Annotated in this window: 216 protein-coding genes, 8 tRNA genes and 6 pseudogenes (2 of these 230 running past the window's edge); 107 read left to right on the forward strand and 123 right to left on the reverse strand. The window is 58.9% G+C overall.

Translation table 11 applies throughout. From position 1 onward, the window contains the following. The 3 genes from KI617_RS12375 to acs form a co-directional block, all read right to left on the reverse strand. A protein-coding gene (locus tag KI617_RS12375) for an ATP-binding protein (RefSeq protein WP_226446689.1) crosses the window boundary here: on the reverse strand, positions 1-1,578 show its 5' portion. 1,134 nt of this gene lie to the left of the window's left edge; the window shows 1,578 of its 2,712 coding nt (coding positions 1-1,578); its start codon is at positions 1,576-1,578; the stop codon falls past the left edge of the window. Continuing rightward, positions 1,579-1,773 carry a hypothetical protein gene (locus KI617_RS12380; RefSeq protein WP_226446690.1) on the reverse strand — a complete coding sequence of 65 codons (195 nt, stop codon included), beginning with the start codon at positions 1,771-1,773 and terminating at the stop codon, positions 1,579-1,581. 248 nt (positions 1,774-2,021) lie between these two features. Next, positions 2,022-3,986, reverse strand: coding sequence for an acetate--CoA ligase (gene acs, locus KI617_RS12385; protein ID WP_226446692.1), 1,965 nt, complete (start codon positions 3,984-3,986; stop codon positions 2,022-2,024). Positions 3,987-4,258: 272 nt separating this feature from the next. On the opposite strand from acs, the gene KI617_RS12390 reads away from it, so the two are divergent. The 3 genes from KI617_RS12390 (at position 4,259) to KI617_RS12400 (ending at position 7,322) form a co-directional block, all read left to right on the forward strand. After that, positions 4,259-4,798: a TIGR00645 family protein gene (locus KI617_RS12390; RefSeq protein WP_226446693.1), complete on the forward strand. Its 540-nt coding sequence runs from the start codon at positions 4,259-4,261 to the stop codon at positions 4,796-4,798. 13 nt (positions 4,799-4,811) lie between these two features. After that, the gene (locus KI617_RS12395) at positions 4,812-6,344 is read left to right on the forward strand and encodes a fumarate hydratase (protein ID WP_226446695.1); all 1,533 of its coding nucleotides are present in this window, start codon (positions 4,812-4,814) and stop codon (positions 6,342-6,344) included. A gap of 186 nt (positions 6,345-6,530) precedes the next feature. Then, entirely contained in the window at positions 6,531-7,322 is a 792-nt protein-coding gene (locus KI617_RS12400; RefSeq protein WP_226446697.1) for a hypothetical protein, read from the forward strand. A 21-nt stretch (positions 7,323-7,343) separates the two neighbouring features. Here the strand turns inward: KI617_RS12400 and KI617_RS12405 are convergent, their stop codons facing one another. Continuing rightward, complete coding sequence (locus tag KI617_RS12405) at positions 7,344-9,029, reverse strand: CorA family divalent cation transporter (protein ID WP_226446699.1); 1,686 nt, start codon at positions 9,027-9,029, stop codon at positions 7,344-7,346. Positions 9,030-9,162: 133 nt separating this feature from the next. Beyond that, a complete protein-coding gene (locus KI617_RS12410) occupies positions 9,163-10,464 on the reverse strand; it encodes a GGDEF domain-containing response regulator (RefSeq protein WP_226446708.1) in 1,302 nt (433 codons plus the stop codon). 252 nt (positions 10,465-10,716) lie between these two features. On the opposite strand from KI617_RS12410, the gene KI617_RS12415 reads away from it, so the two are divergent. The 4 genes from KI617_RS12415 to ilvN all read left to right on the forward strand — a co-directional run bounded on the left by KI617_RS12415 (position 10,717) and on the right by ilvN (position 15,908). After that, entirely contained in the window at positions 10,717-13,176 is a 2,460-nt protein-coding gene (locus KI617_RS12415; protein WP_226446710.1) for an MASE3 domain-containing protein, read from the forward strand. A gap of 120 nt (positions 13,177-13,296) precedes the next feature. Then, entirely contained in the window at positions 13,297-13,557 is a 261-nt protein-coding gene (locus KI617_RS12420; RefSeq protein WP_226446712.1) for a hypothetical protein, read from the forward strand. A gap of 367 nt (positions 13,558-13,924) precedes the next feature. Next, positions 13,925-15,595 (forward strand): acetolactate synthase large subunit, encoded by a 1,671-nt coding sequence (ilvB, locus tag KI617_RS12425; protein WP_226446714.1) that lies wholly within the window; start codon positions 13,925-13,927, stop codon positions 15,593-15,595. Between the two features lies 1 nt (position 15,596). Continuing rightward, entirely contained in the window at positions 15,597-15,908 is a 312-nt protein-coding gene (gene ilvN / locus KI617_RS12430; RefSeq protein WP_226446716.1) for an acetolactate synthase small subunit, read from the forward strand. Between the two features lie 8 nt (positions 15,909-15,916). On the opposite strand, the gene KI617_RS12435 is transcribed toward ilvN, so the two are convergent. After that, positions 15,917-16,264 (reverse strand): PilZ domain-containing protein, encoded by a 348-nt coding sequence (locus KI617_RS12435; protein ID WP_226446718.1) that lies wholly within the window; start codon positions 16,262-16,264, stop codon positions 15,917-15,919. 357 nt (positions 16,265-16,621) lie between these two features. On the opposite strand from KI617_RS12435, the gene KI617_RS12440 reads away from it, so the two are divergent. The 3 genes from KI617_RS12440 to menC all read left to right on the forward strand — a co-directional run bounded on the left by KI617_RS12440 (position 16,622) and on the right by menC (position 19,032). Next, the gene (locus KI617_RS12440; protein WP_226446720.1) at positions 16,622-17,104 is read left to right on the forward strand and encodes a bacteriohemerythrin; all 483 of its coding nucleotides are present in this window, start codon (positions 16,622-16,624) and stop codon (positions 17,102-17,104) included. A gap of 153 nt (positions 17,105-17,257) precedes the next feature. Continuing rightward, positions 17,258-18,082 carry a 1,4-dihydroxy-2-naphthoyl-CoA synthase gene (gene menB / locus KI617_RS12445; RefSeq protein WP_226446722.1) on the forward strand — a complete coding sequence of 275 codons (825 nt, stop codon included), beginning with the start codon at positions 17,258-17,260 and terminating at the stop codon, positions 18,080-18,082. Then, positions 18,079-19,032, forward strand: a complete 954-nt coding sequence (menC, locus tag KI617_RS12450) for an o-succinylbenzoate synthase (protein ID WP_226446724.1) — start codon at positions 18,079-18,081, stop codon at positions 19,030-19,032. The genes menB and menC overlap by 4 nt, the downstream gene beginning before the upstream one ends. A 50-nt stretch (positions 19,033-19,082) precedes the next feature. Here menC and KI617_RS20380 read toward each other — a convergent pair whose 3' ends face one another. The 5 genes from KI617_RS20380 to phaC all read right to left on the reverse strand — a co-directional run bounded on the left by KI617_RS20380 (position 19,083) and on the right by phaC (position 23,380). Continuing rightward, entirely contained in the window at positions 19,083-19,214 is a 132-nt protein-coding gene (locus tag KI617_RS20380) for a response regulator (protein WP_264180010.1), read from the reverse strand. Between the two features lie 213 nt (positions 19,215-19,427). Beyond that, a complete protein-coding gene (gene phaR, locus KI617_RS12455) occupies positions 19,428-19,988 on the reverse strand; it encodes a polyhydroxyalkanoate synthesis repressor PhaR (protein WP_226446726.1) in 561 nt (186 codons plus the stop codon). A 104-nt stretch (positions 19,989-20,092) separates the two neighbouring features. Next, the gene (gene phbB / locus KI617_RS12460) at positions 20,093-20,836 is read right to left on the reverse strand and encodes an acetoacetyl-CoA reductase (protein WP_226446728.1); all 744 of its coding nucleotides are present in this window, start codon (positions 20,834-20,836) and stop codon (positions 20,093-20,095) included. Positions 20,837-20,886: 50 nt separating this feature from the next. Beyond that, entirely contained in the window at positions 20,887-21,627 is a 741-nt protein-coding gene (gene phbB / locus KI617_RS12465; RefSeq protein WP_226446729.1) for an acetoacetyl-CoA reductase, read from the reverse strand. Positions 21,628-21,649: 22 nt separating this feature from the next. Continuing rightward, positions 21,650-23,380, reverse strand: a complete 1,731-nt coding sequence (gene phaC, locus KI617_RS12470) for a class I poly(R)-hydroxyalkanoic acid synthase (RefSeq protein WP_226446731.1) — start codon at positions 23,378-23,380, stop codon at positions 21,650-21,652. A 179-nt stretch (positions 23,381-23,559) separates the two neighbouring features. On the opposite strand from phaC, the gene KI617_RS20385 reads away from it, so the two are divergent. Further along, positions 23,560-23,691 (forward strand): hypothetical protein, encoded by a 132-nt coding sequence (locus KI617_RS20385; RefSeq protein WP_264180011.1) that lies wholly within the window; start codon positions 23,560-23,562, stop codon positions 23,689-23,691. A 62-nt stretch (positions 23,692-23,753) separates the two neighbouring features. Then, entirely contained in the window at positions 23,754-23,972 is a 219-nt protein-coding gene (locus tag KI617_RS12475; protein WP_226446733.1) for a hypothetical protein, read from the forward strand. A gap of 161 nt (positions 23,973-24,133) precedes the next feature. Here the strand turns inward: KI617_RS12475 and KI617_RS12480 are convergent, their stop codons facing one another. The 3 genes from KI617_RS12480 to rluD are packed head-to-tail and all read right to left on the reverse strand — an operon-like array spanning position 24,134 to position 26,616. Then, the gene (locus KI617_RS12480) at positions 24,134-24,901 is read right to left on the reverse strand and encodes a ZIP family metal transporter (protein WP_226446735.1); all 768 of its coding nucleotides are present in this window, start codon (positions 24,899-24,901) and stop codon (positions 24,134-24,136) included. A gap of 28 nt (positions 24,902-24,929) precedes the next feature. After that, positions 24,930-25,667, reverse strand: a complete 738-nt coding sequence (gene pgeF / locus KI617_RS12485; RefSeq protein ID WP_226446737.1) for a peptidoglycan editing factor PgeF — start codon at positions 25,665-25,667, stop codon at positions 24,930-24,932. Next, the gene (gene rluD, locus KI617_RS12490; RefSeq protein ID WP_226446739.1) at positions 25,660-26,616 is read right to left on the reverse strand and encodes a 23S rRNA pseudouridine(1911/1915/1917) synthase RluD; all 957 of its coding nucleotides are present in this window, start codon (positions 26,614-26,616) and stop codon (positions 25,660-25,662) included. Before rluD ends, pgeF begins: the two co-directional genes overlap by 8 nt. On the opposite strand from rluD, the gene KI617_RS12495 reads away from it, so the two are divergent. Further along, positions 26,615-27,442, forward strand: a complete 828-nt coding sequence (locus tag KI617_RS12495) for an outer membrane protein assembly factor BamD (protein ID WP_319004110.1) — start codon at positions 26,615-26,617, stop codon at positions 27,440-27,442. The two genes, rluD and KI617_RS12495, sit on opposite strands and share 2 nt — an antisense overlap. Before the next feature lie 129 nt (positions 27,443-27,571). Here KI617_RS12495 and KI617_RS12500 read toward each other — a convergent pair whose 3' ends face one another. The 4 genes from KI617_RS12500 to KI617_RS12515 are packed head-to-tail and all read right to left on the reverse strand — an operon-like array spanning position 27,572 to position 35,033. After that, positions 27,572-29,947, reverse strand: a complete 2,376-nt coding sequence (locus KI617_RS12500; RefSeq protein WP_226446741.1) for a serine/threonine protein kinase — start codon at positions 29,945-29,947, stop codon at positions 27,572-27,574. Beyond that, a complete protein-coding gene (locus KI617_RS12505) occupies positions 29,944-30,375 on the reverse strand; it encodes a DUF3293 domain-containing protein (RefSeq protein ID WP_226446743.1) in 432 nt (143 codons plus the stop codon). The genes KI617_RS12500 and KI617_RS12505 overlap by 4 nt, the downstream gene beginning before the upstream one ends. After that, on the reverse strand, positions 30,359-31,693 hold the full coding sequence (gene rmuC, locus KI617_RS12510) for a DNA recombination protein RmuC (RefSeq protein WP_226446745.1): 1,335 nt from the start codon (positions 31,691-31,693) through the stop codon (positions 30,359-30,361). Before rmuC ends, KI617_RS12505 begins: the two co-directional genes overlap by 17 nt. 7 nt (positions 31,694-31,700) lie before the next feature. Continuing rightward, positions 31,701-35,033 carry a DUF748 domain-containing protein gene (locus KI617_RS12515; protein WP_226446747.1) on the reverse strand — a complete coding sequence of 1,111 codons (3,333 nt, stop codon included), beginning with the start codon at positions 35,031-35,033 and terminating at the stop codon, positions 31,701-31,703. 116 nt (positions 35,034-35,149) lie between these two features. On the opposite strand from KI617_RS12515, the gene KI617_RS12520 reads away from it, so the two are divergent. Genes KI617_RS12520 through KI617_RS12530 form a run of 3 tightly spaced genes read left to right on the forward strand, consistent with a single transcriptional unit; the run spans position 35,150 to position 36,925 of the window. After that, positions 35,150-35,548, forward strand: a complete 399-nt coding sequence (locus KI617_RS12520) for a hypothetical protein (protein ID WP_226446749.1) — start codon at positions 35,150-35,152, stop codon at positions 35,546-35,548. Between the two features lie 29 nt (positions 35,549-35,577). After that, positions 35,578-36,519, forward strand: coding sequence for a GGDEF domain-containing response regulator (locus KI617_RS12525; RefSeq protein ID WP_226446751.1), 942 nt, complete (start codon positions 35,578-35,580; stop codon positions 36,517-36,519). A 13-nt stretch (positions 36,520-36,532) separates the two neighbouring features. Next, a complete protein-coding gene (locus KI617_RS12530) occupies positions 36,533-36,925 on the forward strand; it encodes a response regulator (protein WP_226446752.1) in 393 nt (130 codons plus the stop codon). Here the strand turns inward: KI617_RS12530 and gloB are convergent. Further along, positions 36,922-37,719, reverse strand: coding sequence for a hydroxyacylglutathione hydrolase (gloB, locus tag KI617_RS12535; protein WP_226446753.1), 798 nt, complete (start codon positions 37,717-37,719; stop codon positions 36,922-36,924). The two genes, KI617_RS12530 and gloB, sit on opposite strands and share 4 nt — an antisense overlap. A gap of 28 nt (positions 37,720-37,747) precedes the next feature. On the opposite strand from gloB, the gene KI617_RS12540 reads away from it, so the two are divergent. From KI617_RS12540 to KI617_RS12565, 6 genes are read left to right on the forward strand one after another with little or no spacing between them, the layout of a single operon-like run. Then, on the forward strand, positions 37,748-38,464 hold the full coding sequence (locus tag KI617_RS12540; protein ID WP_226446754.1) for a class I SAM-dependent methyltransferase: 717 nt from the start codon (positions 37,748-37,750) through the stop codon (positions 38,462-38,464). After that, positions 38,454-38,906: a ribonuclease HI gene (rnhA, locus tag KI617_RS12545; protein ID WP_226446755.1), complete on the forward strand. Its 453-nt coding sequence runs from the start codon at positions 38,454-38,456 to the stop codon at positions 38,904-38,906. The genes KI617_RS12540 and rnhA overlap by 11 nt, the downstream gene beginning before the upstream one ends. Positions 38,907-38,966: 60 nt before the next feature. Then, complete coding sequence (dnaQ, locus tag KI617_RS12550) at positions 38,967-39,683, forward strand: DNA polymerase III subunit epsilon (RefSeq protein WP_226446756.1); 717 nt, start codon at positions 38,967-38,969, stop codon at positions 39,681-39,683. A gap of 7 nt (positions 39,684-39,690) precedes the next feature. Next, positions 39,691-40,569 carry an esterase/lipase family protein gene (locus tag KI617_RS12555; protein ID WP_226446757.1) on the forward strand — a complete coding sequence of 293 codons (879 nt, stop codon included), beginning with the start codon at positions 39,691-39,693 and terminating at the stop codon, positions 40,567-40,569. 2 nt (positions 40,570-40,571) lie between these two features. After that, positions 40,572-41,876, forward strand: a complete 1,305-nt coding sequence (locus KI617_RS12560) for a M18 family aminopeptidase (RefSeq protein ID WP_226446758.1) — start codon at positions 40,572-40,574, stop codon at positions 41,874-41,876. Between the two features lies 1 nt (position 41,877). Beyond that, positions 41,878-42,426: a methyltransferase family protein gene (locus KI617_RS12565; protein ID WP_226446759.1), complete on the forward strand. Its 549-nt coding sequence runs from the start codon at positions 41,878-41,880 to the stop codon at positions 42,424-42,426. Here the strand turns inward: KI617_RS12565 and KI617_RS12570 are convergent. Both KI617_RS12570 and KI617_RS12575 read right to left on the reverse strand, forming a co-directional pair. Continuing rightward, a complete protein-coding gene (locus tag KI617_RS12570) occupies positions 42,418-42,753 on the reverse strand; it encodes a hypothetical protein (RefSeq protein ID WP_226446760.1) in 336 nt (111 codons plus the stop codon). The two genes, KI617_RS12565 and KI617_RS12570, sit on opposite strands and share 9 nt — an antisense overlap. Next, positions 42,750-43,412 (reverse strand): c-type cytochrome, encoded by a 663-nt coding sequence (locus KI617_RS12575; protein ID WP_226446761.1) that lies wholly within the window; start codon positions 43,410-43,412, stop codon positions 42,750-42,752. The genes KI617_RS12570 and KI617_RS12575 overlap by 4 nt, the downstream gene beginning before the upstream one ends. Positions 43,413-43,499: 87 nt before the next feature. Between KI617_RS12575 and KI617_RS12580 the strand changes: the two genes are divergently transcribed. The 3 genes from KI617_RS12580 to KI617_RS12590 all read left to right on the forward strand — a co-directional run bounded on the left by KI617_RS12580 (position 43,500) and on the right by KI617_RS12590 (position 48,901). Next, complete coding sequence (locus KI617_RS12580; RefSeq protein WP_226446763.1) at positions 43,500-44,759, forward strand: ATP-binding protein; 1,260 nt, start codon at positions 43,500-43,502, stop codon at positions 44,757-44,759. Further along, positions 44,756-45,289 carry a response regulator transcription factor gene (locus KI617_RS12585; RefSeq protein ID WP_226446765.1) on the forward strand — a complete coding sequence of 178 codons (534 nt, stop codon included), beginning with the start codon at positions 44,756-44,758 and terminating at the stop codon, positions 45,287-45,289. The genes KI617_RS12580 and KI617_RS12585 overlap by 4 nt, the downstream gene beginning before the upstream one ends. 285 nt (positions 45,290-45,574) lie before the next feature. Next, entirely contained in the window at positions 45,575-48,901 is a 3,327-nt protein-coding gene (locus tag KI617_RS12590; protein ID WP_226446767.1) for a bifunctional diguanylate cyclase/phosphodiesterase, read from the forward strand. A gap of 98 nt (positions 48,902-48,999) precedes the next feature. On the opposite strand, the gene KI617_RS12595 is transcribed toward KI617_RS12590, so the two are convergent. Genes KI617_RS12595 through KI617_RS12605 form a run of 3 tightly spaced genes read right to left on the reverse strand, consistent with a single transcriptional unit; the run spans position 49,000 to position 50,551 of the window. Continuing rightward, positions 49,000-49,464: a copper chaperone PCu(A)C gene (locus tag KI617_RS12595; RefSeq protein ID WP_226446769.1), complete on the reverse strand. Its 465-nt coding sequence runs from the start codon at positions 49,462-49,464 to the stop codon at positions 49,000-49,002. Positions 49,465-49,478: 14 nt separating this feature from the next. Beyond that, positions 49,479-50,081: an SCO family protein gene (locus tag KI617_RS12600; RefSeq protein ID WP_226446771.1), complete on the reverse strand. Its 603-nt coding sequence runs from the start codon at positions 50,079-50,081 to the stop codon at positions 49,479-49,481. Next, a complete protein-coding gene (locus tag KI617_RS12605) occupies positions 50,081-50,551 on the reverse strand; it encodes a hypothetical protein (protein WP_226446773.1) in 471 nt (156 codons plus the stop codon). The genes KI617_RS12600 and KI617_RS12605 overlap by 1 nt, the downstream gene beginning before the upstream one ends. A gap of 195 nt (positions 50,552-50,746) precedes the next feature. On the opposite strand from KI617_RS12605, the gene nosZ reads away from it, so the two are divergent. The 12 genes from nosZ (at position 50,747) to KI617_RS12665 (ending at position 62,036) form a co-directional block, all read left to right on the forward strand. Next, a complete protein-coding gene (gene nosZ, locus KI617_RS12610; protein ID WP_226446775.1) occupies positions 50,747-53,029 on the forward strand; it encodes a Sec-dependent nitrous-oxide reductase in 2,283 nt (760 codons plus the stop codon). Positions 53,030-53,124: 95 nt separating this feature from the next. Beyond that, a complete protein-coding gene (locus KI617_RS12615; protein ID WP_226446777.1) occupies positions 53,125-53,421 on the forward strand; it encodes a c-type cytochrome in 297 nt (98 codons plus the stop codon). A 111-nt stretch (positions 53,422-53,532) separates the two neighbouring features. After that, positions 53,533-54,303 (forward strand): c-type cytochrome, encoded by a 771-nt coding sequence (locus tag KI617_RS12620; RefSeq protein WP_226446779.1) that lies wholly within the window; start codon positions 53,533-53,535, stop codon positions 54,301-54,303. A gap of 102 nt (positions 54,304-54,405) precedes the next feature. Beyond that, entirely contained in the window at positions 54,406-55,380 is a 975-nt protein-coding gene (locus KI617_RS12625; RefSeq protein ID WP_226446781.1) for a hypothetical protein, read from the forward strand. 5 nt (positions 55,381-55,385) lie between these two features. Further along, positions 55,386-56,744 (forward strand): nitrous oxide reductase family maturation protein NosD, encoded by a 1,359-nt coding sequence (gene nosD / locus KI617_RS12630; RefSeq protein ID WP_226446783.1) that lies wholly within the window; start codon positions 55,386-55,388, stop codon positions 56,742-56,744. Further along, the gene (locus tag KI617_RS12635; RefSeq protein WP_226446785.1) at positions 56,741-57,616 is read left to right on the forward strand and encodes a 4Fe-4S dicluster domain-containing protein; all 876 of its coding nucleotides are present in this window, start codon (positions 56,741-56,743) and stop codon (positions 57,614-57,616) included. The genes nosD and KI617_RS12635 overlap by 4 nt, the downstream gene beginning before the upstream one ends. Then, positions 57,613-58,599: a NapH/MauN family ferredoxin-type protein gene (locus tag KI617_RS12640; RefSeq protein WP_226446786.1), complete on the forward strand. Its 987-nt coding sequence runs from the start codon at positions 57,613-57,615 to the stop codon at positions 58,597-58,599. Before KI617_RS12635 ends, KI617_RS12640 begins: the two co-directional genes overlap by 4 nt. A 109-nt stretch (positions 58,600-58,708) precedes the next feature. Next, the gene (locus KI617_RS12645) at positions 58,709-59,560 is read left to right on the forward strand and encodes an ABC transporter ATP-binding protein (protein ID WP_226446788.1); all 852 of its coding nucleotides are present in this window, start codon (positions 58,709-58,711) and stop codon (positions 59,558-59,560) included. Positions 59,561-59,562: 2 nt separating this feature from the next. Next, entirely contained in the window at positions 59,563-60,054 is a 492-nt protein-coding gene (locus KI617_RS12650; protein ID WP_226446790.1) for a nitrous oxide reductase accessory protein NosL, read from the forward strand. Beyond that, complete coding sequence (locus KI617_RS12655; protein WP_226446792.1) at positions 60,051-60,878, forward strand: ABC transporter permease; 828 nt, start codon at positions 60,051-60,053, stop codon at positions 60,876-60,878. Before KI617_RS12650 ends, KI617_RS12655 begins: the two co-directional genes overlap by 4 nt. After that, a complete protein-coding gene (locus tag KI617_RS12660) occupies positions 60,875-61,369 on the forward strand; it encodes a TlpA family protein disulfide reductase (protein WP_226446794.1) in 495 nt (164 codons plus the stop codon). The genes KI617_RS12655 and KI617_RS12660 overlap by 4 nt, the downstream gene beginning before the upstream one ends. Positions 61,370-61,481: 112 nt before the next feature. Then, positions 61,482-62,036 (forward strand): hypothetical protein, encoded by a 555-nt coding sequence (locus KI617_RS12665; RefSeq protein WP_226446796.1) that lies wholly within the window; start codon positions 61,482-61,484, stop codon positions 62,034-62,036. A gap of 81 nt (positions 62,037-62,117) precedes the next feature. Here KI617_RS12665 and KI617_RS12670 read toward each other — a convergent pair whose 3' ends face one another. From KI617_RS12670 to KI617_RS12680, 3 genes are all read right to left on the reverse strand, one after another. Beyond that, positions 62,118-62,423, reverse strand: coding sequence for a hypothetical protein (locus KI617_RS12670; protein ID WP_226446798.1), 306 nt, complete (start codon positions 62,421-62,423; stop codon positions 62,118-62,120). A 6-nt stretch (positions 62,424-62,429) separates the two neighbouring features. Further along, positions 62,430-64,493: an HD domain-containing phosphohydrolase gene (locus KI617_RS12675; protein ID WP_226446800.1), complete on the reverse strand. Its 2,064-nt coding sequence runs from the start codon at positions 64,491-64,493 to the stop codon at positions 62,430-62,432. A gap of 169 nt (positions 64,494-64,662) precedes the next feature. After that, entirely contained in the window at positions 64,663-65,253 is a 591-nt protein-coding gene (locus KI617_RS12680; protein ID WP_226446802.1) for a transglutaminase-like cysteine peptidase, read from the reverse strand. 283 nt (positions 65,254-65,536) lie between these two features. On the opposite strand from KI617_RS12680, the gene KI617_RS12685 reads away from it, so the two are divergent. After that, entirely contained in the window at positions 65,537-66,826 is a 1,290-nt protein-coding gene (locus KI617_RS12685; RefSeq protein WP_226446804.1) for a tetratricopeptide repeat protein, read from the forward strand. 266 nt (positions 66,827-67,092) lie between these two features. After that, a complete protein-coding gene (locus tag KI617_RS12690; RefSeq protein ID WP_226446805.1) occupies positions 67,093-68,499 on the forward strand; it encodes a HupA family protein in 1,407 nt (468 codons plus the stop codon). Positions 68,500-68,599: 100 nt separating this feature from the next. Here the strand turns inward: KI617_RS12690 and KI617_RS12695 are convergent, their stop codons facing one another. The 19 genes from KI617_RS12695 to KI617_RS12785 form a co-directional block, all read right to left on the reverse strand. Then, positions 68,600-70,393 carry an acyl-CoA dehydrogenase C-terminal domain-containing protein gene (locus tag KI617_RS12695; protein WP_226446807.1) on the reverse strand — a complete coding sequence of 598 codons (1,794 nt, stop codon included), beginning with the start codon at positions 70,391-70,393 and terminating at the stop codon, positions 68,600-68,602. Positions 70,394-70,493: 100 nt separating this feature from the next. Then, a complete protein-coding gene (locus tag KI617_RS12700; RefSeq protein WP_226446809.1) occupies positions 70,494-71,441 on the reverse strand; it encodes an NAD(P)H-dependent flavin oxidoreductase in 948 nt (315 codons plus the stop codon). Further along, a complete protein-coding gene (locus KI617_RS12705) occupies positions 71,441-73,102 on the reverse strand; it encodes a long-chain-fatty-acid--CoA ligase (RefSeq protein ID WP_226446811.1) in 1,662 nt (553 codons plus the stop codon). Before KI617_RS12705 ends, KI617_RS12700 begins: the two co-directional genes overlap by 1 nt. 26 nt (positions 73,103-73,128) lie before the next feature. Beyond that, positions 73,129-73,704: a chalcone isomerase family protein gene (locus KI617_RS12710; protein WP_226446813.1), complete on the reverse strand. Its 576-nt coding sequence runs from the start codon at positions 73,702-73,704 to the stop codon at positions 73,129-73,131. After that, entirely contained in the window at positions 73,701-74,216 is a 516-nt protein-coding gene (locus KI617_RS12715; RefSeq protein ID WP_226446815.1) for a DUF4442 domain-containing protein, read from the reverse strand. Before KI617_RS12715 ends, KI617_RS12710 begins: the two co-directional genes overlap by 4 nt. Positions 74,217-74,219: 3 nt before the next feature. Beyond that, on the reverse strand, positions 74,220-75,419 hold the full coding sequence (locus KI617_RS12720) for an acetyl-CoA C-acyltransferase (RefSeq protein WP_226446817.1): 1,200 nt from the start codon (positions 75,417-75,419) through the stop codon (positions 74,220-74,222). Positions 75,420-75,553: 134 nt separating this feature from the next. Beyond that, complete coding sequence (locus KI617_RS12725) at positions 75,554-77,953, reverse strand: 3-hydroxyacyl-CoA dehydrogenase/enoyl-CoA hydratase family protein (RefSeq protein ID WP_226446819.1); 2,400 nt, start codon at positions 77,951-77,953, stop codon at positions 75,554-75,556. A gap of 158 nt (positions 77,954-78,111) precedes the next feature. Continuing rightward, the gene (locus KI617_RS12730) at positions 78,112-79,386 is read right to left on the reverse strand and encodes an OmpP1/FadL family transporter (protein ID WP_226446821.1); all 1,275 of its coding nucleotides are present in this window, start codon (positions 79,384-79,386) and stop codon (positions 78,112-78,114) included. 131 nt (positions 79,387-79,517) lie between these two features. Further along, the gene (locus KI617_RS12735; RefSeq protein ID WP_226446823.1) at positions 79,518-81,434 is read right to left on the reverse strand and encodes a 3-hydroxyacyl-CoA dehydrogenase NAD-binding domain-containing protein; all 1,917 of its coding nucleotides are present in this window, start codon (positions 81,432-81,434) and stop codon (positions 79,518-79,520) included. 10 nt (positions 81,435-81,444) lie between these two features. After that, positions 81,445-82,392, reverse strand: coding sequence for a DegV family protein (locus KI617_RS12740; RefSeq protein WP_226446825.1), 948 nt, complete (start codon positions 82,390-82,392; stop codon positions 81,445-81,447). A 1-nt stretch (position 82,393) separates the two neighbouring features. Next, the gene (locus KI617_RS12745; protein WP_264180013.1) at positions 82,394-83,677 is read right to left on the reverse strand and encodes an acetyl-CoA C-acetyltransferase; all 1,284 of its coding nucleotides are present in this window, start codon (positions 83,675-83,677) and stop codon (positions 82,394-82,396) included. A 124-nt stretch (positions 83,678-83,801) separates the two neighbouring features. Then, the gene (locus tag KI617_RS12750; protein WP_226446829.1) at positions 83,802-86,156 is read right to left on the reverse strand and encodes an acyl-CoA dehydrogenase; all 2,355 of its coding nucleotides are present in this window, start codon (positions 86,154-86,156) and stop codon (positions 83,802-83,804) included. A 39-nt stretch (positions 86,157-86,195) separates the two neighbouring features. After that, entirely contained in the window at positions 86,196-86,885 is a 690-nt protein-coding gene (locus KI617_RS12755; protein WP_226446831.1) for a TetR/AcrR family transcriptional regulator, read from the reverse strand. 73 nt (positions 86,886-86,958) lie between these two features. Beyond that, complete coding sequence (locus KI617_RS12760; RefSeq protein WP_226446833.1) at positions 86,959-89,988, reverse strand: EAL domain-containing protein; 3,030 nt, start codon at positions 89,986-89,988, stop codon at positions 86,959-86,961. Positions 89,989-90,030: 42 nt separating this feature from the next. Further along, complete coding sequence (locus KI617_RS12765; RefSeq protein WP_226446835.1) at positions 90,031-90,588, reverse strand: dihydrofolate reductase; 558 nt, start codon at positions 90,586-90,588, stop codon at positions 90,031-90,033. Continuing rightward, positions 90,567-90,950, reverse strand: coding sequence for a dihydroneopterin aldolase (locus KI617_RS12770; RefSeq protein ID WP_226446837.1), 384 nt, complete (start codon positions 90,948-90,950; stop codon positions 90,567-90,569). The genes KI617_RS12765 and KI617_RS12770 overlap by 22 nt, the downstream gene beginning before the upstream one ends. A gap of 119 nt (positions 90,951-91,069) precedes the next feature. Continuing rightward, positions 91,070-91,471: a hypothetical protein gene (locus KI617_RS12775; RefSeq protein ID WP_226446839.1), complete on the reverse strand. Its 402-nt coding sequence runs from the start codon at positions 91,469-91,471 to the stop codon at positions 91,070-91,072. Between the two features lie 39 nt (positions 91,472-91,510). After that, a complete protein-coding gene (locus tag KI617_RS12780) occupies positions 91,511-91,729 on the reverse strand; it encodes a hypothetical protein (protein ID WP_226446841.1) in 219 nt (72 codons plus the stop codon). Between the two features lie 143 nt (positions 91,730-91,872). After that, complete coding sequence (locus KI617_RS12785) at positions 91,873-92,796, reverse strand: LysR family transcriptional regulator (RefSeq protein WP_226446843.1); 924 nt, start codon at positions 92,794-92,796, stop codon at positions 91,873-91,875. A gap of 96 nt (positions 92,797-92,892) precedes the next feature. On the opposite strand from KI617_RS12785, the gene KI617_RS12790 reads away from it, so the two are divergent. The 4 genes and pseudogenes from KI617_RS12790 (at position 92,893) to KI617_RS12805 (ending at position 96,393) form a co-directional block, all read left to right on the forward strand. Continuing rightward, positions 92,893-93,669, forward strand: a complete 777-nt coding sequence (locus KI617_RS12790; protein WP_226446844.1) for a ferredoxin--NADP reductase — start codon at positions 92,893-92,895, stop codon at positions 93,667-93,669. Between the two features lie 460 nt (positions 93,670-94,129). After that, positions 94,130-94,869 (forward strand): annotated as a pseudogene (locus tag KI617_RS12795) (IS5 family transposase). Positions 94,870-94,933: 64 nt separating this feature from the next. After that, positions 94,934-95,287, forward strand: a complete 354-nt coding sequence (locus tag KI617_RS12800) for a hypothetical protein (protein ID WP_226446845.1) — start codon at positions 94,934-94,936, stop codon at positions 95,285-95,287. 68 nt (positions 95,288-95,355) lie between these two features. Continuing rightward, positions 95,356-96,393 carry a methyltransferase gene (locus KI617_RS12805; RefSeq protein ID WP_226446848.1) on the forward strand — a complete coding sequence of 346 codons (1,038 nt, stop codon included), beginning with the start codon at positions 95,356-95,358 and terminating at the stop codon, positions 96,391-96,393. Positions 96,394-96,531: 138 nt separating this feature from the next. Here KI617_RS12805 and KI617_RS12810 read toward each other — a convergent pair. Then, positions 96,532-96,606: transfer RNA gene (locus KI617_RS12810), tRNA-Val, on the reverse strand. Between the two features lie 96 nt (positions 96,607-96,702). Between KI617_RS12810 and gltX the strand changes: the two genes are divergently transcribed. The 8 genes from gltX to KI617_RS12850 all read left to right on the forward strand — a co-directional run bounded on the left by gltX (position 96,703) and on the right by KI617_RS12850 (position 100,482). Continuing rightward, positions 96,703-98,097, forward strand: a complete 1,395-nt coding sequence (gene gltX, locus KI617_RS12815) for a glutamate--tRNA ligase (protein WP_226446850.1) — start codon at positions 96,703-96,705, stop codon at positions 98,095-98,097. A 64-nt stretch (positions 98,098-98,161) separates the two neighbouring features. Then, positions 98,162-98,237: transfer RNA gene (locus tag KI617_RS12820), tRNA-Ala, on the forward strand. Between the two features lie 25 nt (positions 98,238-98,262). Next, positions 98,263-98,338 (forward strand) — tRNA-Glu (locus KI617_RS12825). A 26-nt stretch (positions 98,339-98,364) separates the two neighbouring features. Beyond that, positions 98,365-98,441: transfer RNA gene (locus KI617_RS12830), tRNA-Asp, on the forward strand. An 87-nt stretch (positions 98,442-98,528) separates the two neighbouring features. After that, positions 98,529-98,604: transfer RNA gene (locus KI617_RS12835), tRNA-Ala, on the forward strand. 37 nt (positions 98,605-98,641) lie between these two features. Further along, positions 98,642-98,717: transfer RNA gene (locus tag KI617_RS12840), tRNA-Glu, on the forward strand. A 27-nt stretch (positions 98,718-98,744) separates the two neighbouring features. Next, positions 98,745-98,821, forward strand: a tRNA-Asp gene (locus KI617_RS12845). A 116-nt stretch (positions 98,822-98,937) separates the two neighbouring features. Then, entirely contained in the window at positions 98,938-100,482 is a 1,545-nt protein-coding gene (locus KI617_RS12850) for a transglycosylase SLT domain-containing protein (protein ID WP_226446851.1), read from the forward strand. A gap of 1 nt (position 100,483) precedes the next feature. Here the strand turns inward: KI617_RS12850 and KI617_RS12855 are convergent, their stop codons facing one another. The 3 genes from KI617_RS12855 to KI617_RS12865 are packed head-to-tail and all read right to left on the reverse strand — an operon-like array spanning position 100,484 to position 104,841. Continuing rightward, complete coding sequence (locus KI617_RS12855) at positions 100,484-102,460, reverse strand: ABC transporter ATP-binding protein (RefSeq protein WP_226446853.1); 1,977 nt, start codon at positions 102,458-102,460, stop codon at positions 100,484-100,486. Next, on the reverse strand, positions 102,461-103,864 hold the full coding sequence (locus KI617_RS12860; protein WP_226446855.1) for an ABC transporter permease: 1,404 nt from the start codon (positions 103,862-103,864) through the stop codon (positions 102,461-102,463). Beyond that, entirely contained in the window at positions 103,864-104,841 is a 978-nt protein-coding gene (locus tag KI617_RS12865) for an ABC transporter permease (RefSeq protein WP_226446857.1), read from the reverse strand. Before KI617_RS12865 ends, KI617_RS12860 begins: the two co-directional genes overlap by 1 nt. A 265-nt stretch (positions 104,842-105,106) precedes the next feature. On the opposite strand from KI617_RS12865, the gene KI617_RS12870 reads away from it, so the two are divergent. Next, complete coding sequence (locus KI617_RS12870; RefSeq protein WP_226446859.1) at positions 105,107-105,727, forward strand: PEP-CTERM sorting domain-containing protein; 621 nt, start codon at positions 105,107-105,109, stop codon at positions 105,725-105,727. Between the two features lie 165 nt (positions 105,728-105,892). Further along, a pseudogene (locus KI617_RS12875) lies at positions 105,893-106,843 on the forward strand (IS481 family transposase). A gap of 211 nt (positions 106,844-107,054) precedes the next feature. On the opposite strand, the gene KI617_RS12880 reads toward KI617_RS12875, so the two are convergent. Beyond that, positions 107,055-107,142, reverse strand: a tRNA-Ser gene (locus KI617_RS12880). 27 nt (positions 107,143-107,169) lie between these two features. Here KI617_RS12880 and mltF point away from each other — a divergent pair. Then, positions 107,170-108,708: a membrane-bound lytic murein transglycosylase MltF gene (gene mltF, locus KI617_RS12885; protein ID WP_226452031.1), complete on the forward strand. Its 1,539-nt coding sequence runs from the start codon at positions 107,170-107,172 to the stop codon at positions 108,706-108,708. A 44-nt stretch (positions 108,709-108,752) separates the two neighbouring features. On the opposite strand, the gene serS is transcribed toward mltF, so the two are convergent. The 8 genes from serS to KI617_RS12925 all read right to left on the reverse strand — a co-directional run bounded on the left by serS (position 108,753) and on the right by KI617_RS12925 (position 114,304). Next, complete coding sequence (serS, locus tag KI617_RS12890; RefSeq protein ID WP_226446863.1) at positions 108,753-110,036, reverse strand: serine--tRNA ligase; 1,284 nt, start codon at positions 110,034-110,036, stop codon at positions 108,753-108,755. Positions 110,037-110,086: 50 nt separating this feature from the next. After that, positions 110,087-110,656 (reverse strand): DUF4126 domain-containing protein, encoded by a 570-nt coding sequence (locus KI617_RS12895; RefSeq protein WP_226446864.1) that lies wholly within the window; start codon positions 110,654-110,656, stop codon positions 110,087-110,089. A gap of 57 nt (positions 110,657-110,713) precedes the next feature. Next, positions 110,714-110,983, reverse strand: coding sequence for a DUF2442 domain-containing protein (locus tag KI617_RS12900; RefSeq protein WP_226446866.1), 270 nt, complete (start codon positions 110,981-110,983; stop codon positions 110,714-110,716). Beyond that, a complete protein-coding gene (locus KI617_RS20555; RefSeq protein ID WP_226446868.1) occupies positions 110,964-111,152 on the reverse strand; it encodes a DUF4160 domain-containing protein in 189 nt (62 codons plus the stop codon). Before KI617_RS20555 ends, KI617_RS12900 begins: the two co-directional genes overlap by 20 nt. A gap of 51 nt (positions 111,153-111,203) precedes the next feature. After that, positions 111,204-112,520 (reverse strand): replication-associated recombination protein A, encoded by a 1,317-nt coding sequence (locus KI617_RS12910; protein ID WP_226446870.1) that lies wholly within the window; start codon positions 112,518-112,520, stop codon positions 111,204-111,206. A gap of 22 nt (positions 112,521-112,542) precedes the next feature. Then, the gene (locus KI617_RS12915) at positions 112,543-113,007 is read right to left on the reverse strand and encodes a type II toxin-antitoxin system VapC family toxin (protein WP_226446872.1); all 465 of its coding nucleotides are present in this window, start codon (positions 113,005-113,007) and stop codon (positions 112,543-112,545) included. A 4-nt stretch (positions 113,008-113,011) separates the two neighbouring features. Continuing rightward, positions 113,012-113,251 carry an AbrB/MazE/SpoVT family DNA-binding domain-containing protein gene (locus KI617_RS12920; protein ID WP_226446874.1) on the reverse strand — a complete coding sequence of 80 codons (240 nt, stop codon included), beginning with the start codon at positions 113,249-113,251 and terminating at the stop codon, positions 113,012-113,014. A 66-nt stretch (positions 113,252-113,317) separates the two neighbouring features. Beyond that, complete coding sequence (locus tag KI617_RS12925) at positions 113,318-114,304, reverse strand: integron integrase (RefSeq protein WP_226446876.1); 987 nt, start codon at positions 114,302-114,304, stop codon at positions 113,318-113,320. A gap of 82 nt (positions 114,305-114,386) precedes the next feature. Here KI617_RS12925 and KI617_RS12930 point away from each other — a divergent pair, with 82 nt between their 5' ends. From KI617_RS12930 to KI617_RS12940, 3 genes are all read left to right on the forward strand, one after another. After that, positions 114,387-114,602: a hypothetical protein gene (locus tag KI617_RS12930; RefSeq protein WP_226446885.1), complete on the forward strand. Its 216-nt coding sequence runs from the start codon at positions 114,387-114,389 to the stop codon at positions 114,600-114,602. A 425-nt stretch (positions 114,603-115,027) separates the two neighbouring features. After that, a complete protein-coding gene (locus KI617_RS12935) occupies positions 115,028-115,330 on the forward strand; it encodes a hypothetical protein (RefSeq protein WP_226446887.1) in 303 nt (100 codons plus the stop codon). After that, positions 115,320-115,586 (forward strand): hypothetical protein, encoded by a 267-nt coding sequence (locus tag KI617_RS12940; RefSeq protein WP_226446889.1) that lies wholly within the window; start codon positions 115,320-115,322, stop codon positions 115,584-115,586. The genes KI617_RS12935 and KI617_RS12940 overlap by 11 nt, the downstream gene beginning before the upstream one ends. Positions 115,587-115,700: 114 nt before the next feature. Here the strand turns inward: KI617_RS12940 and ltrA are convergent, their stop codons facing one another. Further along, complete coding sequence (ltrA, locus tag KI617_RS12945; protein WP_404826712.1) at positions 115,701-116,903, reverse strand: group II intron reverse transcriptase/maturase; 1,203 nt, start codon at positions 116,901-116,903, stop codon at positions 115,701-115,703. Between the two features lie 425 nt (positions 116,904-117,328). On the opposite strand from ltrA, the gene KI617_RS12950 reads away from it, so the two are divergent. From KI617_RS12950 to KI617_RS12995, 10 genes are all read left to right on the forward strand, one after another. After that, the gene (locus KI617_RS12950) at positions 117,329-117,508 is read left to right on the forward strand and encodes a hypothetical protein (RefSeq protein ID WP_226446900.1); all 180 of its coding nucleotides are present in this window, start codon (positions 117,329-117,331) and stop codon (positions 117,506-117,508) included. 173 nt (positions 117,509-117,681) lie between these two features. Next, the gene (locus tag KI617_RS12955) at positions 117,682-118,176 is read left to right on the forward strand and encodes a hypothetical protein (protein WP_226446902.1); all 495 of its coding nucleotides are present in this window, start codon (positions 117,682-117,684) and stop codon (positions 118,174-118,176) included. Positions 118,177-118,249: 73 nt separating this feature from the next. Then, on the forward strand, positions 118,250-118,630 hold the full coding sequence (locus KI617_RS12960; RefSeq protein WP_226446904.1) for a hypothetical protein: 381 nt from the start codon (positions 118,250-118,252) through the stop codon (positions 118,628-118,630). A gap of 107 nt (positions 118,631-118,737) precedes the next feature. Then, positions 118,738-119,205: a hypothetical protein gene (locus KI617_RS12965; RefSeq protein WP_226446905.1), complete on the forward strand. Its 468-nt coding sequence runs from the start codon at positions 118,738-118,740 to the stop codon at positions 119,203-119,205. A 28-nt stretch (positions 119,206-119,233) separates the two neighbouring features. Continuing rightward, positions 119,234-119,641, forward strand: a complete 408-nt coding sequence (locus tag KI617_RS12970) for a hypothetical protein (RefSeq protein ID WP_226446907.1) — start codon at positions 119,234-119,236, stop codon at positions 119,639-119,641. 124 nt (positions 119,642-119,765) lie between these two features. Then, positions 119,766-120,497: a suppressor of fused domain protein gene (locus tag KI617_RS12975; protein ID WP_226446909.1), complete on the forward strand. Its 732-nt coding sequence runs from the start codon at positions 119,766-119,768 to the stop codon at positions 120,495-120,497. After that, positions 120,484-120,996 (forward strand): DUF4262 domain-containing protein, encoded by a 513-nt coding sequence (locus tag KI617_RS12980; RefSeq protein WP_226446911.1) that lies wholly within the window; start codon positions 120,484-120,486, stop codon positions 120,994-120,996. The genes KI617_RS12975 and KI617_RS12980 overlap by 14 nt, the downstream gene beginning before the upstream one ends. Positions 120,997-121,053: 57 nt before the next feature. Beyond that, positions 121,054-121,449, forward strand: coding sequence for a hypothetical protein (locus tag KI617_RS12985; RefSeq protein ID WP_226446913.1), 396 nt, complete (start codon positions 121,054-121,056; stop codon positions 121,447-121,449). A gap of 46 nt (positions 121,450-121,495) precedes the next feature. Then, positions 121,496-122,602, forward strand: coding sequence for an Acg family FMN-binding oxidoreductase (locus KI617_RS12990; protein WP_226446915.1), 1,107 nt, complete (start codon positions 121,496-121,498; stop codon positions 122,600-122,602). Positions 122,603-122,696: 94 nt separating this feature from the next. Beyond that, entirely contained in the window at positions 122,697-123,605 is a 909-nt protein-coding gene (locus KI617_RS12995) for a toll/interleukin-1 receptor domain-containing protein (protein ID WP_226446917.1), read from the forward strand. 85 nt (positions 123,606-123,690) lie between these two features. On the opposite strand, the gene lolA is transcribed toward KI617_RS12995, so the two are convergent. The 3 genes from lolA to KI617_RS13015 form a co-directional block, all read right to left on the reverse strand. Continuing rightward, positions 123,691-124,311 (reverse strand): outer membrane lipoprotein chaperone LolA, encoded by a 621-nt coding sequence (lolA, locus tag KI617_RS13000; RefSeq protein WP_226446919.1) that lies wholly within the window; start codon positions 124,309-124,311, stop codon positions 123,691-123,693. Between the two features lie 72 nt (positions 124,312-124,383). Next, positions 124,384-126,690: a DNA translocase FtsK gene (locus tag KI617_RS13005; RefSeq protein WP_319004111.1), complete on the reverse strand. Its 2,307-nt coding sequence runs from the start codon at positions 126,688-126,690 to the stop codon at positions 124,384-124,386. A 2-nt stretch (positions 126,691-126,692) separates the two neighbouring features. Then, positions 126,693-127,355, reverse strand: a complete 663-nt coding sequence (locus KI617_RS13015) for a Crp/Fnr family transcriptional regulator (RefSeq protein ID WP_226446921.1) — start codon at positions 127,353-127,355, stop codon at positions 126,693-126,695. A 129-nt stretch (positions 127,356-127,484) separates the two neighbouring features. On the opposite strand from KI617_RS13015, the gene trxB reads away from it, so the two are divergent. Together trxB and KI617_RS13025 are read left to right on the forward strand one after the other, a co-directional pair. Then, complete coding sequence (trxB, locus tag KI617_RS13020; RefSeq protein ID WP_226446922.1) at positions 127,485-128,447, forward strand: thioredoxin-disulfide reductase; 963 nt, start codon at positions 127,485-127,487, stop codon at positions 128,445-128,447. A 5-nt stretch (positions 128,448-128,452) separates the two neighbouring features. Beyond that, complete coding sequence (locus tag KI617_RS13025) at positions 128,453-129,223, forward strand: Smr/MutS family protein (protein ID WP_226446923.1); 771 nt, start codon at positions 128,453-128,455, stop codon at positions 129,221-129,223. A gap of 54 nt (positions 129,224-129,277) precedes the next feature. Here KI617_RS13025 and KI617_RS13030 read toward each other — a convergent pair whose 3' ends face one another. The 15 genes and pseudogenes from KI617_RS13030 to KI617_RS13100 all read right to left on the reverse strand — a co-directional run. Further along, on the reverse strand, positions 129,278-129,616 hold the full coding sequence (locus tag KI617_RS13030) for a P-II family nitrogen regulator (RefSeq protein ID WP_226446924.1): 339 nt from the start codon (positions 129,614-129,616) through the stop codon (positions 129,278-129,280). A gap of 24 nt (positions 129,617-129,640) precedes the next feature. Continuing rightward, positions 129,641-131,257 (reverse strand): NAD+ synthase, encoded by a 1,617-nt coding sequence (locus KI617_RS13035; protein ID WP_226446925.1) that lies wholly within the window; start codon positions 131,255-131,257, stop codon positions 129,641-129,643. A gap of 6 nt (positions 131,258-131,263) precedes the next feature. Continuing rightward, positions 131,264-131,812 (reverse strand): inorganic diphosphatase, encoded by a 549-nt coding sequence (gene ppa, locus KI617_RS13040; RefSeq protein WP_226446931.1) that lies wholly within the window; start codon positions 131,810-131,812, stop codon positions 131,264-131,266. A 61-nt stretch (positions 131,813-131,873) separates the two neighbouring features. Next, positions 131,874-132,659 (reverse strand): 3'-5' exonuclease, encoded by a 786-nt coding sequence (locus tag KI617_RS13045; RefSeq protein ID WP_226446933.1) that lies wholly within the window; start codon positions 132,657-132,659, stop codon positions 131,874-131,876. Next, positions 132,656-133,555 carry a cysteine synthase CysM gene (cysM, locus tag KI617_RS13050; protein ID WP_226446934.1) on the reverse strand — a complete coding sequence of 300 codons (900 nt, stop codon included), beginning with the start codon at positions 133,553-133,555 and terminating at the stop codon, positions 132,656-132,658. Before cysM ends, KI617_RS13045 begins: the two co-directional genes overlap by 4 nt. Continuing rightward, complete coding sequence (gene rfaD, locus KI617_RS13055; RefSeq protein ID WP_226446936.1) at positions 133,548-134,546, reverse strand: ADP-glyceromanno-heptose 6-epimerase; 999 nt, start codon at positions 134,544-134,546, stop codon at positions 133,548-133,550. Before rfaD ends, cysM begins: the two co-directional genes overlap by 8 nt. Before the next feature lie 9 nt (positions 134,547-134,555). After that, the gene (gene rfaE1 / locus KI617_RS13060; RefSeq protein ID WP_226446938.1) at positions 134,556-135,494 is read right to left on the reverse strand and encodes a D-glycero-beta-D-manno-heptose-7-phosphate kinase; all 939 of its coding nucleotides are present in this window, start codon (positions 135,492-135,494) and stop codon (positions 134,556-134,558) included. 3 nt (positions 135,495-135,497) lie between these two features. Further along, positions 135,498-136,817 (reverse strand): UDP-glucose dehydrogenase family protein, encoded by a 1,320-nt coding sequence (locus tag KI617_RS13065; protein WP_226446940.1) that lies wholly within the window; start codon positions 136,815-136,817, stop codon positions 135,498-135,500. 9 nt (positions 136,818-136,826) lie between these two features. After that, entirely contained in the window at positions 136,827-137,999 is a 1,173-nt protein-coding gene (gene lapB, locus KI617_RS13070) for a lipopolysaccharide assembly protein LapB (protein WP_226446942.1), read from the reverse strand. After that, complete coding sequence (locus KI617_RS13075) at positions 137,996-138,277, reverse strand: LapA family protein (protein WP_226446944.1); 282 nt, start codon at positions 138,275-138,277, stop codon at positions 137,996-137,998. The genes lapB and KI617_RS13075 overlap by 4 nt, the downstream gene beginning before the upstream one ends. 70 nt (positions 138,278-138,347) lie before the next feature. Beyond that, positions 138,348-138,632: an integration host factor subunit beta gene (locus KI617_RS13080; RefSeq protein ID WP_011287042.1), complete on the reverse strand. Its 285-nt coding sequence runs from the start codon at positions 138,630-138,632 to the stop codon at positions 138,348-138,350. Between the two features lie 12 nt (positions 138,633-138,644). Next, a complete protein-coding gene (gene rpsA, locus KI617_RS13085) occupies positions 138,645-140,324 on the reverse strand; it encodes a 30S ribosomal protein S1 (protein WP_226446945.1) in 1,680 nt (559 codons plus the stop codon). A 92-nt stretch (positions 140,325-140,416) separates the two neighbouring features. After that, the gene (locus KI617_RS13090; protein WP_226446947.1) at positions 140,417-142,348 is read right to left on the reverse strand and encodes a bifunctional 3-phosphoshikimate 1-carboxyvinyltransferase/cytidylate kinase; all 1,932 of its coding nucleotides are present in this window, start codon (positions 142,346-142,348) and stop codon (positions 140,417-140,419) included. Between the two features lie 250 nt (positions 142,349-142,598). Further along, positions 142,599-143,683 (reverse strand): annotated as a pseudogene (locus KI617_RS13095) (IS5 family transposase). A gap of 45 nt (positions 143,684-143,728) precedes the next feature. Further along, positions 143,729-144,124 (reverse strand): annotated as a pseudogene (locus KI617_RS13100) (integrase core domain-containing protein); the annotation flags it as partial. Between the two features lie 170 nt (positions 144,125-144,294). Between KI617_RS13100 and tnpA the strand changes: the two are divergent. The 3 genes and pseudogenes from tnpA to tnpC form a co-directional block, all read left to right on the forward strand. Further along, positions 144,295-144,609: pseudogene (tnpA, locus tag KI617_RS20560) on the forward strand (IS66-like element accessory protein TnpA); the annotation flags it as partial. Beyond that, positions 144,606-144,953, forward strand: a complete 348-nt coding sequence (tnpB, locus tag KI617_RS13110) for an IS66 family insertion sequence element accessory protein TnpB (RefSeq protein WP_226446949.1) — start codon at positions 144,606-144,608, stop codon at positions 144,951-144,953. The pseudogene tnpA and the gene tnpB, both read left to right, overlap by 4 nt. 64 nt (positions 144,954-145,017) lie before the next feature. Beyond that, the gene (gene tnpC, locus KI617_RS13115) at positions 145,018-146,538 is read left to right on the forward strand and encodes an IS66 family transposase (RefSeq protein WP_226446950.1); all 1,521 of its coding nucleotides are present in this window, start codon (positions 145,018-145,020) and stop codon (positions 146,536-146,538) included. A gap of 404 nt (positions 146,539-146,942) precedes the next feature. On the opposite strand, the gene rfbC is transcribed toward tnpC, so the two are convergent. The 10 genes from rfbC to gyrA form a co-directional block, all read right to left on the reverse strand. Beyond that, positions 146,943-147,479: a dTDP-4-dehydrorhamnose 3,5-epimerase gene (gene rfbC, locus KI617_RS13120; protein ID WP_226446952.1), complete on the reverse strand. Its 537-nt coding sequence runs from the start codon at positions 147,477-147,479 to the stop codon at positions 146,943-146,945. Beyond that, positions 147,479-148,363 (reverse strand): glucose-1-phosphate thymidylyltransferase RfbA, encoded by an 885-nt coding sequence (rfbA, locus tag KI617_RS13125; protein WP_226446954.1) that lies wholly within the window; start codon positions 148,361-148,363, stop codon positions 147,479-147,481. The genes rfbC and rfbA overlap by 1 nt, the downstream gene beginning before the upstream one ends. Next, positions 148,360-149,427, reverse strand: coding sequence for a dTDP-glucose 4,6-dehydratase (gene rfbB / locus KI617_RS13130; protein ID WP_226446956.1), 1,068 nt, complete (start codon positions 149,425-149,427; stop codon positions 148,360-148,362). The genes rfbA and rfbB overlap by 4 nt, the downstream gene beginning before the upstream one ends. A gap of 24 nt (positions 149,428-149,451) precedes the next feature. Then, entirely contained in the window at positions 149,452-150,456 is a 1,005-nt protein-coding gene (gene galE / locus KI617_RS13135; RefSeq protein WP_226446958.1) for a UDP-glucose 4-epimerase GalE, read from the reverse strand. A 93-nt stretch (positions 150,457-150,549) separates the two neighbouring features. After that, positions 150,550-151,389, reverse strand: a complete 840-nt coding sequence (locus tag KI617_RS13140; RefSeq protein ID WP_226446960.1) for a DNA ligase — start codon at positions 151,387-151,389, stop codon at positions 150,550-150,552. Continuing rightward, on the reverse strand, positions 151,389-152,258 hold the full coding sequence (locus tag KI617_RS13145; RefSeq protein ID WP_226446962.1) for a prephenate dehydrogenase: 870 nt from the start codon (positions 152,256-152,258) through the stop codon (positions 151,389-151,391). The genes KI617_RS13140 and KI617_RS13145 overlap by 1 nt, the downstream gene beginning before the upstream one ends. A gap of 4 nt (positions 152,259-152,262) precedes the next feature. Further along, the gene (gene hisC, locus KI617_RS13150; protein WP_226446964.1) at positions 152,263-153,351 is read right to left on the reverse strand and encodes a histidinol-phosphate transaminase; all 1,089 of its coding nucleotides are present in this window, start codon (positions 153,349-153,351) and stop codon (positions 152,263-152,265) included. A gap of 10 nt (positions 153,352-153,361) precedes the next feature. Then, on the reverse strand, positions 153,362-154,453 hold the full coding sequence (gene pheA / locus KI617_RS13155) for a prephenate dehydratase (RefSeq protein ID WP_226446966.1): 1,092 nt from the start codon (positions 154,451-154,453) through the stop codon (positions 153,362-153,364). A 4-nt stretch (positions 154,454-154,457) separates the two neighbouring features. Beyond that, on the reverse strand, positions 154,458-155,543 hold the full coding sequence (gene serC / locus KI617_RS13160; RefSeq protein WP_226446967.1) for a 3-phosphoserine/phosphohydroxythreonine transaminase: 1,086 nt from the start codon (positions 155,541-155,543) through the stop codon (positions 154,458-154,460). Beyond that, positions 155,543-158,182: a DNA gyrase subunit A gene (gene gyrA / locus KI617_RS13165; protein WP_226446969.1), complete on the reverse strand. Its 2,640-nt coding sequence runs from the start codon at positions 158,180-158,182 to the stop codon at positions 155,543-155,545. Before gyrA ends, serC begins: the two co-directional genes overlap by 1 nt. A gap of 98 nt (positions 158,183-158,280) precedes the next feature. Here gyrA and KI617_RS13170 point away from each other — a divergent pair, with 98 nt between their 5' ends. The 4 genes from KI617_RS13170 (at position 158,281) to KI617_RS13185 (ending at position 161,767) form a co-directional block, all read left to right on the forward strand. Beyond that, positions 158,281-159,615: a TRZ/ATZ family hydrolase gene (locus tag KI617_RS13170; protein ID WP_226446971.1), complete on the forward strand. Its 1,335-nt coding sequence runs from the start codon at positions 158,281-158,283 to the stop codon at positions 159,613-159,615. 55 nt (positions 159,616-159,670) lie between these two features. Further along, positions 159,671-160,333: an OmpA family protein gene (locus KI617_RS13175; protein ID WP_226446973.1), complete on the forward strand. Its 663-nt coding sequence runs from the start codon at positions 159,671-159,673 to the stop codon at positions 160,331-160,333. 74 nt (positions 160,334-160,407) lie between these two features. Further along, positions 160,408-161,106 carry a bifunctional 2-polyprenyl-6-hydroxyphenol methylase/3-demethylubiquinol 3-O-methyltransferase UbiG gene (gene ubiG / locus KI617_RS13180; protein WP_226446974.1) on the forward strand — a complete coding sequence of 233 codons (699 nt, stop codon included), beginning with the start codon at positions 160,408-160,410 and terminating at the stop codon, positions 161,104-161,106. Then, entirely contained in the window at positions 161,099-161,767 is a 669-nt protein-coding gene (locus KI617_RS13185; RefSeq protein WP_226446976.1) for an HAD family hydrolase, read from the forward strand. Before ubiG ends, KI617_RS13185 begins: the two co-directional genes overlap by 8 nt. On the opposite strand, the gene KI617_RS13190 is transcribed toward KI617_RS13185, so the two are convergent. Beyond that, on the reverse strand, positions 161,745-162,917 hold the full coding sequence (locus tag KI617_RS13190) for a methyltransferase (RefSeq protein WP_226446978.1): 1,173 nt from the start codon (positions 162,915-162,917) through the stop codon (positions 161,745-161,747). The genes KI617_RS13185 and KI617_RS13190 overlap by 23 nt on opposite strands. Further along, complete coding sequence (locus KI617_RS13195; protein ID WP_226446980.1) at positions 162,914-165,058, reverse strand: ABC transporter substrate-binding protein; 2,145 nt, start codon at positions 165,056-165,058, stop codon at positions 162,914-162,916. Before KI617_RS13195 ends, KI617_RS13190 begins: the two co-directional genes overlap by 4 nt. 94 nt (positions 165,059-165,152) lie before the next feature. Here KI617_RS13195 and KI617_RS13200 point away from each other — a divergent pair, with 94 nt between their 5' ends. The 3 genes from KI617_RS13200 to KI617_RS13210 all read left to right on the forward strand — a co-directional run bounded on the left by KI617_RS13200 (position 165,153) and on the right by KI617_RS13210 (position 168,448). Beyond that, positions 165,153-165,608: a peroxiredoxin gene (locus KI617_RS13200; protein ID WP_319004112.1), complete on the forward strand. Its 456-nt coding sequence runs from the start codon at positions 165,153-165,155 to the stop codon at positions 165,606-165,608. 33 nt (positions 165,609-165,641) lie between these two features. Continuing rightward, positions 165,642-167,069: a PhoH family protein gene (locus KI617_RS13205; RefSeq protein ID WP_226446983.1), complete on the forward strand. Its 1,428-nt coding sequence runs from the start codon at positions 165,642-165,644 to the stop codon at positions 167,067-167,069. 80 nt (positions 167,070-167,149) lie between these two features. Next, positions 167,150-168,448, forward strand: a complete 1,299-nt coding sequence (locus KI617_RS13210; protein ID WP_226446985.1) for a transglutaminase-like domain-containing protein — start codon at positions 167,150-167,152, stop codon at positions 168,446-168,448. Positions 168,449-168,470: 22 nt separating this feature from the next. Here KI617_RS13210 and KI617_RS13215 read toward each other — a convergent pair. The 12 genes and pseudogenes from KI617_RS13215 to KI617_RS13270 all read right to left on the reverse strand — a co-directional run bounded on the left by KI617_RS13215 (position 168,471) and on the right by KI617_RS13270 (position 179,607). Beyond that, positions 168,471-169,166 (reverse strand): annotated as a pseudogene (locus tag KI617_RS13215) (IS5 family transposase). Between the two features lie 129 nt (positions 169,167-169,295). Beyond that, positions 169,296-170,705, reverse strand: a complete 1,410-nt coding sequence (gene dnaB / locus KI617_RS13220) for a replicative DNA helicase (RefSeq protein WP_226446987.1) — start codon at positions 170,703-170,705, stop codon at positions 169,296-169,298. A gap of 66 nt (positions 170,706-170,771) precedes the next feature. Next, positions 170,772-171,218 (reverse strand): 50S ribosomal protein L9, encoded by a 447-nt coding sequence (gene rplI / locus KI617_RS13225; RefSeq protein ID WP_226446989.1) that lies wholly within the window; start codon positions 171,216-171,218, stop codon positions 170,772-170,774. An 18-nt stretch (positions 171,219-171,236) separates the two neighbouring features. Further along, complete coding sequence (gene rpsR / locus KI617_RS13230) at positions 171,237-171,512, reverse strand: 30S ribosomal protein S18 (protein ID WP_011286983.1); 276 nt, start codon at positions 171,510-171,512, stop codon at positions 171,237-171,239. Next, on the reverse strand, positions 171,484-171,768 hold the full coding sequence (gene priB, locus KI617_RS13235; protein ID WP_404826715.1) for a primosomal replication protein N: 285 nt from the start codon (positions 171,766-171,768) through the stop codon (positions 171,484-171,486). The genes rpsR and priB overlap by 29 nt, the downstream gene beginning before the upstream one ends. Before the next feature lie 69 nt (positions 171,769-171,837). Then, the gene (rpsF, locus tag KI617_RS13240) at positions 171,838-172,221 is read right to left on the reverse strand and encodes a 30S ribosomal protein S6 (protein WP_226446991.1); all 384 of its coding nucleotides are present in this window, start codon (positions 172,219-172,221) and stop codon (positions 171,838-171,840) included. 132 nt (positions 172,222-172,353) lie between these two features. Further along, positions 172,354-173,481 carry an ISAs1 family transposase gene (locus tag KI617_RS13245; protein ID WP_226446993.1) on the reverse strand — a complete coding sequence of 376 codons (1,128 nt, stop codon included), beginning with the start codon at positions 173,479-173,481 and terminating at the stop codon, positions 172,354-172,356. Between the two features lie 134 nt (positions 173,482-173,615). Next, the gene (locus tag KI617_RS13250) at positions 173,616-175,397 is read right to left on the reverse strand and encodes an acyl-CoA dehydrogenase (protein ID WP_226446995.1); all 1,782 of its coding nucleotides are present in this window, start codon (positions 175,395-175,397) and stop codon (positions 173,616-173,618) included. Positions 175,398-175,402: 5 nt separating this feature from the next. Then, positions 175,403-177,166, reverse strand: a complete 1,764-nt coding sequence (locus tag KI617_RS13255) for a type IV pilus assembly protein FimV (protein WP_226446997.1) — start codon at positions 177,164-177,166, stop codon at positions 175,403-175,405. Between the two features lie 43 nt (positions 177,167-177,209). Further along, positions 177,210-177,875, reverse strand: a complete 666-nt coding sequence (locus tag KI617_RS13260; protein WP_226446999.1) for an energy-coupling factor ABC transporter permease — start codon at positions 177,873-177,875, stop codon at positions 177,210-177,212. A 36-nt stretch (positions 177,876-177,911) separates the two neighbouring features. Next, positions 177,912-178,844, reverse strand: coding sequence for an electron transfer flavoprotein subunit alpha/FixB family protein (locus KI617_RS13265; RefSeq protein ID WP_226447001.1), 933 nt, complete (start codon positions 178,842-178,844; stop codon positions 177,912-177,914). 13 nt (positions 178,845-178,857) lie between these two features. Then, positions 178,858-179,607 carry an electron transfer flavoprotein subunit beta/FixA family protein gene (locus tag KI617_RS13270; protein ID WP_226447003.1) on the reverse strand — a complete coding sequence of 250 codons (750 nt, stop codon included), beginning with the start codon at positions 179,605-179,607 and terminating at the stop codon, positions 178,858-178,860. A 142-nt stretch (positions 179,608-179,749) separates the two neighbouring features. Between KI617_RS13270 and KI617_RS13275 the strand changes: the two genes are divergently transcribed. Beyond that, the gene (locus tag KI617_RS13275; RefSeq protein WP_226447005.1) at positions 179,750-180,346 is read left to right on the forward strand and encodes a TetR/AcrR family transcriptional regulator; all 597 of its coding nucleotides are present in this window, start codon (positions 179,750-179,752) and stop codon (positions 180,344-180,346) included. Here KI617_RS13275 and KI617_RS13280 read toward each other — a convergent pair. From KI617_RS13280 to KI617_RS13315, 8 genes are all read right to left on the reverse strand, one after another. Then, positions 180,343-180,948: an ABC-type transport auxiliary lipoprotein family protein gene (locus KI617_RS13280; RefSeq protein WP_226447007.1), complete on the reverse strand. Its 606-nt coding sequence runs from the start codon at positions 180,946-180,948 to the stop codon at positions 180,343-180,345. The genes KI617_RS13275 and KI617_RS13280 overlap by 4 nt on opposite strands. 2 nt (positions 180,949-180,950) lie before the next feature. Next, a complete protein-coding gene (locus KI617_RS13285) occupies positions 180,951-181,877 on the reverse strand; it encodes an MlaD family protein (RefSeq protein WP_226447009.1) in 927 nt (308 codons plus the stop codon). Positions 181,878-181,886: 9 nt separating this feature from the next. Beyond that, positions 181,887-182,642 carry an ABC transporter ATP-binding protein gene (locus KI617_RS13290; RefSeq protein ID WP_226447011.1) on the reverse strand — a complete coding sequence of 252 codons (756 nt, stop codon included), beginning with the start codon at positions 182,640-182,642 and terminating at the stop codon, positions 181,887-181,889. Then, the gene (locus tag KI617_RS13295) at positions 182,639-183,745 is read right to left on the reverse strand and encodes an ABC transporter permease (RefSeq protein ID WP_226447013.1); all 1,107 of its coding nucleotides are present in this window, start codon (positions 183,743-183,745) and stop codon (positions 182,639-182,641) included. The genes KI617_RS13290 and KI617_RS13295 overlap by 4 nt, the downstream gene beginning before the upstream one ends. After that, complete coding sequence (gene ppx, locus KI617_RS13300; RefSeq protein WP_226447015.1) at positions 183,742-185,244, reverse strand: exopolyphosphatase; 1,503 nt, start codon at positions 185,242-185,244, stop codon at positions 183,742-183,744. Before ppx ends, KI617_RS13295 begins: the two co-directional genes overlap by 4 nt. A gap of 131 nt (positions 185,245-185,375) precedes the next feature. Further along, positions 185,376-187,268 (reverse strand): propionate--CoA ligase, encoded by a 1,893-nt coding sequence (locus KI617_RS13305; RefSeq protein ID WP_226447016.1) that lies wholly within the window; start codon positions 187,266-187,268, stop codon positions 185,376-185,378. A gap of 48 nt (positions 187,269-187,316) precedes the next feature. Then, a complete protein-coding gene (locus KI617_RS13310; RefSeq protein ID WP_226447017.1) occupies positions 187,317-188,438 on the reverse strand; it encodes a GGDEF domain-containing response regulator in 1,122 nt (373 codons plus the stop codon). A gap of 1 nt (position 188,439) precedes the next feature. Continuing rightward, a complete protein-coding gene (locus tag KI617_RS13315; RefSeq protein ID WP_226447018.1) occupies positions 188,440-189,435 on the reverse strand; it encodes an oxidoreductase in 996 nt (331 codons plus the stop codon). Between the two features lie 133 nt (positions 189,436-189,568). Between KI617_RS13315 and KI617_RS13320 the strand changes: the two genes are divergently transcribed. From KI617_RS13320 to KI617_RS13330, 3 genes are all read left to right on the forward strand, one after another. Beyond that, on the forward strand, positions 189,569-190,066 hold the full coding sequence (locus tag KI617_RS13320; protein ID WP_226447019.1) for a C40 family peptidase: 498 nt from the start codon (positions 189,569-189,571) through the stop codon (positions 190,064-190,066). Positions 190,067-190,184: 118 nt separating this feature from the next. After that, positions 190,185-191,201 carry a Fe(3+) ABC transporter substrate-binding protein gene (locus KI617_RS13325; RefSeq protein WP_226447020.1) on the forward strand — a complete coding sequence of 339 codons (1,017 nt, stop codon included), beginning with the start codon at positions 190,185-190,187 and terminating at the stop codon, positions 191,199-191,201. A 63-nt stretch (positions 191,202-191,264) separates the two neighbouring features. After that, on the forward strand, positions 191,265-191,837 hold the full coding sequence (locus tag KI617_RS13330) for an ankyrin repeat domain-containing protein (protein WP_226447021.1): 573 nt from the start codon (positions 191,265-191,267) through the stop codon (positions 191,835-191,837). 20 nt (positions 191,838-191,857) lie between these two features. Here KI617_RS13330 and KI617_RS13335 read toward each other — a convergent pair whose 3' ends face one another. Beyond that, positions 191,858-193,495 (reverse strand): ABC transporter permease, encoded by a 1,638-nt coding sequence (locus tag KI617_RS13335; RefSeq protein WP_226447022.1) that lies wholly within the window; start codon positions 193,493-193,495, stop codon positions 191,858-191,860. A gap of 30 nt (positions 193,496-193,525) precedes the next feature. On the opposite strand from KI617_RS13335, the gene KI617_RS13340 reads away from it, so the two are divergent. From KI617_RS13340 to KI617_RS13355, 4 genes are read left to right on the forward strand one after another with little or no spacing between them, the layout of a single operon-like run. After that, entirely contained in the window at positions 193,526-194,605 is a 1,080-nt protein-coding gene (locus KI617_RS13340) for an ABC transporter ATP-binding protein (protein ID WP_226447023.1), read from the forward strand. Next, positions 194,602-195,306: a leucyl/phenylalanyl-tRNA--protein transferase gene (gene aat, locus KI617_RS13345; protein ID WP_226447024.1), complete on the forward strand. Its 705-nt coding sequence runs from the start codon at positions 194,602-194,604 to the stop codon at positions 195,304-195,306. Before KI617_RS13340 ends, aat begins: the two co-directional genes overlap by 4 nt. A 2-nt stretch (positions 195,307-195,308) precedes the next feature. Beyond that, positions 195,309-196,058, forward strand: coding sequence for an arginyltransferase (locus tag KI617_RS13350; protein ID WP_226447026.1), 750 nt, complete (start codon positions 195,309-195,311; stop codon positions 196,056-196,058). Then, positions 196,055-196,708: a YbaY family lipoprotein gene (locus KI617_RS13355; RefSeq protein WP_226447028.1), complete on the forward strand. Its 654-nt coding sequence runs from the start codon at positions 196,055-196,057 to the stop codon at positions 196,706-196,708. Before KI617_RS13350 ends, KI617_RS13355 begins: the two co-directional genes overlap by 4 nt. Before the next feature lie 9 nt (positions 196,709-196,717). On the opposite strand, the gene KI617_RS13360 is transcribed toward KI617_RS13355, so the two are convergent. Genes KI617_RS13360 through fhuE form a run of 3 tightly spaced genes read right to left on the reverse strand, consistent with a single transcriptional unit; the run spans position 196,718 to position 200,241 of the window. Further along, positions 196,718-196,918 carry a hypothetical protein gene (locus KI617_RS13360; protein WP_226447030.1) on the reverse strand — a complete coding sequence of 67 codons (201 nt, stop codon included), beginning with the start codon at positions 196,916-196,918 and terminating at the stop codon, positions 196,718-196,720. Then, entirely contained in the window at positions 196,915-198,066 is a 1,152-nt protein-coding gene (locus KI617_RS13365) for a PepSY-associated TM helix domain-containing protein (RefSeq protein ID WP_226447032.1), read from the reverse strand. The genes KI617_RS13360 and KI617_RS13365 overlap by 4 nt, the downstream gene beginning before the upstream one ends. Before the next feature lie 6 nt (positions 198,067-198,072). Beyond that, positions 198,073-200,241: a ferric-rhodotorulic acid/ferric-coprogen receptor FhuE gene (gene fhuE, locus KI617_RS13370; RefSeq protein WP_226447034.1), complete on the reverse strand. Its 2,169-nt coding sequence runs from the start codon at positions 200,239-200,241 to the stop codon at positions 198,073-198,075. Positions 200,242-200,588: 347 nt separating this feature from the next. Between fhuE and KI617_RS13375 the strand changes: the two genes are divergently transcribed. From KI617_RS13375 to KI617_RS13395, 5 genes are all read left to right on the forward strand, one after another. Next, positions 200,589-201,194: a LemA family protein gene (locus tag KI617_RS13375; protein ID WP_226447036.1), complete on the forward strand. Its 606-nt coding sequence runs from the start codon at positions 200,589-200,591 to the stop codon at positions 201,192-201,194. Positions 201,195-201,200: 6 nt separating this feature from the next. Further along, positions 201,201-202,046 carry a TPM domain-containing protein gene (locus tag KI617_RS13380; protein ID WP_226447037.1) on the forward strand — a complete coding sequence of 282 codons (846 nt, stop codon included), beginning with the start codon at positions 201,201-201,203 and terminating at the stop codon, positions 202,044-202,046. Positions 202,047-202,050: 4 nt separating this feature from the next. Next, positions 202,051-202,545, forward strand: a complete 495-nt coding sequence (locus KI617_RS13385; RefSeq protein ID WP_226447038.1) for a TPM domain-containing protein — start codon at positions 202,051-202,053, stop codon at positions 202,543-202,545. A gap of 55 nt (positions 202,546-202,600) precedes the next feature. Next, complete coding sequence (locus KI617_RS13390; RefSeq protein WP_226447039.1) at positions 202,601-203,143, forward strand: flavin reductase family protein; 543 nt, start codon at positions 202,601-202,603, stop codon at positions 203,141-203,143. A 68-nt stretch (positions 203,144-203,211) separates the two neighbouring features. Next, positions 203,212-203,958 carry an SAM-dependent methyltransferase gene (locus KI617_RS13395; RefSeq protein ID WP_226451880.1) on the forward strand — a complete coding sequence of 249 codons (747 nt, stop codon included), beginning with the start codon at positions 203,212-203,214 and terminating at the stop codon, positions 203,956-203,958. A gap of 111 nt (positions 203,959-204,069) precedes the next feature. On the opposite strand, the gene KI617_RS13400 is transcribed toward KI617_RS13395, so the two are convergent. Further along, the gene (locus KI617_RS13400; protein WP_226447040.1) at positions 204,070-204,348 is read right to left on the reverse strand and encodes an acylphosphatase; all 279 of its coding nucleotides are present in this window, start codon (positions 204,346-204,348) and stop codon (positions 204,070-204,072) included. 149 nt (positions 204,349-204,497) lie between these two features. Here KI617_RS13400 and KI617_RS13405 point away from each other — a divergent pair, with 149 nt between their 5' ends. From KI617_RS13405 to KI617_RS13420, 4 genes are all read left to right on the forward strand, one after another. Next, positions 204,498-206,363, forward strand: coding sequence for a potassium transporter Kup (locus tag KI617_RS13405; protein WP_226447041.1), 1,866 nt, complete (start codon positions 204,498-204,500; stop codon positions 206,361-206,363). A 153-nt stretch (positions 206,364-206,516) separates the two neighbouring features. Continuing rightward, positions 206,517-206,990 (forward strand): ankyrin repeat domain-containing protein, encoded by a 474-nt coding sequence (locus KI617_RS13410; protein ID WP_226447042.1) that lies wholly within the window; start codon positions 206,517-206,519, stop codon positions 206,988-206,990. Beyond that, on the forward strand, positions 206,984-207,487 hold the full coding sequence (locus KI617_RS13415) for a DUF411 domain-containing protein (RefSeq protein ID WP_226447043.1): 504 nt from the start codon (positions 206,984-206,986) through the stop codon (positions 207,485-207,487). Before KI617_RS13410 ends, KI617_RS13415 begins: the two co-directional genes overlap by 7 nt. A 287-nt stretch (positions 207,488-207,774) precedes the next feature. Further along, positions 207,775-209,256 carry a sensor domain-containing diguanylate cyclase gene (locus KI617_RS13420; protein ID WP_226447044.1) on the forward strand — a complete coding sequence of 494 codons (1,482 nt, stop codon included), beginning with the start codon at positions 207,775-207,777 and terminating at the stop codon, positions 209,254-209,256. Positions 209,257-209,297: 41 nt separating this feature from the next. Here the strand turns inward: KI617_RS13420 and KI617_RS13425 are convergent, their stop codons facing one another. From KI617_RS13425 to KI617_RS13445, 5 genes are all read right to left on the reverse strand, one after another. Further along, positions 209,298-210,557, reverse strand: a complete 1,260-nt coding sequence (locus tag KI617_RS13425; RefSeq protein ID WP_226447045.1) for an FAD-dependent oxidoreductase — start codon at positions 210,555-210,557, stop codon at positions 209,298-209,300. Beyond that, positions 210,554-211,774: an ABC transporter permease gene (locus KI617_RS13430; RefSeq protein ID WP_226447047.1), complete on the reverse strand. Its 1,221-nt coding sequence runs from the start codon at positions 211,772-211,774 to the stop codon at positions 210,554-210,556. The genes KI617_RS13425 and KI617_RS13430 overlap by 4 nt, the downstream gene beginning before the upstream one ends. Positions 211,775-211,928: 154 nt before the next feature. Continuing rightward, the gene (locus KI617_RS13435) at positions 211,929-212,627 is read right to left on the reverse strand and encodes an ABC transporter ATP-binding protein (protein WP_226447049.1); all 699 of its coding nucleotides are present in this window, start codon (positions 212,625-212,627) and stop codon (positions 211,929-211,931) included. Continuing rightward, the gene (locus KI617_RS13440; RefSeq protein ID WP_226447051.1) at positions 212,627-213,871 is read right to left on the reverse strand and encodes an efflux RND transporter periplasmic adaptor subunit; all 1,245 of its coding nucleotides are present in this window, start codon (positions 213,869-213,871) and stop codon (positions 212,627-212,629) included. Before KI617_RS13440 ends, KI617_RS13435 begins: the two co-directional genes overlap by 1 nt. Then, a complete protein-coding gene (locus tag KI617_RS13445) occupies positions 213,868-215,229 on the reverse strand; it encodes a TolC family protein (protein ID WP_226447053.1) in 1,362 nt (453 codons plus the stop codon). Before KI617_RS13445 ends, KI617_RS13440 begins: the two co-directional genes overlap by 4 nt. A 242-nt stretch (positions 215,230-215,471) precedes the next feature. On the opposite strand from KI617_RS13445, the gene KI617_RS13450 reads away from it, so the two are divergent. From KI617_RS13450 to KI617_RS13485, 8 genes are all read left to right on the forward strand, one after another. Next, complete coding sequence (locus KI617_RS13450) at positions 215,472-216,518, forward strand: quinone-dependent dihydroorotate dehydrogenase (protein WP_226447055.1); 1,047 nt, start codon at positions 215,472-215,474, stop codon at positions 216,516-216,518. A gap of 72 nt (positions 216,519-216,590) precedes the next feature. Next, on the forward strand, positions 216,591-217,175 hold the full coding sequence (gene rsxA / locus KI617_RS13455) for an electron transport complex subunit RsxA (RefSeq protein WP_226447057.1): 585 nt from the start codon (positions 216,591-216,593) through the stop codon (positions 217,173-217,175). Then, a complete protein-coding gene (gene rsxB / locus KI617_RS13460; protein ID WP_404826716.1) occupies positions 217,175-217,765 on the forward strand; it encodes an electron transport complex subunit RsxB in 591 nt (196 codons plus the stop codon). The genes rsxA and rsxB overlap by 1 nt, the downstream gene beginning before the upstream one ends. After that, the gene (gene rsxC, locus KI617_RS13465) at positions 217,765-219,501 is read left to right on the forward strand and encodes an electron transport complex subunit RsxC (protein WP_226447059.1); all 1,737 of its coding nucleotides are present in this window, start codon (positions 217,765-217,767) and stop codon (positions 219,499-219,501) included. The genes rsxB and rsxC overlap by 1 nt, the downstream gene beginning before the upstream one ends. Then, on the forward strand, positions 219,501-220,517 hold the full coding sequence (locus tag KI617_RS13470) for an RnfABCDGE type electron transport complex subunit D (protein ID WP_226447060.1): 1,017 nt from the start codon (positions 219,501-219,503) through the stop codon (positions 220,515-220,517). The genes rsxC and KI617_RS13470 overlap by 1 nt, the downstream gene beginning before the upstream one ends. Further along, on the forward strand, positions 220,514-221,176 hold the full coding sequence (gene rsxG / locus KI617_RS13475) for an electron transport complex subunit RsxG (RefSeq protein ID WP_226447062.1): 663 nt from the start codon (positions 220,514-220,516) through the stop codon (positions 221,174-221,176). Before KI617_RS13470 ends, rsxG begins: the two co-directional genes overlap by 4 nt. Beyond that, a complete protein-coding gene (locus tag KI617_RS13480; RefSeq protein WP_226447064.1) occupies positions 221,173-221,862 on the forward strand; it encodes an electron transport complex subunit E in 690 nt (229 codons plus the stop codon). The genes rsxG and KI617_RS13480 overlap by 4 nt, the downstream gene beginning before the upstream one ends. A gap of 42 nt (positions 221,863-221,904) precedes the next feature. Continuing rightward, positions 221,905-222,963: an RNA methyltransferase gene (locus KI617_RS13485; protein WP_226447065.1), complete on the forward strand. Its 1,059-nt coding sequence runs from the start codon at positions 221,905-221,907 to the stop codon at positions 222,961-222,963. Positions 222,964-222,986: 23 nt separating this feature from the next. Here KI617_RS13485 and KI617_RS13490 read toward each other — a convergent pair whose 3' ends face one another. Continuing rightward, on the reverse strand, positions 222,987-224,396 hold the full coding sequence (locus KI617_RS13490) for a sensor domain-containing diguanylate cyclase (protein WP_226447067.1): 1,410 nt from the start codon (positions 224,394-224,396) through the stop codon (positions 222,987-222,989). A gap of 91 nt (positions 224,397-224,487) precedes the next feature. Here KI617_RS13490 and nth point away from each other — a divergent pair, with 91 nt between their 5' ends. From nth to KI617_RS13505, 3 genes are read left to right on the forward strand one after another with little or no spacing between them, the layout of a single operon-like run. Continuing rightward, a complete protein-coding gene (gene nth, locus KI617_RS13495; RefSeq protein ID WP_226447069.1) occupies positions 224,488-225,120 on the forward strand; it encodes an endonuclease III in 633 nt (210 codons plus the stop codon). After that, complete coding sequence (locus KI617_RS13500) at positions 225,117-226,133, forward strand: FIST C-terminal domain-containing protein (RefSeq protein ID WP_226447071.1); 1,017 nt, start codon at positions 225,117-225,119, stop codon at positions 226,131-226,133. The genes nth and KI617_RS13500 overlap by 4 nt, the downstream gene beginning before the upstream one ends. Beyond that, positions 226,126-226,557, forward strand: a complete 432-nt coding sequence (locus tag KI617_RS13505; protein WP_226447073.1) for a DUF1841 family protein — start codon at positions 226,126-226,128, stop codon at positions 226,555-226,557. Before KI617_RS13500 ends, KI617_RS13505 begins: the two co-directional genes overlap by 8 nt. 17 nt (positions 226,558-226,574) lie before the next feature. On the opposite strand, the gene KI617_RS13510 is transcribed toward KI617_RS13505, so the two are convergent. Both KI617_RS13510 and KI617_RS13515 read right to left on the reverse strand, forming a co-directional pair. Then, on the reverse strand, positions 226,575-227,348 hold the full coding sequence (locus KI617_RS13510) for an oxygen-binding di-iron domain-containing protein (protein ID WP_226447075.1): 774 nt from the start codon (positions 227,346-227,348) through the stop codon (positions 226,575-226,577). 75 nt (positions 227,349-227,423) lie between these two features. Next, positions 227,424-228,962, reverse strand: the 3' portion of a protein-coding gene (locus KI617_RS13515) for a GspE/PulE family protein (RefSeq protein ID WP_226447077.1). It continues 246 nt past the right edge of the window; the window shows 1,539 of its 1,785 coding nt (coding positions 247-1,785); its start codon lies beyond the right edge, outside the window; its stop codon occupies positions 227,424-227,426.

Consider the following 228,962-nt stretch of genomic DNA (forward strand, 5'->3'; position numbering starts at 1 on the left):
AGCCTCCACGGCATCCGGCGTCGAGTTCAGCGATACCGCCACATAAGCACCAATATTGGCCAGCATGCTCCACCACAGGCAATGCGATATTTCGTCCAGTCCGCCCAGGCCAAACAAGGCCTGCGCCTTCAGCCAGCCGATGCCGAACAGGCCATGCTCGACAAAGCCGCTCGCCATCCAGCCGGACTTGGCAAACGACGGCAGCAACAAGGTGTAAAGCCAGATCGCAAAGCCGGCTGATAACCCGGCCACGGCGCCGGCCCGCGTGCCCTGCTTCCAGTACATGCCACCGAACATGGCCGGGGCAAACTGGGCAACCGCCGTAAATGAAATCAGACCGATACCAACCAGCGCATAGGCTTCGCCAGCCGCCCGGAAATAGATATAGCCAAGGAGCAGGATCAACGCGATGGCGACGCGCCGGATGCCAATCAACAAGCCGGAAAGATCCTGTCGTTTTTCTGCCTGCAACCAGGGCGAGCGCAACAGCCAGGGCATGACCAGATCGTTGCAGACCATGGTCGACAGGGCGATGGTTTCAACGATCACCATGCCGGTCGCCGCCGACAGGCCACCAATGAAAGCGAGCAGCGCCAGCGCCTCGGCGCCACGCGCCAGAGGCAGCGTCAACACGAAGGTATCCGGATTGAATCCCTGCCCGCCAAAATGCAGCAGGCCACCGAGCGCCAGCGGCAGCACGAAGATATTGATCAGCAGCAGATAAAGCGGAAAGAGCCAGACAGCGCGCTTGAGGTGGGACTCATCGACGTTTTCAACCACAATGATCTGGAACTGGCGTGGCAAGAAAATGATCGCCAGGCCGGAGAGCACGATCAGCGCAGTCCACGTTCCGGCCCGACTCGAATCCAGTTGCAGGAGACGGCCCAGCTCCGGACTCGCCGCTGCCCGTTGGAACAGATCGCCCAGTCCGCCAAACATGCCATAAGTCACAAACAGGCCGACCGCCATGAAGGCGATGAGTTTGACCACCGACTCGAAAGCCACGGCGGCTACCATGCCCTCGTGCCGCTCCGTCGCATCGAGATGGCGTGTTCCGAACAGGATGGAGAAAAGTGCGAGAACGGCGGCAATCAGAAACGTTGAATCCAGCCCCCAGAACTGCACGGAACTGCCGGAGTGCGCCAGCAGGACATCAAGACTGGCCGCCATCGCCTTCAATTGCAGCGCAATGTAAGGCACCACACCAATGACTGCGATGACCGTAACCATGCCGGCCAGCAACTGGCTCTTGCCGTAGCGCGAGGCGATGAAGTCGGCAATCGAGGTAATGCGCTGCGCCTTGCTGATGCGGATCATCTTGATGATGACGCCGACGCACAGCAGCATCAGGGTCGGGCCGAGATAGATGGTCAGGAAGGAGAGCCCGCCCGAGGTTGCCCGTCCGACACTGCCGTAGAAAGTCCAGGAAGTGCAATAAACGGCCAGCGACAGCGCGTAGACATTGGCGGAAATAATCGACTTGCCGGCATCGGCCCGCGCGTCGCCAAAACGCGCCACACCGAACAACAGGCCAAGATAGGCCGCCGCCAGCAGGGCGATGAACCATCCGGACAGCATTTACTTGCCCCGCCGCTCGGCCACCCAGGCGGCCAATGCAATCAGCCCGGCCCAGACACCGAAGAGATAGAGATAGCTTGCCGGAATGCCCCCCAGGCTGCCATCAGGCAAACTGAGCAAGGGATAGGTCAGCAGCGGCACACCGAGCAGGCTGAGCGCAGCCAGTCGTTGCCGGATCGGATTTGCTCGTTTCACCCCCGACCCTCCGCACAAAATAAAAACGGCCGGCACGCCAAGCGTGCCAGCCGTTCGGGAATGTGGCCAGATGCGTCCACACGGGAGGCCACCTTATGGGCGACCATTGTCTCCTCCTTGCCCCTTGTTCGATAGAAACGGCCAGGCAAGTGCGCCATTTCCTTTTGACTGTACTGCACGGACAACCCGAAGACTGTCCGCTGGCAACCGGGTTTTGCCTGTTGGGGCGAAACCCGGTGCCATTTTTCTTAGCCCTTCAACTGTTCCAGAATGGCCGGATTTTCGAGCGTAGACGTGTCTTGCGTCAGTTCCTCGCCCTTGGCCAGACCGCGCAGCAGACGGCGCATGATCTTGCCCGAACGGGTCTTCGGCAGGTTGTCACCGAAACGGATGTCCTTCGGCTTGGCAATCGGACCGATTTCCTTGCCCACCCAGTCAGACAGTTCCTTGATCAGCTTCTTGGTGGTTTCCGGATCGGTCGGGCGGGAGCCCTTCAACACCACGAAGGCGACGATGGCTTCACCGGTCAGGTCATCCGGGCGGCCAACAACGGCAGCTTCGGCAACCAGCGGATTGGCAACCAGGGCAGATTCGATTTCCATCGTGCCCATGCGGTGGCCGGAAACGTTCAGCACGTCGTCGATACGGCCGGTGATGGTGAAGTAGCCGGTGTCCTTGTCGCGAATCGCGCCGTCGCCAGCCAGGTAGTACTTGCCCTGGAAGTCTTGCGGATAGTAGGACTTGACGAAGCGCTCGTCGTCGTTCCAGATCGTGCGGATCATCGACGGCCAAGGCTTCTTGCAGACCAGGATACCGCCCTGGCCCCACGGCAGATCGGCACCGGTCTCATCGACCACGGCGAACTGGATGCCCGGGAACGGCAGGGTGCAGGAACCCGGAACCAGCGGGGTTGCGCCCGGCAGCGGAGTGATCATGTGACCACCGGTTTCGGTTTGCCAGAAGGTATCGACGATCGGGCAACGGCCGCCGCCAACGTTCTCGTAGTACCACGTCCAGGCCGCCGGGTTGATCGGCTCGCCGACCGAACCGAGGATGCGCAGCGAAGACAGGTCGTAGCTCTTCGGATGCACAGCAGCGTTGTTGTCAGAGGACTTGATCAACGAACGGATGGCGGTCGGGGCGGTGTAGAAGATGGAGACCTTGTGATCCTGGATCATCTTCCAGAAACGACCGGCATCCGGGTAAGTCGGGACGCCTTCGAAGACGACTTCAGTCGCGCCGCAGGCCAGTGGGCCGTAGGTGATGTAGGTGTGGCCCGTGACCCAGCCGATGTCGGCCGTGCACCAGAAGACATCGTTCGGCTTGATGTCGAAGGTCCACTTCATGGTCATGATGGCGTGCAGCAGGTAGCCGCCGGTCGAGTGCTGGACACCCTTCGGCTTGCCGGTGGAACCCGAGGTGTAGAGCAGGAACAGCGGGTGTTCGGCTTCAACCCATTCCGGTTCGCAAACGTCAGACTGGTTGGCTACGGCGTCGTGCAGCCAGGTATCGCGGCCGGCAACCATATTGACTTCGGCGCCGGTGCGCTTGAAGACGATAACGTTCTTGACGGATTCGCAGCCGCCCATGGCGAAAGCTTCGTCAGCAATCGGCTTCAGGGGAATAGCCTTGCCGCCGCGGAACTGACCGTCGGAGGTGATCAGGGCAACAGCGCCGGCGTCGTTGATACGATCGCGCAGGGACTGAGCGGAGAAGCCGCCGAAAACGATGGAATGGATGGCACCGATACGGGCGCAAGCCTGCATCGCGCAGATGCCTTCAACGGTCATCGGCATGTAGATGACGACGCGATCACCCTTCTTGACACCCATGCCGCGCAGGGCATTGGCGAACTTGGCAACCTTGGAGAGCAGTTCCTTGTAGGTGACCTTGGTGACTTCGCCGTTGTCGGCTTCGAAAATCAGGGCGACTTTTTCGCCGAGACCGGCTTCGACGTTACGGTCGAGGCAGTTGTAGGAAACGTTCAGCTTGCCATCGGCAAACCATTTGAAGAAGGGGGCGTTGGACTCGTCAAGCGACTGGGTAAACGGCTGCTTCCACGTGATCATTTCACGGGCGCGCTTGGCCCAGAATTCCGGGTAGTCGGCTTCCGCTTCCGCGCACAGCGCCCGATAGGCGTCCATCCCCGAAACCGCCGCGTTCTTGACCATTTCGTCAGACGGATAAATTAGCTGCACGGACTCATTCGACATATTCTTCTCCTCTGCGGTACTTCGCAATTTATGTTGAAACAACCGATTGGATCTCGGGCTTGACCCCGGGACTGTGTAAAGCCGCGCAAGCTGGAGAACACTTCAATCCCCTCGCCAGCGTTGATGCGGCATTAGACGTCGATATTCTTACAAAGGCCTTACGAAATCACGCTGCGCCGCAGCAATTCGGTAACATTTCATGCCAATGACTACCCGCCCGCGGCTCGGCAATTTGGCGTGGTAAACTTCTGGTCCCCCAACCCCACCCATAGATGATGCGCTCGCCAATCAAACACCTCGAATCGTTCATCTTCGCCAGTCGCTGGATACAGGCCCCGCTGTATCTTGGCCTGATCGTTGCCCAGGTCGTCTATTGCTGGCTGTTCATGGTCGAACTGAGCCATTTGGTTCATAACGCCATCGACGCCGCACACATCAGTGAAGCCGAGATCATGCTGTCCGTGCTTGGCCTGATTGACGTCGTGATGATTGCCAATCTGCTGGTCATGGTAATTGTTGGCGGCTACGAAACCTTCGTCTCGCGCCTCGACCTCGAAGACCATCCGGATCAGCCGGAATGGCTTTCCCACGTCAATGCCGGCGTGCTCAAGATCAAGCTGTCGACGGCTATCATCGGCATCTCGTCGATCCACCTGCTGAAGAGCTTCATCAATGCCGCCAACCTGTCCGAGCACACCTTGATGTGGCAGGTCGTCATTCACGTCGTATTCCTTTTCTCCGCCCTGGCCATGGCGCTTGTCGACAAGACCATGACCCAGACCCTTGCCCTGCAACATCAAAAAAACCACTGACCCGGAGTTGCGCATGACCGCCATCAAACAGGAAGACCTGATCCAGTCCGTCGCCGATGCTTTCCAGTACATCAGCTACTACCACCCGCTGGATTACATCAAGGCATTGGGTGAAGCCTATGAGCGCGAAGAATCCCCCGCTGCCAAGGACGCCATTGCCCAGATCCTGACCAACTCCCGGATGTCCGCCGAAGGTCACCGCCCGATCTGCCAGGACACCGGTATCGGCATGGTCTTCATCAAGGTCGGTATGCAGGTCACCTGGCCGGATGCGACGATGAGCATCCAGCAGATGATCGACGAAGGCGTTCGCCGCGCCTACGGCAACCCGGACAACCCGCTGCGCGCCTCGGTGCTGGCCGACCCGGCCGGCGCCCGCAAGAACACCAAGGACAACACCCCGGCCGTCGTCCATTTCGAAATTGTTCCCGGCCATCACGTCGAAGTGATCTGTGCTGCCAAGGGCGGCGGCTCCGAAGCCAAGTCCAAGTTCGCCATGCTCAACCCGTCCGACGATCTCGTCGACTGGGTACTCAAGAAGATCCCGGAAATGGGCGCCGGCTGGTGTCCGCCCGGCATCATCGGCATCGGCATCGGCGGCACGCCGGAAAAGGCGATGCTGCTGGCCAAGGAATCGATCATGGCGCCGGTCGACATCCATGAACTGAAAGCCAAGGCCGCCACCGGCACCAAGCTGACCCGTCCGGAAGAACTGCGCCTTGAACTGATGGAAAAGATCAACGCCCTGGGCGTCGGCGCCCAGGGCCTGGGCGGCCTGACCACCGTGCTCGACGTCAAGGTGCTGGATTATCCCTGCCACGCCGCCAACCTGCCGGTTGCCCTGGTCCCGAACTGCGCCGCAACGCGTCACTGCCATTTCCATCTGGACGGCTCCGGCCCGGCCAAGCTCGAAGTGCCGAAGCTGGAAGACTGGCCGGCCGTCACCTGGACGCCGGACCTCAAGTCGGCGACTCAGGTCAACCTGAACACGCTGACCAAGGAAGAAGTTGCCGCCTGGAAACCGGGCCAGAAGCTGCTCCTCAACGGCAAGATGCTGACCGGCCGCGATGCCGCCCACAAGCGGATTTCCGACATGCTGGCCAAGGGCGAAAAGCTGCCGGTCGACTTCACCAACCGCGTCATTTACTACGTCGGCCCGGTCGATCCGGTGCGTGACGAAGTCGTCGGCCCGGCCGGCCCGACCACCGGCACCCGGATGGACAAGTTCACCCGCATGATGCTCGAGCAGACCGGCCTGATCTCGATGATCGGCAAATCCGAACGCGGCCCGGTCGCCATCGAGGCGATCAAGGACAACAAGTCGGCTTACCTGATGGCCGTCGGCGGCGCCGCCTACCTGGTCGCCAAGGCTATCAAGTCGGCCAAGGTCGTCGGCTTTGCCGATCTGGGCATGGAAGCCATCTACGAGTTTGATGTCGAGAACATGCCGGTGACCGTTGCGGTCGACTCCTCAGGCATCAGCGTGCATGAAACCGGCCCGAAGGAATGGCAAGTCAAGATCGGCAAGATTCCGCTCAAGGCCTGATTGCCACCCAGTCCAAAAAGAAACCCGGCTTCGGCCGGGTTTCTTTTTGGGGAGCGCCGCTTAACCAGCTTATGCCCTTCAAGAGCAGGCAGGTGGTATGCGATATGATTGCAATATCGATTGAGGGCTACCAGAAGAAACATGAACCTCCGTCAAATGTTTGGCGGTGGCTAACCAGTAAAAAATATGTTCCGCAAATTCCGCATCCTGATCCTGCTGCTCATCCTTGCCACCGTTGGCCTTAGCGCATGGCGTTCAAACTCCCGGCTGACGGCCTGGGAGCACACGATTCATGTGGCGATCTACCCGATCGCAGCCGACAACTCGCCAGCCACCACCAGCTACGTCAATAGTCTGAACAAGGACAGCTTTGAGGAGATTGCCCAATGGATGCAGGCACAAACGGACAAGGCGGGCCTTTCGGTGCTGCAGCCCATTGCCCTGAACGTCGCGCCGACAATCACCGAGCAGCCACCAATGCCCCCCCGCCAGCCGAGTGTGCTGGATGCCATCCTGTGGAGTCTGAAATTTCGTTGGTGGGCTTCGCAGCATGATCAGATTGCCGGGCCAAAGCCGCATATTCGGCTATTCGTGCTGTTTCACGATCCTGAACGAAACGGCGTGGTGCCGCATTCGACGGGCCTTTCCAAAGGGCAGATCGGCATCATCCACGCTTATGCCAGCCGCCAGCAGCGCCGGCAAAACAACGTGGTGATTGCCCATGAACTGCTGCACACCTTCGGCGCCACGGACAAATACGACCTCAGCACCCTGCAGCCGATCTATCCGCAGGGTTACGCCGAGCCGGAGCGCAACCCTCGCCTACCGCAAGCCATGGCCGAAATCATGGGTGGCCGCACCCCGATTGAGGCGAACTCGTCCGAAATCCCGGACGGGCTGGCCGATACGCTCATTGGCCCCGAAACGGCGCAGGAAATCGGCATGCTTCGAACTGCAGCCAACCCACACAAAAACTGAAATGATTGGCGGGCGAGCGAATCAGCGCTCGGTCCGCCCCACCACACCCCACAGCGCGCGAAATTTGCCCAGCAGCGTCAGTCTTTCATCCGACATGGCTTCGAGGAAATCCGAAAGCCGTTTTGACTTGGCGACGGCAAACAGCACCAGGGCGATGAAAATGGACGTCGCGACCAGGCCGTGTACGGCACGCTCCAGTAAGGAACCTTCGCCGAACGGGATGATGTTCATGCCGAAGTAGCCAGTCGTCACGGTCGCGATCAAGCCGAGAATGGTGATCACGGTCAGCCTGACAACGGTGTTGGACTGCCGGCGCTGTGAATCGCTATCGAGGTAGTGACTCATTTCGCGAATTTCGTCGCGGACATCGTCGTACATCTCATCGTTGCGCAAATGGTTTGCACACAGCCGATACATCGCCTGAACGTGCGGCCGTTCGGACAGTTCATGGAACCAGTAGCGGTGCGTGAAGCGCAGGAAGGTTTCGAAATTGGCCCGGATGCGCCGCTTGAAACGACGGACCGAAACGTCGTTGCGAATATCGAGGTCATTGACCGCATCGACCAGCACTTCTGAGAAAGCCAGCAACGATGCCCGGTGCAGATGGGCAATCAGGAAGACCAGAAAATACTGGTGACGGAACTGGGCCAATACCCCGCGTTCACCGTCCATAAAGAAAGGAAACGCCGCATCGCCAACCACCGTAAAGGCGTTGCCGGTGCACATGAAGCGGGTATTCGGCCCGGCCTCACTGTCGGTCCAGAAACGATCCTGACAGAACCGCTTTTCGAATTCGATGACCATCGGCTCGTTGATCGGCAAGGTCTCGTTCGGGTGCAACATGGTTGCCAGGCCTAATCGCACCCAGTCCTCGCGGCTCAGGGCGCGCGGCTGATCGACCGCCAGGAAGGCCATGACCGGCATGCGCTGATATTCGATCAGGCGGTAACGCAGATCCCCTGCCTCATCGGAATGCGCCAGCACCATCGGACGCAGCAGGCTGGCCCAATGCTCAGAAATACAGGGGCTGCGATGCTCGCAGACGTAACTGAGATATTTCTCCCGCTTTTCGGCGTCGGAGCGGGCGATGACCTGACCATCAAGTCCGATCCACTCGGCGAGATAGACGTTGTGAAGCCCCTCGCCGCCCTCCTCCCAACCCGACGGATAGGCTCGACCAAAGCGGAAGAGGATGTCACGAACCGTCGCCAGCGGCAGATCGTTGCCGCGAACCTCCAGATTGAGCTGCACCACATCGAGATCGTGGAAAAAATAAAGGTCAAGATGAACGATGTGCAACTCGATCGGCGCCTGCCCTTTGCGCAGCGTCAGGCGCAAGCGGGCAATATCCTTGCGCCGGAATACGTGCATCGGCGAATTGCCTGGCGGATCATCCGGCAAGGACTTGCGCGACCGACCCTCACCATAGAGAAAGCGCTGGACATAGGGCAGGAAGGAGACGAATTCCCGGTAATGACGCTCCTTGAACTGGCTGGCATCGGCCGTGAATTCATCATCGATCCTTTGCCACGGGTGAATATTCGAGCGCGACTCGAACAGCTCCCAATGCCGACCATCGCTAGCATCGACGGCCAGCGGTTCAAGCTGCAACGGCCAGACCAGGCTGGCGTGAAACAGCCGGACGTAAGCGCAACTCTTTTCGTCCTGCGTTGAAGTGCTTCGGGATTCGCCGTTTGCCATACTCATTGCTACGCCTATCGAAAGCCATGGAAGAGCCAGCCCGGACAATCACCGTCAGTTGGCAGCCCTGCCATTATGAACAGATTCGCCAAGTAGAAAAGCCGGCATTGGCCGGCTTTTCTACTTGGGAGACAAATGGTCAGGTCACCATTCGTTCGGCTCGCGCCCTGTCCCACAAGCGCTTGTTCATTTCGTCGATCGGCAGGCCGAAACGGAAACTTCTTTCGAGTTCCTTTAGGATAGGCATCAGTTGCAGGCCGACATTCCCCAGACACGGCCTTAAAACGGCCGGATCCACCGTAGCCAGAAGCTCCTTCAATTGCGGCACGAAGGCGTCACAACTACCCATTCCGGACCCTTGGTAGTCCGAACTGGCCGCAACCCGGTTGCCACCGGCACGTCTGGCAAGCTCCAGACGCTCATAGGCCAGTTGCAGCAGTTCCTGCCCCGACAATACGACGCCATCATCAGGAACAAGTGCGATACCAACGCTGACCGTCAGATCGATACGCTTGCCGCGAACCGATATCTGAGCCGCCGCCATTGCCTTGCAGATTCGATTGGCAAATCCGGCACAAACGGGCGATGTCGTCGAGTGCGCCACAATGACGACCAGGCCATTGGCGAGCTGGCCGATACAGTCCTCCGGCCTGATTTTTCTCGCCAGCATGAAGGAGAATTTCTGCGCGGTTCTCGCTGCCAGTTCGGCGCCATAGCGCGAAACCAGGGCGTCATAGCCATCCAGACCAAAGGCCAGAATGCCCACCCCGTGGCCTTCTATGGCATGCGGCAAGCGCTTCGCCAGGCATTCCTCAAGCTTTTCCTGGGCCAGAACGGCATCTTCGTTGCAATAGACGTCATCAGAGACATCGGTATCCGTTTTCTCTTCTTCCTCAAGCCCGGCCAGCCCGCCAAGCTGCCCCATGATGTCGCTGACCCCAACGTCGGTCCGCACCCCGACATCATCGAGTACATCATCGGCCGGCGGCACGGTATCGTGTTGGAAGACGCCGGAAACACGATCCACAAAGCCCCCGAGCACCTCGGTCTCTTCACCCCGAAATTCCTGCAGCGAGGCAATGAGACCTTCCAGCGAAAGATTGCTGGCATCCTTGGAGATGAAGTCCGTTACGCCGCAATTCCGCGCATGTGCCCGGTCTTCTGCCGAAAAGGAACTGGAAACCACCAGAAAAAAAGGCACATTTTTCAAACGCGATAGTTTGCTGGCCCGAATGCGTTCGACAAGGCCAAGCCCATCCAGCCGGGTCAGGCTCAAGCCTGAAACGACGGCAACAATGGCACTGTCGAGAACGAGCGTCTGCCATGCCGACTCTCCACTTGCTTCCTCTCGCACTTCAAAATGCTCAGCCAGTTGCTTGGTCAGCGAGGCACGAACTACTTTCGATGCATCAGCCACCAGAACCTTGCGTTTATTCGTCATGTCTAGTCCGATTTTCCAGCCGTTTCAAACGGTTGAATGTCATATTTCGTCAGATCGAGAGTTTAAGCGAGGCACCGCCTTGGCAGTCAAGCAAAAGACACGCAAATATTTGTTAATAATAGAAAAAGCGGCAACCGTATCAATAAAACCCTGGTTTTTTACAGACCGAAATACCAATGCCATACTGAAAGTGCTAAGGTGTGCCCCCTGGAAAATCGCTCAGTGACAACAACATGGGGAGAAGCACTGTAAATGCTGGGAAACAAGGACATTGGGGAACACTTGTTCCCCACCTATCTGGTCGTTGCCTTGACCTTGCTTCTCGCACTGGGCAATACCCTGCCGCCGACCAAATTCTTCGCCTCACCGGAACACTACCTTCCGCTGCATAGCGTTCTCGAGTTCCTTGCTCTGACCATTTCGGCAATGGTTTTCAGCCTGGCCTGGAACCTGAGAACACAGCCCCGGAGCAGCAACAACCTGCTCATGGGGATTGGCCTGCTGGTGGTCTGCCTGATCGATCTGGCCCATACCCTGTCGTACAACGGGATGCCAAGCCTGGTAACGCCCAGTTCCCCGGAGAAAGCGATCAATTTCTGGCTGGCCGGCCGGTTTATTGCAGCGCTGACGCTTCTCGCCTTCGCAACCTTGCCGGAAAGAACATGGTCAGCCCTAACTTCCGGGCTGATGTTGTCTGGCGGGCTTGTGGTTGCCGCACTGGTTTGGTGGGTCGGTCTATTTCATGCGGACATTTTGCCCCGCACATTTGTACCGGGGGAAGGCCTGACCCTCTTCAAGATTGCCGCCGAATACAGTTTGAGTTTTATCTACGGTAGCGCAGCCCTGCTCCTGTATTTTCGCAGCAAGAAAACCCATCGCCCGGAGCTTGGCTGGATTGCTGCTGCAGCCTGGATACTCGGCCTGGCCGAGATGTTCTTTACGCTTTACGTGGATGTCACGGACCTTTTCAATCTCCTTGGGCATGTCTACAAGGCCCTTGCTTACTGGATGATTTATCGGGCCCTCTTCGCCGAAGGTGTACGCGCGCCCCAACGTACGCTCAGCCGGCAGGCGCAGCGCCTGGCCGCCATTCTGGACGGCACCAACGTCGGCACGTGGGAGTGGAATGTTCAGACCAGCACGGTCATTTTCAATGAACGCTGGGCCAACATCATCGGCTATGAACTGGCTGAACTTCAGCCGGTGAATTTCGAGACCTGGATCCGCTTTGTCCATCCGGACGATATTCAGACATCGCGATTTTTGCTTGAACAGCATTTTTCCGGCGAGATCCCCTATTACGAATGCGTTGTCCGCATGCGCCACAAGGATGGCCACTGGGTGTGGGTACTCGATCGGGGTCGCGTTGCGACTTGGGCTGCTGATGGCAAACCGCTCTGGATGTTTGGCACTCACCAGGACATCACGGCGCAAAAAATGGCCGAACAGGAGTTGTTATCCCATCGCGACCATCTGGAAGAACTGGTGAGTGTCAGAACACATGATCTGTCCATTGCCAAGGAAGCGGCCGATGCCGCGAGTCGGGCAAAAAGTGCCTTCCTGTCCAACATGAGTCACGAACTGCGAACGCCACTGCACGGCATTCTCGGCCTGGGCAACATTTTAAAAGGCAAGCTCAATGACCCAAAATGCCAGTTGCTGCTCGATAAATTACTGGCCACCGCTTCACACATGAAAGACGTGGTTAATAACGTCCTCGACCTGGCCCGCATCGAGGCAGGCCGATTTGTGATCGAAAATGCGGTTTTCTCGACCTCAACGCTGAAGGAAAAACTGGACTCGATCTGTGGCACCAACGCCCAGGCCAAAGGATTGGCATACCAGGCAGATTTCAATCTGCCGCCCCAACTTCACGGTGACTCGGTGCAGATTCTCCAGGTACTGATCAACATCGTCGGCAATGCAGTCAAATTTACCGAACAGGGCAGCATCAGCGTCCGCGCCTTCGTTCTCTCCGATGAGGGCTCCCGCCTGCGGCTGTGTTTTGAAGTCCGTGATACCGGCATCGGCATTCCACCGGAAAAGCTGGAAAGCATATTTGAAGATTTCGAACAGGCCGATGGCGGTATCAACCGGAAATACGGGGGTTCCGGCCTGGGCCTCGCCATCACCCGCCGACTGGTGCAATTGATGGATGGGAAAACACAGGTTGAGAGTCAGTCTGGCGTTGGCAGCGTCTTCCGCTTTGAAATCAATGTCGGAAAAGTGCCGGGCCAGAATGCCGGCGCGCCCCCGGAAGCTTCATCGACACGATCCGAGAGTCTCAAGGGGGCTCGCATACTGGTCGTCGATGACGAACCGCTGAATAGCATGATCCTGACCGAGATACTGTCCGAGCTTCAGGTCAGCGTATCACTGGCAGAAAATGGCCAAAGCGCCCTTGATCAGGCCAAGGCGGAACTTTTCGATCTGATCCTGATGGATATGCAGATGCCCATCCTGAATGGGTTGGACGCAACCCGACAAATTCGCCGTATCGCGGGGTATGAAGAAATCCCCATCATCGCCCTGACGGCCAATGTCCAGCCAGAGCACAAGGCGCAAGCCAACGAAGCCGGAATGAACGATTTCCTGGGAAAACCATTCAATTTCGATGACTTGCTGGCAAAAGTCAGCTACTGGCTGCAAGCGACAGGCTGGCCAGAGAACAGCATTCCGGAGACCCAGCGCCAGCCGGCTTCAATCGCCTGAGCGGCAACCCCAGGCCTCTCCCCTATTCCGGCAATTTGAAAAACTGTTTATGACAGAGTGTGGAATTTGCCACGGATACCCAAACAACATTGCAGTAACGTATGTGCAGGAGGTATTGATATGACAATTAGTGCAAACATTGTGCTGTTCAAGAACGAATTCGTTGCATCGTTAAGCGATGGTCGCCACATTGAGCAGTCTGATCTCCGTGAAATGGCCAATGTCTTACATCGGGCCGGGGTATTAGCCAGCGACGTCCAGTTCGACTGGAGCGGGAGCGCCGGGCAGCGCATGATCACGGCTGGCCAGCAAGTCGCCCTGCGTGCGGAAATGCGCCGCTTGGCAAACGTTAAAGTCAATGGCCTGGCCATCGCAGCATAGAGCGATATTGCCCGCCAAGATTCTAAAAACAGTGCATCAGACCCCGTGTACCAACTTGATCAAGCCCAATAACCCTGTTGTTAATGGGCTTGATTTTCAGTTTTGACTCAGCGATAGTTAGCCCTCTTCTAAATTTCACGAATCCCAAATCCGCATGAACGCTGCCCGTACTGCCCACCGCTCCAACACTGCCCGCGCAGTGCTGCCGGTCGTCGTACGCGTAGTCGTCGTAGGCGTCGTTACGGACACGCCGTCGCGGATCGGGTAAGCAGAAGCAGCACAAAATTCCCAACCCCCGCCGGCGCAAACCGGCGGGGGTTTTGTTTTGGAGCCCGCCGGTTGCGCCACCAACCGAAAGGAAAGCTCCATGACAGAAACCCTTACCGGCGCCCAGATCACCATCCGCCTGCTCGAACGCCAGGGCATCCGCACCGTTGCCGGCATTCCCGGCGGCGCCATCCTGCCGATCTACGATGCACTTGGGCAGTCGACCGCCATCCACCATGTGCTGGCCCGCCACGAGCAGGGAGCTGGCTTCATGGCTCAGGGCATGGCACGCGCTACCGGTCAGCCGGCCGTCTGCCTCGCATCCTCCGGCCCAGGTGCGACCAATCTGCTGACGGCCATCGCTGACGCCAAGCTCGACTCGATCCCGCTGGTTGCCATCACCGGGCAGGTACCCAAGGCGATGATCGGCACCGATGCTTTTCAGGAAGTCGACACCTACGGCCTTTCCATCCCGATCACCAAGCACAATTTCCTGGTTTCCTCAGCCGAAGAACTGCTCGCCGTGATTCCCCGCGCCTTCGAGATCGCCGCCTCGGGCCGGCCCGGGCCAGTACTGATCGACATCCCGAAGGACGTGCAGACCCAGGCGATCGAAATCAGCGAATGGCCGGAACCCGGCCGTGCCCAGCCCGCTGCTCCGGCCGACCCGGTGCTGATTGCCGAGGCGGCAAGCATGATCAATGCAGCCGAGCGGCCGATCCTCTATCTGGGCGGAGGTGTCGTGCACTCAGGCGCGGCAGAGAGTGCGGTCGAGCTTGCCGAAAAAGCCGGCTTGCCGACCGTGATGACGCTGATGGCACTCGGCACCATGCCGGTCGATCACCCACTGGCCCTTGGCATGCTGGGCATGCATGCCGCACGTTACACCAACCTGGCACTCGAAGAATGCGACCTGCTGATCGCCATCGGCGCCCGCTTTGACGATAGAGCGACCGGCAAGGTGGCTGCTTTTTGCCCGCAGGCGAAGATCATTCATATCGACATCGACCCGGCCGAACTCGACAAGATCAAGACGGCACACATCGCTATCACCGCTGATGTACAGGAGGCGCTCAACCAATTGCTACCAAGCGTGACTCAGACAAACCGAACGCTCTGGGTTGAGCGCAGCAATGCCTTGAAGGCTGAATTTCCGTTCGATATGTCCGGCAGCGACAACCCGCGTTCGCACTTCGGGCTGATCCGCACCGTTGCCGCCTGCCTGGACAATGAAGCGACCATCACCACCGACGTGGGCCAGCACCAGATGTGGGTGGCCCAAGCCTACCCACTGCGCCGGCCTCGCCAGTGGCTGACTTCCGGCGGCCTTGGCACCATGGGCTTCGGCGTACCGGCAGCTATCGGCGCCGCCCTGGCCGAGCCACAGCGCACCGTAATCTGCTTCACCGGCGACGGCTCCATCCTGATGAATATCCAGGAACTGGTCACCGCCGCCGAGGAAAACGTCAATATCAAAATCGTGCTGATGGATAACGCGACGCTCGGTCTGGTGCACCAGCAGCAGACGCTGTTCTATGGTGAACGACTATTTGCCTCACAGTTCAAATCGTCGCCGGACTTCATCAAGATCGCGCAGGGCTTCGGCATTGCTGCCATCGACCTCGATCAGGCGGCCAACCCGTGCGCCGCATTGATGGAAGCCATCGCCCGCCCGGGTCCCTGCCTGATCCACGTCAGCATTGATGCCGAGCAGAAGGTCTACCCCATGGTGCCGCCGGGTGCCGCCAACCGCGACATGATTGGAGCCTGAAATGAACGCAATCGCGAAAAACGAACAAAACGCCCTTGCCCGCGCCGTGCTGGAAATCGACGTCAACAATCATCCCGGCGTGATGTCACACGTTGTCGGCCTGTTCTCCCGGCGCGCCTATAACGTCGAAGGCATCCTCTGCCTGCCAGTCGGCGATGGCAGCCAGAGCCGCATCTGGCTGATGCTCATTGAAGATCAACGTTTACCGCAGATGATGAAACAGGTGGAAAAACTAGAGGATGTCATCGCCATCCGCCGGCACAACGCGGACCATGCTGTGTTTCAGGATCTGGAGAGCTTCTTCCGACCCTGAACATCCAATCAGGAAGCTGCCGGGTTTTCCCGGCACTTCCGCTTGTATTCGCGGATCAGTTCCAGCTCATCGTCACTGATCGACTCGAAGCGCAGACCGACCAGGCGCCGCTCGCCCATGCGGCGGATCCGCATCACGCTGACGTAGGCCTCGATCGTACCGCCCAGGTCCGGCGAGTCAATCCGGCAGACGCCCACTTCGCCACTCGGCTTGGATCCCAGAATGGCAGCGTCAATCAGCACACCGACGCCAGACACCGATATATCCGCCGCCGGCAACTCCAGCATGTGCCCGCCAATACTCAGACTGACGTGACCTTTCAGATAAACACGGGGGGCGCGACGACGTTCTCTCACGATAAATTTCCAGCGGACTATCGAGTTCACATTTTCCCACGCTCCGCTTCGTCACGCACAGGTAAAACTCAGACAGCATGGTAAAGCGGCGTTAAGGAAAAATCAGCGATCGATGATGGACAAAAACATGGCGCTTTTTGAAGCGGCCTTCTCCGAAGCTTTTGACCCAGATCAATATAGCCACTATCCAAGTAATGGAAAGTGACGCCTATTTTCCGTTAACACTGTTTCAAAAACCGGGGCCAGAAAACCAGTAGCGTCAATGGAGCACCCGGATAGAACTTCTCGATTCAGACAAAAAATCAGAAACAAAGCGCACACGGACGCCACTACACATTCGATTCATGGAGAACAGAAATGCCAATTACCTGGGATAGCAGGCTGGACACTGGGATTGACGTCATCGACGCCCAGCACAAAAGAATCGTCGATTACATCAACGATCTTGAAATTGCCAAGATCAAGGGCAACAAAGCGCTGACGATGGAAGTGATTGAACAGTTGATCGACTACACACAGTCACATTTCGGTTTTGAAGAATCAATGCTCGAGGAAGCTGGTTACAAATTCCTCAAGCCGCACAAGAAGGTGCACGAACTGTTCATCAAGCGGGTCACCGAATTCACCATGCGGGCAGCCAAAGGTGAAGACATTGCCGACGAACTGCACTCCATGCTGGCCAAATGGCTGCTCAACCATATCGCCAACGAAGACCGGGATTATTCTGACACGGTCAAGAATATGGTCGGCGCAGAGGCGGCGCACCACGAAAACAATGCGGTGATACCCGCTGCCCGCTCCGGTTTCATTTCCGGCTTGCTGGGACGCTTCTTCCGCTGATCCTGCCAGCCGCTGAGAGCCCATCGGCATTACCCGATTGGCTCTCCCTGCTGCAAGCTGACTTCGCAGGCAAGCAGTGAGCTGCGAGGCACATCAAATCAGGCAAGCCCTGCCGGCGCTATACTTCGGGCCATTGCAACCCAATGCCGAATCATGACCCACAGCATCCGCTGGCAGAGCGCCCACACCTATTCCGACATCCTCTACGAAACCTCTGAGGGGATTGCCAAGATCACCATCAACCGGCCCGAGCGGCGCAATGCCTTCCGTCCGGAAACAGTCAGTGAATTGATCGACGCCTTCCACCGCGCCCATCACGACAATGCCATCGGTGCCATCATCCTGACCGGTGCCGGCAACGAAGCCTTCTGCTCTGGCGGTGACCAGAAGGTGCGCGGCGAAGAAGGCTATATCGACGAAGGTGGTACCCCCCACCTCAATGTGCTCGACCTGCAAATGCAGATTCGCCGACTGCCCAAGCCGGTGGTAGCCATGGTCGCCGGCTATGCGATCGGTGGCGGCCATGTGCTGCACCTGGTTTGCGATCTCTCCATCGCGGCCGACAACGCCCGCTTCGGCCAGACCGGACCCCGTGTCGGCAGTTTCGATGCTGGCCTCGGCGCTGGACTGATGGCCCGCACCATCGGTCTGAAACGTGCCAAGGAAGTCTGGTTGCTCTGCCGCCAGTACGACGCCGCCACAGCACTCGACTGGGGCTTGGTCAACGCCGTCGTTCCCGTCGAAAAACTGGAAGCCGAAACCGTTGCCTGGTGCCGCGACATGCTGCAACTGTCGCCAATGGCGCTGCGCATGATCAAGGCCGGCTTCAACGCCGATACCGATGGGCTGGCTGGCATTCAGGAACTGGCCGGCAATGCCACCGGCCTGTTCTACATGAGCGAAGAAGGCCAGGAAGGCCGTAACGCCTGGCTCGAACGCCGCCCACCCGATTTCGGCAAGTACCGCAAACGGCCGTGAACATCGTTGCAGCCGACTGGCTGCCCTACACCCTCTCGCTGAGAGCCCCTTGGCAAACCAGCCAGGGAGCATTCAGCGAGCGTAGCGGCCGCCTGCTGCGATTGCAGGCAACAGAAGGACTAAGCGGCTGGGGTGATGCCGCCCCGCTGCCCGAATTCGGCATCAGCGAAGCAGCAGCTACGGCCTTCGCCGACGAAACGGCACGCCTTGATCTCATCGCTCAAAAAGATGGGCTGCCGCTCAACGCCTGGCTGAGCGGCGAGCTACCAATAACCAGCCTCGGGGTCAATGCCAATCTGGGAGCGATTGCCACCATCACCAGCAATGCCCTGAAAAGCGCTGCCGATGCCGGTTTCTCTATCGTCAAGATAAAACTTGGTCAGCAAGCCGTTGCCAAGGAAATCACCTTGCTGCGACAACTCTGCCTTGAGCTTCCAGCAACGCTGACGCTACGCCTCGACGCCAACCGGGCCTGGCATTTTGCCGAGGCAAAAATCTTCGTCGAGGTCTGCACCGGCCTGCCCATTGAAGGGCTGGAAGAGCCGCTCACCGAGGCAGATCCAGTCGCTCTCGCTCAATTGCAGTCGGCCGCAAACTTTCCGCTCGCTATCGACGAATCCATCCACTTGCTCGACGCTCACTTCTTTCAGTATCCACCGGTGCGCCGCATCGTCATCAAACCGGCCCGCCAGGGCGGCCTGCTGGCCAGCACCGAACTCGCCTTGCGCGCCCGCGCCTCAGGTATCGAAGTCATCATCACTTCCAGCCTGGAAAGCGCCTGCGGCCTGCTCGCCTGCGCCCATCTGGCAGCAGCAGTGGCACCGGATTCCATCCATGGACTGGGAACAGCCGATTGGTTTTTGCAGGATACCGGAACAGCACCGGCCATCCGCAGTGGCCGGTTGCAGCTACCGGGCACTCCCGGTCTGGGTTTTCAGCCTGCAGGCTGAAAAGCATCCTATCAAGCTTCCTGAACCATGATTGGCCTCAGCGACAGGCTTCAGCTGCAAACGCTCAGCCAGAGCAACAAAGTCGCATAAAGGACATACGGATTGACCGGTTTGGGAATGAAATCGCTCATGCCGGCAACCAGGCAACGGGCGTAATCTTCGGCATAAAGCCTCGTCAGCATTCATTGCCTCAGCAAAACATGGCGGCCAAAGCCCATGAAAAACCGCTTCGCTTGTTGCTGTTCAACGGAGGGCGGATTGGATGACACCCAAGCTTTTATTGTCGAACAGTAGCCGGCAGGCGAAGGGAAAGCACATCCGCCAGAGCTGCATGCTTTGCGACAGTCTTTGACTGATTCAAAGCACAGGCCTGAGTCATACTCAGGCCAAACGGATTACTTCTCGTCTTTATCCGACGGATTGAGCAAACCGGTAATGAACATGTTCCGCGTCTGGCTTTGCAGTTGATCCTGCATCGACTGGAACATCTTCTTGGACTGATCCATGTAGGTAGTCATCATGCTCTGCATCGCCGGCTGCTGAAAATTCAGGAACTGGTTCCAGAAATCTGCCTGCATGTGAGCGTTGTCACCACCGTTCGGGCCGCCCATGGTGCGCGACTGGTCCTGCAGTTTCTGCTGGAAATCAACGAAGGTCTTCATGTTGTTTTCCAGATACTTGCCGAGCATGCCCTGCATCGTGCTGCCGTAGAAACGGACAAAACCCGAGAGCAGCTCGCTTGAGAACAGCGGCACGCCGCCGGTTTCTTCTTCAAGAATTATCTGGAGCAGGATGCTGCGGGTCAGGTCGTCGCCAGTCTTGGCATCGACGACCTTGAAAACTTCAAACTTGAGGACCAGGTCCTTCACATCACCCAACGTGATATACGCACTCGTCTTGGTATCGTAAAGACGACGGTTGGGGTATTTCTTGATCAGGCGTACCGGTTCCGACATGCGGCGATCCTCAATACAAAGTTTTAGTGCAGTGCAGCATTATAGCGTAAAAAAAAGGCGCCCGGAGGCGCCCTTCCTTGTTGCATTGCAAAAGTTCAGCAATATTACTGGTAGTACAAACCGCCGTTGATGTTCATCGTGGCGCCAGTCATGAAGGCTGCCAGATCGGAAGCCAGGTAGGCGCAGGCGCCACCGATTTCTTCCGGCTTGGCCAGACGCTTCATCGGCACGGTGTCGATGATGGACTGCAGCACTTCCGGTTTGATCGCCATGACCATCTTGGTGGCGACATAGCCCGGGCAGATGGCGTTAACGGTCACGCCCTTGGCGGCCAGTTCGGCAGCCAGTGCCTTGGAGAAGCCGATCACGCCAGCCTTGGCAGCGGAGTAGTTGGTCTGGCCAGCCTGACCCTTGACGCCGTTGACGGAGGAGATGTTGATGATGCGACCCCAGCCGCGCTCGGCCATCTTGGCGGAGACTTGCTTGGTCATGTTGAACAGCGAGGTCAGGTTGGTGGCGATCACGGCATCCCAGCCATCCTTTTCCATCTTGGCGAACATGCGGTCACGGGTAATACCGGCATTGTTCACGAGGATGTCGACCTGGCCGCAAGCAGCTTCAGCATCGGCAACCATCTTCTGACAATCTTCCAGCGAAGACACGTCACCAGCGACACAGACGAAATCGTTGAAACCGGCGGCTGCCATTTCCTTCAGCCACTCATCCTTGTTGTCGAATTGCGGGTGGTAAGAAGCGACCACCTTGTGGCCAGCCTTGGCCAGTTCCTGACAGATTGCGGTTCCAAGACCACCCATAGCGCCGGTAACGAGAGCAACACGTTGAGTCATAGTTATTCCTTCCTGTTGTTAAATTAGAGCGGGGTAAAAAATCACGGTGGTCAGTACATGTGCTGACCGCCGTTGATGGAAATATTGGCCCCAGTCACGAACGCCGCTTCGTCGGAAGCGAGGTAAGCAACCAGGCCAGCGATTTCTTCCGGTTTGCCCAGGCGATTGACCGGGATCTGCGGCAGAATTTTTGAATCGAGAATTTCCTGCGGGATCGCCGTCACCATCTTGGTCCCGATGTAGCCAGGCGAAATGGTATTGACCGTCACGCCCTGCTTGGCCACTTCCAGCGCCAGCGCCTTGGTGAAACCGTGCATACCGGCCTTGGCCGCCGAATAGTTGGTCTGCCCGAAGGCGCCCTTCTGACCGTTGACCGATCCAACGTTGATAACGCGCCCCCACTTGCGCTCGATCATGCCGTCCATGACCTGCTTGGTCATATTGAAGACGGAATCGAGGTTGGTGTGAATGACGGCGTCCCAATCGTTCTTGGTCATTTTCTTGAAGGTCATGTCGCGCGTGATGCCGGCATTGTTGACCAGCACGTCGACCGGGCCGACTTCCTTGCTGACCGTTTCGACGCACTCGCGGGCCGAATCAAAATCGGTCACATCACACGGGTAGGCCTTGAAGCCATACCCCATGTTGTTCATTCCCTTGAGCCAATCCTGAACCTTGGCATTACCCGGTGAATAGGTGGTCACCACCTTGAAACCCAGTGCGGCCAGCTTGATACAGACAGCCTCGCCAAGACCGCCCATTCCTCCAGTAACCAGTGCAACTCGCGACATTTTTTGTCTCCGTGAGAAGTTCTTATACCGCGCGTTCCTTGACGTATCTGCCTGGTGCCGGTTCGATCGGCTTGTATTTGGCATTCCCCGGTTTGCGCGGTGCCCGCTGTTCTCCAGACAACGGTTTCAGCCAGCCAGCCCAATCGGCCCACCAGCTGCCCTTCTTCTCTTCTGCCGCAGCCAACCAGCCCTCGGCTTCATTTTTTACATCTTCATTAATCCAGTAGCTGCGCTTGTTCTTGCTGACCGGGTTGATCACGCCGGCAATATGACCGGATGCACCCAGCACGAAGCGGACCTTGCCGCCGAGAATACGCGTGCTCTGGTAAGCCGATTGCCAGGGAACGATATGATCTTCGCGCGTCGCCAGCAGGTAGACTGGCATATCAAGCTTGCCGAGATCGACCTTGGTCCCACACATGGCCAGTTTGCCCGGCACGCGCAGGTTGTTTTCGAGATACATGTTGCGCATGTACCAGCAGGCGAACGGCCCCGGCAGGTTGGTCGAATCGGAATTCCAGTAGAGCAGATCGAAAGCCTGCGGCTTCTGGCCCTTCAGGTAGTTGCCGGTCACATAGTTCCAGACCAGATCATTGGCACGAAGAAATGAGAAAGTGTTCTGCAGATCGCGGGCCGGCAGCAGGCCACCTTGGCCGATCGTGCCTTCGCGGGTGGCAACACCCTGCTCATCAATGAACAGTCCGATTTCGCCAGTATCCGAGAAATCGAGCAAGGTCGTCAGCAGCGTCAGTGAAGCAACGGGATCCTCGCCGCGTTCCTTGAGCACGGCCAGCGCCGAGGTCAGGATAGTGCCGCCGACGCAGAAGCCGAGCGCATTGACCTGCTTGACCTTGGTAATTTCCCGCACCACATTCAATGCGGCGATCGGGCCATGCTCGACGTAATCGTCCCAACCCAGATGCCCCTGCGCTTCCTGCGGATTGCGCCAGGAAACCAGAAAAACCGTATTGCCCTGATCAACCATGAAGCGGATCAGTGAATTATCCGGTTGCAGATCCATGATGTAGAACTTGTTGATACATGGCGGCACGACAACCAGCGGACGCGTTGCGACCTTGGGCGTCAGCGGCGAGTACTGGATCAACTGCATCAACTCGTTTTCATAGACGACCGCACCTTCGGTCGTCGCGATGTTCTTGCCGACCTCGAATACCGACTCATCGGTCATCGAGATGCGACCCTTCTCGAAGTCCTTGATCAGGTTGTTGATACCGTCAGTAATGCTCTGGCCCTTGGTTTCCATGGCCAGCTTGATAAATTCGGGATTGGTTGCGGCAAAGTTGGACGGTGCCATCGCATCGGCGATCTGGCGAGCCAGGAAGCGCATGCGTTCCTTGGCTTTCTCGTCCTCCGCCGGAATGACCTCGACCACTTGTTTCAGATACTGGGTATTGAGCAGATAGGCCTGATGCAAGTAATCATAAATCGGGCTCTCCTTCCACTCCGGTGCCGAAAAGCGGCGATCGCCGGGCTCCGGCGCAACCTTAAATGCAGGCTCCTGCCCCTGTTGTTTGCCCAGCACCGACTGCCAGAGCGACATCTGCTGATCCATGAACTGCTTTTGCAGTGCCGTCATGGCCTGCGGGTCAACCGCCGGGGGAGGAACCTTGGGGGCAGAATTGCCTGCCTTGCCGAGATAATCCATGAACTGCTGCATCATGTTCTGGCCGGCCTGCATGAACTGCGAGGCAGAACCCATGAATGCGTCGTTATCGTTCGGTCCCTGCGCCATGAGAAGACTCGTATCTGTTGTTATCGGGGTTTGAGCTTTTGGATTCTCCATACCCGCTTCGGCGCTGTCAATGCATTTGCATGCATATTAGGGCAGCCTTGAAACACCCGAATATGTACATTGTTGCAATTGGCTGGCGTAGTGCAACAATGGGATCACCCACGAAAGACCTCCCGGAAATGATCGCCACGTCAATCGTTGCTGTTGTCATCTTCGACGAAATATTCATCCCGCAGTGCAATTCGAGTCCGGGAGACAAGTGGCACGATGACGCGACGGCCAAGTACGAATACGCGAGAGCGAAATACTGACCACCATAGAACCTGCCAAGCGCGGGCTTCTATTTTCGGGGTGACACGAAATACAATGCACCATGCCCTTCGCCATCATTATCGTCATCGGCTGGCTTTACGTGACTGTCCTGGTCGCCGCCAATGAACCGACCATCATCGCCGGGATCATTTCGTTCCTGTTCTACGGCTCCCTCCCTTGCGGAATCATCCTGTATCTGAGCGGGTCGAACATTCGCAGGCAGCGCAAGCGTTTCCGGGAAATGTCAGCGGAAAGAAACAAAGAAAATGACGCTGGCTGAAAGCTGACAGACCAGTCTGTGTGGTGACTGGCTCCAAGCAATATTGTCCGCCCCTCAAACCAAGCGTTACTGAGGGTATCGTTTCCTTCTATTCATGGGCTGCCGCCCTATTTGCTGTTTCTTTGGCCGAACCCCGGCATCAACACCGGGCTCAACACAGATCACTCGCCAACCAGCGCCTGAACGATGGCGATCGAAGCGATGCCCGACCCGATCAACAGGACCTGCAGAACAGATTCCTTGAGGGCCGTGCGTTTATGCAACCCGGGGATCAGGTCAGCCACTGCCACGTAGATCATGCTGGCTGCGCCAAGCGCCAGCAATGATGGTATCCACTCGGTCAGCTCGGCCAAGGCAAAATAAGCCAGCATGGCACCAACCAGCGTCGCCAGACTGGAGAGCAAATTGAAAGCCAGGGCGCGAACCTTGCTGTAGCCGGAGTGGAGAAGGATCAGGTAATCGCCAACTTCCTGCGGAATTTCGTGGGCGATAATCGCCAGCGCTGTAACAATGCCAAGTTCGGTATTTTCGAGAAAGGCTGCGGCAATCAGGATGCCATCAACAAAATTGTGGAAGGTATCGCCAACCAGGATAAGCAGACCGGAACGCCCGTGGTCATGGGCTGGCGCATGGGCATCGTGCGCCTCGCAATGGTCATGATGGCAATGCCGCCAGAGCACCAGCTTCTCCAGCACGAAAAACGCCAGAATCCCGAACAGGACGGTTGCTGCCGTCCGGTGCGTATCGCCATGCTCCAGCGCATGCGGCAATATTTCCAGGAAGGCTGCCCCGAGCAGGGCACCAATCGCATAGGAAATCAGCATGCTGATACGGTGCGCTCCCAGAGCAATGCTCACTAACGCCGCGGCAATGACGCTCAATGCGCCGCCGGCCAGCGATACGACAATGATCCAGGAAAGAGTGCTCACGGAAATCAGTTCAATGAAAAGCCGCGGATTATACGCCGTCACCCGTCAGCCAGATCAGCGTGGCCATGCGTCCGGTCACGCCATCCCTGCGATAGGAAAAGTAACGTTCAGGTTCGCTGACAGTACATGAACCTCCGCCGTAGATGTTTTCGATACCGCTGCGCTGCAGGCGGCGACGGGCCAGGGCATAAATATCAGCCAGCCACTTGCCGGAAACTGATGGCATAAATGCCTCACCCGCCTCGGGATCATCAGCCAGAAAAGCGGCACGCACCTCGTCACCAACCTCGAAACACTGCGGACCGATCGCCGGCCCCAGCCAGACAAGCAGTTCTCCGGCTGGCACCGCCATATTATGGATCGTTGCTTCCAGCACGCCAGCCACCAACCCGCGCCAGCCGGCGTGAGCGGCAGCGACCACCGTTCCGGCGCGATCACAGAAGAGCACCGGCAAGCAGTCAGCTGTCATCACGGCACAAACGGTATCGGTTCGCCGGGTAAATGCGGCATCGGCTTCAAGTGATTTTGGCAAAAGTCCGGCATCGACTGCTGCAATGCCATGCACCTGCTTCAACCACAGCGGTTCGCTCGGCAGATAGGCGCGCAAGCACGCCCGATTGGCCAAAACGTGAGCTGGATCATCACTCACGTGGTCACCCAGATTAAAGCTATTCCACGGTGCCACACTGCAACCACCAGTGCGCAGGGTTTGCCAGGCGCGAACCCGCGCTGGTGCCGGCCAGTCGGGGACCAGCAGATCAGCCATAGCGCAGGTTGTCGAGCAGGTTGCGCATATCTTCCGGCATCGGCACTTCCCACTGCATTTTCAGACCGGTGAGCGGATGAACCAGGCCGAGGCGGGTGGCGTGCAAGGCCTGCCGGGGAAATTCCGGCAACTTTGGATTGTGCTTGCCATAAACCTGATCACCGACCAGCGGATGATGAATCGCCGCCATGTGCACGCGGATCTGATGCGTCCGACCGGTTTCCAGCGAGCATTCGACGAAAGTGGTGTAGGTAAAGGCTTCGAGAATGCGGATGTTCGTGATTGCCGGCTTGCCACCCCGGTTTTCCGGCACGATGGCCATCTTGATGCGCTGCGACGGATGCCGGCCGATCGGCTCGTTGACCGTACCTTCGTGCTTCATCGCCCCCGCTGCCAGCGCCAGATAAACACGCCGTACCGTCCGTGCCTGCAACTGGCGCACAAGATCGGTCTGAGCTTCCAGGGTCTTGGCAACGACCAGCAGGCCACTGGTGTCCTTGTCCAGACGATGCACGATACCGGCTCGTGGCACCACCTCGATACCCGGCACATGATGGAGCAGCGCATTCATCAAGGTACCGCTCCAGTTACCGCTCCCCGGATGGACCACCAGCCCGGCCGGTTTGTTGATGACAAGTAGCGTCTCGTCCTCGAAAACGACATCGAGCGGGATATCTTCAGGCAGTTCCGGTTGGTTGCGGATATCTTCCGGCTCGCTGACCAGCAGCTTTTCACCGCCCATCATCTTGCGCTTGGGCTCGCTTTCCGGCTTGCCATCAACCTGCACACAACCCTCGCGGACCCATCCCTGCAGACGGTTGCGCGAATGCTGCGGTAACAAGTCGGCCAGCACCTGGTCAAGACGGCGACCGTAGCTGGCGTCAGGAACGGTCAGGCGGACCGGTTCAGTTCGGCTATAATCGCCGGCATCTTCAATAGGATCATTCATGATGCGAAGTTTACCCGCATTCCAGTTATTCCCCGCCCTCTTCCGTTTGCTGATGGCCGTTTTCGTTGCTGGTTTTATTGCCGGTTGCGGCTCGACCAGCGAAAAATTCGACGAAACCAGCGGTTGGTCTGCCGGCAAACTCTACAGTGAGGCCAAGGATGCCCAGGCTGACCGTAACTGGGAACAGGCAGCAAAGTATCTGGAAAAACTCGAAGCCCGTTTCCCATACGGCCGCTACGCGCAACAGGCTCAGCTTGAACTTGGCTACGTCTATTGGAAGGGCAACGAACCCGGTTCGGCACTGGCCGCCTGTGACCGCTTCATCAAGTTGCACCCCAGTCACCCGACCGTTGATTACGCTTATTACCTGAAGGGCCTGATCAACTTCAACGAAGATCTCGGCCTGACTGCCTATATCAGTTCGCAGGACCCCACCGAACGCGATCCCAAGGCCGCGCGTGAAGCCTTCGATTCCTTCAAGGAACTGGTCACCCGCTTCCCCGCAAGCAAATATGCACCGGATGCCAGCCTGCGCATGAACTATCTGGTCAACGCGCTGGCCTCACTGGAGGTTCATGTCGCCCGCTATTACGTCAAGCGTGGCGCCTATATCGCCGCCGCCAACCGGGCCCAGTTTGCCGTCAAGACCTACCCGCAGGCCCCGGCGATTGAGGAAGCCATGTTCATTCTGGTCAGTTCCTACGACAAGATGGGCATGAACGACCTGCGCGATGACGCTGAGCGGGTGATGAAGAAAAACTTCCCGAACAGCCGCTATTACACGGATGGACTGGAGCGCAAGACTGCCTGGTGGAAGCTCTGGTAAGTGTGACTGAACCAATTCCCGAAAATACCCGCTGAAGCGGGTATTTTTTTGTCCGCCAAAAAGCTTGAATCAAGAAGGTTGCTGCTGGCACCAGCATGAGCTTGAGCCATGCTGCGTTGGCAGATTGCCTCAGGAGCCTTGCTTGATCGCCAGGACGGCCTGGTTGCGCAATGTCCGCAGCAACTGCAATTCTTTCTCCGGAATTGAAATCCCGCCCGGTTCATCACGATCTGCATAGATCAACGCGACCGGACTGCCCTTGATATTCAGCGGAAACAGCACGAATGAATGGGCTGGAACGGCCTTGCGATACCAGTCGGGAATGCGGCCGGCGATCTTCGGGTCGTTGATGTCACTGATCAACAGGTCAACTCCCTTCGAGGTCGCGGCATGGAAGATGTCCGGCGTAAAGCTCAACGGAAAACGAAAAGACCGGGCGATCTCGTTGGCATTCGGACCAAAACCAAAGCGCCCCTGCATGACGCCGGCCTTGGCATCGCGGATACACAACACGACCCGCTTGAAGCCCATGGCCCGATACATCGTCTCAAGAATGATGCGCAGGATGTCATTCAACTGGAAGCCATCAATCAGCGTGTTGCTGATGTCCTGAATGCCTGCCGTCAAGACAGCCTGAGCATCCACAACCTGCTGCCCAGCTTCACCATCGACAGCCCCCAGCGGATCGCTCTCGCCAAGGATGGTGCCATCCAAGGAATCCCCGGTACCATCATGCTCATCACCTTCAACTGCACCGCCTTTTGCGAACAGGCGCATCTGTTTGCCAAAGCTTGTCTGCTGCAGGTTGAGGTGAATGACCCGGGCAAAATCGGCCACTTCCTCAATGGCCCGTTGCACAGTCTGGTGCACATCCTTCGGGTCGAGTTCAACGGCGTCAGCAAAACGTGCCATCGCTTTTTTCAGCTCACGATCACGCACCTCCGGTGTCGCCAGGGCAATGGCGTCGCACAGCTCGTTGGAAAACCCGGAGAGCACCCGCAACCTGTCTTCCTGCTGGGCCGGCTTCTTGACCTGCCCGGTTGGCAATTTGCGCATCGAACTGACAATCAGCGGCGGGAAACCCCACTGACGGGCAATGGCCATGCCCATGTCTTCCAGGGAAATACCCAGCACCTGCAGTGCCGCATTTTCTTCGCTGCAGCTCTTCTGGGCCATCACACGCCGAATCTCGTCCGATTCCTCGGGGAAGTAAAACTGTGACAGCAGGCGACCCAGACTATGAAATAGCGAGCAAATGAAGGACTGCTCAAGATCTCGCATCTTCGCCGTAGCACCGATATCCTTGGCCAGAACGCCGGCCAGGTTGGCACGCAGGAAGTCCTCCTTCAGCTGGTTGGCATTGCCCTTGTTCTGCAGATGTTCGAACAGCAACACGGTGATGGCGATATTGCGGACTGCCTCAAAGCCAAGCACGATCACGGCCCGCGACACGGTGCTGATGCTGCCGCCCCCGGCCGGCCTGAAGTAGGCAGAATTGACCAGGCGCAGCAACTTGTTGGTCAGGGCAAAATCCTTGAGGATGGTATTGGAGAGCTTGTCGATGCTCTCCGTTTCGCTGTTGGCGATCTTGTTGATGGCGCTGACCGATTCGGACAAAGCCGGAAAATCGCTCTTGTGCCGCATGCGGCGCAGCAGGAACTCCAGCGTTGACTGACGGCCACCACCAGTAAACCCAATCTCGTCTTCCGGATTCAGATAGTTTTCCAACGCTTCGGCAAACTGCGCCGCCGTCTGAAAACGGACCGACGGATCACGCGCCACCGCCTTGTTCACAATGCTGCTCAAACGAGCATCAACCGCAGCCTCTTCGGGCAAAAGCAGATCCTCCCTGGACACCCGCTGCATGATCTGCGAGACGTCGTTACCAGCAAATGCCCGGCGGCCGGTCAGCATCTCGAACAGGATGACACCGGCCGAAAAAACGTCGGAACGTTCGCTCAGTTCGCGCTTCAGAATGTACTCGGGCGACATGTAGGCGGGCGTCCCGGTGATCCGGTCGGAACCTTCATTCACACCATCAATACGCGCCGCGATACCGAAATCCATGACCCGTGGGGTGCCATCATCGTCGAGCAGAATATTGGACGGCTTCAGGTCGCGATGGATGATGCCCTGGGCGTGGGCATGAGCCACGGCATCAAGCACCTTGCCCAGGATGGTCACCGCCTTGACTGGCGGCAAGGCGCCGCTCTGGCGCAAGAATTCAGCGAGGTTCTTTCCGGGCACGTACTCGAAGACGAGATACAGGTCGCCGCCTTCCTCACCGGCCTCGAAAATCGGCACGATGTTGGGGTGGCGCATCTTGCTGACGGTCCGGGCCTCATCAAGCAAAACCCGGTTCTGGGCAGGATCCGGCCGCGAGAAATGCAGGGTCTTGATGGCAATTTCGCGCTGCAACTGCGGATCGAAACCGAGATAGACCACACTTTGCGCGCCGCGCCCCAACTCACCACGGACTTCGAAACGGCCGATTCTTTTGCTCATTGTTCGCTTGCTTCTACCCAGACAAGATGCGGCACACCATCGACACCGCCGCAGATCACTGCATTCTGCCCGTAATCCTCGGCCAATGCACAGGCATCCTCGGGCGTCAGATCAGGGACGAAACAGCTTTCCTCGATCGGCCATGTTTCGTTATCCGGTATGTTCTGACCGGCATAGGGCTCGTAGTTGCCCTCCAGCAGCTCACATTCCAGTTGTGCCTGGCGTTCCGCGTTGATCGCCTCGTCCGTCAATTGCGAAGCGGGATTGTGTGCGGTGATGATTGCAAACTGCCGACAGCCGGCTGTTTCCAGCCAGCAACGCAGCGTTTCACTAGCTTGACCAATGCGCAGATCGCAGATTCCGCCGGACAGATACACCCGGAAGGTCGTTGCCTTGTAGGCCACTTCAAATTCACTCGTCTTCGCCATCTAAATCCACCACACCAATCAATTGTTCAGATTCTGCCGCCGGCAGCGCCTCGACTTCCTTCAGCTTGCGCGACAGTTGCCGGGTCCGCGTTTCCGCCTTGGCGATGCTGTTGCTCGCCTCATCCAGCTTTTTCCGGGTATGCGCCAGCGCCTCGCCAAACTTGCCGAACTCTGTCTTCACCGCGCCAAGCACGGCCCAGACCTCGGCCGAGCGTTGCTCGATGGCCAGCGTCCGGAAGCCCATCTGCAGGCTGTTAAGCAGTGCGGCCAAGGTCGTCGGCCCGGCCAGACTGACCCTAAAGTCGCGCTGCAGCGTCTCGGCCAGCCCCGGACGACGCAAACCCTCGGCGTAGAGGCCTTCGAGCGGCAGGTAGAGCATCGCAAAATCGGTCGTGTGGGGCGGCGAGACGTATTTCTCATGAATGCTCTTCGCCTCATTCTTCAGCCGTGTTTCGATGGCGCGTGAGGCTTCTTCGACCGCCACCGGATCGGCCCGCTCCTGGGCATCGAGCAGACGCTGGTAGTCTTCGATCGGATACTTGGCGTCGATCGGCAGCCAGACCACGGCACCGTCGTCCTTGCCCGGCAGGCGGATGGCGAAATCGACGCGTTCGTTGCTGCCCGGCCGGGTCACCACATTCGAGGCAAACTGGTCAGCCGTCAGCAACTGTTCGAGCAAGGCCGAGAGCTGGACTTCGCCCCAGGTACCGCGCGTCTTGACGTTGGTCAGCACACGCTTCAAGTCGCCCACACCGGCAGCCAGCGTCTGCATTTCGCCGAGACCGCGATGCACCTGCTCCAGTCGGTCGCTGACCAGCTTAAACGACTCGCCCAGACGCTGCTCCAGCGTCGCATGCAGCTTCTCATCGACGGTGCGGCGCATCTCTTCGAGCTTGTTGGCGTTGTCCATCTGAATGGCGGTCAGCCGCCCTTCGACGGTCAGCTTCAGGCGTTCGAAACGCTCGTCGAGACCGAGCGAAAAACGGTTCAATTCGCGCGCAAAAGCTTCCAGACGTTCGGCCTGCAAGGTGCCGAACTGGCCAACCTGCGTCGTCACCGCCTGACTCAACAAATTCGACGACTGCGCCCGCTCCTCGCGGTCACGAAAGGCCTCTTCGGCATCCTCGCGCCGGCCGCGCGCCAGCTCCTCGCGCAGTTCGCGCTCAAGGCGCATCAAGCCTTTTTCCTGCGCCTCCTGCAGCACCCGGAAGCGCTCTGCATCATCCTGTTTCCGATTGCCCCGCAGCAGCAAGGCCACCTGCAGCAGGATGATGACCACCGTGCCGACTGCCAGGGCCAGCCCCATCGTTTCACTCATCAAACACTTACCTCAAGGAAAAATCGGCGCGGCTACCCTTGCCCTTGTCGTCACGCTCGACTTTCGGTGGCAACAGGAAAACGCGCTCCGGCGGTACCTTGCCCTGCTCGACCAGCCAGCCCTGCACTGCCTCGGCACGACGCGTCGCCAGGGCCTTGATGTCGTCGTCGCTGGCCGGGAAATTGGCCAGCATCAGCTTTTCCATTTCCTCGACCGGCAGCTCTTTCTGCAGGCCGACCATGTTGCGCGGCTTCGGAAATTTGGCTTCCTTGTAGGCCCGTGTCAGGTAGGTTTTGGTTTCTTCCGGCGCAATTTCTATATCTTCCAGCGACATCCCCTCGCCGGCTTTCTTGAGGTCCTTAAGCTTTTCGGCCTTCATCGCACGTTCAATGGCGACGCGCTTGACGCCTTCCTTGTCCGTTTCCGGATCGGCCCGGCCGGTAATTTCCAGTTTCAGCGAATTGCGCTCGACCAATGCCTTGGCCAGATTTTCCAGCTTCTTGGTCCCCGCACCGTCGATCCCGGCGCGACCGACGGCAAATTCGACGTTCGACAATTCCTCACCACTGCCAAACATCGAGCCGAGCAGTGCAAACGGCGAAGTCACCGCCTTGACGAACAGGTTGACGATGACCTTGATGATCAGGCCGCCGATCGAGAACTGCGGATCATCGAGCGAGCCGGCAATTGGCAGATTGAGGTCAATCTCGCCGCGGTTATTCTTGAGCAGCGAAATTGCCAGGTTGACCGGCAACTTGGTGGCATCCGGGCTATCGATCTTTTCGCCGAAGGTAAACTGGTCGATGAACAAGCGGTTTTCCGCCGCCAACTGGTTGTTTTCCAGCTTGTAGGCCACACTCAGTGACAGCTTGCCCTTCTCGATCGCATAGCCGGCATACTTGCCCGAATACGGCGAGAAGCCGGTCAGGTCGACGCCGGTAATGTCGGCTTTGAGATCAAGGAAAGACTTGGCCGCCAGCGGGTTCAGCTTGGCCAGGATTTGCACTGGTGCCGAGTTGGCGTACTTGCCGCGCACATCCATGTCAGCCACGGTGTCGGCGGCCGATGACAGACCGCTGATACGCCCCCCCAGCTTGGTCAGGTTGACCGTGTAATTCGGCTTGACGAAGAAATCGGAGAAATTGACCGTCCCGTTCTGCAGCGTGATCTTGCCAATCTTGATCGGCACGGGCGGCTTGGCAGGCCCTGTTTCCTTGCTCGCCACCTTCGCTTCAAGCTTGCTCTCGGCAGGCTTGCTTTCGCCCTTGGCGACGACCGTCTCGCCTTCCGACTTCTTGACGATATCCGCCACGTTGAGCCGGCCCTCCTTGTTGAGGATCAGGCGCGAGTAGAAGTCGGTCAGCGCGATCTCCCCAATATTGATCGCCATTGGCTCAAGACGGAAATCGATACCGCCGAAATAGAGCGATTTCCATTTGACGAAATCGGCGCTGTTCAGCTTGTCAACCGCGACAAAATCACCCAGCGTGAAAGAACCCTTGTAGCCTGCCTTCAAACCGCCGGTATCGAGTTTCGCCGTTGCCTCACCCTTGTTCGACACCATGCCGCGCGTCAGGGAAATATTCAAAAATTGCCCGAGATACGGCTCCAGCGGCATCAGCGGAACGGCAACCGTATCAACCTTGACCGCCACATCCAGCGGGAACACCTGCAAGCTGCCATCGACATTGAGGCTGCCCTTCTTGTTGATCCTGCTCTTCAGGGCAATCGTTCCCTTCTGGTTGGGCTCGTTGGTCAGGCCTTCGCCATGCAGATTGAACCCGTCAATTTCCTGCACGGCCACAGGCTGCAAAGACTGATCCTCGAAGCGGAAGCCAAGGTCTTCGACCGCCAGCTTGCCAACTTTGCCAATCCACGGCTTTTCATCCTTGGCCTTGGCATCGGTCGCCCGGATGGTCTTCAACACCGGCGAACTGACCCATTCAATCTTGCCCGCCTTGTTGCGCAACATCCGGGCACGGGCACCGGTATTGGTCACCTCGGCAATATCGACACGGTGAGCCGGAAGGTCCAGACGGATACCTTTGACGGCCATTTTCTCGACACGGAAGCGCTCGCCAAGATCAACCTGATAGCTGACCTCGTTGATCTCGATCGGCTCGACCAGCTTGCCATCGACCTTGCCGACGCTGACCAGCAGATTGCGCACCTCGCCGTCGACCGGTACCGGATTCGACTCATCCTTCCAGCGCAGCAGGCCGTTGCTCAATGCGAATTCGCCAAGCGTCCATTCGAACGGCTTGGCTGATTCAGGCTTCGCTGCTGGCTCAGCCGCCCCCGGCTTGGCCAGTTTGTCGAGCAGACGCAGCACGTTGAACTCGCCCTGCTTGTTCACGGCCAGACTGACATCCAGCCCATCGAGAGCCACCCGCTTGACCGCAGCTTTGCGATTGAGCGGGTCGACGCTGTCGAGTTCCACATCCAGCCGCTTCCAGCCGACTAGCGGCTGACCGTCGCTTTCCGCCACGGCCAGCGTGGAAACATGCGCCGCACCGACGATCGTCACCGAATAAACCTTATCCGACACCTCCTTGAACATCGCCTTGATTTCGGTATCGAGCGTTCCGGCATTGAGGCGGAACGGCAGAGATTCAGGCAGGTAGGGCTGCAGCACCGCCAGGTCGAAACGATCCAGATCGAGGTTGAGCTGGCTTTCGTGAGTAGTCGAGAACGGCTTGCTGTCGCCGGTCAGGGCCAGCGGCGAACCGTTGATATTGGCCGAAAAGGATGGCTGGATCAGCACCTCGGCCTGATAAGGCAGGCTGGAAACAAAAGGCACGGCCAGATTGATGTCGCTAATCGTATGGACCTTGCCCTTGGGCTGGTCATCGAAAACGACCTTGGCATTGATCAGCTGGATATTGTTCAGCGAGAACCGCGGCGTCGGCTTCTCCGGCTCATCCTTGGGTTTCATCCACTCGTCGAGCAGATCGGAAATATCGTAGCGCCCTTCAGCCACCCGGGTCACGGCAAGACGCAGCCCCTGGAGACGTATTTCATCGACGACAGCCGCCAGCTTGAATAGCGAAGCCGAAGAGAGGTTGATGAACAATTCGTCGAAACCGGCCACTTCCTTGCCAGCCTCAGCCTTGATCGACAAACCGTTGACCTTGGCGGTCAAGGCGTAGGGATTGATGGCAATCTGTTCAATGCTGACTTCGCGGTGCAACTGCTGCGAGAGTTGCTTCTGCAAAATTGATTTAAGCAGCGGTGGCGCCGCCAAAAAGCCTAAAACGCCAATAAGCAGCAGAAATATCCCCAACCATTTGCCGAGCTTCATGCTGCGAGAGGATTTCAGCGCGGTAGAAAGACGTGACATTGATACTGATTTATTTGCCGTCTGCTCTGCCATGGTATTCTGCCTTGAGTACTGTATATCGACTAAATTTAGCACACCGGCGCCACGCCAATATCAGCAAAATCAGCAAAAAGCTTATGAACTGGATAATCGACGACATCTACAGCGCCATTGTGCAACTCAAGCGCTGGCAAACCTGGCTGGTGATTGGTCTGATCGGCATTTTTTCCGGTCTGGCTTATCTGCTGGTCACTTTTGCCTTCAGAACCGATGCCATCCTGATTTTCCTCCATCGCACAGCGGGCGCCTGCCGTGAGCTGACTAATGGCACCATCATTGCCATGTTCTGTGGAATGATCTTCTTCTTATTTACCGCGCTGCTTACGCTCGGCGAATTTCAGCGCTATTTCCAGTTTAAGCAACAGGCCGCTCACCATCAGACGCGCCAGGCGCTGACCTGGGGGATCGTCTGGGGAATCGCGGCCGTGGGCATTGCCGTTGGTGCGCTGGTTTTCTTCAGCAGTTATTGCCGTTAGACTGAGCAGATCGAGTTCGTGTCGCCACCATGAAAATTCTCGTCGTTGAAGATAGTCGCTCCAGCCTTGCCACACTGACCAAGTACGTCGAACACTTCGGCGCAACTGCCATTCCAGCCGAAAATGGCGAAATGGCGCTTGACCTGTTTTCGCACAACCGCCCCGATCTGGTCCTGCTCAACATCGCGCTACCGGATACCGATGGATTTGCTGTTGCCCAGCGTATCCGGGCCATGGAAAAACCGGGCGACTGGACACCAATCATTTTTCTTGCGTCGCTTGGCCTGGATGCCGATATCGAGCAAGGCATTGCTGCCGGCGGTGACGACTATCTGCCCAAACCAGTCAGCGAAATCGTGCTCGGGGCAAAGATTCGCACCATGCAGCGCATCGTCCTGATGCGCGCCTCGCTGCTCGCTGTCACGCGAAAGCTCGACGCAGCCAATCAGGAGCTGATCCGGATTTCGTCCAGCGATGGACTGACCGGCGTGGCCAACCGACGCTATTTCGATGAGGCCATTTCCGTTGAATGGCGCCGTGCCCGCCGGCATTCGAACAGCATCGCCGTTTTGATGTGCGACATCGATCATTTCAAGCTTTTCAATGACGCCTACGGACACCAGGCCGGGGATGAATGTCTGCGCAAGGTTGCGGCTGCCATCAGCCGCCACACCGAGCGCCCATCCGACACGGTAGCCCGCTTTGGCGGTGAGGAATTTGCCGTCATCCTGCCGGAAACCAGTATCGCTGGCGCCTTGATGGTGGCCGAGAAAATTCGCCACGCCATCCGTGAGCTGAACATCGTTCACGCCACCTCACCCACCGGTCAGGTGGCCCTGAGTATCGGCATTGCCTCAGCAGCCCCCGGTTTCGACAACCCGCCCGATGATCTGATCCTTGCTGCTGACAAGGCGCTTTACCGGGCCAAGCAAGAAGGTCGTGATCGCGTCTGCCGCGCCGACGCCACCTAGACCCCGACAAATCATGGCCAGAAGACGCATTTCCGTCATCATCGTTGACGACAATGACATGATGCGCAGCATCCTTCGCGGCATGTTGCGCGGCGAGGAATACGACGTCGTCGGCGAGGCCCGCAACGGTGTGGCTGCCATCGATCTGGTCGAACGCTTGAAGCCTGACATCGCTTGCATGGATGTCATGATGCCGGAAAAGAACGGTATCGAAGCCTTGTGCGAAATCAAGGCAACCTACCCAGCGACAGAGGTCATCATGGTGACCAGCAATTCGGACCCGGATACGGTTCAGGAAGCAATCCAGAACGGAGCGAGCGGCTTCATCATCAAGCCCTTCAATGCGGCTCGTGTGCTCGACACCCTGGAAAAGGTCAGCGGACGAGTCCGCCAGAAAAAATCCTAGAAGTTGTTTCGCCAGCTGCGGATAGCCGTAAAAATCGCCGTTTTTGAACGATCACCGGCGTCTGTAGCTTGCGCAATATCATTGCCGACCAGACTTGGCCCGGCATGCCGCAAACCGGCCTCGACCACGGCCGGCTCCTGGCAGCGCAGGAAGGGATTGGTCGCTTTTTCCTCGCCCAATGTCGACGGCACGCTTGGCATACCGGCAGCACGCAGCGCAGCCACTTTGGCCACACGTGCCAGCAATTCCGGATTATCCGGCTCCACCGCCAGTGCGAAACGCAGGTTCATCTCGGTGTATTCGTGCGCACAGTAAATCAGTGTGTCATCGGGCAAGGTAGCAATACGGTCCAGAGAGGCTGACATCTGGGCCGGTGTCCCTTCGAACAAGCGCCCGCAACCGGCACCAAACAGTGTATCGCCACAGAAAAGCGCCCCCGGCGTGTAATAAGCCAGATGCCCCAGCGTGTGGCCGGGAACGGCGATCACGGTCACGTTCTGCCCGAGTACATCGATGCTTTCGCCACCACTCAGGGGACGAGTACAGCCTGTGATAGACTCGTTGCCCGGTGCATGAACCTCGGCTTGCCAGCGCGCTTTCAGGTCGGCGACGCCCCCCTGATGATCGGCGTGGTGATGGGTGATCAGGATGCCTTCCAGCGTCAAGCCGTCAGCTTCCAGCCTTGCCTGTACAGGCGCAGCATCGCCGGGATCGACGACGAAGGCACGCTTGCCCCGGGTCAGCAGCCAGATGTAATTGTCTTTGAATGCGGGAATGAAAGAGATATCGAACATACCGGAACTATCGAGCGACGCGCCCCGGATGTCAATTCCCGGGCTGGACGCTTGGCTGGCCTCGGCTCCCGGCCACTATGTACTGGACTGGGAACAGCGCCAGCTCGATGGCATCGTCGCCGACATTTTCGGTTTCAACGCGCTTCAACTGGGCCTGCCGCAAGGTGACTTCCTGCGTGCCAACCGCATCCCGCTGCGCCAGCGAGGCGGCGAACACGGCCCGGTCGATGTGCAGTGCAACTACACGGCCCTGCCCTTCGCTTCGAACAGTATCGACCTTGTCGTTCTGCCGCATATTCTCGAATTCAGTGACGAACCGCACCAGATCCTGCGTGAAGTCGAACGCATCCTGATCCCCGAGGGCCAGGTCATCATCGTTGGCTTTAATCCGCTATCGCTGTGGGGCCTCAAACGCAAACTGGACCGCAGTGGCGAGTTCCCGTGGAACGGCAGCTACCTGTCGATGAATCGCCTGAAAGACTGGATGAAACTACTCGGTTTCGAGGTCGACCGTGGCCATCTGGGATGTTACGTCCCCCCCGTCGATCAACTGAAATGGCTGCAGAACTGGCGTTTCATCGAGAACGCCAGTAAGCGCTGGTGGAATTTCTCCGGTGGCGTCTATGTGCTGCGCGCCATCAAGCGCACGCACAGCATGCGCCTGATCACCCCAAAATGGAAAACGCAGGGGGTGCGTGCCAAGGCACTGCGCCCGATTGCTCAAAAGGAAGGCCATGACCGCTGAAGAAACCGTTGAAATATTTACCGATGGCGCCTGCAAGGGCAATCCCGGCCCGGGCGGCTGGGGGGCGATCCTGCGCCTTGGGCCACATGAGAAGGAACTGTGGGGCGGCGAGAAGGAAACGACCAACAACCGCATGGAACTGACCGCAGCCATTCGCGCTATCGAAGCGCTCAAGCGCCCGATTGGCGGCAAGATCTACACCGACTCGCAATATGTGATGAAGGGCATCAACGAGTGGATTCACGGCTGGAAGAAGAACGGCTGGAAAACCTCGGACAAGAAGCCGGTCAAGAACGCCGATCTCTGGCAACTGCTCGATGCCCAGGTCAAGCGCCACAAGCTCGAATGGGTTTGGGTCAAAGGGCATTCCGGCCATCCGGAAAATGAACGCGCCGATGCACTGGCCAATCGCGGCATCGACGAGTTGGTGCTCAGTCGCTAGTCATTAGTTACTAGCGCAAACCCTGCTAACAACCAGTAACTGACAACCAGTGACCAAATAATGAGACAGATTGTCCTCGACACCGAAACCACCGGCCTCGACCCGCGCTCGGGTCACCGCATCATCGAAGTGGCATGCATCGAGATGGTCAACCGCCGCTTCACCGGCCACCACCTGCACAAATACATCAACCCGGAACGAGAAATCGACGCCGGCGCTCAGGCGGTCCACGGCATTACCCTTGAGTTCCTGGCCGACAAGCCGAAATTTGCCGACATCGCCGATGAATTCCTTGAGTTCATCAACGGTGCCGAGCTGATCATCCACAACGCGCCTTTCGACATCGGCTTCCTCAATGCCGAACTCGACCGCCTCGGCCGGGTTCCGGTCGGCACCATCTGCAATGGCGTCATCGACACCCTGCGCATGGCCAAGGAACTGCACCCCGGCAAACGCAATAGTCTCGATGCGCTGTGCGAACGCTACGAAATCGATAATTCGACCCGCACCCTGCACGGCGCGCTGCTCGATACGGAATTGCTGGCTGACGTCTTCCTGGCCATGACTCGCGGCCAGAACAGCCTGATGATCGAACCCGACGCTGCGCCACGTCCCAACATCGGTGCCGACGGCCAGGTCCGCGAACGCAAGCCACTCAGCGTACGCCGCGCCTCGCCGGAGGAAATCGCCGAGCACGAAACGGTATTGGCGGCGATCGACAAGGAATCCAAAGGCGCCTGCATCTGGCTGCCCAAGCCTGAAACCGAAGCGGCCTGATCCCGACATGCTGCCAATTTCCCTACTCATCTGGATCGCTTTGGAAATATCCGGCTACCTCTACATCGGTCGCCATTTCATGCAACTCGACTGGCCGCTCGCCATCGTCGGCGCCATCAACTGCCTGCTCGGCCTGCGCTTCTGGATGAACGCCACGACCTGGACATTCGGCATGGCCTTCGCCTCGCCGGCGCCGCGCCTCGGCTTTGCCAAGCGGCTGGCGATCATGCTTGGCGAATACCTCGCCTTCCTGCTCACCTTCCTGCTCGTCATTCCTTTCGAGCTGCTGTGGATGCCGGCCGACCGCCTGCCCGCCGGCAGCCGGCCGATCCTCCTCGTCCATGGTTACGGCTGTAGCCGTGGCATCTGGTGGCTACTCCGCCGGCGCCTGGAAGCCGCGGGACATACGGTCGCCTCGGTCAGCCTGATCCCGCCCTATACCAGCCTGGGCAAGCTCGTCCCGCAACTGAATCAGCGTATCGAGGAGGTCTGCGCCATGACGGGCAGCAAGCAGGTCACGCTGATCGCCCACAGCATGGGCGGCCTGATCTGCCGCTCCTACCTGGCTCGCCACGGTTCCGATCGGGTCGACCGGCTGCTGACATTGGCCACCCCGCATCAAGGTTCGGCGCTGGCCCGCATCGGCATCGGCAAGAATGCCCGTGAAATGCAGCCGGGCTCACTGTGGCTGCGCGACATGGCGAGCGAGGCGGTGACAATTCCGTTCATCAGCCTGCGCAATGCCTACGACAACTACGCCATGCCGCAGGACAACCAGCGCCTGCCCGGGGCGCGCGATGTCGAACTTCCGCCTGTCGGCCACATCGCCATGCTTTATGATAAAAGCATCGCTAATCTGCTGATTGAATTGTTGAAACAGAAATAACCATGAACATTCCCGATACCGCCCGTGCCCAGGCCCAGGACCTGCTCGACTTCATCGATGCCAGCCCCAGCCCCTGGCATGCCGTACAAACCTGTGAAACCCGGCTGCAGGCCGCTGGCTTCAGCCGGCTTGAAGAAGTCGATCGCTGGACGCTGAGCGCCGGTAGTCGCCACTACGTGGTGCGTGGCGGATCGTCGATCATTGCCTTTATCGTCGGCCAGCAATCGGCTGCCGAGACCGGCCTGCGGATGATCGGCGCCCATACCGATTCGCCGGGCCTGCGCCTCAAGCCGAAGCCGGCCGAAGACGCGGCTGGCATGGTAAGGCTCGGCGTCGAGGTCTACGGTGGCCCCATCCTCGCCACCTTCGCCGACCGCGACCTGTCGCTGGCCGGGCGCGTCAACGTTCGTACGCCGGGCGGTTTCGCAACCCGGCTGGTGCACTTTGCCGAACCTCTGCTGCGCCTGCCCAATCTCGCCATCCACATGAATCGCGAGGTCAATGAGAGCGGCCTGAAGTTCAACAAACAGACCGAACTGCCTCTGCTACTGGGCGTTTCCGAAGACGGTACGAAAGCCGAGGCGCGCTTCCGCCAGCCGATTGCCGGGGCGCTCGGCGTCGAACCCGGCGATCTGCTGACCTGGGAACTGAACGCCTACGACACACAAAAAGGCAGCTTCTGGGGCGTAGATCGCGAGTTCATCGCCAACAGCCAACTCGATAACCTGGCCTCCTGCCATGCCGCATTGAGCGCCCTGCTCGCTACCAAAGAACCGCAAGCCACCTGCCTGTGCGCCTTCTTCGACCATGAAGAAGTCGGCAGCGAGAGCGCTGCCGGCGCCGGCGGCAGTTTTGTCTCCGACGTGATCAGCCGGCTGGCCACCAGTGCCGGCCTCGATGGCGAGGACCAACGCCGGATGCTAGCGCGAAGTTTCTTCATCAGCGCCGACATGGCCCACGGCTGGCATCCCAACTTCCCGGCTGCCTACGAGCCCTGTCACCACGCGACAGTAAATGCCGGGCCGGTCATCAAGAGCAATGCCAACCAGCGTTACAGTACCAACGCCGATACCGCCGCCCGTTTCATGGCCATCTGCGCCAAAGCCGGGGTGCCCTGCCAACAGTACGCCCACCGCACCGATCTCGGCTGCGGCAGTACCATCGGCCCCATCGTCGCCTCCCGCCTCGGCATTCCCAGCGTCGATGTCGGTTCGCCGATGTGGGCCATGCACAGCATTCGTGAGAGCGCCGGTGTCCTTGATCACACCTACATGATTTCTGCCCTGACCACGAGTTTCACGGACTGATATGAGTGATCCAATCCTTTTCCTGCTCGGCACGCTGCTGGTCGTCTGGCTGTCGCGCAAACCGCTGCGCAAACCGGGCAGTCACGGCTTCTACCGTTTCTTTGCCTGGGAGGCCATTCTCGGCCTGATCGTGCTCAATCATGGCGTCTGGGGGACGGACCCCTATTCGCCACACCAGTTCACCTCGTGGCTATTGATGCTGCTCAGCATCTTTCTGGTGGCCGAAGGCACGCGCACCCTGCGCCGTCACGGTGCCGCCAATGAAAAACGCGATGACGGCTCGTTCTACGAATTCGAGAAGACCACCCAACTTGTCTCCCACGGCATCTTCGGCCACATCCGCCATCCGATGTACGCCTCGCTGCTGGCGCTGGCCTGGGGTGCCTATTTTCAGGATCCAAGTACGATCGGTACGATCATCGTCGGAATCGCCTCATTCTCTCTTTGGCTGACGGCGGTTACCGACGAGCGGGAATGCCTGGCCTATTTTGGCCCCGCCTACGCCGATTACATGCAGCGAACCAAGCGCTTCATCCCCTTCCTACTCTGAAGCGGTGCTTGATCTCATCATTTCGTTGCAGGTCGCCCGGCCGAAGGTCTCAGCCTTCTTCGGGCTGGAAATCTGCGGCTCCTCATAGACACGCTTGATGATGTAGTTGGTGATTCGCGCTCCGTCGCTGCCATCCTCATCGAACAGCTTCATCGGCCGACCCCGGTCACGGTTGTAGAAGGCCTGCAAGGCATGATCGCGAACGCGTTCGCAAAAGCGGATTTTCTGGGCGTCAGGCATGCTGTCGTCGATGGGTCCCGGATGGCCATGTGCCCAAGCACCGGAAACAGCCAGCAAGGCCAGCAGGGACAAACTGAATCGCTTCATTCCTTGGGTTCCTGAATTGAGGTGAGATAAGCCAGGATATCCTGAATATCCTGCGCCTTCAGGCCGTTGAGCACACCGACCGTACCCTCTTCGTCATGCGGCCGATCGCCCTTCAGGTAGAGATCCACCTGGCGCTGCAGGTAATTCGTGTATTGCCCGACCAGCATCGGGAACATGCCACGGCCCTTGCCTGCCTTGCCATGACAGGCGGCGCACTGCTTCTGGTAGATCTTCCCGCCATTGTCCAGATCACCCTCGGCCCGCGGAATGATCATCACCTTTTCCGCCATCAGCAGCTTGGTCAGCGCATCTTCCTTGCCGGTATAGGTCGGCATCTTGGTGTCGAGTTCGATCCCGGTCAGATAGGCGGCAATATCCTTGATGTCGGCATCAGAAAGCTCCCGCTCCTGCGTATAGGGGAACATCGGGATATTGACCCGGGTCCGTGCCCGGAAATTTTTCAGCTGGCTCTCGATGTATTTAACCTGCTGGCCGGCAATGCGCGGGTACTCGCCCTTCTTGCCCCCCTGCCCGTTATCGCTGTGGCAAGCGGCACAGGTACCGTTGATTTCCTTACCTTTTTCAAGGTCGACCGCAGCAACGGGCAGGCTCGCCATCAAGGCGGCCAGCAATAGAGGAATCTGTATGTAACGCAGCATGAAATGGCAACTCCGAATTTAGCTGCGGCGAATTGTCGCATCTTCCAAGCGACTGAAAATTGACACAAATCACGCATAATCCCCCCCATGGCAACAACGCCCTGTACCACCGAGAATTCCGAGAATCTGGCCAACCTGCGTCGACTGGTCGCTGGCCGCTGGTTCGTACTCGCGGCATTGACGCAGCTTATCCTGATCGTACCCGGCCTGCTTGACATCCCGGTACCGCAGCTTCCCCTCCTCGGCATCGTTGCCATCGCCGGCATCTTCAATGCGATGGCGCAATGGCGAGTAATCAGGTCAAAAACTGCCAGCACCTGCGAACTGTTCGTCCAGCTGCTTTTCGACATCGGCGCACTGACGGCGATCGTCTTCTTCAGCGGCGGCGCCGCCAACCCGCTGGTTTCTCTGCTCCTGCCGCCCGTCGCCATCGCCGCCCTGACGCTGCCGGCGCGCTTCGCGGCCATCGTCAGTGCAGTCGCCATCGCCGCCTACTCCCTGCTGATGGTTTTCTACCTCCCACTGCCGATGCCGGATGCGACACGCGCCACCCGCCTGCACCTGATCGGCATGTGGCTGATTTTTGTCCTGTCGGCGGCCATGATCGGCTGGATCATCGTCCGCATGACTCGCCAGATTCGCGAACGCGATGCCGAACTGGCTACGGCCCGCGAGCAGGCATTGCGCGACGAACGGGTCATGGCCATGGGCACACTGGCCGCCGGCGCGGCTCACGAACTGGGTACACCACTCGGCACCATGGCCTTGCTCGCCGGCGAACTGGCCAACGACCCAAGCCTGAGCGAGCCCGTACGTGAAGATATCGCGCTGCTCCGCCAGCAAATCGGCGTCTGCAAGGAAATCATCACCAGCCTGTCGCGCCGCGCCGGGGCCGAACGCCTGGAAAATGCCCCGCTCGAAGCAGCCAATCGCTGGCTGGACAGCCTGCGCCAGCGCTGGCATGCGGCACGCCCGCAAGCCAGCAGTCGGCTGATCGTTGCCAGCGATGGCGCGCCTCCCGAAATCCTGGCCGATCCACGGCTGGAACAGGCCATCCTCAACCTGCTCAACAACGCCGCCAACGCAACGCCCAGCCCACTGGAAGTCCGTCTTGCCTGGTGCACGGACACCCTGGGCATCGATATCCGCGACCACGGCCCCGGTTTCCCGCCAGAAGTGCTGGAACAGGGCGGGCAAACCAGCTTCCCGGCCCACGAACGCGGCAGCGGTGTCGGCCTGATGCTGACCCGCAGCGCCATCGAACAACTCGGCGGCACCCTGACCCTGAGCAACCCTGAAGACGGCGGCGCCCTTGCCCGCATCGAACTGCCACGGATACAAGCATGAATGAAATGACGCTGATCATCGACGACGACCCCAGTTTCAATGCCATCCTGGTTCGCACCATGGAACGACGCGGACACCCGGCGCGTGGCGCCAAGGATGCGACATCGGCGCTCGAACTGGCCCGTGAAATTCGCCCGGATCGTGTCGTTCTTGATCTCAACCTGAATGGCAGCTCCGGGCTGGCACTGATTCATCCCCTGCTCGAGAGCAACCCGGATTGCCGCATTGTCGTGCTGACCGGCTATGCCAGCATTGCCACCGCAGTCGATGCCGTCAAACTGGGTGCCATCCAGTACCTGGCCAAACCGGTCGAGATCGAAGCCATCCTGTCCGCTTTCGAGGATGACGGTGGTCCGGATTTCGACGTAGCAGCCTCGGATGAGCCACTCTCCGTCGATCGACTGGAATGGGAACACATCCAGCGCGTGCTCAATGAGAATGACGGCAACATCTCAGCGACGGCGCGTGCCTTGAAAATGCATCGCCGGACACTGCAACGCAAACTGTCGAAGCGACCAGTCAAGACCTGACCCACGCCTCCTCCATATCGCTCAGGGGCAAACGGCGACCACCGAGTGATAAAAGCCAAGGCGCCCACAGCCGGCCCGAGCAGCACAACTCAGGCTGTTAAGCCCCATCTTCGCCACCCCGATGCCGAACGGCAGCAGTACTCGGTCTTGGCCAATTTGCGTCGACCACAAATTAAATACATGTGCATTTACTTGTATGACTTTAGTAAAGTAAATAGACTGTAAAAAGAAAACAAAATAAATAACTACAAAAACACTCATTCACACCATGTAGTGGAGACTTAATTGCTGGACGCAAAACGAGAGTACCAGGCGCTGATGAAGAACGCGCCTGTGGGGATTCTTTTCACAAAAAATGGCGTCATGCTTCGGCACAACGCCAAGTTTTCAGAGATTTTCGGATTCGAGGCTGAAGTCATTGGCCAGCCGGCAAGTCTGCTTTTACCGTCGGACGCCGACTATGAAGCACTGGGAGCAGTCGCCGGCCCGATCCTGTCATCCGGCAAGCCGTTTCACCAGGAAATTCGGCTCAAGCATAGCGATGGACATATATTCTGGGTCGATGCCGTCGCCTATCTTGTGGATCCCGAACAGCCTGCAGAGGGAACGATATGGATCGTCAACGATATCTCGCCGCGCAAGGCGGCCGAGCAGAGTCTCGACGAAACCCTGCAGGAATTGCAAAGCATCTTCAACAACGCTTCAGTGGGCATCGTATTCACCGCTCATCGCACCGTCCTGCGCTGTAATCGCCGCTTCGAGGAAATAGTCGGATATACGGCAGATGAACTGCGCGGCATGCCCGCCGTCGAACTTTACTCAAATCCGGAGAGCCATGAAGCGCTGGGGCGTCAGGCCGCCCCGCTGCTCTCGACAGGGAAAGCATTCAACGCCACCAGTCAGTTCCGGAAAAAAGACGGCAACCTGATCTGGTGCCAGGTGTCGGCGAAAGCGATTGATGCCAACGATGCCGATCGCGGCACGGTGTGGATTACCACCGACATCACCGAAGCGGTAAGCACCCGGGATGCGCTGGAAAAATCATCGCGTGAAATGGAAGCGCTGATGGCCAACTCATCGGTCGGCATCATCGTCACCCGCGATAAAAAGATAGTCCGCTACAACCAGCGTTTTGGCGAACTGTTCGGTTTCCCCGGCGATAACGGAATCGGCGTGGACACGGCCGCGCTCTACCGCTCCGCCGAAGAACACAACGAGCTCAATCGACGCGCTGCGCCCGCGCTGTTTCAGGCAAAACCTTTCCAGACCGAGCTCTTCATGCGCCGCCAGGATGGCAGCGATATGTGGATCAATCTGATCGGTTACGTGGCCGATCCAGCCGATCCGTCAATGGGTGTTTTCTGGATCGCCGAAGACCGCACGGCGTTCAAACACGCCGAAGAGGAACTGAAAAAAGCCTATTTCGACCAGCGCCTGATTTTCGATCATTGCGTCGCGGGGATAGCCTTTGTTCGGAACCGGATATTCCAGCAGTGCAATCGCCGATTCGAGGAACTGTATGGCTACGGCCCCGGTGAGTTGACCGGCCAGCCAACACGGATCACCTATTTTTCCGACAAGGCCCATGCCGAACTTGGCCGGAACGCCTACGAGATTCTTGGCAAAGGCGAAACCTTCGTTTCCGAAATCGTTCACCGGCGACAAAACGGGGACCCGATCTGGTTGCGTATCACCGGTCGGGCCATCGACCCAGCCCATCCCGATGACGGCTCGATCTGGAACTACGAAGACATTACCTCGCGCAAGGTGGCTGAGGACTCCCTGCGCGAATCTGTCATGCTGCAGCGCGCCATCCTGAATAGCGCCAAGCTGATGATCCTGTCGACCGACAGCGAGGGGCACATCGTTTCCTGCAATCCGGCCGCCGAGCAGATGCTGGGGTACCCATCCACGGAGTTGCTTGGCCGAACACCGGCAGATTCTTTTATCATCCCAGAGGAAATCCAGCAACGCCGGGCCGCGCTTGCCACCGAGTTGGGCTTCAAGCCGCAGACCGCCATCGATGCCGTGCTGGCGCAGGTCAGGCTGGGTTCGGTCGATCAGAATCAATGGACTTTCCAGCGCAAGGATGGCGGAAAATTCGTCGTCGAACTCTCGATATCGGCCCTGCATCCTGAAGGCAACCATGCCCAGGGCTTTCTCTTCGTGGCCAGCGACATCACCGAACGCAAGCGAGCCGAGGATGCATTGCTGCGCTCCAGGGACGAGCTGGAACTACGCGTCAAGGAACGCACCAGCGAACTCGAAAGCGAAGTTCTCGAGCGCCGGCGCATAGAAGGCAAGTTACGTTACCTGGCCCACCACGATGCCTTGACCGGACTGGCCAACCGTACCCTGCTCCAGCAGCGGCTTGGCGAGGCGATGGACAATGCGGCCCAGGACAATACCAAGGTCGCCATATTGTTCATCGATCTCGATCGCTTCAAGACGATCAACGACTCCCTGGGCCATCACATTGGTGACACCCTGCTTAAAAAAGTGGCAGCCCGGCTGACCGAAACGCTGCGAGCCGATGACACGATCGCTCGCCTGGGTGGTGACGAGTTCATGATCGCCTTGCCACTCAAGCAGAACGAAGCCCATGCCGGGAAACTCGCCTCGAAGATTCTCGAATCCCTGCGCCCGCCAATTCGCATCGATGGACACGAGTTGTTCGTTACGCCATCCATCGGCATCTGTTTCTATCCGAATGACGGGGTCACGGTAAACGCCCTGATGCGCAATGCCGATACCGCGATGTACCAGGCCAAGGCCAACGGGCGGAATACCTACTGTTATTTCACGGCAGAAATGAATGCGGCCGCCGACAACTATTTCCAGATCGAGTCCGACCTTCGTCGCGCCGTCGACCGGAACGAATTCGAAGTGCACTATCAACCGGTCATCAATCTGAAAACCGGCCGCATCACGTCGTACGAAGCCCTGGTCCGCTGGCGCCACCCGACCAAGGGCTTGGTCGGGCCGGTCCAGTTCATCACGGTGGCCGAAGAAAGCGGCCTGATCGGAGAAATTGGCACCATCGTCCTGCGTCATGCCTGTTCGCAATTACGCACCTGGATCGACCAGGGTTTCACGCCGCCGATCCTGGCGCTGAACCTCTCGCCCATCCAGTTCAACGACCCCAATCTCACCGAAAGCATCTGCGGTGTCCTTGCTGACTACGGCCTGACGCCAGATCGCATCGAACTGGAAATTACGGAAACCGTCATCATGCAGGATGGCGAGTTGGCGCTGGGCACCCTGCAAAACCTGAGCAAGCGGGGTTTCCGCCTCTCCATCGACGACTTCGGTACGGGCTATTCCAGCCTCGCCTACCTCAAGCGCTTCCCGGTCGACACACTAAAAATCGACCGCTCTTTCATCACCGACATGACCGAGAACGAGAATGACCGGGCTATCGTCACCGCCATCATGGCCCTGGCCAGCAGCCTTCACCTGTCGGTGATCGCCGAAGGGGTCGAAACCAAGGAACAGTACGACGCGCTGTCGGCACTGAACTGCGATTTTGCCCAGGGCTACTACATGGCCAAACCGATGCCGGCCAGCATGATCAGTCTGGAGGCATCAATCGGAGAGGTACAGGCCAGCTGATAGCGGCCGAATGATAAAAAAAGGGCGCCCGGTCTATCCGTGCGCCCTTTTGCCCAACAACGACCTGATTTTCATCAGGCGCTGAAGCACTATCTATCTCAATGCTTGTGCTCCGACATCGGCATGCCGGCAGCCATCGGCCGGACTACCTTGGCGTCGACCTGCTTGGCGCTACCGTCATCGAAGGTCAGCGTAATCGGCACGATATCGCCTTCCTTCATCGGCGCCTTCAGGTCGATCAGCATGACGTGCAGACCACCCGGCTTGAGCACCGCTTCGCCCTTGGCCTTGATCTCAATCGCCGGCACCGGACGCATTTTCATGACCCCGCCTTCATTGAGATGGGTATGCAGTTCCGTTACTTTGGAAACCGGGTTGTCTGCCTTGAGCACCTTGATGTCCTTGTCGCCGTTATTCTTGATCACCATGAAAGCGCCAGTCGCCGGCGCATTGGGCGGTGCCAGGCGAACATAGGGGTCCTGCACTGAAACCTTGTCGGCAGCACCGGCAAGAACACCGGCCGAGAACATCAGGCTGGCTGCGAACATTGACAATTTTTTCACGGTTTTACTCTCCATCATGGTTGTTTCAAATGCTTGCGTATGGCTACGACGACCTGATCGGGCGGGGTTGCGTGAGCCATCTTGCCGACCAGTTGCCCGTCCGGCGCAACGATAAAAGTATCAGCCGAGTGATCAACGACGTAGCCGCCGCCAGCAGTCTCGACTTTTTGTTCGGCGTAGAACACGCCATAACGTTTGGCAATTTCGGCGACGCTCTCGGCAGTACCCGTCACCCCGACAATGGCCGGGTGGAAGAACTCGACATACTCCTCGAGCCGATCCGGCGTATCGCGCTTGGGATCAACGGAGACGAAGATCATTGCCACCTGGGCGAGTTCCTCGGGGTTAAGCTGCTTGAGCCCCTCCGAGGTCGCCGCCAGTGAAGTCGGACAAATATCGGGGCAGAAAGTGTAGCCGAAGTAGAGCAGGACCAGCTTGCCACGGTAGTCCTTCAGGGAAACATCACCCTTGGCTGACTGCAGCGTAAAGTCACCCCCCGCCGCGATAATGGCCTTGGGCAAGGGACGCTCCGGCATTTCCGGCTGCCAGAAAAGGGCCACCCCCGCTACGGCAAGGGCAAGCAAAGTGGCGATTGCGATCAAAATACGTTCGGCCATCACTCGTGACTCCCCGAACTGAAGCGATACGGCACGGCAATGCGCTCGCTACCGGTTTCAATCAACACTGTCGCCTGCCAGTCCATATAGCCCGTAATGCAAACCGGCAGCGTCGCTTCGCCGGAGAAACGGCCACCGCCGCGCTCCACCAGTTGGGGGCGGTTGTACCCCATGTTCATGTCGATCCCGGCAAAATCCACCTCGACCCGTGATGGCGAAAAGCCGCTCATGGCCACCGTCACTTCAAACGGCTTGACCATCGGAATCGGCTGCGGCGCCATCGACAGTTCAACCTTGCCACCGGACGGCAGCGTCACGGCGCAAGCCTGCTGCTGCAAGTTGCAGGCCGGATCAGGCCGGATGGTCACATCGGCCTTCGGTAACAGCATCGGCGACAACTTGTAGCCGATGACGACGACCAAAGCGATCAACTCGATACCGATTATATCGATCAGTATTTTCTTATTCACTAGCGTATTTCTGGGCCTTGAGCCGTTGGAGAGGATGCATTTTCGCTGATCACGCAGGTTTGAATTTAACAAAGATCAATTCTTTCACCGTCTGCGCGGAATACATTGTGCGGCATATTGTCGCAGGGACATTTTGTCGCAGGCGGCGATGGGGGAATGGAAGTTCTTACTTCTGGTATTCATGGGAGATTCAAGATGAAGAAATTTGCAGTGAAAACCACCGCGCTGCTTCTGGCAGCTGGTTTTGCAGCAACGGCATGGTCTGCCGAATCGCTGCAGGACGTGATGAAGCGTCGCAACCTTAGCCAACAGGACCTGCTGGCTGCTTCGAAGACCTACGTCCCGACCGGCAAGCGTGACGAATTCGTCGCCTTCAGTTCTGGCGGCCAGTCCGGCCAGATCATTGTGTATGGCATTCCGTCCATGCGCATCCTCAAGTACATCGGCGTCTTCACGCCAGAACCGTGGCAGGGCTACGGCTTCGATGAAAACTCCAAGGCTGTGCTGCGCCAGGGCAACATCGATGGCAAGGAAATCAACTGGGGCGATACGCACCACCCGGCCATGTCCGAAACTCAGGGCAAGTACGACGGCCAGTTCCTGTTCATCAACGACAAGGCCAACCCGCGCCTCGCCGTGATCGACCTGCGTGACTTCGAAACCAAGCAGATCGTGGTCAACCCGATCTTCAAGTCGGAACACGGCGGCGCCTTTGCCACGCCGAATACCGAATACGTGATCGAAGCCGCCCAGTACGCCTCGCCGCTCGAGAACAAGAAGTTCTACCCGCTCGAAGAGTTCAACGAGAAGTATCGCGGTGGTATCACCTACTGGAAATTCGACCGCAAGGAAGGCCGCCTCAATCCGAAGGAATCCTTCTCCCTCGAACTGCCGCCTTACAGCCAGGACTTGTCCGACGCTGGTAAAGGCCCGTCCGACGGCTGGTCCTTCACCAACTCCTTCTGTTCCGAGCGTTACGTCGGCGGCATCGAAAAGGGTCGTCCGCCGTATGAAGCCGGTTGCTCCGCCAAGGACACCGACTATCTGCACGTGATCAACTGGAAGAAGGCGGCCGAACTGGTTGCTCAGGGCAAGGCCAAGAAGATCAACGGCCACAACGTGCTGATGATGGAAACGGCAATCAAGGAAGGCATCCTCTTCCTGGTTCCGGAACCGAAGTCGCCGCACGGCGTCGACGTGACCCCGGACGGCAAGTTCCTGACCGTCGCCGGCAAGCTCGACACCCACGTGTCCGTCTATTCCTTCGAGAAGATCCAGGCCGCCATCAAGGCCGGCAAGTTCGAATCCAAGGATCCGTACGGCATTCCGGTCATCGGCATGAAGGATGCGCTTCATACCCAGGTTCAGCTCGGCCTCGGTCCTTTGCACACCCAGTACGATTCGAAGCCCTGTATCGCTTACACCTCGCTGTATGTCGATTCGCAGGTCGTCAAATGGAATCACTGTGACGGCAAGGTACTCGACAAGATCTCCGTGCACTACAACATCGGTCACCTGATGACCATGGAAGGTGACTCGGCTGATCCGAAGGGTCGTTACCTGGTTGCGCTGAACAAGCTGGCCATCGACCGTTTCGTGCCGGTTGGTCCGCTGCACCCGCAAAACCACCAGCTGATCGACATCTCGAACGACAAGATGCAACTGTTGTACGACATGCCGCTGCCGCTGGGCGAGCCGCACTACGTAGTGGCCATCGAAGCTTCGAAGCTGAAGCCGGGCGTTCGCTACAAGGTCGGTACCGATTCCCGCACCGACAAGCCGCATCCGGGCATGGTTCGTGCTGGCGAAGAAGTCACGACCAAGAAGGGCAACAAGATCGAGGTCAAGGGTACGCTGATCCGTTCGCACATCACGCCGGAAACCATCGAAGCTGAAGTTGGCGACGAAATCACCATCCACCTGACCAACCTCGAACGTGCCCAGGACGAAACCCACGGCTTCACCGTTTCGACCATGAACGTGCACGCTTCGGTTGAACCGGGCAAGACGGTAACCGTCAAGTTCAAGGCTGACAAGGAAGGCGTGTATCCGTACTACTGCACCGAGTTCTGCTCCGCACTGCACCTTGAAATGCAGGGTTACTTGCTGGTCAAGCCGAAGGGCTGGAAGCCGGGCAAGACCGAAGCAGCCAAGGCCGTCTATACCGAAGCCGACTATAAGGCCACGGTGAAGAAGGTTGCTGACACCCAGGTCGTCATTGATTCCGTCGTTGGTTACATCACCAGCGTCAACTTCAAGGACTTCCCGGATGTGGTAGCCATGGTCGAAGATGCAACGGACCAGCTGAACAAGATGAAGGAAGCCAAGGCCAAGCACGAAGCCGCAGCCGGCAAGAAGGATTGGGACCAAGCCAATCTGTGGGCTGAGCAAGTTTGGCAATACCAGGTCAAGGCAGCCGACATCGGCCTGCGTGCCAAGACCTACCTTGAGCAGAACGGCGCCAAGAAGGTCAAGTAAGCAACAAACTTGATCTGACTTAAGGCATTTAGCGGGGGACAGAGTCAATCTGTTCCCCGTTTCACATTCAGGAGGGAATAACCATGAAATTTGTAATGACTTTGATCGCCGCGGCACTCGTCGCCTCACCCGCCTTCGCCGCTTTGGATGGCGCTGCCCTGTACAAGGACAAGACCTGCAACGCCTGTCACGGCCCGAAGGGTGACAAGCCCTTGATGCCGACTTACCCGAAGGTTGCTGGACAAAACGCCGCCTACGCCGAACAGCAAATCAAGGACATCAAGAGCGGTGCCCGTAACAACGGCCAGACGGCCGCCATGAAGGGTGTTCTGCATCTGGTCAATGACGAAGAAATCAAGGCCATCGCCGAGTATTTGTCTAAGCTCAAGTGATCGAAAGAGGCCGGCATTGCTGGCTTCTGACCAATATCAAAGAACGCTGATACTCAAGATGAAACAATGTCTTAAGCGTTCCGGAACATTTGCCATAAAAGGAAACCAAACATGAAAGCATCACTCCTTTTGATCAGCCTGCTGTCTGCAGGTATCGCGTTTGCCGCCCCCCCCGCCCCGAAAACCGAAGGTATCGAAGGCAAGGATTACAAGTGGAATGCACAAGCCGGTGAAAAGGTCGAAGCACTGACCAAGAAGGGCGACAAGAAGCGCGGCGAAGAAGGTTACGAGACCTGTGGCGCCTGTCACCTTCCCTCTGGCGCCGGTCGTCCTGACGGCACCTTCCCGCAGCTCGCCGGCCAGCACACCACCGTGCTGATCAAGCAGATGGCCGACATCCGTGCCGGTCTGCGCGACAATCCGACGATGTACCCGTTTGCTGCCACGCTGACCGACGCGCAAGAACTGGCTGACGTCGCCGCTTACATCGAGAGCCTGTGCATCCCGTTGGACCATGGCCATTACGACTCCAAGCCGGGCGACAATGTGGACAAGAACTGGAAGGCTCCGGCTGACACCGAAAAGCGCTTGGCCGAAGGTAAGGCCCTGTACGAGAAGGAATGTCTCGAGTGCCACGGCAAGAACGGCGAAGGCGTCAAGGAAAAGTTCTACCCGGTGATCGCCGGCCAGCACTACAAGTACCTGCTGCGTCAGATGACCGAGATTCGTGACGGCCATCGCCGCAACGCCAATCCGGATATGGTCAAGATCATCAAGAAGTACAACAATGATCAGTTGATCTCCATCTCGGCCTACCAGGCCAGCCTGCAGATGCCAGGCAATATGTGCAAGCCGAAAGCTGGCGCAGCCAAGAAGAAGTAAAATGCCGTAACGGGGCAGCCGGAGCCTTGCGGCTGGGCTGCCCTTTTTTACAGGCATCAGAGAATGCCAAGACAATCATGTAACGAGGACAGAGATAGCATCATGGAAAAACAGAATCGGATTGTTGGCGGGCTAAGCTTTATCGCCCTGGTTTGCTTGGTTGCCGCATACTTTGCGCCCATCTGGTGGGTTTCCCTGACTGCTCCGAATTACCCGCCCGACGCCTTCCCCGATGGCATCCGCATCCATTTCCATTTTGATGGCGTCTATAACGGCTGCAAGGCAGCTGGCAAAGGCACCCGGATGGCCAACGAGATCATCCAGAAAGACCTCGCTCACGACGATGAGCGCTACAACCCGATCACCGATGCCACCAAAAACGTAGACAAAGGCGCTGAAGGCCTTGATTGCGTTCATGAAATGAACACGATCAACCACTATGTCGGCATGTTCCCGATCGCCACTGGCGCACCGGTCGAGAAACCGTTGGCCAAGTTTTTCTTCGGCTTCTTTGCTGTGATGATGCTGGCCTTCGCGATGGCCAAGAAAAAACCACGTTTAATTATTTTGAGCGCAGGTTTCGCTGCCGTCGCCGCTTGGATGATTATCGATCAGTTCGTGCTCGGCCACCTCGAAAGCCACGTTCAGGCCTACATGCAGGAATCCGGCACTTTCTTCAAGGACATGGACCGAATCCAGGTTTGGGGTGACAACGTCCGCAACGTTTCGAAAATCGTTATTTTTGGCCTGATTGCAGTCATGCTGATTGTCATTGCCGCAACAGCAAAGATTCGTCCCTTCCAGTTGCTGCTGGCACTGGTTCCGGCCTTGCTTCCACTCTTCTTCGTGATCACCTACGCCGGCTGGCTGTGGTTCTTCGGCCACAACATGCATCCGTGGGGTGCCTTCACCGTCAAACCCTTCATGCCCACCGTGTTTGGTGAAGGCAAGGTCGCTCAATTCTCGACCTTCTCTTACCCGTACTGGGGTTATGGCCTGCTGGTAGCGATTTTCGTCTGCATGATGCTGGCCCTCCTGATACGCCGCAAACAGCTACGCGAAGGCACCGCCGAGTAATCAGTGTGGCCTGCCTGCACAATCTGGCCAGGCTCAGCCTGGCCACCACGCTCCTCCTGGTCCTGACCACTGGCAACACTGAGACACAATCCGATCTGCCAGCCGGCATGGGCGCCCGTGCCAACGTTGATCGTCCCAAGCCGACCTTCATGTTGCATGAACGCGACAAGCGCGTGCATGGCTTGAAGCCGTTCCAAGACTTGGTAGACCGCGCCGAACCCGGTTCGGTGCTCAAGCCCCCTCCCGGCGTCTATGCTGGCCCGGTCTCCATTAACAAGCCACTGACCATCGACGGTGGCGGCAAAGTGACTATCGACTCCGGTGACAGAGGCACGGTGATGATGCTTAACGCCAGTAATTCCGTGGTGCGTGGCCTGCACCTGACTGGTTCCGGCGACTCGCACGATACCGACGACTCCTGCCTGGATGTCAAAGGCGATCGAAACACGATCGAAAATATTCAGATCGACAACTGCCTGTTTGGACTCGATCTCAAGCAGTCGAACAACAACGTCATTCGCGGCAACAGCATCCGCTCCAAGGATCGCGAACTCGGCGTCCGTGGCGACGGTCTGCGCCTGTGGTATAGCAACGGCAATCTGATTGAAAAAAATCAGATTATCGACTCACGCGACATGGTGGCTTGGTACTCGCACAAGAACGTTTTCCAGGGCAATCTGGGCAAACGTTCCCGCTACTCCATCCATTTCATGTTCGCGAACGACAACGTCGTCGAGCGCAACGAGTTTTACGACAACGCCGTCGGTGTCTATTTCATGTACACCGAAGGCGGCGTCGTCAAAAACAACATCATTTCACATGCCACCGGCGCTACGGGCATGGGCATCGGTTTCAAGGAAGCCTCCGGTACGATCATCGAGAATAACGAGATCATCTACTGTGGCGTCGGCATCGGTTCCGACCTCTCGCCCTTCCAACCCGACAGCACAATTGAAATACGAGGCAATCGCTTTGCCTACAACGGCATTGGCATCCTGTTCAATAGCGAAACAGGTGGCAACAACATGCTCAACAATGTGTTTGAGGGCAACCTGACCCAGGTAAGTTATGGCGGACACGGCGACAATAACAACAGCCCGAAAAACGTCTGGATAGGCAATTACTGGGACGACTATCAAGGCTTCGACCGCAACGGCGACGGCATCGGCGACAAGACCCATGAGCTCTACGCCTACGCCGATCAGATCTGGATGGAACTGCCGATCGCACGTTTTTTCCGTAGCTCGCCCGTCATGGAACTCCTGGATTTCCTTGAACGCCTTGCTCCCTTCTCCACCCCGGATCTGATTCTGCGCGACGAAAAGCCGCGCTTTGTCAAACCTGCACGGATAGCCACATCATGAGCGACGACAGCACTGACGACGACAATGGCAACCGCAAGCCGGCCTCTAACTCAAAACCCGCAGTTTCGATTGCCAAGAAGCAAACCAATCGTCGGCGTATCCTGCGCACTATTCTGCTGACGGGAGGCGTCCTCGGCGCCGCCGGTTCCGGTTTCCTGCCGCTGGTCTACGCCAAGAAAAATCGCCTGCGCCCGCCCGGCGCATTGGACGAGCAGGATTTTCTGTCGAGCTGCATCAAATGTGGTCAATGTGTGCAGGTTTGCCCGGTTGAGGCGATCAAGCTGGCTGACCTGGTCGATGGCATGGGCGTCGGCACGCCCTATATCGATGCCCGCCAGCAGGCCTGCGACTTCTCCTGCGATGCCGTGCAGTGCATTCTCGCCTGCCCGACCGGCTCGCTGACTTATCACAAGCCGGCCCATCTGAATATCCGGGCTGGTGCCGAACTATCTGGCAAGCCCATTCTTCTGGCCAAGGAAAAAGATGCCGAACCGACGCTGAATCTGGCCGAACGGATTGGCGTCGCCCGCCTGACCCGCCCGGAATCCTGCCTGGCCATGCAAGGCAAGGGCTTCAAGGGTACGGCGCGAGGTGCCAACTTCGATGGCAAGCTACGCTACATGTCGGTCGACCGCTGGAAACCGATCCCCGTCCGCGACTTCAAATATGACCGAGATGTCTGTGATCTATGCGAACAGGCCTGCCCGATCAAGGGTGCCATCACAGTGGAAATGGGCACCGGCAAGGATGGCAAGCTCAAGGGTATCCCTGTCGTGCATGAAGCCTGTGTTGGCTGTGGGGTGTGTGAAATGGTCTGTCCGACCGAGCCGGCCAGCATTGAAATCATTCCGGGTGAGGGGTGGCGAGCATGAGCGCTTTATCGCATAAACGTTTTATCGACCAGATCAAGGTGCTCTTCGGCGCAGAGCCAACCAAGCCGTCCAAGCCTGAAGACATCAGTCCTGCCGCACAGACGATTCACTTCTACAAGAAGGGCAACCGCGATCTGATCGCCGAAAAGCAGCACGCCCGTGCCCATGCCAAGCACAAAAACACCTGGCGTAACCGTCGCTGGGCAACGCTAATATTCGCCAATCTGCTGTTCGTGCTCTCCTTCGCGCTCGACATCCAGATTCTTGAAGGTGCCCTGACCGCCTCGCGCTTCATCGGCTTTCACCTGATCGACCTGAACTCGGCACTACAGGTAATGCTGGCTCACAAGCACATCATCAACAACCTGCTGATCGGTACCGGCACCGTGCTTGTTCTCTGGGTGTTGCTTGGTGGACGGACCTTCTGTTCGTGGGTCTGCCCCTACCACCTACTGGCCGAATGGGCCGAAAAGATTCACCTCTATCTGGCCAAGAAGAAGCTGGTTACTGACCAGACCATGGACCGCCGTCTGCGCACCGTGTTCTGGATCATCTTCGCCCTGCTTGCCTTGGCGACTGGCTATACCGTCTATGAAGCCATTTCGCCGACCGGCATTCTCTCCCGCGCCCTGATCTACGGGCCTGGGCTGGCCATGCTCTGGGTGCTGGCGCTGCTCTTTTTCGAAGTCTTCTTTTCACGTCGCGCCTGGTGCCGCTATGCCTGCCCGATCGGCCTGACCTATGGTGTCGTCGGCATCATTTCGCCAGTCCGCATCAAGTACAAACTCGATGGCTGTTTCCATGAAGGCGATTGCCGCAAGGTCTGCCTCGTTCCGCATGTACTCGATACCGTCATCAAGGGTCGCGCTGTCGAAACCGAAGTCGCCATCGGCCCGGATTGCACTCGCTGCGGTCTGTGTGTAGACGCCTGCCCGACCGGTTCACTGACTTTCGAAGTCAAAGGCCTTTCCAAGCTGGCCTGAAGCCTGCCATGGCCTGCCAAATGGCAGGCCCGGTGGGGCTGTGAGTCATTACGGATTTTTGATCGAAGTTCAATGTCGGCGGTTGTCACGCCCCCTATAATCTGGCCCCATGATCAAGTTCACCAACGTCGCCAAGACCTTTCGTAAAGCACGCGTACTCGATGGCATCAGCCTCGATATCGGCTTAGGCGAACGTGTCGCCCTGATCGGCTCCAACGGGGCCGGCAAAACCACCCTCATCCGCTGCCTGCTCGGCGAATACACCTATGATGGCAACGTCGCCATCAACGGCCTTGATCCGCGCAGCAACCGTACCGTCGTCCTCGGCAATATCGGCTTCGTGCCGCAACTGCCGCCGCCGCTAAAAATGCCGGTTGGCCAGTTGATCGAATTCTCCGCCTCGCTGTGTGGCACCGACCCGAAGCGCATTCACGATATCGCCAAGCGACTCGGCCTAGACATCGAAGCCATCCTGTCCCGTCAGTTCGTACGCCTTTCCGGCGGTATGAAACAGAAACTGTTGATCGCCATCGCTCTGGGCCGCGACGCCAAGGTGCTGGTCATGGACGAACCGGCCGCCAACCTCGATCCGGAAGCGCGCAAGATTTTCTTCGACCTGCTGGCCGAGCGCCTTGAAGATGCAACGATGATCATCTCCAGCCACCGTCTTGACGAGGTGTCGGCACTGGTCAATCGCGTCATCGAAATGGACATGGGCAAGGTCGTTCTCGACGACAAGGTAGCCGATGCCGTCACGCTGACCGCCAAACTGGCCTGCCGCATCGTGCTCAGCCGCTTCGAGCCGGCCTTCGCCAAGGCACTGGATGGCTGGAACTTTTCCTGCAGCGACGACAACCGCGTCTGGGAAGGCAACATCGCCGGTCCGGATCGCCTACGTTTCCTTGGCATCGTCTCCCGCTATACGGCACTGGTCAGTGACCTGTCGCTAGCCGAAAACTGATCATGTGCCAGCATCACCGCCGTGAATTTCTTGCCCGCTTCGGTGTTGGCAGCCTGCTTCTGACGCCACTGGCCCTGGCGCTGTCTGGCTGCAAGAAAGACAACTGGCCGGACGAAATGGTCGACATCAAGTGGGACCGCGATACCTGCGTAGTTTGTAACATGGTCATTTCCGACCGGCGTTTTGCCGGCGAAATGCGCGGCGGCCCGAACAAAACCGTATTCAAATTCGACGACCCCGGCTGCATGGCCATCTGGCTCAAGGAAAAAGCCGAAAAATATCCTTGGCTGGCCGATGCCTCCACCAGGATGTGGGTTGCCGACTACAACAGCAAGAGCCGCGACGAAATGAACTGGCTCGACCCTCGGCGCGCTTACTTCGTGACCCGCACCTCACCGATGGGTTTCAACTTCGCCGCCGTCGCCGCACCTTTGGCCGGCGCCCTCGATTTCACCGACATGCGCCAGCACGTACTGGCAAGGTTAAAAAAATGAAGCAACTGTGGCTCACCGCCAAACTCGATATCGTCGAATCGCTGCGTGCACGCTGGTTCCAGATCTACACATTGGTCTTTGGCGGCATCGTCGCGCTACTCTTCCTTTTCGGCCTGACCGAATCGCGCGTCCTCGGCTTCATAGGCCTCTCCCGCCTGCTCGTCACCTACATCCAGCTGACCATGGCCATCCTGCCGATCTTCGTGCTGATCACCACCGTCCGTTCGGTGGCCGGCGACCGCGAGGCCGGCGTCTTCGAATACCTGCTCTCGCTGCCGGTATCACTATCGGCCTGGTTCTGGGGCAAGATCGTCGGCCGCTACATCGTCGTCTTCGCACCGGTCTTCCTGGCCATGCTCGGTGCCGTCATCTGGGCGAGCATCCAGGACATCGAAGTACCGTGGGATATGTTCGGCTACTACACTGCCCTGCTCGCCGTCATGGCCATGTGTTTCCTCGGCATCGGCATGCTGATCTCGGCTATCGCCCGGACCACCGATATGGCGCAGGGCGCCGCCTTCATGGTCTGGCTCTTCCTGCTGCTTTTCCTCGATCTCATCCTGCTCGGTGTCATGATCCAGGGCAAGGTCGCGCCGGAACTCGCAGTCACGCTGGCCCTGGCCAATCCGCTGCAGGTCTTCCGCACCGCCGCGCTGGCGCTGTTCGATCCGCAACTGATCGTCCTCGGCCCCTCGGCCTACGTCATCCTCGACCTGTTCGGGACAACCGGCTACAAGATCTTCGCGCTGGCCTACCCGGCGGCACTGGGCATCATCAGCGCAGCGACTGGTTACTTCATTTTCCGTCGCGGTGATCTGCCTTGAGAAAACTATTTGCAACATTGGTTTTCTGCCTGTTTTCCGGGCTGGCTGTTGCTGACGAGTTGCCTTCATCAGCCCCGCTATTCGCTGCCACGCTCAACGACCTCGACGACAAGCCAGTCGCTCTGGAGCGCTACAAGGGCAAACCCCTGGTGGTCAATTTCTGGGCTCGCTGGTGCGGCCCCTGTAGAGCCGAAATTCCGGAGCTGATCAAATTCCGTGCCGCCCACAAGGGCAAGATCGAAGTGCTCGGTATCGGCATCGAGGACAAGGCCGAACCAGCCAAGGAGTTCGCCAAGGCTTACGACATGGACTATCCGGTCTTCGTCGCCAAGGAAAAGGGCATTCCATTGATGCAGGCCCTCGGCAACACCAAGGCCGGCTTGCCCTATACCCTGTTCATCGACCGCAACGGCCAAGTCATCCAGAAGAAAATGGGCATCGTCAAAAAAGCTGACTTTGACGCCATTCAGGACGCGTTGCTGAAAAAATAAGCCGCTAAGTGACCTGGGTCACAGACCCGCCCAGCGCAGATCACTATAGTCCTCCGGAATGCTCGCTCATCATGGCGGGACCATCTACGACAACCGTTCTTCCGGAGAAACCATGAAATTCCGCCGCCTTGCTTCCGCCATACTCCTCACAGGCCTCACGCTTGGCACGACCGCCAGCCAGGCTGACGGCCTGCGTTTCTTTCCGGGACTCGAGTCTGGCTTCAAATCCGCGCCCAGCCTGGCCCTGACTGCGGGCGTCATGAACGTCACCGCTGCCAATGACAATGCCAGCTTCGTCTATGGCCTCGATTTCAACATGAACTGTGGCCTGATCCAGACCCCGGACAACCGTATCCGCACTCACCTCCAGATCAACCGGGTTGACGACTCCGGCGTCAAGGCCACCTCCATCGAACTCTCGCCGCGCTACACCGTGCCGCTCGGCGGTGGTTTCTCCGTCGGTGCCGGCCCTGTTCTTGGCCTGGTCATGGCCGACAATGGCAATAACGACAAAAACCTGTTTGGCTATGGCGCAGTCGTCGGCGCCAATTTCCGCAAGGGCATCTACTACTCCGGCCTTGACCTGCGCTATCTGAACACTAAGGAGCGGGACAATGTCGAATTCGAAAACTGGGCGCTGATCGCCAAAGTCGGCATCAACTTCTGATCGACTGCAGACCAAAAGCAAACGGGGAAGGCTTGGGCCTTCCCCGTTTGCTTTCTGCCACTATCCAGGCACCAAGTTCGCCTATCTGAGCTTTGCCAGGAAGTCTTCCCGTGCCTTCGCCAAGGCTTCGCGCTGCTCTTGATCAACCAGACGATTACAGGTTTCGAAAAAAACATCGAAAGCAGCACACACCGTCCCCGAGTCTAGTCCGGCCGAATCATGGACTCTTCCTTCAGTGACAGGAACGTCAACGGATTTCAAAGTCGCAGAACGAGGAATGATGCGCGCCCCACCCCGCTCCGACGATGCCGTAAGCGGTCCTGTTTTTACATAAATCACGCCCTCGTATTCAAAGCGCGCGCCAATGGCGAGATGCTGTAGTTTCACGTTGATTTAGCCTGGAGAGGACCACGAGATCCATTCCGGACGATTTTCCGCCACATGGAACAGGGCTGCCACGACATGGCGATCGTACTTGCTGCCCGACTCGTTCAAGAGTCTATCGAGGGTTTCCTCCATCGGGACGCCAGCGCGATAGGCTCGAGCGCTGACCATTGCCACGAATGCATTGGCCACGGCCAGAATCCGGCTTTCCAGCAACAGTTCGGACTCTTTCAGCCCAGCCGGATAACCCGTGCCATCCAGATGCTCGCTTTTCTGGGCAATGACATTAATCACCGGCCCCTCGAAATCAATCACCTTGAGCACCTCAACTGAATGTTGTACATGAGAATGCAACAGTTGTTGCTCCTCGGTAGTCAGTGGTTCAGGCTTGATCAGCAACTCTCTCGGCAGGAACATCTTGCCAACATTGGCCAGTTTGGCGGCCATATCGAGTACCTCGACCGCTGCATCGTCCAGTTCAAGTTCGCGGGCGATGGCCCCTGCAACCATTGCCGTCCGCATCGAGTGTTCACCGCAATAAGGATCATGCGAATCGACGATACAGGTCAGTACCCCAACGACCTGTTTCATCAAAGCCTGCCGTTTGCTCTGTGCTTCCTGCTCGGCAGTCATATCACGGGACAGGCACAGCACCAGGCCCGATTCATCGGCACTTGGTATCGGCAATGCCGTGAAATATTGATGACATGCCATCGCGCCAGCTTCCAGATCCAGCATCCGCGAGACAGCTTTCGACGTTTTAGCGCTTTCAGCAATAATCGCCTCAATTCGGTGCGCAGCTGCAGGCCCGAAAACACTGGATAGCGTCTTTTCCCGGAGCGCATCGGGAGCCTCGTTGACCAAGGCACCAAACGCCTTGTTGCAGAATTTCAGGTGATCCCGTTCCACTGTAAAAACCAGATCAGGCGTTCCATCCACGACACTCTGCAACAAGGCAGACTGGGCGGCCAACTCCCGGGATTTCTCGCGCAGCGCCTCGGCGATAGAACGATCCTTGACGCTGGCCCCATGCCACCACGCGGCAACCAGACCAGCCGCAATCACCAGAACGCCAAAGATCAGCGAAGCGAGGAGAAAACGTTGATGATCCCTCGATTCCTTGAGCGCCTCGGCAGCATCGATTTTCTGGACAAGAACCCATGGAGCCTGACGGAAATCCCGGCTTACCATCAAAACCTCCCGGCCCGAATAGTCTTGCTTCAACGAGAACCCACCGGGTTTGCCCAAGGCCTCAGCCTCTGCCAGATTAGCCGTAGATGATGAAAGTCGCTTGCGTAGAGGCGCAGTGCCATCGGCCAATGGCGACACGAATGCAATCACCTCGCCTTCGCGCCGTACCAGCAAGGTTTCGTCAGCACTAGTTAATGTTCCCTTTCTCAGCAACAACGGAAATAGCTCGTCACGCGCCCGCTTGACGCCAGCCACTGCTGCAATTACCTGGGGTCCGGAAGCGCCGGGTTGTGCTGCGAAAACCGGAATGGCAAATCCCAGCACGACCTCGCCTCGGCCGTTTTCATAGAAATCCTGCAAGGTCGGTTTCCCGCTCTCCATGGCCTTAAGCAGAGTTGCCTTCAAGGTTTCATCGCTCTGAAAACCAGATGTCTCAACGACGACCTTGCCGGCTTTGTCGATAATGACAATACCGGAATCGGAAGTCGAAGCAACGTTGGCCGCTACCTTTGGTTGCCCGGACAACTTAGAAAAACCGCTTCTCTCAGCAGTCGTTTCAAGAAGGTTCCGGAGATAACCGGTTTGCGCTGCCTGAGTCTCGACCGAATCGCCGCTCGTTCCCTCCATCGCCTGAGATAGATAGAAGCGAAGCGAGGCGTTCTCAGCCAGTTCCCGAACCAAAGCGTACTGACTATCAACCCACTGGTTGATACTCTGGACTCGAGTTTCCGCGACCACCCCGAGCAGGGTTTCCCAGGCACGCAGATCTCGCTCCTTCTCGCTTGCCGCGTAGTGCACTACCGACCAGATGCCCACGACCAGCAGGATAACCAAGCCCAAAATCGCCGGCGCCCGATGAGTACGCAAATTGATGTTTTTCATGATATTTCAGCCGATGAAAGGAGACATTCATTCCTGGCCGGCGCAAAGCAAAAACGTGCAGGCACAGGCGCACAAGATGAGCCCAAACAATCTGTGACACAACTGCAAAGAATTGGAAAAATCATAGGTCTTCGCTCATGCTTTGACAATTGACAGCAAGCATTGGCACTCATGGCAAATGCATCCACCAATTGCGCTCATTTAGGGAAAAGACGGGTACATAATGCGCCACCTTTCTGTGCGAAACGATTTCAGGCACCTGATTGTCCAGAATCAAAATATCGTCACGGGTATAAACTGCCAATATGGCATGCGGTATACGCAAGTTGGCATCCTGAACGACGACGATCCGCAACGACTCGGCCGGAACGCCCAATTGCCTCAGGGAGAAATACTTGATGATGGCGTAATCTTCACAATCCCCGCCAAAGCTCAGGAACTCACGCGGAATGGCCCAGTAATCGGAACGTCCATAGTTGTCCTGATCCTGAACATAGCGAAAACGATTTGCAAAGTCGTTAACCGTGAGCAATTGATCTCTGACACTACGTCCGCGGATTGAACTAATCATTTGTTGCCAATCGGGCATCTTGCACAAATTGGCCGGACAGTTCTCCGATGAAGCATGCTCATCCGCCTGACGGCGCATGACCGAGACCCATTGCGGGAAGATCGTGAAACCTTCCTTGCGTTCCTCTCTGGTGTTAAACAGCCTCCCGTCTGTTGCCTGATTCTGCGCAAACACCGATGCCCAGGGCAAGCTGACCCCAAGCAAAATTGTCAGGACTCTAAAGCACGAGTACATGCGGGAACACACAAAACAACCTCAGGATTGATTGACCACGCACACTGTTACGACAAATTTGATTGAAACACCAAAGGCTGCAAGCATGTCGGAAAATTTTACAGTAGCAGAAACGCAACAAATCAATCGGCCCAAGGATCCGAACTAGCCAAGCCAATGACATCGGGTAGCGCAGCAGCTAAAATCGCCTCGATTAACATTTGGTTACATTCCGAAATACACCATAGAGGCACGATACATGAATGCTCTGAAAGCAGAAACCACCGGATCCCTGAAACTCACCTGCCTGTCAGTCATGCTGGCTATCGCCGGTCTGAATTCGGCAACTGCCCAAGAAACGGTCGATACCGACAAGCTGTTCAAGGAAGGCATTTTCCTGCGTGAACAAGGTCAAGTCTTCAGTTCCATCGAAGCGCTCGAAACGGTGCTGAGCAATAACCCAGCACTCAATCGCGCCCGCCTCGAGTTGGCTGTTGCCTACTACCGCGCCTTGAACTACGACCAGGCCAACCAGCAAGCACAAAAGGTTCTTGACGACCCGAAAACTCCAGAAAATGTTCGTCTCGCCGTGCTTGCCTTCCTTGCCCAGATCAAGCGTGACCAGGTCGCACTGGTCGCCAAGCCGCACACCTTTGAAGGCTCCATCTCTCTTGGTGCTCAATACGACTCCAATGTTAACGTTGGCCCCGGCGGCGCCATCCTGCCCGGCGGCCTGATTCTCGACCCAGGGTCGGTACCCAAGCACGATTGGGCTGCCGTTGTTCAGGCTGGTGTGACGCACACCTACAACTCACCGAGCGTCGTGCGTATCGGCGAAACAGCCACCCGCTTCCTCTGGCAAACCAGTGCAGGTCTCTACCAGAAGAATTATTTCAACGAAACCGACTTCAACCTGACGGCACTTAGCCTGTCGACCGGTCCTGTCTTTGTTGCTCCGGACAAGTGGCGCGCCAAGCTGAATCTGCAGGTTGATGGCCTGTGGCTTGGTGGCAACTACCTCGGCCTCTACACCTCGCTTTCGCCAACCGTGACCTTGCAACTCAAGAATGGCGAGTTGACCTGGGACGCTCTGGTGCTGAACAAGGCTTTCGATCGCGACATCGATGTTGGTCGTGACAGCAACTACTACTCTACAGGCCTTTCCTACGGTCACCTCTTCCTGCAAGGCAAACTGGCTGTTCAAGGCGGCCTGCACGTCTTCATGGAAGATGCCTCGGCCAACCGCTTCACCAACGATGGCTGGGAAGCCTTCGTCGGCGCCAACGTGGTGGCTTGGCAAAATGGTAATGTTTATGCTCGCTACAGCTACAAAGACACCAAATTTGATGGCGTCGAACCGGTATTTGGCATCAGCCGCGACGAATACGAAAAGCGTCTTGAAGTCGGCTTTGGCCACAACTTCAAGGAAGGCTTTGCCAAGGATTGGCGTTTGTCCGGCAGCTGGCAAAAAACTGAAAATAACTCCAGCGTGAGTATCTACACCTACAGTCGCCATATTGCAGGTGTAACAGTTGGACGCTCGTTCTGATTTAGCCCACCTACTTCACAAAATGGCGCCAATCGGCGCCATTTTTTTCGCCCTCAATTTACCCAGACCAAGAAAACCACACGAGAATCGTCAGATTTTTTTACACTTCCATTACCAACAAATCTCAACACCATGATTTGTTTGACTTTCTTAATCAGGCCCAAATTATGCCTTAACAACACTGTAACAATACCTGCTTGCTTAAATGCGATCGGGTACTACAGTGAAATCAAGAGGTTCTTATCAGTCAAGCAGTGAGGGATATCATGAAAACCAAGCGTACAGTTATTGCAGCTTGTATCGCCACCCTCTTCATAAGCGGTACGGTGTTTGCAAAAGATTCGTGGGAATATCACGAAAGTGGTTGGAATAATGTCAAATCCTACGGCAAGGTAACCATCGCTCAAGATTCCGTCGGTCAATGGGGTCCATGGGAAGATTTTGTAGAACCAGCAGCTGGCGCTCCGGCGCCCGTCGCAATGCCGGGAATGTCTGGTGGCGATCAATACCGCAACAATCCGGACATCATCGTCATTCCTGAAGATAAAGGCTGTGCTGCAGGTGCGTGGTGTGGTTATGCCATTTTCAAGAACTCCACCAAAGTCACTTATGACGATGGTTGGTATTCATCATTCAGTAAAGAAGGTGGCAAACACGTTTCACAGAAATACTCGCCCGGGTTATTTACACTTTGGTTAAACGCGAATGAGTTTCCTATCCCGGAAGGTGGAGTACCGGGTAATGCATCATGGAGCCTTGACCCGCTGAGTTCAGTGACACCTACCTTTGACAGCTCCGGCTCTCCAATTCCCGTTTACTTTGGTGGCGGAACCGTGAGCCAAGCTCAATGGATATGGAAATGGGGACGTTGGATTATGGTGCTCCCGGAAGGGGCCTTGTTCGATAATCGCGATGATTCCCTGCATCACTTCGTAACAGGAAATCCGGAAGTTGGATCGTTGATTGTTCCAATGAATAGCGATACGGCATCTGTTTCAGGTTTTTCTCATGGCACGAAAGCCAATGAAGCAAGTTCCTCCATTGGGTATGGACCGTTTGAGAAAGCCATTACAGGGCAAAGTGTTTGGGTATACAACGGAAAGTATTGGACTAAAGAATGGCTAGCAGCTGACCCACAAGTTGCAGTTGGGGAATTCGAGCGCAAGACCGTAGAAACCCAGCAGGCTGCAGTAGAAAACTATGCAAAGGGTTACAGTAACGAATACCCGCCATCTACAACCACCACCACAACCACCAAAGGCTATTACGTCGCAGGCGTCGCAACACCAGCAGCATATTTAGCTGGCGAACGTGCAGGCAACGTCAATGCCACCTATTTTGGCGGCAGTTTCGATGGTTCTTCACAAGGAATAGTGGAACTCCATGTTCAATTTGGCGCGGCTACTTGGGATGGAAACTGGACGGGTCCGATGGACTTCCATGTTGCCAAAGGTAACGGCAAAATCGACGGCGCAAAACTCTTCTCTAACACTATTTCCGGATACAAAAATGGTCAATATTCAGGAAAGGTAGAAGGAACGATCTATGGTCAGCAGGCTGGGTCGATTGGTGGTAGTACAGACGTAACCAGAACTGTCGGTTCAAAGGTTGTTGAGAGTAATACTGCAATCTACGTGGTTAACAGGGTTCCAACATCTCAATCTAAGCCTTAGTGAGTTAGTAGTTCTTAGACTGTTTTTAGCTGTCAATGAGAAAGGCACCTCTCGGTGCCTTTCTCATTGACAGCTTGATGAAGTTTTACCACCTTCTAGATCAGAAGATTTCGCCGCTAATCCCAATCAGCGCAGCATCACCAGCCATGACGGTTTCAGCATAGGCGCCAGCCTGCGGCAACATCTGGTCAGCGTAAAAACGGGCGCTCGCGACTTTGGCACGGTAGAAGGCTTGGTCGCCCTCGCCCTTGTCGAGATAGCCGGCAGCAGCCAGCGCAGCCTTGCCCATGAACCAACCGCCAGAGACAGTAACTGCCAAGTGCAGATAGGGAACTGCGGCGGTCAAGACGCCTGAGAGGCCGGTTTTGGCGTTGGCGGCCAGCCATTCGGTGGCGGCAGTCCATGCCTTCAATGCAGTGCCAAGGCGTTGGCCGATGGCAATCAGTTCCGGCTTGCCGGAAGCACCGAGAGCCTTGGCAGTGGCGTAGACCTCGCCGAAGACGACCTTGGCGGTCGCGCCCTGGTCGCGCATCAATTTGCGGAACAGCAGGTCGTTGGCCTGAATGCCGGTTGTGCCTTCGTAGATCGTGGTGATGCGCGAATCGCGCCAATGCTGGGCGGCGCCGGTTTCTTCGATGAAGCCCATACCACCGTATATCTGGATACCGAGTGAAGTCACCTCGATACCCATTTCCGTGCCGCCACCCTTGACGATGGGGATCATGAATTCGGCAAGGAATAGCTGGCGCTTCTTTTCATCCGGATCCGTGGCGGCATGGGCTCGGTCGAGCAGGCCGGAAGCATAGTAGGCCATGGCGCGACAGGCTTCGACGCGGCATTTCATCAACATCAGCATGCGGCGGATGTCGGGGTGATGGTCAAGCGTGACCAGTGCTTCGCCGGTCAGCGCATCGCGCCCCTGCTTGCGTTCACGGGCATAGCCGAGGGCCTGCTGGTAGGCACGTTCGCCGAGGGCGATACCTTGCAGGCCGACGCCGAGGCGGGCTTCGTTCATCATGATGAACATGTATTCAAGGCCGCGATTGGCTTCGCCGAGCAGGTAGCCGACGGCACCGCCGTTGTCGCCATAGGCCATGACGCAGGTCGGGCTGGCGTGGATGCCGAGCTTGTGTTCGATGGAAACGCAATGGGCGTCGTTGCGGGCGCCAAGCGAGCCGTCGGCATTGACCAGGAACTTGGGCACCAGGAACATCGAGATGCCCTTCACCCCGGCCGGCGCATCGGGCAGACGGGCGAGCACGAGGTGGACGATGTTGTCCGTCATGTCGTGGTCGCCGTAGGTGATGAAGATTTTCTGGCCGAATACCTTATAGCTGCCGTCAGCCTGCGGTTCGGCGCGTGAGCGGATCAGGGCCAGGTCTGAACCAGCCTGCGGCTCGGTCAGGTTCATCGTGCCGGTCCATTGGCCGGTGATCATCTTTTCGAGGTAGATGGCTTTCAGTTCATCGCTGGCACAGGTCAGCAGCGCTTCGACGGCGCCGGTGGTGAGCAAGGGGCCGAGCGAAAACGAAAGATTGGCCGAGCAGACCATTTCCTTGACGGCAACACCCAGCGTATCGGGCAAGCCCTGGCCACCGAAATCGGCCGGCGAGGTGACACCGTTCCAGCCGGCGTCACAGAAGGCCTTGTAGGCTTCCTTCCAGCCGGCTGGCGTGGTGACGCCGCTGGGGGTTAGCTTGCAGCCTTCCTTGTCGCCGATCCGGTTGAGCGGGGCCAATACTTCGCCGGTGAATTTGGCGGCTTCTTCGAGAATGGCATCGGCGAGGTCGGGCGTTGCCTCCTCGTAACCGGCTATCTGGCTCAATTCCTTGAAACCGGCCAGTTCGTCCATGACGAAACGCATGTCTTTTACGGGCGCACGGTAGTCGCTCATTTTGTCTGTCTCCTTTGGTTATTCGCTGCACTGTCGTCCCCGCGCAGGCGGGGACCCAGAAATCCGTGGATTCCCGCTTTCGCGGGAATGAAGCGGTGGTTCAGAATGGACTGCTGCACAGCGCCGTCTTCGCGGCGCGGTATTCCTGCTTGAGACGTGCGACCAGTTCGACGGTAGGCATCACGTCATCGATGGTGCCGACGCCCTGCCCGGCACCCCAGATGTCTTTCCAGGCCTTGGCATCGCGTGCACCCCCGAAGCTCATCGCGCTCTTGTCCTTGACCGGCAGATTGGCCGGATCGAGGCCGGCAGCGACGATGCTCTTGCTCAGGTAGTTGCCATGCACGCCGGTGAAATACGGGGTGTAGACCACGTCCTTGGCGGCCGAGTCGACGATGGCCTGCTTGTAGGCATCGACGGCGTGGGCTTCATGGGTGGCGATGAAACGTGTGCCGATGTAGGCGAAATCTGCCCCCATCGCCTGCGCCGCCAGAATGGCCTGGCCGTTGGTAATCGAGCCGGAGAGCGCAATCGGGCCATCGTAGAATTTGCGGATTTCGCCGACCAGCGCGAACGGGCTGAGCGTACCGGCATGGCCACCGGCGCCGGCGCAGACCAGGATCAGGCCATCGACGCCGGCTTCGAGCGCCTTTTCGGCATGGCGAACGCTGATCACGTCATGAAAAACCTGGCCACCGTAAGCATGCACATGCGGCACGATGGCGGTCGGCGCCGACAGGCTGGTGATGATCAGCGGCACCTCGTGCTTCACGCACAAGGCCATGTCGTGTTCCAGCCGCTCGTTGGAGGGATGGATGATCTGATTGACAGCGAATGGTGCAGCGTTCGGATCGGCCGCCAGTTCGGCCTTGATGCGGGTCAGCCATTCGTCGAGCAGTTCCTTGGGCCGGGCGTTGAGCGCCGGGAAGGAGCCGATGACGCCACTCTTGCATTGTGCGATGACCAGATCCGGGTTGGAAATGATGAACATCGGTGCGCAGATCACCGGCAGTGACAGGTTCTTGTTCAGTGATGCTGGGATCGGCATTACGCCCCCTCTTTCAAAGCACGACGCAGGATTTTGCCGACGTTGGTACGTGGCAGGTCGTCGCGGAATTCGACATGTTTGGGAATTTTGTAGCCGGTCAGCAGGCCGCGGCAGTGGTCGATCAGCATGCGTTCGGTGACTTTCGGGTCCTTGCGGACGACGAAAATCTTCACCGCTTCGCCGGAATGTTCGTCGGTCACGCCGATGGCCGCCACATCCATGACGCCCGGATGCATGGCTACCGCCTCTTCGACCTCATTCGGATAAACGTTGAAACCGGAAACCAGAATCATGTCCTTCTTGCGGTCGACCAGGAAAACGAAGCCCTTCTTGTCGACATAGCCCATGTCGCCAGTGCGCAGGAAGCGGTCCGGGTAAAACACCAGCTCGGTTTCGTCCGGCCGCTGCCAATAGCCTTTCATCACCTGCGGGCCGCGAATACAGATTTCGCCGACCTGGCCGAGCGGCACTTCGCTACCGTAGTCATCACGGATCGATACTTCGGTCGAAGAAATCGGTAGACCGATGGCACCGTTGAATTCGTGCATATCAAGCGGGTTGATCGTCGCGGCCGGCGAGGTTTCAGTCAGACCGTAGGCTTGCAGCAAGGGCGTACCGGTCACTTTCAGCCATTTGTCGGCGACCGGCCCCTGCACTGCCATGCCGCCACCCAGCGTGACACGCATGGTCGAGAAATCCAGCTTGGCAAAATCCGGGTTGTTGAGCAAAGCGTTGAACAGGGTGTTGACGCCCGTCACCACCGTCACCGGATACTTGCCCCACTCCTTGACGAAGCCGGGAATATCGCGCGGATTGGCGATCAGCAGGTTGCGCGCACCGATCATCAGGAAGGTCAGGCAGTTCGCCGTCAGCGCGAAGATGTGATATAGCGGCAAGGCCGTGATGATGAATTCCTCGCCTTCGCGCACCACCGGCTTGATCCAGTTGTAAGCCTGAGTCACATTGGAAGCGATGTTGGCATGAGTCAGCATTGCCCCCTTGGAAACCCCGGTCGTGCCGCCGGTGTATTGCAGGAAGGCCAGATCGCCCTGTTCCAGCGCCACCTTCTTGAAGCCATTGGCCCGCCCCTGCGCCAGTGCCGTTTTGAAACTGATGCCCCCCGGCAAGTGCCAGGCCGGCACCATTTTCTTGACCCGGCGCACGACAAAATTGACGATCATGCCCTTCAGTCCACCCAGCTTCTCGCCCATCGAGGTGACGATGACATGGCGAATTGCGGTGTGGGCAATCACCTGCTCCAGGGTATGTGCGAAGTTTTCGACGATGACGATGGCCGCCGCCCCGGAGTCCTTCAACTGGTGTTCCAGTTCGCGCGGGGTGTAGAGCGGGTTGCAATTGACCACGACACAACCGGCCCGCAAGGTGCCGAACAGCGCCACTGGGTACTGCAGGATATTTGGCATCATCAGCGCGACACGGTCGCCCTTTTTCAGCCCCTTCGCCTGCAACCAGCCAGCAAACTCCGTGGCTTCGGCGTTGAGCTGACGATAGGTGATCTCGCGTCCCATGCTGATGTAGGCAACCTTGTCGGCAAACGTCGTGCAGGCCTGCTCGAACAATGCGACCAGCGACGGGATATGGTCGATGTCGATCTCTGCCGGCACGCCATTCGGATAGCTTTGTAGCCAGATTTTTTCCATTTTTGTCTCCTCCTCCGTTTGCCAGCCTACGCGCCGAGCAGGGCCTTCTTCAGCGAAGCGTCGGCCGGCTTGTCACCCAACCAGACCTTAAGCAGCGCCTTGGCGAAACCCGGCCCGGCCACCTTGCCGCGCGCCTCCCCGTTCAGGCTGAGTGCCACGCCTTCAGCCGAGAAATCAATGGCGATGGTATCGCCTTCCTTGGCCTTGCCGATAGCCTTGAGAATGGCCGCAAACTGCTCGGCCTGCGGCTTCATCTCGACCAGTTCGGCTGGCGTATGGTTGTTCTTCAGGCCTTCGTCGAGCGCCGAATGCAGCGACTCGGCATCAAGGTCGCGCAGCATGCGCATGGACATGCGCCGCGGCTGCGGACTATCGTAAATTGCCGTCGGCGTCGTCGACTTCTGGCCGACGTAAAGCGCGCCGACGTAAACCTTGATGAACAGTTTGCTGCGCAGGCCGGCACCATTGAGCACCAGCTCGCTGCTACCGACCCGGATCTTGTCGTCTACCTTGACGCCGGCCACCTCGGCGGCGTGCAGGCCCGGGATCGCCATCAATGCGGCAATCAGCGCTGCCCGCCTGACAGTTGTCGATGAAATCATTGTTTGTCTCCTCCACCGCTCTTTTGTCGGTAGTGTTGTTTGTCGGCAATGTAAACCGTGCGTTCCACCACGGTATGCACGGTGCCGTGTGCATCCTTCAGTTCGACCAGATAAGTCCGCTCAAGCTCCGGATATTTGGCCAGTTCGGCCCGAATCTCCGTTACCTCGTCGTCGCTCAGCACAAAATCGGCATACAGCGTCGAAAAACCCGGCTTGCGGTAGCGAATACTGGCCGCCTTGTCCCAGACGATATAGCCATCACCCAGCGCCGCCATCAGCATCATCGGGTGCGCCCCGTCGGTGATCGCAAACAGCGAACCCCCGTAGAGCGAACCGACGATGTTCTTCGTCTTCCAGTTCAATGGCAGGCGCACCCGGATGTGGCGCAAATCCTTCGCCACATGCGTTACCCGGCCACCGGTGCCGCGAAAGGCGGGATGGAAGTTGAATCCCATCCGCACCATGCGCGCCCGCCAGGTCGGCGAAAGCTTGGCCAGCCAGGCGGGCTTCACGGCTTACAGCGCCTCGATGATGCCGGCCGCGCCCATGCCGGTACCGATGCACATGGTCACCATGCCGTACTTGCCACCGGTGCGGCGCAGGCCATGCACCGCCGTGGCGATGCGGATGGCACCGGTGGCGCCGAGTGGGTGGCCGAGGGCGATGGCGCCACCGAGCGGATTGACCTTGTCCGGATTGATGCCGAGTTCCTGCATCACAGCAATCGATTGGGCGGCGAAGGCTTCGTTCAACTCGATCCAGTCCAGCTGATCCTGCGTGATGCCAACTTGCGCCAGCACCTTGGGGATCGCTGCAATCGGGCCGATACCCATGATCTCCGGTGCCACACCGCCGACGGCATAGCCAGCGAAGCGGGCGAGCGGCGTCAGGTTGTGCTCCTTCAGGACCTTTTCCGAGACCAGCATCACGGCACCGGCACCATCGGACATCTGCGAGGAATTGCCGGCCGTTACCGAGCCACGGGCATGGAAGACCGGGCGCAGCTTGCCGAGCTTCTCCAGCGAGGCATCGGCACGCGGGCCTTCGTCGAATTCGACGACACGCTCGCGCCGCTTGATCTGGCCAGTCTTCAGGTCAGGCAGGCTTTCGCGGATCGTGTAGGGCGTCGTTTCGGCCTTGAAGTGACCGGCCGCGATGGCGGCGCAGGCCTTCTGGTTGGATGCCACTGCGAAGGCATCCTGCGCCTCGCGGCTGATTTTCCACTGGTTGGCCACCTTCTCGGCGGTCAGGCCCATACCGTAGGCGATGCCGAGGTTTTCTTCCTTGGCGAAAATGGCCGGGTTCATCGACATCTTGTTGCCCATGATCTGCGGCATCACGCTCATCGACTCGGTGCCGGCAGCAATCATCACATCGGCCAGGCCGAGGCGGATCTGGTTGGCGGCATCGGCCACCGCCTGCACCCCGGAGGAGCAGAAGCGGTTGATGGTAATGCCCGGCACGGTGATCGGCAGCCCGGCCAGCAGCAGGCCGATGCGGGCAACGTTCATGCCCTGCTCGGCTTCCGGCATGGCGCAGCCGACGATGACGTCGCCAATACGCGCCGGATCAATCCCCGGCACCTGGGCGACGACCGCCCGGATCACTTCGGCCAGCATGTCATCCGGCCGCACGTTCTTGAACATACCGTTGCGCTTGGCCACCGGCAGGCGGGTGGCGGCGACGATGTAGGCTTCCTGAATCTGTTTGCTCATTGTTTTTTCCTCAACCCATCCTGGGTTTCGTAAAAGCTATGTACACCGTCATTCCCGCGAAAGCGGGAATCCAGCGGTCCTCCCCTGGATTCCCGGTCAAGCCGGGAATGACGCGTTCCATGGTTTTATTCCGATCAATTCCTAAGCGGCTTGCCGGTTTCCAGCATGTGCTTGATCCGGGCCTGGGTTTCGGGGGTCTTCAGCAGTTCGACGAACAGCCGGCGCTCGACGGTGAGCAACCATTCCTCATCGACCAGGCTGCCGGTTTCGATCTCGCCACCGCACAGAGCGGTGGCAGCGGCCTTGGCCACACGGTAGTCGTGGGCAGAAATCATGCCGCCTTCCTTCATATTGACCAGCATCATCTCCAGCGTTGCGATGCCGTTCTTGCCGGCGACCGGAATGCCGCGCGCCATCGGTGGCGGCGCGTAGCCGGCTTCGGCCATGGCGCGAGCTTCCTTGATCGCGACGAACAGCAGTTCATTGGCGTTGAACAGGATGGTGTCCGACGGCCTGGCGAAGCCAATGTCGATGACTTCGACCGCACTCTTCGCCACCTTGGCCATGGCAATGGTCTGGAACACCGGCTGCAGGAAGTTGAACACTTCGCCCGGCGTGGCCGACTGGGCGGCCCACTCGGCGGCGCGCACGGCGAATTCCTTGCAGCCGCCGCCAGCCGGAATCAGGCCGACACCGGCTTCAACCAGGCCGACATAGCTTTCCAGCGCCATGACGCGCTTGCCAGCGTGCATGACAAATTCGCAACCACCGCCCAGCGCCATGCCCTGCACGGCAGCAACGACCGGCACCTGCGCATATTTCAGGGTTTGCGAAGCACGCTGGAACTTCTCGACGGTCGCTTCGAGGATATCGAACTGACCGGCGGTGCAGGCTTCACCCACTTGCTGCAGGTTGGCGCCTACAGCAAACGGTGCTTCGTGCCAGACGACGACGCCATCCAGCGTCGCTTCGGCCTGACGCACGGCAGCGATCACGCCATCGAGTACCTCGTTGCCGATAGTGTGCATTTTGGACTTGATGGACAGGATGCCGATGCCAGCATCAAGCGCCGGCAATTTCCACAGGCGAACGCCGTCATTCTCGTACAGGGTTTCGCCGGACTTTTCGGGGGTAGCACCACCCTCGCCCAGAACACGCTCAGGGAAAAGCTGGCGCTGATAGATCGGTAGCGCGGAACGTGGCGCATAGGATTTGTCGCGCGCCGACCACGAACCATCCGGCGTATGCACACCAGTGCGACCAGCTTCCAGCACCCAGGCCGGTAGCGGAACATCGCTCATGGTTTTGCCAGCGGCAATATCGGCCGAAATGCTCTGGGCAATATCGGCCCAGCCTGCTGCCTGCCAGGTTTCGAACGGCCCCTGCGCCCAGCCGAAGCCCCAGCGCATGGCGAAATCGACATCGCGGGCGTTGTCGGCCACGTTTTCCAACTGCACGGCGCAGTAATGGAAGACATCACGGAAGATGGACCACAGGAACTGCGCCTGCGGATGCGCCGAGGCGCGCAAGGCGGCAAATTTCTCGGCGGGATTCTTGATCTTCAGGATGGCGGCGACCTCGTCGGCCACCTCACCGGCGGAAGCACGGTAATCCTGCTTGGCCAGGTCGAGCACCTGGATTTCCTTGCCCTGCTTGCGGAAGATGCCACAACGGGTCTTCTGGCCAAGCGCGCCTTGGGCAATCAGTGCCTGCAACCAGGCCGGATTCGTAAAGTACTGATGCCACGGATCGCCGGGTAGCGTGTCCTGCATGGTCTTGACGACGTGGGCCAGCGTATCGAGGCCAACCACGTCGGCGGTGCGATAGGTGGCGCTCTTCGGGCGGCCGATCTTCGGGCCGGTCAGCGCATCGACTTCATCGAAACCAAGGCCAAAGGCCTGGGTGTGGTGCATGACGGCGAGAATCGAAAAGACACCGATCCGGTTGGCAACGAAGTTCGGGGTATCCAGCGCCCGAATGACGCCCTTGCCCAAGCGCGAAGTCAGCCAGGTTTCCAGCGCATCGAGCGTGCTGCCGTCGGTCGTCTTGGTCGAGATGATCTCGACCAGATGCATGTAGCGCGGCGGATTGAAAAAGTGGATGCCGCAGAAACGCGGGCGAATATTGGCCGGCAAGCCTTCGGCCAGAAGGTTCATTGACAGGCCGGAAGTATTCGAAGCAACAATGGCGTTTGGTGCGATGTGCGGCGCGATCTTGGCGTAAAGATCGTTCTTCCAGTCCATGCGTTCGGCGATAGCTTCGATGATCAGATCGCACTCGGCGAGCAGCGGCAGATGCTCGTCGTAATTGGCAGCATCAATGAACTTCAGCTTGCCCTTGCTGGCCAGCGGCGCCGGGTCCAGCTTCTTGAGGCCATCAAGGGCCTTCTTCACGATGCCGTTCTTGTCTCCTTCTTTGGCCGGCAGGTCAAACAGAACGACCGGCACATTGGCATTGGCGAGGTGCGCCGCAATCTGCGCTCCCATCACCCCGGCGCCCAGCACGGCGGCTTTCTTCACGATCAGCTTGTTCAAGCGGTTCTCCTTTAGGTCTCTTTTTGCGGCTTCGTTAAAATAAAACGAACGTTTGAATTATAGACAAGCATTACCTATGGTCAACTTTTTTTCTCGAAAAAATCAAAAAAAATCCCCGGGCTAGCCGGGGATCAAATTCACGCAAGGTTCTTACTAAATCAGAAGGCGTAGTTCAACTGGAGCGACAGATAATCGACCGAGGTTTCGAACTTGCCGCGAACGGTCTGCACAACCGGCGTTTCAGCCGTACTGCCGTAAACATTACGTGCGGTACGGGCTTCCTTGACAAAAATGTGGGCATAGCCAACATCAAGCGAGGCCTTCGGGGTGATCTTCCACTTCGCACCCAGCGCCAGCCAAGTACGATCCTGGTCGGGCACAGTCATCGTGCGCGAAGCATCGTCAGGAACAGCCCCCTTATCGAAGGCGACGCCCATTCGCAGCATCCACTGATCGTTCAATTGGTAAGTGGCACCCAAACCGACGCGGTAGGTGTCCTTGAAGTTGTAGCGAAGCGGCGCCACAGCACGGCTGCCATCCGAATATACTGGTTCAAGTTTCTGCAGCTTGCTCCAGCCGGTCCAGGTAAAGTCGGCAAGGGCCGCCCACTTGTCGTTGAACTGATGACGGAGCGCCAAGGAGGCGGTATCCGGCATCGTCAAGTCAGCATAAATACTGCGGGTCGCTTGCCCGGTTTGAGTTTTGTCACCCTCAAGATCGAACTTGATCTTGGAACGATAGCTAAGGCCAACACGCGTATCCTTCGTGATCTGGTACATCGCGCCAAGGTTATATCCCCAGCCGGTCGCATCGCCCTTCAAAGTACCAGAGCCATCCGGCTGTGTAGGCCCGAGGGCACTTGGCACTGCCTGATTGAATTCAACATCGGCCTTGGCGAAATTGATACCGAATGCCACCGACAGGGCATCATTCACTTTGTAGGCAACCGATGGGTTGACGTTAACGATCCGGATTTTGGTTCTCAAACCGGAATAACGGCCGGCAAAGTTCTTGTCGTATTCGGTCTCATCCGCAAAAGTCGGATTGACGGCCAAACCCAGACGCCACTGCGGTGCCACGGCATAGGAATAATAGAAGGCAGGAACTGCGTGCAGCCCACCACCATCACCACCATTACCCCCGACCGGATAGACGCCGGCCAACCTATTCGTCCCCTCGTCGGTAAAGCGGGTGCTACGGTCCAGCAGCGTCGTGGCGAAGCTGATGTTGTGGCCCTCGGACAAATAGGTCATACCAGCCGGGTTGTAATACAGGGTGCTGGTATCTTCCGCTGCAGCGGCCGCACCGGCATTCGCGATACCGACACCCGAGGCACTCTGCCCCGTCAACTGGAAGGCCGCGGCAAATGCGCTACCAGAAAAAGCAACTGCGATCAGCGCCGGAATCAGGCGCAGCGTAAGTTTTTTGTGCATTGATTTGTCTCCTGTTTTGTCTATGTTGGGAAAAATATCCCCGGTACTTCTGCTGCGATTAAATCCCAAACAAGCGTTTTAAATTACGTTTGAAATGCATAAAATCAAACGCTCGTTGGAAATAAACAACACTATTTTTTTGTATTCCTCGAATAGTTCAGCGGGCCACCGGTAAAAGGGGCAAAACCGGTGCCGAATATCACCCCGGCATCAGCCAGTTCCGTATCGGCAACAATCTTGTCGGCAACGAGGCGCTCAGTACGTTCGATCAGCGGCTTGACCAGACGCTCGGCCAGACCAGCCGGAACCGTCCCGGCAGAAGCTTTCGCCGCCTTGCCGGAAGACCAGTCGTAAAAGCCTCGGCCGCTCTTTTTGCCGAGTTGATTCTGTTCGACGCGGCGGAGCAGGCAATGCGGTGGTTCGGCGCCGTCAGCCAGTTGTTTGCCCGCTGCCATCGCGATATCAAGACCCACGGTATCGATCAGTTCAATCGGCCCCATCGGCATCCCGAAAGCAAGCATGGCTTCGTCGACAGTTTCCGGGGAGATTCCCGAATCGACCGCCCGCATCGCTTCCAGCATGTAGGGCGCCAGCACCGCATTGACCAGGAAGCCCGGCGCGCTCTTGACCGGCAACGGCAACTTGTCGATCTGCCGGACAAAGGCGCAGGCGGCCTGAACGGCAGCCGGGTCGGCCCCCTCGGCCTCAACCACCTCGACCAGCGGCATCATCGCCACCGGGTTGAAGTAATGAATGCCGACCAGTCGCTCCGGATGCTGCAAAACGGTACGCAAATCTTCCAGGCGCAGGCTGGAGGTATTGGTTGCCAGCACAGCTCCCGCCTTCAGCCTGGGTTCCAGCGACTTGAACAGGGCGTGCTTGGCTTCGACATTCTCGAAAATGGCTTCGATGACCACATCGGCGTGCGCCACGCCATCACCGTTGGGATCGGGAATCAGCCGGTCGAAGGCATCGCGGATTTTCAGCGGCTCACGCAGGCGTTTGGTGAACAAGGCATGCGCCCGCTTCAGCGCAGGTGAAATACGCTCCAGCGTTTGATCCTGCAGGGTCACGGTCATGCCGCGCAAGGCACACCAAGCAGCGATGTCCCCCCCCATCACACCGGCACCGATGACATGAACGCGTTTGGCCTTGAAATCTGACGCCTTGCCGAAACTTTTCAGGCATTCCTGCAAATGAAACACCCGCAGCAGGTTGCGCGCCGTCGGCGAGGAAATGATGCGATCAACCACCTCCGGCGCCGCCAGGGCATTCCCATCGTGCTTGGCCCACAGGTCGATGATCGCGTAGGGGGCCGGGTAATGTTCCCGGCGCGCCTTCTTCGCCACCTGCTTGCGGGCCCCGTTGGCGACCACAGATTTCAGAGGTCCATTCAACAGGCGCTGCATGAAAGGCAGCTGGCGGCGCGGCTGACCGGAAACCACCAACTGGCGGGCAGCCATTTCCATGACGCGCGGCGGCACACAATCGTCGGCCAGGCCCATTCTTTTGGCTCGCTTGGCATCCAGCGTCTTGCCGGTCAGCATCAGATCCAGTGCGGCAGCCGGGCCAACCCGCTGCGGCAGGCGCAACATGCCGCCCCAGCCGGGAAAGATGCCGAGCATGACTTCCGGCAGCCCCATTTTGGTACCCGATTCATCGACCGCCAGCAGGTAACGACAGGCCAGCACCAGTTCCAGTCCTCCGCCCAGGCAATGCCCACGGACCAAGGCCAGCGTCGGGTATTTGACCGCTGCCAGCCGGTTGAACAGATTCCAGCCGCGCTCGACCAGCGCCCTGCCCTTTTCCGGGGTATCGAGCTGGGAAAACTCCTCGATATCCGCCCCGGCGATGAAGCCGGCATCCTTGCCGGAACGGATGATCAGGCCTTTTGGCGGATGGGCGTCCAGTTGGTCGAGGATCGCCGAAAACTCGCGGAGCACGTCGCCAGAGAGGGAATTGGCCGATTCGCCGGCCTTGTCGAGCGTGGCGGTGGCGATGCCTGCCGTATCGGTAACCAGCTTCCAGTGTTGCAGATTCATGTTCATTATCTTGTTCCTAGTGAGCCCGATGGCCCTTCGCGGCAAACGCGAGCGACAGGGCGCCCGGCCCGACATTGACGGCCGCCGTCTTGCTCATCGGCGAGACGAGAATTTCCACGCCATTGTCCTCGGCTGCCTTGGCCAGCCTGGCGTACCCCGGCAGCTTGACGACGGCCGATGGCTCGCCGCCATAGCTGATGCAGATGCTCGGTGAATCGAGACCATCCGCGATGCGCCTGACCGCCTTGTCGAACAACTGCTCGACCCCGGCCTCGAAGCCGCGCACCTTGTCGACCGTGGTCGTTACATCGCGATGGCAATGCAGGATCGGCTTGACGTTCAGCCAGGAACCCAGCGTGTAGGAACCCCAACTCAGGCTGGTATCGCCCTTTTTCGACGCCCGCTTGTAGATATGAAACAGGTCGGCCGGCACCAGGTAGGTATGGGTTTCGTCGATCAGGTGCTTCAGGCGCAAGCCGATTTCGCTGGGCAGCCCGCCCAGACGAATCAGGCGCACCGCCTCGGCAACCGGCACGGCCTGCCCGGTAAACAGGTTGCGCGTCGACAGCACGGCCAGCCCGAAACGCTCTTCCATGCCGGCTTCCCGGCGGATCGCCTTATATTTTGTCAGGATGCCCCGCGATGCCTGCATCGCATGGTCGAAGATCGGGCTGCGGGTACTGGTGATGGTCAGGCAGAACACGTAGTCGTAATCCAGCACCAGGCGCTCGAGAAAAAGACTTTCAATCTGCGATGCCGAATACGGGATCGACTCGGCAAAATCATCATCGCCTTTCCGGTCGAGATGACGGGTGTAGAAGGCTTGTGTCTCCTCCGGATGGCGCCGGTCTTCGATCAGGGCATCACCAATACGCAGGGTGATCGGCATGATCAAGACGCCGTGCTTGTCCAGAAACTCGCGCGGCAGATCGCACGCCGAGTCCACAACGAGTCCGATGCGCATGTCAGTTCAGGCTCTCGACCAGCATCGCACCACCGAGACCGCCGCCGATGCAGATCGTCGCGATACCGCGCTTGGCCTGGTTCCGGCGCAGCACATGCAGCAAGTGCAGCACGATGCGCGCCCCGGAAGCGCCGACCGGATGACCGATAGAGACAGCACCGCCATCAACGTTCAGGCGATCCTCGGCAATGCTGCCGAAGGCGCCGCGCAGACCGAGTTGTTCGCGGCAATAGGCATCATCCTTCCAGGCGGCCTGACAGCCGAGCACTTGTGCAGCAAACGCTTCGTTCAACTCCCAGTAATCGACATCGGCCAGCGCCATGCCGTGGCGCTGCAGAATGGGCGTCGCGGCATGGACCGGACCGAGGCCCATTTGCTCGGGCTCAAGGCCTGACCACTGGCTATCGACAATCTTGCCCAGCGGCTTCAATCCCCATTTCTGCACAGCCTCTTCCGAAGCGAGAATCACCCAGGCGGCACCATCGGTGATCTGAGAGCTGTTGGCGGCGGTGATGTTGCCGTACTTCTTGTCGAAGAACGGCTTCAGCTTGGCCATGCCGGTCATGCTGGCATCGGCGCGCACACCGTCGTCCTCGGCATAGACATTGCCCTGGCCATCGACCACCGGCACGATCTCGCCGAGATGTCCGGCCTGACGTGCAGCCAGGGAACGCTGGTGACTGCGCACGGCAAATTCGTCCATCTGCTGGCGGTCGATGCCGAAGCGCCAGGCGAGATTCTCAGCCGTCTGGCCCATCAGCATACCGACCACCGGATCGGTCAGGCCCTTCATCAGGCCGATGACCGGTGTCAGCAGGGCCGCCGGACGCAGCTTCATAAAATGTTGAATCTTCTGACCCGCCGTGCGCAGGCTCATCATCCCGGCGAACCAACGAACCATCGCATCGGAATAGAGCAGCGGCGCCCGTGACAACGCATCGACACCACCGGCCAGCACCAGTTCTGAACGGCCGCCCTGGATATTGGCGATGGCCGAATCGATGGCCTGCATACCGGAGGCGCAATTGCGCATCACCGTCCAGCCCGGCACTTTCTTGCCGCAACCGAGACGCAGGGCAACCATGCGACCGATATTGGTTTCATCCGGTGACGGCGCAGCGCAACCGAGGATGACTTCATCGAGATCGCTCGGCTCGAACGGCTGACGCAGCAGCAACGCCCGGCCAGCCTGGGTGGCCAGGTCGGACGCAGCGAAGACGCCCGGCCCTTTCTGGGCTTTCAGGAACGGCGAACGGGCGCCGTCGACCACGTAGATGGTTTTCACTTTCCCCACCTCCGCAACTGCACCGTCATTCCCGCGCAGGCGGGAATCCATGAGCGCAGTTCGAGTATTTCTGGATTCCCGCTTTCGCGGGAATGACCGGTCGCTAGCTGGGCCTGTTCCATGATCACGCCGCCATCCTCGATTCAGCCGGCTTGTTAGCCGTTGCCACCCCGTAATCGAAAGGGAAGTCATCGACATGGACCACGATGTCACGCAGGTGGTTACGCTGCTTCATGATTTCGTAATCGGCCGCCGAGATCACCCCGGCCTCGAACGCAACGATGGCGATGTCGCGGACGTTGGCCAGCGGGTTATTGTCGAAACGCCCTTCTTTTTCGGCAGCACGGATCTTTGCTTCGATCGGCTCAGCCAGCAGCGTCGCCTTCAGCGCCAGTTCGATGGCACCGACCGGCTCGGTTTCGACCAGCGGCAGGAAGCATTCGGCAGTCAGACGATCACGGGAAGCCGATGGCGAGATCAACAGCTTGGCGACTTGATGACCGACATCATCCGATGGCACGACATACGGATGGCCCCACGGGAAGATCGAGCGATGCAGGAAGGCGGCGATGAAGCGGATCGGGAAATTGGCAATCACGCCGTCGAACGCTTCCTGCGCCTTGTACATGGCATCCCAGATCGCCCAGTGAGCCAGCGCAGCATCTTCCTTCTTGCGCCCCTCTTCCTCGTAACGTTTGAGGGTGCAGGAAATCAGATACATCTGGGCCAGGATGTCGCCGAGGCGGGCCGACAGCTTTTCGCGACGCTTGACGCTGCCGCCGAGGACCAAGAGCGAGATATCGGACATGAAAGCAAAGGCTGCCGAGAAGCGCGTCAGTTGCTGGTAGTAGCGGCGCATTTCCGGGGCGGCATCGACATTGACCGAGGCGAAGTGCGAGCCGGTCATGCCCAGCCACAGGGCGCGGAGTCCGTTCTTGATGGTGAAACCGATATGGCCGAACAACGCCTTGTCGAAATCGACCAGGCCCCGCTTCTGATCCGGGTTCTGCGCCGCCTGCATTTCCGGCAGCAGATACGGATGGCAGCGGATAGCGCCCTGGCCGAAGATGATCAGCGAGCGGGTCAGGATGTTGGCGCCTTCGACCGTGATACCGATCGGCACCTGCTGGTAGGCGCGGCCCATGAAATTCGACGGGCCAAGACAGATGCCCTTGCCACCGATCACATCCATGCCGTCATTGACCACCTGACGGGCGCGCTCGGTGACGTGGTACTTTGCAATGGCCGAAACGACCGATGGCTTCTCGCCGAGATCGACGGCGCCGGCTGTCATCTTGCGCACGGCATCCATCATGTAGGTGTAGGCGCCGATGCGGGTCAGCGCCTCCTCGACGCCCTCGAACTTGCCGACCGCCATCTTGAACTGCGAGCGCACGCGGGCATAACCGCCGACAGCGCGCGCCGTCATCTGGGCCATGCCGGTATTCGACGACGGCAGGGAAATCGAGCGACCGGCCGCTAGACACTCCATCAGCATCCGCCAGCCATGACCGGCCTTTTCAGGGCCGCCGATGATGAAGTCGAGCGGCATGAAGACGTCCTTGCCACGCGTCGGGCCGTTCATGAACATGGCGTTGAGCGGGAAGTGGCGACGGCCGGTATCGACGCCCGGATGGTCGTAGGGGACAAGCGCGCAGGTGATGCCGATGTGCTTCTTGTCGCCGAGCAGGCCATCCGGGTCGTAGAGATGGAAGGCCAGGCCGAACACGGTACACACTGGAGCCAGTGTGATGTAGCGCTTGTCCCAGCTCACCCGCATGCCAAGGACTTCCTTGCCCTGGTACATGCCCTTGCAAACCACACCAGCATCGGGAATGGAAGCGGCATCGGAACCGGCCCACGGGCTGGTCAGCGCAAAAGCCGGCACCTCGATGCCCTTGGCCAGACGCGGCAGGTAGTGGTTCTTCTGCGCGTCGGTGCCGTAGTGCAGCAGCAGTTCAGCCGGGCCGAGCGAGTTCGGCACCATGACCGAAACCGACAGTGCGCTGGAGCGGGTCGACAGCTTGGTCACCACCTGTGAATGGGCGTAGGCCGAGAATTCCAAGCCACCGTACTTCTTCGGGATGATCATGCCGAGGAAGCCCTTGTCCTTGATGTAGCGCCAGGCTTCGTTGGGCAGGTCGTACAGTTCGTGCGTCACTTTCCAGTCATCGACCAGGCGGCAGGCCTCTTCGCATTCATTGTCGAGGAAAGACTGCTCTGCCGGCGTCAGCTTCGGCTGCGGGTAGGCATGCAGCTTCTGCCAGTCCGGCTTGCCGCGGAACAGTTCGCCCTCCCACCAGACGGTGCCGGCTTCCAGCGCGTCGCGCTCGGTATCGGACATCTGGGGCAGCACCTTGCGGTAGGTGGAAAAAATGGGGCGGGTGATGATCGCCCGGCGAACTGGCCGAACGATGACCAGCCCGACCAAAGCCACCAGGGTGACTAACCCGAGCAGAGGGATGATGCTGTTGAACATTGCTGTATCTCCTTTTATGTCTTTTTTGGTCTTGGTCGATTATTTGCTGTCGACGGCAGCGCTATCCGAAAACTGCGGCAACTGGGCACGCAGGCCGCCGAGCAGGAAGGACATCAGGCGTGGCACAAGGCGATCCAGGCGATCCACCGAGTCCTCATCCTCGATCTGCCAATCTGTCACCAGACGTAGCGCATCGGTACCGGCAATGGCGTAGGACGTCGCCCCAAGCATGAAGTGGAAGCGCCAGACGATCTCGGCCTTCGGCACTTCGGGCAACGAACGGAACAGGGCTTCCTTGTAGCGATCCATGACTTCCTTGTATTCGTGAGCCAGAAAAGCACGGATGAACTCGGACGGTTCGGTCAGCGTCCGTCCCAGCAGGCGCAGAAAGGTCATGCCGCCTCGCCGCTCATCGCCGGCCATGCGCAGCAAGGTGCCAAAGAAACCGTCAACGATCTGCGAAGGCTTCAAGGCTTTGCCGGCAGCCTCGACCTCCATCGCGTTAAGCACCCGCATCCGCTCTTCGTTCAGCCAATCCAGGCGGCGGCGAAACACCTCCTGCATCAACGACTCCTTGGAGCCGAAGTGGTAATTCACTGCCGCCAGGTTGACCCCGGCCTCACCGGTGATCTGGCGCATCGAGGTTCCTTCATAGCCATGGGCCATGAACAGCCGTTCTGCCGCATCGAGAATGCGTTCGCGGGTATCGACCGAGCGGACTTCAACCATGGCTTGCTCCTATGATTCATACGTTCGTTTGAATCATAGGAAAAACAATTAAGCAATGCAAGCGTTTTTTGGTTCAGGGGTTGTAGCGGCGAATGAAAGCCAGAATTTCGTCGGCCGGCACCGGACGACTGAAAAGGTAGCCTTGCACCATGTCGCAGCCACGACTGCGCAAGTAATCAAGCTGCGCCTGGGTTTCCACCCCCTCCGCTACCACCTTCAACTTAAGGCTATGAGCCAGGCCGATCGTCGCATCGGAGATGACGCAACCATCGACCTCATCGCCAATCTGTTCGACAAACGAACGATCCAGCTTGAGATGGTTGATCGGGAACATGCGCAAGTAGCTCAAAGACGAATAGCCGGTGCCGAAATCGTCGATCGCCACGCTAATCCCCATGGCGTGCAGGAGATCGAGAATCCGCACCGTCTCGGTTGGCTGCTCCATGGCCACCGATTCGGTGATCTCGAAGATGAGATCATGCGCATCAAGATCGTATGCTTCGATGACGCCACGGGCCAGCAAGGGCAAGTTGCCGTTGCGCATCTGAATGGCTGAAATGTTGACGCCCATCTTGATGCCGGAAACGCCCGCCGCTGAAAAATCAGCCAGTTGCCGGCATGCCGCCCACAACACCCATTCACCCAATGGCTGGATCAGGCCGGTCTCTTCGGCAATCCCGATAAACTTGCCGGGCAGCAACAGCCCTTTTTCTGGATGATTCCAGCGGATCAGCGCTTCCAGGCTGGCGACCCGATTACTGGCCAGATCAATAATGGGCTGGAAATACAGGCAAAACTCATCGTTAGCCAATGCCCGGCGCAGGCTGTGCTCGGTATTGAGCCGCTCCAGCGCCGCATCATTCATCTTGGCGTCAAAGAACTGGAAGTTGTTCCGGCCAGCCATCTTGGCGTGATACATCGCGGCATCGGCATTCTTCATCAGTACGTCGCCATCCTCACCATCGGTCGGGTAAATGGCGATGCCGATACTGGGGGTCGAATAAAGATCGTAGCCCTCAATCTGATAGGACTGGCCAACACTGAAGACCAATTTCTCGGCCACCACGGCCACTGCACTGGTGTGTTCGACGCCGGACAGCATGATGACAAACTCGTCGCCCCCGACGCGAGCGACAACGTCACTGTCGCGCACGCCTTCCCGCAGGCGATTCGCCACTTCGATCAGCAACTCGTCGCCGACGTGATGCCCCAGGGTGTCGTTGATTACCTTGAAACGATCCAGGTCAACGAACAGAACCGCAACCCGAGAGCCATCCCGGCGTGCCGCGGCCAATGCCTGATCGAGGCGCCCCTTCAGGCTCAGGCGATTCAGCAAGCCAGTCAGCACATCATGATGGGCCAAATGCTCCAGGCGCTCTTCGGCGGCACGTTCCGATGACACATCGGTAAAGTGCGCGACATGGTACCGAATCGCGCCATCCTCGCTACGGATCACCGAGATCGACATCCACTTCGGATAAATACCGCCATCCTTGCGCCTGTCCCAGATCTCCCCCTGCCAGAAACCTCGTTCGGCAATGCTGCGCCACATCCGCTCATACTCTTCAGGCGTCGTACGGCCCGCTGACAGGAAGCGGGGATTGCGCCCGACAGCCTCTTCCGAGGTGTAGCCGGTGAGGCGGGTAAATGCCGGATTGATGGTGACAATCTTGTTGTCGACGTCGGTAATCAGGATCGCTTCGCCACTGTATTGAACCGCACTGGCCAGGAGCTGCATTTGCGCCAGCATCTCCTGTTGCGCGGTCACATCCTGCGAGGTGCCGATCACCCGCAGGGGCGTTCCATCCTTGCCATATTCGGTCTCGCAGGACTCCAGCACATACTTGATCCGGCCATCCGGCATCAGCAGCCGATGTTTCAATGACACAGGCTGATGCGATGCGATCGAGTCGTTCAGTGCCTTGTCCACAATCGAACGATCCTCAGGATGAATCTGGGCAAAGAATTCCTCGTATCGGGAGCCACTTTCGCGACTGGGGATTTCGAAAATCCGGTACAACTCCTCCGAACACATCACGTGCATCGAAGGCAGCTGGATTTCCCAGCTACCCAATTGGGCAATTCGCTGGGCGGCATTCAGCCGCTCGCCGTTGCGACGCAACTGCCTGGCCACCATCTGCTCCCGCCGCTGGGCGCGGAACAAGCCGAACATCACCACCAGCAGGCAAGCCAGCAAAGTGGCCCCCAGGATGCCGATCATCAAGGCCCGCTGCCGCCAGAAGGACATCACATCTTCTTCGGACAAACCAGCCACGACGTAAAACGGGTAGTGCTCCAGAACACGGTAGCCATAAACTCTCGGCTTGCCATCCGCCTGGGCAACAAACTCAAGAACCCCGTGGCGCTCCCCGGCCGTGATTCGCTGATAAATGGGATGCGATGGCTCAAGCCTGCGATTGATCTCGCTCACGACCGGTGGTTGCCGAACCACCAAGGCATGCGTATCGCTGCGCCGAATCGCCAGCGCACCGGAAGCGCCCAGGCGGACGGACTTGAACAAGGCCTCGAAATATTCCAGTTCGATCGCTGCGCTGACAACGCCCAGAAATACGCCATCCGGCGAGCGCACGCCTCGCGCCGCAACGATAGTTGCCCTTCCGGTAATGCGCGAAGTAATAACTTCGGAAAAAACAATCCCGGCGCCCCGCTCTGCCTTGGGCAACTTGAAATAGGATCGGTCAGCCAGGTTGGCATAGTCGCCACCCCCCGAGCGGTAAAGCACATTGCCATCGGCCGCGATGATCCGAAAACCGGCCACCTCGGGAAAGGCACGCTGCGAGCGCTGGAGGTCCTTTTCGATCGCCACCCGAAAACGTGGCATTGCTTCAACGACCAGCGCCTCTTTGGGAACGCGTTCGGCCATGTCCTCGAGGGTCGCATCAACACGTCGCAGGGTTGAATCAAAACGCGCTTCAAGCAGTTCCGACTGGCTATCGGCGACCGACCTGGCCTCGGCCCAGACGTCCTGATAGGCGGACCAAAGCACATAGGCGAGCAAAATGAAGCCACCCACAACCAAGGAGATCAGGGCAATCCACAGGTGATACCCATAACGAGAATTCTGTTCGGGTGAAGTTTCCATGCGTCGCGATCTGCGCTCAATACGGCCGAATGACCATTCTGATCATCCGGAAACAGAATTGCAATGAAGCATCGGGACAGGCCGCGGGTTCGGTTGCCGATATTCCAGGAAATGGCAAGCCACCTCCTGATTGCTCAGATTCTCGTGCAACAGCCTGACCGACTCCGCATGCAACGGCCATTCATCCAGCGGTATCGTTTCAGGAAACAAGGTATCGCCGGCATAAGCCTGCCCAATCCGGGTCAGGTAAAAACGGTGGCAATAAGGCCAGGCGGCGGCATAAACCGAAGCCCCACCGATGACGAATACCGGCTTGCCAGTCGTCAGCGCCCGACGCAACCCCTCCTCCACCGAAGCGACCCGGGTACATCCCGGACGCATGACAAGATCTATCTGGCGGCTGACAACAAACGAATCCTCCGGCACCACATCCATCGACTCATAGGTCAGACGGCCGATCACCAGCGCAGCTCCGGCCACGGTTTTTTCGAAATAAGCGAGCTCTTCCGGAATATCCCAAGGCAGCCAGCCGGCCAGCCCCAGCATGCCGTTGCTGGCCACGGCGCCGATGGCGGAAATCAGCGTTTCGTCTTTTGCCATTGCTCACGCGTCAGGGAAAGTGAAATGGCCGGCGTGCCCTGCCCGTTATACACATGTGGCTTGTGCATCGAGACAAAAGCCGAACTGACGACAGACATACCGAAAATGGCATCCATCACTTCCAGTATGCTCGACTCAAGGCACTCACAATGCGCATTGGCTTCCAGCTTGCGAATGGCCAGAAAAATCACCTCGTAATCGACTACCTGACGAATGTCGTGCGGGTCTGCCACCGCCTCCATAGGCGCCCAGGCATCGGCGTGGACGAGCACGGCCTGAGGTCCATGTTTCTCAAGAGGATTACACCCGGTACGCAATTGAATGGTGGCATCGACCGATGCGCACCAGTGGTTGGCTAGCAAGTACGAACTCCCTAATGGTTTTGTTTAAATAACGACCTGGCAACGATACCAAGACACTGATGACATAGGCAAAAAAAAGGACGCCTGTGCGCCCATCAACAATCCAGACCGGCAAAAACTCAGGCGGTCACATTCACCATTGTTCCAGTCTCCTGACCAAAAGAATTGACCACCGGCGCCAAGGTTGTTGCTGCAGGGGTTACGCTTTCCGACTTTAATACCGTGCTGATCTGCTCGCGCAAATCATTCAATTGCCCCTGTACCTCACCCAGAGAAGACAATCCGGCCAAACCCCGCTTCGCCTCGCTGGCTTCGCCCTGCGCCTGATTCGATTCGACTTTCAACGAACGGGCGTTTTCCTGCGCACGGTCTGCCACCGATTGGGCGTCACGCGCACTGGACGCCAACGCCCTGGCGCGTTGCTCAGCCTGGTCGGCATTACGCTGGGCTTGTTGCTGCTGAATCTGCCCCCACAGCGCACTACCGCCTGCCTGGCTGCTGGATAAGGACGCTACTGCCATTTTATGTCTGACCTATCGTGGAACCGAGGCCAACGAACTTCAGGCAATCACGTTGATCAGGGTACCTGTCGGCTGCCCTTGCGCGTTCACCACCGGGCGCGGCGGCTCTTCCTTCTTCTCGACACGTTCCTCGGGGCGAGATTCGCGTTTTTCGGCCTGCTGGGCCTGAAGCGCCTGCTGAGATTGTTGCGTCTGGCTGGCCTGAGTGCCCGTATTGGCATAGGCACTGATGCTGGAAGTCACTGATTGAATGGCCATATCATCACCTTCATTAACTGATAAACCTACTCAAACTCTACACCATTCCATGAAATATTCCAGAAGTATCTGGTGCTACTGAATCAACAAAAATAGCAAATACAAAAAGCCTAACATTCGTTTTGCCTGTGCATCGCATGACATCAGGGAATGAATGGTAATTGAAGACCGGCCGTGCTGCTTGCCCCGCCAGTCGCCGAAGCACAAAGCTCACGAAAACAGCGCGCCGCGGCACTTTCATAACGCTGCCGGTGTCGGGCGAAATAGAAGCGCCTGCCCAAAGAAAACTGGGGTGTCTTGATTTCAATCAGGCTGCCGCGACGAAAGGCCTCGCGCAATGCCAGCCGCGACAGGCAAGCAATCCCCAGCCCAGACTCGACAGCACGCTTGATCGCTTCGGTGTGCTCCAGTTCCAGACGCAGATTGAGATTCCCCAGATGGCGGCCAACTTCGCGATCGAAATGGCTTCGCGTCCCGGAACCACGCTCACGCAGAATCCACAGTTGCCGAGCCAGCGTTTCGTTATCAACCGGCCCATGACTGGACAGTTCGTGACCTGGCGCACAGAAAACGACCAGTTCATCATCCATCCATGGCTCGATCAACAGATCCGGATGACTGACCTCCCCTTCAATCAATCCCAGGTCACACTCGTAGCGCAACAAGCGCTCGACGATCGCGTCAGTATTGGCCACGTGCAAGGCGACGGGCGCCTCCGGGTGCTGGTGCATATAGTCAGCAATGATCAGCGTCGCCAGATAATTGCCTATGGTCATGGTGGCGCCGACGCTGACCGGCCCGAGCTTGCCACCCGACAGATAGGCTTCGACATCCCGCGCCTGAGCGAGAAGACTTTCGGCCAGCGGCAGCAAGCCCTGCCCAGTCGCATTGAGGCGCAAGGATTTGCCAATCCGGTCGAACAGCGGGCAATCGTAAGCCTTCTCGAGTTCAACCAGGGCATTGCTCGCCGCCGATTGTGACATTGCCAAGCGCTCGGCCGCACGCGATACGTTGTCCGTCTTGGCGATGGCCGCGAAGATTTCCAGTTGGCGCAGGGTAAGTTTCATATCTAAATTATAGCTAACCGATAGACAAATTACCCGATTTACCAAATTAATCGACAAGCCTAGCATGCAAACCTTACCAACCCGCACGCCATGATCATGAGCAACTTCGCCACCGAAACCGTTCTCTCAGTGCATCACTGGAACGACAACCTGTTCACCTTCCGGACGACGCGCGATCCCGGCTTGCGCTTCAATAACGGTCAGTTTGTGATGATCGGTCTCGAAGTGAATGGTCGGCCACTGATGCGCGCCTACAGCGTTGCCAGTGCCAATTACGAAGAACACCTGGAATTTTTCAGCATCAAGGTCCAGGACGGCCCGCTGACCTCCCGCCTGCAACACCTCAAGCCCGGAGACTCGCTGCTGGTCAGCAAGAAGCCGACGGGCACACTCGTTCTGCGCGACCTGAAGCCGGGCAAGCGACTGTTCCTGTTTGCCACCGGTACCGGACTGGCGCCATTCATGAGCCTGATCCACGACCCGGAAACCTATGAACGGTTCGAGAAAGTCATTCTGATTCACGGCGTGCGCTGGACCAACGAACTCGCCTACCACGACTACATCGAAGAAGACCTGAAGGAGCACGAGTATCTGGGCGAACTGCTCCGCGAAAAGCTGATCTACTACCCGACTGTGACGCGTGAACCTTTCCGCAACGAAGGCCGGCAAACCGACCTGATTCTCTCCGGCAAACTATTCGAGGACATCGGTGAAGCGCCGCTCGATCCGGCCACCGACCGCGGCATGATCTGCGGCAGCCCGGCCATGCTGAAGGAAATCTCGACCATGCTCGACGGTTTCGGCTTCGCAAGCTCGCCCCATATCGGCGTTGCCGGCGACTATGTCATCGAACGCGCCTTTGTCGAACAATAGTCGCCGACGGAGCAAGAAATTTGGCACAGGAATTGCGTTTCGCTGACTGTGTTCGTAAATAAGCATCGAGGTGATCAAAATGCTGGAACCTGAAATGCTTGTAATACTGAGCTGCGCCGCGGTTCTTCCCTATGTTGGAGAAGCGCTTTGGAACTGGATCGAACACAAGATCAGGCACCGCCAGCGTGCGTGACCAAGCGTGCGATGCACTCGTTTAAAGCACCGACTTGCTCCACAGATTCTGTGGATAAGTCTGTGGGCTGAGCGTTGGCAGTTTCACACAAGACCTGCGCAGCCAGTGACTTAGCTGCCGCGCCTAAAAATCAGGCAATTCATTAACTGCATTTGGCAGATGACCCGGCTATACAAGCTATGGCATCCTGTTGGCCTAGGGGCTGTTCACAAATGACGAAACTATGTACATTCTCGCTTTTTGGAGTCTGCGAGGATGGACCGGAAGATGTTGCGAGACGACCAATGGCGGCGAATCGAAGCCCTGTGCTCAGGCAGAGCCAACGAGCGCGGGGTAACTGGGCGCGACAACCGACTCTTTGTCGAAGCGGTGCTATGGATCGCCCGCACGGGCTCGCCGTGGCGCGACCTGCCCACGCACTTCGGAGCTTGGCACACGACGTACATGCGCTTTTCCCGCTGGAGCAAGAAAGGGGTTTGGGCGCGGATGGCCGAAGCACTCAAGAGCGACGCCGATCTGGAGCAGTTGTTTGTCGACGCGACCATCGTGCGAGCCCACCAACACGCGACTGGCGCCCAAAAAAAGCGGGCGATCAAGCCATCGGGCGTAGCCGGGGCGGACTGAGTACCAAAATTCATGCGGCGGTTGAGGCCCTGGGTAATCCCTTGCGTTTGCGCCTGACCGCTGGGCAAATCGCCGACATTACCGAAGCAGCCGCTCTCATCGAGGGGATTGAGGCGCAGAGCGTCATCGCCGACAAGGGCTACGATGCCAACGCATTCGTCGACACCATTGAAGCGCAGGGCGCACAGGCGGTGATTCCGCCACGCGGTAATCGCCTGACTCAGCGTGCCTATGATCGTCACCTTTACAAAGACCGCAACCTCGTCGAACGCTTTTTCTGCCGACTCAAGCAGTTCAGGCGCATCGCCACACGCTACGAGAAGCTAGCGCAGAACTTCATGTCCATGCTCAACCTCGCTTCCGCCTATATCTGGCTGGCATGATCGCCAAAAACCCAATTGTTAACAGCCCCTAGTAAGCCCCCTGCCAACAGAAAGAAAAACCATAATGCTACGCAGCCAGTTGCTCAAATGGACGCTTGGATTGCTGGCCACACTACTGGCCACCCACCTTCTTGCCGCGCCACCCAAACTTCTCGGCCTGGACGACATGTCCTGCCAGGCATGGAGCAATACGAAACCAGCACCAGAAGAACGGCTCATTTACCTTGCGTGGGCTCGCGGCTTTTTAAGTGGCCACAACTACGCCAACCAGCGCCAGCAGGTTACCGATGTGTCCAATGGGACAATCGCAGTCTTTGCCGACCGTTTCTGCCGGGAAAATTCGAAAGCCTCGTTTTCCGATGCTATTTATCGCATGAGCGACGAATTTTCCGGACGTGGCGCCCCATTGGCCAAATAAGCGCCAGACGAGCCGATATGGCTTGCCGCTTTTAACACCGTTCAAAACCAGTCTCGACCTTCTCAACAATGACCATCCTGCAAATGCCCCGCATCCCGAAACCCGATGTATGCCAACCGACAGGCTCGGCCGAACTGGCCATGCTGGATGTCTATATGCCGATGATGAAATCTTCGGCAATCATCTCGGCCGGCCGCCTGGGCCTGTTTGAAGCGCTGGCTGCCGGCCCGCTTTCGGTGCTGCAACTGGCCGAAAAAATTCAGTCCAGCCCGAAAGGCACGGCGGCATTGGCCGATTTCCTGATTGCGCTGGGCTACCTGGAAAAACAGGGTGGGTGTCTGGCAAATACGGCAAGCACCCAGCGTTGGTTCACCAGTGCCGGACAGGTCGACTACACCCCCGGCCTGCTATGGACGCACGAGGCCTGGCCGATGATGGGCGGGCTCGCCGAAGCCGTACGTAGCGGCCATCCGGAAAAAACCCTTTGGGATGCGATGGTCGAGCAATCCCATCTCGGAGAATTGTTCTCTTCCTACATGGCGGCCTTTGCCTCGGATCTTGGTCCCGACCTGCTAAAGCACGTTCCCGTTTCCTCTGAACATCACCGCCTGCTTGACCTTGGCGGCTCGCATGGCTTGCATGCCATCCGTTTTTGCCAGCGCTATCCGCAGCTCAGCGCGGTAATCGTCGATCTGCCCAGCGCCTTGACGGAAACCGGGACGACCATCGAAAAAGCACGGCTATCCGACCGCATCCGCCTGAGCCCCGGCGATCTGCAGGCCCAGGACTGGGGCAGCGGACATGATCTGGTGTTCTATCTCTCGGTCGCCCACAACCATACCGCGGAAGAAAACTGCCACATCATCGGGCGGATTGGCGAAACGCTAAGCCATGGAGGCTTGCTGGTCATCCATGAATACCTGGCTGAAACACCGCTTGACGCACTCGATGCGGCATTTCGCCTGACCCTGCTGGTAGAAACCGGCACCCAGACCTATCGCTACGAAGATTATTGCCAGTGGCTACACGCAGCCGGATTTGCATCCATCGTGCGCATCGACCTCGATCCACGCGAAAAAGGTTCATTGATATTGGTACAGCGCTAGCACCAATTTTCAACGCCCAACGAACCCAGGCTGGTCATCGCCGGCCATGAATACCACAAGCCGAGACACAAAAAACCCGCCGAGCTTTGCGCTGAGCGGGTTTTTGATTTCTCGTGAGGGCCACATCTGGAGGAGAGGTGGTGGGCGGTACTGGGATCGAACCAGTGACCCCTGCCGTGTGAAGGCAGTGCTCTACCGCTGAGCTAACCGCCCTTACAAGAGGCGCGCATTTAACCACAAGTCGGGCAGCGGGTCAAACTCGGGTCGGATAGAATACCCCCCTTTGCCAACGTATAGATTCCGCACTCCATGAAGCCTGTCCGCACCCGTTTCGCTCCCAGCCCCACCGGTTACCTGCACATCGGCGGCGCCCGTACCGCGCTGTTTTCTTGGGCATATGCCCGCCGGCATGGCGGTGATTTCATCCTTCGCATCGAGGATACCGACGTTGCCCGCTCGACGCCGGAAGCGGTGCAAGCCATTCTCGACGGCATGCAATGGCTGGGTCTGGAGCACGATGAAGGCCCGTTCTACCAGATGCAGCGCATGGATCGCTACAAGGAAGTGATCCAGCAGATGCTCGCCAGTGGCAGCGCTTATTACTGCTACACGACACGCGAGGAACTGGATGCGCTGCGTGCCGAGCAGGAAGCGAAAAAAGAAAAACCACGTTACGACGGTCGCTGGCGCCCGGAGGCCGGCAAGTCGCTGCCGATGCCGCCAGCCGAAGTGCCGCCGGTCATCCGCTTCAGGAATCCGCAGGGCGGCGTCGTTGCCTGGGACGACCAGGTCAAGGGCCGCATCGAATTCGCCAACACCGAGCTGGACGACCTGATCATTGCCCGTGCAGACGGCACGCCGACCTACAACTTCTGTGTTTGCGTCGACGACTGGGACATGGGCATCACCCATGTCATCCGTGGCGACGACCACGTCAACAACACACCACGCCAGATCAACATCCTCAAGGCGCTGGGTGCCGAAGTGCCGACCTATGCCCACCTGTCGATGATTCTCGGCGACGATGGCGCGAAACTGTCGAAGCGACACGGCGCGGTATCGGTCATGCAGTACGACGAAGAAGGTTTTCTGACCGAGGCCGTGATCAATTACCTAGCCCGCCTTGGCTGGTCGCATGGCGATGATGAAGTTTTTTCGCGCCAGCAATTCGTCGAATGGTTCGATCTCGACCACATCACCGCTTCCGCCGCGCAGTTCAATACCGAAAAACTGCTGTGGCTGAATCAGCATTACATGAAGCAATTGCCGCCAGCCGAACTGGCCGCCAAGGTCAAGGCACGGCTCAGTGCTCGCGGCGTCAATACGGACAACGGCCCGGATCTCGAAAAGGCAGCCACGTTGTACGTCGACCGTTGCAACACACTGAATGTCCTGGCCGACGCCGTCGAGGTGTTCTACGCTCACGTCACGCCCAACCCAGAACTGCTCGCCCAACACCTTGCTGATGATGCTCTCCCCGCTCTGGCCGAGTTCGCGGCCGGCATCGCCACGGTTGCTTGGGAAACACCGACAATCAATGCCCTGATCAAGGAAACCGTGACCAAACATGGCCTGAAGATGCCCAAGCTGGCGATGCCGCTGCGCGTGATTCTGACCGGCCAGGCACAGACGCCGGCTGTCGATGCGGTGATTACATTGATCGGGCGCGACAAGGTTGCAGCAGCACTCGCCCCGTATCTTTAAAAAATAGCGAAAGGCCCTTTACAAGGAGCACGACGGTCCCTATAATGCGGCCTTCTTTCGCGGCGGGGGTATAGCTCAGCTGGGAGAGCGCTTGCATGGCATGCAAGAGGTCCGCGGTTCGATCCCGCGTACCTCCACCAAAAGTGCGAAAGAAGTTAGTCCAGGGTCCCCATCGTCTAGAGGCCTAGGACACCGCCCTTTCACGGCGGTAACCGGGGTTCGAATCCCCGTGGGGACGCCAAGAATTAGGCAGTAAAGGTTTAGCGCGGAGTGGTAGTTCAGTTGGTTAGAATACCGGCCTGTCACGCCGGGGGTCGCGGGTTCGAGTCCCGTCCACTCCGCCAACAATAAGAGAACCGGACTGGTCCGGTTTTTTTACGGATTGAAGACGTCGTTCTTCATATCCAAATGCAGTTCGGCTGTCCTCAAATGGGGGTATAGCTCAGCTGGGAGAGCGCTTGCATGGCATGCAAGAGGTCCGCGGTTCGATCCCGCGTACCTCCACCAAGCGCCGAACTGGTAGTAGATGTGTTTGAAAGTCCGGGTCCCCATCGTCTAGAGGCCTAGGACACCGCCCTTTCACGGCGGTAACCGGGGTTCGAATCCCCGTGGGGACGCCAAGAATTAGGCAGCAAAAGTTTAAGCGCGGAGTGGTAGTTCAGTTGGTTAGAATACCGGCCTGTCACGCCGGGGGTCGCGGGTTCGAGTCCCGTCCACTCCGCCAACAATAAAAAAACCAGCTACGGCTGGTTTTTTTGTTCCTGCTCTGAAAATTGCCCCTTGCACAGCCGGGGTATAATCGCCTTTTTTGTCGACCGGTTCGTGCCAAAGCCCCAATTCATGCAGCATCGTAACCTTTCGTCGTTTCTTCGCAGCCTGTGCATTACCTGCCTGACCGTGGCAACCCTGGCTCCCGTTGCTCCCGCTTTAGCTGAGTCCGCAGACAACCCGTCTCTGTTTTCCCTGACGATGCCGTCGCTGAGCGACACCAGTTTCAGCGCGGCCGATGATGTGCTGACCGTTCAGGAAATCCGGGTTCCACCTCAGTTGCCAAACACGATCGATCTGACTACCAAGTCGACCAACCTTTGGGAGCGGATTCGCAATGGCTTTGCGATGACCAACCTGAATGATGATCTGGTCCTCTACTATCAGCAGTGGTATCAGAATCGTCCGGATGCCTTGCGGCGCATGGTCGAACGCAGCCGCCCCTATCTGCACTACATCGTCGACGAGCTTGAAGCGCGCGGCATGCCGACCGAACTGGCCTTGCTGCCGATGGTCGAGAGCTCCTTCAATCCGAATGCCTATTCGCCAGCCCATGCAGCCGGTTTGTGGCAGTTCATCCCTGCCACCGGCAAGCGTTTCAATCTGGAACAAAACTGGTGGCGTGACGAACGGCGCGACATCCTTGCCTCGACCGGTGCAGCCCTGGACTACCTGCAGACCATTTATGAGATGCACGGCGACTGGCACCTTGCTCTGGCGTCCTACAACTGGGGCGAAGGCGCCGTCAAGCGAGCCATCGTCAAGAATGAATCGCGCGGCCTGCCGACGGATTACCCCAATCTGACGATGCCGAACGAAACCCGGCATTACGTCCCCAAACTGCAGGCGCTGAAGAACATACTCGGCAACCCAGCCATGATCGCTCGCCTGGAACTGCCCTTCATTCCCAACGAACCTTACTTTGCAACACACGAAACCCGCCGGCCAATCGACGTCAAGACGGCAGCTCGCCTGGCCAACATGTCGCTGGAAGAGTTCCTGCGGCTGAACCCTTCGCATAATCGCCCCATCATCAAGGCAGATACCCCTGTCGTCATTCCGGCCGACAAGGTCGATACTTTCCGTGACAACCTGCAGAACAATCAGTCATCGCTGACGCAGTGGCAGGCCTACACGGTGACCTCGGCTGAACGTCTGGACAAGATTGCCGCCCGTTTCGACACCACAGCTAGCGAATTGGCGCGGGTCAACAGCCTCTCGGAGAAGGTTCGACTGGGGGCCGGATCGACTGTACTGGTACCAGGCGGCAGTAGCGGCGCAGGGCTGAGCAATCTGCTCAACGCCTCTGGCCCTCAACACTTTATCGAGCCGGAACGGGTAGCTCGCTGCGGCAAGGCTGGCAAGCACGCCAAGACTTCCGCCCGATCTTGCGACAAACCGGAACCCCGGATCACTGCCAAAAGCAGCCCCTCGGGCGGCCATGAAGCGACGAAGGCTTCCGGCAAGTCGGCAAAGTCCGGCGCTCTCTCAGGCAAGGCAAACAGCAAGACAGGCGCCAAAGCTGCCGATCACGGCAAATCGAAGCCCACCGGCCCCAAGCCGGCCAAGGAAGCAGCCTCCCCAAAGGCAAAAGCCAAGCCCGGCCGGCGCGGCTGATTTAGCCGAGCAAATGACAGCTGGCGGCGTGGGTGCCTGAAATCTCGGTCACCAGCGGGTAACGTTCGCGGCAAACATCCATCGCCTGGGGGCAGCGCGGGTGAAAATGACATCCCATGGGCGGGTTGGCGGGCGATGGCGTTTCACCCGGCAAACGAATCGCTGCTGTTTGCCCATCGAGCCGCGGCACCGGGACGGCGGACAGCAAGGCTTTTGTGTAGGGATGATGTGGCTGACCCAGCACCTCCTCCGCCCTGCCCCGCTCGACAATACGCCCCAGATACATCACGGCGATGTCATGGGCCAAGTACTCGACGACTGCAAAATTGTGGGTAATGAACAGATAGGCGATACCCAGTTCGCCCTGCAATCTCTTCAGCAGGTTGAGGATTTGCGCCTGAACCGAGACATCGAGCGCCGAGGTAGGTTCGTCGCAGATCAGCAATTCTGGTTGTACCACCAGTGCCCGGGCAATGGCGATGCGTTGGCGCTGCCCCCCTGAAAACTCATGCGGATAGCGGTCGACCGCATCGCCCGGCAGCCCGACCTGCTGCAACAAGGCAGCGATAGCCGCGGCTCGCGCTCCGGACTCCGCCTCGGTACCGAGCGCCGCCATCCCCTCGGCAATGATCTCGCCGACCCGCAGGCGCGGATTCAACGAGGCAAACGGATCCTGAAAAACCATCTGCATGTGGCGGCGGGCACCGCGCAGGCGCTTGCCCTTGAGCCCCACCAGCTCGCTGCCACCGAGGCTGACGCTGCCTTCGGTCGGCTGAATCAGTTGCAGCAGCGCCTTGCCAACAGTGGTTTTTCCACAGCCGGACTCACCGACCAGTGCCAGCGTGCGACTGGCCGAAATATCCAGCGAAACGCCGTCAACTGCTCGCACATGCCCCACCGTCCGCTGCAGGAATCCCTTGCGGATTGGAAAATGCACCTTAAGGTTCGCCACTTCGAGGAAGGCCCGCCCGGAATCAATATCAAGCTCGGTAATTGCATGGCCGCGCTCCTTGCCTGCCACTGCCTCACCCTGCCAATGACAGCGCACGGCGTGGTCGCTGGCAAGCTCGCGCCACGGCGGCGACTGCTCGCGGCAAACCGGCATGACGTGCTGGCAACGGTCAGCAAAACGACAGCCCGCTGGCATTGCCGCCAGCGACGGCACCTGCCCGGGAATAGTCGCCAGCCGCATGCCACGCCGCGAAATATCCGGCAATGCCTCAAACAGTGCTTGCGCATAGGGATGACGAGGCCGAACAAAAAACTCCTCGCGGCTGGCCACTTCTACCAGCTCGCCGGCATACATGACACCGATGCGATGGGCCATGCGGGCTACCACACCGAGATCATGAGAAATCAGCAGCATGCCCATGCCGCGCTCGGCCTGCAGTTTGGCCAGCAGATCGAGAATCTGTGCCTGGACGGTCACATCGAGCGCAGTTGTCGGCTCATCGGCAATCAGCAGCTCCGGCTCACCGGCCAGGGCGATGGCGATCATCACCCGCTGCTTCATGCCGCCGGAAAGCTGGAAGGGGTATTCGGTCAGCCGCCGCTCGGGGTCGGCGATGCCGACCTGGCGCAGCAGGTCGACCATGCGCCCGGTCGCTTCCGGACCCACCAAGCCGAGATGCCTGGCCAGCACTTCACCGATCTGCTGGCCAACGGTGAGCACCGGATTCAGGCTGGTCGCCGGCTCCTGAAAGATCATCGCCATCCGGCCGCCGCGGTAGGCGCGCATGTCGGCTTCCGAGAGTCTTAGCAGCTCCTCTCCATCGAGCGTAACCTTGCCGTTCAGGATGCGTCCGGCAGCTGGCAGCAGCCGCATGATGCCCTGCGCTGTGGCCGACTTGCCGCAACCGGATTCGCCAAGCAGGGCGAAGGTTTCGCCCTCGGCAATCTCGAAGGAAATGCCGTCGACCGCGGCGAGTGTGGTCTTGCCGGCAGTGAAGCCGAGGCGGAGGTTTTCGACCTTCAACATTTACGCAGCCCTCGGGTCGAATGCGTCGCGGACCGCGTCGGCGAACAGGTTGGCTGCGAGCACGAGGATGAACATCGCCGAGAAGGCAGCGGCCAGCGACCACCACACCACCGGCTCGCGGCCGAGTTCCATGCGGGCGTTGTTGATCATGGTGCCGAAACTGGTCATCGTTGGATCGACGCCGATGCCGACGTAGGACAGCACGGCTTCGGCGAGCACGAGGCCGGAGAAGTCCATGACCAGCGCGATGATGACGATGTGCATCAGATTGGGCAGGATGTGGCGGATGATGATGCGCCAGCTCGACACGCCGAAGGCCTGCGCCGCCTGGATGTATTCGAGTTCGCGTAGCTTCAGCGTCTCGCCGCGCAGCAGCCGGCACAGCCCTGTCCAGCTCGTGATACCAAGGATGAAGCAGAGCGCCAGCAGGCGCAGGTCAGCCCGTTCGGCAGCGGTCGAGAACCACTGAGGATGGGTGTCAATCACCACCTGCATCATCAGCACGGCAGCGGCAATCAGCAACACGCCGGGGATCGAATTAAGCACGGTGTAGATGTACTGGATCACGTCATCGATCCAGCCACGGAAATAGCCGGCAACGATGCCGAGCAGCACGGCTACCGGCAGCATGACCAAGGTGGTGACCAGACCGATGATCAGCCCGGTACGCACGCTTTTGAGGATTTGGTAGAGCACATCCTGCCCGACCTTGTCGGTACCGAAAACATGGTATTGCCCGGCCAGCCAGAATAACGGCACGGCGAACAGCAGCATCAGGCCGAGCGTGACCAACACGGCATTCCAGGCGAAGACCGTCTCGCCACGCCAGATTCTCTGCCATCCCGACGTTTCGGCACCAGGCGCAGTACACCCCACCACCGCAGAGGCAATGCCCACCAGCATCAGCCAACCAACAAAACCAAGCCCAGCAGCGCGGAAGGCCGTAAAGCCGGCGTCGGCCGCCACCTCATCCTCACGTTCCCCCAGATGCTTGCCACCATGCTTGAGGCGCGGATATTCGCGCACCGAGCCCTTGCCCGGGACATCGAAGGTTTCCTTGGCGTAAAGCCGGGTGGCAAATGGCTCAGAGTAGGTTTTTTCATTGCGCGAGCGCAGCGGTTCAGCCAATGCATCGAGCACCGAGAGCACTTCCACCGCATACGCCACCTTCTGGCCCGGTCTGCTCTCCAGCTGGACGCGGTAATGCAGCGAATCCAGCAAGCCGATCAGGATGAAGGCGAGCAATACCGTAGCTGATGCCATTGCAATACGATTTGCTCCGAGTCGTCGCCAGGAAACAAGCAAACGATCATCTCGGGAGGCAAAAAAGCCAAAAATCAATCCAAATGCCACAAGCAACCAAATAAAGACATCCGACCAGAGGATAACAATCTGAAATTGCATTACTGCAGCCTTATCCGTGGATCAGCCACGGTATAGGAAATATCAGTCAGTATCAGTGCAATGATGTAAAGCACTGCCCCGATAAACACCATCGAGCGCACCACGGCAAAATCCTGTGCATTAATTGCATCAATGGTGTAGCTACCCAAACCCGGAATTCCAAAGAACGACTCCATTACTAGTGCGCCCATAAACAGCGTGGGAATAGCCACAATAGATTGCGTCAGAATTGGCGTCATGCCATTTCGAAGAACATGGCGAAAAAGAATCAGCGCCTCTGGAAGCCCCTTTGCCCTAGCAGTGCGAACGTAGTCTTTTGTGATTTCTTCAAGAAAAATGGTGCGATACCAACGTGTCCCCGAACCGATGCCAGCAACCACCCCGATCACCACCGGCAGAATCAGGAAGCGCCAGGCTTCCAGCCCCGCCCCGAAACCGGAAATCGGTACTAGCCGCCAGATCTTGCTGATCAGGTACTGCCCGCCGATGATGTAGAACAAGCTGGAGATGGACATCATCACCACGCACAGCACGACACCCCAGAAATCGAAAGCCGTGGCCCGGAAGAAAGCCAGGGTCAGGGCAAAAGTGACCGTGACGAGCAGCCCAAGAATAAAGGTCGGCAGCGCAATCGCCAGCGATGGCCCCATGCGGCCGCTGATCTCCCGGGCGATATCCCGGCCATCCTCGGCGCGGCCGAAATCGCCAACGAACATGCGCGCCGATTTCTGGAAAAACACGGTATCGGTCACCGTCGCCAACCCGGTTGCCTCGGCATTGAACAGCAACGGCTTGTCGTAGCCGCGCTCGACTTTCCATTTCTGAATTGCTTCCGGCGTCACCCGCTTCACCCCGAGCTGCATGCGCGCCATGTCGTCCGGCGTATTGACCACAAAGAACAGGGCAAAGGTGATGAGATTCACGCCGATCAGGATCGGCAGGGCGTAAAGAAGGCGGCGAACGATGTAAGCGAGCATTGCCCCGATTATGCCAAGAGCCGGCCGTAAGTGCTAAGGCATCGCGAGCAACAAAGCGGACAGAGCTCTTTACATCCTCCCGATATTTTTTGCTGTCGATTTTTCTTACACCAGATATATGCCAACAAACGTCGATGAATTTAGAAAAATAAATTTTATCAATACAAATCATTAAGTTACGACAAAACAATCAGTAGTGGCCCATTCTCTGCTTAGACCACCTCAACAAGATCCAATCCTCAACATTTCAAGGGAAAAAACTGTCATGAAAAAAAATGTACTAGCAATACTCATCGGCCTCGGAGTATTGTCATCCCCTGTTTTCGCATCTCCCGCAGCCAGTGGCCTGATCATTTCCGGGACAACGTTTGACACGAACGATGCTTTTCGCTTTACAAATAATTCAACAAGTGGTGAAACCATTCTTTCTCTGACTTGGAATTTAACTGCTATCGGTGGTTTTTTCGATACGACCAGTATTGCCCCAGGAGCTAGTAGCACCCCTCTGGCATTGAGCAGTTCATCTTCGGCGGTCGGTGCCATTTTCCCGGACAATGCAGCACAAAACGGCCTCCAGACACTCACCATAAACTTTACCGACTTCAATCCAGGGGAAACCTTGATTTTCGGTGTAGATACCGATTTCTTGTCTTGCCTCGACTGCGCAGGCATCAACGGTAATGGTTTTATCAATGCCACCGCAACAGCCATCTTCAGTGACGGACAAGCACGTATCGGCACCTACACAGCAACATCTGCTCAAGGTTTCGGTTCAGAAGTTAGCATCACGACTCCGACCGCCATTCCTGAACCGGGTAGCATGGCTCTTTTGGGGCTCGGGTTAGCAGGACTTGGTGCCATCCGCCGAAAGGGGACCCGGAAGTAATTCTCCGTAGGTTGGCGCGCGAAAGGGTCGGTAAGTCCGACCCTTTTTCTTTTGAAAGACCTCCACCATGGAGGAGCATATCAACCTGAATCGCCCCGGAATCACTAGCTGTTTAGTCCCACAGTGTGCTGGTGTAATTTATAGCCAGCTACGGAGGGAAGAGCTATGGGACAGGTACTACACGGATGCGCCCGCACAACAGAGGCAGTGCGTCGAGCGATACAACATAGTCAAACGAGCCTGAATGCACTGGCTGCGCAGCATGGGATCAATCCAAAGACGGCAGCCAAATGGCGTCAGCGCCAGAATGTCCAGGATTCGCCCATGGGGCCGAAGCTGGTCCGGTCGTCCGTGCTGACACCAGAAGAGGAAGCAGTAATTGTGGCGTTTCGCCGCTATACGCTCTTGCCTCTGGATGATTGCCTTTACTCCTTGCAGTCAAGCATTCCCCATTTGACGCGCTCATCCCTTCATCGATGCCTACAACGGCATGGCATTTCACGATTGGAGGATGTTGAGGGCGATAAGCCGCCCAAGAAGAAATTCAAGGCCTACCCGATCGGCTACTTTCACACCGACATCGCGGAAGTGCAGACCGATGAGGGCCGGCTCTACCTGTTTGTGGCCATCGACAGAACATCCAAGTTTGCCTATGCCGAGCTGCATCCACGAGCGACGCGCTTGATTGCTCGTGATTTCCTGTCCAGCCTGGTTAAAGTGGTGCCCTACGCAATTCACACCATACTCACGGACAACGGCATCCAATTTGCCGTACGCAAGGGAACAGAAGGTAATTGGTGCATTCCGTTTGATCGTGTCTGCAATGCCCATGAAATTGAACATCGCCTGACACAGGTGTGTCACCCATGAACGAATGGGCAGGTGGAGAGCATGAATCGAACCATCAAGGACGCCACGGTAAAACGCTACTACTACCAGACGTATGACCAGTTGAAAGCCCATTTGCAGACCTTTTTGATGGCCTACAACTTCGCCAGGTGATTGAAGACGCTAAAGGGGCTGACGCCCTATGAATTCGTCTGCAAAATCTGGTCAAAAGAACCCGAGCGCTTCAGGATCAATCCAATCCAGCACACCCTGGGACTAAACACCTAGGCAATGCCACTGCCTACCCAGACCCAATTCATAGGTGCTGTTGGTCAGGGCCTTACAATCTCTTACGCTTCATCCAGGAATCTTGTGAGATATTCCTGCCCCAACGTCACACCCAAGAGGAGCCCATTTGGGGTTAATCGTGGGGTTAATACAAAAACCCTGTTGCTCGCAAGTCATTGAAAGACAAGGAAAAACAGGGTCTATTTGGTGCTGGCGGAGAGGGTGGGATTCGAACCCACGGTACCTTGCAGTACGCCTGATTTCGAGTCAGGTACATTCGACCACTCTGCCACCTCTCCGCAGCGGCCGGGATAATAGCACAACTGATGTACTGGATAAAACGACTATTACTGTTGGCAGCATTCCTGATCGCCACTGCTTGCGGCGAGGTTGGTCCGTTGCCGTTTCCGACACCAGCGCAGCATGATCTCGTTGTCCTCACCCGTCCCGGTCTGCTCACTTACTCGACCGATGACAACGGTAACCCGACTGGTATCGAATACGACCTGACGCAGGCCTTTGCCCAAGAACTCGGTGTTGGCGTCAAATATATCGTCGCCAAACCGGAAGAGCTGGACGCTCAACTCGCTGCAAGCAAGTATCACCTTGCCGCAGCCTGGCTTTCGCCAATCGCCGACAGCACCATCCAGGCAACGCCGGCCATTTTTCAGACGCGCGACATTCTCGCCCAGCACGAGGCGTCGTTACCGCTATCTGAGCGCTCGCAGCTGGCCGGCAAGACGGTGCACGTCATGGCCGGCACGCGTCAGGCAAAAACACTGGCCGGCCTGACCAAGGAAATAGTCGGGCTCAAGGTCGTCGAAGTCAGCCAGGGCGACCTTCTTGATCTGCTGGAAAAGCTCGGCAATCGTCAGATCGAGTACGTGGCAATTGACGAAGGGTTTGAGGACATCGCCAACCAATACGTCCCCAACCTGCGCACCACGCTGGCGCTGAACGAAACTCGACCGGTCGTCTGGTTGCTCGGCGACCATCCGAATGCGGAACTCAAGGCTCGCCTCGATACCTTCATCGAGCGAGTGCAGCATGACGGCACACTGGCCCGTCTGGAGGACCGCTATTTGGGCCACGTACGCCGCCTCGATCAAGCCGACGTCATCAAGTTTCTCGGCGAGATCGAAACCACGCTCCCCAAATTCCGCAAATACTTCCAGGCTGCCCAGGCGTTGACCGGCATCGACTGGCGGCTAATCGCAGCGGTGGCCTATCACGAGTCGCACTGGGATCCGAACGCGACCAGCTACACCAATGTGCGCGGCATCATGATGCTGACTGAAGAGACGGCCGACCGCCTAGAAGTCAGCAATCGCCTGGACCCCAGCGAAAGCATCCTGGCCGGCGCCCGCTACATCAACATCCTGAAGGAACAGTTGCCGGAAGAAACCGAAGAGCCGGATCGCACCTGGCTGGCCCTGGCCGCCTACAACATCGGCCCCGGTCATTTCAATGCGGCACGGACGCTTGCGAAACAGCTGAAGGCCGACCCGAACGCCTGGTACGAAATGAAGCGCATCCTGCCCAAGCTATCGCAGCCGAAGTATTCGCAACAATTGAAGACTGCTCGGGCGCGGGGTGGCGAGGCGGTGATCCTGGTGGAGAACATTCGCAGCTACTACGACATCCTGCAGCGCAATACCGCCCCCTTCGGACCGACACCGGCAGCCGCCGAAAGCCTGAAACGGCTGGTTGCCGAGGTCGAAGAGCGCCGCAAGGCCTATGCCAAGAAGATGGCCGCATCAAGAGCCATCACAGCCACCGACAGCGATGATCAGTCAACGTCGGGATTGCGGCTGCCGACCATCGAACTGGAGAACTACCCTGCCCGGCCGGCAGAAAACGAATAAGGGATTGCCGCCCGCACTGAAGTGCGGGCGACGATCAGCTTCGATCAGATGGCCGAGAGAACTTCCAGCCCGCCCATATACGGACGCAGCACGGCAGGAATAGTCACGCTGCCATCGGCCTGCTGATTGTTTTCGAGAATCGCCACCAGCGTGCGCCCCACTGCCAGACCCGAGCCGTTCAAGGTGTGGCACAACTCGGTCTTGTTCTTGTCGTTGCGGAAACGGGCCTGCATACGGCGGGCCTGGAAGGCGCCGAAGTTGGAGCAGGACGAGATTTCACGATAGGTGTTCTGCGCCGGCAGCCAGACTTCGAGGTCGTAGGTCTTGGCCGCAGAGAAGCCCATGTCGCCCGAGCACAGCGCCATGCGGCGGTACGGCAGCTCCAGCTTCTCAAGGATGATCTCGGCCTGACGGGTCAGTTCCTCGTGCGCCTCGGCCGATTTTTCCGGATGCACGACCTGTACCAACTCGACCTTGTCGAACTGGTGCTGGCGAATCATGCCGCGCACGTCACGGCCACCGGAACCGGCTTCGGAACGGAAACACGGCGTGTGGCAGACAAACTTCAGCGGCAGCGCTTCGGCGGCGAGAATTTCGTCGCGCACGATATTGGTCACCGGCACTTCGGCGGTCGGAATCAGGTAGAGCGGATCCTGCTCGCCGCGCAGCACCTTGAACAGGTCTTCCTCGAACTTGGGCAACTGGCCGGTGCCGTACAGGCTGGCGGCATTGACAAGGTACGGGGCGTAGAGCTCGGTATAGCCATGTTCGGCCGTGTGCGTATCGAGCATGAACTGGGCAAGCGCCCGGTGCAGGCGAGCCAGACCGCCCTTCAGCAGCGAGAAACGAGCGCCGGCGATCTTGGCAGCAGTCGTGAAATCGAGCTGACCGAGTTGCTCGCCCACGTCGGTGTGGTCCTTGACTTCAAAATCGAAGACGCGCGGCGTACCCCAGCGCTTGACCTCGACATTGCCGGTTTCGTCGCTACCGACCGGCACCGATTCATCGGGGATATTCGGCAGGGCAGCCAGGATGGCGTTGAACTGGGTGAGCAGTTCGCCGAGCCGTGCCTCGGAGGCCTTCAACTCGTCGCCAATCGCCCCGACCTGCGCCATCACTCCGGACGCATCCTCACCCTTGCCCTTCAACATGCCGATCTGCTTGGACAGGCTATTGCGCTGAGCCTGCAAATCCTGCGTACGGGTCTGCAGCGTCTTGCGCTCGGCTTCGAGTGCCGAGAATTCGGAAAAATCGATCGGCTTGCCGCGCTTGGCAAGGCCCTCGGCAACGGCATCAAGGTTGGAGCGGAGTTGTTGGATATCGAGCATGGTTATTCCTGAAAGTCCCTGTCGACCGCAAGAAACGGCCAAAAACGAAATTATACGCGACGGAACAGCCGGCCCACGACGCCCCACAGCTTGACCAGCACAAAGCCGGCAACGATCAGAAAAAGCGCCAGCAAGCAGAGAAAGACGAGCGGCGAAGCGAGCATCGCCCACAAACCGCCAAGCACCATACCCTCCTCGCCAAAGGAGGCCAGCCAGTTGGAAAACGGCTCCGGCGAGGTATTGATGGCCAGACGACTGCCCGCCTTGGCGAAATGCGTCCCGGCCGTGATCGTGCCGCCGATCAGGCCGGCCGCCACCGTCCAGGAAGGATCAACGTCGCCCATGGCAAACGCCGCCAGCAAGGCCCCGGCCGGAATGCGGATGAAGGTCTGGAAGCTGTCCCACAGCGAATCGAAGGCGGGAATCTTGTCGGCGATCAGTTCGGCCAAGGCCATGATGCCGGCGACGCCGATGACCAGCGGGTTCTGCAGGACCGACAAGGTTTCCGGCAGATGCAGGTGGCCGAAATAGGAGAGCACCCCGGCCAGAAAAACCACCAGATACAAGCGCAGGCCGCTGGCCCAGGCCAGCCCGGCGGAAAGGGCGATGGTCTGCAGCATATCCATGTTCAAATTAGCGCGCTTTTAAAACTGGGCCACACCGCCCGCTCGGGAATTTCACGCTGCCTTGGGCAATGGCAACTGAAAATGTCCTTCAACAATTCCGCGCACGGTCAAGTCTTCGTCTATGGATTCCCAGCGCAGGGCCTTGCCATCCAGACGCAAGCTGACCTCGGCCAACTGCGCTTCGCTAGCCTCCCGCAACAATCGAAAACGCGCGGCTGGAAAGCCAATCTGGCGGCCATCACTCAATTCAACGAACACCATCGTACCGTTCGCCCAGGCACGAATCGCATGGTATTCGCGCTCAACGTCCAAAGAACTCATGCCATTTCTCCAGGAAAAACGCTTCGTATTCGAAAACTGTCGTTTCAATTTTACGCAACTCAACGCCATCTACACGATGACTGCGTGCCAGGCGCACCGGTGCTAGCCAGAACTTGCATTCGCCATCGCCAGTATCGACATGAATGTGCGCCGGCTCGCTCCCCTTCATCTGAGTAGAAATGAAAACGCCAGTTCAATAATCGAAGCACCGTTGGCATCGCTATTTCCTCCCCTTCGCCTTGCGATCCAGATCCCGCAAATGCGCCAGTTTTTCGCCGATCTTGCCCTCCAGACCGCGTGGCGTCGGCGCGTACCAGCCTTGTTCGGCCATGCCGTCGGGCAGATAGGTTTCGCCGGCCGCGTAGGCTTCCGGCTCGTCGTGGGCATAGCGGTAGGCGTGGCCGTGGCCCAGTTCCTTCATCAGCTTGGTCGGTGCGTTGCGCAGGTGGTTAGGCACCGGCCGTGAACCGTCCTGCTTCACGTAGGCACGTGCCGCGTTGAAGGCGTTGTAACCGGCATTTGATTTGGCCGCGACGGCCAGATAAGTCACGGCCTGCGCCAGCGCCAGTTCGCCCTCGGGCGAGCCGAGGCGTTCGTAGGTTTCGGCCGCATCGTTGGCAATCTGCATGGCGCGCGGGTCGGCTAGGCCAATGTCCTCCCAAGCCATGCGGATGATGCGCCGGGCCAGGTAACGCGGATCGGCACCGCCATCGAGCATGCGGCAGAACCAGTACAGCGCGCCGTCCGGGCTGGAGCCGCGCACAGACTTGTGCAGGGCCGAAATCTGATCGTAGAAGGCGTCACCGCCCTTGTCGAAACGGCGCAGGTTTTGCGCCATCGTCGCCTCGATAAAGGCACCATCAACGGTTTCCAGCTTGGCGGTATGCGCCGCCGTTCGCACCTGCTCCAGCAGGTTGAGCAAGCGTCGGGCATCGCCATCGGCCATGCCGATCAGGCGCCCCTTGGCATCGCCATCGAAGGCCAGGTCGGCCAAAGCCGTGTTGCAGGCCCGGTCGAACAAGGTGCCCATCTCGGTTTCGTCAAGCGACTTCAGGACATAGACCGAGGCCCGCGACAGCAAGGCCGAATTTACCTCGAACGACGGGTTCTCGGTCGTCGCGCCAATAAAGGTTAATAGCCCCGATTCGACAAAGGGCAAAAAGCCATCCTGCTGCGCCTTGTTGAAGCGGTGGATTTCATCGACAAACAGGATGGTCCGCTTGCCCTGCGCCCGCCACATCTCCGCCTGCGCCACCGCCTCGCGCACCTCCTTGATGCCGGAAAACACGGCGGAAAGGGCGATGAACTCGCACTGGAACTGCGTCGCCATCATCCGCGCCAGTGTCGTCTTGCCGACGCCCGGCGGCCCCCACAGGATCATCGAATGGGGCTGGCCCGACTCGAAAGCCAGGCGTAGCGGCTTGCCCGGCCCGAGCAAGTGCTGCTGGCCGATCACGTCATCCGGCGTTTGCGGGCGCAACTGCTCGGCCAGCGGGGCGCCGGCATCTGGCCCATTTTTGGAAAACAAATCGCTCATGGCATTCAGGTCCGGGTAGTTGTCACGCCTCATCCGGCCCGACAACGGATAGCTTGGGAAAGTAGTTGCGATAGCGCTTCACGTCGCGGGTCAACAAGCGCATGCCACGCACCAGCGCGTGGGCACCAATATAAAAGTCAGGCATCGGCGAAGTCTTGACGCCCTCGCCCAGGCGATAGACACGAAATGCCTGCCCAGCCAGAAATGCGGCGTCCCACGGCAAATGCTCGCGCACCAGAGGCAAACCGGCCAGTGCGGCCTCCAGGTCGTCGGCCCGCTCAAACCGTGGGCTGATTTCCGCCAGAATCAGAGGATTGATCACCAGCGCCCCCTGCTGCCCCAGCTTTTCCAACTGATCGAGCGACCAATCGGCCCACTCCGGGTCATCCGCCAGCACGTCGATCAGCACGCAACTATCGACCAGCGTCGCGGAAGGCACCAATGCGGCATAGGGCGCGCTTGGCTCGTTGAGCACCGGACTGCTCATTGCCTCAGCCACGCAGAAAAGCCATGAATTCGTCGGTGTTCATGCCCTTGAATTGCGCAGCATTGGCCGAACCACGAGCCTTGGCAAAGGCCGCACGTATCCCGGAAGAAGCCGGAAGCACAGGCCGAATGACCACATCGCCATTATCCCGCACCTCGAATTCAACCTCGCCATGCGGGTGCAACCCCGCCTTCTCCCGTACCGCCTGGGGGATGGTGACCTGCCCTTTACTGGTGATTCTCATGGACAACCTCAAATTCTTACTCTTACCGTAGAGTATTACCCGACCTGCGATCTGTAAAGCGCCCGGTCAAACACCGCAACCCCGCACCGCGTCGAGCGGCGACACGACACCGCGCCCGCCGCGATTCAGCACGTGGGTGTAAATCATCGTCGTCGAAACATCCGAATGCCCCAGCAGCTCCTGCACGGTGCGAATGTCGTAGCCGGATTCCAGCAAATGCGTGGCGAACGAGTGACGCAGCGTATGCGTCGACGCCGGCTTGGCGATTCCCGCCAACCCGACTGCTGCCTTGATCGCCCGCTGCAAGGCCTGCTCATGCGTGTGGTGGCGGCGCTCAATGCCGCTTCGTGGATCAATTGACAACTCGCGCGCCGGAAACACCCAGAACCAGCCCCAGGCCTTGGGAGCAGAAGGATACTTGCGCGCCAGCGCCTCCGGCATTTGCACGCCGGGCCGCCCGGCTTCCTCATCCCGCTCCCACAGCACCCGAACGCGTGCCAAATGCGCCTGCAAGGCCGGCACCGCCGATGCCGGCAACACCGTCAGGCGATCCTTGCCACCCTTGCCATGACGCACCGTCAATTCGCCGCGCTCAAAATCCACATCCTTGACCCGCAGGCGCACGCATTCCATCAGACGCATCCCCGTTCCGTAAAGCAAGCGGGCCATCAGCGCATGCGTACCTTCCATCACCGCCAGCAGCCGCTCGACCTCGCCGCGCGACAACACAACCGGCGTCCTCTTTGGCTTTTGGGGACGATCCAGATCGGTCAGCCAGGGCAGATCGACGCCCAGAACTTCGCGATAAAGGAACAGCAAGGCCGACAGGGCCTGCTGATGCGTCGAAGCCGCCACCTGCAACTCGGAAGCCAGATAGCCGAGAAACGCCCGGACCTCGTCCGCCCCCATCTCCCGAGGGTGACGACGACCATGAAAAGCCACAAAACGACGTACCCACTCGACATACGAACGCTCAGTCCTTATGCTGTAGTGCTTATAGCGAATCACTTCCCGAACGCGCCCCAGCAAAGTCGAGGATTGGTTCAATTCCATGCCGTACCTGCCGATAGAAATTTACTGTGTATAAATACAGTAGTTCATCTTTATCCGCATGACAAGTACCTTTGGAGACGCCATGTTGGCCAGCATAGACGGCACGAGTCCAGAATACATGGCGCTCACGCCTCATATCCTGGCGGCGCGCCATGTTTCACCGCCATCCATCCTTGGAAATAATCTGGCCATCCAGCCAAAAAACCGCTCTGGCTGGCCATCTTCGGCTGAAGTGCTGATCAGGATGGATGGCTGTTTTCCAGAATGGATGGCGAAATTGCCATCTACTTTACGTTAGCCATGTACCCCATGCGTTTGTTGCCAAGCACCTTTTGCCTCTCCAGCAGCACACCATCCGGGTGCGGGCAGCGGGCCGGGTGGCGGCGTGGGTTCTCAGTGCTTGCCGGGGTGGGTTCTTCGGCTTTCTGGCTTGGGTCTGGTTCAACCTGTCCAGTTATCCAGCGCTTTGGCTACGTCGGGCAGCACTTCGTGCCGGTTCTGGGTGTGGCGCGTTCATTTCGCTCGGGTCCGGCTCTTCGCAGCACTGCGTCCGCTTTTGTGTCTTCCGTCGCTTGCTTCGGGCGGCGGCGGGTTGCAGCGGGCCCAGGCGTTCGGCCATGGGTTGGGTTGGCTAACAGGTCAATCAACCCGGACGCCGTGAAACAACCGTCGTTTCCTCAACCTCTCCGGCGCGGCGCCGGTTATTTTCAACGTTAGGTTCATATGTGGCCGTTTGACCAACCTCCGAACTGCGCGACCGTTGTCTCGAACAGTATTATTGAGAAACGGAAGCCAATACTTAACGTCTCCCACGACGAAGATGATCATGGATGGCAATTTTTGGACAATGAGAGCGAAGAACTCGATGATTTGTGCATTGTCGGCTTAGGGCACATTCTCGAGGTTGATCCTTCTATGGCCGGCCTTGCAATTCTTGAACCAGGGTGGCAAGCAACGCGCGCTGATATCAATTCCGAATGGGTAATTGAACGTATTCCCCCAGAGGAAGAGGTCGATGCAACCTAACCCTGCGCTCACCCTCAACGCAAAAGTCATCCTGACAACATTCAATGGCACCGCTGCTTCGCCAGAAGAGTGTCCGCGTGGCGAAAACTATTGGTTACTTATTGGTAGCACTGGGCATATTGCCGAAGCAAAAAATAAAAATGGTCGTGTCCTAGTTCTATTTGACGAGTCGGTTTCCGGAAAAGGGCTGCATTGTCACAACCCAGTTCCCAACAGTCTCTACATCCTTGAGTCTGATCTAAAAGCAGTTTCATGACGCCGGCTCCCACCATCACACCTAATCGGGTAGCCAGGGGTTTCTCTCCCCCGGCCCCCACACCACCCACCGTGCGGGTCCGCAGTGGGCGGTTCAACGAGATGGCTCGCTCGACTAAGACGTGTAGCCCTGTACCTTGCACCATAACTGCTTGATTCTCGGTACGCCCTGGCGCTGAAGCCAGTCATTGTTCAACGCTTGCTGCATGGCCGGAGTTCGTGCCATGTGCCAGTAGCTCTTGCTGCTGACGCCATGCTGGATCGCCGTCTTCAGGCTGACGCCCAAGGCCAGCAGGTGGCTGATCTTCGTACGCGGCCAGCGCCATTGTTTCCAATAGCACATCCGGATGCGCCTTCTCAGCCACTCGTCCAGTTCCGGGATCGGCCGGTAGTACTCGCTGATGCCAAAGTATCCCAGCCAGCCTCGCACGTATTGCCCCAACTTGTGCATCCGGTACGCCATCGACACTCCCCAGCTTCTGCCGGTGAGTTCCTTCACGCGGTGCTTGAATGCCGCCAGCTTCTTTTCCTGCCAGCGGATTTTGCCCCGATTGATGGTGAAGCCCAGAAAGCCGCACTCGCTCATTCTCGCAACCTTGCTTTTGGCAGGGTTGAGTTTGAGTTTCAGTCGTCCTTCCAAGTAGCGCGTCAAACTTTGCATGACTCGTTCTCCTGCCCGCTGGCTTTTGACCAGGATGACCATGTCGTCGGCGTAACGGGCGAAGCGGTGGCCGCGCCCTTCGAGTTCGTGGTCAAGTTCGTTGAGCAGGATATTGGCCAGGAGCGGCGACAAAGGCCCGCCTTGTGGCGTGCCGATGGCGCTGGGCTCAATGTGCTCTCCGACCAGCACACCGGCGCGCAGGTAGCGTCCGATCAGGGCCAGCAACGCTTTGTCGTGGATCGTTCGCCCGAGTATTTTCATCAACACGTCGTGATTGACGGTATCAAAGAATTTGGCGAGGTCGATGTCCACGGCGATGGCGTAGCCGTCCTTGACGTGCACTTGTACCTGCTTAATCGCTTGGTGGGCATTGCGGCCCGGTCGGAAGCCGAAGCTCGAATCCGAGAAGCTCGGTTCGAAGATCGGCGTGAGCACTTGGGCGATGGCTTGCTGGATGACCCGGTCCATCACGGTCGGGATACCCAGCAGCCGCTTGCCGCCGTCGTCCTTGGGAATTTCTACCCGGCGGACGGCGAGCGGACGATAGCGCCCGGTTTCGAGTTGGCGGCGGGAGTCTTCCCAATGCGCCCGCAGGTGGGCGGGAAAGTCTTCTATGGCGATGCCGTCTATGCCCGGCGCGCCTTTGTTGGCTTTCACGCGTTTCCATGCGCTGCGCAGGTTGTCGCTGGTGAGGACCGCTGCCAGTAACTCGCTTGTTGCCACTTCTTTCGTCTCGTCTTGGTTCAAGGCTCGGGGCGGTTTGCTCGCCGGCTCGCCTTCCCCGTCTGGGGATAATGCGGATTCGCCGAGATCATGCCGTCTGCTCCTTGTGTTTCGTTGTTTGGTCCTTCGCCGGCCCTAACCCGGCCGGCTACTATGACCGCTGCTGACTTCTGCCACGTCACTTCAGCCATTGCTGGCCGAGGCGCTGATCCGTCATTGAACGTTGCTGCCCGCTTCGGTCGCCCTTGATGCGGGGCAGCCCGCATCGACGCTGGTCGTTTGGGACTGGCACAACCCGGCCACCTTTCGTTCAATTTCCGTTTCCGCTTGCGCGGCAGATCTCCCCAGGTAAGAACGCGATGTTTCCGCGCACAAGCGCCGCATTTACCGTGCCGGTCGTACCGGTGGGCTTCGCTGTCATGTGCCAGCTCGCCTCGACCTGCTCGGCCTTCTATGCAGTTTCTGTCCGTCGCCTCGCGCATTTGCACTCCGGCTTCCTCCAGACAAGCCCTCACGAACTTGCCCTTGCCTTCGGCTAGTGGTTATCCTTGTCGCATGCAACAAGCTCGGTACTCCCACAGGGGACTTCCACCCCATTACATCGCGCCCATGCTGGGCGCACACATTCCGCTCAACCGGACCGCCTGCAATCGTCGCTTTGCGCCGCTTGCAGCCGTCCGGTTAGCTAAACGTTATGCAGCAAGGAGAAATCATGGCCGTACCTGAAGCAACAGCTCTTCTCGCAGGTTTTGTTCTCGCGCATGCTGCCTGGAGTGTTTCTGATCTTCCTGAAGGCCAATTGTTGGTGCCCTTGGCCATGATCGAAGAAGGTTCTGAGCGAAAACTAGTTCGTTTCGAGGCAGAAACGCAGGAGGAAGCCATCTCCAAGGGGAAGGAATTCGTTCTGGAGCAGAAGGCCGCTGCATCTACATGGGCTTTTGCGCGAGAGGGCCAAATTAATACCGCCACTGGTTACGTTGACATTCTCGTTGTCGAGGCTTGGTCTGACGGTATGGCGGAACCAATTACCTATATCCAACCGTTTCAGCCTTTTGCTTCTGGTTCGTTCAAATTATTGGGTCCGGCGGTACCGGTTGTCGGTGGTTCAATGCTTAGCCCCGAGGCGTCTGAACCCTATCTAGCTGTGCTCTATCGCGGAATATCTTCGCATGAGAAAGCCGCTAGTCTTTGGGCATCGTGGCAGTAGTGCGTTGCCGCATAACCCTGCAATCAACCCGACCGGCCTGACGGCCGTCGGGTTATTTCCACGTTAGACCGCTATGCCCGACTACGCCTGGCTCTGTCATTCGTGCCACGCCACCAATCCCGCGGGTTCTGAAGTTTGTGGCGCTTGCGGCTGTCCCGCTGTGGCCAGTGTCGCTGACATCGAGGAAGCGAAGACCGGTGTAAAACAACCGCCACGCTTGTCTCGAAAGCAATGGCAAACTCAGCGACGCACTGAAATTACAGCACTTCCTTTCTGGAAGAAGCCTGCCGCCTATACCCTCCAAGTAATGCGGGTGCTCGGCGCAGTCTTCGTCTTGAGCGCTATATTTAATTTCTCACTTTACGCCGGGCTCATCGGGTTTGGCATCATCCTTGTTGCTGAAGTCTTGTTCAGCCTCCTCAAGGGGCCGCCGTATCTTTGGGAGGGCAGCTAGGTGTCGCGTCTAGCCCAACAGTCGCAGCTTAACGTCCCGGCCAAGGCGCACCCTTCGGTCGCTGGGGCAACCGGCAAGCCGGCTGCCCCTTGCCTACAAGGTTAGCCATGACCATCTCGCGCAATCAACTGGCGTTAGCTTTGAGCGCAATTCCGCTATCCATTGTTATGTTTGTTTGGCCAGAACTTTTTCTCTGGTCCAAGGTTGTGCATCTTCCGAGTTGGGCTGAACTCTTGCCAACCCCAATTTTCGCCGGTGCGTACGTGTCACTCCTGTACCTACTTCCAGCGGCTTTTCTTGCTGACTCCTTTGCTGGCGCCAAACGTGCGTTACTCATGGCCGTGGCAATCACGCCAATCGCCGCCGTTTCTACCTACGCGGTTGATCCCATACATCTCAACAAATACCTTCCGTATAACGTGGTGTTTCATTACTTTTGGGCAATCCTGTTTTGCCTGCTGCTCCCGGCACTCACACTGGGCACAATCCGCAAACTGGCAAGTTCTCGGGGGCAGCATGGCTCCCCTTCCACCTCAGAGGGAAACTCTGCCGGCAAGCCGGCTTCGCGTCCCTGAGAACGTTAGCCGTAATGAAGAGAGCCACATGGTTAAGCGTATGAAGGTGGGAAATGTGTACCTCGAAATACCTGAGGGTACTGCAAGCCATATCCAAGTTTCACCCGCGCGACAACCTGTCAGGGCAGAAAAGCCAGAGGAACCCGAGCCTCTCGAAGAGCCCCAGTATATTTACCGTCCCAACGACCCATTTCGCGCTTCAATTGATGAAGCACACGCCATCGCCAGCATTAGCTCGACTCAGAAACCATGGGTAAAGAAAGCATGGTTTATCATTTTTATCATTGGCCCATTGCTGTATGGCGAATTGCATGCCTTGTCTCTCGCAATAGCTGATAGCGCCTCCCCTTGGCTAGCCTTTCTGAGAGCAAATGCGCTAGTCCTGCCTCTTTGGCTCATCTACTTCTTTATTTGGCGCAGAAAGGTAAAGTCCTGATGCTTACTGCAACACTCCCAGCCAATCCTCCTGTCGAGGCGCGGCTTCACCGCTGGGATGCCATGCCGGCGGCGCCGACCCGGCGCCCCTCACTGCTACGTTTGGCGTCAAAACAGGAGGCTGTGTGAGCAATTTCAATGACGGCGATACCGTATCTCTTAGCGGGGCTCCAATTTATCGGCATGCCGAGAGCACACCGTGGGCACCGCCTCAGGGGGAAGTGTGTATCGAACAAATTTCAGATCATATTGAAACTCACCTTGGGAAGGTCGAAACGGTTTTTCACGAGATTGCTTCCGACACGGTTCACATCGATGTCCACTTCGTTAAACCTTCAGAGGGGGTTCCTTTTGCTCGCCTGGTCACTTCCGGCATGAGCGACCTACCGATGACAACACCAGCTGAAGCTTCTGTTCCACAGTTTGCCGAGCTTATGGTCACGCTCCCAGCAAGTTGGAGGCTCGACCAAAAGTCCTTCGAAGATGAAAACTGGTATTGGCCTGTTCGCTTAATAAAATACTTGGCGTGGATGCCGCACAAATATAAAACATGGCTTGGTTTTGGGCATTCCATTCCAAATGGAGACCCGGCAGAACCATACGCGGCCAATACCAAGCTTTGCGGTGCAATTGTGTTGCCATCAATTACCGTTCCCGGCGAATTTCACACTCTCCGCATCGACGATCAGAAGGAGATCACGTTCTATTCTGTCGTTCCCCTCTACGCGGAGGAAATGAATCTGAAGCTCCGTTCCGGGACTGACGAACTCCTGGAGCGGTTCAGTAAGAAGGACGTCACGGATATCATTTCCGTTACTCGACCCAACGTTGCGAAAAAACTGTTTGGCTTTTTATGACATTGACGTCCGCCCCATCATTCCACTGAACGCTAGCGAGCTTATGGAACAGTACGAGCGCAACATCCTCCAGCACATCGAAGAGCACGGTTGCAGCGTTACCTCTGTGTTTGACCCAGAGGAAGCAGAGCCGCCCTTTTCTTACTCCATCGGAATCGCCAGATCATCCGCGGCCCCAGAACTCATCATCGTCGGGCTCGGCTCCAAGCTGTCGCACTGGATGGTCAATGAGTACAACCGCCGGGTTCGAGCAGGTGAGCAGCTCCTCCCTGGGGTTCTCTATTTGGGTTTCCTTGAGGGTTTCGCGGTTCAATTTCGTCCCGTCGCGCGTGAGCACCGCGCCGAGTACATGCGTTCTACCTGCTGGCTGCATGGCGGCGACGAGTTCGACGCGCTACAGCTGATCTGGCCCAATACTTCAGGTGTTTGGCCTTGGGACGCGGAGGCCTCGGACTGGTTCCGAGCCAACCAGCCTTTGCTTGCGGGAGAGGTGGCGTGAGGCCCGCTGACACGCCAATCCACCATGCCTTCGGCGATTTGCAACGCTAGATCTCGGATGAATCAGCGTCCTCCATCTTCGAGCCCGAAGTTCCTTTGGTTAGCTATCGCCATTGCCTACCTGATTTTCGTTGTCACTGGCACCTTCAATCCATGGCCGGTCGCAGCGAAGCAACTTGCTACTGTCGGTGCCGGCCCGTATGTACCTTTGACCTACTCGTTCGTCGCAAGCGACAGGATGACCTATCGGAGTCAGGTATATCTGGTTGCCTCGCAGATCGGAAGCTCGTGGAGTACCTACCGCGTCTCGGAAGAAAACAACGTCGCAACGGTTGAAGAGGTGCGCGGGGGGCTTCTGTATGCCGCGGGGATCGCCATCGCGATCATCTTCGGGGCAATCCTGGGCCTTCGTCGATCAGCAAGTAAGCAAGGTTGCGCAGCAGACGAGGCCTAGCCCTTCGTTCCTGCCACCGCGTGGTTCTAAACAAGGGGAGCCAATCATGCCTAATCGAAGACAGTTCCTTCTTTCGTCCATGGTGGCCACGGGCGAACTGGCGATTTTGTCGGCGTGCTCATCGGGGCCTCAGGCCGATAGCCATGAACTCACGGCAAGTCGAATCTGGCGTCACGGCCGGGTGGATTCGGGCAACAAGTCGGCTGTCCTCCGGGAGCTTGTGCGCTATGCAACGTTGGCGCCGTCCAGCCACAACACCCAGTGCTGGAAGTTTCGCGTCGAGGAACGTTCGATTTCCGTTGCGCCCGATCTGGCCCGGCGATGCCCCGTTGTCGATCCTGACGATCACCATCTGTTTGTCTCGCTCGGCTGCGCCACCGAGAATCTGGTACAGGCTGCGCTGGCTTTCGGGTTGAACGCCAATGCCGTTTTCGATTCGGCCTCAGGCGGCGAAATCCGTGTGGCGCTGGAGCCGACGAAGCCCGTCGCCAGTGCCCTGTTCAAGGCCATACCGGAGCGCCAGAGTACGCGTGCCGAGTATGACGGGCAGCCGATTGCCCCGAATGAACTGGCAATGCTGGAAAAAGCGGGCACCGGCAACGGGGTTCGAGTCATTCTGATGACCGAACGCGCGGCCATGGAAAATGTGCTCGACTATGTCGTTCAGGGCAACACCGCACAAATGGATGACCGCGCTTTTGTCGAGGAGCTGAAGCACTGGATCCGCTTCAGCGGCAGCGCTGCGGTCCTTCACGGCGACGGCCTTTACACGGCCGCGTCGGGGAATCCGGCGGTGCCAGACTGGCTGGGCAAGCTGCTGTTTGGCCTGTTCTTCACACCAAGGAGCGAGAACGACAAGTATGCCAAGCATGTGCGCAGCTCGTCCGGGATCGCCATATTTGTTTCGGCGCTTGAGACACCCGCCCAATGGATCGAAGTCGGCCGTTGCTACGAGCGGTTTGCGCTGCAATCCGCGGCTTTGGGCATCCGCAATGCGATGCTCAACCAGCCGGTGGAGGTTTCAGCGTTGCGACCGCAGTTCGCTTCCTTTCTTGGCATCGGTGGCCAGCGGCCGGATCTGGTGGTTCGTTTCGGCCGCGGGCCGAAGCTACCATCGTCGTTGCGACGCCCGCTGGAAGCCGTCCTGGTCTGAGCATACGATGCCTCATGAATGCTCCACGCTTCGGCTCACCGGGCGTTTCCTTTCCTACTCAAGCTACCGATTCACCTGACCCGAGGGATCCGCAGTGGCCAAGATCGATTTCTTCCTGAGCTTCAACAGCACCGACCGGGCAATTGCCGATGCGGTTTACAAGACAGTGAGCGACGCCGGGTTTTCGTGCTTCTACCAGCATGAAGACATTCCGGATGGCGCGAATTTCGTGCAGCGGATGACCTCGGGCCTGACTGAAGCGGCGACGGTGATTGCGCTGTTTTCGCCGGCTTATTTTCAGTCGCGCTACGCGCTGGCCGAGTTGCACGCTGCCTTTGCCGACGACCCGCTGAACGATCGGGGGTCAATCCTGCCCTTGTTGATTTCGCCTTGCGCGGTGCCGAAACCGTTCAACTTCCTGGTTTTCGTCGATTGCCGAAACATGGCAGCGACCGAGCTACATCGCCGGCTGCTCGATATGCTCGAACGCTACCGCAAGACGCCCGCCCTGCAGGCTTCGCGTATCCCGGAGACAAATACGGCCGGCGCAGCGCAGCGGCTGCTGGACGATCTGGAGCTGGCCTACGCGGTCTTCAAGTCGCAGTGCGAGGTACGCAATGCCCTGGTCGATGCGATGTGCGAACGTGACGCCAGTTTCGAGTTGGTTCAGTACGAGCCCTTCATCGTCCGCTACTTCGCCGCCATGACGCCGGAAGAGCGCCGGTTGCACCAGCGTATCCGGGAGCAGACCGACACCATCGAGAAGCTGAACCGGCATGCGCTGTACTGCGTCGAGGCCAGCAAGGAGTTCTCCCGTCGAATTCCGCGCCTGACGGCGCTGCGGGAACATCTGGCGGCGTGGCTGGAGAAGTACGACAGAACATTCGAAACCGATCCGTCAGTCGGTGTGCTCTACGTTGGCGTGCAGGAGCAGAAGCCCTTCCCGGCCGGCATCGAGGGCGAGATACGACGTTACATCGACGAGAAGAAAGCGGGCGGCTGAGGGCAACGCTGAACGGGCCACATGCGAGATAAGGCTGGCGCCGGAAATCTCGATTTTGGCCGTTATTTCCGGTTGACTGTCCGGATCACTCGCCGACAACATCCGTGCCGGCAGGCGGCGTAAATTTGAAGGTGCTGGCCGGTAGGGCCGGGTTGCGCTCGATTTTCGAAAAGCGAATATGCGTGGTCTGGCCGAAACTATCCTGCAACTCCATGGCTTTCAGGTCGTTGCCGGAAAAGGCCAGGCGTACTTTCTCGAAGCCGCTGTCACCGGCCTTCGGGGTCGCCTCGACCCAGGCCATGCCCTCGGCTTCGCCGGCCTCTCTGAGCGTGAAGTTCTTTTCCAGATCGTTGTTGCCGGAAAGCAGTGCAGCCGGCGAACTGCCGATCGCCTGCCCGGCCTTGCGCACCGTGACCTGCTGCAACTCGGGGTCGTGAATCCAGATTTTTTCGCCATCGCCGACAATCAGTTGCGGGTAGGGCTTGACGATTTCCCAGCGCAGCTTGCCGGGCCGCGCAATGGCGACGGTGCCAGAAGACTGCTGCGGCTTGCGGCCATTCTTGGCAATCACCGCCTGCGAAAACTCGGCTTTCAGCGTGCGGGTGTTTTTCAGGAAGTCGTGCAACTGATCAACCGCACCAGCGTGGGCAAGCAGCGGGAGGAAGCCGAAGGCTGCGGTGGATAGGATTTTTTGGGCGATATTCATGCGCATAGCTTACCGCGCCAACAAGTGGCGCGGTGTTTCAGGGTGTAACAAATTGATCGTGGGCCGCCCAGCTTACTCGGCGGGCTTCTTCATCAGCACTTCACGGCCGCCCCGACCATCCATGGTCGACACCAGCCCGGCCTTTTCCATGGCCTCGATCAGCCGCGCCGAGCGGTTGTAACCGATGCGCAGGTGGCGCTGGACCAGTGAAATCGAGGCGCGCTGGTTCTTGAGTACGATATCGACGGCTTGATCGTAGAGCGGGTCGCTCTCGGCATCTCCGCCGCCCTCGCCGCTTTCGCCGCCCTCCTCGTCGTCGCCGCCCGAACCGGTCAGGATGTCCTCGATGTATTCCGGCGCACCGGTGGCCTTGAGGTGTTCAACAACGCGATGCACTTCGTCATCGGAGACGAAAGCACCATGAACGCGGGTCGGATAACCGGTGCCCGGCGCTAGGTAAAGCATGTCGCCTTGGCCGAGCAGCGCTTCGGCGCCCATCTGGTCAAGGATGGTCCGCGAGTCGATCTTGCTCGACACCTGGAAGGACAGGCGGGTCGGGATGTTGGCCTTGATCAGGCCGGTAATGACATCAACCGACGGACGCTGCGTCGCCAGCACCAGATGGATGCCGGATGCGCGCGCCTTCTGGGCCAGGCGGGCAATCTGTTCCTCGACCTTCTTGCCGACGACCATCATCAGGTCGGCCAGCTCGTCGATGATGACGACGATGAAAGGCATCGTCTTCAACGGCTCCGGCGTTTCCGGGGTCAGGGTCAGCGGGTTCGGGATGTGCTCGCCGCGCTTTTCGGCATCGCGAATCTTGGTGTTGAGGCCGGCAATGTTGCGCACGCCCATCGCCGACATCAGCTTGTAGCGTTTCTCCATCTCGGTGACGCACCAGTGCAGCGCATTGGCCGCCTGCTTCATGTCGGTGACCACGGGCGCCAGCAGGTGTGGAATGCCTTCGTAGATGGACAGTTCGAGCATCTTGGGGTCGACCATGATGAGGCGCACCTGATCCGGCTCGGCCTTGTAGAGCATCGACAGAATCATTGCATTGACGCCGACCGACTTGCCCGAACCGGTTGTCCCGGCCACCAGCAGGTGGGGCGTCTTGGCCAGGTCAGCGACTACTGGCAGGCCGCCTATGTCCTTGCCGAGGCAGACGGTCAGCGGGCTGGTCATGTCGTTGTACGGCTTGCTCGAGATGATCTCGGAGAGCTTGACGGTCTGCCGCTTCGGGTTCGGCAGTTCGAGCGCCATGCACGACTTGCCGGGCACCGTTTCAACCACACGGATCGACACCATGGCCAGCGCCCGGGCCAGGTCGCGGGCCAGATTGACGATCTGCGCGCCTTTGACGCCGACGGCCGGCTCGATTTCGTAGCGGGTAATGACCGGGCCGGGCATGGCCGCCAGCACCTTGACCTGAACGCCGAAATCGGCCAGCTTGCGCTCGATCAGGCGTGAGGTGTATTCCAGCGTTTCGGCGCTGACCGTTTCGGTCGCCGGCGGCGCCGGGTCGAGCAGATGCAACGGTGGCAACTGGCCGCCGATGATCGCCTCGGGGAACAGCGCCACCTGCTTTTCACGTTCAATACGCGCCTCGGCCTTCTTGGAAACCGGCACTTCGGGCGGCGGTGTTTCGATGATGATCGGATCGTGCAGTTCGACGCGGCGTTTCTCTTCCTCGACCACCACTTCGCGCTGCTGCGCCACTTCCTTGCCGATCTGCCGGTCACGCCAGGCATCAACGCGACCATAAAAGAAGCCGACAAAAGTTTCCAGCAGCACGCCCAACTGCTCAAAGGCCCACAGCCAAGACATGCCAGCAAAAATGCTCCAGCCAGCCGCCATCGCTGATAGCAACAGCAAGGTCGCCCCGGTATAACCAAGCTGGGTGGCCAGCACGCGGCCGACCTCGATACCGAGCATGCCACCCGGCGCCAGCGGCAACTCCGCCTTCATCGAATAAAACCGGAGCGCCTCCAGCGACGAACTGGCGAGCAAAAGGAAAGCAAACCCGCCCAGCGCAATGAACAGCGGATGCTGCTTGTGCTCATCCGGTGAATTGAACTTGCGAAAACCCCACCAGACGAACATGCCGAGCAGCACGACCCACCACCAGGCGGAGAGGCCAAAAATATAGAGCATCAGGTCGGCGATCCAGGCGCCGGCCCGGCCGGCCGGGTTGTGCATGGTCTGCGAGATAACCGCATGCGACCAACCCGGATCTTCCTTGCTGAACCCCCACAAGGCCATGATCAGGAACAGCGCGACAGCGCCCAACCCCAACCAGCGGGACTCCTGCAACAGATTGCCAATTTTTTCCGGCAACGGGCTGGGCGCTGCCCGCCGATCAATAGCCCTGGCCCCCATCCTCAAGCCCCCGGGATGACCGTCAGGTCATTCTCGATGCGAATGTAGCCGCTCAACTCCAGATCGCGCATGACCTTGCTGACCATTTCGCGCGATGCACCAATCATTTTCGCCATATCCTGCTTCGACATCTTTTTCTTGATGACCCGTCGACCATCGACGAGTTCCGACATATCCAGCAAAAGACGGGCAACCCGGCCATAAACATCCAGCAGCGCCAGGCTTTCGATTTTGCGATCCGCCTCGCGTAAACGCAGCACCAGCGTCTTCATCAGCTTCTGTGCCACCTGGAAATTGTCCTGCAAACAACGCTGGAAGGAATCCTTGCTGAGGAACAGCAACTCACATGCCTCGGCCGCAACGACGTTGGCCGAACGCGGACTGCCGTCGATCAGACCCATCTCGCCGAAAAATTCGCTCGGACCAAGCCAGGCGAGAATGATCTCGCGGCCATCTTCATCGGTATTGGTTACCTTGGCCCGCCCGCTGAGCAGGATGTACAGGGAATCCGTGCTATCGCCGGCCCTGACCACGGAGGCGCCACGTTCGACGCGTTTTCTTCCGGAGACCTTGGAGAGTTTCTCCAGTTCAATGTCGTCCAGCCCGGAAAACAACGGCACGTTGCGCAAAACCACCAGACTTAATCCGCAAGGGGTAGTTGCCATAAATCAGTTTCCGTTCATAGAGTTACGAAACAATTATAAACTGCTTTCCCAAATTACATAAGAACTTCGGAAAAATTGGAAGCTCAGACAACGCTATAATTTTCCGATCAGTCACCCAAGAGGATCGTCATGTCCCAGAATGCCCGCCACAATCCCCTCATCATCCTCGGTTCCGGCCCAGCCGGCTACACCGCTGCTGTCTACGCTGCCCGCGCCAACCTCAAGCCGGTGCTGATCACTGGCATGGCCCAGGGAGGCCAATTGATGACCACCACCGAGGTCGATAACTGGCCGGCTGCGGCCGATGGCATCCAGGGCCCGGAGCTGATGGCCAATTTCGAAGCCCATGCCCGTCGCTTCGAAACCGAAATCCTGTTCGACCACATCCACACCACCAAGCTGACAGAAAAGCCCTTCACGCTGATCGGCGACGCCGGCACTTACACCTGCGACGCGCTGATCATCGCGACCGGTGCTTCGGCCATGTATCTCGGCCTGCCCTCCGAAGAAACCTTCGCCGGCAAGGGGGTTTCGGCCTGCGCCACCTGTGACGGCTTCTTCTATCGCAACAAGCCGGTCGCTGTGGTTGGTGGCGGCAACACCGCCGTCGAGGAAGCACTCTACCTGGCCAACATTGCAAGCCATGTGACAGTGATCCACCGCCGCGAGAAATTCAAGGCCGAAAAGATCATGCAGGACAAGCTGTTCAAGAAAGCCGCAGAAGGCAAGGTCACGATCCTGTGGAACAGCACGCTGGACGAAGTGCTCGGTGATGACTCCGGCGTCACCGGCCTGTCGGTCAAGAACGTCAAGAGCGGCGAGACGCAGAAGGTCGATGTACACGGCGTCTTCATCGCCATCGGCCACAAGCCGAACACCGACATCTTTGCCGGCCAGCTCGAAATGGACAACGGCTATCTGGTCACCCAGGCCGGCCGCAACGGCAATGCCACACAAACCAGCATTCCCGGCATCTTTGCCGCTGGCGACGTACAGGACCAGATCTACAAGCAGGCCTGCACCTCGGCCGGCTCGGGCTGCATGGCAGCGCTCGATGCCGAGCGTTACCTGGACAACCTCGGCCACGCCTGACTCGCTTGATCGACCCGGAAGACCTCGCAGCCTTCCAGGCGGCGGTGGCCGATATCGAGCCACTGCCGCCGGTTAATCGCGTTCATCTGACCAAACCGAAACGGCCAGTCCTGGTCCGGCCATCGACCGACGAGAAACGCCCGCCGTCGCCGAAAAAAAGTCGCGACAACGCTTTGCCTGCACACTGGAATGCCCCCGGCTCGTCGCAAGACACGGACCAGAGCAAACCGCTCAATCCGGACCACGCCGCATTTCAAGCCGCAATGGCCGGCGTCCAGCCGCTACCCGCGCCCAATCTCGTCCAGCACGGCACTTGCCCACCGCCACCCCGCCCGTTGCAACACATTGCCGACGAACGAGCGGCGTTGCATGAAAGCCTGCACGGCCACATTGGTCTGCAGGATCGACTGGAAGGTGGCGATGAGCCGCACTATCTGCGGACAGGCTTGGCCCAGACCGTTCTGCGCGATCTACGGCGGGGGCGCTGGGTCGTTCAGGATGAAATCGATCTGCATGGCCTGAACCGAGACGAAGCACGCCAATTGCTCGCCACTTTCCTGGCTGAATGCCTGCATCACGGAAGGCGCTGCATCCGGGTCGTGCACGGCAAGGGTCTGGGCTCGCCCCAGAAACTCTCGATCTTGCGCCAACTGGTCCGTGGCTGGCTGGCCCAGCGCGAAGAAGTCCTGGCCTACTGCCAGGCCAAGCCACACGACGGCGGCGAAGGCGCCATGCTCGTCCTGCTGCGCGCCCCGAAAAAACAAAGGGCGACCTGAGTCACCCTTCTTTCTGGTACTACCCTGCGGTCGATAATGACCGCAGATGTGTCATCAGACGGCCGCTTCGTCGGTTTCGCCTGTACGGATGCGCACTACCTGCTCAACCGGCATTACGAAAATCTTGCCGTCACCGATCTTGCCGGTGCGTGCCGCCTTGATGATGGCCTCAATGGCTGGCTCGACATTGTCAGAATTGACGACGATCTCGATCTTGATCTTGGGCAGGAAATCGACGACATATTCCGCACCACGGTACAGTTCGGTATGACCTTTCTGACGGCCAAAGCCTTTGACTTCGGTCACAGTCAAGCCGCTGATGCCGATTTCAGACAGGGCTTCGCGCACTTCGTCGAGCTTGAACGGCTTGATGATGGCTTCGATTTTCTTCATGGGCTGATTCCTCTATGCAAGTTCTTAAAATTCGTCTGAATACCGGTTGGTAATAGGATACCGCCAATCCTTGCCAAAACCACGCGGTGTGATGCGAATGCCGATTGGCGCCTGCCGGCGCTTGTATTCGGCAATCCGCAGCAGACACACGACACGCCGCACATCCGCTTCCGGCAGGCCGGCGGCAATAATCTCGCGCGGACTGCGATCCTCTTCCATGTAGGCGCGAACGATGGCGTCCAGGACTTCATACGGCGGCAGCGAGTCCTGGTCGGTCTGGTCAGGCTTCAGTTCGGCCGATGGCGGCCGGACGATGATGTTTTCCGGAATAACCGGATCACCCTGGCACAGGGTATTGCGGTAAACCGAGAGGCGATAGACCAGCGTTTTGTAGACGTCCTTGATCACTGCAAAACCACCAGCCATGTCGCCGTACAGCGTGCAGTAGCCGACTGCCATTTCCGACTTGTTGCCTGTCGTCAGCACCAGCGCGCCAGTCTTGTTCGACAGCGCCATCAGGATATTGCCGCGGATGCGCGCCTGGATATTCTCTTCAGTCGTATCAGCCGGCAAGCCAGCGAACAACGGATCGAGCATAGCGCCGTAGACTTCCATCGCTGGCGCGATGGCGATTTCGTCATAGCGCACACCGAGAACGCGGATCATCTCGCGCGAATCGTCGAGGCTCATCTGCGCGGTATAGGGCGACGGCATCATCACGGCGCGGACCTTGTCGGCCCCCAGCGCGTCGACCGCCACACACAGCGTCAAAGCCGAGTCGATACCGCCAGACAGGCCGATGATCGCGCCCTTGAAACCCGTCTTGCCGATATAGTCACGCACGCCGACAACCAGCGCCCGGTAGGCCTCGGCCTCAAGCGAGAGTTCGTCAGCCATGTCGTCCGAACGCAAGCGACCGGCGTCGAAATCGACGATACCCAGCGCTTCCTCGAACTGTGGCAGGCGCATGCAGCAGTTTTTCCGTGTATCAAGCGCAAAAGAGGCACCGTCGAAGACCAGCTCATCCTGGCCACCGACCAGATTGCAATAAACAGCGGGAATCCCCGTCGCATCAATCCGGTCGCCAAGCACCTGAATGCGCTGCTGATGTTTTTCGAGATGACAAGGCGAAGCGTTGAGTACGAGCAACAATTCGGCGCCGGCCTTGTGCGCCAGTTCGGCGGCTCCGGCTTCCCAGATGTCGGCACAGATGTTGATACCACAACGCACGCCAGCCAGCGTGACAACGCAAGCTTCAGTGCCGGGCTCGAAATAGCGCTTTTCGTCGAAAACTTCGTAATTGGGCAGGCGCATCTTGCGGTAGACCGCATTGCTCCGGCCATTTTCAATGACCGTGGCCGCGTTGTAGCAGCGACCTTCATACTCTTCCGGATGCCCGACAACGACGGCGATACCTTCAACACGGGAGGCCAGATCGTCGAGAGCCCGCTGGCAGGCCCGGTAGAAATCCGGGCGCAGCAGCAGGTCTTCCGGCGGGTAGCCGCACAACGCCAGTTCCGGCGTCAGCAGTACCTGGGCGCCGCGGGCTTTAGCTTCGCTAGCGCATTTGATGATGCGTTCGACGTTGCCCGTCAGGTCACCGACGGTAGCGTTGAACTGGGCAACGGCGATACGCAACATAATGGCTTAGTAGTTTGGCTTGTCCTTGGCGTCGTTGAAACGCTGGACGCCTTCCATGACTTCATTGCGGGCGGCATCAATATCTTCCCAGCCATTGACCTTGACCCACTTGCCCGGCTCCAGATCCTTGTAGTGCTCGAAGAAATGGGAAATCTGCTTGCGCAGCAGTTCCGGCATGTCTTCGATGGACTTGACGTCCTTGTACAGCGGGGTCAGCTTGTCGACCGGCACGGCCAGCAGTTTGGCATCGTTGCCACCTTCGTCGGTCATCGACAGTTGGCCCAGCGGGCGGCAACGGACGACAACGCCCGGCGGCAGGGAGAACGGAGCAACGACCAGCACGTCGACCGGATCACCGTCACCAGCAATGGTGTGCGGGATGTAGCCGTAGTTGCAGGGATAGTGCATGGACGTGGACATGAAGCGGTCGACGAAGATCGCGCCACTTTCCTTGTCAACTTCGTACTTGACCGGCTCGGAATGAGCGGAAATCTCGATGATGACGTTGAAATCGTCGGGGAGGGACTTGCCGGAAGGAACGTTGTTAAGAGCCATGTTGTATCTCTCTGCGTTTAGGTTTTGAGAACTTGCGATTATAACGCCGGACTGGCCTTTCTCATTGCCAGGCAGCGAGGAACTCCTGCCATTGCGGCGTACCGATTTTGGCCAGCTGCGCCTTGACGAATTCGCCTTCGGCGACTTCTTCCTCGGCCGTCAATTCACCGCGTAGGCGACGGAAACGGTTATAGACCAGATAGGTATTGATGACATCGGTCTCGCAGTAATCGCGAATCTCGGCAATCTTGCCAGCCTGCCAGGCCTCCCAGACCTTGCCGCCATCCATACCGAGCTTGCCGGGAAAACCAAACAGCTTGGCCAGATCATCAAGCGGCGCATTCGCCCGGCCGTTATAAAGCGCCAGCAGATCCATCAGATCGAGATGACGGGTGTGATACCTGCTGATGTAGTTGTTCCACTTGAAATCACGCGAGTCAGCGTAGTCGCCATCACCGAGATCCCAATAGCGTGGCGCCGAGACGCCGTGCAGCATGCCGCGATAGTGCAGTACCGGCAGGTCGAACCCGCCACCATTCCACGAAACGATCTGCGGCGTGAATTTCTCGATGCCGTCGAAAAAGCGCTGGATGATCGCCCCTTCGTTCAGATCCGGCTCGGACAGCGACCAGACCTTCAATCCCTCACTGGTCCGCAACACACAGGAAATAGTCACGACGCGTTGCAGATGCAACTGCAGGAAGTCGTTACCTGTCTTGGCCCGGCGCTGCTGGAAGGCCAGCTCGGCGACTTCGTCATCGGAAAGCTCGCCCGGCAGATCATTCAAGCGGCGCAGGCCGGCGACATCGGGAATCGTTTCGATGTCAAAAATCAAAACAGGCTTCATGCCGGGAAAACACCTGTCGAGAGATAACGGTCACCCCGATCACAGATGATCGACACGATCACCGCATTCTCCAGTTGCTGCGACAGGCGCAGCGCCACAGACAATGCACCGCCAGAGGAAATACCGGCAAAAATGCCCTCTTCCATCGCCAGCCGCCGGGTCATCGCCTCGGCATCGGCCTGACTGACGTACTCGACGCGATCGACATTGGTCTTGTCGAAAATTTTCGGCAGATAGGCTTCTGGCCACTTGCGGATACCGGGAATCTGGCTGCCCTCTTCCGGCTGGCAACCAACGATCTGGATGGCCGGGTTCGCTTCCTTCAAGAAACGACTGGTCCCCATGATCGTCCCGGTCGTGCCCATGCTGGAAACAAAATGGGTAATTTTCCCCTCGGTATCACGCCAGATTTCCGGGCCGGTGCCTTCGTAATGGGCCAGCGGATTATCTGGGTTGGCGAACTGATCAAGGATGATGCCCTTGCCTTCATCGCGCATCTTGTCGGCCACATCGCGACACAGCTCCATGCCACCATCCTTGGGCGTCAGAACCAGTTCGGCGCCGTAGGCACGCATGCTTTGCCGGCGCTCGACGCTCTGGTTTTCCGGCATGACGAGGATCATCCGGTACCCCTTGATCGCCGCCGCCATAGCCAGCGCGATGCCGGTATTACCCGAGGTCGCCTCGATCAGCGTGTCGCCGGGCTTGATGTCGCCACGCGCTTCGGCACGGGCGATCATCGACAGCGCCGGCCTGTCTTTTACTGAACCTGCCGGGTTATTGCCCTCCAGCTTGGCGAGAATGACGTTACCCCGCTTGTCGTTGTCAGCACCAGGAATGCGTACCAGACGTACCAGCGGCGTGTTTCCGACAAAATCCTGCAGGGTTTTATACATTGCGATTGAGCCACTCGATATATTGGGAGACGCCCTCCTCAACCGTGGCCATCGGCGCGTCGTAACCGGCAGCACGAAGTTTGCTCAGATCAGCCTGCGTGAATGCCTGATACTTGCCCTTCAGGGCCTCGGGGAAGGCAACGTACTCCAGCAAACCCTGTGCCCGTAATTCGTCCAGCGACAACGCCGACTCATTTCTGGCTTTGCGGCAGCCGTTGACCGCCGCCACCGCAACATCGTTGAAGCTCTGTGCACGGCCGGAACCGAGGTTGAAGATGCCAGACTTTTCAGGGTGATCAAGGAAAAACAGATTGACCTTGGCGACGTCACCAACGAAGACAAAATCCCGCTGCTGGCCGCCATCCGGGTAGCCGTGCGAACCTTCGAACAACTTGACCTTGCCGTCGGCGCGGAACTGGTTGAAGTTGTGGAAGGCGACCGAAGCCATGCGTCCCTTGTGCGTTTCACGCGGGCCATAAACATTGAAATAGCGAAAACCGACGATCTGCGACGAGGGTTTCTGGGCTAGGCGCTGACGAACGATCTGGTCAAACAGGAATTTGGAATAACCGTAGACGTTGAGCGGCCCTTCGTACTGGCGCTCTTCCTTGAAAGTACCGCTGGATCCGTAGGTCGCCGCGCTGGAGGCATACAGGAACTGAACGTCCTGATCCAGGCACCAGTCGAGCAGAATCATGGAGTAACGGTAGTTGTTCTCCATCATGTAGCGGCCGTCCGTCTCCATGGTGTCGGAACAAGCGCCTTCGTGCAGGATGGCGTCGATTTCTCCATCGAAATGACCGGCCTGGATACGCTCGATGAAGTCGTTCTTGTCGAGATAGTCGACGACTTCACAATCGATCAGGTTCTTGAACTTGTCAGCTTTGGTCAGATTATCGACGGCAATGATGTTCGTGATGCCGCGCTCGTTGAGCGCCTTGACGATATTGGAACCGATGAAGCCGGCGGCGCCGGTGACGACGATGTACATGATTTTTCCTTACAGTGCAGCGATGAGTTCTTCGCGGCTGACCACAGCAGTGCCGAGTTTGCCGACAACGATGCCAGCGGCGATGTTGGCCACACGAATGGCTTCGTCCCAATCGGCGCCGGCGGCAATCATCACCGCCAGCGTGGCGATGACCGTATCTCCGGCCCCGGACACATCGAAAACCTCACGCGCCAGTGCTGGCTGGTGATGCACCGCATCATCGGCGAACAGGGTCATTCCTTCTTCACTGCGGGTGACCAGCAAGGCTTCGAGACCAAGCTCGCCGCGCAGCTTGCGCGCCTTGGCAGCCAACTCTTCCTCGGAAGACCAGCGACCGACCACTTCCCGCAGCTCCGAGCGGTTCGGCGTAATGACCGTGGCACCGGCATATTTTCCCCATTCATCGCCCTTCGGATCGACCAAGACCGGCTTGTCATAGGAACGGGCGATGCGGATCATCTCGGCAATATGCGTCAGACCGCCCTTGCCATAATCCGAGAGGATCACGACATCGGCCTGGACGACACGTTGCTCGAAATCGGCCAGCTTGGCCTTCAGGATTTCGTGCGATGGGGTCGTTTCAAAATCGATGCGCAGTAGCTGCTGCTGGCGCCCGATGACGCGGAGCTTGACCGTGGTATCGATCTCGCGATCAATGTGCAGAGCCGCATCGATCTGGCCTTCGTCGAGCAGTCGCCCGAGAGTGCGTCCGGCCTCGTCGTCACCTACAACCGAAAGCAAGGCAGAAACCGCCCCCAGCGACGCCGCATTACGCGCTACGTTGGCGGCGCCACCAAGGCGCTCTTCCATCCGCTCGACCTTGACCACGGGCACCGGCGCTTCCGGAGAAATCCGGCTGACCTCACCAAACCAGTAGCGATCCAGCATCACGTCGCCAACGACCAGCAGACGAACCTGCGACAGTTTTTCCAGCAAGTTGCTACTCATCGTTTAACGCCCGATTGCCACATACTCGATGCCCGAACCACGCACGAACTTCGGGTCGTACAGGTTGCGGCCATCGAAGATCACCGGGGTCTTCAGGGCTTTCTTGATCTCTTCGAAATCCGGACTGCGGAATTCTTTCCACTCGGTGACGATGAGTAGCGCATCGGCGTTCTGGAGTGCGCCCATCGGGTTTTCGGCGTATTGCAGACGGGCTTCGTCACCGTAGATGCGTTGCGTTTCGGGCATGGCGACGGGGTCGTAGGCGGTGACGGTGGCACCTGCTTCAAACAGGTCGGCAATCAGTTCGCGACTGGGGGCTTCACGCATGTCGTCGGTGTTGGGCTTGAAGGCCAGGCCCCAGAGGGCGAAGTGCTTGCCTTTGAGGTCACCGAACTTGGCTTTGAGTTTCTTGGTCAGGATGTGCTTCTGGGCGTCGTTGGCTTCTTCGACGGCGGTGAGCACTTTGAGGGTGATGTTGGCGTCGTCCTGGGCGGTGGCGATCAGTGCCTTGACGTCCTTGGGGAAGCAGGAGCCGCCGTAGCCACAACCTGGGTAGAGGAAGTGGTAGCCGATGCGGGGGTCGGAACCGATGCCCTGGCGAACCATTTCGATGTCGGCACCAAGGACTTCGGCGAGGTTGGCCAGTTCGTTCATGAAGCTGATACGAGTAGCCAGCATGGCGTTAGCGGCGTACTTGGTGAGCTCGGCACTCTTGACGTCGGTGATGATCAGACGCTCATGGTTACGCTGGAACGGGGCATAGAGGGCACGCATCAGGTGGATGGCCTGTTCTTCTTCGGCACCGACGACAATGCGGTCCGGACGCATAAAGTCTTCTACGGCGGCGCCCTCCTTGAGGAATTCTGGGTTGGAGACGACGCTGAAGGGGATGTCGATGCCACGCTTTTGCAGTTCGTCGGCGATGGCGGCCTTGACCTTGGCACCGGTGCCGACCGGGACGGTACTTTTGTCGACAACGACTTTGTAGTCGGTCATCAGGCGGCCGATGTTACGGGCGGCACCAAGGACGTACTGGAGGTCGGCGGAGCCGTCTTCGTCAGGCGGGGTGCCGACGGCGATGAACTGGATGGTGCCGTGCTGGACGGCCTTTTCGACATTGGTGGTGAAGTGCAGGCGGCCTGCGGCGACATTGCGGCGGACCATTTCTAGCAGGCCCGGCTCGTGAATCGGAATGCCGCCGTCTTCAAGAATGCGGATCTTGTTGGGATCGAGATCGAGACAGAGGACATCGTTGCCTACTTCGGCCAGACAGGTGCCACTGACCAGTCCTACATAGCCGGTACCGACGACGGTGATTTTCATGAGATTTTCCTACAAGGATTGATCGAATTCTTCGCCACGGCGCGGCGGATAAGTTTCCCAACCGCCACAGGCCGGACAGCGCCAGTAGAACTGGCGGGCCTTGAAACCGCAATTATCGCACCGATAGCGAGACAGACGCTTGGTATAGCCCTGGATGATGGTCTTGGCCAACTCAACGTCCGGACGCACTTCCGGTGCAACCAAGGGCAGGCGCGCACTCATCAACTTCTCCAGCCCCAGCAAGGTCGGATTGCGCTGCAACTCGGCACGGACGAGACGATAGGCAGCCTCGGTTCCCTCATTCTCCAGAACAAGTTGATAGACCACTTCCAGCAGATCCAGCGATGGATAGCGTTCCAGATAACCACTGAGCAATGCAATGCCCTCCGCCGGCCGCTCCAGCTTGCGGTAGGCTTCTAGCAAGCGCTGGGCAACCAGGGCAAGATACGCGGGATCCTGCTGCTCGATGCGCTGCCAGGCTTCAATGGCATCAGTCGTTGATCCCTCCTGCAGCAATAAATCTCCCTGCAACAGGCTGGCACGAACACATTTCCGGTTCTCCTGCATAGCCACGTCAAGGTATTCACGCGCGGTATCCGGACGCGAACGCATGATCTCGTTAGCCGCCAGTTCGCAGTAATACTCGGCGATCTCACGATGCGAGGCGACATCCGGCAACTCCCGAGCAATCCCGACCGCCTTCAGCCACTCCTTCTCGACCTGATAGATTTCCAACAGATTGCGCTTGGCCTCCTCCTCGAAGGAAGTACCGAGAAGTTTGTTGAATATATCTTCGGCCCGGTCGAGCAGGCCGGCCTTCAGATAGTCCTGCCCCAGTTCTGACAGTGCCTGCAATCGGACACGTTCTTCAAGATCCGGCAAGTCGATCAGGTTCTGGTGCATGCGAATGGCGCGCTCGGTTTCACCCCGCCGACGGAACAAATTTCCCAGCGCGAAATGCAACTCAACGGTCTGAGAATCAACCTTGGCGACTTCAAGAAATGAGTCAATGGCCTTGTCCGGCTGCTCGTTGAGCAGGAAATTCAAGCCCTGAAAATATGAACGCGGTAACGAGCGCGACTCGTGCACCACCTGGCGCATATCAACGCGAGCCGCAGCCCATCCCAAGCCAAAAAAAACCGGGATAAGCAACAACTGCCAGTAATCGAAAAACTCATTCATACAACGGGTGGCTCTTCCACTTTGGCCGTTACCGGCACCCGACTGGATGTGCGTTTCAGACGCGAGATTTCACGCCGTTGGCGAAAAATCACACCAAGCAGGGAGAGCGCACCAAGAATCACACCCCCGACAAAGAATGCCAGCAAGGCAATCACCAGCGGAGCTTGCCAGACCTGCCCTGGCAGAAGGCGAAGGCTGACCGGATCGGTATTCTGGGCCGCAAAAATAACCAGAAAGGCGAAGATGATGAGCCGGATGGCCCAAGTCAATACTGTCATGACATTCAATAAAAAAGGGCAGTGAAATCATTCACTGCCCTGAATCTACCACATTAGGCCAAGTCCGGCGCTAGATCGCCTGATCGACCCTTTCTCGCAATTCTTTTCCGGCCTTGAAGTGGGGAACCCACTTCGCCGGCACGCTGACCTTTTCCCCCGATTTGGGATTGCGTCCAACACGCGGGGGACGGTAGTTGAGCGCAAAGCTGCCGAATCCACGGATCTCGATACGATCTCCTCGCACAAGTGCTTCGGACATCGCATCGAGAATCATCTTGACCGCAAAATCAGCATCCTTCGCCACCAACTGCGGAAAACGCTCCGCCAGCTGGGCGATGAGCTCGGATTTGGTCATGCTTTTGCCTTATCAGCCTTGCTGGTTGAGCTTGGCCTTCAGCAGGGCACCCAGGTTGGTCGTACCAGAAGCAGCGGCGGAAGACTCTGCAGACAACTTCTGCATGGCTTCGTGCTGTTCGGCATTGTCCTTAGCCTTGATGGAAAGGTTGATACCACGGGTCTTGCGATCCACGTTGATGATCATGGCTTCAACGGTATCGCCCACCTTCAGGTGCTGCGACAGGTCGTCGATACGATCACGCGAGAACTCGGAAGCGCGCAAGTAACCTTCGTTTTCACCGTCCAGGGTCAGCACGGCACCGCGGGCATCGACCGTCTTGACGGTACAACGCACGATGCTGTTCTTCTCGTGGGTAGCGATGAAGTTGGTGTACGGATCGCCTTCGAGTTGCTTGATGCCGAGGGAGATACGCTCCTTCTCGACGTCGATGCCGAGAACAACTGCCTCGACTTCGTCGCCCTTCTTGAAGTTGCGGATGGCTTCTTCGCCGGTCGCAGACCAGGACAGATCGGACAGGTGAACCAGGCCATCGATGCCACCAGGCAGACCGATGAAGATGCCGAAGTCGGTGATCGACTTGATGGCGCCCTTAACCTTGTCACCCTTCTTGTGGTTCATCGCGAAGTCGTCCCAAGGATTGGCTTGGCACTGCTTCATACCCAAGGAGATACGGCGACGCTCTTCGTCGATCTCGAGGATCATGACTTCGACTTCGTCGCCGAGCTGGACAACCTTGGACGGATGAACGTTCTTGTTGGTCCAGTCCATTTCGGAAACGTGAACCAGGCCTTCAATGCCTTGTTCGATTTCAACGAATGAACCGTAGTCGGTCAGGTTGGTGACCTTGCCGAACAGGCGGGTGCCGGCCGGGTAACGGCGGGCAATACCGACCCACGGATCGTCGCCCAGTTGCTTCATACCCAGGGAGACGCGGTTCTTTTCGGCGTCGAACTTGAGGATCTTGGCGGTAACTTCGTCACCCACATTGAGCACTTCGCTTGGGTGACGGACACGGCGCCAGGCCAGATCGGTGATGTGCAGCAGGCCGTCGATACCGCCGAGGTCGACGAATGCACCGTAGTCGGTGATGTTCTTGACGATACCCTTGACGGTGGTGCCTTCCTTGAGGTTCTCGAGGAGCTTTTCGCGATCTTTGTCAGCGGTGGCTTCGAGCACGGCACGGCGGGACATCACGACGTTGTTGCGCTTCCGGTCAAGCTTGATGACCTTGAACTCCATGGTCTTGCCTTCGTACGGCGTGGTGTCCTTGACCGGACGCATGTCGACGAGGGAACCCGGCAGGAAGGCGCGAACACCGTTGGACATGACAGTCAGACCGCCCTTGACCTTGCCGGTGATGGTGCCGGTAACCAGGGAGTTGTTGTTCAGGGCTTCTTCCAGGAAGTTCCAGGCAGCGATGCGCTTGGCGCGATCGCGGGACAGGCGCGTAGCGCCGTAGCCGTCTTCCAGCATTTCGATAGCCACTTGGACGAAATCGCCCACCTTGACTTCGAGTTCGCCCTGATCATTCAGGAATTCTTCGAGCGGAACATAGGATTCCGATTTCAGGCCGGCATTGACCACAACGAAATTGTGATCGATGAGCACCACTTCTGCAGTGATGACTTCGCCTTGACGCATTTCCTGGCGAGCCAGGGATTCTTCAAATAGTTGAGCAAAAGATTCCATTGACGGAGAGAACTTTCATGCTGCTGCGAACCGTGAAATCCACAGCGGGTTAGGGTTTGAAACAAATTACCGGCCACCTGACCGGCAACACCTTACTGCAACGCTTCCCTGCTCCAGTCCAACACCTGATTCACCGCCTGTTCGATGGTGAGATGCGTGGTGTCGAGCAGCTTGGCATCTGCCTCTTGCCGGAGTGGAGCCACGCTGCGCTGCGAATCGCGCTCGTCACGTTGCCTCAAGTCTGACAGAAGGTCCGCGAGATTAGCAGATAATCCTTTTTCGATCAACTGCTTATACCGACGCTCGGCACGAGCTTCGGCGCTCGCCGTGAGGAAGACCTTGAGCACAGCTCGCGGGAAGATCACGGAACCCATGTCGCGCCCGTCGCCGACCAAGCCGGGAGCCTTGTTGAACGCCCGTTGCCGGAACAGCAAAGCCTCGCGCACGGCAGGCAGGGCGGCAACCCGGGAGGCGCCGGCCGAAATTTCTTCGGTACGGATTGCATCTCCAACCGGGGTGCCGCTCAGACGAACATCGCTCTCGGAAAATTCGACATCAAGTCCGGCAGCAATCGCCGCCACACCCGTTTCGTCAGCCCAATCGACCCCCGCCTGTTGAGCTGCCAATGCGGTCAATCGATACAGGGCACCCGAATCCAGATAGTCGTAACCCAAAGCAGCGGCAATACGGGCAGCAACTGTGCCCTTACCGGAAGCCGACGGGCCATCAATGGCAATCACCGGCGCCGCCGTGGTGGCCTTGGCAAAGCGTTCGAAATAATCTGGAAAAGTCTTTGCTACACACTTCGGATCATTGATGCGCAAGGGCGTACCAAAGGCGGCCAGCGAGAAACACATGGCCATCCGATGGTCGTCGTAGGTATCGATTAAAGCTGGTTTCAAACTGGCTGGCGTGACACAAATGTAGTCTTCACCCTCCTCAACCACTGCACCCAGTTTGCGCAACTCCGTCGCCATCGCGGCAATCCGGTCGGTTTCCTTGACCCGCCAACTGGCGATGTTGCGCAGCGTGGTTGTTCCTTTGGCAAAGAGTGCCGCCGTCGCCAAGGTCATCGCTGCATCGGGAATATGGTTGCAATCAAGGTCGACCGCCACCAAGCCGGATTGAGGTGCCCGCGCTTCCATCCAGTTCGGCCCCATCTCGATTTGGGCACCCATTTTGGCCAGTGCCTCAGCGAACCTCACATCGCCCTGGATCGAATCGCGACCTACGCCCTCAACGCGAACCGGACCGCCACCGATGGCGCCCAGCGCCAGAAAATAGGAAGCTGACGATGCATCGCCTTCGACAAAAATCGTTCCCGGCGAAACATAACGACTGCCGGCGCGAACGGTAAACCGCTGCCAACCTTCCCGCTCGACGATCACGCCAAAACGCGCCATCGTCGCCAGGGTAATTTCGATATATGGCTTGGAAATCAGTTCGCCGACCACTTCAACGACAACCGTTTCACCGGTCAGCGGCAGTGCCATCAGCAAGCCCGTCAGGAACTGGCTGGAAACATCGCCGCGCACCTTGACCACCCCACCCGGCTGGATACTTGCCGGTTTCAAATGCAAGGGCGGGAAACCTTCGTTGCCAAGATAAGTGATATCAGCCCCTAGCTGACGCAGTCCATCGACCAAATCGCCGATCGGCCGTTCGTGCATCCGCGCTACGCCCTTGAGGACATAGTCGCCACCGGCCAGCGCCAAAGCCGCGGTTAGAGGGCGAAAGGCCGTGCCGGCATTCCCGAGAAACAGCTCAGCCTGCTTGACGGGGATCAGACCGCCGCAACCTTTGATTGACCAGTTTTCGCCACCGAGGTGCTGAACGCCTACGCCTAGCATCTTCAACGCTTCCAGCATGCGCTCCGTATCGTTGGAGGCCAGAAGATCGCGGACCTCCGTCTCACCATCTGACAGCGCTGCCAGCAGGAGAACACGGTTGGAGATGCTTTTTGAGCCAGGCAGGCGAACCGTGCCGCAGGCAGAAAGCAATTGAGGGAGGTCGAGAAATTCCATGGGCGGGTGGCTACCGAAAAAGGCCGTAGTCTACTCGCCTCAGGAAAAGATCGAAACCGCTCCTGTTATTCTCTAGATGTTTAGCAGGTTGCTCAAAAACCCGACGATGCCTTCGGCTATTCACAGCTGACGATGAGTAAAAATCTGAGACATTTCCCTTGTGGTGCCTTGAAAACTGAATTTCAGGCAGTTTTTTGGCCTCATTCGGGGTTGCTGCCTGCCTTTTGGCAAACAGCGGGCGGATTTCGCCCTATGTCGCAGACAATCGCCAGCCGAACAGCGCTGCAATCCGGGTCAGGTTGTAACAAACAAAGGTGAAGGCGGTTTGCGCCTTGACCTTTGCCAAGCCAACAAAACGGGTTTTGCGCAGACCACCGACGGTCTTCGCCCAACCAAAGATTTCTTCAACCCGCTTGCGCTTCTTCAAGCTGACCGCGTAACCCGCATGCCGGGTCGTCCGGCCATCAACTGCCGAACCCGACTTCTTCGCAGCGACATGCGGCGTGACCTTTGTCTCGCGCATCGATTTCACGAAATCGGCTGTGTCATAGCCTTTGTCCGCACCCAGCGTTACCGGTTTTGATCGTGCGACGTGCCATCGTCAAGGCGGCCTCACGTTCGGCCTTGCCGCTCGCTTGCGTGGTTTCAACATCCACCACCAGCCCGTTGCGGTTCTCCATCAGGGCGTGCCCCATGTAACACAGCCGGGATTTATCGCCTTCGCTCTTCTTGAAGAGACGAGTCTGATCATCTGTCGTCGAGGCATGGGTTTCGTTACTGCGCTTCTCGCCCTTGAAATCAATGCTCGGATTCTTGCCGCCACCTTCCGGCGGTTTCCCCGAGCCATCCTTGGGGACAAAGCTCTTCATCGAGGCCCAGGCTTCGATCAGGGTGCCGTCAACCGTGAAATGCTCGTTGGAAGTCAGCTTCTTCCAATGCGCCAGCGCAACCACCTTGTCGAAAAATTCGCGCATGATCTCTTCCGTGAAGAGCCGCTCCCGGTTCTCTGTGAAGCTGGTCGCCGCCCAAACACCTTCATCCATCGACAGGCCAACAAACCAGCGGTACAGCAGGTTGTACTCAATGTGCTGCATCAGTTGGCGCTCAGAGCGAATAGAGAACAGCACCTGAATCAAACTAGCTCGCAACAGACGCTCCGCCGGAATCCCCGGTCGGCCAGTGTGCGAGTAAAGCTTCGCAAACGCGCCGTTCATCGAACCCAGAATGCCATCAAACCAATGCCCGTAATTGACGCAACGGGTGTCCAGCCGGAATCCGTTCTTCCAGACTCCGATAACTAAACATCGTGTATTGGGTCGTATCGGCCGTTCTCATCTTCTTCAATCTCAACCTGACAATGGAGCCATTATCTCATTGGCATCAAATGGTCAGAGTTTTTGAGCAACCTGTTAGTCCCACGGTGTGCTGGATCGGATTGATCCTGAATCGCTCAGGCTCTTTTGTCCAGATTTTGCAGACGAATTCATAGGGCGTCAGCCCCTTTAGCCTCTTCAATCGCCAGGCGAAGTTGTAGGCCATCAAAAAGGTCTGCAAATGGGCTTTCAACTGGTCATGCGTCTGGTAGTAGTAACGTTTTACCGTGGCGTCCTTCATGGTTCGATTCATGTGCTCCACCTGTCCATTCGTCCATGGGTAACACACTTGGGTCAGGCGATGTTCAATTTCATGGGCATTGCAGACACGATCAAACAGAATGCACCAATTACCTTCTGTTCCCTTGCGTACGGCAAATTGGATGCCGTTGTCCGTGAATATGGGTAAGCGTCCGGCCACAACCGTCTTTCCACCGAAGCTTCGTTGTCTGAAGATACCTCGCGGACGGGCACCTCAAATTTGTGCCCACGAAGGGATTTATGGACACAAATTCAAAGGCAGTCATGGCCTCGAAGCGGCGAGGCCCCTACCGGCATCACCCGTTGGCGCAGAAGCGAGCGATCGTTGAAGAAACGCTGCAGCCAGGTGCCTCGGTTGCACAGATTGCCCGCAAACACGGTGTCAACGCCAACCAGGTATTTTTGTGGCGCAAGATCTACCGTGAGGGGCTGCTGCCCGAAGTGAAGCCAGCGCTGTTGCCGGTCACCCTCACGCCGCTGATGGTCAGCGATCAGTTGCCGGCAGCCAGCAGCTCTGCCAGCACAGGGTGTCTGACGATTGAGTTCGGGCAAGTTCGCGTTCGCATCGAAGGCCGCCCTGACGCCGAGGTGCTGCGGCTGGTTCTCGCGGCGCTGCAGCAGCGATGATCGGGCTACCCAGCGGCACCCGGATCTGGCTCGCCGCCGGCTTGACCGACATGCGTCGCGGCTTTGATGGTCTGGCCAGCATCGTTCAGGAGAAACTCGCCGCCGATCCCTTTGCCGGTCACGTCTTTGTCTTTCGCGGTCGCCGCGGTGATCTGGTCAAACTGCTCTGGTGGGATGGCGATGGCCTCTGCCTTTTTGCCAAGCGCCTGGAGCGCGGCCGCTTCATCTGGCCACAGGCCAGCGAGGGCTCGGTGCACCTCTCAGGCGCCCAACTTTCCATGCTTCTGGAGGGCATCGACTGGCGTCGCCCGAGTCGCACCGGGCAACCGGAACGGGCCGCATAAGAAAGCTGGAAAACCTTGGCTGGCGGGGCTGTTCACCCGTGGGCTATTCGCGTAAACTCGCCGCATGAACAGCGCTCCTCTGCCCCGCGACACCACGACCTTGCAAGCCATGGTGGTCGCCCAGCAAGCAGAAATCGAGCATCTCAAACTGATCATCGCCAAGCTGCGTCGTATGCAGTTCGGCCAGAGCTCCGAGAAGATCGACGAGATGGTCGGGCAACTCGAACTGGCGCTGGAAGAACTCGAAACCGGCAAAGCGGAACGGGCCGGCATCCCGGAAATCACCCCGGCCGAAGAAGTCCCCGGCAAACCAGTCCGCAAACCACTGCCGGATCACTTGCCACACGACACCGTGGTTCATCTGCCTGAGCACGCCTGCTGCCCGGACTGCGGCGGTCATCTCAAGCCGCTGGGTGAGGATGTCTCGGAAGTACTCGACTACGTACCTGCCAGCTTCCGGGTTATTCGCCATGTTCGGCCGAAGCTGGCTTGTGGCCGTTGCGACACCATCGTTCAGGCACTGGCACCCAGTCGGCCGATTGCCCGAGGCATGGCAGGGTCTGGATTGCTGGCCCATGTGCTGGTCGCCAAATATTGCGATCACCTGCCTTTGTATCGGCAGAGCGGTAGTTATGCTCGGGAAGGCGTTGATCTGGAACGCTCGACCCTGGCCGAATGGGTCGGGCAATGTTCAGCGCTGCTGCGCCCCTTGCTGGAACGGCTGCGTCACCACGTGCTGGCCGGCGAGAAGCTGCATGCCGACGATACGCCGGTGCCGGTGCTCGCCCCGGGCGATGGCAAGACCAAGACCGGGCGGTTATGGACCTATGTCCGCGATGATCGGCCGGCCGGGAACGACATGCCGCCCGCCGTCTGGTTTGCCTACTCACCAAATCGCAAGGGCGAGCATCCGCAGAGCCACCTAAAATCCTTCAAGGGGATTCTGCAAGCCGATGCCTTTGCCGGTTTCGATGCTTTGTATGCCACGGGTGACATTCTGGAAGCCGCATGCTGGGCCCACGCCCGCCGCAAGTTCTTCGAGATTCACCAGGCCCAAGGCTCACCGATTGCCGCCGAGGCACTCAAACGAATCGCAGCCTTGTATACGATTGAAAGCAAGGTTCGCGGACAACCGCCAGATGTCAGGCTCAAAGGACGGGAACAGGCCAAGCCTATCCTCGAAGAACTCCATGCCTGGTTACTGGACACGCGACGACAACTCTCAAAGAAATCCGGCCTGGCGGATGCCATCGGCTACGCCTTGAATCATTGGCAGGCACTGATCCGCTATGCCTCGGATGGGCGCATCGAGATCGACAACAATGCGGCTGAACGGGCGCTACGGGCGGTGGCGCTTGGACGCAAGAATTTCCTGTTTGCGGGTTCTGATGCCGGTGGTGATCGCGCTGCCGCGATTTACAGCCTGGTCGGCTCAGCGAAACTCAACGACCTCGACCCGGAAGCCTATCTGCGTTTCGTCATTGAGCGAATTGCTGATTACCGAATCAGCGAACTCGACGACCTGCTGCCTTGGCGTGTCGCCGAGCGGATCGCCAAGACCGAGCATCACGCTGCTGCAGCCTGATTCCGATTAACTCGGAAAGACGGTGGTGGCCGGACGGTTACGAATATGGTGTGAATTGCGTAAGAACGACTGCATCGAGACAATCGCCTCTTGATAGGAAGAAACTGAATGCCAGCTTCTTCATCAAGAAGCCAGATTCGTTTGCAGATGATGGTTTTTCAACAGCCAGCTAGCTGCCAAATCGGCAACATACTCAGGAACAAATCGCCGCAATCCGGATTTCACCTCAGAAGTCGGATGAATCGCAGCCCGCAACCAGTTCAGCAAATCCTCGTACTCCTCGGCAGTCAAATCATCCGAAAAACGAGCAATTCGCAACTTGGGTGCGGCACCGTAAGGGTAGTTTCATCATCCGCAAGCAGTTCTACGTACAGCTTCTCACCCTATTGCTTGGAACTCCAAAACTACTGGTCGATGAAGTTCAAGCCAATCTTATCCTTTGGCGAAAGAACCGGTGTCGCTATCAACTTCCAATCCACACCAATCGTTGAATCATTCCATGCAATACAGCGCTCATGTTCCGGCGAGTAGTAATCGGTGGTTTTGTAAAAAAACTCTGCCGTTTCGCTTAGCGTCAAAAATCCATGGGCAAACCCCGGCGGAATCCAGAGCTGCTTCTTGTTTTCTGCACTCAATATCTCACCCACCCACTGTCCATAGGTTTTTGACTCTTTTCGCAGGTCGACCGCGACATCAAAAACTTCACCCTGCACGACTCTGACAAGTTTGCCTTGGGCTTTGGGTGATATTTGATAATGCATTCCTCTCAGAACGTTCTTCGCACTTTTCGAGTGGTTGTCCTGGACAAAGGTAATATCCTGTCCGACAGCTTCGTTGAAAGCCTTCTGGTTGAAGCTTTCGAAGAAGAAACCCCGATCATCACCGAAAACTTTGGGTTCGATGATCAGGACATCGGGAATCCGGGTCGGCGTGACTTTCATCAGAACACCTTTTCCTTCAGAAGATTGAACAGATACTGACCATAGCCAGTCTTGGCGTAGCTTTCTGCCAGTTGTTCGAGTTTTTCGTCGCTCACCCAGTTCTGACGCCAGGCGATTTCTTCAGGGCAGGCGACCTTGAGACCTTGGCGCTTCTCGATGGTGGCGATGAACTGGCCGGCTTCGAGCAGGCTGTCGTGAGTGCCAGTATCGAGCCAGGCGTAGCCGCGGCCCATGATTTCGACCTTGAGTTTTTGTTGCTCGAGGTAGACGCGATTGACGTCGGTGATTTCGAGTTCGCCACGGGTACTGGGCTTGATGCTCCGGGCGATGTCGACAACGCTGTTGTCGTAAAAGTAGAGGCCGGTGACGGCGTATCTTGACTTCGGTTGTTTCGGTTTTTCTTCGATGCTGATGGCTTGTTTTTTCGAGTCGAACTCGACGACACCATAACGCTCGGGATCGGTAACAGCGTAAGCAAAGACTGTGGCGCCTTGCTGGCTGGCGTTAGCGCCTTGCAGCAGTTCACTGAATTCGTGGCCATGAAAGATATTGTCGCCAAGGATCAGGGCCGAGGGGTTATTCCCGACGAAATTAGCACCTAGGATGAAGGCTTGGGCAAGACCATCAGGGCTGGGCTGGACGGTGTATTGAAGATTGATGCCCCACTGGCTGCCGTCGCCGAGCAATTGCTCGAAGCGCGGGGTGTCTTGCGGGGTGGAGATGATCAGGATGTCCCGGATGCCCGCCAGCATGAGCGTGGTCAGCGGGTAGTAGATCATCGGCTTGTCGTAGATCGGCAGTAGCTGCTTGGAGACGGACAGGGTTGCTGGATAAAGACGAGTGCCGGAGCCACCAGCGAGGATGATGCCTTTTCGCTGACTCATTTCGTTTCTCCATATTGCTTGCCTAGCCATTCGCGGTAGGCGCCACTGGTCACATTGGCAACCCAGGCCTGGTTGTCCAGATACCACTGCACCGTCTTCCTGATTCCCGTCTCGAAGGTTTCCGCCGGTTTCCAGCCGAGTTCGCGCTCGATCTTGGTGGCATCAATGGCGTAGCGGCGGTCATGGCCGGGCCGGTCGGTGACGTAGGTGATCTGCTCTTTGTAGAGCTGACCGTCAGCGCGCGGGCTGAGTTCGTCGAGGATGGCACACAGGGTATGGACGACCTCAAGGTTGGGCTTTTCATTCCAACCTCCAACGTTGTAGGTTTCACCGAGACAGCCGGCTTCGAGGACGCGGCGGATGGCGCTGCAGTGGTCTTTCACATAGAGCCAGTCACGAATCTGCTGGCCGTCGCCGTAGATGGGCAGCGGCTTGCCGGCGAGCGCATTGTGAATAACCAGCGGGATCAGCTTTTCCGGGAAGTGGTAGGGGCCGTAGTTATTGGAGCAATTGGTGGTCAGCACCGGCAGGCTGTAGGTGTGGTGATATGCCCGCACGAGGTGATCGCTGGCGGCCTTGCTGGCGGAGTACGGGCTGTTCGGTTCGTACTGGTGGGTTTCGGTGAAGGCTGGGGCATCAGCAGCAAGCGAGCCGTACACCTCGTCGGTGGAGACGTGCAGGAGGCGGAATTCGTTTTTTGCTGTTTCCTCCAATTGACCGTAGAAGGCACGTACAGCTTCGAGCAATCGGAAGGTGCCGACGATGTTGGTTTGGATGAAATCTTCCGGGCCGTGAATGCTGCGATCAACATGGGATTCGGCGGCAAAATTGACGACGGCACGGGGTTGGTGCTCGGCCAGCAATTTGGCAAGAAGATCAAAATCGCCGATGTCGCCCTTGACAAAAAAGTGGCGCGCATCGCCATCAAGCGACACCAGATTTTCCAGATTGCCAGCGTAAGTCAGCGCATCGAGGTTGATGACTTTTTCGTCTGACTGGACCAGCCAGTCGAGAACGAAATTGCTGCCAATAAAGCCGGCACCGCCAGTGACCAGGATAGTCATGTGTTTTCCAGAACTGTGAATAAATTACCGAAAACCATTCGGATTGTTACTTTGCCAACGCCAGGCATCAACACACATGGCTTCCAGACTCCGCTCGGCACGCCATTCGAGCAGTTGAGCAGCAAAGGCAGGGTCGGCATAGCACGAGGCGACATCACCTGGACGCCGTGCGCACAGGTCATAAGGCACCGGGCAAGCGCTGGCTTTCTCGAATGATTTGACCACATCAAGTACGCTGTAGCCAGTGCCAGTACCTAGATTCACCTCAAAACATTGCGCTTCGCACAAGCGTTTCAACGCCTTCAGATGTCCGACTGCCAGATCAACAACATGAATGTAGTCACGAACACCGGTGCCATCTGGCGTCGGGTAATCGCTGCCCCATACGTTGAGCCTCTCCCGACGGCCAACGGCCACCTGCGCCACGAAGGGCATGAGGTTGTTTGGAATCCCTTGCGGATCCTCGCCAATCATGCCGCTCTCATGAGCGCCGACCGGGTTGAAGTAGCGCAGGATGCCAATCCGCCAGGATGGATCTGAACGAAACAGATCGCGCAACATTTCTTCGATAACCAGCTTGGTTCGGCCATAGGGATTGGTCGCCGACAGAGGATGATCTTCGGTCAGCGGCAAACGCTGCGGATCGCCATAAACCGTTGCCGACGAGCTAAAGACGAGCGTCTTGACGCCGCAATTGCCCATGGCCTGAAGCAGGCGATGCGTGCCGATGACATTGTTGTCGTAATACTCAAGTGGTTTTTCGACAGATTCGCCAACCGCCTTCAAGCCGGCAAAATGGATCACCGACTGGCAGTCGTATTGGCGCAGGGCTGCTTCAACGGCCGCCTGATCGCGAATATCACCCTCGACCACAGCAATTTTCTTGCCGGTGATCGTTTCAACCCGCTTGATGGATTCTGGATGGCTGTTGCAAAAATTGTCGAATACGACGACCTCCTGGCCTGAATTCAGGAGTTCGACACAGGTATGCGAACCAATATAGCCGGCCCCGCCAGTTACAAGAATCATCGCTGTCTGCCCTTGGAATGAGAATGGAATTTTACCTGCCCCGCTGACGCACTGCAGCAAAACAGTGTGACGACCGGAGAAGACTCGATCATTTCAATCATTCCGCACCCGCAGAAAACAGGCGAACCTGGGCATGCCCTTGTTCGTCAGATCGCGAAAACGGTAGGTAACGGTCGTGCCAATAGCTGGCGGCTGTTGTCGCTGGGCTTTGGAAAAACCGGTGCCAAGCAGAAATTCCCGGCCGTCTGGCGTTCGCACCTTCAAGGCGCCGAGATACCCGGCAAATCGCCCTTTGCCTGCCTGGTGAGCAACCACCACCGCTTCCGCATCCTGCCAAGGCTTTAATTTGAGCAGAACATCGCTGCGCCCGGTTTCATAGGCAGCATCGGCCAGATGCAGCATCAGCCCCTCACCGCCGCCCTTAACAACCTCGTCAAGATGTTTTTTCAGACTGGTGCGGTTAGCTACTGAAAACTGCTCGATTTCACGCAACCATGGCACATTGGCCTGATGCACCAGACGACGTATCCGTTCAGCACGCTCGCTGAATGTTCCTGGCGCACCGGGCAATTCGAAAATCATGTAGCGCACTTCGCGCCACCCGGCCTCATCCGGAACTTCTCGTCGGACAATACCGGAAACCCGCTCAAATTGGCCGCGGGCGATCCACAGTTCGCCGTCGAGCGCCTGTTCCGGCAAACCGGCAATGAACCAGTCCGGCGCATGTATGGTCTTGCCGCTGCGAAAGCGCAGCACCTGCCCATCCCAGATCGCTCGTACACCGTCGAGTTTCTCGCTGACCAGATAGCGTGAAACATCAACCTGCTCGCGATAGACATTGGCCAACAGGATGGCAGGAGGTTCTACGGCGCATGAAACAATCGGCAGCGAAAGCGCCAGTCCGAAGAGCAGCGCGCCAAGCAGGCGAGACATCAGCCCTCGCCGGCCCAATTGCGCCGGGCGCGCCGGGCAATGCCGAATACTTCCTCGAGACGCTCGCCATCGTTCTGCGCAAGGGCCAGGCGGAGTTCATCCAGTTGCGCCCGATAGCTGTCCAGCTCGCCAAGCAGGGCCTCACGATTGGCAAGGCAGATGTCGCGCCACATTTCCGGATGGCTGGCTGCAATGCGCGTGAAATCGCGAAAACCGGAGGCAGCGAAGGTAAAGAACAAGTCAGCATCCTCGCGCACCGCCAGATCGTGCACCAGCGCGTAAGACAGCAGATGCGGCAGGTGGCTGACAGCCGCGAAGACGCGGTCGTGCATTGCCGGCGTCAGTTCGTAGATGTCGGCACCGCACAGCGACCAAGCGCGCTTGATGTGATCGAGCGCATCATCGCTGTTTTCCGGTAGCGGCGTGACAACGACCTTCTTGCCCTGATACAGATCCCAACGCGCCGCCGAGGGGCCGCTATTTTCTGCCCCGGCAATCGGATGCGCCGGAACGAACTGGCAGATACGGTCGCCGAAGGCAGCTCGTGCGGCAGCCACGACATCGCCCTTGGTCGAGCCGCCATCGGTCACTATGGTATTCGGGCCAAGATAAGGAGCAATGCGCGAGAAAATCTCTGGCATCTGCGCAACGGGTGTTGCCACCAGGACGATGTCCGCATCCTCGATTTCATGGAGCGGATTAATTCCGGCACGATCAATGACGCCCAACTCCTGCGCCGTTCGCAAGGTCGATGGTGTTCGACCAAAGCCCACTACCTCCTCGACCGCCTCTGCTTCTTTCAAAGCAAGCGAGAATGAGCCGCCAATCAGGCCAGTCCCGAAAACAACGATCTTGCCAAATTTGGCCATCGAATTAGAGCGCCGTCTCCAGCGCTTCGAGGAAACGGGCGTTTTCCGCCTCGGTGCCGATGGTCACGCGCAGCCACTCAGGCAGGCCGTAGCCACCGATCGGCCGGACGATGACGCCCTGCTTCAAAAGTTTCTGGTTGACCGCAGCGCCATCGCCCACCCGGAAGGTGACGAAATTGCCATGCGGCTTGATGTACTCGAGACCCCGTTTTTCGAGGCCGGCGATGATCTGCGCCATGCCGCGCTGGTTCAGTTCGTAACTGGCCTGCAGGAATTCGTCGTCATCCAGCGCCGCGAGCGCGCCGGCCAGCGCTAGGTTGTTCACGTTGAACGGCTGGCGGACCCGGTTCATCAGGTCGGCCACCTCGGCAGATGCCAGCGCGTAGCCGATGCGTAAACCAGCCAGCCCGTAAATTTTCGACAGGGTGCGGCAGACGACGAGATTGGGGAAATCCTTGATCCAGCCAGCCACATCAACCCGATCGGCCGGCGGCAGGTATTCGTTGTAAGCCTCGTCGAGCACGACGACGACATCCTTCGGCACCGCTTCCAGGAAGGCACGTACTTCCGGATAAGGCAGGAAATTGCCGGTCGGATTGTTCGGGTTGGCGATCCAGACGATGCGCGCATCCGGCCGGATGGCGGCACGCATGGCATTCAGGTCGTGGCCGAAATTCTTGGCCGGCGTCGAGATCAACTCAGCACCAGTCGACAACGTGGCCAGCGGATAGACCGCGAAGGCATGTTGCGCGAAAACCGCCGATCGGCCTGGTGCCAGGAAGACGCGGGCGATCAGGTCGAGCACGTCGTTCGAGCCATTGCCAAGCACAACCTGGTTGTTAGCCACGCCGCAACGACCCGCCACCTTGGCGATCAGGTCGAACTGATCGGGATAGCGTTCGACACCGCTAATCGCTGCCTCGACGGCCTTGCGGGCCTTCGGGCTCATGCCGAGCGGGTTCTCGTTGGAGGCCAGCTTGACGATTTTCTCGACCGGAATGCCCATTTCACGGGCCAGTTCGGTGATCGGCTTGCCCGGCTGATAGGGCGAAATAGCGCGGACGTAGGACAGCGCTTGATCGGCAAGGCTCATGAAACTTTCCTCAATAAACGGCAACCGGGTAGGACCCGAGGATTTTCAGATAGGCGGCATAGCCAGCCAGTTTTTCCAGCGCGGCCTTGATCCCGGGTTCATCGCGATGGCCTTCGATATCGACGTAGAACACGTATTCCCACAGCGCATTACGGGCCGGACGGGATTCAAGGCGACACATCGACACCCCGGCGGTAGACAGCGGCAGCAGCAGTTCATGCAAGGCGCCGGTCCGGTTGGGTGCAGACATGATCAGGGAAGTCTTGTCACGCCCTGAAATACCGGCGTCGTGCTTGCCAAGCACCAGGAAGCGCGTCGTATTGTTTGGCTCGTCCTCAATGTTCTCGACCAGCTTCGGCAAGTTGTAACGCGCTGCAGCAGCCTCACCGGCAATCGCCGCCGTGCCTGGCTCGGCGGCTGCGTTCTGAGCGGCCTGGGCATTGCTGCCCACCGAGATACGCTGCGCCTTGGGCAAGACACGGTTCAGCCATTCGTGGCACTGAGCCAGCGACTGGGCGTGCGAATAGACCTTGCTGATCTTGCTCAGGTCGGTTTCGTTGGTCAGCAGGTTCTGGTGGATGCGCAGCACCACTTCGCCGCAGATTTTCAGCGGCGTCGCCAGCAGCAGGTCCATCGTCCGACCGACCGCGCCTTCGGTCGAATTCTCGACCGGGACGACGGCATAGTGCGCGTGGCCTGATTCCACTTCACGGAAGACGTCGTCGATCGACGACTGCGGCAGCAAACGGGCGGCATGGCCGAAATGCTTGGTGGCCGCCGATTCGGAGAAGGTGCCGAGCGGCCCGAGGAAGGCGATACCAAGAGGCTCTTCCAGCGACAGGCAGGCCGACATCACTTCACGGAAGAAGAACGTGATGTTCTCACCGGGGAGCGGCCCGGAGTTGGCCTCCTGCAAGCGGCGCAAAACCTGAGCTTCGCGCTCCGGACGGTAAATATGTCCGGCTTCACCGTGTTCAGCCTTGATCTCGCCAACCCGCTGCGCACAGCGAGCGCGTTCGTTCAGCAGCTTGAGCAGTTCGCCGTCAATGCGATCAATATCGGTACGAACGCCAGCCAAAGCCTTTTGCAGATCGTCGCTCATGGGATCAAGCCCTACGTTTGGCGAAATCGTTCATGAAAGCGACCAGCGCCTGAACGCCAGCCAGAGAAACCGCGTTGTAGATCGAGGCGCGCATGCCGCCAACCGACTTGTGGCCCTTCAGCGAAACCAGCCCGGCCGCCTTTGACTCAGCCAGGAAGGCAGCATCAAGGTCAGGATTGGCCAGCACGAACGGCACGTTCATGGCCGAACGGCAATCAGGATCGACCGGATTCGTATAGAAACCCTCAGAATCGTCGATCGCTGCGTACAAAATCCGCGCTTTTTCTGCGTTAACCGCGGCAATGCCCGGCAACCCGCCCTGACGCTTCAGCCACTGGAAAACCAGGCCAGCAATGTAGATACCGTAGGTCGGCGGCGTGTTCAGCATCGAGCCGTTTTCGGCCATCACTGCGTAGTCCATCACCGTCGGGATGGTCAGCGGCGCCATGCCGAGCAGGTCACGATGCACGACAACCAAGGTCAGGCCGGAAGGACCGATATTCTTCTGGGCACCAGCGTAAATCAGGCCGAATTTCTCGACATTGACCGGGCGCGACAGAATATGCGACGACATGTCGGCGACCAGAGGCACGCCGGTATCGGCAATGCGCTCGGGGGGAATTTCGACGCCGTGAATCGTCTCGTTGGTACAGACGTGCAAGTAAGCGGCGAAGGGATCGAGCCTGATTTCGTCGGCCGCCGGCAGGCGGATAAAGCCGCTGCTTTCGGTGGTTGCCGCACAGCGGACATTGCCGAATCGTTGCGCTTCCTTGAAGGCTTTTTTCGACCACGAGCCGGTGACGATATAGTCAGCCGAACGGCCAGCCAGCAGGTTCATCGGAATCTGGGCAAACTGTTGCGTCGCACCGCCCTGCAGGAAGAGCACCTTGTACTGCTCGGGAATACCCATCAACTCGCGCAGGTCAGCTTCGGCCTGCTCGAGAATGGACATGAACTCCTTGCCGCGATGGCTCATCTCCATCACGCTGCAGCCAGCACCGTGCCAGTCGAGCAGTTCTTCCTGCGCTTGCCTGAGGACTTCTTCGGGAAGAGCAGCCGGACCGGCGCTGAAATTCCAGATGCGACTCATCAGGCTTCTCCACCTTCGTTGCCGGCAACATCGCCTTCGCTCGGTGCAGCATCGCCCGTTTCCGGGGCGACCACATCGGACTCACCTTCGGCCTCGGCTTCAGCTACCGACTCGGCGACCTTTTCCAGACCGGCCAGCTTCTCGCCATCATCCAGCGAGATCAGCGTCACGCCCTGCGTCGCCCGACCCATGCCGCGAATTTCGGAAACACGGGTGCGGATCAGCACGCCGCCGGTAGTGATCAGCATCACTTCGTCGTTGTCGTCGACCAGCTTGGCGCCGATGACCACGCCGTTACGCTCGCTGTCGGCAATCGCCTTGACGCCCTGCGTACCGCGGCCGGAATGGCGGAAGTCAGCCAATACCGTGCGTTTGCCGAAGCCATTTTCGGTAGCGACCAGCACAGTCTGCTGATCGCTCTCGGCAACCAGCAACGAAATGACGGCCTGACCGGCTTGCAGCTTCATGCCTCGGACACCACGGGCACCACGGCCCATCGGACGGACATCCTCTTCGTCGAACCAAACTGCCTTGCCAGCGTTGGAGACCAACACGATGTCACTCTGGCCGGTGGTTAGTTCAACGCCGATCAGATAATCGTCATCGAGCAGGTCGACCGCGATGATGCCGGCTTTGCGCGGATTGGAGAAATCGGACAACGGCGTCTTCTTGACGGTACCGGCACGGGTCGCCATGAAGATGAACTTGTCGTCGGCGAATTCCTTGACCGGCAGCACGGCGTTGATCCGCTCGCCCTCTTCCAGCGGGAAGAGATTGACGATCGGCTTGCCGCGACTGACCCGGCTGCCCTGCGGCGCTTCGTAAACCTTGAGCCAGTAGCAACGGCCGCGGTTGGAGAAGCACAGGATGTAATCGTGGGTGTTGGCGACGAACAGGTGATCGACAAAATCCTCGTCCTTGATCGCCGCCGCCTGCTTGCCGCGCCCGCCGCGCTTCTGGGCGCGGTAGTCGGCCAGCGGCTGTGCCTTGATGTAGCCACCATGCGACAGCGTGACGACCATGTCCTGCGGCGTGATCAGGTCTTCCAGACTCAGTTCGTGCGTCTGGAAGATGATTTCCGAGCGGCGCTCGTCACCGAACTGCTCGCGAATCGCCACCAGCTCGGTCACGATGATTTCGGTGATGCGTTCCGGCTTGGCCAGGATGTCGAGCAGATCAAGGATCTTGGCCATGACATCCTTGTACTCGCCAACGATCTTGTCCTGCTCCAGCCCGGTCAGGCGCTGCAGGCGCAGTTCCAGAATGGCTTGCGCCTGAGCATCGGACAAGCGATAGCCTTGCGCCGACAAACCAAATTCCGGGGCCAGACCTTCCGGCCGCGAAGCGTCGGAAGCTGCACGCACCAGCATTTCCTCGACCACAGCGCTGCGCCAGGTACGCTCCATCAGGCCGCGCTTGGCATCAGCCGGCGTCGGCGCCGCCTTGATCAGGGTGATGATTTCATCAACGTTGGACAGCGCAACAGCCAGACCTTCGAGGATGTGGCCGCGTTCGCGCGCCTTGCGCAGTTCGAAAACGGTGCGCCGCGTGATCACTTCGCGACGGTGCGACAGGAAGCATTCGAGCATCTGCTTCAGGTTGAGCAGGCGCGGCTGGCCATCGACCAGCGCCACCATGTTCATGCCGAAGGTGTCCTGCAACTGCGTCTGCTTGTACAGGTTATTGAGGATGACCTCACCAACTTCGCCGCGCTTCAGTTCGATGACGATGCGCATGCCCGACTTGTCGGACTCGTCACGAATGTCGGAAATACCTTCGATCTTCTTCTCGTTGACCAGTTCGGCGATCTTCTCGATCAGCGACTTCTTGTTAACTTGATACGGAATTTCATCGACGATCAGCGCCTGGCGACCGTTGCTCTTTTCCATGTCCTCGAAGTGCGTCCGGGCGCGCATGATGACTCGGCCACGGCCGGTCTGATAGCCCTCGCGCACCCCGGTCATGCCGTAGATCAAACCCGCCGTCGGGAAGTCCGGGGCGGGAATGTAGGCAATCAGGTCATCAATACTCAACGCCGGATTTTCCAGCAGTGCCAGACAGCCAGCGATCACTTCATTGAGATTGTGCGGCGGAATATTGGTCGCCATGCCCACTGCGATACCGGACGAACCGTTGATCAGCAGGTTGGGGATACGCGCCGGCATGACCAGCGGCTCATTCTCGGAACCGTCGTAGTTCGGCCCGAAATCGACCGTTTCCTTGTCCAGATCTTCCAGCATCTGGTGGCCGATCTTGGCCATGCGGACTTCGGTATAGCGCATCGCCGCCGCGCTGTCGCCGTCCACCGAACCGAAGTTACCTTGGCCATCGACCAACATGTAGCGCAGCGAGAAATCCTGCGCCATGCGGACGATCGTGTCATAGACAGCGGTATCGCCGTGCGGGTGATATTTACCGATCACGTCACCGACGATACGCGCCGATTTCTTGTACGCCTTGTTCCAGTCGTTGTTCAGCTCGTGCATCGCGAACAGGACGCGGCGATGCACCGGCTTCAGGCCGTCACGTGCATCCGGCAGCGCCCGGCCAACAATCACGCTCATCGCGTAATCGAGATAGGAACGCCGCATCTCGTCTTCGAGGCTGATCGGCAGAGTTTCTTTGGCGAATTGGTCCATGTCTCACATTCGCACCGCTTGCGCGATGCCTTATTAGTTGATTCAAGCGTAATTTGCTATTTTAACACGCGACCTTCACCGGACAGACCCCGTTTTACATGACAACAACACCCGAAATTATCGATCTACTGATCGAAGCGCGCTGGATTGCCACAGTCGACCCCGACGAGGTACTGAAAAACCATTCGCTTGCTATCCACAACGGCCGCATCTTGGCGATCCTGCCAACCGGCGAAGCCCGTATCCGCTATGCGCCGCAGAAAACCAGCATCCTTCAGGACCACATCCTGATTCCCGGTCTGATCAACCTGCACACCCATGCCGCGATGAGCCTGATGCGCGGCATCGCCGATGACCTGCCGCTGATGGAGTGGTTACAGAAACATATCTGGCCAACCGAAGCCGCCCATCTGTCTCCACAGTTTGTTTACGACGGCACCCGCCTCGCCTGCGCTGAAATGCTCAAGGGCGGGATCACCTGCTTCAATGACATGTACTTTTTCCCAGATGCGGCCGCAACGGCTGCATCCGAATTCGGCATGCGCGCAATGCTCGGCATCACTACACTTGAATTTCCAACCCCTTATGCCAGCGATGCGGCCGATTACATCAACAAAGGGCTGGCCGTCCGCGAAGCCTGGCACAACAATCCGCTGATCGGCTTCTGCCTGGCGCCTCATGCCCCTTACACAGTCTCGGACAGCACTTTCGAGCGGATTCTGACACTCTCCGAGCAACTGAATCTGCCGGTGCACTGCCACATCCACGAAACGCAGCAGGAAATTGACGAAAACGTCAAACAGCACAAGCAGCGACCGCTGGCGCGACTTCACAAACTAGGCATCCTTGGCCCCAATTTCATCGGGGTCCACGCAGTCCACCTGAATGACGACGACCTGCAATTATTGGCCGACACCGGCTGCAATATCGCCCACTGCCCCACATCGAACCTCAAACTGGCCAGTGGCTTTGCCCCAGTCGCAAAAATGAGACAATTCGGCATCAATGTCGGATTGGGCACCGACGGCGCGGCCAGCAACAACCGCCTCGACCTGTTCGGTGAAATGCGCCTCGCAGCACTGTTGGCCAAAGGACTAACCGGTGACGCCAGCGTCATGCCAGCCCGGAAAATCCTGCGCATGGCCACACTCAATGCAGCCCATGCACTGGGACTCGGCAATGAGGTTGGCTCGATTTCCCCGGGAAAATCAGCAGACCTATGCGCTGTCACCCTGGGGGAACTGGAAACACGCCCCTGCTTCGACCCCGTGTCACATCTGGTCAATGTTGCTGGTCGTGAATCTGTAACCCATGTCTGGGTGGCCGGAAAGTGTTGCGTAGACGACAAATCTTTACTCAAGCACGACCAAAATGACTTGGAATCTGCCATAGCCCTATGGCAGAATAGTTTGGAATTCCGCCAGCGGGCTTGATCTCGGCCGCGGAGCGGGTTAAAGATTTCCAAATTTTCTTCAATGAGGGAAAACAATGATCAAAAATATCGTCAAGAAATCTCTGGTTCTGGCCCTACTGGCTGGCATCGGCTTCTCTGCTGTAGCGCAAGAGCGCGTTTACCTGATCGACCAGCGTGACGTCGTCGCCAAGAGCGGCTTCGGCCTGTGCTGGCGCGATGGCTACTGGACCCCGGCCGCTGCCGCTGCCGACAAGGCCGGTTGCGAGTGCGACAAGGACCTGCTGCCGAAGGAAGCCTGTGCTCCGAAGGACGCCGCTGGCGCCGCCAAGGCTCCCGCTGCTGCCGGTGTGAAGCCGTCCGGTGAAAAGATCACCGTCGCCGCTGACGCCCTGTTCGACTTCAACAAGGCTGTCCTGCGTCCGGCTGGCAAGCAGAAGCTCGACGAACTGGTCTCCAAGGCCAAGGCCATCAAGCTCGAAGTAATCCTGGCCGTTGGCCACACCGACCGTATCGGTGGCGATGCCTACAACCAGAAGCTGTCCGAGAAGCGCGCTGCCGCCGTCAAGGAATACCTGGTTGCCAAGGGTATCGAAGCCAACCGTGTTTACACCGAAGGCAAGGGCGAAAAGCAGCCGGTTACCGGCGACAAGTGCAAGGGCAATGCCAAGACCAAGGCGCTGATCGACTGCCTGCAGCCGGATCGTCGCGTCGACATCGAAGTCATCGGCACCAAGTAATCCGCCGACGCTTCAACGAAAAGCCCTGCTTCGGCAGGGCTTTTTCTTTTCCGTGAATTGAACAGACAAAAGCCATGATCAACGCCGACCAAGCCGAGCTGGATAAATTTGGAGAACTTGCCCACCGCTGGTGGGATCCGAACAGCGAATTCAAGCCGCTGCACGATATCAACCCGCTGCGCATCGACTGGATCGATCAGGCAATCAGCCTGGCTGGCAAGCGCATTCTGGACGTTGGCTGTGGTGGCGGCCTGCTCTCCGAAGGTATGGCCGTTCGTGGCGCCAATGTGACCGGCATCGATCTCTCCGAAAAACCTTTGAGTGTGGCCAGGCTGCACCTGCTGGAATCCGGCCAGAAGGTCGATTACCGCAAAATTTCCGTCGAGGCATTGGCCGAAGAAATGCCAGGGAGTTTTGACGCCGTCACCTGCCTGGAAATGCTTGAGCACGTTCCAAACCCATCCAGCGTCATCACGGCCTGCGCTCGCTTGGTCAAGCCAGGTGGCCAGGTTTTCCTGTCCACGCTCAACCGCAACCCAAAATCCTATCTGTTCGCAGTCATAGGGGCCGAGTACGTGCTGCAGATGCTGCCCAAGGGAACACACGATTACGCCAGGTTTATCAAGCCCTCAGAACTCGCCCGTTGGGCCAAGATGGCTAATCTTGAACCTGAAGAGCTTGTCGGCATGAGCTACAACCCACTGACCCAAACGTACTCGCTTGGCAAAGACACCAGCGTCAATTACCTGATGCGCACCATCCGGCATGTTTGATGCCGTTCTGTTCGATCTGGACGGTACCTTGGCCGACACGGCACCCGATTTGGGCGAGTCGGCCAACATTCTGCTGCTGGAGGAAGGTCGACCACAGATCCCGCTTGAAACCCTGCGCCCCTTCACCTCGCAGGGCGTTCGCGGGCTGCTGAAGGCCGGCTTTGGCATCGACGCTACGCATTCTTCCTACGAACGTTTGTCACAACGCTTTCTCGCCATCTACGCCGACCGGCTATGCCATGCCACCCGGCTGTTCGACGAAATTCCGGAATTGCTGGATGCGCTGGAGCAGATGAGTCTGGCCTGGGGCATCGTCACCAACAAGCGGATGCGCTTTACCGACCCGCTGGTCGAATTGCTGCAACTAAGCCCGCGCACCACCTGTGTCGTCAGCGGCGATACGACGCCCGAAGCCAAACCATCACCATTGCCTATTCTGCACGCCTGCCGGCTGTTGAACCGTCGCCCAGAACGCACGCTCTACGTTGGTGACGACCGACGCGACATCGTTGCCGGCAATGCGGCCGGTTGCAAGACCGTGGCCGTTTCCTATGGCTACCTCGGTGACAGTGGTCCGCTTCACACCTGGGGGGCCGACTTGATCATCGACCGGCCAAGCGAACTGGCGGCATACCTGGTTAGACACGCCGTGCCGAAATAAGCAGGTTGCGTGGCGTCAATTGCCGTTCGCAAAAACTGCCCAAATTGACCACATAGTCCTGCGTTTCGAGAAATACGGCCAAATCAAGCGCCAGCCAGACCTCAATGGCCCGGCGAAAGGCATGGCGGACAATCGACAGGCGCATCAAGTCATGACGCCGTTGCCAGCCTCTGGCCTCGAACTCATCGGCGACACCTGACGAGGGAACCGGCAAGCCCTCCCGCTCGGACATCTTCACGAGAAAGTCGGAAAATTCCGTCCGCATCCAGGCATCGGGTACCGGCTTGAAGCTCCGATAAGCTTTATCAGAAACCTCTCGGCGCCACGCGTCAAAACCAAGTTTCCAGGCCATTTCCCGGTCTCGCTTGCGGGTCTCCCGGGGCGAGGCGGTGACCGTCTCCGTTACTGCCAGGCGGGTATCGTCACGACTCAGGGAGAGCTGCAAACCCTCCGAAAGAGGCCGGTAGAACTCGGCTACTCCGCGGTAGTAACAACATGGCGCCACATCAAAGCGGCCAACTCCTCGCTCAGCCCCCTGTTGAATCAGACGCCGATGCAGTTCCCCGCAAGCATGCAGGGCGACGGCGTGCTGCCCAGGCTGTGGCCAGTTTTCCGTCGTCATTGCATCGGAAATGACGAATTCCTGCATCACGTCGGCCCGACGAGCCAAGGCAGAACCTGATTCGCACAAGCCGGCGTCGATCTCCAGTGTATGAACCGGCGTCTGCCATGCCTGCGCCAGAAGACGGCCGAGATGCCCTTTGCCGCCACACCAGTCAAGAACCGGCTGGCCACCGCTTTCAGTAGCCGCAGCAAAAGCCTCGATCTGCTGGCGCTTGCGGCCCGGAATCTCCCAAGCCCAGTGCGCCCCTCGCTCGGCAAGCATGTGCTGCGGCATGGCCCGCAACTTGGTCAACGGCCCGATCACTGAAACCTGCGGGATATGCCTGGCCAGCAGGCTCAATGCTGCTGACAAATCCTCGTTCAGATAAGCAACCGAGCCATCAGGCAGCGCCAGCAACTCATCGGCCAGCGCCGGCCATTGCTCACACCAGTCCGGCCGGATTTCACGAAAAGGCTGAGGGTGCCACAGGTTACGAAAGCCAAGCAGCCCCGTATCAAGCGCCTGCTGACGCTCAAGCAGCCTCACTTCACGGCAGCCCGGCGCTCGCGACGCCGATAGCCAATCATGGCGGGCACGAATGCGCTGACCAGCACAAGCAAGCCCAGCCCAAGCGGCCACAAGACGGGGCGGTTCCAGTCGTGTCGAGCTGCGGCACGATCCGCAACGTCGATGCGCTGGTATTTCAGGATATTGTTGCCGACATCATTTGGCTTGCGGTTCTTCAGCCAACGATGGCCGAGCGTATAACTCTTGGGGTGCAGGCCGAAGACCCACGGCGCGTCGTGATGAAGTATGCGATTCATCTGGCGGACAATGCCGAGGCGCTCCGGTGTGTTGTCCATATTCTTCATGCGCGCAAACAGGCGGTCGAATTCCGGATTGGCGTAATTCGAAGCGTTCTCGCCGCCCTTGGCCACTTTGCCTTCATTGCCATCAAGCAGGAAGAAGAAGTTCTCCGGATCCGGATAATCGGCATTCCAGCCAAGATAGTAGAGCTGGACATTACCCTTGCGGATCTTATCCTGAAAACGATTGAAATCGGTCGAGCGAACGACGAGCTGGATATCGATCTTGGCGAACTGGCGGGTCAGCCAGTCAAGCCGTGATTTCTCGCCCATGCCGCCGCCGGTCGTATCGAGATTGACCACCAGCGGCTCGCCGGTTTTTTCATCGCGCCCGTTTGGATAGCCAGCATCAGCGACCAGCTTTCTGGCAACCTCAACCGGCTTGCGCTTCGGCTGGCCATCGACCCAGTCGTACACCGTGCTATCGATGCCCGGCTCACCTGCTTCGTAGCCGAAGATGCCCGGCGGCAGCGGACTCTGCGCCGCAATACCCCGGCCGTTCTGGAAGATGGAGATGTACTCCTCCTGATCGATGGCAATCGAGATGGCCTGCCGCAGCTTGGTTGCTTTTGGCGACAGCCCACCGATGACCGGATCGAGCATGTTGAAACCCATGTAGAAGGTCGACGATTTGACCGAAGTGAGCAGTCGGATACCCTTGTCGCGCATCTCGTCGGTCAGCGCCACGTCGCCACCGACATTGACCCGCACCGCCTGATCGAAACTGTCCGACGAAATCCCGGAAGCATCGTAGTAGCCCTGCAGGAACTTGTTCCAGTAAGGAATCGCCTCTTTCTCACGGGTAAAGATGGCCTGATCGATGAAAGGCAGGGGCCTGCCACAGTCCTCCAGCAAGCCGGCCGCGCGATCGCCGGCCTCGCCTTCACAGGGATAGGTCTGGCCGTGAAAATTCGGATTACGCGACAGCACCATGCGGCGATTCGGATCGTTTTCACTCAGCGTGTACGGCCCGGTCCCGACCGGCCACCAGTCCAGCGTCAGGTTCTTCACGGCCATGCCCGGCTGGGCAAAAAAGCGGTCAGCCTCGCGCGGCACCGGGGCGAAAAAAGGCATGGCCAGCCAGTAAAGGAACTGCGGGTATTTGCCCTTGATGCGGATGCGCCAGGTGTGGCTATCAAGCTTCTCGACACCGGCCAGCGGGAAGGCATCAAGATCGAGCCATTCGTCCGCCGACTTGTCTTTGGCCGCTTTCTGCAGATTTTCGCCGAACTCCTTCAAGCCGACTATCTTGTCCGCCATCATGCCAAAAATAGGCGAATGCAGGCGCGGATGGGCCAGACGCTTGATCTGATAGATGTAGTCGTCGGCTGTCAGTTCGCGGGTGCCGGTCTGCGGGAAGTCAGCCACCGTCTGCCGGCCATCGGCCTGGTTTTTACCCAGATACACTGGTTGACCGTTAGCATCGACGGCAAAAGCCGGGTGCGGCTGGAAGCGAATTCCCGGCTTCAGTTTCAGCTCATAGACGCTCTCGGCGATGCGCTCGGCGGGCGCATCATGGGGTAAGGCCCGGCCAGCAGAATCAAAAAAGCGCGGCACCGGCACCTGCTCAACCGTCGCCGGGATGAGTTCGTACGGTCGCTTCAGGTAGTGGTATTGCAGCGGCGGCTCGTAGATCTGCGCGGTGAAAGTAATCTCATCCTCGGTGTAGGACTGTGCCGGGTCGAGATGCTTCGGGCGGTCGGTAAAGGCCGTGTAGAGAATATTGCGGCCCGCGTCGGCCATCGGATACGGATCGTTCCACGCCTGCCCGCAACCGGACAGGGCAATGACAACGGTGAGACCGACACAGATTTTTCGCATGGCACGCAGTTTAACAAATGCTCGCAACACCGCTTGACCTGCCCAACGAGATTTGCCCACAATGCCTCAAACACCACAACACAGAGGCATCCGCATGCTCGATACCAAACTCCCCGACTTTTCCCTGCCCGCCACCAGTGGCACATGCTTCAACCTGGCCGCCCAGGCCGGAAAAATAGTGGTCATCTATTTCTACCCCAAGGACAGCACCCCAGGTTGCACCACCCAAGGTCAAAACTTCCGCGATCTGCACGCTCAGTTTTCTGCTGCAAACGCTGTAATACTCGGCATTTCCCGCGACAGCCTGAAGTCACACGAAAACTTCAAGGCCAAACAGGAATTCCCCTTCGAACTCGGTTCCGATACCGATGAAACCGTCTGCAACCTGTTCGCTGTCATGAAAATGAAAAATATGTACGGCAAACAGGTAAGGGGCGTGGAGCGAAGCACCTTCGTCATCGACCAGAGCGGCGTCCTGCGCCGCGAATGGCGCGGTGTCAAAGTGCCCGGCCACGTCCAGGAAGTGCTTGATTTCGTCAAAACCCTTTAAACCCTTTCCCCACCCCGACCAAAGGCCCACTCCATGCCGCGCAAGCCCGCAGCCATCAAGAAGCCCGCCGTTACCAAAATCTTCGTTCTCGACACCAACGTGCTGATGCACGATCCCAGTTGCCTGTTCCGCTTCGAGGAACACGACGTCTTCATCCCGATCATGACGCTGGAGGAACTCGACAACCACAAGAAGGGCATGACGGAAATTGCCCGCAATGCCCGCCAGGCCTCGCGCATGCTCGACGAGATGCTGGCGCACGATGATGTCGATATCGATGAAGGCATCGATCTCTACGGCCCCTCCAGCAAGCTGGCGAGCGGCCGGTTGTACCTGCAGACGGAAGCCATCAGCGCCGAACTGCCGCAGGGTCTGCCGACCTCCAAGGTTGATAACCAGATCCTGTCGGTGGTCATCCACCTGCAGAAGAAATTCCCGAAACGCCCGGTCATCCTGGTGTCGAAAGACATCAACATGCGCATCAAGTCGCGCGCCCTCAACCTGTTGGCTGAAGACTATTTCAACGACAAGGTGCTCGAGGATACCGACATCCTCTACACCGGTACCCGCGCTCTGCCCGACAACTTCTGGGACAAGCACAGCAAGGGTATGGAGTCCTGGAAGAAGGAAAGTAAAACTTACTATAAGGTCACCGGCCCGCTCGGCTCGCAACTGCTGGTCAATGAATTCGTCTGGCTGGAAAGCGACAGCTTCACCGCCATCGTCAAGGAAACCGCCGGCAAGACTGCGGTGCTGGAAACACTGGTCGATTACACCCACCCGAAGAATGCCATCTGGGGAATTACCGCCCGCAACCGCGAACAGAACTTCGCGCTGAACCTGCTGATGAATCCGGATATCGACTTCGTCACGCTGCTCGGCCAGGCCGGTACCGGCAAGACCCTGCTGACGCTGGCCGCCGGCCTGACACAGGTACTCGAAAGCAAGCGTTTTGCCGAAATCATCATGACCCGGGTGACGGTCCCGGTCGGCGAGGACATCGGCTTCCTGCCCGGCACCGAGGAAGAAAAGATGGCTCCGTGGATGGGTGCTCTTGAAGACAATCTGGATGTCCTGACCCATAGCGACGAGAACAACAGCGGCCCCTACGGGGGAGAATGGGGCAAGGCAGCTACAAACGACATCATCCGCTCGCGGATCAAGGTCAAGTCGATGAACTTCATGCGTGGCCGCACCTTCCTGAAGAAATACCTGATCATCGACGAGGCGCAAAACCTGACGCCAAAGCAGATGAAAACGCTGGTTACCCGTGCCGGCCCGGGCACCAAGGTGGTCTGTCTGGGCAATATTGCCCAGATCGACACGCCCTACCTGACCGAAGGCAGCTCCGGCCTGACTTACGTCGTCGATCGTTTCAAAGGCTGGCCGCACTCTGGTCACATTACGTTACAACGTGGTGAGCGTTCCCGTCTGGCTGACCACGCCGCCGAAGTGCTATAATCGCTTCATTAATTAAGGGGCCGTGTCAGTGACACGGCCTTTTCGTTTCAGCCACGGATTAATTCCGCCGGAGGAGTCACTTGAAACGTCGCGATTTTCTAGCATCAGCCGCCGCACTCTCGCTATTTGCCTCTGACGCCTGGGCCGTCAAAAAGCAGGCCAAGACCAGCACAGCACAGAATTCATCGGGCAGCACCAAGAAAACTGGTGCCGCCGGGAAATCTGCAGCTGGAAGATCTGCAAAAAAGTCCGGGGCAAAACCTGATCGCCTCAATAAGGGGAAGATCACTTACCGACCTCAGGAACCCGTTGCCCACACAGCCGACGATCCGGTCATCGAACGTCCTCCGCAAGGCACCAGCGCCTCCAGGCTTCCTCCCGTCAGGGCGCCTGAGCCCCCTTCGGAATGGCGCACCTACGAGATCACCACCACCGTCAACCTGAAGGGCAGCAGCGGCTCAAGCAAACTCTGGCTTCCCTTGCCGCTCAACCAGGACACGCTCTTTCAACGCACCCTTGGTCACTCCTGGGCGGGCAATCCGGCCAATGCCGGCATGCGCCGCCTGCCGGATGGCGACCTTGAGGTCTTCTATTGCGAATGGCCGGATAGTGGCGACGCCAAGCTACAGCTAACGACGCTGGTTACGACAGCAGACCGGCATTTCGATGTCACGAAGCGAACCGTAGCGCCGGAACGCGACGACATCCTGCGCCGCAATCTGCAGGCATCGAAACTGATCCCCAATGATGGGCTCGCCTTCCAGCTCGGCGAACGTATCCTCGGCCGGATCAAGGACCCTGTCGCGCAGGCCAAGGCTATCTACGACTGGGTCGTCGACAACTCCATCTATGATCCCAGCCTGCCCGGCTGCGGCACCGGGGACGTTCGTCGTCAATTGATTCAAGGGCAATACGGTGGGCGCTCGGCTGACATTAATGGCCTCTTCGTCGCCATCTGTCGAGCCATCGGCATTCCGGCCCGTTGCGTTTATGGTTTGCGCACGGGATCATCCCGGCTTTTCCGCGGCCTCGGCCTGAGCGGTGACGATGCGACCCGCGGCCAACATGTCCGCGCCGAATTCTACGTCCCGGGTTATGGCTGGATTCCGGTCGACCCCAGTGACGTTCGACGCACGATTGCCATGGAAGCCCTTTCCGACCGGGACAGCAAGCTCATTTCGCTGCGGAAAATCCTGTTTGGCGTCTGGGAAATGAACTGGATTGCATTCAATCTTGGCACGGACGTCACACTGCCTGGCAAAAATAGTGCGATGCCTTTTCTGCTTTTCCCGCAGATGGAATCTGCCGGCAGCCGTTATGACGGAAGCAACTCAGCCGCCATTCAATACAGCATCAAAACCCGCCAGGTCGTCCTCTAACCTGACTAGGGTGTGTGGACAATCAGGCGAGCCAAATTAGAGCGGCGGCGATGGAAATGAATGCTTCAAACCGGATATCGAGTTTGTCGTAGCGCGTAGCGATACGGCAAAACTGTTTCAGGCGAGCAAAGAACCTCTCGATGAGATTTCGACTTTTATAGACATGTTTGTCATAGCTTCTGAGCACCTTCCGATTGGCCTTTGGCGGAATAACCGCCTGCCTCGATGCAGTCAATGAGGCTGGTGGCGTCAAACGCCTTGTCGGCCACGACAGCACCGACGTTTACCATGCCATCAATGAGATTGGCTGCTTCGGTGATGTCGTGTCGTTCGCCATCTGTCAGTCTGAAGCGCGCCAGATTGCCCAGCCCATCAACCGCCGCATGAATCTTGGTGCTCAGGCCCCCACGAGAACGGCCAAGACTTTGTTGCCCGTTTTTTTGGGTGCGCCGGCGGCGTGCTGGTGCGCCCGCACAATCGTGCTGTCGAGAAACACTTCCTCAAAGTCTGCATCTTCGCAAAGCTTGGTAAAAAGGGCCTGCCAGACGCCTTTGTCCGCCCAACGCGAGAAGCGCCGGAAGGCTGTATTCCAAGGTCCAAAGGCAACGGGGAGGTCACGCCAGGGAGCGCCGGTTCTTGCCATCCAGAGAACCGCTTCGACAAACAAACGATTATCTGCGCCACTGCGGCCACGGTCCCCAGCCTTGCCGTGCAGCATCGGCTCGATTCGTAGCCATTGGTCGTCACGTAACAGCAATCTCGGTATCCCGTCATCAATCCAAAAGACAGGATGTAAACACAATCAGCCCTTTGTGAACAGCCCCTTAATCACAAATGTCCACACACTCTAGTTCTGGGAATCGACAAACCCGCCACTCGCCAGATTCTCGAAACGGGTGTATTCGCCAATGAAGGCCATGCGTACGGTCCCGGTCGGGCCGTTACGCTGCTTGCCGATGATCACTTCGGCCATGCCCTTGTTGTCCTGGCTATCCTTGTTGTAGTACTCATCGCGGTACATCATCAGGATCACGTCAGCATCCTGCTCGATAGCGCCGGATTCGCGCAAGTCGGACATCATCGGGCGCTTGTCGTTACGCTCCTCGACCTTCCGGGAAAGCTGGGACAGGGCAACGATCGGCACCTGCAACTCCTTGGCCAGTGACTTGATCGAGCGTGAAATCTCGGACACTTCCGTCGCCCGGTTTTCGCCCTGGCGGTTACCCGACATCAGCTGGATGTAGTCGATAACCAGCAAGCCAAGCTTGCCGCCATACTGGCGCGCCAGGCGTCGCGCCCGCGCCCGCAGGTTGGCAGGACTCAAGCCACCCGTCTCATCGATATAGATTGGTGCCTCATGCAACTTGCCCAACGCAAACGACAACTTGGACCATTCTTCGTCGCTCATCCGGCCCGTTCTCAGGCTCTGGGAGTTCAAGCGGCCAATTGAGGCCAGCATCCGCATGGCCAACTGGGCCCCGCCCATTTCCATGGAGAACACGCCAACCGGCAAACCCGATTCGACTGCGACATTCTCGGCAATATTCAAGGCAAAGGCGGTCTTACCCATCGAAGGGCGCCCTGCCACAATAATCAGATCGCCCGGTTGAAAGCCCGAAGTCTTCTGGTCCAGATCGATGAATCCCGTCGGCACACCAGTGATATCGGAAGGGTTATCGCGATCATGCAGTTCCTGGATACGCTCGACCACCTGGGTGAGCAAGGGGTTGATGTGCACGAAGCCTTCATTATGACCAGCACCGGCTTCAGCAATCTTGAAGATTTTTGACTCGGCCTCGTCAAGCAGCGTTTCAGCATCCCGACCGAGCGGATTCAGAGCATCGGCTGCAATTTCGTCGGCAGTCGCCACCAACTGGCGCAATACGGAGCGCTCGCGAACGATTTCGGCATAGCGCTTGATGTTGGCCGCCGATGGCGTATTCGCCGCCAGCTCACCGAGATAAGCCAAGCCACCCGTCTGCTCTCCCTCACCCGCCGCATCCAACGCTTCTGCCACCGTAACCACGTCAGCCGGTTTAGCTTTTTCCAGCAGATTTCGAATCTGCCGAAAGATACGCCGATGCTCATCGCGATAGAAATCGGCATCGGTCAGCATATCGCCCATCCGGTCCCAGGCCTGATTATCAAGCAACAAGCCACCAAGGATCGATTGTTCAGCCTCGATCGAATGCGGCGGAACGCGCAAGTGGTCCAGCGTGGAATCGGGAATACGGGGTTTCTGAGGACGTTGGTTCATGTTCTGAAGTTTAAAGTAAAAAGGCCTCGCTACTGCGAGGCCTTTTGTCGTGAGACGTTGCCGGAATTACTCGGCGACGATCGCCACGGTAATGTTTGCCAGCACGTCGGTGTGTAGGGCAACGTCAAGCGGGAACTCGCCGATTGCCTTGAGCGGACCTTCCGGCATGCGGACAGCAGACTTGTCGACCACGAAGCCGGCAGCCTTCAGGGCATCGGCGATGTCGGCATTACCCACGGAACCGAACAAACGGCCATCCATACCGGCCTTACGAGCCACGGTAACGACGGTGCCGTTCATCTTGTCAGCAACACCTTGAGCAGCGGCCAGCTTCTCAGCAGCCAGCTTTTCCAGTTCAGCGCGGCGAGCTTCGAACTCAGCCATGGCAGCCGGCGTAGCACGCTTGGCCATACGTTGCGGAATCAGGAAATTACGGGCGTAGCCGTCCTTGACCTTGACGATGTCGCCGAGGTTACCAAGGTTAACAACCTTTTCGAGCAGAATGATTTGCATGTTTCGTCTCCCCGAAAATTATTGATGGTTGTCGGTATACGGCAGCAGTGCCATGAAGCGGGCGCGCTTGATAGCGGTGCCCAGCTGGCGCTGGTAGCCGGCCTTGGTGCCGGTCAGACGAGCCGGCATGATCTTGGCGTTTTCCTGGATAAATTCCTTCAGGACATCCACATCCTTGTAGTCGATCTGTTCGACCTTTTCAGCCGTGAAGCGGCAGAACTTGCGACGCTTGAACAGGCCGCCACCGCGCTTCTTTTTCTTGTCGTCATCCTTCTTCTTGAAGAATCGAGCCATTTTCGTTTCCTTCCAAAAATTCGAGTGTATTCACATGTAGCACGGGTGTTCGGCTGTTGAGGCTCTTGGCTGCAAGAAATCCGGTCACTTTGACAGTGCCTCCGAGAGGAGCTGCTTGCAGCCAGCGGGCGTTTTCACCCAAGGCCAGGACAGCGATTTCAAGTTCTACCAAGCGCTCTGCCCCACTTTCGATCTGCGAGGAGCTGTGTTGCAGCTTTCCTTCACTGACCGGAACTCCGGCTGGCGTATAGCGCAAAGCTTTGCGTTCGACCAGTATTCCGGAGAGAGTGAGACAGTTCAGCCGTTAATTCCCGTACAAATATGCTTAAGCAGCAGCCGTTTCAACCGGTGCAGCCGGAGCGGCATCACCAGGCATCATGGACTTGGACTTCTCTTCCTTCATCATCGGGGAAGGAGTCGTCACAGCCGCCTTCATCTTGACGGTGAGGTGGCGCAGTACGGCGTCGTTGAACTTGAACGAATGTTCGAGTTCGTTCAGCGTTTCGCCGTCGCACTCGATGTTCATCAGAACGTAGTGAGCCTTGTGGATCTTCTGGATCGGGTAAGCCAGTTGACGGCGGCCCCAGTCTTCCAGACGATGAATCGTACCGTTCTTGGCAGTAACGATGGCGCGATAGCGCTCTACCATGCCGGGCACTTGTTCGCTTTGGTCCGGATGGACGATAAAGCAGATTTCGTAATGGCGCATGCAATCTCCTTTTGGGATAAACCCTCCGCCATGCGGGTGCGGTAGGGCAAGGTGGAAAAGCCCAAGATTATAACAACAATCCTGGGCTTTTGGAGAAAGCTAATGAATGACTGCAGGGCAATCGCATGAATCTTATATAAGACCGAGAAGCTCAGCGCGATAAGTATCGGAAGTTGCGGCGATGAGGCGCCGTACCTTGAGTCCGCCTTTGCGCTTGACAGGGTCGAGACGGATGAGATTCAAGGCGATATGTCGCATGACCGCGAAGTTATGAGCGGCATTCCCGGTCCGGGCACGCATCTGGTCATCAGCGAAGGCTACGTCCATGCACCAATGCAGACTATTTTCCACCCGCCAGTGCTGGCGCACCGCCTGATTCAGCCGTGCCGCATCCGCTGGCAGACTGCTGATGTAGAACCGATGCTCGATCATCGTCTTGCCCTTGATTGTTCGTTCGGAAGCAATCGCGGCAAACGACTTCAAGTCCGGCCAGCGTTCCGGGGCATGTAGGCAGTCGAGTTGATCGAAGGCGTAGCAGCGGCGCACTTCGAGTCGGCCATGATCCTTTTCCACGACCTCATCGAATCGATGGGGCGTTTTGTCGGGAGCGGTCTGGAATGCCGCAAAGAAATCCTGCACCGACTCGACCAAGGTCGGTTGGTTGTCTTTGAGCGACAGGATGTAATCAGCTCCCCGATTTCGAATCGCCTGGGCAATGCTCGGCTGGGTTCCCATGGCGTCGATAGTAACGATGCAGCCTTCCAGAGCCAGGGTGGCCAGTAACTCGGGAATCGCCGTCTTCTCGTTCGATTTTGCGGCGGTCGCCCGCTGTCCCAGCACCAAGCCTGCGCCGGCAGCAAAGGCACTGACCAGGTGCAGTGGTGTGCCATCCATCTTTCCTGAGCGCCGACTGGTCTTGCCATCCAGGGCGACAACTTCATCCTTCTCCAGATTGGGGGCAATGCTGCTCACCCAGCGCCGGAAGGCTGCGCCAAATGCTTCGGCATCAATCGTCGCAAAGACCCGGCCGAAGGTGTCGTGCGAGGGAATGCCATGCTCAAGGCGCAGATACAGCCTGAACCAGTCGTGCTTTTCTTTGGCCCATTCTTCAATCTCGACAAAGTCGTCGGCCCCCGCCAGAACGCCGCATACGGCAATCACCAGCAGTTCTACCAGATCGTGTTCAACTTTCCTGGCTTGCCGTGGGTCACGAATGCCGACAAATACGTCCGCCACACGCAGCCTGCCTTCCGTCTCCATGGATCGCTCCCAAAAGACAGAAAACTACACAATTCAGAGTGCAGTGAACAGCCCCCTTGCAATCTATTGATCGTAAACCACAATTTCAGGTGTTCACGACAGTGTCATTCATGCGATTGCCCTGTGAATGACTGCTAGAAACAGTCGTCAGGAATTTCCAGCCCACCAGCTGCCCCCGCCACCACAGACTCGGCCAAGCCCTGCGCCTGGGTCAGGAAATGATCGGCAAAGAATCGGCTTGTCGCCAACTTGCTTGCCCAGAAGGGATCTGTTTCACCGGAAGCAATCTTCACCCGGGCAATCACTGCCGCACGGCCCATTTGCCAGCCACCGGCAACAATACCGAACAGATGCAGGAAGGGTACCGCACCTGCATGCGCGGCTTTTGGCTCGGTAGCGAAATTGGCGACAAGCCAGTCGACTGCTTTTTCCAGGGCATCGACTGCCGCCTTCTGGCGAACCCCGATCAATGCGAACTCCCCATCCAGTTGCGCAGCAGCAGAGCGCATTTCGGCAATTACACCCTTGATCGTCACGCCTTTTTCACGGGCGATCTTGCGACCGATCAGGTCGTTGGCCTGAATGGCCGTTGTTCCCTCGTAGATCGCCGTGATACGTGCATCGCGCAGATGCTGGGCGGCGCCGGTTTCCTCGATATAGCCCATGCCGCCATGCACCTGCACGCCGAGCGAAGCGATATCGATAGCGCTCTCGGTACTCCAGCCCTTGACGACAGGAATCAACAGATCGGCAAAGGCCTGCGCCTTCTTGCGCTCTGCTTCATCAGGATTGCCATGTGCGTTGTCTTGCGCGGCGGCGGTTACATAAGCCAAGGCACGCATGGCTTCGATCCGCGAACGCATGGACATCAGCATGCGACGGACATCCGGGTGCTTGATGATTGGCACCTTCGGGCCGCCCCTGACACCCACTTCCGTGCCCTGGACGCGCTCCTTGGCATAGACGGCGGCACGCTGATAGGCACGCTCGGCATCGCCCAGGCCTTCAAGGCCAACGTTGAAGCGGGCTGCGTTCATCATGATGAACATGTATTCTAGGCCACGATTTTCCTCGCCGACCAGTGTGCCGATCGCGCCACCGTTGTCGCCAAAAGCTAGCACCGCAGTCGGGCTACCATGAATCCCCAATTTGTGCTCAATGGATACGCAATAGACGTCATTGCGCTTACCCGGCGAGCCATCCGCCTTGAGCAAGAACTTGGGCACCACGAACAGCGAGATACCCTTGACGCCTTCCGGTGCGTTGGGCGTCCGCGCCAGCACGAGATGGGCAATGTTGTCCGTCATGTCATGCTCGCCGTAGGTGATGAAGATTTTCTGACCGAATATCTTGAAGGTGCCGTCACCAACTGGCTCGGCGCGACTACGCACCGCCGCCAGATCGGAGCCTGCTGAAGGTTCGGTCAGGTTCATCGTCCCGGTCCATTCACCGGAGACCAGATTCGGCAGATACGCCGCTTTCTGTTCGTCGGTTCCGGCGATCATCAGTGCTTCGATTGCCCCCTGCGTCAGCATCGGACAGAGCGAGAACGCATGGTTGGCACTTTTCCACATTTCGCTGACCGCCGTGGATAGCAATTTGGGCAGCCCCTGGCCTCCAAATTCCGGGTCGCAACCAATGCCGTTCCAGCCGTTATCGACAAACTGCCGGTAGGCCTCCTTGAAGCCAGGCGATGTAGTGACAACCTTGTCTTTCCACTTGGCACCATCTCGGTCACCGACACGATTGAGCGGCGACAAGACCTCACCGGAAAACTTTGCCGCTTCCTCAAGAATGGCATCGACCACATCCGGCGACGCCTCTTCGCATCCCGGCAAGGACACGACCTGGTCAAGACCAGCCAGATCCTGCATGACAAAACGGATATCTTTCAGGGGGGCAATATATTCGCTCATCAGATCTATTCCATTCGGTTAGAAGTTTCTTTCAGCTCAATCAGGAACAAAATATCCTCAACGACAGGTAAGGCAAAACCCTGCCTCTGACCGCCGCGGTTGTCACGCAACAACTGGTACAAATATCCGACGACGTCGCCAGACTCCCAAAGTTCGAGCACGGTTTGCAAAAGGCGCGGCAAGTCTTCAAGAGACTGCGGCCGAGGACCAAGCGGCAGATCAGCCATGTCTTCCGAAGAATTAGCGCTCAAAGCCGACTTGGTACTGTCCCAGCTTTGCACCTCGACGTTGAAATTCAGATTCAGATTGCGCGCAACATTTTCAAATTCAGCACGCATGCCCGCCATGCGATAGACATCCATCAGGCGAATCCATGGCTGCAGTGCTTCCTGAGGGTTGTGGTCGATAAATTCCTGGAGCGCCTGGGCCGCCCCCTTCACCCGCCCGAAGGAAAGCATGATGTCTGCCAGCTCCATAACCGGATTGGCTTCAAAATGCTCGTCCAGGGTTGTGGCATTAATCGACAAGATCGAATCTTGCGGATGCGCCGGCGACCTCTCTGGCTCCGGTGAAGTGGCCGGGGCAACATCATCCTTGGCATCAAGCTCGACATCGACCTGCATGGGCATGCCCATCGCTGCTGCCTCGAAAGGCAGATCGATGCCGCCAAGCTCTTCGTTCTCCTCAGCCCGCTGCGGATCAACTCGCACTTCCGGCACATGAGTCTGTGGCTCAATCTCAGCGAATTCCTGCTGACGTTCGCGGTACTTTCGCCAGCCAAACCAGCCGGCAAGTCCAAGCACAACCCCGAGCAGAACGCCGTAAACACCCCACTCTGTCGGCCCAGAGGATTCCTTGACTACAGGAGCTGGTAAATTCGGCTGCGGCCGGACCGGGATGTTGGCTTCCGGTACGGCGAGTGCCTGAGGCTGCACGACAACGGCAGGCACCGAAGGGACAGGTACCCCCCCTTCCTTCTCGACTCGCTGGGCAAACTCTCCAGCCCGCTGCTGGAGTTCGCCCAGCGTCCCCTCCATGTTACGGAGCTTCTCGGCCACCGCCATTTGCGAAGTGGCCTGTTCATGCATGGCCAGCAGCATCCGGAACTCAAGACGCAGAATTTCGCGCTGCGCCTCCTTCGCCCCCGCTCCAAGCAAGAGCTCGGTCGCCAATCGCAATGAAGGCTCGCCGACATCGGCAGCTCCCGAAAGCATCAAGCGATCCGGGAGCCCTTTCTCAGCCGAGCGCCTCTCGGATTTCCGCGGCAAAAGCTTGGCGGGAGGCTCGACAGCAATCGGCATCACCGGGCGATTTCGTACTGTTTTCCGCACGGGGGTTGAGGCGACAGGTGCTTCGGCATGATCCGGGCGAGGCTCTGCGACCAGCGTGGCACCTTCCCGTGCCGGCGAAGCCATCACAATATAATCACGGGAAATCTCATGCCCGCAGCCAAGCTGGATCGCCAACTGGAGAATCGGCTCCCGTAGAGGGGCTTCAGAACGGATTTCGAGCAGCGGTGGAACACCCTTGCGGATGCTCAGACTGGCCTTTTTCAACCAGGGCAGATCGCTGGAACCTTCAGGCTGAACAAGACGAAAGCAGGCTGCATCAAGCGGCTGCTTCTCCGTGCCCAGAAGCGCGATTTCAAGCCGAATACTGTTTCCGAGGACTGGCTGTCCGCGCAGTTCGCCAAGGCCAACAGCCGCAACACTCCCGGACAGGACCAGCATGCAGAGCGACGCGGAATAGCGAAATACCAAGCGATCCAAGGAAACTGCCTTTAATGACATAAAATTGTCAGAATTGTAGCTGCTATTTCCCCGACAGATAACGGGAATCATCAAATGTAACAACCCAATTCGGTCGGTAAACCACGAAAAGCGTCATCATCATTCCCGACAGCCAGGCCTCCGAGAAACCCAGCAGTAGAAAATAGGGAAAATACTCGCTGAACAGGTAATCCCAGTCGTAGGCACCAGCCAGCGCAAGCAGCAGTGAGGCACAGAATCCGACACCGATAATCGTCAAGGCAGCACAGAGAAAACCGTTGACGAAAATATAGACAAAAAAATGCTTGGGCAGCACACCGGAAAGGACGCGATATAGCGCGTGACTCAATCCAACACCGCCCCCCGCCAACAAGAGCGCATTCAGCACATAGGCGAATGGCCCCGCAGCCCCGTTCAAGGTAATCCCTGCGACAACCAGCGATAACCCGATGAAGGCCAGATGCGGGCCGAAACTCAAGGTAAATACCGTGGCGCCGAGCAGATGAAACCCCAGCCCCGGCTTGACCCCCGCTTTAAGGCTCCAGATCAGGGTCAGCAAGACGATCATGCCCAGCCAGACGTTCAGTTGATCGGAATCCTTGAGCCGCCCCCAGGGAGCCCGAAAAATACTGCGGGCGAAGAATAGTAGCCAGACGACCCAAGCCGCCCAGTACCACGCTTCGCCCAGCAAGTTATCCGGCAGATTCACACCGCTATTCTAGTGCCAGCCTCCGGATTTGGGGTGTTAGCCGACCGCCCCGACCAGTTGCGGCACCACTTCAAACAGATCGCCAACCAAACCGTAGTCCGCCACCTGGAAGATTGGAGCATCAGGATCCTTGTTGATCGCAACGATCACCTTGGAATCCTTCATACCGGCCAAATGCTGGATTGCGCCCGAAATACCAACGGCTATATAAAGTTGCGGCGCAACGATCTTGCCGGTCTGGCCGACCTGATAGTCGTTCGGCACGAAACCGGCGTCGACTGCAGCACGGGAAGCACCGAGGGCGGCGCCCAGCTTGTCGGCAAGCGGCTCAAGCAGCTTGTGATAGTTTTCACCGCTACCCAGACCGCGACCACCGGAAACGATGATCTTGGCGGCGCCGAGTTCCGGACGCTCGGACTTGGTGAGTTCTCTGTTTTGGAGTTGGGATTGCGCTGTATCGGCTGCCGCGGCGATTGCTTCAACGGTAGCCGAACCACCGGTGGCGACGGCATCGAAGGCAGTCGTCCGCACGGTGATGACCTTGACCGGATCGGCACTCTTGACCGTCGCCAGTGCGTTGCCGGCGTAGATCGGGCGAATGAACGTATCGGCCGATTCGATGCCGCTGATTTCGGAGATCTGAGCCACATCGAGCAAGGCGGCGACGCGCGGCAGCAGGTTCTTGCCGAAGGTCGTGGCCGGCGCCAGGATGTGGGTGTAACCGGCGGCATTGGCAACAACCAGCGCTGTCAGGTTCTCGGCAGTCTGTGATTCGTAATGCGCTGCATCGGCCACCTTGACCTTGGCAACGCCTTGCAGACCGGCAGCCTGCTGGGCTGCGGCACTGCAATTGGCACCCGCCACCAGCACATGGATTTCGCCACCAATCTTTTGTGCGGCAGCGACGGTATTGAGGGTAGCGGCCTTGAGGCTCTGCTGATCGTGTTCGGCAATAACGAGAATGGTCATGGTCTATCTCCCCTTAGATCACTTTCGCTTCATTGCGAAGCTTGTTCACGAGTTCGGCCACATCGGCCACCTTGACACCGGCACTGCGCTTGGCCGGTTCACTAACCTTGAGCGTGGTCAGGCGCGGCGCGACATCGACACCGAGATCTGCCGGCTTGACAGTCTCAAGCGGCTTCTTCTTGGCCTTCATGATGTTCGGCAACGTGGCATAGCGCGGCTCATTCAAGCGCAGGTCGGTCGACACGACGGCCGGCAGGCTGATCGCCAGGGTTTCGAGGCCGCCATCGATTTCGCGGGTAACCGTTGCCTTGCCGTCAGCGATGACGACCTTGGAGGCAAACGTGGCTTGCGGCCAGTTTTGCAGGGCGGCAAGCATCTGGCCAGTCTGGTTGGCATCATCATCGATGGCTTGCTTGCCGCAGACGACGAGTTGCGGTTGCTCTTTGTCGCACAGGGCCTTGAGCAGCTTGGCGACGGCCAGCGGCTGGAGTTCAACATCGGTCTCGACCAGGATGCCACGATCGGCACCAATCGCCATGGCCGTACGCAGGGTTTCCTGACAGGCAGCGACACCGCAGGAAACTGCGATCACTTCGGTCGCCACGCCGGCTTCCTTCAGACGTACCGCTTCTTCGACGGCGATTTCGTCAAACGGGTTCATGCTCATCTTGACGTTGGCCAGATCAACACCCGAACCATCCGCCTTGACGCGAACCTTTACGTTGTAATCAACTACCCGTTTCACCGGAACCAGTATCTTCACAAGCCTTCTCCTTTTACTCGGTTAGATTTTCTAAACTGTGACATCCGTTTGACAGACAACTACTCAATCAGCACAATGACCATACTGTGTCGTATGGAAAAGCATACGGTAGCGTATGGAAAACAAACCTGTCAAGCCCTCAATGAAAACCACATCGGTCAAACCCCGCAAACGGACGACTGCAACGCGCACTCAGCTCGACCCGGATCGCTGGGTAGAAGTGGCTAACGACCTCCTCGCCAAGGAAGGTATCAGCGGCTTGCGCGTCGAAGTGCTGGCCAAGCGTTGTGGTGTCACCAAGGGCAGTTTCTACTGGCACTTCAAGGATAGGCAGGCACTGCTCGACGCGGTTTTGGAGCAGTGGAAACTTGGCCGTATCCGCGACATTGAAAAGACAACGGCAGTCACCCCCGGCAACGAACGCGACCAGCTCCATTACGCGATCGAAGTTTACGGCGCCAGCCGCAACCGCAAGGGAATGTCGATCGAGTTGGCGGTACGCGACTGGGCAAGACACGATGCCCAGGCCGCCGCAATCGTCGAAGCCGTCGACCTCTATCGCCTGGAATGTACGCGCAAGCTGTTCGTTGCTGCCGGCATGTCGGATGCCGAGGCCAAGAGCCGTAGCCTGCTGCTCTACGCCTGTGTTTTCGGCTTGTCGCTGATGCATTACACGCATTTCGACGACAACCTTGCCGACCTCAAGCAACGCATTGCCGAGCGGATTGTTTCCAGCTAACTGAAGCACGCTCTGGCAACCTCGCCTGCGGCTAGCTGTTTTTCCCAGGCAAGCAGGTCGATAGCCATTTGCTCGACCGTGAGCGTCAAAGCCTCCACACCACCACGCGCATCTGGCGACGGTGCCAGTTTTTCAAGATTCAAAGCCAGTTCCGCCACCTGCCGACGCGAACGATCGAGCAGCAAAATCCGCCCCTGCAGAACCCCGCGACTACTTTCAGCCATGGCAAAAACCTGACTGAATTCCGTAACTTCGACACGGACCAGACAACGGGTCTGCCCCTGCCCAGCCACGACATAGCCGAGCTGTTGCGACAAGCGCTGCTGGATCATCTGTGCGGGCGGCCCAGCCCAGCGAGCCCGGGCATATTCGCGCAAGCGGGCGGCATCGACATAAGCCAGGCGGTAGTCGATCCCCAGCGAATCGAACCACAGCGGCGCCCGCACCTCCAGGGCAATTGGCTGTTTGCGGGGCACGGGAAGCAGGCTTGATGGCGCCGGCCCGAAGTCATAAATCGCCAGCGGGCTTTCACCGCCCCGCTTGCCAGAAGTGAAGCAAGCCGAGAGACAAAGACAGAACAGGATGGCAGCAAGCCAGCGCATTTTTATTTCCCCGCGTTCGGGTTAAAACCGGTTTCGCCCGGACCGGGTGCCTGAGCTGGTGCGCCAAAAACCAGGCCTTGTGGCGTATCTTCAAGAATGCGCAGAACCCGGCTCAGTTGCCGCGAAGTCATCGAAAAATCTACCGCCAGCTCATTCAAGCGAGGCATCAGCGCCGAGGTTCCGCCGGCCGAAGCATCGCCGATGGCGACATCCAGCTTGTCAGTGGCAAGCTGCATCTTGCCGATCAGAATGCGGGTATCGCTGAGTAGCGGTCCGACCTCCCCTGCCGCCTGGGAAAGTTGTTTGACGTTGCGGTCATTCAATAATTTATTCATCTGGACCAGCGTCACATTGAGGTTTTCCAGCGCCGGTTTCATGCTGCTGGATGCGGCCTCCAGGTTAGCCAGTGTCGCCGTCAGATGCGCCCGATTTTCTACGCTGAGCAATTCATTGGCACTCGCCATCATCTGTCGAGCCTGCTTCAGCGTGGCTGCCCCGGTTTCGCCGAGTTCATCGAGGAGCGATGGAATCATCGCGATACGTGGCAAATTATCGCCATCAGGCTCCAGAGGCGCCATGTCCTTGCCGGTCTCCAGCAACAGGATGTGAGCCAACCCGGTAACCCCCTGATAATTCAGCTTGGCCACAGTCCCGGTGGTCAGCGGCACGTCTTCATTGACAGAAATGGTCACCAGGATATTGCTGTAGTCGTCCGGATCGAGGCGAATATCGCTAACCTTGCCAACCCGGATACCCCGATAGCGAACCTGCGCCTGAGGATTCAGCCCACCGATATTTTGCTTGGTCACAACGATGTAATCGCGTGACGCGTCGCGACTGCCGCTTAGCCAATAGGTCGCCAGCAAGGCCGCCAGGCCAAGGATGAGGGCAAAGAGTCCGGCAGCGAAGGCGTGAGACTTGTTTTCCATGATTAGTGATTAAAGCAGTTTCCGGCGATCAGCGCCAAAAAAGCCGGTGACGAAGGGGTGATCGACCGTCATGATCTCCTCCTTCGGACCAAAGGCAACGATCTGTTGATCAGCCAGCACCGCCACGTGGGTGGCCAGCCCAGCCAGGGTATGCAGGTCATGCGTCACCATGACCACCGTCAAGCCAAGTTCGCGCTGCAAATTACCGACCAGTTCGACAAAATTCTGGCTGCGATCCGGGTCAAGCCCAGCCGTTGGCTCATCGAGGAGCAGTAGCTCGGGCTCCAGCGCCAGCGCCCGAGCCAGTGCAACGCGCTTAACCATCCCGCCAGACAACTCGGCCGGCATCAGCTTGCCGTGCGACTCCTCCAGACCGACCATGGCCAGCTTGAGATGGACCAGTCGTCGTATCCAGTCCTCGTCAAGGCAGCGCAATTCACGCAAGGGGAAGGCAATGTTGTCGAATACTGACAGGGCAGAAAACAGGGCACCGTGCTGAAACAACATCCCGAGACGACGCCGCACATCCCGCTGCAGGAGCACATCCGGGTCGTTGAGATCGACGCCGAACAGCCGAACCACACCGGCATCCGGCCGCAGCAGGCCGAGGATTTCGCGCAGCAGCGTCGTCTTGCCGCTCCCGGAACCGCCCAGCAAGCCAACGATCTGCCCCTCATCCACCAGCAAGGCAAGGTCGCGATGCACCATTTGTCCGCGAAAACTGGCCGATACCCCGCTCAGTTCGATGACCGGCGCCTGACTCATAACTGCGGCACCCCGATCTGCCGGGTGAAGATCGCAAAAATCGCATCAGCCAGGATGACCGAGGTAATCGCCGTCACCACCGCGCTGGTCGTGTTGGCCGACAGGCTTTCGGTATTCGGTTTGACGTGCAGGCCAAAATGGCAAGCAACCACCGCAATGACAAATCCGAATACCAAGCCTTTGCCCAGGCCGATGAACAGGTTGGCTACCGGCACGGCCCGGGGCAGATTTTCAAGAAAGTAGATCAGCGACAGATCGAGTTGCAGCAAGGCCGCCAGCATGCCGCCAAACAAGGCCACCGCCGATGTCCACAAGACCAGGAGCGGCATGGCGACAGTCAACCCGAGCACCTTGGGCAAAACAACCCGAATGCTGCGAGAGATGCCCATCGTCGACAAAGCATCGATTTCCTCGGTGACACGCATTACACCAATCTGCGCCGTCATCGCCGAGCCGGAGCGTCCGGCCACCAGCACCGCCACCAGCACCGGCCCGAGTTCGCGGACAATCGAGATGCCGAGGATGTTGACGATGAAAAGATCGGCGCCAAAGCTCTTCAACTGCAGCGCCGAGAGATAACTGATGGTCACGCCAATGAGGAAGCCAACCAGCGCGGTAACCGGCAAAGCCAACGCGCCGGCCTTGTAAACGTTGGAGGTAAACTCTCGCCACGGCACATCCTTCGGGTGGCGAAACAGATAGGCACAGTCAAGCAGCAATTGGCCAAACAGCGCGACCATGCCGCGCAAATTCGCCAGCGCCTTGAGCAGAAGCGCCCCAACAAACTCCGGCAAATGCACGCGAGGCACCGCTTGCGGCGGCATCTCGCGAGGCAACTCAGCAACGCGAGTGAGGACCGGGCGATGCGTCGCACCGATATCCAGGCTATCTGGCCACCTGCCCCCCCAGGTCCGCCACAGCAGCACCGCCGCCGCACTATCCAGCCGCGTCACGGCCGATAAATCCCAATGCCTGGTGTTAGCTGACTGCTTGGTGAGTTCTGCCTGCAGAACAGACAACATCGGCAGCATCTCCGCAAGCGTCCAGGAACCGGAGAGCACTACCTTCCCCGGCTCGACTCGCAAGCGGGGAATTTGACTCATGCAGTTTTCCTGACCGGCTTGGACTTGAAGATGTAGTCCCGCCCGATCTGCTTCCAGACACTGGACTCCTCGCCAAAGGCCGCCGCAGTCCACGGATTGGCCACCAGCCAGTCGGCGGGTAATTCAAGCAGGAACCCGTTGCCACTCCGCACGACGCGCCAAGCCGGAAGCGCCCGATCATCGCGGGTTCTGTGCAGCAAAACGGCCAGACGCAGGCAAAAAATCAGGTTCCACGCACTGTCCTCCGCCGGGATTGCCCCCAGCTTTTCGAGCTTGCCACGGTGACCAAGCACCAGCATGGCCAATCGCGCCTGATCCTTCTTGGAAAAACCCGGCATGTCGGCATAGGTCAGCACGTAGGCACCGTGCTTGTGATAGGCATTGTGGGCGACGGAAATACCGATTTCGTGCAGACGGCAAGCCCATGACAGGAACTGCACATCCGATTCCGATGGCGCCCCTTCCGACAACTGGGTCAGCGCCGACAGCGCCGTGGTTTCCACCCGCTCGACCTGATCGCCTTCAACCTGGTAGCGGCGGCGGAACTGCGTCACGGTGGAATCGCGCATGTCGTGATGGTGGAAGCGGCCGAGCAAATCGTAGAGCACGCCGAGACGCAAGGCACCGTCGGCATAGGACATGCGCTCGATATTGAGCTCTTCGAAAATCGCCGACATGATAGCCACGCCCCCCGGAAACACCGGCAGACGATCACCCTTGATGCCGGGCAGATCGAGCGCCTCGGCAGACCCCGCCTTGATCAACAGCGCGCAAAGCTTGTCGAGTCCGACCCGCGTAATGCCGCTTTCGCCGTTCGGGTTCATGCTGTTCAGTTCCAGCACATCGGCAATCGCCCGCGCCGAACCCGAGGAACCAACGGCCTCTTTCCAGCCAAGGCGCTGGTAGTCATGGGCGATCAGTTCGATTTCCTTGGCCGCCGCCACCTGGGCTTCGCGCAGCCGTTTCTTGTCGATCCGGCGATCCGGAAAGAAACGCTGCGTGTAGCTGACGCAGCCCATGTACAGCGATTCCATCAACTGCGGCTCATGGCGCTTGCCGATGATGAACTCGGTCGAACCGCCACCAATATCGATGACCAGCCGCTTGTGTGAAGCCATGGGCAGCGAATGCGAGGCGCCGATATAAATCAGGCGAGCCTCTTCGCGCCCGGCGATGATTTCAATCGGAAAGCCGAGTGCCTCTTCCGCCAGCGGCAGAAATTCGACCGCATTCTTGGCGACGCGCAGGGTATTCGTGGCGACTGCGCGCACAGCCCCCTTGTCCAATCCACCCAGACGTTCGCCAAAACGGCGCAGCGCATCCAGCGCACGCGCCTGGGCTGCCGCATCAAGGCGTTTGTCGGGCATCAAGCCGGAGGCCAGACGGACTGATTCCTTCAGGGAATCGAGCGTATAAATTTGATCATCCACCACACGCCCGACCTGCAGGCGGAAGCTATTGGAACCCAAATCGACGGCAGCGACGGTTTCGTAAATCATTAGCGTAATCGACACAATGGTAGGACTGGCGGGCATTCTACCACCCGCCCCCGGCCCGGATTCTTACAGCGCTGCAATAAAAAGGCCCACCGATTTTCATCGGCGGGCCTTCATTGAAACGCGAAGCGAGATTAGCTGGCCAGCGCGTTCTTGATCTGTTCCAGCGTGGACGGATCGTCGATCGTCGTCAGATCACCCGGGTCGCGACCTTCAGCCAGCGCCTGCAGCGAGCGGCGCAGCATCTTGCCGGAACGGGTCTTCGGCAGACCTGTGACGAAGTGCACACGGGCCGGACGACCAATGGCGCCAAGAATGCCGTCGACCGTGCCGAACACTTCCTTCTCCAGCGCCTTGACCTGCTCCGGCGTCGCGACCTTGGAAGCATCCTTGACCACGGCAAACGCCATCGGCACCTGGCCCTTGAGCTTGTCTTCGACGCCAACCACGGCCACTTCGGCAATCGCCGGGTGGTTCTGGATAGCCTCTTCGATTTCACGGGTGCCCAGACGGTGGCCGGCAACGTTGATCACGTCGTCAGTACGACCGAGGATGGTGAAGTAGCCATCATCGTCCTTGATCGCCCAGTCGTAAGACGAATAGACCAGCGGGTCTTTGAACAGGGTGAAATAGGTGCTGACAAAACGATCATCCTGTCCCCAAACGGTGGTCAAACAGCCGGGCGGCAGCGGCGGAATGACGGCGGCGATACCTTTTTCGTTGGCATCGCAGACCGAACCGTCTTCGCGGAAAATCTGCAGGTTGTAGCCATAGACCGGGAAGGACGGTGAACCGTACTTGATCGGGGTTTTTTCGACGCCCGGCAGCGCGGCCAGCATCGGCCAGCCGGTTTCGGTCTGCCAGTAGTTGTCGATGACTGGCTTGCCAAGTTCGGTCATGAACCACTCGTGGGTCGGCTGATCGAGCGGCTCGCCGGCCATGAAGACGTGCTTCAGGGACGACAAATCGTACTTGTGCATGAAGGCCGGATCCTGCTTCTTCAGCACGCGGGCAGCCGTCGGCGCCGAGAACATCACCGAGACCTTGTACTGCTCGACAATTTTCCACCAGATGCCGGCATCCGGACGCAGCGGCGTGCCTTCGTACATCACGGTAGCCATGCCAGCGATCAGCGGGCCGTAGATGATGTAGGAGTGACCAACCACCCAGCCGATGTCCGAGGTCGAGAAGAAGGTTTCGCCCTCGCCACCGCAGTAGATGTGCTTCATCGACGAAGCCAGCGCCACGGCGTAACCACCGGTGTCGCGCTGCACGCCCTTCGGCTTGCCGGTCGTGCCGGAGGTGTAGAGGATGTAGGACGGCTCGGAAGATTCCAGCCATTCGCAAGGCACCTGGGCGTCCATGAACTGGGTGCGCAGGGTGGCGTAATCGACATCGCGACCGGCCACCTTGTTGAATTCCTTGTCCAGACCACGATCGACCATCAGCACCTTGGCCGGCTTGTGTTCGGCGATTTCGATCGCTTCGTCGAGCAGATGCTTGTACGGCACCGCCTTGCCGCCACGCATGCCGGCGTCGGACGAAACAATCAACACCGGCTTGGCATCGTCGATGCGGGTCGCCAGCGAACCGGAAGCGAAGCCACCGAAGACCACCGAGTGGATGGCGCCGATGCGGGTTGCGGCCAAAATAGCAAAGGTCGCCTGGGCGATCATCGGCATGTAAATCAGGACGCGGTCGCCCTTCTTGACGCCGAGGCTCTGGTAAATCGCCGCCATGCGCTCGATTTCGCGCTGCAGTTCGGCGAAGGAATAGACCTTCTCCTCGTCCGTTTCGGTCGAAATAAAGATCAGCGCACGGTCGTTCGGACGCTTGGCGGCGTGCCGATCAACTGCGTTGTAGCAAAGATTGGTCTTGCCACCGACAAACCATTTGGCAAACGGCGGGCGGGAATAGTCGCAGACCTGGGTGAACGGTTCTTTCCAATCGATGAACTGGGCCTGCTCGGTCCAGAACTCGTTCGGCTTTTCGATGGAATACTGGTGAAACTCCTTGTACGTCGCCATAAAACTCCCTCTAGCTAGGTTTTCCTGCACAACAAAATACCGAACGGATTAATTTTTTTCAGACTTCCGTTCGCTCAAACGATATTCGATCTCTGCCAGCGGCAGAGCCAAATCCAACTCCAATTCCTGCCCCATCAATTTCAGCAAGGGCAGAATCCGCTCGGCCAAAGCCGGCAAATGTGGGATAACCGGTCCCGGACGATTGGCTGCCAACAACTCCACCGCGTGGTGCAGTGAAATCGGCCGCGTCGCCGGCAGGATGCCGCCCGATTCTGTCCGATTGCCACCCGCCTGCATGGCTTTCTGCATGCGTTCCCCGGCCAGATCCAGCAAGCTTGCGGCTGAATCAACCTGATCGTTAGGCACACTGGCCAAGCCGATACTGACGGTCAACGCCACCGTCTGCCCTTGTACCGACAGGCGCGCCACCTCGATCGCCTCGCGAACGCGCTCGGCAAACGTTGCGCAAAAGGCCGGCGCCGTGCCGGGTGAAACGATGGCAAACTGCCCGTTACCGAAATGCCCCAGGCTATCCTCCTGGCGCATCTTGCCAGTCAGCATCTTGGCGAAACGGTTGCCAATCTGATCGGCCACTTGCTCACCAAGACGTTCGCACAACCCGGCAAAACCATCGAAACCGAGCACCATCACGCTGACATCGACGCCATGCCGTGCCGAATGCGACAAGGCCTGCGCCGCCTGAAGCTCCAGATATTTTCTTGTGAACAAACCACTCACCGGATCCTGCACCAGGCGCTCGCGATCCGCCTCGCGGGTTTCCTGCGCACTGGTCAAGACCAGCAAATTATTCAGACGGGTCAGCACTTCCGTACTTCCCGCCCCCTTGGTCACGAAATCCGACACCCCCAGCTCTTTTGCCCTGACCCGCTCTTCCTCCGTCTCTTCACCGGAAACCAGAATGAACGGCAGCTGCTGCAAGCGACGCAGCTTGGAGGTACGCACCCGCTCCAGAAGTTCGTAGCCATTCAGCTTGGGCATTTGCAGGTCGGAAATGACGGCCTTGATCGAGTGATCGACAACCAAGGTCTGCCATGCCGCTTCACCGTCGCACTCCTCCCGCACCTCGTACTGCCCCTGCAAATGCTGGATGAGGGATTTCCTGACCACTCTGGAATCATCGACGATCAGGATGTGCGGCAACTCGGCCACATCAGCCTCCGGCAATTTCCACCACGACGCGCCCCTTGGCGCGCCCGGCAATATATTCACCAAAGGTTGCGGGCAAATCGTCGAAAGGAATACGACGCGACATGGCAGCAAGATGCGGCGGACGTAGATCGGTGGCCAGACGCTGCCAGACTCCGCTACGGTAGGGCTCCCGGATATAACCGGAATCGATGCCGAGCAAGGACACACCGCGCAGAATGAAAGGCGCCACCGTGGTATTCAGCGACATGCTGGCGGCCAGCCCGATGCTGGCAATCGTTCCGCCCTGCTCCATCGTGCTGGCAATCCAGGCCAGCACATCGCCGCCCAGGTTGTCGACGGCACCAGCCCAGCGACCACGGTCGAGCGGGCGAATCCTGGTCAGGTCTAGACTCTGGCGCAGCATGACTTCAGCCGCCCCAAGGCTACGCAAGTAATCGGCCTCGGACTCTTTGCCGGTCAGGGCCACCACGTGATAACCGCTCCGGGCGAGCATATCGATCGCCAGGCTGCCGACACCGCCAGTCGCCCCGGTGACGATGACCGGCCCCTTTTCCGGACGCAGACCATTCTCTTCCATCCGGACAACGCCCAACGCGGCGGTAAAACCAGCCGTTCCCAAAGCCATGGCCTCATAGAGCGACAAGCCTGCCGGCAATGGCACAACCCAGTCACCGGGAACCCGGGCAATTTCGGCGTACCCGCCGTGGTGCGCCACACCGATGTCGAAACTGGTCGCAATCACCAAGTCACCGGCTTTGAAGCGCGGATCGCTGCTCTCAAGGACCGTGCCGGACAGGTCGATGCCACCGACACAGGGGAAACGCCGAATGATCTTGCCGGCGCCGGTGGCCGCCAGCGCATCCTTGTAATTGATACTTGAATAGGCAACCCGGATCGTGACATTGCCGGCATCAAGCCGGCTTTCATCCAGTTGGACGAAACCACTGCTTACCTTGCCGTCGTGTTCTTCAATCAGCAGTGCCTTGAAGGAATCCATAGATCGCCTCGCTCGTCGGGAGAGAAATTGTATTCATAATTACGGATGATGAACATAGTTGCAACTGCCGATTCTTTCAGCTTCTTTACAGCCCGGAGTTTTTCAAATACATTTCGGGGCTATGCATAAAGTATTGGTTTCCCTTCTGCTTGCCTCCTCGCTGCTCGTCGGCGGGATCAGCGCGTCCTCCGCGGCTGAACAGGTACGCAAACCGGAAGAGCAACCGTCGTTTTTTGAACGTTACACCAATGCCGCTCAGGATGTCATCCTGCAAGGTCTGAAGCTGGTTGGCGTCCGTTACCGCCTGGGTGGCAACGACGAAAGCAGCGGTCTGGATTGCAGCGGTTTTGTCCGTCTGGTCTTCAAGGACAGTATCGGCGCCTCCCTGCCGCGTACCGCTCGCGAAATGAGCGAAGTCGGCCAGCAAATCGATTCCAGCCAACTCAAGCCGGGCGATCTGGTGTTTTTCAATACCATGCGTCGCACCTTCTCGCATGTCGGTATTTATCTGGGTGACAACCACTTCATGCACGCGCCGCGCACCGGAGCGGAAGTTCGCGTCGAGAGCATGGAAAGCAGTTACTGGATGCAGCGCTACAACGGCGCCCGACGAATCCTCGAAGGCAACTAAACAAGAGCGGCAAAAAAGCCGCTTTTTTTACGCCCGAACAAGATAACCATTCTCATTTACAAAACGTTGCTTCGGCAAGTAAACTTGAACGGTTCCTATAGATACCCGGAGTTGCCGCATGAAGCTGAAGTCCGCCCTGATCGCCGTCACCGTCGCTGCATTGGCCCCCTCAGCCAGCGCCGAGGATAAGGTCCTGAATCTTTACTCTGCCCGTCACTACCAGACAGACGAGGCGCTTTACGCCAATTTCACGCAGCAAACAGGCATCAAGATCAACCGCATCGAAGGCAAGGAAGATGAATTGCTTGAGCGGATCAAGAACGAAGGTTCCAACAGCCCTGCCGACATTTTCCTGACCGTTGACGCCGCCCGCCTGGCCAAAGCCCATGAGCTGGGCCTGTTTGCCACGGTGAGCTCGAAGCTGCTCGAAACCCGCATCCCGGCTCATCTGCGCACTGAAGACTGGTTCTCGTTTTCAACCCGGGCCCGCGTCATCGTGTACAACAAAGGCTCGGTCAAACCGGAAGATGTGCAGAATTATGCCGACCTGGCCAACCCGAAGCTGAAGGGCAAGTTCTGCTCACGCTCCGGCTCGCATCCGTACAACCTGTCGCTGATGGCGTCGATCATCGCCCATCAGGGCGAGGCCAAGGCCGAAGAACTGGCCCGCGGCATGGTAAGCAACTTTGCCCGCGCCCCAAAAGGTGGCGATACGGATCAGATCAAGGCGGTGGCCGTCGGCGAGTGTGGAGTAGCAATTTCAAATACCTACTACGTAGCCCGTTTGCTCCGCTCAACCAAGCCTGAAGAGATCAAACTGATGGAAAAAGTCGGTGTCATCTGGCCTGACCAGAGCGGCAACGGCGCTCACATCAATGTTTCCGGTGGCGGCATGCTGAAAACCGCCCCGCACAAGGAATCCGCTGTCAAATTCCTGGAATATCTCGCATCCGATCAGGCGCAACGTTATTTCGCCGATGGCAACAACGAATGGCCCGCAGTCGACAGCGTCAAGGTAGCCAATCCAGCCCTGGAGTCGCTCGGCAAGTTCAAGGCCGACAAGTTGCCGGTCAAGAACCTGGCCATGTACCAGAGCAAGGCACAGATCATTTTCGACCGGGTCGGATACAAATAAGCTTGCTCGCCAAAGTCTTGGTGATTGCCTACAATCCCAAGACTGTCGAAATCGCTTGAAAACATGACAAACAAAGGATCCACCGCAAGCAAGCTGATCGCTGCCATCCGTGCCGGCCGATTGAACGGTGTCATCAATGCGCTTGATGACGGCGCTGACATTGAAGAGCCCGACATGCATGGCAGCCGTGGCCTGCCGCTACGGACAGCGTGTTTCGAGGGCAATCTGGCGATTGTGCGCGAACTGCTGACCTACGGTGCCAATCCGAACGCAGCAGCCAGCGATGGCCCCGGCGCGCCACTTCGCCTCGCATTAAGACAGAAGCACAACGAGATTGCCGCCCTGTTGTTGCAGCAAGGCGCGGTGATTCCCGCCGGTCTCGTCATCGATCCGAAGGTTTTTGAAATTCCCTGTGCGCCCCTGCCCGGTGAAGCCTTGGTACCCTCGCTCCCAGAAACCAAGCCGGACAACATCATCGAATTCACGCGTTCGGAAACCAATCTTCCGGTCTCGATCAAGGACGATGTTTCAGAGACCTTCGGCACGGAAACCAATGCGCTATCGATGGACCTGCTATTCCTGGAAGACGATGAGGCGCTTCATCTCCTGGGCCAGCCGCCCAAGAAGGCAGGCTAAGCTTTCCCTTTGAAACGCCGCTACTGACGGCGTGCCGCCGAAACCTGGCGAGACAGGGCAATCAGGGGTAACAAACCCACCGCGACAATGGCCAGGGCAGCCGTCGAAGCCTCGGCCAAGCGTTCATCCGAGGCCAGGGTATAGGCCTGCGTTGCCAGCGTATCGAAATTGAACGGGCGCATGACCAGTGTTGCCGGCAGTTCCTTCATCACATCGACAAACACCAGCAGCCCGGCCGTAAATAGACTGCCACGCAGCATGGGCACGTGCACCCGACGCAAGGTTTCACTTTGCCCCAAACCCAGACTGCGAGCGGCATCATCCATGCTCGGCGTTACTTTGGCCAGACTGGACTCGACTGTGTGCAGGGCCACCGCCAGGAAACGGACCAGATAGGCGTAGATCAGCGCAGCAATGCCGCCGGTCAGCAGCAAGCCCGGGTTCTGGCCGAACCACTGCGCCCATTGCCCGGCCAGCCAGTTATCGAGACGAGTCACCGGAATCAGCACGCCAACGGCGATGACCGCCCCCGGGACCGCGTAGCCGAGACCAACCAACCGGTTCAGCGCGTTGGCGAAAGTCGTTTTCGACAGCCGGGCACCATAGGCCAGCAGCAGTGCCAGCAAGACACCGATTGCCGCCGTACTACCGGCCAGCACGAAGCTGTTGCGGGAAAGGATGAAGAAACGCTCCCCGAACTGGGCATCGCCCTCGGTCAAGGCCATTTTCAACAACAGGGCAGCGGGCAGGATGAAACCCAGCAACAGGGGCACGATGCAAGCCAGAGTCGCCAGGATCGCCGCCGGGCCCCGCAGTCGCGCTCCCGCCATCGGCCGGTTGCGGCCCGTGGTGTTGTGATAGCGCGCCCGTCCCCGCGAAACGCGCTCGGCCATCAATAGAAACAGCACGAAAGCGAGCAGCATGGCGGCCAGTTGTGCCGCAGCGACACGGTCGCCCAGCGAAAACCAGGCGCGGTAGATGCCGGTGGTGAAGGTATTGACGGCGAAATAAGCCACCGTGCCATAGTCGGCCAGCGTTTCCATCAGCGCCAGCGCCACCCCGGCGACAATGGCCGGTCTGGCCAGCGGCAGGGATACGGCAAAGAAAGCCCGCCATGGACCCATGCCCAGCGTACGTGCTGCCTCCAACATACCGCTGGCGCGTTCGAGAAATGCCGCGCGGGCGAGCAGATAGACATAGGGGTAGAGCACGCTGACGAACATCAGAATAGCCCCCGGCAGCGTCCGGATGTCCGGAAACCAGTAGTCGCCATGCTGCCAGCCGAAAGTGTCGCGCAACAAGGTCTGTACCGGCCCGACGAACTGCAGGAAATCGGTATAGACATAGGCCATGACATAGGCCGGCACGGCCAGCGGCAGGACCAGCGCCCATTCGAAAACGCGACGCCCGGGGAAATCGTGCATTGCGGTCAGCCAGGCCGTCGCCACGCCAACGACACCAACGCCACAACCGACCCCCAGACAGAGCAGCAGTGAATTGCTGATGTATTCCGGCAACACGGTAGCCGCCAGATGCGCCCAGGTATCGCTGGTCCCGCCAACGAAAAGGTTCAGGCCGACACTGGCGACCGGTAAGCCGGCGAGCAGGGCGACGACAAGGCCGACAAGGAGCAGCGGGGAATAATGGACGGTGCGCATGGTTGTGAATGCGAATTATAATCGACCACCATGGCTCAACTTGAACTCAATGGCGTCATTCAGCGCTACGGCAAACACACGGTCGTTGATGGCGTAAATTTCCGGCTCGAAGGCGGCAGCATTGCCTGCCTGCTCGGCCCGTCCGGTTGTGGCAAGACCACGCTGCTGCGCTGTATCGCCGGATTCGAGGACATTTCCGGTGGTGAGATCAGCCTGCGCGGCGAAGTGGTCAGCCGTGCCGGGCAACGCGTAGCGCCGGAAAAGCGGCGGATCGGCATGGTTTTTCAGGACTATGCGCTGTTCCCCCACCTCTCCGTCGAGGAGAACGTCGCTTTTGGCCTGGGGCGAAAGCCGGCCGAGGATGCCCATCTGCGCGTCAGGCAACTGTTGGCCACCGTTGGCCTGCATGGCCAGGGTAACAAATATCCACACGAACTCTCCGGCGGCCAGCAACAGCGCGTGGCGCTGGCCCGGGCGCTGGCACCACGACCGGAGTTGATCCTGCTCGACGAACCGTTCTCGAATCTCGACGTCGGTCTGCGCGAGCGGCTATCGGTCGAAGTCCGCGAAATCCTCAAGCGCGAGGGATCGACCGCCATCATGGTCACCCATGACCAGAACGAAGCTTTCGCCATGGCCGACGAAATCGGCATCATGCACGAAGGGCGCATCCAGCAGTGGGACGTGCCCTACAACCTGTACCACCGCCCGGCCAACCGCTTCGTGGCCGACTTCATCGGCCAGGGCGTCCTGCTTCCCGGCGTGGTGGCTGGCGGCACCAATGTCGACATGGAACTCGGCCAGCTGGTTTCCGACATTGCGGTCGAGTGCAGCGAAACCTGCGCCAACTGTGCGGATGGCTGCGATGTCGATGTGCTGCTGCGCCCCGACGACATCGTCCATGACGACAAAAGCCCGCTGCAAGCCGAAGTGCTGCACAAGGCTTTCCGTGGCGCCGACATCCTCTACACGCTGCGTCTGGCCAGCGGTGCGGAAGTGCTTTCGCTGGTTCCCTCGCACCACAATCACGCGCTTGGCGAAAAGATCGGCATCCGGCTCGATGCCGACCATGTCATCGCCTTCAAGAAACTTCACGACAAACACGCATGATTCCCTACCTTGGCCCGCTCGACCTCTTTCCGCCGGTCGAAATGGCCCGGGAAGACATGGGCGGCCTGCTGGCAGTGGGTGGCAACCTGCAGCCGGATCGCTTGCTGGAAGCCTATCGGCGGGGAATTTTCCCGTGGGGTACCGTCGAGGGACAGCCGCTGTGGTACAGCCCGGACCCACGCATGGTGCTCTTTCCCGAGGAATTCCGGCTGACCCGCTCGCTACAGAAAACCCTGCGCGCCGGCAAGTTTGAAGTTCGCTTCGACAGCAATTTTGCCGGCGTGATGGCCGGCTGTGCCACGACGCCCCGACCCGGCCAGGATGGCACCTGGATCACGCCGGAGATGAAGCACGCCTACACCCGCCTGCATGAACTTGGCTGGGCGCATTCGGTCGAAACCTACGAGAAAGATGTTCTCGTCGGCGGCCTTTACGGACTGGCCATCGGGCGCATGTTTTACGGCGAGTCGATGTTCTCCCATCGCACCGACGCATCGAAGGTCGCTTTCGCCCATCTGGTGCGTTATCTTGTGGCCAACCAATTCGGCATGATCGACTGTCAGATGTATACCGACCACCTCGCCTCGCTTGGCGGCAGAGAAATTCCCCGCGCTGACTTCCTGCTCCGTTTGACGGCGCTGACTGCAGCCGGCAGCCCGCGCTCGGCCTGGTCGACCGACCCGCTCGACCCCGCGAGATAATCATGGCCCTGCCCGACGACGCCGCGCTGCCCTTCTCGCTGCTCCAGTTCTACGCCACCTCGCCCTATCCGTGCAGCTATCTGCCCGACCGCGAAGCCCGCTCGCAAGTGGCGACGCCGGCGCACCTGATCGACAGCGAAATCTACAGTTCCCTGATCCGCACCGGCTTCCGGCGCAGCGGCATCTTCACCTACCGCCCCCACTGCGACGATTGCCAGGCCTGCGTCCCGGTCCGTCTGCCGGTCGCCGATCTGCAAGCCAACCGCAGCCAGCGCCGCGCCATGAAACGGCACGCCGACCTGCGGGCCCGTGAATTGCCCTTGGTCTATCTCGAAGAACATTACGCGCTGTACAACCGCTATCAGCAGGCTCGCCACCCCGGCGGCGGCATGGATGAAGACAGCCATGAGCAATATGCCCAGTTCCTGCTGCAAAGCCGCGTCGACACCCGGCTGATCGAATTCTCCGACGGTGAAAACATTCGTATGGTCAGCCTGATCGACGTCCTCGACGATGGCCTGTCCTCGGTCTATACCTTCTACGACCCGGACATCCCTGACGCCAGCTTTGGCACTTACAACATCCTGTGGCAGGCGGCCCAGTGCCAGGCCCTCGGCCTGCCCTATCTCTACCTCGGCTACTGGATCGCCAACAGCCGCAAGATGGCCTACAAGGCCGCCTTCCGGCCGATCGAAGGGCTGATCGATGGCCGTTGGCAGCCCCTGCCTGCAAGCAAACCTGAAAAAGAATGAACCGCCACTACCTGCTTCCTCTACTCTTCCCGCTTTGCGCCATCGCCAGTGAAGAACGTATCCCCTATGCCTGTGACAACGGCAGTCGCCTCGACATTTCCTATTCGGCCGATGCGGACGAACGGGCGCAGGCCACCCTGCATTTCGCCGATGAAGCGATCACCCTGCCACAAGTCCCCGCGGCTTCCGGCGCCTTGTACCGCAGCGGCAACATTCGCCTGCACACCCAGGATGACAACGCGGTGATCGAAGACGCCAAGGGCAACCTGCGCCGCTGCGCGCGCGGCACCGTGTCCCCGGCCGGCAGCCAGAGCGCACCGTCGGCGGCCAGCAGCAGTTTCATCGACGTCACCGGCAGTGTCACCTATCTCGCCCGCATCGCCCTGCCGCCCGGCGCCATCCTTACCGTGCGCCTCAAGTCGGGCAAGCACACCCTGAGCGAGCAGCGCTACGAACTGAACGGCGCCCAGGTACCGATTCCTTTCGGCGCCACCATCGACCGTGACCTGCTCGGCAAGACAGCCGAGGTGACCGTGACGGCCCGCATCGAGGCCGGCGGCAAGCTGCGCTTCGCCGGCAGCAAGACCTTCCGCAAGCTGGCGGCCGACACCCCGCTCGAACTCATCCTCAAGCCGGCCGCCAAACCCTGAGGCGACGCGTCAGGTGCCCCCGGCACCTCGGCGCAGCCAGCCGAACCACAGGCTCACCCCGACCGTAATACCCAGGCAGAGCGCAGCCAGCAGATCGCCGAAGCCGCCATCGCTGAACAAGGCCGCGATCAACCCGATGCCGGTCAACCCGCCAAGCATCGCCGGCCAGCCCCAGATCGCCCGCGAACCCTGGTGACGCGGCCGGCTCACCGGCGTTCTCCGGCCGCCAGCGCGACCAACTCATCCTCGCGCGCAGGTGCTACCTGCCGCCTTTTCTTCAGCCATAAGTAGAGCCCGCTGCCGAGCACGATGATGGTCGCAATGTCGAGCAGCGCCCACAGGATCTGCATCGGCAGGCCGCCGTAATCGCCGAAATGCAGCGGCTGAGAAACCAGCAGGGCCGTCAGGTACCAGGGTAAGCTGGGTGCCGCGGTGACTTCGCTCGTCTTCGCATCGACCAGTACCGGCTGCAGCAGGCGCGAGGTGAACGGCTCGTTGCCGCGCAGGAAGAAGGCGGTGTGATGCGGGCTCGCGAAGGCCGTGCCGGGAAAGGCGATGAAGGACAGCGTTGTTTCCGGCGCCTGCCGCTGCGCCGCCTCCAGCGCAGCTTGCAGCGAGCCGCGTTCGGCCAGGGGCACCGTCGGCTGCCCCTGGTAGGGCGCCAGCAACGCGCTCAACTGGTCGTGCTGCCAGTATTTGATCAGCAGATCGGCCCAGGTGTTGATCATTCCCGTCGCACCCACGACGAAGAACCAGACCAGCGTGACGATGCCCAACAGGTTGTGCAGGTCCAGCCATTTCAGGCGCGGCCGACGGTCTCGGCGTACCGTGCCGAATTCAAGCTTGCGCATGAAGGGGCCGTAGAGCACGGCACCGCTGACGATGGCGACCAGCAGCAACAGCCCCATCGCCCCGAGAAAGAGCTTGCCGGCCAGGCCGGCAAACAGATCGACGTGCAGCTTGAACATCACCCACATGAAACCCTGGTCGAAACGCGGCTGGCCGAGCACCTCGGCAGTTCGCGCATCGACGACGACCGAGCGGAAATCGTCGGTCGGCTCGGGCGTCGGCGTCAGCGTGACGAACCACAGGTCGGCGCTGTCCTCCGGCTGCGAGACGAACTGCACTACCCGGCCCGGATGCTGCGCCCGCGCCACCTCGATCACCCGGTCCAGGCTGGCGCGCGGCGCGTCGGCCGGCATGGCCGGCGCCTCCACCTCGGTACCGAGCAGATGCCCGATCTCGTGATGAAAGATCAGCGGCAGGCCGGTCAGGCAGAGGAGCAGCATGAACAGCGTGCACACCAGGCTGCTCCACGTATGCACCCAGGACCAGGTGCGCAGGGTCTTGTTCTGCATCGCCGGTCAGAACTTGTACTTCAGCGAAACGCTGGCACTGCGCGGCGCGCCGTAGGTGTACTGGTTGTAGGCGTCAAACATGCCGTAGTAGGTCTTGTCGAACAGGTTGTTGACGTTGACCTGAGCCGAGAGCTGCTTGCTGATCTCGTAGCGCGCCATCAGATTAACCAGCGCATAGGCCTTCTGCTCGAACTTCTCGCTGCCGACGTAGGTGTAGGTCGTGCCCTGCCAGTTCGCGCCGCCGCCGACGGTCAGCGCATTCAAGGCGCCCGGCAGGCGGTAGGTGGTGAACAGCTTGAACAGTTCGCGCGGGTAGATGCTGTTCACGTCGGCACCGTTGGTGTCGGTCGCCGTGAATTGCGTATAGCCGGCACTGAGGTTCCAGCCCGGCGTCAGCTCGCCGGCCAACTCAAGCTCGAAGCCCTCGCTGGTCGCTCCCTGCGTGGCGCGATAAGCCGTTTCCGGCGGCGTCGTGCCGGCAATGATCTGGCCGGTGCTCTGGGCCAGGTTTTCCTGCTTGATCTGGAAGACGGCCAGCGAGGCGTTCAGGCGGCCGCCAAAGAACTCGCCCTTGACGCCACCCTCGGTGCTCTTGCCGAGGATGGGGTCGAGATACTTGCCGCTGATGTCGCGCCGCTGCTGAGGCTGGAAGATGTCGGTATAGCTTGCATACACCGAGAAGTTCTCGTTCAGGTCATAGATGACCCCGGCGTAAGGCGTCAGCTGATCTTCAATCTTGAGCCTGTACGGGTTGCTGGAAGCGTCGTCGCCGGATTTCTCGTACTTGGTCAGGCGCGCCCCGACGATCACCTTGAGCGGATCGGCCAGGTTCAGGCGCGCCGCCGCATACACCGCCTCCTGTTTGGTCTCTCCCTGGCTGTAGTAGGTCAGCCCGCCCCAGCTCGGCTCGGGGTAGCTCGTGCCGTTCCAGGCATTGAAGTCGCCCACCGTGCCGAAGGTGCTCGCTGCGCGGCTATCGGAAGCGAACTTCTGCTTGGCGTAGGTGTAGCCGACCGCCAGTTCATGCGTGCGACCGAACAAGCTGAACGGGCCGTTCGCCTGCAGGCCGAAATCGTCCTGCTGCGTGCGCGTCTTGTACGAGCCGGGCCAGGCGAAGAGGCCAAGGCCGGTCGTCCGGTCCGGCGTGCCGTACAGGTAAAGCAGGTAGGAGTCCGCCGTCCGGTCGCCATGGCTGTAGCTCGCCTTCACCTTCCAGTCGTTGGCGAAGCGGTGCTCCAGCGTTGCAAAATAGTTTTCGTAGACCGAATTCCAGCGCGTCCACTCGGCGGCCGTCGTCTTCGAGCGATCCCAGTTGGCCTTGCTGCCGTCGCTGTACCAGACCGGCAAGCCGCCCCACATCGAACCGCGCGGATTGTTTTCCTGCCGGCTGAAACCGCCCGACAGCAGGGTGTCCGGCGTCAGGTCCGCCTCGAAGGTGGCAAACAGCGTCTGGTTCTTGTTCTCCAGGTTATCGACCCAGCTATCGCGCTCGACGTACTCGCCGACCACCCGCGCCCGCAAGGTCTTGGCCTCGTTGACCGGCGTTGCCACATCGACCAGCACCCGCTGCTCGCTCCAGCTGCCGAAACCAAGTTGCACCGTGCCCGTCAGCACCTTGCTGTTGGCCCGCTTGCGCACCAGGTTGACCGCCGCCGACGGATCACCGACTCCGGTCGTCAGGCCCGTCGAACCGCGCACCACCTCGACCCGGTCGTAGATCGCCAGGCCGGTCAGGATCTCGCCCGAACTCCACTGCTGATCCCAGGTCGTCGGCACGCCGTCGACCATCAATGCATTGATGTCGAAACCGCGCGCATGGAACTGCGCACGATGCGTTTCATACTGATTCACCGACACCCCGGTCACGTTGTTGATCACGTCGGTGATGTTCAGCAGCCCCTGGTCCTCGATGCGCTGTTGCGTCACCACCGACACCGACTGCGGGGTATCGCGCGGCGACAGGCTCAAGGGCGTTGCCGTCTTTGTCTTGCCCGTGGTGTAGGAGCCGGTGCCCTCGGTGTTCTCTCCCATTACCCGCTCGGAAACCCTGACCGGCGAAAGAAGCGCCTCGCCACCGGCATCCTGTGCCTGCGACCAGCCCGATAGCGCGAACGCCACCATGAGAGAAACCGTCTTGATCCTGAATTTTTTGCCAGTGGAAATAGTGCGCTGCACGCCAAGCCCCCATTGCGAAAAAGTGATGAAATGGCTGGCTTTCCGCGTCTCTGGGGACGGACAGTGGCTGGCTAATGTGTTTTTAGATGATAACAATTCGCAATTGCATTGACAAGCAATAGGCCGAAAGTCATAGCCCAAGACTTCCACAGCGATTTCGAGATGGTCTATCCATAAGCCGTCGATCAGGCCATCTAGGCCCATCAGCCCATCCCGGCCTCCGCCTTGTCGCCGGGGTAGCTTCCCGAGATAAAGGGCGAAGAGCCCGCCGGCCCAAGCAAACTTCACCCCCCGGAAATATCGCAATGGTATTCTGTGCCGCGAACCATTTTCCGGGAGCCACTTCCATGCGCATTCGTCTCTATTCCATCCTCGTTCTCGTCGCCACCCTGCTTTCCGGCTGCGGCTACAACCAGATCCAGATCAACGATGAGGGCGTCAACGCCGCCTGGGCAGAGGTGCTGAACCAGTACAAACGCCGGGCCGACCTGATCCCCAACCTCGTTTCCGTCGTTCAGGGCTACGCCGCCCATGAAAAGGAAGTGCTGACCCGCGTCACCGAAGCGCGCGCCAACGTCGCTGGCATGAAGATCACACCGGAGCTGGTCAATGACGAAGCCGCCTTCGCCAAGTTCCAGAAGGCGCAGGGTGAGCTCTCCGGCGCCCTGTCCCGCCTGCTGGTGGTCGCCGAAAATTACCCGCAGCTCAAGGCCGACGCCAATTTCCGCGACCTGCAGGCCCAGCTCGAAGGCACCGAGAACCGCATCACCGTGGCGCGCAACCGCTACATCGAGACGGTCAAGGAATACAACATTTCGGTGCGCACCTTCCCCAACAACCTGACGGCCATGGTCATGGGCTACAAGCCAAAACCCAGCTTCACGGTCGAGGACGAAAAAGCCATCTCCGCCCCGCCGACCGTCAAGTTCGACAGCCCGGCTGCCGCCAAGTAAGCCGCCATGCTGCGCTGGCTGGTCACCCTCTGCTTCGCGCTACTGCCGCTGCTCGGCTGGAGCGCGAGCGAGGTGGCGCTGCCGGCGCTGACCGAGCACGTCACCGACCTCACCGCTACCCTGTCAGCCGACGAACGCGCCGGACTGACGGCCAGCCTCGCCGCGCTGGAAAAAGACAAGGGCGCGCAGGTCGTCATCGTGCTGCTGCCGACGACGCAGCCGGAAAGCATCGAGCAGTTCGGCATCCGCCTCGCCGATGCCTGGAAAATCGGCCGCAAGGGCGTTGATGACGGCGTGATCGTCATCGTCGCCAAGAACGACCGGCGCATGCGCATCGAAGTCGGCTACGGCCTGGAAGGCGCCATTCCCGACGCCATTGCCAAGCGCATCGTGGCCGAACAGATGGCGCCGCGTTTCCGCGAGGGTGATTTTGCCGGCGGCTTGCAGGCCACCATGGCGACGCTGGACAAGGTGATTCGCGGCGAGCCGCTGCCGGCGCCCGTTGTGCAAACTGCACCGAGTGACGGCGAACCCGCCGATGCGCTGACCTTCCTGCTCATCGTCTTCTTCATGGCCGGCATCATCCGCTCGATGTTCGGCCTGCTCGGTTCGCTGGCCGTCTCCGGCGTCGCCGGCTGGCTGGCATGGACCATCTTCGCCTCGCTCGGCCTGGCCGGCGGCGCCGCACTACTCGCTTTCGTCCTCTCCTTCATCCGCCTCGGCCGCGGCGGCTGGTCTTCCGGTGGGGGCGGGGGCTTCTCCGGCGGCTTTGGCGGTGGCTCGTCGGGTGGCGGCGGATTTTCCGGCGGCGGAGGCGGCTTCGGTGGCGGTGGCGCCTCGGGGAACTGGTGAAACCATGCTGACACGCCTGATCAAACACCTCTCATCGCCCGGCTGGTGGGCCAGACGAGCCTTCCGTGCCGACGACCTGGCGGCCATAGCCACGGCGGTCAAGGCATCCGAAACCAGGCAGCGCGGCGAAATCCGCATCGCCATCGAAGGCCCGCTACCGCTCCGCGCCCTGCTCCGCGAGGAATCCTGCCGCGACCGCGCCGCTGCGCTGTTCCAGTCGCTCGGCGTGGCGGCGACGCGCGAGGCCAACGGCATCCTCGTTTATGTTCAACTGATCGACCGCCGGGTCGAAATCCTCGCCGACCGCGGGATTGCTGCCCTCGTTCCGCCAGCCGAATGGGAAGCCATCTGCCGCCGCATGGAAACCGCGTTTGCCGCCAAGGATTACCAAACCGGCATGGTGCACGCCATCGAACGAATCACGGCGCTGCTCGCCCGGCACTTCCCGGCCAGCGGCGACAACCCGAACGAACTCGACGACGCGCCGACCCTGCTTTGAGTATCGCCGCCAAGGTCGAACGTGCCAGCAAGGCTGGATTATCGGAGGTGCTCTGATGCAAACATTGGAACTGAGCAAGGCTTTCACGCTGATCGAACCCGGGCCCGTCGTCCTCGTCACTACTCATGACGGCAAGAAAGACAACATCATGACCATCTCGTGGACCATGGTCATGGATTTCACCCCGGTTTTTGCCATCACCACCGGGGAATGGAATCACTCCTACGCGGCCTTGCAAAAGAATCGCGAGTGCGTCATCGCCATTCCCACCGTCGACCTGCTCGATACGGTCGTTGGCATTGGGACGTGCTCCGGGGCCGACACCGACAAATTTGCCCGGTTCAAGCTCACGCCAGTCCCGGCCAAACTCGTCAGGCCGCCCCTGATCAAGGAATGCCTGGCCAACATCGAGTGCAAGGTCATCGACATTGTCGAAAAGCACAACATCGTCGTGCTGGAAGCGGTCGCCGCCTGTATCGACAATGAACGCCAGGAAAAGCGCACGCTTCACGCCGTGGGTGACGGCACCTTCATTGTCGACGGGCGCAAGATCGACCGGAAGCAGATGATGGCCACCAAGCTCCCGCCGGGCGTCTAGCAATCACTGGCCAGCTTGTGCTGTGGCGCTGACCGAATCCATTCACATCCATAAGGAGATTTTCCATGTTGGACATCCCGCGAATATTCAATATCACCGAAAGTGCTCATCGCATCCACAACCCGATCACCCCCGAAAAGCTGGCCACGCTCGGTGCAGCGCTGCGTTTGGCGTCGGGGGCCCGAGTGCTCGACCTCGGTAGCGGCTCGGGGGAGATGCTGTGCACCTGGGCGCGCGATCTCGATGTCGTCGGCACCGGCATCGACATGAGCCAGCTGTTCTCCGAGCAAGCGAAACGCCGTGCCGTAGAACTCGGCGTCGCCGATCAAGTCCACTTCATCCATGGCGATGCTGCCGGCTATGTCTCCGACGAGAAGGCCGATGTAGCGGCCTGTGTCGGTGCCACCTGGATCGGCGGGGGAGTCGCCGGCACGATAGCGCTTCTGGCGCGGAGCCTGCGCACCGGAGGAATCATCCTCATCGGCGAGCCGTTCTGGCGGCAGTTGCCGCCGACCGACGATGTGGCCAAAGGCTGTCTTGCCAACTCGATTTCGGACTTCCTCGTGCTTCCCGAACTTGTCGCGTCTTTCGGCCACCTGGGCTATGACGTCGTTGAAATGGTTCTGGCGGACCAGGACGGCTGGGACAGATACGAGGCAGCCAAATGGCTCACCATGCGCCGATGGCTCGAAGCCAATCCCGACGACGAGTTGGCCAACGAGGTTCGCGCCCAACTGAGCTCGGAACCCGAGCGCTACGCCGCTTACACGCGTGAATACCTGGGCTGGGGGGTGTTTGCGCTGATGCCACGATGAAGCCGCATCACGCCGGGCACGCCAAAGGTTGAACCTTGCCGGTTGTGCCAGGGCACATCAGCGCGACCAAAAATCAAGCAGCAAGCACTGCCCCAAACACCCCGGCTCGATTCAGCCATTCGCCACCTGCTCGAAGCTCCTGAAATCGCCGTCGCCCAGCGCGACATTGATCCGCTGGACCACGGCATGGCTCGGCCCGCGTTGCGCCCAGGCGATCAGTTCGAGCACGGCCATTTCTTCGCCGACGGCCATCGCCTCGACCCGGCCGTCGGCCAGGTTGCGCACCCAGCCGACGACGCCCAGCTTTCTTGCCTGCTCGGCCATGGACCAGCGATAGCCCACCCCCTGGACCCTGCCCTCAACCAGCAGATGACGTCCGATTATTGCCATGTCTCACTCCTTGCGACGGTGCCGACCATGCCTGCATCTATACCAAAGCTCAGTGCAAAGTGCTAGATTGGCGGGCTTGCCAGACCGCGCTGCCGACAGAAAGGCGCAGCTAGGCAGATATCAGCGCCACCGGCGCAACAGGGGAATACATGTCTTCGCATAACAAGCAAGCCTTGCCGGCCATCACGGTCGCTGCCATCGGGGTCGTCTTTGGTGACATCGGCACCAGCCCGCTCTACGCGCTGAAGGAAATCTTCAACGGCCACCATCCCATCCCGGTCACCCCGGAAAACATTCTCGGCGTTCTGTCGCTGGTCTTCTGGGCAATCATCGTGCTGGTCACAATCAAGTACGTCGCCATCATCATGCGCGCCGACAACCGCGGCGAGGGCGGCTCGCTGGCCCTGCTGGCGCTGGTCACCGAACGGGCCAAGAACCCGCGCCTGTCGTGGATCATCACCTTGCTCGGCATCTTCGCTGCCGCACTATTCTATGGCGACAGCATGATCACGCCGGCCATTTCGGTACTTTCTGCGGTCGAAGGTCTGGAAATCATCACGCCGACACTGAAACCTTATGTGATCCCGCTCACGCTGGGCATCCTGACCGGCCTGTTCTTCATCCAGAAGCACGGCACCGGCGCCATGGGAAAACTGTTCGGCCCGGTCATGGTGACGTGGTTCGGCATTCTGGCCATCCTCGGCCTGATGCAAATCGCCCATAACCCGGCCGTTCTGCTCGCCCTCAACCCCCTGTTTGCCATCGTTTTCATTGCCGAACACACCGGCCTCGCTTTCCTGGCGCTCGGTTCGGTCGTCCTCGCCGTGACCGGCGGCGAAGCGCTGTACACCGATATGGGCCACTTCGGCCGCTTCCCGATTCGCCTCGCCTGGTTCGGTTTCGTCATGCCGGCGCTGGTCCTCAATTACTTTGGCCAGGGCGCCCTGCTGCTGGTCGAACCGGAAGCCATCGCCAGCCCCTTCTACCACCTCGCTCCCGACTGGGCGCTGATCCCGATGGTCGGCCTGGCCACGGCAGCAACGGTCATCGCCTCGCAGGCCGTCATCTCCGGCGCCTTCTCGGTCGCCCGCCAGTCGATCCAGATGGGCCTGCTGCCGCGCATGCAGATCATCCACACCTCCGGCATGGAAGAGGGGCAGATCTACGTGCCCTTTACCAACTGGTCGCTTTACCTCGCCGTCGTCGCGCTGGTCATCGGCTTCAAGAGCTCATCGAACCTCGCCGCCGCCTACGGCATTGCCGTCACCGGCACCATGCTGATCGACACCATCCTCGTCGCCTTCGTCATGGTCCTGATGTGGAAGTGGAACAAGCTGCTCGTCGCCCTCGTCGCCGGCACACTATTGCTGGTCGACATCGCCTTCTTCGCCGCCAACGCAATCAAGATCCCCGAAGGCGGCTGGTTCCCGCTGGCCATGGGCCTTGTTTCCTTCACCGTGCTGACCACCTGGCGACGCGGTCGGCGCATGGTGTCGGAAGAAATGGCCAAGCAGAGCATCCCGATGGACGACTTTCTGCAATCCATTGACGACGTCCATCGCATTTATGGCACGGCTGTCTTCATGACCAGCGCCAAGGACGGCGTGCCCCCGGCCCTGCTCCACAACCTCAAGCACAATCAGGTACTGCATGAACGCGTCGTGCTGGTCACCGTGCAGACCATGCAGACGCCGCATGTTGTGGACATGGAGCGCATTTACATGCACGACATGAGCAAGGGTTTCAAGCGCCTGATCATCCGCTACGGCTTCATGGAAAGTCCGGACGTGCCCGGTGCGCTGGAGCAATGCAAACGCTTCGGCGAACGTTTCGACATGATGGAAACCACCTTCTATTTGTCGCGTGAAACCATTGTGCCATCCATGGCCCGCGGCATGCTTCCCTGGCGCGCCCGGCTCTTCGCCATCATGTCCAAGAACGCGACCAGTGCCAGCGACTTCTTCCATATTCCGACCAACCGCGTGGTCGAACTGGGGACTCAGCTCGTCATCTGAATTCAGCCGCCCCCCAAGGCCCTGCCCGACCCGGCAGGGCTTTTTTGCACTTAAAACAGCAGTTTATTAGCAGAAACTGAAACTAGCGCAGATCAATGTGGTCCGAATCGCTAGACGCAACAATCGCCATCAACTTTTTTTCGGACGCCCTTGATGAAACGCCTGATCCCCTTGCTATTCCTTGCCAGCCTTGCCTTCCCCAGCTTTGCTGAGGTCACAAGCCGCGACCAGCCAATTCACGATGCGGCCCGTGAGGGCAACGGCGACGATGTTCGCCGCCTGCTCAAGGCCGATCCGAAGCAGCGCGATGTCCGCACGGCACTTGGCTCGACCCCGCTGCACCTGGCCGCGACCAATCCCGACACCTCGGCCATGAAGGCCCTGATTGCAGCCGGTGCCGATGTGAACGCACGCGACAACGAAGGCGCAACGCCCCTGCACATGGCGGCCTATTCCAGCCGCCCGAAGAACACCCAGTTGATGCTCGAAGCCGGCGCCGATCCGCAGGCCAAGACGGACAATGGCCGCGACCCCGGATCGATGGCCCGCAAGGTCAAGGCCGATGAGACGGCCGGCGTCATTTCGCTATGGGTACTCAAGGGCTGCAAGGCTGGCAAGCCATGCTGAAAGCCGCCGCCCTGCTCTGCGCTGCGCTGCTTTCCGGCAGCGCCCTGGCCACCCAGCCGGTGGCATTGCCCACCATTGAAGTCTATATGCCGACCGTCTGCCTGGCCTGCATCGACTGGGCAGAACATCTGCGCCAGAACGGCTTCACGGTCAAGGTGACGCAAACCGACGACATGGACGCCATCAAGCGCCGCCTGAAAGTGCCAAAGGATCTCGAAGCCATCCCCAGCGCCCAGGTTGCCGGCTATTTCATCGAAGGCCATGTGCACGCCGACCAGATCAAGGAGTTGCTGACCGAAAAGCCAACGGCACTCGGCCTGGCCGTCCCCGGCCTGCCACTCGGCGCCCCCGGCCGCGAGTTCTCCAGCCCGACCTGCGAAACCGCCTGCACCATGCTCGACAAGGACAGCACGGCAACCCCGCGGGTACGCCGCGAATTCTATGAAACGCTGCTGGTAAAAAAGGGCGGCAAGACTTCGATTTACGCCCGGCACTGAACTGCGACATCCACCACGACCATGCCTTTGCCTGAAAACGGCGAGACATCCGGGTCGTCAGGCTATGCCGAAGAATTATCGATAGCGCATTTTCCGATGTCGCAAACTCACTCCCCGACCATTCCAAACGATTTTTCGTTTTTAGCACTTTAGGCGTATTTACACCCCCGGGGCAGTGAGCTATTTTTCGGGCTCATGAATGAGCCTCAATGACCCGATTCCGCTTACATCCCTCTCTTTTCTTCCTTCTTTTTGCATGGGTAGGCGTCATCGCGCTTGCCCTTCACATGCTGATATCTTCGGAAATCCACCGCCTGAAGATTCATTTTGATCAAGATGTCAGCACCTTCGTCAGTGACGTAAAACAAAAGCTGGATGCCAACGAAGCCGTGCTGGCTGGTTTTTCTGCTTTTTTGCAGGCAGTCGATCGGAGCGATACCGATTCAACCATCAAGTATGCAGCGGCAGTGGCCTCCGCCTATCCCCACATCTACATGATCGAAGTCGCCCGCAAGGTGGCGCAGTCGGAGCAAAGGGATCTGGAAGCATCTTTGCGCCAGGGATGGCGCGCCGATTTTTCGATCAAGGATTTCGCCAAGGTCGTCAAGCGCCCTTTCCAAGCGGATGACGAAAAGGGTGCCACTTGGCCGATTCTCTTCATGTATCCGTCGCTCCCCGAAACTCAGGCAATCTACGGGGTTCGTCTGGAGACGGTCGATTTTCTGTCGCGCTCCGTCGCATTGGCGCAAAAAAATGTCCGGCCGGTCGCTTCTCCGGTATTCAAGATGTACGAAGGAGGCGACGCCTATATCCTGCTGCAGGAGGTCAGCCGGCCATCCAGCAAGTCTTCTTCGGAGCTGAATTTCTTTGGCAACACGATGATGGCGATGTTGCTGATCAAAACTCAAGCCTTGATGCCCAGCCGAAGCAAACAGGACAAGTTCGAAAACCTGCAGGTTTCAGCCGCCCTGGCTGCCGCGGGCAATTCTGAAAGTCTGCTCTTCGAGCAACGAGCGGTCGAGAGTGGGAAAATTGACCGACTGTTTTTGCCCAGTTTCACCCAACGTCTGACCATCGATAATTTTTCGCAACCGACGATCATGGCCTTTGATCGCCAATTGCGCTGGAGTGATTTGCTCAGCCGGGAAATCATCCCGATGCTTGGGCTACTGGGTGTCGCCCTGCTTCTCGTTCCCTGGATCACCGTTCGCCACTACATGGCCCTAGGCCGCGCAGCAGTCGAGCATGAAAGATCGGCCTATCTGGCCACCCATGATTTGCTGACAAATCTCCCCAATCGTTTCCTTTTCATGGATCGCTACGAACAAGCGTTCCAGCAATGGCAGCGAAATGGCAATGCCTTTGCGCTGCTGCTCATTGATCTGGACCATTTCAAGGAAATCAACGACCAGCATGGCCATGAGGTTGGCGATCAGGTGCTGATTGGCTGCAGCAAACGCATGGCGAGCCAACTGCGCGCCTGCGACACGGTTGCCCGCCATGGCGGCGATGAATTCGTCATCCTCCTGGGCAATATCCTCAATATCGAGGATGCGAAGAGCGTCGGAGAAAAAATACTGGCCGCCTTTGTCGAGCCGATTGAAACGGCAGCCGGGCCTGTGCAGGTGTCGTGCAGCATCGGCATATCAGTTTGCCCGAACCATGGCGAAAGTCTCGACATCCTGCGCAAATCGGCTGATCGGGCCATGTATCTCTCGAAGGAACAGGGGCGAAATACAGTCTCTGTTTTCTCAAACGATCTTTGCTGACCCTGGCCCCTGGAGAGGGGCCGGCTCTGACCTGAATTCGCTCAGGGTCGCAAAAAATCCCGGTACATCGCCTCGGCCCAAGCGACATCCTCGCCAGCCGGATTGGGGTTGCGGGTCTGCTTGACCTGCTGGAGCAGGAAACCATCACCACGCTGGCGGTAGCTGGTATCAATGCGCGTCTGCTCATCCGGTTCGATGCTGCTCAGCACATGGCAAACGCTCTCCGGCAGCAGAGGCGGGAATGCATGGCCGGTGGCCTGCGCCGCAATCTGCTGGGCCACGGCCAGCCCCATGCGGTTGGCGACATGCCCGGTCTTGGGATAGAGGCCAAAGGCCGGTGACACCATGCCGGTCGCGTCGCCAATGACGAACACACGCTCATCGACCGGGCTGCGAAAATCGACTGCCCCCTGCGCCGCCCAGCCGCTGGGCCGGCCGCCCTCTTCAGCGCGGATCAGGCCGGCCTGCCATATCAGGTCGGCCGCCTGCTGGGGCGGGCTCAACAAGGCTGCATCGAAGCGGATGTCGTCGATATCGGTGCTCACCGTCTTCCGCACCGGGTCGATCTGGCGAATCTGCGCGTGATCGAGGTAGGTGACCTGGTCCTTGAAACGGTCGAGCAGAATGGAACGGAAGGCCGGCATCATCGGGTTGGGATCGGCGATGATCAACTTGCCCGGAATCTTCTGCGTCTTCAGCCACCAGGCGATCAGCATCGCTCGCTCGTAGGGCGCCGGCGGGCAGCGGTAAGGCGCTGGCGGAATGTTCATCAGCAGGTCGCCGCCCTTGAAACCGGCCAGCCGTTGCTTCAGGGACAGCAAATCGGCACCGTTGAGCATGGCGCCTGAGTAGCGGCGGCGTAGCTCAGCCACCAGCGCCGGATCCTCGACCTGCCACGCCGCGTAGTTTTCACGAATGCCAGGCGCGATCACCAGCCAGTCGTAGGCCAGCCGCTCGTTACCGGCGATGACAATGCCTGCTGCACGGTCAATGGCGCTGACATCGGCCTGCACGAAACGATAGCCCCAGCGCGCTGCGAGGGCGGCGTACTCGTGACGCTCCGGCGCCGGGACTGTGGCATCAACCAACCAGCGGTTGCTCAGTGCAAACGACACGAAGGCCGGCTGGCGATCGATCAGTACCACCTCGATATCGGGAGCCAGCGCCCGCAGATGGCGAGCTGTAGACAAGCCGCCCCAGCCGCCGCCAATCACCACGACGCGGCGACTCGCTGCCCGACTGGAACCGATCAGGGGCAACAGCCCGGCAGCCAGCAGAAACTGACGACGCGTCGTTTTCATTGGTAGCGCAAGGCCTCAATTGGGTCGAGCCGCGCTGCCTTGCGGGCCGGATACCAGCCGAAGAAGATGCCTACCGTCGCCGCCACGGCAAAGGCGACCAGGGCGGCGCTGCCGGAGATAACAATGACCATGCCGGTGAAGGCGTTGATGCCGAGCGCGACGCCAAGGCCAAGCGCCAGCCCGAGCAGGCAGCCGGCGAAGGAGATCATCACCGCTTCGAGCAGGAACTGGCTGAGGATGTCCTTCTGGCGCGCCCCGATGGCCATGCGGATGCCGATTTCCCGCGTCCGTTCGGTGACCGAGACGAGCATGATGTTCATGATGCCGATACCGCCGACGAGCAGCGAAATCGAGGCAATGGCGCCGAGCAGAATGGACATCGTGCGCGTCGTTTCGGCCTGCGATTCGGCCGCGGCCGACAAGTTACGGGTGAAGAAATCGTCTGGCGCACCTTCACGCAGGCGATGACGTTGGCGCAGCAAGGCCGTCATATCAGCCTCGACCTTGGGCATGGACTCGGCCGAATCGGCCTGCACCATGATCATCCGCACCGAGCCGAGGAAGGGCGTACCGAAAACCTTGCGCTGTGCCGTGGTCAGCGGAATGATCACCGTGTCGTCCTGGTCGCGACCATCGAGATTCTGCCCCTTGCTGCCCAGCACGCCGATGACGATGAACGGGTTCTGCTGGATGCGCATGGTCTTGCCGACCGGGTCGTCGGCGCCAAACAGGTTTTCGGCCACCGTCTTGCCGATGATCGCCACTCGCGTCGACGAACGCACATCCGAATCGCCAAAACCGGCGCCATTGACGATATTCCATGCACGCGCTTCGAGATAGGCGGGCGTTGTCCCGATGACGGAAGAACTCCAGTTCTGCGAGCCATAGACCAGTTGCCGCGTGCCCTGATGGGTCGGCGCCACGTTGGTCACATGTTCGAGTTCAGCAATCGCATCGGCATCGGCTACGGTCAGCGTCGGCCCGCCAGCCGAGCCGCTGCGCACGCCGGAAGTGGTGAAGGAACCGGAGAGCACGATGTAAAGATTCGAGCCCATGGTGCTGATCGTCTGCTGCACGGCGTATTGCGCGCCCTGCCCGATGGCCATCATGATGACCACGGCGCCGACGCCGATCACCATGCCGAGCATGGTCAAGGCCGTGCGCAGGCGGTTGGCGCCCATGGCCAGCCAGGCTTCGCCGAGCATGGCTTTCAGCATGATGAAACCACCTGTCGAGGTCGACCGGAAAAAACGGCCAAAAATAAAATGTCCGACAGCCGAGGAACAGTCGTCATTCCCGCGCAAGCGGGAATCCATGGCACCCCGGCATATCTGGATTCCCGCTTGCGCGGGAATGACAGGGCAACATGCATCATGGCCTCACCTCCGTCAGGTGATCGCTGACGATCTGTCCATCCAGAAACTTCACCTGCCGCTTGGCGTGCGCCGCGATATCCGACTCGTGCGTGACGAGCACGATGGTGATGCCCTCGGCGTTCAGGTTGTCGAACAGGCGCATGATTTCCTCGCTGGTGTGGCTGTCGAGGTTGCCGGTCGGCTCGTCGGCGAGGATCAGGCGCGGGGAATTGACCAGCGCCCGGGCAATCGCTACGCGCTGCTGCTGGCCGCCGGAAATGCGATTCGGTAGCGACTCGGCGTACTGGCCGAGGCCGACCTTGCCGAGCAGTTCGCGCGCCTTGGCCCGCCGGGTTTCCTTGTCAAAACCGGCATAGACCAGCGGCAGGGCGACGTTGTCCTGCAGGCTCATGCGCGGCAACAGGTTGAAGCCCTGGAAGACGAAACCCAAGGTCCGATTGCGCAGGATGGCCAAGGCATCCTTGTCCATGTGGGCAACGTTCTGGCCGGCCAGGAAATAGTCACCCAGCGTCGGCGTATCGAGACAACCGAGCAGGTTCATGAAGGTCGACTTGCCGGAACCGGACGGCCCCATGATGGCCAGGTATTCGCCCGGCTGGATTTCGAGATCGACGCCTTTCAGGGCCGGGAACAACCCGGCCGCCGTTTCATAGGATTTGCCCAGGCCGACCACCCGGATGACCGACTCAGCCATCAGAACATCCGCATGCCGACGCTGGACGGCGGCTTGACGCCGTTGGTGTTCTCACCGGTGATCACGCGGTCGCCCTCCTTCAGTTCGCCGCCGACCACCTCGGTATTGCGGTTGTCGGTAATGCCGAGCTGGATGGCGACCGGCTTGATTTCGTCGCCGGACAGGATGTACACCGTGCCGCTCTGGCCGTCGCGCTTCTTGCCCTTGCCGCCGCCGGCCTTGGCCGCACCGCCATCGGCGCCAGCGCCCATGCCCGGCCCCATGCCGGACATGCCTGCAGCAGCCGGTTTCTGGCCGTTCTCGGCTTTCTTCTCGGCCGCATCGGCCGGCTTGAAGCGCAACGCCGCATTCGGCACCAGCAAGGCGCCCTCGCGCTTCTGTACGCCGATATTGACGTAGGCCGTCATGCCCGGCAGCAGTACCTGCTCCGGATTCGAGACGTTGATGCGGACGTTGTAGGTCACCACATTCTGCTGGTTGGTCGGGTTGAGGCGGATCTGCTGCACCTCGCCGACGAAATTGCGGTTCGGGAAGGCGTCGACCGTGAAACGCGCCTTCTGCCCTTCGCGGATGCCACCAATGTCGGCCTCGGCAAAGCTGGTGTCGATGCGCATTTCCGACAGATCCTGGGCGATCTTGATCAGCGTCGGCGTCTGGAAGCTGGCCGCCACCGTCTGGCCGAGATCGACCACGCGGTCGATGACCACCCCATCGACCGGCGAGCGGATCACCGTGAAATTGAGGTTGGCGCGGTCACGCTCGTTCTGCGCCTTGGCTAGGGCCACCTGTGCCCGGGCCGACTTCAGTGCCTGGCTGGACTGATCGTATTCCTGTTTCGAGACGTATTCCTGCGCCAGCAAGGCCTTCATGCGCGCCTCGTTGGCCTGCGCCAGTTCCAGTGTCGCCTGGGCGTTGACCACGCTGGCCGCACTCTGCCGCTCGGTCGCCGAGACCAGCGCATCGTCGAGTTCGAGCAGCGGCTGGCCCTTCTTCACCTTGTCATTGAAATCGACGTACAGCTTGCGCACGGTGCCCGAAACCTGCGTGCCGACGCTGATCAGCACCACCGGATTCAGCGTGCCGTTGGCCGAGACGGTCTGTGTCACATCGCCCTTTTCAACTGCGCTCATCTTGTAGCGGGTTTCCGGGTTCTGCGCGCTGCGCTGCTTGAAATACCAGACGCCGCCGCCGATCAGCCCGGCCGCCAACATCACACCAATCAGAATCTTGCCAAGTCGTTTCATGGTCTTCCTTCCGCTGCCGCTTGCAGCAGCGTGTAATCGAGCGCGCCCATCGATTGAGCCAGCGTGGCGCGATAAACATTCCAGTCGAGTTGGGCCTGTATCCGTTGCAGCCGGGCGCTGGCCAGCGCGCTTTGCGCCACCAGCAAATCCAGCACGGTGCCGACGCCGGCCTTGTAGCGGCCTAGCGCGACGCGCTCCGACTGCTCGGCGCTGGCGACCAGATCAGCCGTCGTCTTCAGGCTTTGCGTCGCCGTCGTCAGGCTCTGGTAGGCCTTCCAGACATCGAGGGCGATCTGGTTCCTGATCCGGTCGCGCTGGGCAGCACGAACATCGGCCTGCGCCGCCGCCGAACGGACGCGGTAAGTTGTATCGAAACCGGAGAAAATCGGCACATTCAGCGTCAGGCCGACGCTGCCGCCCTGCGTGATCACACCGGCCGAATCCTGCCAGCTTGGGCCAGCACCGAGCGAAATCGTCGGCCGGCCCTGGGCACGTGCGAGATCGATACTCGCTTCAGCCGCCTTCAGTTGTGCCTCGGCCGCCTTGAGATCAGGCCGACGGGCTTGCGCCTCGGCAATCAGCGCATCGACTTCCTTCTGGAAAACCGCTTCTGCCGGCGCCGCCGGCAGATCGGCCAGGACAATTCTTTGCTGTGCCGCGAAACCCAGCGCATTGGCCAGCGCCCCCAAGGCATTGCGGGCATCGCCCTCGGCCCGGATGCGATTCAGCGTTGCCTGCGACAGCGCCGTCTGGGCCTGCAGGCGATCAGCCGGCGTCGCCACGCCGACTTCGTAACGCGCGTTGGCGGCCTGATAGCTCTCCCGCGCCGAACGCTCGGCCTCGTTAGCCGAAATCACCGCCGCCTGCGTTGCCTGTGCCGAGTAATAGCTCTGCAGCGCGGCGAGGAACAGGGATTGCACCGTTGCATCCTGCGTCGCCGCTGCCGCGTTCAACAATTGCTGCGCATTCTCGACATTGGCCGAACGCTGGCCGAAATCAACGAGCAGCCAAGACAGCGTCAGTGCCGCAGCATTCCTGGTGTAAGCGTTGTTCTCATACTGAAATCGCGTCGTGCTGGCGCTGGCATCGAGATTCGGCAACCAGCCCGCCTTCGCCACACCGACCAGCGCCGCCTGCGCCCGCGCCGCTGCCCAGACTTCGCGCGTCTGCGGGTGATTGCACAAGGCCAGATCGACCGCATCGACCGCCGTCAACGCTGAAGCCGGCAAAGCCGTCGCGCACGGCGCCTCGCCCACCCGCGCCGACAATTGCGGCGATGGCTTGAGCGGCGCCATGGCTTCGGTGCCAAACGGATCGTTGATTCCGCCTGCCAAGACCGGCAGGCTGGTCAAGCTCAACAGTAAAAAACGGGGTAAAAATCGCATGGCGGCAAGTTTAGCCTTACTGAAAAAAATCAGTCGTTACAGTTTGTTTCCGGCGCCAGAGCAAATTTGCCCAAGTCATTCGCTATCAGTTCGCCGATAAACCGGACTGCCGATTATCCCCAGCCTTTCCAGCCATCGCTACCCCGCCGGATCAAGAGAACTGCGACAGGTCACCGGGCAGCGGCCGGCGCAATACGGTAAAATGCCGCCCCATCATGCTATATCCCCTGATCCGCAAATTCTTCTTCTCCCTCGACGCTGAAACCGCCCACGGTATCGGCATGAAGGGCATCGATTTCATGAACGCCGCTGGCCTCGCCTGCGCCGTCGCCAAGCCGGTCGCCGCCTGCCCGGTCGAAGTCATGGGCCTCAAGTTCCCCAACCCGGTCGGCCTAGCCGCCGGTCTGGACAAGAATGGCGACCACATCGACGGCCTGGCCAAGCTCGGTTTCGGCTTCCTCGAAATCGGCACGATCACGCCGCGCCCGCAGGATGGCAACCCGAAGCCGCGCCTGTTCCGCATCCCGGAAGCGCAGGGCATCATCAACCGGATGGGCTTCAACAACGCCGGCGTCGACAAGCTGCTGGAAAACGTGCGCGCCGCCGAATTCCCGAAGAAGGGCGGCATCCTCGGCATCAACATCGGCAAGAACGCGACGACGCCGATCGAGAAAGCCGCTGACGACTACCTGATCTGCCTCGACAAGGTCTACAACGACGCCAGCTACGTGACGGTCAATATCTCGTCGCCGAACACCAAGAACCTGCGCGAACTGCAGAAGGACGAGGCGCTCGACGACCTGCTGGCGCAACTCAAGGCCAAGCAACTGCAACTGGCCGACCGGCATGGCAAATACGTGCCGATGGCTTTGAAGATCGCCCCCGATCTCGACGACGAGCAGATCACCGCCATTGCCGACGCGCTGCGCCGCCACCGTTTCGATGCGGTGATCGCGACCAACACCACGCTGTCGCGCGAAGGCGTCGAAGGCATGCCGAATGCCGCTGAAACCGGCGGCCTGTCGGGCAAGCCGGTCTTCGAGAAATCGACCGCTGTGCAGAAAAAGCTGTCGATCGCGCTGGCCGGCGAACTGCCGATCATCGGCGTCGGCGGCATCATGGGTGGCGAGGATGCAGCCGAAAAAATCCGTGCCGGCGCCAGCCTGGTGCAGTTCTACAGCGGTTTCATCTACCGCGGCCCGGACCTGGTCAGCGAAGTGGCAGATACGCTGGCTAACGTCTTGCGAAAGAAAACCCCTTAAGGCCACAAAGGGCGCGCGGTTGTTTGCGCTGTAACAAAGCCCGATAATGCGCCCTTAACGCTTGCCAAATTTATGAGCCACTACTTGTTCATCCTCGTCGGCGCGGTGTTGGTCAACAACGTCGTGCTGGTGAAGATTCTCGGTCTTTGCCCCTTCATGGGCGTTTCCAAGAAACTGGAAACCGCCTATGGCATGGGGGCCGCTACGACCTTCGTGCTGACCATGGCGACCGGCGCCAGCTACATCATCGACCATTACCTGTTGATGCCGTTCGGGCTGGAGTACCTGCGCACGCTGTCCTTCATCGTCACCATTGCCGCCATCGTCCAGCTGACCGAAATGGTCATCGCCAAGACTTCACCGACGCTGCAACAGACGCTGGGCATCTACCTGCCGCTGATCACCACCAACTGCGCTGTGCTCGGCGTGCCGCTGCTCAATATCTCGAATGGCTACGACTTCGTCGACTCCCTGCTTTTCGGGGCCGGCAGTGCCGTCGGCTTCACGCTGGTGCTGATTCTTTTTGCCGGCATCCGCGAACGCATCGAAGGCGCCGATGTGCCGGTTCATTTCCGCGGCGTCGCCATTGCCATGGTCACCGCCGGCTTGATGGCGCTGGCCTTCATGGGCTTTGCCGGCCTGGACAAGTACCAATAATGGAAATTGTCCTCGCCATCGCCATCATGGCCCTCGGCGCCGTCGTGCTCGGCGCCGCGCTCGGTTTCGCCGCGATCAAGTTCAAGGTCGAAGGCGACCCGCTGATCGAGAAGATCGAGGCCATCCTGCCGCAGACCCAGTGCGGCCAGTGCGGCTTTCCGGGCTGCAAGCCCTACGCCGAAGCCATCGCCAAGGGTGAAGCCGACATCAACCTGTGCCCGCCGGGCGGCATGGAGGGCGTGCAGCGCCTGGCCGACCTGCTCGGCCGCGAAGTCAAGCCGCTCGACGCCGAGGAAAAGCCCAAGCAGGTCGCCATCATCGATGAGAACACCTGTATCGGCTGCACGCTGTGCATCCAGGCCTGCCCGGTCGACGCCATTGTCGGCGCGGCCAAGCAGATGCACATCATCATCGCCCAGCAATGTACCGGCTGCGAACTTTGCCTGCCGCCCTGCCCGGTCGAATGCATCCACATGGAAACCATCGGCGAGAATATCGATAACTGGAAGTGGAAATATCCTGTGGTTGAAATCAAGGCTGCGCCCTTGGCCGCAAAGGATGCCGCCGGCGGCATGAAAGAGGCCGCCTGATGCTGATGAACCTGTTCAAGTTCAAAGGTGGCGTCAAGCCGCCAACCAACAAGACCCAATCGCTCGGCAAGCCGATCGCCCAGGCGCCGATTCCGTCGCGCCTGGTCGTGCCGCTGCACCAGAGCATCGGTGGCACGCCGCGCCCGGTCGTCCAGGCGGGTGACCGGGTACTCAAAGGCCAGTTGATCGGCGAGGCCGACGGCTGGATTTCCGCCGCCGTCCATGCGCCAACCTCGGGTACCGTGCTCGAAGTCGCCATGCACGTCCAGCCCCACCCATCGGGTCTCGACGCGCTATGCGTGGTCATCGAACCGGACGGCAAGGATGAATGGATTCCGCGCCAGCCGCTTGACTACAAGTCGCTGGCACCGGAACAGGTGCGCGAACGCCTGCAACAGGCTGGTGTCGTCGGCCTCGGCGGCGCAGTCTTCCCGACCCACGGCAAGCTGACCGCCTCGAAAACGGTGCCGATGGAAGAAATGGTGGTCAACGGCGCCGAATGCGAGCCCTTCATCACCTGCGACGATCTGCTGATGCGCGAACGCGCCGAGGAAGTCGTGCGCGGCATTGGCATTTTCCGCGACCTGCTGCAGCCGAAGAAGATATTGATCGGCATCGAGGACAACAAGCCGGAAGCGGCCGAAGCCATGCGTGCGGCGGTCAAGGCCGTCGGTGAGACTTTCGAAGTCGTCCAGGTGCCAACGCTCTACCCGGCCGGTGGCGCCAAGCAATTGATCCGCGTCCTGACCGGCAAGGAAGTGCCTGCCGCCAAACGCTCCACCGACCTCGGCGTCCAGTGCTTCAACGTCGCCACTGCCTACACCGCCTGGCGCGCCATCGCGCATGGTGAGCCCGTCGTTTCCCGTCTGGTGACGGTGACCGGCAACGTCGCAGAGCCGCGCAACTACGAAGTGCTGATCGGCACGCCGATGGACGAGCTGCTCAAGCTCGCCCAGCCAAAACCCGACACTGACGGCATCGTCATGGGCGGCCCGATGATGGGCTTTCTGGTGCCGGCAAGCAGCGTTCCGGTCGTCAAGGCAACCAACTGCCTGATCGCCCACTCCGACAAGCTGTTCCCGCCCAAGGCGCCGGAAATGCCGTGCATTCGCTGCGGCGCCTGTGCCCAGGCCTGCCCGCACGAACTGCAGCCGTTCGAGATGTACTGGTTCTCGCGTGCCAAGAACTTCGGCAAGACGCAGGAATACAACATTTTTGACTGCATCGAATGCGGTTGCTGCTCTTTCGTCTGCCCGTCGCGCATCCCGCTGGTGCAGTATTTCCGCTTCGCCAAGAGTGAAATCTGGGCGCGCGAACGCGAAAAGAATGCCTCCGAGCAAGCCAAGGCCCGTTTCGAGTTCAAGCAACTGCGCGAAGAACGCGAAAAGGCCGACAAGGCTGAAAAACTGGCCAAGGCCGCTGCCGCCCAGGCCGCCAAGAAGGCGGCCGAAGCAGCGGCTGAAGGCAGTGCCCAAGTAGCCGTCGAAACAACGGCTGCACCGGTAGCCGAAGCGGCGCCCGTCGATGCCGCGAAAGAGGCCAAGCGCGCCACCATCGAAGCTGCCATGGCCCGCGCCAAGGCCCAGCGTGAAGCGGTCCAGCCGAAGAACACCGAGCACCTGGCGCCCGACCAGCAAAAGGCGGCCGATGAAATCGAAGCCCGCCGCGTCGCCGCTCACCTGATCGATGCCGAACCCGCTGCAGCGCCAGCACCGGCCAGCGAGAAACCCGAATAATGTTCGCTCCCGCCCCCTTCCTCCTCAAAGACGCCAGCGTCACCAAGGTGATGACGCAAGTCTGTCTTGCCCTGGTTCCCGGCATCGCTGCCTACGCCTGGCTGGTCACCCCGGCCATCCTGATCCAGCTGGTCATTGCCTCGCTGGCCGCACTGCTCGCCGAAGCCTTCATGCTGCGTCTTCAAGGCAAGCCACAGGCGATATTCCTGACCGATGGCTCGGCCATCGTCACCGCCTGGCTGATCGCCCTCGCCTTCCCGCCGCTGGCCCCATGGTGGCTGGTCGTCACCGGTACCGTTTTCGCCATCGTCGTCGCCAAGCAGCTTTATGGCGGCCTCGGCCAGAACCCGTTCAACCCGGCGATGATCGCCTTCGCCATCTGCATCGTGGCCTTCCCGGCCCTGATGTCGCAGTGGCCGAACGCCGGTCTGCAGGTAACGCTGGTCGACCAGATCAAGGTCATTTTTGGCCTGGCACCCCGCGTCGACGCGCTCTCCGGCGCCACCCCGCTGGATGCGATGAAGACTGCGCTGAAGCTGGCCGAGGGCAGCAGCAGCGTTGGGCAATTGCTGGCCAACACCGAAATCTATGGCAGCTTCGCCGGCCGTGGCTGGGAATGGATTGCCGCCGGCTATCTGCTCGGTGGCCTGTGGATGTGGCAACGTAATTTGATCACCTGGCACGTGCCGACCGCTTTCATCGGCGCCATGCTTGTTCTTTCCGGCGGGCTCTGGCTGTACAACCCGGCTGAATTCGCCAACCCGCTGTTCCACCTCTTCTCGGGCGGCGCCATGCTCGGTGCCTTCTTCATCGCCACCGACCCGGTTTCCGGCTGTACGACACCGCGCGGCAAGCTGATCTTCGGGGCCGGCGCCGGCCTGCTCGCCTACATCATCCGCGTCTTCGGCGGTTACCCGGATGGCGTCGCCTTTGCCGTCCTGCTGATGAACCTCTGTGCTCCGCTGATCGACCTGCTGACGCAGCCACCGATCTTCGGCATGAAGGACAAGGCATGAGCACCGCCAAGGAATTTACGGCGGCCGGCATGGCGGTGCGCACCGCCGCCATCCTGTTCGTCTTCGTGATCATCTTCACCGGCCTGCTTTCCGGCGCCTATCTGTGGACCAAGCCGGCGATCGAAGCTTCGGCCGCCGAAGAGAAAATGAAGCTGGTCGATGAAGTCCTGCCGCGCAGCGAATACGACAACGCCCTGCTCGAAGATACCGTCACGTTGCCGGCAACCGCTGAACTGACCCTGACCGATCCCTCGCAGCTCTACCGCGCCCGCAAGGATGGCAAGCCGGTCGCCCTGGTCTTCGAAGCCGTCGCCCCCGACGGCTACGCCGGCAAGATCCGCCTGATCATCGCCATCCGCGCCAATGGCGAAGTGGCCGGCGTACGCGTCACGCAGCACAAGGAAACCCCGGGCCTCGGCGACTATATTGAAGTCAAGAAGGACAAGAACAAGGCCCGGCCGTGGATCACGCAATTCAACGCCATGTCGCTTGCCCAGGTCGCCGACAAGGACTGGAAGGTCAGGAAGGACGGCGGCCGCCTCGACTATTACGCCGGCGCCACCGTCACGCCACGCGCGGTATCCAAGGCTGTGTTGAAGGCCGTGAAATGGGCCGAAATCAACCGTGACCGTCTGTTTGCCGAAGGAGCCGCCCAATGATCACCCGCGACGAATTCAAAGCCATCGCCGGCAACGGCATCTGGAAGCAAAACACTTCCATCGTCCAGATTCTCGGCCTCTGCCCGCTGCTCGCCGTGACCACCAATGCCGTCAACGGCATCATGCTGTCGCTGGCGACCATCCTGGTCATGGCAATTTCCAATCTCGCCGTCGCCTCGCTGCGTAATTTCATCCCGCATGAAATCCGCATCCCGGTTTTCATCCTGATCGTCGCCGCACTGGTCACCGTCGTCGACCTGATGTTCAACGCCAACCTGCACGAACTCTATCTGGTGCTCGGCATCTTCATTCCGCTGATCGTCACCAACTGCATCGTGCTCGCCCGCGTCGAGGCCTTCGCCAACAAGAATCCGCCGCTGCAATCGACCCTCGACGGCGTTTTCATGGGCGTCGGCATGTTGTGGACCCTGGCCCTGCTCGGCGCCATGCGCGAGTTTCTCGGCAGCGGCACCATCTTCGGCGGCATCGACATGGTTTTCCCCAGCCTGCAGCCGATCCAGGTGCTGCCGGAAAGCTACCCCGGCTTCCTGCTCGCCCTGCTGCCGCCCGGCGCCTTCATCCTGCTCGGCTGCATGATCGCCTGGAAAAACTGGATGGAAGCCCGTGCAGCCAAGCGCGCCAAGCTGAAGCCGCCGGCCCCGGTGGCGACGGCTGGCTGCCACTGATTTCGCCAAGCCGCCCGTTGCGGGCCTGAGGACAACGCCCGCATGCGTATCGAAACCATTCGCCAGTCCCTGTTTGCAACGGGCGCCAAGGATTGCCACGTCGACCGCGTCATGCGCGCCTGGGCGCAAGGCAAACCGCTCGATGCCGGGCCTAGTCGTCACCCGCCGGAAACCTTCCTGCCGCTCGCCCTGCGCAACGCGCTGCCCGGCTTGCACGATGAACTCTCGGCCCTGGCCCGCGTCCGCTCCGAACACCCCGGCGACGATGGCTCGGCCCGCCTGCTGGTCGAACTCGGCGATGGCCAGATGGTGGAAAGCGTCTTGCTGCCACGCGATGGGCTGTGCGTATCGACGCAGATCGGTTGCGCGGTCGGCTGTACCTTCTGCATGACCGGCCGCGATGGCCTGCTCCGTCAGGTCAGCAGCGTTGAAATGGTCGCCCAGGTCATCCTCGGCCGCACCCGGCGCAAGGTGACGCGCGTCGTCTTCATGGGCATGGGCGAGCCATCACACAACATGGATAACGTGCTGGAAGCCATCGATACGCTCGGCACCTTTGGCGGCATCGGTCACAAGAACCTGGTTTTCTCGACCGTGGGTGATCGCCGGGTTTTCGAACGCCTGCCCAGGGAACGCGTCGTTCCGGCGCTGGCCATTTCACTACACTCGACCCGGGCCGAACTGCGCGCCGAATTGCTGCCCAAGGCCGCGGCCATCGCGCCGGCCGAACTGGTCGAACTGGCCGAGCATTACGCGCGGACGACCGGCTATCCGATCCAGTACCAATGGACGCTGATCGATGGCGTCAATGACAGCATCGAAGAAATGGACAGCATCGTCCAGCTACTGACGGGCAAGTACGCGATCATGAATCTGATCCCCTACAACGAGACGGCAGCGCTGGACTATCGCCGCCCGCCGCTGGAACGCGTCACGGCACTGACCAAATACCTGCACGCCAGGGGAATCCGGGCCACCGTGCGCAACTCGGCCGGCCAGGATGTCGATGGCGGTTGTGGCCAGCTACGAGCGCGCAACCTTGAGGCCACCGGCACCAATGGCACTCAGCGAGTCTCGCTGAAACACCTGAAAACTCGCTGAAACACCTGAAAACAGGCACCCGGTCAGCTGGGTAGATCAGCCACGACGACGCAATTCTTGCCACGCTCCTTGGCCAGATAGCAGGCTTCGTCGGCCCGCCGGACCAGCGATGCCTCATCATCGCCAAGCATGCGTTCAGCCACACCGATACTGACCGTGCAGCGAATTGCCGCACCCGAGGGAACCTGTGTTTCAGTGCCGGCAAACAGCCCGCGCAAGCGCTCGGCGATGGTGGAAGCGGCCTGGATAGCAGTTTCCGGCAGCAAGACGACGAATTCCTCGCCGCCATAGCGGAAGGCAAAATCAGACCGGCGCAGGCAATGCCCGATGGCTGCGGCCAGACTCTGCAAGACCTTGTCCCCACCCAAGTGGCCGTGGCAGTCATTGACGGACTTGAAATTGTCGCAATCGAGCACGAGCAGCGACAGCGGCCGCCCGTAGCGCGCCGTGCGCTCCAGTTCGAGGGGAAGTTGTTCGTGCAGATGGCGTGAGTTGAACAAGCCGGTCAGCGAGTCGGTCTGGCTCAGGGAGCGATAACGTTCCTCGCTTTCACGCAAGGCCTCCTCGGCCCGCCGGCGCTCGGTCACATCCTGCAGGGTTTCGATGGCGCCAATCACCTGACCGCTACCGTTGCGCAATGGCGCCGCCGTAAAAAACAGCCAGCGACCGCTCTCGCCGAAATGCGGGAAGAAATCTTCGGCTTCGTAACCGCCAGGAATCAGCAGTGATGGCCGAAAGCGGCCGTGATACAGGCGATCGACGGCATTTTCCCGGGCGTCGTCGATGATCAGATCGGCCATGATCGGGCGCTTTGAGGCGTAGAAGCTCTTCCATTGGTTGCCGGTACCGATGACATCCCTGGCCAGGGTACCCGTCAGCATCTCGCAAGCCCGGTTCCAGTGAGTGACCCGATGCTGCGCATCGATGACCAGCATCGCCACCGAAGAACCATCGACAATTTGCGCCAGATAGGCCTCTTTCTCGCGCAGTGCGGCTTCGGCCACGCGCCGCTCGGTCACATCCTGCAGGGTTTCGATCGCCCCGATGATTTCGCCCTCGGCATTGCGGATGGCGGCGGCCGTAAAGAACAACCAGCGCCCGCCCTGACCGAAAGCCGGAAAGAAATCCTCCGCCTCGAAGGCATCGGGCAACAGGGCCGAGCGCCCGAATTTGCCGTCATAGTATTGCTCTACCTCGGCATCCGCGACGTCATCGACCACCAGGTCGGCAAGAATCGGCCGAGCTGAACTGTAAAAAGCTCGCCACTGCTCGGAATGGCCGATCATCTCTGCGGCCGGTACGCCGGTCAGCACGGCGCAAGCCCGATTCCAGTGCGTCACTTTATGCTCGGCGTCGATGACGATTGTCGCCACAGGATTGCCTTCGACCAAGTGCGTCAGGGCAATGCAATTGCCTTCTTCTGAGTTTGGCATGGGAGCCCCGCCTTCTCTGTCAGGTAGAATTTTGTTTTTTGCAATATCGCGCATTCATCGGCACCTGACAATCCATATTTCGACCAACTCCGTGAAAAAAGCCAACATCGAACAGTTCTACAGCCGCCTGCGCGACGCCAATCCTGCGCCGACGACAGAACTGCACTACGCCACGCCATTTCAGTTGCTGATCGCCGTGATCCTGTCGGCCCAGGCCACCGATGTCGGCGTCAACAAGGCGACGCAGCGGCTTTTCCCGGTGGCCCCGACGCCGGAAACCATGCTGGCGCTGGGAGAAGAAGGACTGACGGAATACATCAAGACCATCGGCCTGTTCCGGACCAAGGCGAAGAATGTCATTGCCACCTGCCGCATGCTGGTCGAACTGCACGGCGGCGACGTTCCCGACGACCGGGAGTCGCTTGAAGCCCTGCCCGGCGTCGGCCGCAAGACGGCCAACGTCGTGCTCAACACGGCTTTCGGCCAGCCGACCATCGCCGTCGACACGCACATTTTCCGCCTCGGCAATCGCACCGGTCTAGCGCCGGGCAAGACCGTCGAAGAAGTTGAAAAGAAACTGCTGAAAGTCACACCGGATGCCTTCAAGAAGGATGCCCATCACTGGCTGATCCTGCATGGCCGCTACATCTGCAAGGCGCGCAAGCCGGAGTGTGGCCGCTGCGTGGTCATCGACCTCTGTAGCTTCCGGGGCAAGACCGTATGAAAGCGGGGACCGGCCTGATCGCCGGCCAACGCCCAACGCCTGAGCTGGCGCATGAAGCCGTGCTGGCCGCTCTGGCCGCAGCCGGCCTGGAGCGGGCCGACAACGTCATCCTGCTGCTGAGCCGCGACTTCATCCGCAACCCGCAACCGGCAGTTCTCGCTGCAGCGCGCGCCGCCGGCTGCCTTGCAGTCTGCGGCTGTACGGCCAGCGGCCTGTTCACCGAGCACGGCTGGCAGATGGATCAACCGGCTGCCGCAGCCCTCGTCTATGCCTCGCCAGGCGGCGAAACACCGGCCGACTCGCCGATCCTGTCCTTCAGCGGCCACGGCCGCCTGCCTTTCGAATGGCAGGACGACGCCCCCCGCGCCGGCCTGCTCGATGCCGAAGCGGCTGCCTGGTCGCTCGCCAGAACCTCCGACAGCGGCTGCGCGGAATTCCGCCTGCCCAGCCTGCGCACCCGTCTTGCCCGTTCCAGTGGCTTGCGCCGGCTCGGTGACGCCTTGCCCGTCGATGCTTGCCGCGGCTTCGAACTCGGACGCGTCGGCGGCCATCGGGCGGTCGACAGCCTGTATCGCGCCCTGCCACCTGAATTGCGCGAGCGTCCGCCCCTGCACCAGATCGTCGCCCTGCGCCATCCGGACGAACCGGGCATTGCCATCCTCTCCGCTGGCGGCGATGGCTCGCTGATGCTGGCCGATACCCTGCGCGACGGCGAGACGATCACCTGGGCCATCCGCCAGCCGCTGGCGGCTGAGCAGGACATGCGCCAATCGCTGAGCGCTGCAGCCGCCAGCCAGAGCAAACCGGATTTTGCCCTGATGTTTTCATGCATCGGCCGCGGGCCCTTGTTTTACGGCAACGACGACCGCGACCTGCTGGCTTTTCGCGAAACCTTCCCCGACACGCCGCTGCTCGGGGCCTACGGCACCGGCCAGATCATTCCGCAAGGCGGGCAGAACCGCCTGTTCCACAACACCGTACTCACCCTGTTATTCGAAAGCACCCATGTTTAATCCCTCCCGCGAACAGGTCCGCCGCTTCTTCTGCGATGCCTGGAAGAAGCATATCGACCGCCTGCCGCTGGTCGGCGCCGAGGTCACGGCCGCCGACATCGCCGCCCGCCACCCGGAATACCAGGCGATGCTGAGCGACGCCAATGCGGCCGTGGAAAAGGAATGGGTACCGGAAGGTGGAGAAATGAATCCCTTCCTGCATCTGTCGCTGCACCTGGCCATTCATGAGCAGGTCAGCATCGACCAGCCACCCGGCATTCGCATGGCCTTCGAACAACTGCGCGCCCGGATGGACCCGCACGATGCCGAGCATGTGCTGCTCGAATGCCTGGGCGAAACGATCTGGCGCGCCCAGCGCGAAGGCCAGCCGATGGATGCGATGGCCTACGTGGACGCGGTGCGCCGCAAGTCCAGCCTGATCTGATTCCGCTCAGGCGCCCCTTATCGGGGAATCTGATAGCTGCTCTGCGTCATCAGGTCGATGCCGCATTCGATGCCTTCGACCCAGTCGATGAAATCGCTGATCGCCTGCTTGCCGACAAAACGCGCTCCGTGCTGCGGCACGATCTGTTCGATATCGAGCTGACGAACCATGTTGGCCCAGAACCGGCAGACCTTGCGCGAGACAATGTAACGCCGATGGAAGGGCTCCATGTATTTCACGTGGCTGGCGAAATCGGTGACCGGCTGCGCCGCCTGCTCATGCGTGACCAATGACGTGCCCAGGTCGCCGGAAAACAGGATTTTCGAAATCGGATCGTAGAACTGGAAGTTGCCTTCGGCGTGCATGAAATGGGCCGGCAAGGCCAGAATATTGCACTGCCCGAGGCGGATCACCGCGCCCTGATCGGGAATACCGAGGATGCGGTCGGAGATATCCTTGCCGGTCGTGAAATGCGGGACGAAACGGGTCCACAGGCTGGAAATCATCACCTTGCAATGCGAGGCAATGAACCATTTATTGACTGAAGCAATGATGTCCGGGTCCGGGTGCGAGGCCAGGATGTAATCGAGATCCTTCGACGAGAAATGCTTCTGCATGTCCATCAGCAGGCCGGTGTAGGTCATGTTGCCACCGGGATCGATCAGGGCGCCGTGGCCATGATTGACGACCAGGAACTGGTTGCACTGAACAGCGCCGCTCGCCGTATCGTCCACCAGATCGTAGAACGCGTGGACGATGTGATTGCCATCATTGAAAAGCTCAACAGCCATAATGCCCCCAATCGAAGAGGGGGCAATTATCTACACAATGTGTCTAATTTGCTAGATCTTAAGTGCTAGATAATACTAACTATCATCAGATGGTGGCGCCACCTTGATGACTTCTTCCAGTGAGGTCAGACCCTGCGCTACTTTCAGCGCGCCGGAAATGCGCAACGGACGCATGCCTTCGCGGAAAGCCTGCTCGCGCAGCTTGGGAATTTCCGTCAACGGCTTGATCAGCCGGCGGATTTCGGGCGAATTGACCAGGATTTCATAGACGCCGACCCGCCCGGTATAGCCGGTCATCCGGCATTCCAGACAGCCGACCGGCTGCCAGATCTGGGCCGGCTCGGCCGATTTCCAGGGCGCCACCAGCGAACGCCAGGCGGCTCGCTGATCCTCGGTGGTCGGGGTCGGTTTTTTGCAATGCGGGCACAGTGTCCGGACCAGACGCTGGGCCATGACACCGAGCAGCGTCGAATTGATCAGATAGGCCGGTACACCGAGATCGAGCAGGCGAGTAATCGCCGACGGGGCATCGTTGGTGTGCAGCGTCGACAGCACCAGGTGGCCGGTCAAGGCCGCCTGGATGGCCATTTCAGCCGTTTCCAGATCGCGGATTTCGCCGATCATCACGATGTCCGGATCCTGCCGCATCAGGGCGCGCACCCCGTCGGAGAAGCCGAGGTCGATGGCGTGGCTGACCTGCATCTGGTTGAACGAGGCCTCGACCATTTCGATCGGGTCTTCAATGGTGCAGACGTTCACCTCCGGCGTCGCCAGTTGCTTCAGCGTCGTGTACAGCGTCGTCGTCTTGCCCGAACCGGTCGGGCCGGTGACCAGGATGATGCCGTTCGGCGATGACGTCATCTGCTTCCAGCGAACCCGATCGTCGTCCGAGAAACCGAGCGAGCGAAAATCGCGGACCAGCACTTCCGGGTCAAAAATCCGCATGACCAGCTTTTCGCCAAAGGCGGTCGGCAAGGTCGACAAGCGCAATTCGACTTCCTGCCCGGAAGGCGTGCGCGTCTTGATGCGGCCATCCTGCGGGCGGCGTTTTTCGATGACGTCCATCCGGCCGAGCAGCTTGATGCGGCTGGTCATGGCGTTCATCACCGCCATCGGAATCTGGTAGACCTGATGCAGCACGCCATCGATGCGGAAACGCACGATGCCGAGATCGCGCCGCGGCTCGATATGAATGTCGGAAGCCCGCTGGTCGAAGGCGTATTGCCACAGCCAGTCCACGATATGGACGATATGCTGGTCGTTGGCGTCAAACTGCTTGTTGGCCTTGCCCAGTTCGACCAGTTGCTCGAAGCTCGACAGACCGGAAGTCACCTCGCCCTTGGCCGCGGCCTTCTTGACCGACTTGGCGAGGTTGAAAAACTCGACCAGATAACGGCTGATGTCTTCCGGATTGGCCATCACCCGGCGGATCTGCTTGCGCAGGATCTGCTGCAGTTCTTCGACCCATTCGCGGACGAAAGGCTCGGCCGTGGCAATGACGATTTCCCGTGTCGTCACCTGCACCGGCAGAATGCCGAAACGCGCCGCGTAGGCGCTGGACATCACCTCGGCGACACCGGTGAAATCGATCTTCAGCGGGTCGATGTGCTGGTA

The sequence above is a fragment of the Ferribacterium limneticum genome (genome assembly GCF_020510625.1).
GTDB classification, from domain to species: Bacteria; Pseudomonadota; Gammaproteobacteria; order Burkholderiales; family Rhodocyclaceae; genus Azonexus; species Azonexus limneticus_A.

What these genes read in the sequence shown, in the direction of transcription:
- KI617_RS20380 (WP_264180010.1), bottom strand. Translation starts at nt 19,214, where the DNA reads ATGCTGACGAGGCTTTATGCCGAAGATTACGCCCGTTGCCTGGTTGCC.
- KI617_RS13175 (WP_226446973.1), top strand. Translation starts at nt 159,671, where the DNA reads ATGATCAAAAATATCGTCAAGAAATCTCTGGTTCTGGCCCTACTGGCT.
- KI617_RS12640 (WP_226446786.1), top strand. Translation starts at nt 57,613, where the DNA reads ATGAGCGCTTTATCGCATAAACGTTTTATCGACCAGATCAAGGTGCTC.
- KI617_RS12520 (WP_226446749.1), top strand. Translation starts at nt 35,150, where the DNA reads ATGAACTGGATAATCGACGACATCTACAGCGCCATTGTGCAACTCAAG.
- KI617_RS12615 (WP_226446777.1), top strand. Translation starts at nt 53,125, where the DNA reads ATGACTTTGATCGCCGCGGCACTCGTCGCCTCACCCGCCTTCGCCGCT.
- KI617_RS12655 (WP_226446792.1), top strand. Translation starts at nt 60,051, where the DNA reads ATGAAGCAACTGTGGCTCACCGCCAAACTCGATATCGTCGAATCGCTG.
- KI617_RS13315 (WP_226447018.1), bottom strand. Translation starts at nt 189,435, where the DNA reads ATGGATTCCTTCAAGGCACTGCTGATTGAAGAACACGACGGCAAGGTA.
- KI617_RS13330 (WP_226447021.1), top strand. Translation starts at nt 191,265, where the DNA reads ATGACAAACAAAGGATCCACCGCAAGCAAGCTGATCGCTGCCATCCGT.
- rmuC (WP_226446745.1), bottom strand. Translation starts at nt 31,693, where the DNA reads ATGAGTGAAACGATGGGGCTGGCCCTGGCAGTCGGCACGGTGGTCATC.
- KI617_RS12900 (WP_226446866.1), bottom strand. Translation starts at nt 110,983, where the DNA reads ATGAGTTCTTTGGACGTTGAGCGCGAATACCATGCGATTCGTGCCTGG.
- pgeF (WP_226446737.1), bottom strand. Translation starts at nt 25,667, where the DNA reads ATGGCTGATCTGCTGGTCCCCGACTGGCCGGCACCAGCGCGGGTTCGC.
- KI617_RS13205 (WP_226446983.1), top strand. Translation starts at nt 165,642, where the DNA reads ATGCCGCGCAAGCCCGCAGCCATCAAGAAGCCCGCCGTTACCAAAATC.
- KI617_RS12860 (WP_226446855.1), bottom strand. Translation starts at nt 103,864, where the DNA reads ATGCAATTTCAGATTGTTATCCTCTGGTCGGATGTCTTTATTTGGTTG.
- KI617_RS13250 (WP_226446995.1), bottom strand. Translation starts at nt 175,397, where the DNA reads ATGAGCGAATATATTGCCCCCCTGAAAGATATCCGTTTTGTCATGCAG.
- KI617_RS13340 (WP_226447023.1), top strand. Translation starts at nt 193,526, where the DNA reads ATGGCTCAACTTGAACTCAATGGCGTCATTCAGCGCTACGGCAAACAC.
- KI617_RS12935 (WP_226446887.1), top strand. Translation starts at nt 115,028, where the DNA reads ATGTGGCCGTTTGACCAACCTCCGAACTGCGCGACCGTTGTCTCGAAC.
- KI617_RS13325 (WP_226447020.1), top strand. Translation starts at nt 190,185, where the DNA reads ATGAAGCTGAAGTCCGCCCTGATCGCCGTCACCGTCGCTGCATTGGCC.
- KI617_RS12475 (WP_226446733.1), top strand. Translation starts at nt 23,754, where the DNA reads ATGCCCTTCGCCATCATTATCGTCATCGGCTGGCTTTACGTGACTGTC.
- KI617_RS12775 (WP_226446839.1), bottom strand. Translation starts at nt 91,471, where the DNA reads ATGGCAGTAGCGTCCTTATCCAGCAGCCAGGCAGGCGGTAGTGCGCTG.
- rsxB (WP_404826716.1), top strand. Translation starts at nt 217,175, where the DNA reads ATGGAAATTGTCCTCGCCATCGCCATCATGGCCCTCGGCGCCGTCGTG.
- rluD (WP_226446739.1), bottom strand. Translation starts at nt 26,616, where the DNA reads ATGAATGATCCTATTGAAGATGCCGGCGATTATAGCCGAACTGAACCG.
- rpsA (WP_226446945.1), bottom strand. Translation starts at nt 140,324, where the DNA reads ATGGAATCTTTTGCTCAACTATTTGAAGAATCCCTGGCTCGCCAGGAA.
- KI617_RS13275 (WP_226447005.1), top strand. Translation starts at nt 179,750, where the DNA reads ATGAAAACCACATCGGTCAAACCCCGCAAACGGACGACTGCAACGCGC.
- KI617_RS13410 (WP_226447042.1), top strand. Translation starts at nt 206,517, where the DNA reads ATGAAACGCCTGATCCCCTTGCTATTCCTTGCCAGCCTTGCCTTCCCC.
- rplI (WP_226446989.1), bottom strand. Translation starts at nt 171,218, where the DNA reads ATGCAAATCATTCTGCTCGAAAAGGTTGTTAACCTTGGTAACCTCGGC.
- KI617_RS13405 (WP_226447041.1), top strand. Translation starts at nt 204,498, where the DNA reads ATGTCTTCGCATAACAAGCAAGCCTTGCCGGCCATCACGGTCGCTGCC.
- KI617_RS13080 (WP_011287042.1), bottom strand. Translation starts at nt 138,632, where the DNA reads ATGACCAAATCCGAGCTCATCGCCCAGCTGGCGGAGCGTTTTCCGCAG.
- KI617_RS13430 (WP_226447047.1), bottom strand. Translation starts at nt 211,774, where the DNA reads ATGCTGAAAGCCATGCTCGGCGAAGCCTGGCTGGCCATGGGCGCCAAC.
- KI617_RS12950 (WP_226446900.1), top strand. Translation starts at nt 117,329, where the DNA reads ATGTTTCCGCGCACAAGCGCCGCATTTACCGTGCCGGTCGTACCGGTG.
- rsxG (WP_226447062.1), top strand. Translation starts at nt 220,514, where the DNA reads ATGAGCACCGCCAAGGAATTTACGGCGGCCGGCATGGCGGTGCGCACC.
- KI617_RS13365 (WP_226447032.1), bottom strand. Translation starts at nt 198,066, where the DNA reads ATGCAGAACAAGACCCTGCGCACCTGGTCCTGGGTGCATACGTGGAGC.
- KI617_RS13390 (WP_226447039.1), top strand. Translation starts at nt 202,601, where the DNA reads ATGCAAACATTGGAACTGAGCAAGGCTTTCACGCTGATCGAACCCGGG.
- dnaB (WP_226446987.1), bottom strand. Translation starts at nt 170,705, where the DNA reads ATGAACCAACGTCCTCAGAAACCCCGTATTCCCGATTCCACGCTGGAC.
- KI617_RS12985 (WP_226446913.1), top strand. Translation starts at nt 121,054, where the DNA reads ATGAATCAGCGTCCTCCATCTTCGAGCCCGAAGTTCCTTTGGTTAGCT.
- ilvN (WP_226446716.1), top strand. Translation starts at nt 15,597, where the DNA reads ATGAACGCAATCGCGAAAAACGAACAAAACGCCCTTGCCCGCGCCGTG.
- phaR (WP_226446726.1), bottom strand. Translation starts at nt 19,988, where the DNA reads ATGTCGGAACCGGTACGCCTGATCAAGAAATACCCCAACCGTCGTCTT.
- gltX (WP_226446850.1), top strand. Translation starts at nt 96,703, where the DNA reads ATGAAGCCTGTCCGCACCCGTTTCGCTCCCAGCCCCACCGGTTACCTG.
- ppa (WP_226446931.1), bottom strand. Translation starts at nt 131,812, where the DNA reads ATGGCTCTTAACAACGTTCCTTCCGGCAAGTCCCTCCCCGACGATTTC.
- dnaQ (WP_226446756.1), top strand. Translation starts at nt 38,967, where the DNA reads ATGAGACAGATTGTCCTCGACACCGAAACCACCGGCCTCGACCCGCGC.
- KI617_RS12395 (WP_226446695.1), top strand. Translation starts at nt 4,812, where the DNA reads ATGACCGCCATCAAACAGGAAGACCTGATCCAGTCCGTCGCCGATGCT.
- KI617_RS12760 (WP_226446833.1), bottom strand. Translation starts at nt 89,988, where the DNA reads ATGGAAACTTCACCCGAACAGAATTCTCGTTATGGGTATCACCTGTGG.
- rfbB (WP_226446956.1), bottom strand. Translation starts at nt 149,427, where the DNA reads ATGACTATCCTGGTCACTGGCGGTGCCGGCTTTATTGGCAGCAATTTC.
- KI617_RS12500 (WP_226446741.1), bottom strand. Translation starts at nt 29,947, where the DNA reads ATGAGCAAAAGAATCGGCCGTTTCGAAGTCCGTGGTGAGTTGGGGCGC.
- KI617_RS12710 (WP_226446813.1), bottom strand. Translation starts at nt 73,704, where the DNA reads ATGATTTCATCGACAACTGTCAGGCGGGCAGCGCTGATTGCCGCATTG.
- KI617_RS12960 (WP_226446904.1), top strand. Translation starts at nt 118,250, where the DNA reads ATGCCCGACTACGCCTGGCTCTGTCATTCGTGCCACGCCACCAATCCC.
- serS (WP_226446863.1), bottom strand. Translation starts at nt 110,036, where the DNA reads ATGCTCGATATCCAACAACTCCGCTCCAACCTTGATGCCGTTGCCGAG.
- KI617_RS13485 (WP_226447065.1), top strand. Translation starts at nt 221,905, where the DNA reads ATGCGTATCGAAACCATTCGCCAGTCCCTGTTTGCAACGGGCGCCAAG.
- rfbC (WP_226446952.1), bottom strand. Translation starts at nt 147,479, where the DNA reads ATGAAAGTCACGCCGACCCGGATTCCCGATGTCCTGATCATCGAACCC.
- KI617_RS12910 (WP_226446870.1), bottom strand. Translation starts at nt 112,520, where the DNA reads ATGAGCGATTTGTTTTCCAAAAATGGGCCAGATGCCGGCGCCCCGCTG.
- KI617_RS12625 (WP_226446781.1), top strand. Translation starts at nt 54,406, where the DNA reads ATGGAAAAACAGAATCGGATTGTTGGCGGGCTAAGCTTTATCGCCCTG.
- phaC (WP_226446731.1), bottom strand. Translation starts at nt 23,380, where the DNA reads ATGGCGCAGGGACCGAACGATAACGACGCATTCATGGGTTCTGCCTCG.
- hisC (WP_226446964.1), bottom strand. Translation starts at nt 153,351, where the DNA reads ATGAGCCTTGCCGATCAAGCGCTGTCCTACGTCCGCGCTATTTCGCCC.
- KI617_RS12570 (WP_226446760.1), bottom strand. Translation starts at nt 42,753, where the DNA reads ATGAAGCGATTCAGTTTGTCCCTGCTGGCCTTGCTGGCTGTTTCCGGT.
- KI617_RS13290 (WP_226447011.1), bottom strand. Translation starts at nt 182,642, where the DNA reads ATGAGTCAGGCGCCGGTCATCGAACTGAGCGGGGTATCGGCCAGTTTT.
- KI617_RS12665 (WP_226446796.1), top strand. Translation starts at nt 61,482, where the DNA reads ATGAAATTCCGCCGCCTTGCTTCCGCCATACTCCTCACAGGCCTCACG.
- KI617_RS12565 (WP_226446759.1), top strand. Translation starts at nt 41,878, where the DNA reads ATGAGTGATCCAATCCTTTTCCTGCTCGGCACGCTGCTGGTCGTCTGG.
- mltF (WP_226452031.1), top strand. Translation starts at nt 107,170, where the DNA reads ATGTACTGGATAAAACGACTATTACTGTTGGCAGCATTCCTGATCGCC.
- aat (WP_226447024.1), top strand. Translation starts at nt 194,602, where the DNA reads ATGATTCCCTACCTTGGCCCGCTCGACCTCTTTCCGCCGGTCGAAATG.
- KI617_RS12690 (WP_226446805.1), top strand. Translation starts at nt 67,093, where the DNA reads ATGAAAACCAAGCGTACAGTTATTGCAGCTTGTATCGCCACCCTCTTC.
- KI617_RS12410 (WP_226446708.1), bottom strand. Translation starts at nt 10,464, where the DNA reads ATGACGAATAAACGCAAGGTTCTGGTGGCTGATGCATCGAAAGTAGTT.
- rpsF (WP_226446991.1), bottom strand. Translation starts at nt 172,221, where the DNA reads ATGCGCCATTACGAAATCTGCTTTATCGTCCATCCGGACCAAAGCGAA.
- KI617_RS12790 (WP_226446844.1), top strand. Translation starts at nt 92,893, where the DNA reads ATGAGCAACTTCGCCACCGAAACCGTTCTCTCAGTGCATCACTGGAAC.
- acs (WP_226446692.1), bottom strand. Translation starts at nt 3,986, where the DNA reads ATGTCGAATGAGTCCGTGCAGCTAATTTATCCGTCTGACGAAATGGTC.
- KI617_RS13350 (WP_226447026.1), top strand. Translation starts at nt 195,309, where the DNA reads ATGGCCCTGCCCGACGACGCCGCGCTGCCCTTCTCGCTGCTCCAGTTC.
- KI617_RS13065 (WP_226446940.1), bottom strand. Translation starts at nt 136,817, where the DNA reads ATGAAAATCACCGTCGTCGGTACCGGCTATGTAGGACTGGTCAGTGGC.
- KI617_RS12805 (WP_226446848.1), top strand. Translation starts at nt 95,356, where the DNA reads ATGACCATCCTGCAAATGCCCCGCATCCCGAAACCCGATGTATGCCAA.
- KI617_RS12530 (WP_226446752.1), top strand. Translation starts at nt 36,533, where the DNA reads ATGGCCAGAAGACGCATTTCCGTCATCATCGTTGACGACAATGACATG.
- KI617_RS12390 (WP_226446693.1), top strand. Translation starts at nt 4,259, where the DNA reads ATGATGCGCTCGCCAATCAAACACCTCGAATCGTTCATCTTCGCCAGT.
- KI617_RS12740 (WP_226446825.1), bottom strand. Translation starts at nt 82,392, where the DNA reads ATGCGCATCGGACTCGTTGTGGACTCGGCGTGCGATCTGCCGCGCGAG.
- KI617_RS13490 (WP_226447067.1), bottom strand. Translation starts at nt 224,396, where the DNA reads ATGCCAAACTCAGAAGAAGGCAATTGCATTGCCCTGACGCACTTGGTC.
- KI617_RS12750 (WP_226446829.1), bottom strand. Translation starts at nt 86,156, where the DNA reads ATGTTCAACAGCATCATCCCTCTGCTCGGGTTAGTCACCCTGGTGGCT.
- KI617_RS12925 (WP_226446876.1), bottom strand. Translation starts at nt 114,304, where the DNA reads ATGGAATTGAACCAATCCTCGACTTTGCTGGGGCGCGTTCGGGAAGTG.
- KI617_RS12865 (WP_226446857.1), bottom strand. Translation starts at nt 104,841, where the DNA reads ATGCTCGCTTACATCGTTCGCCGCCTTCTTTACGCCCTGCCGATCCTG.
- KI617_RS12990 (WP_226446915.1), top strand. Translation starts at nt 121,496, where the DNA reads ATGCCTAATCGAAGACAGTTCCTTCTTTCGTCCATGGTGGCCACGGGC.
- KI617_RS12705 (WP_226446811.1), bottom strand. Translation starts at nt 73,102, where the DNA reads ATGGAAAAAATCTGGCTACAAAGCTATCCGAATGGCGTGCCGGCAGAG.
- KI617_RS12440 (WP_226446720.1), top strand. Translation starts at nt 16,622, where the DNA reads ATGCCAATTACCTGGGATAGCAGGCTGGACACTGGGATTGACGTCATC.
- KI617_RS12785 (WP_226446843.1), bottom strand. Translation starts at nt 92,796, where the DNA reads ATGAAACTTACCCTGCGCCAACTGGAAATCTTCGCGGCCATCGCCAAG.
- KI617_RS12675 (WP_226446800.1), bottom strand. Translation starts at nt 64,493, where the DNA reads ATGAAAAACATCAATTTGCGTACTCATCGGGCGCCGGCGATTTTGGGC.
- KI617_RS13075 (WP_226446944.1), bottom strand. Translation starts at nt 138,277, where the DNA reads ATGACAGTATTGACTTGGGCCATCCGGCTCATCATCTTCGCCTTTCTG.
- rfbA (WP_226446954.1), bottom strand. Translation starts at nt 148,363, where the DNA reads ATGAGTCAGCGAAAAGGCATCATCCTCGCTGGTGGCTCCGGCACTCGT.
- KI617_RS13425 (WP_226447045.1), bottom strand. Translation starts at nt 210,557, where the DNA reads ATGAAAACGACGCGTCGTCAGTTTCTGCTGGCTGCCGGGCTGTTGCCC.
- serC (WP_226446967.1), bottom strand. Translation starts at nt 155,543, where the DNA reads ATGAGTCGCATCTGGAATTTCAGCGCCGGTCCGGCTGCTCTTCCCGAA.
- KI617_RS13035 (WP_226446925.1), bottom strand. Translation starts at nt 131,257, where the DNA reads ATGTTGCGTATCGCCGTTGCCCAGTTCAACGCTACCGTCGGTGACCTG.
- rsxA (WP_226447057.1), top strand. Translation starts at nt 216,591, where the DNA reads ATGAGCCACTACTTGTTCATCCTCGTCGGCGCGGTGTTGGTCAACAAC.
- KI617_RS12645 (WP_226446788.1), top strand. Translation starts at nt 58,709, where the DNA reads ATGATCAAGTTCACCAACGTCGCCAAGACCTTTCGTAAAGCACGCGTA.
- ppx (WP_226447015.1), bottom strand. Translation starts at nt 185,244, where the DNA reads ATGATTTACGAAACCGTCGCTGCCGTCGATTTGGGTTCCAATAGCTTC.
- KI617_RS12415 (WP_226446710.1), top strand. Translation starts at nt 10,717, where the DNA reads ATGCTGGGAAACAAGGACATTGGGGAACACTTGTTCCCCACCTATCTG.
- KI617_RS12915 (WP_226446872.1), bottom strand. Translation starts at nt 113,007, where the DNA reads ATGAGCAGTCCGGTGCTCAACGAGCCAAGCGCGCCCTATGCCGCATTG.
- KI617_RS12580 (WP_226446763.1), top strand. Translation starts at nt 43,500, where the DNA reads ATGGCAACAACGCCCTGTACCACCGAGAATTCCGAGAATCTGGCCAAC.
- nosZ (WP_226446775.1), top strand. Translation starts at nt 50,747, where the DNA reads ATGAAGAAATTTGCAGTGAAAACCACCGCGCTGCTTCTGGCAGCTGGT.
- galE (WP_226446958.1), bottom strand. Translation starts at nt 150,456, where the DNA reads ATGATTCTTGTAACTGGCGGGGCCGGCTATATTGGTTCGCATACCTGT.
- KI617_RS12870 (WP_226446859.1), top strand. Translation starts at nt 105,107, where the DNA reads ATGAAAAAAAATGTACTAGCAATACTCATCGGCCTCGGAGTATTGTCA.
- menB (WP_226446722.1), top strand. Translation starts at nt 17,258, where the DNA reads ATGACCCACAGCATCCGCTGGCAGAGCGCCCACACCTATTCCGACATC.
- tnpB (WP_226446949.1), top strand. Translation starts at nt 144,606, where the DNA reads ATGATCGGGCTACCCAGCGGCACCCGGATCTGGCTCGCCGCCGGCTTG.
- KI617_RS13400 (WP_226447040.1), bottom strand. Translation starts at nt 204,348, where the DNA reads ATGGCAATAATCGGACGTCATCTGCTGGTTGAGGGCAGGGTCCAGGGG.
- lolA (WP_226446919.1), bottom strand. Translation starts at nt 124,311, where the DNA reads ATGAATATCGCCCAAAAAATCCTATCCACCGCAGCCTTCGGCTTCCTC.
- KI617_RS12575 (WP_226446761.1), bottom strand. Translation starts at nt 43,412, where the DNA reads ATGCTGCGTTACATACAGATTCCTCTATTGCTGGCCGCCTTGATGGCG.
- KI617_RS13500 (WP_226447071.1), top strand. Translation starts at nt 225,117, where the DNA reads ATGAAAGCGGGGACCGGCCTGATCGCCGGCCAACGCCCAACGCCTGAG.
- KI617_RS12555 (WP_226446757.1), top strand. Translation starts at nt 39,691, where the DNA reads ATGCTGCCAATTTCCCTACTCATCTGGATCGCTTTGGAAATATCCGGC.
- KI617_RS12940 (WP_226446889.1), top strand. Translation starts at nt 115,320, where the DNA reads ATGCAACCTAACCCTGCGCTCACCCTCAACGCAAAAGTCATCCTGACA.
- KI617_RS13355 (WP_226447028.1), top strand. Translation starts at nt 196,055, where the DNA reads ATGAACCGCCACTACCTGCTTCCTCTACTCTTCCCGCTTTGCGCCATC.
- KI617_RS13245 (WP_226446993.1), bottom strand. Translation starts at nt 173,481, where the DNA reads ATGGAGACGGAAGGCAGGCTGCGTGTGGCGGACGTATTTGTCGGCATT.
- KI617_RS12695 (WP_226446807.1), bottom strand. Translation starts at nt 70,393, where the DNA reads ATGAGCGACTACCGTGCGCCCGTAAAAGACATGCGTTTCGTCATGGAC.
- gyrA (WP_226446969.1), bottom strand. Translation starts at nt 158,182, where the DNA reads ATGGACCAATTCGCCAAAGAAACTCTGCCGATCAGCCTCGAAGACGAG.
- KI617_RS13295 (WP_226447013.1), bottom strand. Translation starts at nt 183,745, where the DNA reads ATGAGTCAAATTCCCCGCTTGCGAGTCGAGCCGGGGAAGGTAGTGCTC.
- KI617_RS12540 (WP_226446754.1), top strand. Translation starts at nt 37,748, where the DNA reads ATGTCAATTCCCGGGCTGGACGCTTGGCTGGCCTCGGCTCCCGGCCAC.
- KI617_RS13045 (WP_226446933.1), bottom strand. Translation starts at nt 132,659, where the DNA reads ATGAAGCCTGTTTTGATTTTTGACATCGAAACGATTCCCGATGTCGCC.
- KI617_RS13005 (WP_319004111.1), bottom strand. Translation starts at nt 126,690, where the DNA reads ATGGGGGCCAGGGCTATTGATCGGCGGGCAGCGCCCAGCCCGTTGCCG.
- ubiG (WP_226446974.1), top strand. Translation starts at nt 160,408, where the DNA reads ATGATCAACGCCGACCAAGCCGAGCTGGATAAATTTGGAGAACTTGCC.
- KI617_RS20555 (WP_226446868.1), bottom strand. Translation starts at nt 111,152, where the DNA reads ATGAAGGGGAGCGAGCCGGCGCACATTCATGTCGATACTGGCGATGGC.
- KI617_RS20385 (WP_264180011.1), top strand. Translation starts at nt 23,560, where the DNA reads ATGATCGCCACGTCAATCGTTGCTGTTGTCATCTTCGACGAAATATTC.
- KI617_RS13435 (WP_226447049.1), bottom strand. Translation starts at nt 212,627, where the DNA reads ATGGCTGAGTCGGTCATCCGGGTGGTCGGCCTGGGCAAATCCTATGAA.
- KI617_RS12620 (WP_226446779.1), top strand. Translation starts at nt 53,533, where the DNA reads ATGAAAGCATCACTCCTTTTGATCAGCCTGCTGTCTGCAGGTATCGCG.
- lapB (WP_226446942.1), bottom strand. Translation starts at nt 137,999, where the DNA reads ATGAATGAGTTTTTCGATTACTGGCAGTTGTTGCTTATCCCGGTTTTT.
- KI617_RS13185 (WP_226446976.1), top strand. Translation starts at nt 161,099, where the DNA reads ATGTTTGATGCCGTTCTGTTCGATCTGGACGGTACCTTGGCCGACACG.
- KI617_RS13285 (WP_226447009.1), bottom strand. Translation starts at nt 181,877, where the DNA reads ATGGAAAACAAGTCTCACGCCTTCGCTGCCGGACTCTTTGCCCTCATC.
- KI617_RS12600 (WP_226446771.1), bottom strand. Translation starts at nt 50,081, where the DNA reads ATGGCCGAACGTATTTTGATCGCAATCGCCACTTTGCTTGCCCTTGCC.
- pheA (WP_226446966.1), bottom strand. Translation starts at nt 154,453, where the DNA reads ATGAGCGACGATCTGCAAAAGGCTTTGGCTGGCGTTCGTACCGATATT.
- KI617_RS12895 (WP_226446864.1), bottom strand. Translation starts at nt 110,656, where the DNA reads ATGCTGCAGACCATCGCCCTTTCCGCCGGGCTGGCCTGGGCCAGCGGC.
- KI617_RS12720 (WP_226446817.1), bottom strand. Translation starts at nt 75,419, where the DNA reads ATGAGCAAACAGATTCAGGAAGCCTACATCGTCGCCGCCACCCGCCTG.
- KI617_RS13380 (WP_226447037.1), top strand. Translation starts at nt 201,201, where the DNA reads ATGCTGCGCTGGCTGGTCACCCTCTGCTTCGCGCTACTGCCGCTGCTC.
- KI617_RS13140 (WP_226446960.1), bottom strand. Translation starts at nt 151,389, where the DNA reads ATGTCTCGCCTGCTTGGCGCGCTGCTCTTCGGACTGGCGCTTTCGCTG.
- KI617_RS12420 (WP_226446712.1), top strand. Translation starts at nt 13,297, where the DNA reads ATGACAATTAGTGCAAACATTGTGCTGTTCAAGAACGAATTCGTTGCA.
- KI617_RS12700 (WP_226446809.1), bottom strand. Translation starts at nt 71,441, where the DNA reads ATGCCGATCCCAGCATCACTGAACAAGAACCTGTCACTGCCGGTGATC.
- KI617_RS12560 (WP_226446758.1), top strand. Translation starts at nt 40,572, where the DNA reads ATGAACATTCCCGATACCGCCCGTGCCCAGGCCCAGGACCTGCTCGAC.
- phbB (WP_226446729.1), bottom strand. Translation starts at nt 21,627, where the DNA reads ATGTCGCGAGTTGCACTGGTTACTGGAGGAATGGGCGGTCTTGGCGAG.
- KI617_RS12920 (WP_226446874.1), bottom strand. Translation starts at nt 113,251, where the DNA reads ATGAGAATCACCAGTAAAGGGCAGGTCACCATCCCCCAGGCGGTACGG.
- KI617_RS13015 (WP_226446921.1), bottom strand. Translation starts at nt 127,355, where the DNA reads ATGGCAACTACCCCTTGCGGATTAAGTCTGGTGGTTTTGCGCAACGTG.
- KI617_RS13265 (WP_226447001.1), bottom strand. Translation starts at nt 178,844, where the DNA reads ATGACCATTCTCGTTATTGCCGAACACGATCAGCAGAGCCTCAAGGCC.
- KI617_RS12755 (WP_226446831.1), bottom strand. Translation starts at nt 86,885, where the DNA reads ATGGTTGAAGTCCGCTCGGTCGATACCCGCGAACGCATTCTCGATGCG.
- KI617_RS13505 (WP_226447073.1), top strand. Translation starts at nt 226,126, where the DNA reads ATGTTTAATCCCTCCCGCGAACAGGTCCGCCGCTTCTTCTGCGATGCC.
- KI617_RS12635 (WP_226446785.1), top strand. Translation starts at nt 56,741, where the DNA reads ATGAGCGACGACAGCACTGACGACGACAATGGCAACCGCAAGCCGGCC.
- KI617_RS13440 (WP_226447051.1), bottom strand. Translation starts at nt 213,871, where the DNA reads ATGAAACGACTTGGCAAGATTCTGATTGGTGTGATGTTGGCGGCCGGG.
- KI617_RS12495 (WP_319004110.1), top strand. Translation starts at nt 26,615, where the DNA reads ATGATGCGAAGTTTACCCGCATTCCAGTTATTCCCCGCCCTCTTCCGT.
- cysM (WP_226446934.1), bottom strand. Translation starts at nt 133,555, where the DNA reads ATGTATAAAACCCTGCAGGATTTTGTCGGAAACACGCCGCTGGTACGT.
- rfaD (WP_226446936.1), bottom strand. Translation starts at nt 134,546, where the DNA reads ATGTACATCGTCGTCACCGGCGCCGCCGGCTTCATCGGTTCCAATATC.
- ilvB (WP_226446714.1), top strand. Translation starts at nt 13,925, where the DNA reads ATGACAGAAACCCTTACCGGCGCCCAGATCACCATCCGCCTGCTCGAA.
- KI617_RS12970 (WP_226446907.1), top strand. Translation starts at nt 119,234, where the DNA reads ATGGTTAAGCGTATGAAGGTGGGAAATGTGTACCTCGAAATACCTGAG.
- KI617_RS12850 (WP_226446851.1), top strand. Translation starts at nt 98,938, where the DNA reads ATGCAGCATCGTAACCTTTCGTCGTTTCTTCGCAGCCTGTGCATTACC.
- KI617_RS12780 (WP_226446841.1), bottom strand. Translation starts at nt 91,729, where the DNA reads ATGGCCATTCAATCAGTGACTTCCAGCATCAGTGCCTATGCCAATACG.
- KI617_RS13335 (WP_226447022.1), bottom strand. Translation starts at nt 193,495, where the DNA reads ATGCGCACCGTCCATTATTCCCCGCTGCTCCTTGTCGGCCTTGTCGTC.
- phbB (WP_226446728.1), bottom strand. Translation starts at nt 20,836, where the DNA reads ATGACTCAACGTGTTGCTCTCGTTACCGGCGCTATGGGTGGTCTTGGA.
- KI617_RS13470 (WP_226447060.1), top strand. Translation starts at nt 219,501, where the DNA reads ATGTTCGCTCCCGCCCCCTTCCTCCTCAAAGACGCCAGCGTCACCAAG.
- KI617_RS13030 (WP_226446924.1), bottom strand. Translation starts at nt 129,616, where the DNA reads ATGAAGAAAATCGAAGCCATCATCAAGCCGTTCAAGCTCGACGAAGTG.
- KI617_RS13170 (WP_226446971.1), top strand. Translation starts at nt 158,281, where the DNA reads ATGACAACAACACCCGAAATTATCGATCTACTGATCGAAGCGCGCTGG.
- KI617_RS12525 (WP_226446751.1), top strand. Translation starts at nt 35,578, where the DNA reads ATGAAAATTCTCGTCGTTGAAGATAGTCGCTCCAGCCTTGCCACACTG.
- KI617_RS13375 (WP_226447036.1), top strand. Translation starts at nt 200,589, where the DNA reads ATGCGCATTCGTCTCTATTCCATCCTCGTTCTCGTCGCCACCCTGCTT.
- rfaE1 (WP_226446938.1), bottom strand. Translation starts at nt 135,494, where the DNA reads ATGAGTAGCAACTTGCTGGAAAAACTGTCGCAGGTTCGTCTGCTGGTC.
- tnpC (WP_226446950.1), top strand. Translation starts at nt 145,018, where the DNA reads ATGAACAGCGCTCCTCTGCCCCGCGACACCACGACCTTGCAAGCCATG.
- KI617_RS13420 (WP_226447044.1), top strand. Translation starts at nt 207,775, where the DNA reads ATGCTGATATCTTCGGAAATCCACCGCCTGAAGATTCATTTTGATCAA.
- KI617_RS13280 (WP_226447007.1), bottom strand. Translation starts at nt 180,948, where the DNA reads ATGCGCTGGCTTGCTGCCATCCTGTTCTGTCTTTGTCTCTCGGCTTGC.
- KI617_RS13195 (WP_226446980.1), bottom strand. Translation starts at nt 165,058, where the DNA reads ATGCGAAAAATCTGTGTCGGTCTCACCGTTGTCATTGCCCTGTCCGGT.
- rsxC (WP_226447059.1), top strand. Translation starts at nt 217,765, where the DNA reads ATGCTGATGAACCTGTTCAAGTTCAAAGGTGGCGTCAAGCCGCCAACC.
- KI617_RS12515 (WP_226446747.1), bottom strand. Translation starts at nt 35,033, where the DNA reads ATGTCACGTCTTTCTACCGCGCTGAAATCCTCTCGCAGCATGAAGCTC.
- KI617_RS13450 (WP_226447055.1), top strand. Translation starts at nt 215,472, where the DNA reads ATGCTATATCCCCTGATCCGCAAATTCTTCTTCTCCCTCGACGCTGAA.
- KI617_RS12585 (WP_226446765.1), top strand. Translation starts at nt 44,756, where the DNA reads ATGAATGAAATGACGCTGATCATCGACGACGACCCCAGTTTCAATGCC.
- KI617_RS12955 (WP_226446902.1), top strand. Translation starts at nt 117,682, where the DNA reads ATGGCCGTACCTGAAGCAACAGCTCTTCTCGCAGGTTTTGTTCTCGCG.
- rnhA (WP_226446755.1), top strand. Translation starts at nt 38,454, where the DNA reads ATGACCGCTGAAGAAACCGTTGAAATATTTACCGATGGCGCCTGCAAG.
- KI617_RS13090 (WP_226446947.1), bottom strand. Translation starts at nt 142,348, where the DNA reads ATGGAATTTCTCGACCTCCCTCAATTGCTTTCTGCCTGCGGCACGGTT.
- KI617_RS12965 (WP_226446905.1), top strand. Translation starts at nt 118,738, where the DNA reads ATGACCATCTCGCGCAATCAACTGGCGTTAGCTTTGAGCGCAATTCCG.
- KI617_RS13200 (WP_319004112.1), top strand. Translation starts at nt 165,153, where the DNA reads ATGCTCGATACCAAACTCCCCGACTTTTCCCTGCCCGCCACCAGTGGC.
- KI617_RS12930 (WP_226446885.1), top strand. Translation starts at nt 114,387, where the DNA reads ATGTTGGCCAGCATAGACGGCACGAGTCCAGAATACATGGCGCTCACG.
- KI617_RS12800 (WP_226446845.1), top strand. Translation starts at nt 94,934, where the DNA reads ATGCTACGCAGCCAGTTGCTCAAATGGACGCTTGGATTGCTGGCCACA.
- KI617_RS13305 (WP_226447016.1), bottom strand. Translation starts at nt 187,268, where the DNA reads ATGGCGACGTACAAGGAGTTTCACCAGTATTCCATCGAAAAGCCGAAC.
- KI617_RS13510 (WP_226447075.1), bottom strand. Translation starts at nt 227,348, where the DNA reads ATGGCTGTTGAGCTTTTCAATGATGGCAATCACATCGTCCACGCGTTC.
- KI617_RS12765 (WP_226446835.1), bottom strand. Translation starts at nt 90,588, where the DNA reads ATGGCAAAAGACGAAACGCTGATTTCCGCCATCGGCGCCGTGGCCAGC.
- KI617_RS12405 (WP_226446699.1), bottom strand. Translation starts at nt 9,029, where the DNA reads ATGAGTATGGCAAACGGCGAATCCCGAAGCACTTCAACGCAGGACGAA.
- rpsR (WP_011286983.1), bottom strand. Translation starts at nt 171,512, where the DNA reads ATGGCTCGATTCTTCAAGAAGAAGGATGACGACAAGAAAAAGAAGCGC.
- KI617_RS13145 (WP_226446962.1), bottom strand. Translation starts at nt 152,258, where the DNA reads ATGGCCAAATTTGGCAAGATCGTTGTTTTCGGGACTGGCCTGATTGGC.
- KI617_RS13385 (WP_226447038.1), top strand. Translation starts at nt 202,051, where the DNA reads ATGCTGACACGCCTGATCAAACACCTCTCATCGCCCGGCTGGTGGGCC.
- KI617_RS12730 (WP_226446821.1), bottom strand. Translation starts at nt 79,386, where the DNA reads ATGCACAAAAAACTTACGCTGCGCCTGATTCCGGCGCTGATCGCAGTT.
- KI617_RS12855 (WP_226446853.1), bottom strand. Translation starts at nt 102,460, where the DNA reads ATGTTGAAGGTCGAAAACCTCCGCCTCGGCTTCACTGCCGGCAAGACC.
- KI617_RS13480 (WP_226447064.1), top strand. Translation starts at nt 221,173, where the DNA reads ATGATCACCCGCGACGAATTCAAAGCCATCGCCGGCAACGGCATCTGG.
- gloB (WP_226446753.1), bottom strand. Translation starts at nt 37,719, where the DNA reads ATGTTCGATATCTCTTTCATTCCCGCATTCAAAGACAATTACATCTGG.
- KI617_RS13415 (WP_226447043.1), top strand. Translation starts at nt 206,984, where the DNA reads ATGCTGAAAGCCGCCGCCCTGCTCTGCGCTGCGCTGCTTTCCGGCAGC.
- trxB (WP_226446922.1), top strand. Translation starts at nt 127,485, where the DNA reads ATGTCCCAGAATGCCCGCCACAATCCCCTCATCATCCTCGGTTCCGGC.
- KI617_RS12735 (WP_226446823.1), bottom strand. Translation starts at nt 81,434, where the DNA reads ATGAACATGAATCTGCAACACTGGAAGCTGGTTACCGATACGGCAGGC.
- KI617_RS12505 (WP_226446743.1), bottom strand. Translation starts at nt 30,375, where the DNA reads ATGGCGAAGACGAGTGAATTTGAAGTGGCCTACAAGGCAACGACCTTC.
- KI617_RS12400 (WP_226446697.1), top strand. Translation starts at nt 6,531, where the DNA reads ATGTTCCGCAAATTCCGCATCCTGATCCTGCTGCTCATCCTTGCCACC.
- KI617_RS12650 (WP_226446790.1), top strand. Translation starts at nt 59,563, where the DNA reads ATGTGCCAGCATCACCGCCGTGAATTTCTTGCCCGCTTCGGTGTTGGC.
- KI617_RS12685 (WP_226446804.1), top strand. Translation starts at nt 65,537, where the DNA reads ATGAATGCTCTGAAAGCAGAAACCACCGGATCCCTGAAACTCACCTGC.